Source organism: Shewanella sp. 492 (assembly GCF_059338445.1).
Genome location: NZ_CM181702.1, coordinates 1 through 230,686, shown reverse-complemented (window position 1 = coordinate 230,686; position 230,686 = coordinate 1). Strand labels below are relative to the sequence as shown.

Sequence of the window (230,686 nt, the reverse complement as noted above, 5' to 3'; positions counted from 1 at the left end):
GGTGGCGGCGTTGTTCATAAAATCTGACAGACTCATGGTCACCACAAGGATCAACCCCAAGGCGACGATGGGATTTCCCTGCGCCACGTTATCGAGCAACGCCTTAGCCAGCAGATCGGCCGCACCTGTCGAGGCGGTAATGCTGGCAACAGGGATCAGCGCCCCAAGCAAGACAATAACCGACCAATCGACAGCATCATAGGCACTTTGCAGTGGCACTATGCTTAGTGCCATATACGCAAGCATCCCCATGGCAAATGAGATCGCAGTAGGGACAAGCCCGGTTGCGGCGCCAGTGACAGCCAACCCCATGATGATCAACGCCAGCATCACCCGCTTGGTTACTGGGATCCCAATCTCTCGCTGTGCTAAGGGCATACAGCCTAAGTTGGCGGCAAAATCACTTATGGCCTCGAGATCGCCCTGCATCAGCAACACGTCTCCCGCTTCGATGCGCGTTAAGCGTAACCGTTTAATCGAACGCCGCCCCCGCCGCGAGATAGCCAATAAATTCACGCCATATCGCCCCCTGATCTGTAGTCCCTTTGCGGTGCGACCATTGATGGCAGAACGCGGCATCACGACCAACTCCTGCAACACAATATCATCAGATTCAGATTCTTTTTTTTTCTCACTTGGCGCGTCGTCATTGCTGTCAACATCGGCCGGATCAGACTGCTGCTCCTTATCGACCTTAGCTGGTATGCGATCTTCGACTAATTTAAATTCAAACTTAGACAACACCTGTGATAGTGACTCGGGCTCAGCCTCGATAATAAGAATATCGCCAGCACGTAAGATTCTCGACTGGCTCGGGGCCGAGACCCTAAACGCGTTGCGAACTAAGCCCACCACCTGCGCATCGGTCTCATCCATCTCTTGATCAATTTGACGTAAAGACTTGCCCAGTGACCGACTGCCCTCATCGACCCGCACCTCGACCAGATACGTCCCGGTATCGAAACTGCTGCCGGCCGCCTGTTTGCGTGATGGCACTAAACGCCAACCGAGCAGTGCCACAAACACTACCCCCACCAAAGCCACAGTCAAGCCGACTGGCGTAAAGTCAAACATGGCAAAACCTTGGGATCCCGTTTCGGCGCGAAACCCAGACACTATGATGTTAGGTGGCGTACCGACAAGGGTCGTCATTCCCCCCAAAATGGTGCCAAATGCCAGCGGCATTAACACCCGTCCCGGTGGTAGCGATAACTTATTTGCCACCTGTATGGCCACCGGCATCAGTAGCGCCATGGCGCCGACATTATTCATAAAGGCACTGAATAACCCCCCGATACTCATTAATACGGTGATCATCACAGTGGGGCTGTCGCTGGAGGGCAACATTTTTTGCATCATGGCATCCACCGCACCAGAAAGTTGCAGCCCTTTACTTAATACCAGCACACAAGCCACAGTGATCACCGCCGGATGACCAAAACCTAAAAATGCCTCGTCGGCCGGGAGCAACCCCAGTAAAACAGATCCGAGTAATGCCGCCATCGCCACCAGATCATGCCGCCAACGCCCCCAAATAAATAGGGTCACTGTGGCGGCAAGCACAATAAAAATCAGCATCTGAGCCTGGGTCATATACAGGGCCTGGATAATTCTTGAGGTAGCTCAATAACAGTTGATAATCCAGCTTTTAGCAAGATTTTTAATCGCTTAATCCACGCTTAACTGTGTGAACTCAGCATCCCCCCCCTTTGGATATCGGTTAGCCTACGCATTTTTGGGTACCATGGCTCACACCCACTTCCTACTCGCCGGGTCGGCCAGCCAGATGATGTTCTACACATGAAAATCAACTCAATCTTTACTGGCAAGTGTTAAGAAAACCTTAAGATTTGCACACTAGATTGATAAGCATCACCTCATCTGGAATCGACTTTATGAAGCAATTGCTGCTACTGCTTAGCTTGGCCTGTTCAAGTTTATTCTCGCTGCCAACCTATGCTGCGCCTTCGTTGTCGCACCCGGTATTAACCTCACAAGGCGAGCAAACCACACTTAACCAATTTAAAGGCCAAGTCGTTTATGTCGACTTTTGGGCTTCTTGGTGCGGTCCGTGCCGCAAATCTTTTCCTTGGATGAACGCCATGCAAGCTAAATATCAGCAACAAGGACTCGCCATCGTCGCCATTAATTTGGATACCGAAAAAGCGTTAGCGGATAAATTTCTCAGTAAGTTACCGGCGCAATTTCATGTGCGTTTCGACCCCGAAGGCACCACAGCGCAAGCATTTAATCTTCAAGGTATGCCAAGCAGCTTTATCTTTAACAAACAAGGCGAGCTCGTTCAGAGCCACATGGGCTTTTTCGAAGAATATGCATCGCAGTATGAGCAAGAGCTCGTGACGCTATTAAAGGAGTAAGCAATGAAAAAAACAATTCTGACCTTAACCATTATCACCAGTCTATCGGCCTGTTCGAACCTAGGTGTAGAGCCGTGGGAAAAAGATCAACTGGCCCGCGCCGACATGGCGTTAGATGCTGAAAAGCTCGATTATGCCCTTGATGATCATATCTATTTCAGTAAAGAAGGTACCAGTGGTGGCCGCGCATTTGCGGGTGGAGGTTGCGGATGCAATTAACTAAACATCGCAATATTGCCAGTGCACTGGCGATGGCGAGCTGCTCCTTAGTTGGCCAGCAAGCGCAAGCAACTGAAACGAGCCTTGATGATTGGAAGGTCGATGCCGCCGTAATGTATTACGGCGAACAAGACAGAGTGCAAGCGGTCGAGGCGATAGGTAACGTACAAAAAGCCTTTGGCGACACCTCGCTACTCGACATGAAATTAGTCGTCGACAGCCTAACTGGCGCATCGGCCTCGGGGGCAGTGGCGCAAGACACCAGCCAAACATTCACTCGCCCCTCGGGCAATGGTGAATATGTGGTTGCCCCTGGCGAAACGCCCCTTGATGACACCTTTCATGACACTCGCGTACAGGCTAGCGTCAACTGGAGTGAAACCTTAACCCCCCAATGGAAGGTTAACGGCGGTATTTATGGCTCCAAAGAGTTCGATTATATGTCGATGGGTCTCAATGGCGGCGTAGAGCGCAGCTTCAATAAAGATAACACTACCTTAGCGTTATCTGGCTCCTATACCTATGATGTTATCGATCCCGTTGGCGGCAAACCGGTGGCATTTTCGGCAATGGTGCATCGTGGCGACTTTCAAAATGAAGATGATTATCGCGCGGCGTTCAATCGCACCCGTATCGAGGGCACCGAAGACAAGAGTACCGCCGATGTATTGCTAGGGGTGACTCAAGTGCTTAACCGTCGCTGGTTGCTCCAAGCCAACTACGGCTTATCAAGCGTCTCTGGCTACATGAATGATCCGTACAAAATATTAAGCCAAGTCGATAGCACAGGTACCACCCAAGACTACCTGTATGAAAACAGACCCGATTCACGCCTAAAGCATAGCTTTTACATGATGACGAAAGGCGCACTGGACTCAGGCGTGGTGGATTTCTCTTATCGTTACAGCACTGACGATTGGGACATTCAATCACACACCTTAGAAACCCACTATCGCTACTATTTCAGTGGTAATTTCTATGGTCAAATTCATTTGCGCTACTATCAACAACAGGCGGCTAACTTTTATCAACCGTTTCTGCTCACCTCAGACCCACTGCCTGAATATGCCAGCGCCGATTACCGTATTGGTGACATGACGGCTTATACCGTTGGCATTAAATTTGGTCAACGCTTAGCGGGCGGCCATGAAATAAGCTATCGATTGGAGTATTATCAACAAAACCCTGAAAATAATGGCACCGAGTTGATAGGCCAATTGAAAAACTATGATCAATTCCCTCAGGTAAAGGCGATCATGGCGCAATTTAGCTACTCATTTTAGCCAATCTCGTGCCCGCAGATGCGGGCCTTTAAGGACAGCTATGGCGCTCAGTAACTCACATGCCCCAATGACGCACACCGAAATGACGCTGCCCCCTTTAGCCCAAGGTGCAGAGCTGCATCCCCGCCCGTGGGGATTTTTGGGACAATTTCGCGCCATGGCCAGTCCTTGCGAATTACTTATCGCCACGTCAGATGTGACCACGGCCAGCCACATCCTTAACCTCGCTGCCCATGAAGCTAAGCGAATAGAAACCAAATACAGCCGATTTATCAGCCATAATCCTCTTTGGCAGCTTAATCATGGCGATGGCAACCCCATGCCCATCGACGCTGAAACCCATCGTTTGCTCAGCTTTGCGCAGCAGTGCTATAGCCTCAGTGATGGCCGTTTCGACATCAGCGCGGGCCCATTAATGCAGCTATGGCGCTTTGAAGACCTCCAACATGGGCGCATCCCCTCAGCCCAAGAGATCAACCACGCTAAATCCTTGGTCGACTTTTCGGCGCTGCACATCACCCCGACCAGCCTACAGATGCCCAAGGCCATGAGTTTAGATTTTGGCGGCATCGCCAAAGAGTATGCGGTCGATAATACCGCCAGGTTAATAGCCGAGCGCTGGCCAGCGCTTTCGGTACTGGTGAACTTTGGCGGTGATATCGCCTGCCCTGTGGCACGCACATCCCCCGAAAGTGCTTGGCAAGTGGGCATCGAAAACCCCAATGCGTTAGATAGCGCGAGCGCGTTATTACAGATCCGCCAAGGCGCTCTCGCCACCAGCGGCACAACAAGGCGTTACCTTGAAAAGGACCATAAGCGTTACGGCCACATTGTCGACCCGAGTAGTGGTTTTCCCGTAGAAAACGCACCGCTATCGGTCACCGTATTAGCACAAAATTGTGTGATGGCTGGCATGCTGTCGACCATGGCCATGTTAGAAGGCGCTAACGCCGAGGCCTTTTTGACGGCGCAAGGCGTCTATTTTCAAGTATATCGATAATTGACCCACAACTTGATATAAATAAACCGACCGCATCCATGTTGGGTCATCGCAATAGGATCAATATGCGTATACTGCTTGTGGAAGATAATGAGTTACTCGCCCAAGGGATCTGCCTTAGCCTCGGCAAAGTTGGCATGCAGATCGATCACCTTAGTAGCTATCAACAGGCGCTCAACTCGGTACACAACGAGACCTTCAGCGCCATAGTGCTCGACCTTGGCTTGCCCGATGGCAGCGGCAAAGACCTATTAAAACATTGGCGTAAGCAAGGGTTGTCCACCCCCACCATAGTGCTAACCGCCAATACCGATTTCGACACCAAATTGGCCTGTTTAGACATGGGCGCCGACGATTACCTTAGCAAACCCTTCGATGTGCGCGAGCTCGCCGCGCGGATCCGCGCCATTGTACGCCGTCATCATGGGCAAAATAACAACAGCTTAAGCGTTGGCGCCTTGCACATGAACTTAGATACCCGCGAGGTGCAGTTTCGTGAGCGCTTAATCTCACTCTCTCGGCGCGAGTACCAGCTGTTACATGAGTTGGCGCAATCGGCTGGCAGAGTGCTAACTCGCCACCAGCTTGAGCAGCTCACCTATGGCTGGGATGAGGTCGGTAGTAACTCTATCGAAGTGCACATTCATCACTTACGCAAAAAAACCACCAATGAATTGATCAAAACCGTACGCGGCATAGGCTATACCTTGGTTGAGACCGAATAATGTATTCACTACGTTTGATGCTAACCACGCTGATGCTGACAGGCATCGCCCTGTCGGTTGGCTTATCGAGCTGGATGAGCACCCGTGATGCTTCAGAGCAGATTGAAGAACTTTTCGATGCGCAAATGATGCAAACGGCTAAAATGTTGGAGCTGTTTTATCAACATGGCATCACAGCAAGTGATGCCCAAGCACTAACCGAGCAGGCGCAGCTATTTCACATTGAAAATAGTGATGTAGATACTTTTGCTGAACAGGCTGACGCCCTACAACTCTCCTATGAACACAAATTAGCGTTTCAAATATGGTCAGATAACGGTGAGCCATTAATTCTGTCTGACAACATTACCGCCCAGCCGATAACTGAGTTTGTCGCCGGTTATCATCAAAAAATCTTAACCGATGAACTGTGGCATGTGTTTAGCTATTATTCAAAAGATAACCACATCTGGATTGTCACCGCCCAGCAAGATGACGTGCGCCAAGAGCTGGTATCACAAATTATGCATAATGCCGTCAGCGCCCCCTTAATGATCGCACCCATTGTGCTGCTGGCTATGTTACTGCTCTCTTATTGGCTATTTAAACCGCTCAAGGCGTTCGAGCAACGGCTCAACCAACGTAGCCCTCATGATGTCACGCCTATCTCTATGCACCTGCCGAGCGAACTTCTTCCGGTGCAGAAAGCGCTCAACTTATACATCAACCGCTTTGCCAACGCCTTAGCGCGAGAACGACGCTTCAGCGCTGATGCGGCGCATGAATTAAAAACGCCACTGTCGGTCATTAAGCTGCATCAAGATGGACTAGCAGAGCTTATCCCCCCGTCACAACAAGCTAAATTACATTTAGCCGCCATTAACAGCGGCGTCACCCGTCTCAGTCATACTGTAGAACAACTGTTATTACTCGCACGGGTCGATTCGATAGAGGAACTAACGTTAGGCCCTAGCCATGTACAAACTATGGTGGAGGAGGCATTAAATCAGCTTATGCCAGGGATCACCGATTTCGAATGGGAGATGGCGATCCCCAGTGATCTGTATGTGGCCGCCGACCATTTTTATATCGAATTAGTGCTTAAAAACCTACTAGAAAACGCCTGTAAATACAGCCCAAAAGAATCACTTATCCGCATTAGCGCGACAAGAAACGCCAACTACATCGATATTGATATTACAGATAACGGCCAAGGGATGACGCCAGAGCAAATTGCTAATGCCGTAGAGCGCTTCTATCGAGTCAATGAAAATGAAGGTACAGGGGCGGGCTTAGGATTATCGATTTGTCAGCATATTGTTGAACTGCATCGCGGTAAACTTACCCTAACATCGCGACCCCAAGCGGGGCTCACGGTTACCGTCAGCTTACCTATCGCCTAGCGACTAAGGTTTAAGTTACAGGGTAAGGTTAAAGATTCAGGGTTGTACCCCATGATCACGCGCCACCGCTGACGACTACGAAGGTAATGTCGCGAACGCGTAATTATTTTTACCTTGCCTTTTAACCTGATACATCGCCTGATCGGCCATTTTCACCAAGGCCTCAGCAGTATCGTTATGTTGAGGATACAAGGCGATGCCTATGCTGGCCGTGATCTTGACCTCGACATCATCGTAAGTAAAGGGCTGAGCTAACACATTGACAATCCGCTCGGCGACCAACTTGACCAAAGCCTGACTCTCAACTTCTGTACATAAAATCAAAAACTCATCGCCGCCAATACGCGCAACGGTATCGATATCGCGAACGCTGCAACTAAGGCGCTGAGTCGCTTCAATTAACAACTGATCACCCGCATCATGGCCAAGCGAATCATTGATCGTCTTAAACCCATCTAAATCAACAAAGAGCAATGCGCCGTTTTTACTGTGCGCCGTCACCAAAGCATCATTCAGGCTCTGCATAAAAAACGCTCTGGTGGGCAAGCCAGTTAAGGCATCATGATTGGCTAAGTGGTGGATACGTTTTTTAGCCTCTTTTAAATCGGTGATATCTTCCTTAACCGCGACAAAATGACTAATGTTACCGTTACGCTGCTTCACTGGCGCGATAGACGCTATCTCCCAAAAAAGCTCACCGTTTTTCTTACGGTTATGAAATTCGCCACGCCACGTATGCCCAGAAGAGATCGCCTGCCACAAGGTTGAGTATTCATTAGGGTTCATTTCACCCGATTGCAACACTCGCGGATTTTGGCCCATCAGTTCATCTGAGCAGTAACCGGTTTTTTCAATAAAGGCCGGATTAACATAGTTAATCGCCCCTACATTATCTGTGATAACAATCGATGATGCCGACTGCTCAACCGCCAAGGATAAAATGCGTAATTTCGACTCTAATACCGCGTAACTCAGTAAAACCAATGAAATAGCAATGCCGCCAATAATAAAAACGCCACTCAATAACACCAGCGTTGACGTCATACTCGGATCTAAAAAATCCCTATATGAGGCAGAAAAGACCGCAATGACACCGCGAATAGCATGGGATAAACCAAATAAGCCAAACATAAATGCAACCGCATAACCCGCAGTACGCCACGGCGCCGCCTTCTCGGCCAATAACGTTTTTATTATCATGGCGCATATCATAAAAAAGGCCGCGCTAAGCACTGCGATTCTCATATTGAGATTGTTATCGATATAGTAGAAGTAACAAAACAGCAGCAATGTCAGCAGTGGAAAACCAACATCCAATAACTCTATGGAAGCACGACCCGTAAAAATACGCACGCCGCGATAAATAAGCAGAAAACCAATCACATAAAAAGTGTTAGCGATAACGATGGAGAGAAAATCTGGCAGGTTACCCCGCCCAAAAAGCAGGACGCTCGCCAAAGCAATACAAGACATACCCGATGCCCAAAAGCCTGAGCCATTACGCAGATTTTGTGCTCGCCACAACGACATTAACGCCACCGCAGAGCCAAATGAAATAAGTGCGGTGACAACGAGTAAAGTACGATTATCTAATATTTGCATATAAACCGCGTAAGACCATTTGCATTGGTGAATTTCATTTCAACCCTTTTAGGCTTTGCATTAATGGCAAAATGAGCGGTGACCTTATTTGTATTTTTACAATGTTTATATTTAGTAATGTTTAGCGGTGAGATGTTAACATAAAAAAGATCATTTGAACGTGATTATGAAGCATATACGACTTTATTCTGCTGTATTAAAATGATGCAGTATTCATCGCCGCCTATGGATGAGAAAAACTCGCTTCGGATGGTTAGACTTGAATAAGGGAGAGATGAGATAATCGTCGGTGAAAAACAATGTGTACCGATGCTTTATCCTACCGAGATTGGCATAAGCAGAAACACAAAAGGCCTCACATTGCTGCGAGGCCTTTTGTTTAAAGAGGTTGAGTTGGCCGATAAGCCGGGTCCTGTCGTGGACAGTTATTCATCTAGGCCTGCAATCGCTCACAGGCTCAAGCGACCTACCCGGTTCCAACGCGAGCCACGCCATACGGAACCCTATTTGGTCTTGCTTCGGGTAGAGTTTACCTTGCTACGGACTATTGCTAGCCGCACGGTGCGCTCTTACCGCACCCTTTCACCCTTACCAACTTGATAAATCAAGCTGGCGGTCTCCTCTCTGCTGCACTTGTCGTCGGTTCACACCGCCCAGGCGTTACCTGGTACCCTGCTCTTTGAAGCCCGGACTTTCCTCCCCGTTCTTGCGAACGCAGCAACTGTCTGGCCAACTCGGCGCGGATTATAGCTTAATGACACTTGGCATTCCACCTAATCTTCGTCACAGACAAGCTACACTGGATAATCGATTACAATCCGATCTCTAAGCCATATTTATATAGGGCATTTTTCTTCAATCCGTGGATCTGTGCAGCGATGGCAGCAGCCTTTTTTAACGGTAACTCTTCAATTAACAGTTTAAGCGTGTTGATAGCCACCGTTGGGATGCCTTCATCATCATTAATTCGATGACCATGGCACATCAGCACAATTTCACCTTTTTGCTGATTAGGATCTTGCTTTACCGTCTGCAAGATTTCAGCGGCCGAGCCTGAGAGGAAGGTTTCGAAGGTCTTAGTCACTTCTCGCGCCATCACCACATGGCGATCTTCGCCTAGCGCGGCCACGATAGATTCGAGACTGTGGACGATGCGGTGAGGCGATTCATAAAAAATCAGCGTACGTGGATCTTCAGCCAGTTCGGTTAACTTATCGAGGCGGCCCTTCTCTTTGGCCGGCAAGAAGCCTTCAAAAGAAAAGCGATCCGATGGTAACCCTGACGCACTCAGTGCGGTAATGGCAGCACAAGGCCCAGGTAGCGGAATAACGTTGTAACCTGCCTCTCGCACCTGAGAAACCAAGTGATATCCGGGGTCTGAAATCAAAGGCGTGCCCGCATCAGAGATTAACGCGACCGCTTCGCCATTGGACAGTTTTTGAATGATCCACTGGGCACGATCCCTTTCATTATGATCATGTAGCGCCGTTTTACGGGTTTCGATACCAAAATGGCTAAGTAATTTACCACTGTGACGCGTGTCTTCGCAGGCGATAAGTGACACCTGATTCAGCACCTCGATTGCACGAGTACTGATGTCTCCAAGGTTGCCTATGGGGGTTGGAACTATGTAAAGCGCGACCGACAGGTCCATATCTACCTCTGTAATGATTGTCACAAGACTTTCGTCAAGCTGAAGAGCAGGTTAAACTACAGCCAGCATCTTACCAGAGTGAAGTCCTGTGTTAAAAAGACTGAATACAACTAAATTTATCTTTATCGCGGTTTTATCAACGGTGTTATTTGGTTGTGCCACTTCGACACCGCCAGTTAAGGAGACCCAAAGCCAGGTCTCTTTGAGCAGCGCGCCACTCAATGCCTCACAGTATTTAGCCGATGCTGCAAAGGCATCATCTGCAGAGCAACGCGATAGACTCATGTTGCAAGCGGCCCACGCCTTTATTAATCAGGGCGATACCACTAATGCGGCGCAAACATTGGCGTCAATCAAAGCTAACTTAGTGCAAAAGCCAGAACTGTTAGCGCAACATAAATATTTAACCGCACGCGTGCTAGAGCTTACCTCGACTTATGATGATGCACTCGCCCAGCTCAATTATCCAAGTCAGTGGCGCTTAGCCGAATGGCAAATGGCTAACTATTACCAGCTTAAGGCGCGCCTCTACCAATTGATTAAACAGCCTATCGAACAAGCAAGACAATTGAGCCTGCTGAGCCTTTATCTTCCTAAGCCAGACTCATATCGGGTTAATGACGAGATTTGGCGGATTTTACAGCCGCTGCATGAACAAACCTTGTTGTCATTTAGCCAAGATACCAGCACCCCGGTTTTTACCGGTTGGTTACAGCTGGCGTATATTGCTAAGCATTATGCCATAGATCCGCAAGTGCTCGTGCAGCAATTATCGGCTTGGCAACATGATAATCCGCGCCACCCAGCAGCCATGAAGCTGCCAACGGATCTTGAGCGTGCGGTTAACGCTAAGCCATACAGACCCAAAAATATCGCGGTGTTATTACCGCTTAGCGGCTCAAGAGCCGCTATCGCTAACCCAATTAAGCAAGGTATTGTCTCGAGTTATCTGGCAAATCCTGACGATTCGGTTTCGGTGAACTTTTTCGACTCAGCTCAGGGGGCCGATATCGCCTACCAGCAGGCGGTGAATGCTGGCGCCGAATTTATTATAGGCCCACTACTACAATCGGAAGTTGCCACCATTCTTGAGGCGCAAAATGCGGCGCCACAGAACACACCATTGCCGCAACTGTTTCTGAATAAAGCCGACAACATAACCCCTAATGCCGATCAGTTTTTCTTCGCCTTGTCGCCAACCGACGAGGCTATCGATGCCGCGCAAAAGCTGTTTAAAGACGGGGTTGAAAGGCCGCTCCTATTAGCCAGCAATGATAATATCGGCCGCCGCATGGCCGATGCCTTTAACGAAAAGTGGCAAGCCCTGACTGAGGAAACTGCTGAGGTACACTTTTATAATAGTGGCGATGAAATGAAGGTGACAGTGCAAAAGTCACTGGGCGTGATTGACAGTAAAGAGCGCATTGCGCGCATTAAAGCCTTACTGGGTAATCAAATTGAGGCAGACTTTCGCTCTCGTCGCGATATTGATGCTATTTACATGATCTCCAGCAGCCAAGACCTGCCCTTACTTAAACCCTTTATCGACGTTAATTTCAGTGTGTTTGCTCAGCCAGTACCACTTTACAGCACTAGTCGAAGCCGCATCGAAGGAAACTCTCGTAGCGTCGCACAGGAGCTCAATAACCTCACCATTAGTGATATCCCTTGGCTATTAAAAGCCAATGCCGAAACGGCAGAGGTGGCTAAGCTGTGGCCCAACTGGAGCAACAGTCAAAAACGCCTCTATATTATGGGTTATGATGCGCTGCAATTGGTGAGTAAATTAGCCCAGATGCGAGCCTTACCGGGTTATCAATATTCTGGTGGCAGTGGACTGCTTTCGGCCGCGCCGGATGGTACTATTAACCGCCAGCTAAGCTGGGGACGTTATCAACGCGGAAATCTGCGACCACTATGACGCTGCCAGCCCATTTAAGCCGAGGCCGCTCAGCAGAAGATGCGGCGTTAGCTTATTTGCAGGCTCAAGGGCTGACATTCGTCGAACGCAATGTGCGCTACCCGTTTGGTGAAATTGACCTCATCATGAATGAGGGCCAAAAATGGATTTTTATTGAGGTAAAATACCGCCAATCTAAACAGTTTGGTGGTGCAATACACGCGATTAGCCGAGGCCAAATCGAGCGACTACGTCGAGCAGCAAATCATTATATGCAGCGCAATCATATTGATGCACAATGCCGCTTTGATGTCGTCGCCATAGATGCCAATGATATAAATTGGATCACCAATGCATTTTAGTGATCACTAAGCCTCATGCACACAAGTAAAGGCTTGTTGACAGAGTTATTGTTTTTTAAGGACCTACCCATGTTAGAACGTATTAAAGATAGTTTTACTCACTCAATCCAAACCAAAATCGATGCTGCTGAAGCATTGCCTGAGTCGATTGAGAAAGCAGCTGAAATGATGGTGCAATGCCTATTAGGTGGCAACAAAATTCTAGCTTGTGGTAATGGTGGTAGCGCTGGTGATGCACAGCATTTCTCGGCCGAGCTGCTTAACCGTTATGAGATTGAGCGTCCACCGTTACCGGCTATCGCGTTAACCACTGACACCTCAACCATTACGGCTATCGGTAACGATTACAGCTATGACGAGATCTTTTCTAAGCAAATCTTAGCCCTAGGTCAACCTGGCGATATTCTACTGGCGATTTCAACCAGTGGTAATTCGGGTAACGTCATCAAGGCGATGGAAGCGGCGCTGAGCCGTGATATGACTATCGTGGCCCTAACAGGTAAAGATGGCGGCGCGATGGCAGGCCTGATGGGCACTAACGATGTTGAAGTACGTGTGCCCTCGAATGTGACCGCGCGTATCCAAGAGGTGCATTTATTGGTGATCCATTGCCTCTGCGACAATATCGATCGCACGCTATTCCCGCAGGACGAGCAAGCATGAGAGCTTGGCTCCCATTAATTGCTATTGCTTTACTGCTTCAAGGCTGCGCCGGTGCTGTAATGGTCGGTGCGGTTGGTGGTGCCATGATGGTCAACGATGAGCGGAGTTTTTCGACGCAAATCGATGACACCAATGCGGACTTCCAAATATCGAGCGCCCTAGGCGCCCACGATGATATTAAAAACCAAACTAATATTACCGGTATCGCCATGAATGGTAATGTGCTGGTTATCGGCCAAGCACCTAACTCTATGTTGCGTGACAAGGCGATTAATATCATCCAAGGGCTCAACCTAGGGGGTAAGATCCATAATCAGATTCGCATAGGTAACCCCACCTCTTTTACCACGCGCAGTAATGACACTTGGATCACCACCAAAGTCAAAACGCGTATGCTCAATGACAACGCACTCGATATTACCCGTATTAAGGTGATCACCGAAAACGGCGAGGTGTTTTTGCTTGGCGTCGTCAGTCGCGAGCAAGCCGATCTCGCGGTAGACATAGCCCGCAATACTGCTGGCGTGCGTAAAGTGATCAAAGTGCTCGAGACGCCTAGTACCTAATTGGCGCCAGGCATAATGGCTACAGTGAAGACAACGCCAGCTTTCGCTTAGCCAGTGCCAACTTAATTTGTGGAAAAATCAGCGATGGCAATACAATTAATGCCGCGCCAAACCAGCTGAGCCCATCGAGCCATTCATCAAACCACAGCCAGCCAAAAAAGATAGCAAATAACAAGCCACTGTATTCGGCCACCGCAATATCGCCCGCCTGTGCTCGGCGATACGCCAATACACAAAACAGCTGATACGCCAGCAAAAAGCCGTTACTTAATATTGCCACCCCTAACATTTGCCAGCTAAAACCAATAAACCCTGTTAACGCGGCAATTAAGGCCACCAGCGGTAGGCTGAGTAAGTTATATAGCATCACGGTAAGGCTTGCCGCTTCGGTGCTAGGCAGTTTACGCAGCGCTAATTGATTACCTGCAAACATCATGGCAGAAAACAGCACAGCTAATCCTGCCATGTTGAGCTCACTCGGACGTAATATGATCACTATGCCAATAAAGCCCAGCACAGCCACCATCACTTGCGTGCGCGTTAATTGCTCATTAAGAAACAGCATCCCCATGACAATGATCATTAACGGCGCCGAGTAAAACAGCGAGCCTACTGTGGCCAATGGCAACGCTAATAACCCTGCTATCAAGCATAACGCCCCAATAGCACCACTATTAGCTCGCAGCGCATGTAACTTCATAAACTGCGATCGCGGTCGGCCGGCATAGCACCATAACGGCAGCATCATCACGATGGCCGTCATTTGTCGCAGCAGCAAAAACATTGCCGCGTTACTCTCTTGTGGCAACCACTTAATCGAGACATCGTATAGCGCACTAAATACATTGCCCAGAATCAGTAGCCCCAGCCCAATCACAATATTTCGCGGCATTGGCGGTATCTCAACTATCTCCCATAATGGCTGCATCATAAGCAGCAAAAAACTAAAGCAGAAGTGATGATTTCTTTTAATAGATGAATTAAATTCATACCTCAACCAAATGAGATCGCAAGAGGCACTTCAATGAGAAAAATTCCGCCACTAAGGGCATTGCAGGTTTTTGAAGCCGCCGCGCGTCAGCAACACTTCTCCCGTGCGGCCGATGAGCTGTGCATTACCCAAAGCGCGGTGTCGCATCAAATTCGGCTGCTTGAAGAGCATTTTGCGCAACCCTTGTTTAAGCGTGAAGGACGCGTATTAAAACTCACCGCTAAAGGACAACTGCTCTACCAAGAAGCGGCACGAATTTTTAATGAATTGAGCGTGCTCAATCAACAGATGATTGGTGAGCAGCAACAAGCATTACGCTTAGCGGTATACAGCTCATTTGCAGTGAAATGGTTGATCCCACGCCTAAGTGAATTTAGGCGGCATCAACCCGAAATTCAGATCCGCCTCGACATGGTCACCGACGATCCTGTGCTGTCCCATAGTGAAGCCGATATGTTTATTACCGGGCAAAAACAACAAAAAGGCTATTGGCAACAACTGCTTCATCGAGAACGCCTTATCCCGGTTTGCAGTCCCGACTTTGTCAATCAAGGGCAGACGCTGGATCTACCTTGGTTGATAAAGCAACCTTTACTGACCGTCGATGAGGGGCCGCTGGGGCTCGATTGGCAGCGTTGGTTAGCCCATCATCAGCTTGCCGTGACTCGCCATACTAAGCAGCACCTTTTTAGCCATGTGTTACTCGCCATTGAAGCGGCGATTGCAGGCCAAGGCGTGGCCTTAGCATCGGATTTTATGGTGGCCGACGATATTGCTCGCCACCGTCTCATCGCGCTGCCCTTTCCCAGCATAGATACTGGATTTGAGTTCAACTTTTTATGCAAACAACGCCGCGTCAAAGAACCTGCCATCGCCAGTTTTATTAATTGGCTCCTGCTGCAGCAATAGAACGTTTTCATTGGTGGCAATGCAAAAAGCCAGCTTAGCTGGCTTTTTAACACAAAATATTGGCTATCGATTAGACGATAAGGCCAATCTTTTCGTATACCTGCTTCAGCGTAACCTCGGCACGCGCTCGTGCTTTTTCAGCCCCTTCTTGCATCACTTGATTAAGGAAGGTTTGATCGGCTCTAAATTCGTGAAAACGCGCTTGTAGTGGCTCCAACATATTCACTACAGCTTCACCTGTGGCCACTTTTAAATGACCATACATCTTACCTTCAAACTCGGCTTCCAGACTGGCAATCGACTGGCCAGTACAGCCCGACATTAAACTCAGCAAGTTAGACACGCCTGGCTTAGCATCGACATCAAAACGCACCACTGGTGGCTCTTCACTATCGGTCATCGCTTTTTTGACTTTCTTCATGATCGCTTTAGGATCTTCAAGTAAGCCGATAACATTATTACGATTATCGTCAGACTTAGACATCTTCTTCAACGGATCTTGCAGCGACATCACCTTAGCCCCCGTTGCCGGAATAAAGGGCTCTGGTACCACAAAAGTATCGCCATAGGCATTATTAAAGCGAGTCGCAATATCACGCGTTAACTCTAAGTGCTGTTTCTGATCTTGGCCAACAGGCACTTCGTTGGCTTGATACAGCAAAATGTCGGCCGCCATCAATACGGGATAATCGAACAAACCTACGTTGATATTATTGGCATGTTTTTGTGACTTATCTTTGAACTGGGTCATTCGATTTAGCTCACCCATTTGGGTGTAGCAGTTTAACGCCCAGCTTAATTGCGTATGCTGAGGAACCTGAGACTGTAAAAAGACGGTGCTCTTTTTAGGATCGATACCGCAGGCCAAATAGATGGCTAGCGTGTCTAGACAGGCTTCACGTAATTTAATCGGATCTTGTCTAACGGTGATCGCATGGAGATCGACAACGCAATAAATACAGTCATGACTGTCTTGCATACCCACCCACTGACGCAGAGCACCCATGTAGTTACCAATACTCAGCTCACCAGATGGTTGAGCACCACTAAACACGATAGGTTTTGCAGTCATTCGTTTATTGCTCCGTTGATTCAGCAGTTAAGTTAATTAATGCTGTTATTTCACTAAATTGTTCACATACGGCGCTTGGACCGCTGAGCCCGATATCTTCACCGTAGTTATACCCATAGGTCAAGCCGATTGAGGCAATACCCGCCGCTTTGGCCGCTAAAATGTCGTTTTTAGAATCGCCCACCATTAAAAGCTGCTCTGGTGTTAACTGCCACTGGGTTAATAGGTGAGTTAACGGCATAGGATCGGGTTTCATTTTGGCTAACGAGTCACCGCCCAGCACTAGGCTAAAGAACTCGGCAATGTCGAAGGCCTCGAGTAAGGGCATGGTAAAACGATAAGGCTTATTCGTGACCACAGCCAAGCGATATCCGGCGGCATGCAGCTGCTGTAATACCGGCTTAACACCGTCATACAATTTACTGTGTTGCTGTAAATTGGCTTGATAATGGCGCATAAACAGCGGCATAGCATCGGCTAATTCGGCCGCATCTATCACCCTATCATGGGCAAAGCTGAGTGCTCGCTCGGCTAACTTTTCGGCACCATTGCCCACCCACGAACGTACCTGTGGCTCACTACAGCTAGGCAGATTTAGCTCTGCCAGCATGGCATTGGTGGCGGCTGCAAGATCAGGCACACTGTCGATGAGCGTACCGTCTAGATCAAAGGCTATTGCCTTAATTTGCTTTGCATGGATCATGACTTAACCTCTGTTTTCGCCAGTTCTACGCGCATCTCATCAATGACCGCTTTATAATCTGGTTGGCTAAAAATCGCCGAGCCCGCCACAAACATATCGGCGCCAGCGGCAGCAATTTCGGCAATGTTGTCGACCTTAACGCCGCCATCGACTTCGAGACGAATATCAAAGCCACTGGCGTCGATGCGCTGACGCACTTGACGTAATTTGTCCAGTGTTGATGGAATAAACGACTGACCGCCAAATCCAGGGTTAACTGACATCAATAAAATCACATCCAGCTTATCCATCACATGATCAAGATAATGCAGTGGCGTACCAGGATTAAACACCAGCCCAGCCTTACAGCCCGCCTCTTTAATTAACTGTAAGCTTCTATCGATATGCTCTGAGGCTTCTGGGTGAAAGGTGATGATCGACGCACCAGCGTCAGCAAAGTCCGGAATAATACGATCCACAGGCTTAACCATTAGGTGCACATCTATATCGGCCGTGACACCATAGTCACGCAGCGCCTTACACACCATAGGACCTATGGTTAGGTTAGGTACGTAATGATTGTCCATCACATCAAAGTGAACGACATCGGCACCCGCACTGAGCACGGCATCAACATCTTCCCCAAGGCGGGCAAAATCGGCAGAAAGAATCGAGGGAGCAATTAAAAATGGACGCATGGTTAACTCACTAGTGTGGATAATAAATACGCTATTCTACCTCAATGCCTTACTGCCTCTCTAGGGCTTTAGTGGCATTAAATGTGCTCAAACTCAGAAATGAGTGCTTTTATTCAGGCCGCTTGAACGCCTGTGGAAATAGATGTTCAAAATATAAACGGCTTTGCTATAATGTTGCCAATTGTTATATTTACGTGCGATACAGGATGTAGACATGAATAATAAGCTAAAACTGTCGGGCAACCTTAAGTCAGCAGGACTGCTGGCGTTTACAGCATTTGCTGTCGGGGTTGTAACCGTAAACGTTAAGGGGAATATCCAGAGCACTAACTCATCGACCTGTGAACATGATAGCAATACCGCTTATAACTCGGCATTACCTGCAAGTCACCCGGCTAATCGCTGTCCGCAACCATCGGATAATGTTAGCTGGATAAATTGGTTAACAGGTAACAGCCGCTCGAGTCAGTTCCATTTTGTCGACCTACTAGAATTACTCCATGGCCATAAAAGCAGCCCGATGGATGACATTAATCCCACGAGCCCAAAAAATCGCTACTAAAAGGCGCTCCCTCATCCAACTACTATTTAGCACTTTAGCTGCTTTTTTTGGCGTGCAAACCGAGCATAACCGCCAGCGAGACTTTCAATCTCACTCTGCTATCCCCTATCTTATCATGGGGATAATTTTAGCCATTGGCTTGGTGATAGGCTTAATCGTTATTGTTAATCTGGTACTGACTTAATCGTTTTCGCTATGATATCTATCATCATATAGCGCCATCAACTCATCCACTTTTTTACGCCCACTGCCATTTTGGCTAATGTTACGTTGCACCTGAATGGTATCGAAACGGGCACCGTGATAGAGCTCGCGGGTTAATGGAATGTCATGATTACTAATTAACACGGGAATACCACGATCAATCGCGGTGTGCCGCGCCTTTCGGGCCAGTAATGCCTGATCATCTAAGCTAAAACCTGAGCCCACATAGGTGGTAAAACTGGCTGTCGTCGATAATGGCGCATACGGCGGATCGCAATAAACAACGTCACCACTTTGGGTAAAGCTGAACGCCTCTTCGTATCCGATACAGCGAAACTCCGCCTGCTGAGCTTTTTCGGCAAACGCCATGATCTCATCGTGAGGGAAGTAGGGTCTTTTATATGAGCCAAAAGGCACATTAAAGCCGCCTTTCTTATTGTAGCGGCACAAACCATTAAAGCCGTGACGATTCATATAGAGAAAATAGACCGAACGTAAAAATGGATCGCTTACCTGATTAAATTCGCTGCGAACTTGGTAATAGACTTGTTTGTCATTCTTAGCATCGACAAACATTGCCTTAGCCGCCCGAATGTACTTTTCAGGGGTGGCTTGCACGATTTTGTACAGGTTAATCAAGTCATGATTAATATCGCATAGCAGGTACTGCTGGTAATCAGTATTGAGAAATACTGAACCAGCACCGACAAAAGGTTCGACTAATCGGTCGCCTTGGGGAAGGTGTTGCGTGAGAGCATCAACCAGCTTAAATTTTCCACCAGCCCACTTAAGAAAGGCCCTTTGCTTTTTAATCATCTAAATCGATTGAATGCGCCATGAAAACAAGGTGCCGATTGTACTCTGTTTATTATTGAATTTCACGAGTCGGGAGCCGTTGTTGTAACTCATATTGAGATAAATCACTCCACACTCGCAACCAAGGTGGTGCAACTCCTAATTCATTTTGTAAACGCAGGGCTGCTGCCATTGCCTGTTCACGAGAGTTATAACGCCCGTATAGCACGACCCAGCGCTGCTTATAGCGTGCTACTTTGATATTATCTGAGCCATCAAGCTGTGCAATCACTTCATTGAGTGACTTGAGCTTTTTAACACTGGCTAGTTGTAATGTGTAGCCCACCTGTGGCATTTGGTTGTTTAATGCACCGCTATTATTCTGGCTCGACTCAACCTCTGGCTGTGGCTGTAGCGCTGGTGTTGCCACTGCAGCAGCATCATTTTTGACAGCAAAAACCTCCACCTTATCATTATGCAGCTGCATCTCCGCCCTATCGCTACTGATGGTTTCAAACTGCCCCACTTCACTATATTCGGCCTCTACGACATCACTTAACGGATTTTCCACGCTCTGCTCAGCAGCTATCACGGCATCATGCCGCAAGGGCACGACCACTATCGACCCTTCAACAATCACCTCAGCATGAGGCACTTGCGAGCCTGAAAAATAGCGGGCTAACAACGCCTCACCATAAGCGATATTAGCGCTTCTTGCACGAACGGAGGCGACAGTATCTTGTTGAGGTAAGACTGGTGGCTCAACATCCGGTAGCATGTAAACATACCCAGCAACGACAATGATACCAGCCAACAGTATCAGTAGCGCCGGCTTAAGCCAGCCTCTTTTAACTTGGGGGTCAGGCTCGCCATCAAGCGCAAGTGACAGTAACGTCACCACCTCACTCGGTAAACCTCGCTGCTGTTGCAGTTGGTCTTTAACAATATCTCTGGGGGTAAACGTGGTTTGCTCACTGCGCTGCAACAAGGTGTAATAGAGTGCCTCGCGCTCGGCATAGGTTAACGGCTCGATCACCATGGGAAGTAACAGTTGATGTTGACTCTCTGGCAGTTGTGCTAATAATTGGCCTAAAAATACATTGGGGGCGGTAAGTGTTACCGAAAGGCTTTTACCCACCAACTGCATTTGGCTTAACACTATGCATTCGGCCCAAATATCCAGCGGGAGATGGTGAGCATCATCGAGCACTATATGGCTCTGAGTCGGTAAAGCTTGTGCTAAATCTAGCAGGGTTTCTGGCAGTGGCAACTCATCATCGAAAACAGGTTCTGACAATAACTGCACCAAGATTTTACGACGAATTTCAGCGCAATCGGCGTGCTGCGGGCACGTAACCAAGGCGGAACTAACCCCATCGAGTGCATCGACAAGCGCTGTGACTATGGTGGTTTTACCTGCACCATCATCACCTGTTAATACGGTCAACTGCTGACCATATAAGATCACGTGCTGCAAACGATGCAGCAAGGATTCTTGGCTAGGTAATAATATCGAAGCTTGAAATGTCACAAGATCACCACACAAGTTAAGCGCGGCAAAGGATCTCTTCTAACAGAGGCTCAGGAACGTTAGCATAAATCCCCGCTTGGCCTAGGCCTTCGGGTAACACTAACCTAAGCTTGCCTTGAAGCACTTTTTTATCACGACGCATATGCTTAATAAACTGTTCAAAACCCATGCAATTAGGCGCCTGAGTCGGTAGATCGAAAGCAGTAAAGAGTGTTGTAATTCTCTCAACAACACTTTGTTCGATCAGATCCATTTTACAAGCCGTTTGAGCAGCAAGCACAGTACCGGCAGCAACCGCTTCACCATGCAGCCAAACACCGTAACCCATTTCAGCCTCAATGGCATGGCCGAAGGTGTGGCCGAGATTGAGCAAGGCTCGCACCCCTTGTTCGGTTTCATCTTGTGCGACAACATCTGCTTTTATCTGGCAGCAACGGGCAATCGCATATTGTAAGGCCGATTCATCTAACCGCTGCAGCGCCGCGACATTATCTTCAAGCCAACAGAAAAAAGCCTGATCCCAAATGATACCGTACTTAATCACCTCCGCCATACCTGCAGCAAATTCTCTCGCCGGTAGCGTGTGTAAACATTGTGTATCTATGACCACTAATTGCGGTTGATAAAACGCGCCAATCATATTTTTCCCTAAGGGATGATTAACTGCCGTTTTGCCGCCAACAGAAGAGTCAACTTGAGATAATAATGTCGTCGGTATTTGAATGAAGTCGACTCCGCGTTGATAACAAGCCGCTGCAAAACCGGTCATATCACCGATAACGCCGCCACCCAGCGCGATAAGCACAGTATCTCGCCCCATGTTCTGCGACAGCAGTGAGGTCAAGATATCATCCATTCTTGTTAATGTTTTGTACTGTTCACCGTCAGGTAAGATGACCGGCGTAGCACATTGAAAAGGAGTCAATAGCGCCTGTACCCTTTCAAGGTACAGGGGCGCTACTGTATCATTGCTGACGATAAGCACTTTTTTGTTCTGGAGGTGCGGCTCAAATAATTCGAGCTTCTCCAGCAGATTCGGGCCAATATAAATCGGGTAACTACGTACACCAAGTTCAACCTGAATCCGTTCCATGCTACCGCCTAATGATTAAAAACCTAACTGTTCAATAATTTGATTGGCAACCACTTTTGCACTTTGTTCATCGGTTTTGACGATGATATCAGCAATCTCTTCGTAAAGAGGGTTGCGCGTTTCAGCAAGTTTTTCTAACACTTCACGAGGGTCATCTACTTGTAGTAACGGACGACGCTTATCTCGTTGTGTACGCGCAACTTGCTTGTCGATAGTGGTCTCTAAATAGACCACTATGCCACGAGCAGAAAGATTGTTGCGAATATCTTTACTCTCGATTGATCCGCCGCCAGTTGCTAAAACAATACCTTGTTTTTCAGTTAAGTCAGCGACAACTTGTGTTTCGCGACGACGAAAACCCTCTTCGCCCTCAACGTCAAATACCCACGCAATATCCGCACCAGTGCGGTTTTCAATTTCTTGATCTGAATCGTGGAATTCTAAATGGAGCATCTGCGCCAGATGACGACCTATAGTGCTTTTACCAGCCCCCATAGGACCTACTAGGAAAATATTACGTTTTTCAGCCATTGCTTTACGTCTGAATCTTATATGAAGTTTGCCTACGCCAACCAGAAAATCAGGTCGACCTTAAATGTTACCTTGCTCTAATGAGACTTGACCATGGATTATCTCAGTTATCCCACCTCAAAGGCAAGTGATGCGAGTAAATTCTATGAAATTATACCCACCTATAAAAAAACCAGCGTCTACACGCTGGCTTTTTTGCCATAAGCATCAAAGCTTAAAGTTCTTCTGAAATGATTTTTGGCGTTACGAAAATGAGCAACTCTTGACGTTCATTTTTATCAGAAGTATTCCTAAACAGATAGCCCACGAAAGGAATATCACCCAATACTGGTACCTTACTGACGCGATTGATCAGTTGTTGCTGGTAAATGCCGCCGAGCACAATCGTCTCGCCATGATCCACTAGCACTTGAGTACCAATACGTTGAGTATCAATAGAAACAGCCTGCCCAAGCGGAGTATCCACCACTTTACCCTGTGAATCCTGTGTAATTTCAAGATCCAAAATAACTCGGTTGTCCGGGGTAATTTGCGGTGTTACTCGTAGCGATAACACTGCCTTCTTAAACTGCACCGTTGCTGCACCGCTAGAAGCCGACTCCACATAAGGGATCTCAACACCTTGCTCAATATAAGCCGCCTTTTGATTAGAGGTCATAATGCGCGGACTGGCGATGATCTCACCTTTGCTTTCCTGCTCAAGTGCGCTTAACTCCAGATCCAGTAAGGTTCCATCGGCTAACTTAGCCACATGAAATGCAATACTAGCGGGGTTGGATGCGGCAGCAGGTAGGTTAACATTAAGACGATCACCAATATCAGGCACAATACCGTTAGCGATATCATTGGCGCCACCTAAACTACCTGAAGTGCCTTTGCTGCCCTGTTGATCGGTAATACCCCAACGAATTCCTAAGTCTTCCGATACATCATCTTTCACCGTAACCATACGCGATTCAATCAAAACCTGACGAATGGGAATGTCTAATACCTCAATTAAACGGTGAATATTTTCTAAACTTTCTTCGGTGTCTTTAACCAATAAGGTATTGGTTCGTTCATCGACTGCAACCGTACCGCGTGCAGACAATAAGCTCGACGTTTCTCCTTTCAACAAGGCGGCAATGTCGAGCGCTTTAGCATAATTAACCTGTAAATATTCAGAGTAAAGCGGAGCAAGCTCCTTCACTTCCTGCATATTCTTAAGCTCTTGGCTTTCGCGTATTGCCATCTCCTCGGCTGGTGCAACCATCAAAATATTGCCTTCGATGCGCTTATCTAGCCCTTTAGTTTGTAGAATTAAATCTAAAGCTTGGTCCCATGGCACATCATCGAGTCTAAGGGTAATGTCCCCCTCAACGGTATCGCTAGTGACTAGGTTAAAGTTGTTATAGTCGGCAATGATTTGCAGCACGGTACGTACCGAAATACTCTGAAAGTTAAGTGACAGCGAGCGTCCCTCATACTTCTTTTCTTCTTTTACGACATTCGCCCTTACTGCCTTATTTACACTTAAGCGAAATAGCTCGCCCTCCTGCTTATAATCAAAATCATATTGACCTTCAATATTGATGAGTAAGCGGGTGGTAAGTTCTTCTTTAAAAGTTTCAAAACTTCTAACTGGAGTGGCAAAGTCTTGTACATCCATGACATATAACAGGTCTGAGCCAATATCCGTGTTATATAATTTGAGTTCTAATTTGGCTCCAATCTGTTCAACATTGGCGGCAACTGAGGCGTTATTCAGTTTGATCAATAACTCGCCACCGCCTTCAGTCGTGCGACGAAAATCAATGTTTTTTACACCATTAACAAATGGATTAACCGAGCTTTCACTGCGATCGACAACTTCATCATTAATCGTTAATCTATAGATATTGCCAAGCACTTTACCTTGGTACGCCTTTACCTTAGTTAAGTCCACCAGCACATTCAGCCTGTCGCTATTTTGAGATGTTGACACTGCTTTGACGCCGACATTATCGACGGGTAATCGCGATTTTTCTAAACCAGATAAACTGTCATCAAATCCCAAAATAATTTGGGCGGGTGACGCATTGAGATTAATCTCTGGCTCTGCGACATTCTCTTCAAATATCAACTGTAGCTCTAGCTGGTGATCAACGACCGAGTGGTATTTAACATCCACTAAGCGGTTTGCAGCTGAAGAATACGGTGCCACACCTAATATTAACGCTAGCCCTAAGGCCGCCTTAATTAAAGGTGACATTGTTAGTAATGCATGTTTCGCGGCAGAAGACTCCATCATTCCCCTCATCCTTCGCTTGTTATTCACCAGTCAGCTCCATGTTGCTTAATCTTTCAGCCCAGCAACCTGAACCATCTGGAATTAGTTCTATTATTTCGACTGTTTGCGGTGTTACTTTAGCAATTCGTCCGTGATACAACCCTAAATACTCACCGAGACCTAATCGATAAACACTACCATCGTTTGTTTCTATTAATGCCCAAATCGTTTCCTTTTCACTTAACGTACCACGCATTTTTAAATTATCTAACGCATAAGTTTCTAATCGCCCTTTACGACGCTTTAAATCGGGTTGAAGGCAATCTTTTGTCGTATCGATCACCTCTTCAGTTAATTCACGTGATGGTGGCACAAAAGGACTGCGCATCAAATGAGCTTGATATACGAAATGTTCAAATGTCGGCGGTTGTTTTAATGGTGGAACATAAGCAACATGCTGCGCCTTAGTGGTAGTAACAAACTCCTCTAAATCGCTGCGATCTCCCATACAACCTGTTAAAGCAATAATTAATACTAACCAGGGTAGCAGTTTCATTACTTAGCCCCCTTGGCATTTTTATCTTTGGGTAACTGAGCGCCTTCTTTAAAGCGATAGGTCTTGGCTAATATCTCCATAGCTAGCAGACCCTGATCACTCCGCTTAATCACAAAGTCATGCAAGCTCACGATGCGAGGTAGTTTGGCGACATCACTCACTAGCTGTCCCATCTCATGATAATCACCAGTGACCGACATGCTGATAGGAAATTCAATATAGAAATCACGCTGGATCTCTTCTTGCCATTCGAGGCTTTCTATCCCCAGACCTGAATCGGTAGCAACAAACGTCAGATCGTCTAACAGTCCTGGCATTTCATTTTGCGAGGGTAACATTTTAAGTAATTCTGCAAACTGAATTTCCATTTCGGTAAGTTGATCACGATATAACTTGAGGTTAGCCGCTAGTTGATATTTCGCTTTGAAATCATCACGCAGTGTGATCTCTTTATCTTGTTCCCGGTTTAACGTATCAATGGCATCTGAAATAAATAAGAAGTAACTGGCAATAAAAATCAGAATCGCCAATAACGTTGCAAAAACCACCTTAACCTGAGTTGGCCAACCCCCAATATTTTCAAAGTCGAGATCGTTAAATTCACTCAGATCGAGTTTCATTTGCTGGCTCCTTGGGCAGTACTATTTTCTGCACTCTCGTCACTAATAGAAACACGTAAACTGAATCGTTGTAACTGACGCATCGCTTCATTTTGAGCAACAATAGACTGCATATTGGGATCATGTAGCCACAGTGATGTTTTAACTTTACGCATCATATTAGCCACATTGTTATTAGATTCACTCCGCCCCTCTATCCATAGCAAGCTGCCTTTCTTTTCGATACTTGATAGGTATATTCCGGGGGGAACAATGCGCACGAGTTCATCTAACACGTGAGTGGGTAGATTTCGAGCCTGTTGCAAATTAAGAATAATCTCGGTGCGACGTTCGATATCTTTTTTGCGCTCGCGAATTTTCTTGATTTCAGCAATCTGCTTTTCTAATAACTGAATTTCAGATTGCAAATAGGCATTCCTGCCACGCTGCTCTTCGGTCATCATATCCACGACCATTAATGCGGCATAAACCAATAGCGAGGCTGCAATAAACACCGCTACTAATATGCCCAAATAATCACGCTTTTGTTTTTCTCGCGCTTCTTCTCGCCATGGAAGTAAGTTTATGTTCGCCATTCAGAATAACTCCTAAGCGCTAAACCACACGCAACCATATATTTATTAATTGTTGGCTGCAGGCGAGCTTTTATTTCTTCATCGGCATGTAAACATCCAGAAAAGGGATCGGCAATAATGCTTTGCACACCCAATTCATTGGTCAGCAAGCTTGCCATTCCTTCAAGTTTCGAAGTGCCACCACATAAAACAATATAATCGACTTTATCTTTACCACTGGAGGTACAATATATTTGCAGCGTACGTTTAATCTGTTGCAGCAACTGGTTCTGAAAGGGCGATAACACTTCAAACATATAATTGCGCGGCAGGGAACCAGCTACTTTCGCGGTTTCAGCCTGCTCATGAGACATGCCATAAAAAGATAGAATCGATTGGGTAAAGTGCTCGCCACCAAATGCTTGTTCGCGAATAAAGGTAGTTTCTCCACCTTCAACCACTGAAAAAGTCGTCATGTTGGCACCAATATCGACGAGTGCAACGACTTTATCTTTACCACCGTCAGGAAGTTGTGCCGCAACTAATTCAAAAGCGCGCCCCAATGCATAACCTTCAATATCGACGACTTTAGCTTCGAGATTAATGTCATCCAAACTATCGACTCTAGCATCAATATTTTCAGTGCGACATGCGCTGAGTAGCACATCGACTTTTGAAGGATCGGTGCTATTCACATTGAGTGTTTCAAAATCGATGCTGACCTCATCGAGTGAATAAGGAATTAAGTTATCGGCTTCAATTTCAATTTGAGTTTCCATCTCCTCTTCGCTCAGCGAAGCGTCCATGTAAATAACTTTGGTCATAACAGCCGAACCCGACACGGCAACTGCCGCATATTTAACCGATTTAGGCAATGCGCGCTTGATTAATTTAAGCGACTCTAAAACGGCGTCGGTATCACGTACTTCATGATCGGTTACCGCTCCCTTTTTGACAGGTACCGCCACATGACTCAAAATTTTATAACCATCAGCAGTCTTACTCAGCAGGATTGCTTTTATTTCGTGAGAACCAATATCGATACCCACCATCTGCGGAGCCTGACGCTTCCATAAATTTGAAAGCATATCCATCATCACTTTTTTGTTATAATTTCAGCAATTAGATTAGCACAAAATCAACTCGTTATAGCTATTTGTACAAAATGTTTGTCACTTTTACAATTGCCATTTTTTTGACAACCATTTTTGCTTCACCAATAGCCGCTCGCCTTATATACTGTTGTGCCTGCTCTATTTATTGGAATAATCTGGTGAAGTGGTTTAAACGAATTATTATCGCGCTATTTAGCCTCACTCTTTTAGGAGTAGGTGCTATTGCCGCCGCCTACTTTTATGTACTTCCCGATCTTCCCGATGTCACCACCCTTAAGACGGTAAAATTACAAACTCCGCTGCGCATTTACAGTGCCGATGGCAAGCTAATTTCACAGTTCGGTGAAAAGCGCCGCATTCCGGTGGAATACTCACAGGTCCCCCAGCAACTGATCAACGCGGTGCTCGATACCGAAGATGCTCGTTTCTTTGAACACAAAGGGATCGATCCTATCGGTATCATTCGCGCTGCCTTTATTTTGGCCACTACTGGTAAAAAGAGTCAAGGGGCAAGTACTATTACTCAGCAGGTTGCCCGGGGGTTTTTCTTATCCAGAGAAAAAACCTATATTCGTAAAATTAAAGAGATTTTTTTAGCCCTTAAAATTGAGAAAGCACTCAACAAAGAAGAGATCCTCACCCTCTATCTGAATCGCTCATTTTTAGGTAATCGCGCCTATGGCGTAGGTGCAGCGGCTCAAGTCTATTACGGCAAAGATCTCACGCAACTCACCTTACCAGAAATGGCCATGATTGCAGGTCTGCCACAGGCGCCATCCGCAGCTAACCCCATTCGCAATCCCGTTCGCGCCATCAATCGTCGTAACTGGGTACTTAGCCGTATGCTCGAAAAAAATAATATTACCGAACAGGAATACTTAGCGGCGATAGCGGCTCCTATTACTGCTGAATATCACGGCGCAGAAGTTGAGTTATACGCACCCTATATTTCTGAAATGGCACGCGATTATCTAGCTGATAAATATGGTGAAGAAGAAGCATATACTGGTGGCTATAACGTTTACACCACGATCGACTCAAGGCTACAACAGCTGGCGCAGCAAGCCTTAAGAAATAATGTTTACGCCTACGATGAACGCCACGGTTACCGCGGTGCGACCAAGGTACTGTGGCAGCCGAGCGCTGCTACACCAGCAAACGAAAGCATTATCGAGCAGCTCAAACAGACACAGGGCTTCCAAGGATTAGAACCCGCTGCCGTGCTCGAAGTGGCCGAACAACATGCCCAAGTACTTACCGCAGAGGGACAGACTATCACCCTCGAGTGGCAGGGATTAAAATGGGCGCGTAAGTTCATTAGCAACACTCGTCAAAGTCGCGCTCCTAAAGTGGCCAGCGAGATATTAAATGTCGGTGAGCAAATTTGGATCCGCCATGCCGATATCTGGCAGTTGTCTCAAATCCCCGAGGTGGCAAGCGCCATTGTCTCTCTTGATCCCCATAATGGTGCCATCAAAACATTAGTCGGTGGCTACAGTTTCCACACCAGCCAATACAATCGCGTGACCCAAGCTAAACGTCAACTGGGGTCTAACATTAAGCCGTTTATTTATACTGCCGCGCTAGAAAAAGGCTATACCCTCGCAACTTTGATTAATAACGCGCCCATTAATAACGCCGACATCCGTCAAGGCACCGCATGGCGACCTAAGAATTCCCCCGACAGATACACAGGCCCAACCCGTTTACGGGTAGGTCTAGCGCAATCCATTAACGTCATGTCTGTCAGAGCCATGCGTTATGCCGGCTTAGAGGAGACTATTGATACCTTAGTCCGTTTTGGTTTCGATAGAGAAGATATGCCCAAAAATGAATCGTTAGCATTGGGCTCGCCCTCGGTAACGCCATTGCAGGTGGTCACCGCATTTTCGGCCTTCGCTAATGGGGGGTATCGCGTCGAGCCCTATTATATCGACCATATTGATAACGCGTACGAACAAACTATTGAGCAGTCGAATCCGACTCTTGCCTGTACTCCCGAAATTGAGGAGGCGCCTAATGAAACGCAGCCAGCATTGATCACAGGTATAGATCTGGCCACCAATGCAGAGACGGCTAATGAATTATCACAAGCGGTAAGCGTAAATGGTTGCCCTATTGAAGCGCGTCATGCCGAGCGCATTATTTCAGAGCAAACCGCTTTCTTAATTACCGATGCACTCAAAAGTGTTATTTGGGGTGGGGGCGATTGGAGCAAAGGCACGGGTTGGAACGGCACCGCCTGGCGCGCCGCTCGCGTGGTTAATCGACGTGATATTGCCGGTAAAACTGGTACCACCAACGAATCTCGCGACACCTGGTTTAGTGGATTTAATCCAAAACTTGTCACCACGGTGTGGGTTGGTTTCGATGACCACAGCAAAGAACTGGGGCGCACCGCTTGGAATGCTAATGGCGCGAAAGATCAGATATCGGGCGCCGAAGCCGGCGCAAAAACCGCAGGGCCGGCCTGGAACGAGTTTATGAAAAATGCCCTCGCCAATACCCCAGAAGAGCCATCGCAACCACCCAAGGGGATTGTTTCGGCGCGCATTGATTTAGCCACAGGTAAACTCAGCCGTAAAACTGACTATACCAGTGCATTTGAATACTTTATCAGCGGCACCGAGCCGACTGAAACGGCCACAGAGCCCCAGCAGCAAGATGACATCTTTATCGATGATGCCGTAGAAGAACTGTTCCAATAAGCGACATGAGTGAGCGACTACACCTCATTGAAGTCAGAATATTGACCATAAAAAAACCTGCCGCGGCAGGTTTTTTTTCACATAAATGTGATAACGATAACACTTATGCCTGCTTGGCACTCAGCGCCGCTTTGACTTGCGGTAATGCAGTGCCCCCTAAGGCTTCACGCTTAGCCAAGCATGAATCGATAGTCAGGCATTGATAAACATCTTGCTCTATCACGCTGGCAAAGGTCTGTAAGCTAGATAATGCAAAATCTTCAATCGGTTTTTGCTCAGCAATAGCGGCCACAACCACTTCACCGACGACATGGTGCGCCTCTCTAAAAGGCATCCCTTTAGCAACAAGATAATCCGCCAGTTCAGTCGAGTTCGCATACCCTTGCTGCGCTGCTCTTAGGGTATTTTCACGATTCACCTTTAAACCAGACAACACCAACGCCGCCATCTCCAGACAAATAGACCAGCTATCCATCACATCAAATAGCCCTTCTTTGTCCTCTTGCATATCTTTATTGTAAGCCAGAGGAAGAGCCTTCATGGTGGTTAGAATCCCCATTAAGCTACCGTAAACTCGGCCAGTTTTGCCCCGTATTAACTCTAACGCGTCGGGGTTTTTCTTTTGCGGCATTAATGATGAGCCAGAAGTGACTTGATCATCTAACTCGATAAAACCCGCTTCTCCGCTATTGAAGAAGATTAAGTCTTCGGCCATACGGCTTAAGTGCATCATGCTGATCGACGCATCGCTACATAATTCAATTACATGGTCTCTATCAGAGACGGTGTCTAAACTGTTCAGGGTCGGTGATGCGAACCCTAATGATTTCGCCAGCGCGTAACGATCCATAGGATAAGCCGTACCCGCAAGTGCACCAGTGCCCAGTGGGCAAGTATCGGCGCGTGTTAACGCATCCTCTAAGCGGCTAATATCACGCTCGAACATCTCAACATAGGCTAAACACCAATGACCAAATGCCACGGGCTGAGCACGTTGAAGATGGGTGTAGCCCGGCATAACAGCATCGAGCTCACGTTCGGCTAAATCCAGTAAGGCGCTTCTAAGTTTACCCAGCAAAACTAATAGGCTTTGCCCCTCTTTTTTACACCATAACTTAAGATCGGTGGCCACCTGATCATTCCGAGAACGACCCGTATGCAATTTTTTACCTAAGTCGCCGACCTTGGCAATCAGTGATTGCTCGACGAAACTGTGAATATCTTCCGCTCCTGAGGCCAAAATTAATTCAGGCTTGTCGCTAACTTCATCGAGAAGCTGATTAAGCGCACTTTTTAGTTCAATACATTCAACATCAGTTAGAATACCAACCGAGGCGATAGCATCGGCCCATGCTATTGAGCCAACAATGTCTTCTTCGATCAAGCGATAGTCAACGGGCAACGAATCGTTAAAAAGTTTAAACAGTGCACTGCTCTCTTGGCTAAATCTTCCACCCCATAACGCCATCTCGATATCCTCTTAATACGGTAAAAATACAGGGGCGATAACTCGCCCCTTGCAAGCGGTAAACTCATTAAATTACTTAGCGTTTAATGCTCTAATGCGGCTAGCTAATGAATATAAACGAATGAAACCTTCAGCATCTTTCTGGTTATAAACGTCATCTTCACCAAAGGTGGCAAAGGCTTCTGAATATAGGCTATTGGGAGAACGCTTCTTCACTGCCTGTGCTTGCCCTTTATAGAGCTTAATCACCACTTCACCGTTAACCAGATTTGCCAGCGGCTGCGATGCCCCCAGCAGTGATTCACACAGCGGCGTAAACCAACGACCGTCATAAACCAAATGAGCCATTTGCGCGCCCACTTGCTCACGCCATTCACGGCTACTCTTATCTAGCACTAACTCTTCAATCGCCCGCAGCGCGGCAAACATCACAGTGCCACCAGGAGTTTCATAACAACCACGTGACTTCATTCCTACCAAACGGTTTTCGGTAATATCGATACGGCCTACACCGTGTGCCGCGGCAATGGTGTTAAGTGTCATGAGCGCCGCATACGGTGATAATGCTTCACCGTTAACCTTGGTGACTCGGCCAGCTTCCACTTCAATTGACACATATTCGGCTTCATTTGGGGCATCTTCTGGCGCCACTGTCATGGTCCAAACACCTTTACTTGGCTCGTTCCATGGGTCCTCTAGTTCACCACCTTCGTGAGAAATATGCCAAGCATTAGCGTCGCGGCTATAAATCTTAGTCGCCGACGCTGTGGTTTTAATATTTCGCTCGGCAAGGTAGTCGAGCAGATCTTCCCGGCTCACCATCTCCCACTCACGCCATGGTGCAATCACTTTCAGATCGGGAGCCAGTGCCGCGAAACAGCCTTCGAAACGCACTTGATCATTGCCCTTGCCCGTACAGCCATGGCATAAAGCATCGGCGCCAACTTTACGTGCCACTTCCACTTGAGCCTTGGCAATAATCGGTCTAGCCATAGAAGTACCCAGTAGATACGTCCCTTCATAAATGGCACCCGTGGCGATAGTAGGATAGATATAATCGGCCACCAGCTCTTCTTTTAAATCGACAATATGGCACTCTGATGCACCCGAAGCGATAGCCTTCTCATGCAATCCCTCAAGTTCTGCTTCACCCTGGCCGACATCGGCACAGAAAGCGATGATTTCGCAGTTATCGTAGGTCTCTTTTAACCAAGGGATAATTGCCGAGGTATCCAGGCCACCTGAGTAGGCCAATACCACTTTTTTTACTGCTGTTGTTTCGTTACTCATGACTCTTTCCTAATGATGTATTCATGAACGCTAAGGCATTCAACGGTGTTGTAGGGGAAATTAATTAACTTAATAGTGTCACTAATACGGCATTTTGTGCATGCATACGATTTTCGGCCTGCTGTAAAATCAATGATCCTTCGCCATCGACCACATCGGCAGTTACCTCTACGCCGCGGTAAGCTGGCAGGCAATGCATAAAATATTTTGCTCCTGCCTTTTGCATCATGGTGCTATTAACCTGATAAGGGCCAAATTTATCGTTAATGTCATCGAGGCTGGTGTTGTCGCCCATGGAGATCCAAGTATCGGTATAAATCGCATCGTGACCGGCAATCTTGTCAACATCGGTGGTTAACATTAACTCACCACCGTGAGCGGCTGCAATTTTTTGCGCTTCGAGTACAACCTTACCATCGGGAAAATGTCCCTGAGGACAGATAACCGTCATGGTGGCACCCAATAATGCCGCGCCGTACATCAAGGAGTGAGTCACATTGTTACCATCGCCAACATAAGCCAATTTAAGCTGACTCAAATCGTCAAATTGTTCTGCCAAGGTGAGGAAATCGGCTAAGCCCTGACAAGGGTGATACATATCCGATAAGGCATTAATTACAGGTACTGTACCGTGCTCGGCAAGCGCCTCAACGGTTGAATGTAAAAAGGTTCTCGCAACAATCGCATCGGCCCAGCAAGAGATGTTAGCGGCAAAATCTGACACGGGTTCGCGCTGGCCTAAGGCACCATTTTGTTGATCTAAGTAGACACTATGACCACCGAGTTTATTGATACCGATATCGAAGCTAACACGAGTGCGTAGTGAAGGCTTTTCAAATAACATCACCACACTCTTACCGTCTAATGCGGTGCGGTAGTCACCAGGATTCGCTTTGATCGTTTTAGCCAATGACAGTAATTCCACCAACTCTTGTTGGCTCAGCTCTTTAATCGATAATAGGTGGTTCATAACTCTACTCCTGAAAATAAAAATCCTTGGCGAATATTCAATTAAGGTTATTGCGGCAGTACTTGAGTACCGATGGCTTCACCTTGCACCAATGCCGCTAACTGAGCACTATCGCGCCATGAAGCAACCTGCACGGGTTGCCCCAACCACTGCGCCACTTCTAAAGCCGCTTCCACTTTAACTTTCATGCCTTTGTCGATAACACCTTGACGAGTCAACTCAGCAGCTTCGGCCTTATTCAAAGAGGTAATAAGCTGCCCTTTACCATCAAGTACGCCGCTCACATCAGACAGTAAAACTAATTTGCCATTAACCAATTTAGCTAAGACAGTTGCTGCCTGATCGGCATTGACATTTAATAGCTGACCTAAGTCATCCACAGCGATGGAGCTGACGATGGGCATCCAGCCTTGTGCCAAAATAAAATTCAGATAGGTCGCATCTTTTGGGCTAACTTCGCCGACAAATCCCAGCTGCTCATCCTTTATCTGCGCCGAGACAATACCGCCATCGGCTAGGCTCATGCCTACGCAGGTCACACCGGCTTTAACTGCCGCCGCCTGTAATATCTTGTTAGATGTCCCTGCTAACGCCCCCACGACTATCGGTACCTGCTCAGCTGGCGTAACCCGTAAACCGTCAAGCTTAACGGTTTGCATGCCATTGGCGGCCAATTGCTCATCCACCAAACAACCACCACCGTGCACCATAATGACAGCTTGTCCTGTCTTGATAATATTGGCTGCTGTGGTCATTAAGCGAGCCATTCCCATTTCGCACTGTAATAGCGCGCCACCGACTTTAAGTACTAAAGGTTGCTGTGAAGATATCATGGCTATTCTCTCGTGAATTTGATTATGAATAATTAAAGTGAATCTTTATGCATTGATGAGCTTGGCTAGCTGCCCCTTTCATCAAATTATCGATTGCACTCGCCACTACGAGGTACCCCGTTTGGGCATCGAATTTCCAGCCTAATAAACAGTTGGGCGTCAGCACGACATCATCGACCTTAGGAAATTGATGTTGATATACATGAACCAGTGGGCATTCATTGTAGACGCTATACGCGTTAGCTATATCGGCTTCAGTCACCCCGGCTTTAAGCTGCACAGTAATCGTGGCTAAAATCCCACGCTTAAAGTTACCAAGATGCGGCGTGAAGATAACCTCTTTGCCTAACTGAATGGCAATTTCTGGTTGATGTCTATGCCCTAACACACCATAAGGGGTGAGGCTTACTTCGCAAAAGCTGGTGTGCAGCTGCGCCTTTCTCCCGGCGCCGGTTACTCCGCTAACCGCATTGATCACCGGCAGGCTTTCACCTAGTAATGAGGCTAATGGCTTTAGGGCTGTCAACGATGCGGTAGGGTAACAGCCTGGTACAGCAATCATTTTACTGTTTGCAATTGCTGCATGATTCCATTCAGCCAACCCATAAACCGCGTTAGCAAGCACCTCTGGATATTCATGTTCAAAGCCATACCATTTAGGGTATTGCTGCATATCGGCAAACCGATAAGCACCACTTAAGTCAAACACCGTTAATCCTTGAGCATAAAAGTAAGCAGCAAGATGCAAACTGACACCATGATCAGTCGCCAACACAACGGCATCGGCCTCAGTAATTATTGTCTGCTTAGCAGCTTCAGAAAGCGGCAATAGCGGTAAGGTGATATGGCAATATACAGGATACAAATCGGCCAGGGCTTTGCCCTTATCGAGACTGTTTTCAGACACATACAGACCTTGTATCTGTAACTCTTTATCGGCCTGAATTAATGCAGTTATTTGTGCACCTGTGTATCCACTGGCGCCAATTATAGCGATGTTTTTCATACTTATAGACTTCTTATTAATTAACCATAAAGGAAAAAGAGGGGCACAACTTAAGCCCTGGTAGAGATACCAACATGACAAGTTTATCGTCGCAGGAAGTTTGTGTAGCTAACCTTATAATCTGTTTTTAAGTATGAAATCTTCATTTATCGTCTCAATAATACGCTGTAAATAAAGGCTCTTGCCTTAGCTGTTGGATAGATTATCACGAGAAATTATTTATGCAATACTTGTGAATATATATTTGTGATGGTTTTTGCGAAAAAACGTCATAACTGATGCTTTTTTGGCTACTTGATACTCAGCCCAGCCCTAGGATAGTAGCCGATAACTAGGCTGCCGCCATAAAGCCCGCAGCAATCCCAAAACAGAAGTGATAATGCAATAACAATGCAATTTAAGAGTCGTTAAGCAGTGATGTGCAGCACATAAGTTTGTAATATCCAGATGTGCTATCTTGACCGCAGCCTAATTGGCTGGGTATTGTGAATGATTAACTTAGAGGTATGGAGCATTTATGGCTGATATGTACGCATCATTACGATCCAATGTAGGGACTTTAGGTCAGATCTTAGGCGATACCATTCGCACCCACTTGGATGAGCCATTTTTAGATAAAATTGAACAGATTAGGCACTTGGCTAAAAGTTCACGCCAAGGAGATGATGCGGCAAGAGAGCAGATGCTGACGCTATTAGCCGCCCTTCCCGATGATGAGTTAGTGCCATTTGCCAAAGCCTTTAATCAATTTTTAAACCTTGCCAATATTGCCGAGCAGTTTCACACCATCAGTAGAAATTGCGACGAATTAGTCTGCGTGCCCGATCCTGTAGAGCAGTTGCTGGGGCGGATGCTTAATGGACGAGTTGATCAAGACAAAATGCTCGAGTGCTTACAAACACTCGATATCGATTTGGTACTGACAGCCCATCCAACTGAAATTTCTCGACGCACGCTGATCCAAAAATACTCGGCAGTCGTCGATATTCTCGCAGCCTTAGAAAACCCACAGCTCACCGACCGCGAAAAAAAGCAGAACCACCTTAGATTACGCCAACTGATCGCGCAAATCTGGCATACCAATGAGATCCGCCATGAACGCCCAACACCCGTCGATGAGGCGCGCTGGGGATTGAGCACTATTGAAGCGTCATTGTGGCAGGCCATTCCAGACTTTTTACGTCAACTCAATGAACAAGTTGAAGAGCGCACCGGCAAACAGCTGCCCACCAATATCGCCCCAGTGCGCTTCTCTAGTTGGATGGGAGGTGACCGTGATGGCAACCCCTTTGTTACCGCCAAAATTACCCAAGAAGTCTTAGATCGTAACCGTCATACGGCGGCAAGACTCTACCTTAAAGATGTGGTGCTTCTGGTCAATGAACTGTCAATGGAAGAGGCGAACGCAGAGCTGTCAGCACTCACTAACCATAGTCATGAGCCTTACCGTGATGTGCTGCGAGACTTAAGACAAAAATTACGCGATACCATAGATTACCTAAACTTGCGACTCGAGGGTCACTCTCCCGAAGTGGACTTAAGCACCCTCATTTGGCATGAAGATGATCTAAAGCAGCCGCTTACTTTGCTGTACAACAGCCTCACAGAGTCAGGCATGAGCCTGATTGCTAACGGCTTATTGCTCGACATGCTGCGCCGTATCGCTTGTTTTGGCATCCACATGCTAAGACTCGATATTCGCCAAGATGCCCAGCGCCATAGCGATGCCATTGCCGAACTTACCCGCTACTTAGGCTTAGGGGATTACCACCACTGGGATGAACACGAAAAACAAGCCTTCTTGCTTAGAGAACTTACGGGTAAGCGCCCACTCATCCCGCATAATTGGCAACCCAGTGATGATGTGGCAGAGGTCTTAAGCACCGTTAGATTGGTCGCCAATCAGTCAGCTAAAGCGCTTGGTTCCTATGTGATCTCCATGGCCAGTCAACCCTCGGACGTGCTAGCCGTACTGTTATTGCTAAAAGAAGCCGGCTGTCCGCATCCCATGCGTGTGGTGCCATTGTTTGAAACCTTAGATGATCTCAACAATGCCTCAAGCTGCATGTCAGCGCTATTTAATATCGACTGGTATCGTGGCTACTGTAAAGGTAGCCAAGAGGTGATGATAGGTTACTCAGATTCAGCCAAAGATGCCGGGGTTATGGCAGCAGCTTGGGCACAATACCGCGCTCAAGAGCAGCTAGTACAAATATGTAAACGAGCCGATATTAAACTCACTTTGTTCCATGGTCGTGGCGGCACCATTGGCCGTGGGGGCGGACCGGCACACAAAGCGATCTTATCCCAACCGCCTGGCTCAGTAGATGGACGCATCCGCGTAACAGAACAAGGTGAGATGATCCGCTTTAAATTTGGCCTCCCAAAATTAGCGGTACAAAGCTTGGCACTCTACACCTCGGCCGTTATGGAAGCGACGCTCTTACCACCGCCAGAGCCTAAGCCTGAGTGGCGTGATGCTATGGAGCGGCTAGCAGCCGATTCGGTTAAAGCCTATCGTAGGATAGTCAGAGACGAACCTGACTTTGTCGCCTACTTCCGTGCAGCAACCCCCGAGGTAGAACTGGGTAAGCTACCCTTAGGAAGTCGTCCGGCCAAACGCCGGGTCGATGGTGGAATTGAGAGCCTTAGGGCGATCCCATGGATCTTTGCTTGGTCACAGAACCGCCTTATGCTGCCAGCGTGGTTAGGCGCAGGTGAAGCCTTACAAGCGGCAGCCGATCGCGGCGAGCTAGCACTACTGCAAGAGATGGAGCAGCAATGGCCATTTTTTGAAACTCGTATTTCTATGTTAGAGATGGTGTATGCCAAGGCCGAACCTAATCTAGCTAAATATTACGAAACCTGCTTAGTACCCAAAGAGTTGCACCATCTTGGTGAGGAGTTACGCAGCAGAATGGCCACGGGTATAAAGGCGGTGTTAGCGCTGACTCAAGCAGAAACCTTGATGTCACATACCCCATGGAATCGAGAATCGGTTGAGCTTCGTAACCCTTATATCGATCCCCTAAACTTTTTACAGGCAGAGCTACTGGCCCGAACTCGCAAAGATGAGGCCGCATCAAGCAATGTCGAATTAGCCCTAATGCTCACCATTGCAGGCGTTGCAGCAGGCATGAGAAATACCGGTTGATGAACCTTTTACGCATAGCGATGCTGAGTATTTTGCTGCTATTGACTGGGTGCGCCAGTCAATACAGCATCAGCGAAAAACAACTCAGCAACTATCTTAATGATGCTATACATTTCGACACCAAGCAGGGTAATACCCTGTTTGGCATTGAAATGCGCGTTAATGATGTGGCTGTGAAGTTAGGGCATAAACCTGACATCATGGCCATTACTGCCAGTAGTACAGTTAAGGTACGTAACCCCTTGATGCCACTCATGGCAAAGTTAACTACACAATTTGAAGCCAAGCCTTGGTATGACGCCAACACCCACAGTGTGTATCTACGCCAACTGCGTTTGGTTGAAGTCGCCTCAACGCCTAAAGATATCGAAACAGCTATCGCACCAATAGCGCCGCAACTGATGGGGTTTTTAACCCACTTTCTTGAGACTCAACCCGTTTATGTACTCGATACCCAACAAAGCAATCAGGCATTAATTGCCGAAATGACCAAACGAATTGAGGTCACTCCGGGTAAATTAAAACTGATTTTTAAAGATTAAAAATATACCTTAATCACTATTCGACTCTGTGGTAATAACCATAATCCACGATCACCGCTTGCTGTAACAGTGCGCGTCGTAACATATCGAAAGCTACCGCAGTACTTAGGGCGCGTACTAGCTCCCTAGATCGTCCCGGAAACTTGAGCATTTGACTATAGGTGCCACTTTCCGTGGCCAGTGCGATAGCGACAGTACCAACTGGCTTTTGCTCTGTCCCCCCATCAGGGCCAGCAATGCCGCTAGTTGCCAAAGCATAATCACTGTTTAAAAGACCTCGCACACCTTGCGCCATCTCAGTGACTGTTGCGATTGAGACGGCCCCATGCTCATCGAGTGTGGTCGATTTGACCCCGAGCACCTTTATCTTAGACTCGTTACTGTAAGTGACTAATCCTTGATGTAAATAACCAGAACTCCCAGCAAAAGCCACAAGATTACTGGCCATCATGCCCCCAGTACAAGACTCAGCTACGCTCAAACTGCTTGCTTGCTCAAGGAGCAACTGATGCACGACCTTAGCTAATGAATCACTATTATCCGCCACCACACACTCACCGAGTTGCTGCTTTATAACAGCAACCACCTCAGGTAATTGTGCAATCGCCTCGGCCCCACGAGCAAATAATTTAATTTCGATATACGGCATAAACGAGCGATAACCTAAAGTCAGCCCTTCAGGTAAGCTTAACTCCTCAAGCTGATTGGCCAACACGGATTCACCACTACCAATAGTTAATAATTTATAAACTTCAACTTCGGCATGGACGTCGCTCTGTTGCTTAACAAATGGAATAAATTGCTCTTCAACCATACGTTTAAATTCAAATGGCACGCCCGGAGTAAAGAATAACCAAGCTCGATTGAGCTTTACCCTAAAACCACAAGCCGTGCCCACTGGGTTATCAACCATGATTGCCGACTCAGGTAGCAGCGCCTGCTTAAGGTTACTTGGCGGCATTTGACGACCATTTCGAGTGAACCACTCTTCAAGGCGAGCACGCCACTCTGCACACTCAACCAATGGTTCACCTTTAGCATTGGCCATCGCTAACGAAGATAGATCGTCACTGGTCGGCCCTAAGCCACCATTAACCAAAATAATATCAGCGTGTTGGCTTCTTTCTTGAAAGACCTGTACCAAATCATCCAATCTATCGCCAACGGTGACACGTTGTTGCATCTCTATGCCGTGATCCATCAATGCATTGGCTGCCCACGCGGCATTGGTATCTACAATCTGTCCTGAAAGCACCTCTTCACCAGTGCAAATCATCTCTATTTTCATATCTATCCCTTGAGACCACGTACTTATCTTGCCATAAGGTAGGCAACACAAGATTCAATAGCAATAGTATTTTCGACCAATAGACAGTTCCTCTAGGTAGTATCGACATTAATGCGTTGACTCTTCGGCGTCAAAAATCCCAGGGCGCAGTTATACCACTTCACACACGGTGTTGGCAGCCTTGGGCTGTATTGTGCTTTTCACGCTTCTATATGAATATAACAAGCAACATAGTTACTAGAAACAGACAAGGTAAGCCCAAATACAAAAAAGCCCGCTGCGTTAGCAACGGGCTTTATAGACTATCTTTCCTTTCGAGCTTTCGAGAACTCTTTTTTGTCTTCACTTTTTTTAAAGTGGAATCAAAAATGGGTCTGTGATGCTCTACTTCGAGCTTGCCCACACAATACCATTGGCGCAGACCTATATAGATGTAGGAAATAGCAGGAATAATTGACTACCAAGCCAGTATCAAGTTTTGTTTGATAACTGCAGATGTCTCACTATCCTCCATGTTCGAGTAATAATTTCAACAGCGATTAAACGAAAAATCCCCCACACAGAGTGCTGAGGAGTCCGCTCAGCGGCGGTCGATCGCCAAGGATGGTGGAAGTGTCGATATGGTATAGGGCATTTATCAACCGACATCGGAGTGATTCTTTTTGCTTTATTAGGCGTCTGTCATGGTCAGCTACGCTAAAGCTTCGCGCTCATATACACATCGCTTACGCGATATTCGCCCTACTATCACATGGTGGGTTTGAGCCTCACTACGTTCGGACTATTTATTTCCCCATGTTCGAGTGGTTAGCTCCAGGCTAAAACGAAAAAAGCCCGTTGCATTAGCAACGGGCTTTATCGTATTAGGCGCCTGGAAATGACCTACTCTCACATGGGGAGACCCCACACTACCATCGGCGCGATTGCGTTTCACTTCTGAGTTCGGGATGGGATCAGGTGGTACCACAATGCTATGGTTTCCAGACAAATTTGGAAATTTAGAAAGCTGTTTTAAATTTGAGTACACTAAATCAAGTGTCGGTATTCTTTCGCTAAGTATTCACTTAGTTAGAAACCCTTTTGGGTTGTATGGTTAAGCCTCACGGGTCATTAGTACAAGTTAGCTCAACGCCTCACAACGCTTACACACCTTGCCTATCAACGTAGTAGTCTCCTACGGCCCTTTAGAGGACTTAAAGTCCTAGGGATGACTCATCTTAGGGCTCGCTTCCCGCTTAGATGCTTTCAGCGGTTATCGATTCCGAACGTAGCTACCGGGCAATGCCATTGGCATGACAACCCGAACACCAGCGGTTCGTCCACTCCGGTCCTCTCGTACTAGGAGCAGCTCCCTTCAATCATCCAACGCCCACGGCAGATAGGGACCGAACTGTCTCACGACGTTCTGAACCCAGCTCGCGTACCACTTTAAATGGCGAACAGCCATACCCTTGGGACCGACTTCAGCCCCAGGATGTGATGAGCCGACATCGAGGTGCCAAACACCGCCGTCGATATGAACTCTTGGGCGGTATCAGCCTGTTATCCCCGGAGTACCTTTTATCCGTTGAGCGATGGCCCTTCCATTCAGAACCACCGGATCACTATGACCTGCTTTCGCACCTGCTCGACGTGTATGTCTCGCAGTTAAGCTGGCTTATGCCATTGCACTAACCGTACGATGTCCGACCGTACTTAGCCAACCTTCGTGCTCCTCCGTTACTCTTTGGGAGGAGACCGCCCCAGTCAAACTACCCACCAGGCACTGTCCTCAACCCCGATTCAGGGGCCAGAGTTAGAACATCAACACTACAAGGGTGGTATTTCAAGGTTGACTCCACAAGAACTGGCGTTCCTGCTTCAAAGTCTCCCACCTATCCTACACATGTAGGGTCAATGTTCAGTGCCAAGCTATAGTAAAGGTTCACGGGGTCTTTCCGTCTAGCCGCGGGTATACGGCATCTTCACCGCAATTTCAACTTCACTGAGTCTCGGCTGGAGACAGCGTGGCCATCATTACGCCATTCGTGCAGGTCGGAACTTACCCGACAAGGAATTTCGCTACCTTAGGACCGTTATAGTTACGGCCGCCGTTTACCGGGGCTTCGATCATGAGCTTCTCCGAAGATAACCCAATCAATTAACCTTCCGGCACCGGGCAGGCGTCACACCGTATACTTCCTCTTGCGAGTTTGCACAGTGCTGTGTTTTTGATAAACAGTTGCAGCCACCTGGTATCTGCGACTCCCGTCAGCTTAGAGAGCAAGTCTCATCACCAACAGGAGCGTACCTTCTCCCGAAGTTACGGTACCATTTTGCCTAGTTCCTTCAGCCGAGTTCTCTCAAGCGCCTTGGTATTCTCTACCCAACCACCTGTGTCGGTTTGGGGTACGATTCCTGCTAACCTGAAGCTTAGAAGATTTTCCTGGAAGCATGGCATCAACTACTTCAGTTCCGTAGAACCTCGTCGTCAACTCTCAGTGTATGTGCACCCGGATTTGCCTAAGTGCACCACCTACAGCCTTAAACGCGGACAACCAACGCCGCGCTAGCCTAGCCTTCTCCGTCTCTCCATCGCAGTTAGCAGAAGTACAGGAATATTAACCTGTTTCCCATCGACTACGCCTTTCGGCCTCGCCTTAGGGGTCGACTCACCCTGCCCTGATTAACATTGGACAGGAACCCTTGGTCTTTCGGCGAGGGGGTTTTTCACCCCCTTTATCGTTACTCATGTCAGCATTCGCACTTCTGATACCTCCAGCGTGGGTTACCCCTTCACCTTCAACGGCTTACAGAACGCTCCTCTACCGCACTAGCGCAAGCGCTAGTACCCATAGCTTCGGTGTATTGCTTAGCCCCGTTAAATCTTCCGCGCAGGCCGACTCGACTAGTGAGCTATTACGCTTTCTTTAAATGATGGCTGCTTCTAAGCCAACATCCTAGCTGTCTAAGCCTTCCCACATCGTTTCCCACTTAGCAATAACTTTGGGACCTTAGCTGATGGTCTGGGTTGTTTCCCTTTTCACGACGGACGTTAGCACCCGCCGTGTGTCTCCCGAGTAGTACTCATTGGTATTCGGAGTTTGCAAAGGGTTGGTAAGTCGGGATGACCCCCTAGCCTTAACAGTGCTCTACCCCCAATGGTATTCGCTCGAGGCGCTACCTAAATAGCTTTCGAGGAGAACCAGATATCTCCCGGTTTGATTGGCCTTTCACCCCCAGCCACAAGTCATCACCGCATTTTTCAACATACGTGTGTTCGGTCCTCCAGTTGATGTTACTCAACCTTCAACCTGCCCATGGCTAGATCACCGGGTTTCGGGTCTACACCTTGCAACTAAACGCGCAGTTAACACTCGGTTTCCCTACGGCTCCGCTATTCGCTTAACCTCGCTACAAAATGTAAGTCGCTGACCCATTATACAAAAGGTACGCAGTCACGGTCTCAAGAACCGCTCCCACTGCTTGTACGTATACGGTTTCAGGTTCTATTTCACTCCCCTCACAGGGGTTCTTTTCGCCTTTCCCTCACGGTACTGGTTCACTATCGGTCAGTCAGGAGTATTTAGCCTTGGAGGATGGTCCCCCCATGTTCAGACAAGATGTCACGTGTCCCGTCCTACTCGTTTTCACGTAAAGTTAGTTTTCATGTACGGGGCTATCACCCTGTGCCGCTGTGCTTTCCAACACATTCCACTAACACCCTCTACGCTTAAGGGCTAATCCCCGTTCGCTCGCCGCTACTAGGGGAATCTCGGTTGATTTCTTTTCCTCCGGGTACTTAGATGTTTCAGTTCCCCGGGTTCGCCTCACAACACTATGTATTCATGTTGTGATACATGCTTATGCATGTGGGTTTCCCCATTCGGACATCGTTAGCTCAAATGCTTGTTACTAGCTCGCCAACGCTTTTCGCAAGTTACTACGTCCTTCATCGCCTCTGACTGCCAAGGCATCCACCGTATACGCTTAGTCACTTAACCATACAACCCAAATGAGTTTCACAAACTAATGTTTACAAAACACATCCTATCAAGCGGGTAAGCTTGATGGCTGTATCGCAACTAATGGTGTTTACTTTCGCCAAAAGAATACTCATGAATCATCATCCTAACTAAAGGTAATGATTCGGCACTTGATTTAAGTGTTTGAGAACTCAATTTTAATTTTCGCGTCAATGCTACAAACAATCACGTACAAGTACGTCACTATCCCTTTCACATTAACACTATCAGCTTTCCAAATTTTTAAAGAACAAGCATCGCCGTTAAGACGTGCCACCTGCTCTAACAAGAACAAGTTATCTGTGTGAACACTCAACAAACATTAAGTTAGTCGTATAGGTAAGGAGGTGATCCAGCCCCAGGTTCCCCTAGGGCTACCTTGTTACGACTTCACCCCAGTCATGAACCACACCGTGGTAAACGCCCTCCCCGAAAGGTTAAGCTATCTACTTCTGGTGCAGCCCACTCCCATGGTGTGACGGGCGGTGTGTACAAGGCCCGGGAACGTATTCACCGTGGCATTCTGATCCACGATTACTAGCGATTCCGACTTCATGGAGTCGAGTTGCAGACTCCAATCCGGACTACGACAAGCTTTGTGAGATTAGCTCCACCTCGCGGCTTTGCAACCCTCTGTACTTGCCATTGTAGCACGTGTGTAGCCCTACTCGTAAGGGCCATGATGACTTGACGTCGTCCCCACCTTCCTCCGGTTTATCACCGGCAGTCTCCCTAAAGTTCCCACCATTACGTGCTGGCAAATAAGGATAAGGGTTGCGCTCGTTGCGGGACTTAACCCAACATTTCACAACACGAGCTGACGACAGCCATGCAGCACCTGTCTCAGAGTTCCCGAAGGCACTAAGCTATCTCTAGCGAATTCTCTGGATGTCAAGAGTAGGTAAGGTTCTTCGCGTTGCATCGAATTAAACCACATGCTCCACCGCTTGTGCGGGCCCCCGTCAATTCATTTGAGTTTTAACCTTGCGGCCGTACTCCCCAGGCGGTCTACTTAATGCGTTAGCTTGGGAACCCAGTGTTCAAGACACCAAATTCCGAGTAGACATCGTTTACGGCGTGGACTACCAGGGTATCTAATCCTGTTTGCTCCCCACGCTTTCGTACCTGAGCGTCAGTCTTTGTCCAGGGGGCCGCCTTCGCCACCGGTATTCCTTCAGATCTCTACGCATTTCACCGCTACACCTGAAATTCTACCCCCCTCTACAAGACTCTAGTCTGCCAGTTCGAAATGCAATTCCCAGGTTGAGCCCGGGGCTTTCACATCTCGCTTAACAAACCGCCTGCGTACGCTTTACGCCCAGTAATTCCGATTAACGCTTGGACCCCTCGTATTACCGCGGCTGCTGGCACGAAGTTAGCCGGTCCTTCTTCTGCGAGTAACGTCACACCTAAACGCTATTAACGTTTAAGCTTTCCTCCTCGCTGAAAGTGCTTTACAACCCGAAGGCCTTCTTCACACACGCGGCATGGCTGCATCAGGCTTGCGCCCATTGTGCAATATTCCCCACTGCTGCCTCCCGTAGGAGTCTGGGCCGTGTCTCAGTCCCAGTGTGGCTGATCATCCTCTCAGAACAGCTAGGGATCGTCGCCTTGGTGAGCCATTACCTCACCAACTAGCTAATCCCACCTAGGTACATCCAATCGCAGAAGGCCCGAAGGTCCCCTCTTTTCCCCCGTAGGGCGTATGCGGTATTAGCAGTCGTTTCCAACTGTTATCCCCCTCGACTGGGCAGTTCCCTAGGCATTACTCACCCGTCCGCCGCTCGTCAGCAAAGAAAGCAAGCTTTCTTCCTGTTACCGCTCGACTTGCATGTGTTAGGCCTGCCGCCAGCGTTCAATCTGAGCCATGATCAAACTCTTCAATTAAAGTTTTGTTGAATCTTGCGATTCGGCTCAATGAATTCTGATTCCGTTTAAAAGACTCGGAAGAATCTTAAAAACGTTTGTACATATTGCTATGAACACTCATCGTTACATTGATTTAATTCTTTGATTGCCAACCCGAAGGTTAGGCAATTTCGATTAACTCAACACCTGTGAGTGTCCACACAGATTTCTTGTTTCATCTTGTTAAAGAGCGTTGCTAGCATGAGAGAATCAATCTTTCATTTAGCCGCCGTTGACGCTAGGTCGTTGGCTTAGGGATGCGTATTTTACACGTCCCGTTGTTGGCGTCAAGTGCTTATTTTAAGAAGCTTTCCAAGCGATGATTTCTTAAACAGAAGTCATCAATCGAAGCCCTTAAAAGCGCTTATCACCTGAGTTAATCTCCGAAGAGTTCAACTCGCCTCTCTTTGTTAAAAGAGAGGCTGACTTAGCTGCAAGTCCCGTACTACCTAAGCTTTCGATTCGGGAAGTGGCCTGCTGTGCCGTGTCAGTGGATGCGCATTATAGGCAGTTCTCGGATGGGCGCAAGGGCTTTTTTCACTAAAAAAGCAATTAGTTTTTATACCTCACTTAAGCACATAGACCACACTGGTTATGCACAGACTTACCCACAAAACAACAACCTAACGCATAAACCAATCAAACTTATCACTGCTTCACGAGGTAACAAAGTGCTAGTAGGATAGCCATAGCCTGACAACATCCTCCTACATCATTGCATATTGTATCTGGCAATAATTTAGCTTCATTAAAATACTTACGCTCATACTCTAACGATGATAGCCAATTACTAGATAGATAGTATCCTTTGGAGTTATAAAACATCTTAATATAATTAAAAACATTCATCTTCGCGGCTTCTCTTGTCGCATAGAGTTTCCGCTTGATCCGATCTTGTTTTAGCAATTGAAGGAAACTCTCCACCACCGCGTTATCATGGCAATTTGCCTCGACGGCTCATGCTTCCTTGCAAACCATGAGCACTCAAAAACGCGTTCCAAGCATGGCAGGTGTAATGACTTCCTTGATCTGAGTGCACTAACACTTTACCTTCAGATTTACATCGCCACACGCCATTAATAGCGCATCTAATGCAAGCTCTTTAGTTATTCGGCTGCCCATTGGCCAACCAATAATGCGGCGAGAAAACAAATCCATCACCGCTCCAAGATAGAGCCAAGCTTCATTTGTTTTGATATAGGTGATATCCGTTACCCAAGCTTTGTTGGGTAACGGATTAAATCGCAGCTCTAAACGATTTGGTATCACCACGTGTTTCTCACCACCACGAACTCTAGACTTACGATATCCAACTGTACTCGCAGTTATGCTCGCTGCATCACGTTGTCGCTTCACTTTAGCCTGACTTAGGTCAACGCAATACCCGCCAGAATAATGAAGCTCAAACAACTGACACCGTTGCCGTAGAGAGTGGTAGTGGTGACGCTCTTGAATAAAGGCGTACCTTACTCTGGGTGACTTGCAAAGTACGCCGCTGTAGATTCAACCTGTCAATGCAACACTCTTTTCAATTATCTGTAGTAGGGTTTTAAAGTTTAATATTTTTCTAGGACGGCTATTTAGTTGTTCTGCTACCTCATCGTATCGGTTCTGAGAATATTGAGCTAAATATGTCTTTTTAGCGAAGTATTATCGGATTAAAGTTCACTACCTTGCCATCAGCCATTTTCTCGAAAACAAATCCAGAGCAGGGATCGTAAGGTACCTCAGGGTAGCTAGGGGAAGTGTTAATAAGTAGGTCAGCCTCTACTTGAAGAACGGAATTGATAGTTTAAACGATAAGCCTAATCCTGTTCGGCCATCTAGATTAACGCCACAACAACTAGAAATGGTCGCTGGTCTTGTAAAGGGAATAAGTGCTTCTACTTCCCCAGAACTTAATCTTGTCGAGCAAGTATGGCAATGGATGAGACAAAATGAGCTAGCCAACCGTTGTTTGATGAATAGGACGATATAGTGAATCAATGTACTAACGCATGGAATCGTTTTAGGAGCGAGAGAAGCCGCACAAAAGAATATGTGATAGAGATTGGATTAATCTGGTCAGTCCAAGCTTAGGTGAAATTTGTCCATAAGACCCGGGGCAGTCCAAGTATAACTAAAAGCTGTATAGGAAATCAGTGGCGATTCACATATCAGAAGCCGTGATGCAGAAACGAAAAAAGCCTCAGCATTTCTGCTGAGGCTTTCGTCTTAAGTTGGCGGAGCGGACGGGACTCGAACCCGCGACCCCCGGCGTGACAGGCCGGTATTCTAACCAACTGAACTACCGCTCCTTTAGACCGAAGTCTAAATTCTTTTATCGTCGCTAACGTGTCATGGCTAGGAGACGTGCTCTATTGAGCTTATTAGGCGCCTGGAAATGACCTACTCTCACATGGGGAGACCCCACACTACCATCGGCGCGATTGCGTTTCACTTCTGAGTTCGGGATGGGATCAGGTGGTACCACAATGCTATGGTTTCCAGACAAATTTGGAAATTTAGAAAGCTGTTTTAAATTTGAGTACACTAAATCAAGTGTCGGTATTCTTTCGCTAAGTATTCACTTAGTTAGAAACCCTTTTGGGTTGTATGGTTAAGCCTCACGGGTCATTAGTACAAGTTAGCTCAACGCCTCACAACGCTTACACACCTTGCCTATCAACGTAGTAGTCTCCTACGGCCCTTTAGAGGACTTAAAGTCCTAGGGATGACTCATCTTAGGGCTCGCTTCCCGCTTAGATGCTTTCAGCGGTTATCGATTCCGAACGTAGCTACCGGGCAATGCCATTGGCATGACAACCCGAACACCAGCGGTTCGTCCACTCCGGTCCTCTCGTACTAGGAGCAGCTCCCTTCAATCATCCAACGCCCACGGCAGATAGGGACCGAACTGTCTCACGACGTTCTGAACCCAGCTCGCGTACCACTTTAAATGGCGAACAGCCATACCCTTGGGACCGACTTCAGCCCCAGGATGTGATGAGCCGACATCGAGGTGCCAAACACCGCCGTCGATATGAACTCTTGGGCGGTATCAGCCTGTTATCCCCGGAGTACCTTTTATCCGTTGAGCGATGGCCCTTCCATTCAGAACCACCGGATCACTATGACCTGCTTTCGCACCTGCTCGACGTGTATGTCTCGCAGTTAAGCTGGCTTATGCCATTGCACTAACCGTACGATGTCCGACCGTACTTAGCCAACCTTCGTGCTCCTCCGTTACTCTTTGGGAGGAGACCGCCCCAGTCAAACTACCCACCAGGCACTGTCCTCAACCCCGATTCAGGGGCCAGAGTTAGAACATCAACACTACAAGGGTGGTATTTCAAGGTTGACTCCACAAGAACTGGCGTTCCTGCTTCAAAGTCTCCCACCTATCCTACACATGTAGGGTCAATGTTCAGTGCCAAGCTATAGTAAAGGTTCACGGGGTCTTTCCGTCTAGCCGCGGGTATACGGCATCTTCACCGCAATTTCAACTTCACTGAGTCTCGGCTGGAGACAGCGTGGCCATCATTACGCCATTCGTGCAGGTCGGAACTTACCCGACAAGGAATTTCGCTACCTTAGGACCGTTATAGTTACGGCCGCCGTTTACCGGGGCTTCGATCATGAGCTTCTCCGAAGATAACCCAATCAATTAACCTTCCGGCACCGGGCAGGCGTCACACCGTATACTTCCTCTTGCGAGTTTGCACAGTGCTGTGTTTTTGATAAACAGTTGCAGCCACCTGGTATCTGCGACTCCCGTCAGCTTAGAGAGCAAGTCTCATCACCAACAGGAGCGTACCTTCTCCCGAAGTTACGGTACCATTTTGCCTAGTTCCTTCAGCCGAGTTCTCTCAAGCGCCTTGGTATTCTCTACCCAACCACCTGTGTCGGTTTGGGGTACGATTCCTGCTAACCTGAAGCTTAGAAGATTTTCCTGGAAGCATGGCATCAACTACTTCAGTTCCGTAGAACCTCGTCGTCAACTCTCAGTGTATGTGCACCCGGATTTGCCTAAGTGCACCACCTACAGCCTTAAACGCGGACAACCAACGCCGCGCTAGCCTAGCCTTCTCCGTCTCTCCATCGCAGTTAGCAGAAGTACAGGAATATTAACCTGTTTCCCATCGACTACGCCTTTCGGCCTCGCCTTAGGGGTCGACTCACCCTGCCCTGATTAACATTGGACAGGAACCCTTGGTCTTTCGGCGAGGGGGTTTTTCACCCCCTTTATCGTTACTCATGTCAGCATTCGCACTTCTGATACCTCCAGCGTGGGTTACCCCTTCACCTTCAACGGCTTACAGAACGCTCCTCTACCGCACTAGCGCAAGCGCTAGTACCCATAGCTTCGGTGTATTGCTTAGCCCCGTTAAATCTTCCGCGCAGGCCGACTCGACTAGTGAGCTATTACGCTTTCTTTAAATGATGGCTGCTTCTAAGCCAACATCCTAGCTGTCTAAGCCTTCCCACATCGTTTCCCACTTAGCAATAACTTTGGGACCTTAGCTGATGGTCTGGGTTGTTTCCCTTTTCACGACGGACGTTAGCACCCGCCGTGTGTCTCCCGAGTAGTACTCATTGGTATTCGGAGTTTGCAAAGGGTTGGTAAGTCGGGATGACCCCCTAGCCTTAACAGTGCTCTACCCCCAATGGTATTCGCTCGAGGCGCTACCTAAATAGCTTTCGAGGAGAACCAGATATCTCCCGGTTTGATTGGCCTTTCACCCCCAGCCACAAGTCATCACCGCATTTTTCAACATACGTGTGTTCGGTCCTCCAGTTGATGTTACTCAACCTTCAACCTGCCCATGGCTAGATCACCGGGTTTCGGGTCTACACCTTGCAACTAAACGCGCAGTTAACACTCGGTTTCCCTACGGCTCCGCTATTCGCTTAACCTCGCTACAAAATGTAAGTCGCTGACCCATTATACAAAAGGTACGCAGTCACGGTCTCAAGAACCGCTCCCACTGCTTGTACGTATACGGTTTCAGGTTCTATTTCACTCCCCTCACAGGGGTTCTTTTCGCCTTTCCCTCACGGTACTGGTTCACTATCGGTCAGTCAGGAGTATTTAGCCTTGGAGGATGGTCCCCCCATGTTCAGACAAGATGTCACGTGTCCCGTCCTACTCGTTTTCACGTAAAGTTAGTTTTCATGTACGGGGCTATCACCCTGTGCCGCTGTGCTTTCCAACACATTCCACTAACACCCTCTACGCTTAAGGGCTAATCCCCGTTCGCTCGCCGCTACTAGGGGAATCTCGGTTGATTTCTTTTCCTCCGGGTACTTAGATGTTTCAGTTCCCCGGGTTCGCCTCACAACACTATGTATTCATGTTGTGATACATGCTTATGCATGTGGGTTTCCCCATTCGGACATCGTTAGCTCAAATGCTTGTTACTAGCTCGCCAACGCTTTTCGCAAGTTACTACGTCCTTCATCGCCTCTGACTGCCAAGGCATCCACCGTATACGCTTAGTCACTTAACCATACAACCCAAATGAGTTTCACAAACTAATGTTTACAAAACACATCCTATCAAGCGGGTAAGCTTGATGGCTGTATCGCAACTAATGGTGTTTACTTTCGCCAAAAGAATACTCATGAATCATCATCCTAACTAAAGGTAATGATTCGGCACTTGATTTAAGTGTTTGAGAACTCAATTTTAATTTTCGCGTCAATGCTACAAACAATCACGTACAAGTACGTTACTATCCCTTTCACATTAACACTATCAGCTTTCCAAATTTTTAAAGAACAAGCATCGCCGTTAAGACGTGCCACCTGCTCTAACAAGAACAAGTTATCTGTGTGAACACTCAACAAACATTAAGTTAGTCGTATAGGTAAGGAGGTGATCCAGCCCCAGGTTCCCCTAGGGCTACCTTGTTACGACTTCACCCCAGTCATGAACCACACCGTGGTAAACGCCCTCCCCGAAAGGTTAAGCTATCTACTTCTGGTGCAGCCCACTCCCATGGTGTGACGGGCGGTGTGTACAAGGCCCGGGAACGTATTCACCGTGGCATTCTGATCCACGATTACTAGCGATTCCGACTTCATGGAGTCGAGTTGCAGACTCCAATCCGGACTACGACAAGCTTTGTGAGATTAGCTCCACCTCGCGGCTTTGCAACCCTCTGTACTTGCCATTGTAGCACGTGTGTAGCCCTACTCGTAAGGGCCATGATGACTTGACGTCGTCCCCACCTTCCTCCGGTTTATCACCGGCAGTCTCCCTAAAGTTCCCACCATTACGTGCTGGCAAATAAGGATAAGGGTTGCGCTCGTTGCGGGACTTAACCCAACATTTCACAACACGAGCTGACGACAGCCATGCAGCACCTGTCTCAGAGTTCCCGAAGGCACTAAGCTATCTCTAGCGAATTCTCTGGATGTCAAGAGTAGGTAAGGTTCTTCGCGTTGCATCGAATTAAACCACATGCTCCACCGCTTGTGCGGGCCCCCGTCAATTCATTTGAGTTTTAACCTTGCGGCCGTACTCCCCAGGCGGTCTACTTAATGCGTTAGCTTGGGAACCCAGTGTTCAAGACACCAAATTCCGAGTAGACATCGTTTACGGCGTGGACTACCAGGGTATCTAATCCTGTTTGCTCCCCACGCTTTCGTACCTGAGCGTCAGTCTTTGTCCAGGGGGCCGCCTTCGCCACCGGTATTCCTTCAGATCTCTACGCATTTCACCGCTACACCTGAAATTCTACCCCCCTCTACAAGACTCTAGTCTGCCAGTTCGAAATGCAATTCCCAGGTTGAGCCCGGGGCTTTCACATCTCGCTTAACAAACCGCCTGCGTACGCTTTACGCCCAGTAATTCCGATTAACGCTTGGACCCCTCGTATTACCGCGGCTGCTGGCACGAAGTTAGCCGGTCCTTCTTCTGCGAGTAACGTCACACCTAAACGCTATTAACGCTTAAGCTTTCCTCCTCGCTGAAAGTGCTTTACAACCCGAAGGCCTTCTTCACACACGCGGCATGGCTGCATCAGGCTTGCGCCCATTGTGCAATATTCCCCACTGCTGCCTCCCGTAGGAGTCTGGGCCGTGTCTCAGTCCCAGTGTGGCTGATCATCCTCTCAGAACAGCTAGGGATCGTCGCCTTGGTGAGCCATTACCTCACCAACTAGCTAATCCCACCTAGGTACATCCAATCGCAGAAGGCCCGAAGGTCCCCTCTTTTCCCCCGTAGGGCGTATGCGGTATTAGCAGTCGTTTCCAACTGTTATCCCCCTCGACTGGGCAGTTCCCTAGGCATTACTCACCCGTCCGCCGCTCGTCAGCAAAGAAAGCAAGCTTTCTTCCTGTTACCGCTCGACTTGCATGTGTTAGGCCTGCCGCCAGCGTTCAATCTGAGCCATGATCAAACTCTTCAATTAAAGTTTTGTTGAATCTTGCGATTCGGCTCAATGAATTCTGATTCCGTTTAAAAGACTCGGAAGAATCTTAAAAACGTTTGTACATATTGCTATGAACACTCATCGTTACATTGATTTAATTCTTTGATTGCCAACCCGAAGGTTAGGCAATTTCGATTAACTCAACACCTGTGAGTGTCCACACAGATTTCTTGTTTCATCTTGTTAAAGAGCGTTGGTATCAATCTCTCAGATACCGCCGTTAGACGCTAGGTCGCTGGCTTAGGGATGCGTATTCTACACGTCCCGTTGTTGGCGTCAAGTGCTTATTTTAAGAAGCTTTCCAAGCGATGATTTCTTAAACAGAAGCCATCAGTCGAAGCCCTTAAAAGTGCTTATCACCTGAGTTAATCTCCGAAGAGTTCAACTCGCTAACACCGCTGCAAGTCCCGTACTACCTAGGTAGTTGGCCTGCTGTGCCGTGTCAGTGGATGCGCATTATAGGCAGTTCTCGGATGGGCGCAAGGGATTTTTATAATAAAAAAGATCGCTTGCCGATCTTTTCGACAAATGCGATCTTCCCTGTTTAGATTTGCATCAAATTAGCTGTTTTAAGACTATTTAATGCTCTCTTGTTCGATAAAGCCATTAATCAATTCAACCGCTTTAGCATCATCCCAGTCGACAAAGGTTCTGACAAACGCAATCAGCTCACCTTCACCATTGAGTATAAAGGTGGCGGGTATTGTATCTAAGGGGAACACTTCACTTAATGCCTGCTGAGGATCATAGTAGGTTTTGAATCCTTCCATATCCAGTGACTTTAAAAAAGGCTCAACCTTAGCCGTACCATCTATATCGATAGAGATCGGCAGTACCTTAAATTTACTTTGATCGAACTTAGCCTTAAAACGATCGAGTGCTGGTAGCTCACGTACACATGGCGGGCACCATGTTGCCCACATGTTTACCATGATCACTTGCCCACGATATTGGCTAAAATCGATAGCCTTACCATTTCGATCTGAAAAAGCGACCACATCGATAGGGTAGGACTTAGGCAACACGTTGATACGATCGACACTCGATTCGATTTGTCCTTGTGTTTGTTGCTGCATCCCTGGGTAAGCTTGTACATTTGCGGTAAACAATGATGCCATTGATAACAAGGCTACAAGCACAGCAGCAAAGGACTTAGTCATTTTGATGCTCGCTTAAGTAGTTTATCTAATTCCGCTTGCTCTTCGGCACTGATCTCTTGCTCTACAGCTCCTGAAATACGTTGTTTACGAACAAAGATAAAACCAATTAACAAACCAATCAGTAATAAGCCTATAGGGCCAAGCCATAAAACATAGGTCTTGGCCTCCATTTTGGGCTTATATAACACAAACTCACCGTAGCGACTGGTCATGAAGTTAATGATCTCTTCATCTGCCTTACCGGCATCGACCATTTGATACACTTCTAGGCGTAAGTCTTGTGCAACTGGCGAATTAGAGTCAATTAGGTTTTGGTTTTGACACTGTGGGCAGCGCAGTGAATGCGCCAACTCAAGTGCACGCTTTTGATTATCAACCGATTTAAACTCATAGGTGTCGACTGGTGTCGCCAGCGCAGAGCTTAATACACTTATTGATAGCAATAACGCAGTAATTAAAGCGATAAAGGTTTTCATTAAGAAGCCCCCTCTGCTCTAGCTTGAGCTTGTAGCTCTTGGATCATTGGATACAATGTTTCATTCCACACTCGCATGTCGATCGGGCCGGCATAGCGGTAGCGAATGATACCGTTGTGATCGACTAGATAACTTTCTGGCGCACCGTAGACCCCCAGATCTAAACCTAAACGACCATCATGGTCGAAAATGTTCTTGGTGTAGGGGTCTCCTTCACGGCTAAGTTCGCGGATCGCTAAAGGGCGTTCATCACGATAGTTAATACCATAGATAGGCAAGATGTTTTGTCTTGCTAACCGCATTAGATGCGGATGCTCATACTTACAAGATGGGCACCATGTTGCCCACACATTGAGTAATGACACCTGACCTTTTAAGCTCTCATTGGTAATTATTTCGTTCGCATTCTCTAGACGTTCTAGTTGGAAAGCCGGAATTGGCTTTCCTTCAAGAGCGGAATCGAGCTGCTGGGGATTAAGGAATAGCCCTTTGTAAAGAAATACCCCCATCACCAAAAATAATACCAACGGAATAAATAGTACTAACCTGTTTTTCATACTTGCCCCAATTCAAGTTATGCCGTTGCTAAATCTTCTTTAGCTTTTTCTTTGGTTGTTTCGCTTACTTTGACTTTACGATAACGCTTATCTGAAGCCGCAAAGACACCACCCACCATCATGAAAATACTACCAAACCATAACCAACGTACAAATGGCTTATAGTTCAGACGTACTGCAAATTCAGTACGGCTAATTGGATCTCCCATAGTGATATATAAATCACGGAACAGCCCCCAATCAATACCCGCCTCAGTCATATCCATAGTACGGACATTATATTGGCGACGATCAGGCTTAAGCAGGGTGATAAACTCGCCATCCTTACTCACCTCAACCTGGCCCTGCTGTGCGGTATAGTTAGGCCCCACGACATTTTTGGTTTCAATATAGTGGAAACTGTAACCAGCCAACTCTTGGGTGATGCCAGGTCCCATACGCACGCTCTTTTCAATAGAGTAGTTCGAGACCATAGTCGCGCCGATAACAGAAACGGCAATACCTAGGTGAGCAATCACCATACCTAGCTGGCTGCGTCCCATACGCGCAAGGCTAACGCCATCTTTACCATTAACAATGTCGTAGGCAGCTCGTAGTGTTGCCAGTACCACCCAAGTCGCAATACCTATACCTAGAGTGACCCAGATATTAAATTTACCATCGACTAAGAAAGGCGCCGCAATACCAACAATGGCCGCAACGATTGCCGGTACAACTAATTTACGTCTAAGCTCGCCGGCTTTAGCGCGTTTCCAACGAATACTGGGACCAATCCCCATAAACACAAACAGCACAAGTACTATGGGTACAAACACCGCGTTGAAATATGGTGGGCCTACAGAGATCTTACCCATGTTTAGTGCATCAATAAGCAGCGGGTATAAGGTACCAAGCAATACAGTACCACAAGCCACTGTTAGCAGAATATTACACACCAGTAGCATGGTTTCTTTTGACATTAACTCAAAACGTGCAGGGCTCTTCATATCGCTAGCACGGAAAGCGAATAGGGTTAACGAACCACCGATAGCTAAACCAAGTAGCAGCAGAATAAACATACCGCGACCAGGATCGGCTGCAAATGAGTGAACGGATGTCAATACACCTGAACGTACAATAAAGGTACCTAACAGGCTTAATGAAAATGCGAAGATTGAAAGCAATACAGTCCAGTTACGGAATGTGGCACGCTTCTCGGTCACAATAACCGAATGCAACAATGCAGTACCAATCAACCAAGGCATGAATGAGGCGTTCTCGACCGGGTCCCAGAACCACCAACCGCCCCAGCCAAGTTCATAATATGCCCACCATGAACCTAATGAGATGCCGCCGGTAAGAAAAATCCATGCGGCCAATGTCCAAGGACGACTCCAGCGTGCCCATGCCGAATCAAGGCGTCCACCCATTAATGCCGCAATCGCAAATGCAAAGCTTACAGAAAAACCGACATAACCGAGATACAGCATAGGTGGATGGAAGATTAATCCAACATCTTGCAACATAGGGTTAAGGTCGCGTCCTTCCATTGGGATAGGAAACAAACGCTCAAAAGGACTCGATGTCAATAACATGAACAAACTAAAGCCAATCACGATCATAGCTAAGATCGCTAACACTCTAGCAGTGAACACCTCTTCTAGCCCTTTACTGAAAAGCGCTACCGCGGCGGTCCATACGGATAAAGCAAATACCCAGAACAGCAACGAGCCTTCATGTCCGCCCCATACGGCGGCAATTTTGAAGAAAATCGGTAATTGAGAATTGGAGTGATGCGCTACATAAGCAACTGAGAAGTCATCGACGGCAAAACTATAGCCCAACACGATAACAGAGAGAAAAATAAAGAAGAACATGCCATAGCTTAATGGCCAAGCATATCGTACAAGGTATTGATCTTTACGGGCAACACCGATTAAAGGCACGCTGGCTAATAGAAAGGCAAAAGCCAAACCTATTATCAACGAAAAGTGTCCTAATTCAGGGATCATGGGGTTTCCTCAGTCCTATATAGTCATCAGTTAAGCCAGCGCTTTACTGATTCACGAGAGTTTGCGATTCACACTACTCAAGGTACAAATTTTGAGTCATTTTAGTATTTGCTATTGTATCTGTCTGCTTCTTTCGGCCAATAATGGGTGACCTGTCTCATTCTTACTCTATCAATAGTCACAGCTAACTATGTTAAAAACTGACAGATTTTAATCTCTGACCCTTGTTTGAAACTTAAGTTTCAAACAATTTTTTAAAATAGAATCGAACTGTGAACCAGTGCAAAAGTATCGCTTTTTAAAGTCATTTAATGGCTTATATTACTGTTCAATGAATAATCTTTCCGTATAATCTGACCCTTAATCCTGCGGTGTACCCGCTCTCCTGCAACTAATGTGAAAATGAAATAATGACCACTCTCTGGATTTTTATTGCGCTTTTTGTATTAGTCAGCCTCGCGCTGATTTGGTTTCCTCACTTCCGTCAGCGAAAAATGCTGCAGGCGGCAGAGACTGGCGTTCGTAACGAAACGAACCTCGATCTCTTTAATAATCGACTCGCTACTCTAGAAAAAGAACTCCAAGATGAGCTACTCGATCAAGATGAATTTAATGCCCTGAAGAAAGAACTTGAAATCAGCTTGCTGCAAGATATGAAGCAAGGTGAAGATGAATCTTTAGTCAATCAAGCCAAACCTAAAGGTCTATTATGGCCAGTCCTGATGTCGGTCGCAGTATTAGGCATCTCTGGTTATATGTATAGCAACTTAGGGGCATACGCTAATCTAGATCGCGCCGAACCTGCAAACCCTCATGCAGGAATGGATGCAAGCCAAATTATGGCTCAACGTATCAACATGATGGAAGCCCAATTAAAAGCAGAGCCAGACAATAGCCAGTTACTCTTTAGTTTAGGGCATACTTATATTAGTGCCAACCGTTATAATGATGCTGTTAAGGCATTTGATAAGGCAATGGAGCTTGTCGGTACCCACGCTGAATTGCTGGGGCCAAAAGCAACCGCCATGTACTATCAGGCTGATCAACGCATGACACCGGAAGTTCAAGTACTTATCGATCAAGCATTAACATTAGATCCTCAAGATCCTTCCACCCTATTACTCGTGGCAATGGATGCCTTCTTTAGTGCTAATTACAATAAGTCGATTGAAGCATGGCAAACCATTCTCGACAGTGATCGCAGTGATGTTGACCGCGGTGCCATTATTAACGCCATCGAAAGCGCCAAGATGAGAATGCAAGCTGAGACAGGCGAAATGCCAAACGATGCAACGCATCAGCAGGCAGGCATTGGCAAAACCATTAACGTCAATGTATCAATTTCTCCAGAGCTTCAAGCACAAGTCGGCAGTAGCGATATGTTGTTCATCTTCGCTCGTAATATTGAAGGCCCTAAAGTTCCGCTAGCGGCAACAAAAATATCAGCAAAGTCATTACCGATGACAATCACCTTAGATGACAGTACTGGTATGGGCGGAGACTTAAAGTTAAGTGACGTGAGCAATGTTGAAATCATTGCAGTACTGTCAAAACATGGTTCGGTTAAAGCGCAACCAGGTGATATACAAGGCCACTTACAAACCGTTGCCGTGGGATCGACAGCGACTCTGGTCCTGGATACTCAGGTGCAATAACCCTGCAAAGATACTGACCACAGTTAACACATAGAAAGCCGACCCCATTAGGTCGGCTTTTTTGTGACTAAAACTCATCAAACTTAGACAGATGATTAATTTTTGGCACAAAAAAACCGGCTCTGCGCCGGTTTTTTCATTAACGAACAAATTACTTAGACATGAACTCAATAGCGTTCTTGTAATCTTCGTCAGTACAATCTGTACACATACCACCTGGTGGCATTGCGTTTAGACCGGTTTTCACGCTACCCACTAAGGCGTCAATACCTTTAGCTAAGCGAGGTTCCCATGCAGCTGCATCGTGAGCTTTTGGTGCTCCAGCTACACCCATGCTGTGGCATACTTGGCATGCCTTGTTATAAATAGCTTCACCTTCTTGTGCAAATACGTTTGCTGACAAGGTCAATGCAGCCACTGCTGACAATGCTAACAGTTTTTTCATGTTCAGTGTTCCTAATGCAAATATTAACAAAGCTCAATGCCACCCTGACAGTACGTTGGGTAGACTTAATTTTTAGCGCCTCTAGGATACATCAAACTTCAATAAATCTCATCTTTTTGTGACTAACGTCAGAAATTCAAGTGTCACCCCACCCTATTAAGCAAACATAACTGCTACATTAGAAAAAGTTGAAAAAGTTCAATGCTAGGTGTTAAAAGGTTTCACTTTTTGGAAGCATATCAAATTGCTGACACTAAAAAGTAACCATTACTAAACCCTATTAGGGGAGTATGTTAATATCGCTTTAGATGACATATGGCTTGAGATAGAGGGTTCAGTGGTAAAAGAAAAAATAGCAACAACACTGGTATCAGCCGATAACTTAACGTGCATTAGAGAAGAGCGGATCTTATTTGATGAACTAAGTTTTCACATCCAAGCTGGCGAAATAGTTCAGATTGAAGGGCCTAATGGTGCCGGCAAAACGAGCCTATTACGAATACTCGCTGGCTTGTCCCGCCCCTACGCCGGAGAAACCCGTTATAAAGGCGAAGACATTAACCGCTGTCGTGACGAATACAATGATGACCTATTATACCTTGGTCATTTAGCAGGCGTAAAAAGTGAATTAACCGCAGAAGAAAACCTTAACTTTAATTTAAGAATCAGTGGGTATGATGATTTCAGTACCAATGACATCTTAGCTCAAGTCAATTTGTCTGGGTTTGAAGAAGCACTGGCTGGACATCTTTCAGCTGGGCAACATAGAAGAACAGCATTAGCCAGACTGTGGCATACCAATTGTAAGGTATGGCTGCTTGATGAACCATTTACTGCCATTGATAAGAAAGGCGTTGAAGAGTTGGAACACCTATTTTTACGTCATGCCCAAAACGGGGGGTGCGTCATTATGACGACCCATCAAGATATGAGTATTATAGGTGATGATATTCTGCGAAAAATTCGCCTCGATTATCGCTTTGTATAAGGTCCAGTAAATGAACAAAGGCATTAGTTTTACTCAAGCATTTTATACCCTGCTTAAGCGTGATCTGCAGATAGCCATCAGACACAAGGGAGATATTTTTAATCCACTGTTATTTTTTATCCTAGTGGTAACGCTATTTCCTCTCGGCATAGGGCCTGAACCACAAGTATTGTCGCGTGTAGCACCTGGTATCATCTGGGTTGCAGCATTGCTCGCATCAATGCTGTCGTTGGAGCGCCTTTTTAAAGCTGACTTTGTCGACGGTAGTCTTGAGCAGATGTTATTAAGTCCACAGCCACTGTCACTAATGGTATTAGCCAAAGTATTAGCCCATTGGATATTAACCGGCGTCCCCTTAATTTTAGTTGCGCCATTACTAGCCGTGTTATTACATCTTGAAGAGAATAGCTATGGCGCCCTGATGGCAACCCTAGCTCTCGGCACCCCCGTACTGAGCTTACTGGGCGCTATCGGGGTAGCATTAACTGTAGGATTACGTAAAGGCGGTGTATTACTCAGCTTATTGATTCTACCGTTATACATTCCGGTATTGATTTTCGCGACCAGCGCTATCGATGCCGCAGGATTAAACCTACCCTATAGTGGCCATCTCGCGATTATCGGCGCGATGTTGGTCGGTTCGTTAATTTTAGCACCTTTTGCAATAGGCGCTTCACTAAGAGTGAGTACTAACTAATATGTGGAAATGGCTACATTCATACGCAGATCCTCAACGTGCATATAATCTCTCGGGTACACTGCTGCCTTGGTTTGCCACGTTGGCAATAGCCTTTATTGGTGTAGGTTCGATTTGGGGACTTCTTTTTGCACCAGTTGATTACCAGCAAGGTGACAGTTATCGCATTATCTTTATCCATGTACCTGCAGCATCGATGTCGATGTCTGCCTATATGGCCATGGCAACATCAGCCTTTATCGGTTTGGTATGGCAAATCAAATCAGCTGATTGGGCCGCCGCGGCCATTGCTCCTATTGGTGCCGTCGTTACCTTTATCGCATTGATCACGGGAGCAGCTTGGGGCAAGCCTATGTGGGGAACGTGGTGGGTATGGGATGCAAGATTGACATCAGAGCTAGTGCTTCTGTTCCTCTATTTAGGTGTGATCTCTTTATATGCCTCTTTCGAAGATAAAGTACTTGCAGCAAGGGCTGCGGGTATCTTAGCAATCGTTGGCGTGATTAATATCCCAATCATCAAGTACTCGGTTGAATGGTGGAACTCACTACATCAACCAGCAACAATTAAGATTACCGAGAAGTCTTCAATGGCGCCTGAGATGCTTTATCCATTACTGATAAATATCTTAGGATTTGGTTTAATGATTGGTGCAATCACTTTAGTTCGTTTTAGGGCTGAAATCTTAGCCAGAAATGGGATGCGTCCATGGGTACGGGAACTCGCTAAGGCTGAAGGAGTCAAATAATGCAATTCGATTCATTAACAGATTTTTTTAATATGGGTGGCTATGCTTTTTATGTGTGGCTATCTTATGGAATAACGGTCTTCTCGTTAGCAACCTTGATTTTTTTCAGTGTACGTCAAAAACGTAAGATCCTCATTGAAATATCAAAGAAGATGCAGCGTGAGGAACGCCTCAAAGCAAACCGGAGTACTCAATAGTGAACGCCAGACGTAAGAAGAGACTTGCACTTGCAACTGCTTTAATCGGTGGAGTTGCCGCCATAGCATCGCTGTTACTATATGCGTTGAATTCGAACCTAAACCTATTTTATACCCCTACTGAAATTGTACAGGGTAAAAAAGATACCGGAGTGAAACCAGAAGTAGGTCAACGTATTCGCGTTGGTGGCATGGTTACCGTCGGCTCGATGATACGTGATCCTGATAGCCTACACGTAGAATTTGCAGTACATGATTCGCTCGGTGGTGAGGTTATCGTAACCTACGACGATCTTCTACCCGATCTGTTTCGTGAAGGCCAAGGTATCGTTGCTCAAGGTGTATTAGTTGACAGCGGTAAACTCGAAGCAACCGAAGTGTTAGCTAAGCATGATGAGAACTACATGCCGCCCGAAGTCGCCGAAGCAATGGGGCAGACACACGAAAAACTTGAATATGGTAGCGAGCAAAAATCCAGTTACTAATTAATGATATTTAAAGGCCTCATTTGAGGCCTTTTTTATTGCCTATTTTTTAACATCAAAGCAGTAACTATAAAGGCTATTTCCATAAGGATATAATACATGCGTATGGTGTTGGCTCTACTACTCATAGTAAGCCGGCCACTCAACGCTGCTAACATCATGCTCATCCACCGTTATCATAGGAGTAACCTTTGGACAAGCAATTACAGCATGGGTATTAAGAGCGACTAAACAAAAATGACCATATAACTGACTTCTATCTAGATGCTAAACGTACTCCCCCCGCAACCTATTCAGCACAATCAGACAAAGCCTGGAAGCTCTATCTATCGACCAAGCCTGACTTGGTAGTGCTTGCCGACGATATTGCAATTTCATTGCTTAGCAAGCGACTGAGTGAAACCAGAACACCTTTGGTATTTCTTGGGTTAAATGCTAACCCAAGAGAATACCAACTCCACGGTTATAAAAACTTTACTGGAGTATTAGAGCATCCATTATTCAAGCGTTCCTTATTGTTTGTTGATTTGCTACTCCCCGATAAAAAAGAGAAAAAATTACTCATCTTATCGGATACCAGCCCAACCTCAATAGCAGCCTTGGATCCCATCAACCACAATAAACAAACGATTATGATTGGCAATATTCAGTTAGATTCAGCCTTCGTTACCAACGAGATTCATTGAAAACAGACTGTCAGTAACGCCAAGAATGATGGCTATGATGCACTGTTCATCGCCCTCTATCACACCTTGACCAATAATTTGGCCAAAATAGCAACGCAGACAAAATACTAGCTTGGACAGCTGCTCATTCGCCTATTCCACATTTTGGGTTTTGGGAATTTAGTGTCAATAAATATGCCAATATCGGTGGTTACATACTTAATGGAAATGAACATGAAAAACTTGCAAGGAGACTCATTACACAAATACTCTTAGGAACCAGCCCAAGTGATCTTCCTTATGTCAGCGATCGCCAAGGTCAATTTATATTTAGTCGTTCGGGAATGAAGAAATGGCATTTATCTTTGCCAGAAAACCTTAAAAAGGAAGCTCGCTGGGTTGATTAACCGGCTAATACGGATATAGCTTGAATTCATACCGATACTGCCACGCATGAATATCGACTTGAAGCTTGCACCACTTAACTCTTATTTATCTGGCATTAGTATTACTGCAACCAAGTCATCACAGTCCCCCCTCCCTAGCCTAATAGTTATTCAACACTATCTTCAGGTTGGTATTATCACGGGATTGAAATCATATAACTGTGAAGTCATTGACTAGTAAAAATAAAACCAATATTGATAAATAACAAGGCTAACCCGCCTAATGACTGGAAAACGAAAGCGGATATCTAGGATCGTATAAATTTTTGACATAAAAAAGCCGGGCATTAGCCCGGCTTTTTAACAATTAATCCAAGTGTTACTCAGCAGCGTCTTCAACAGCTTCAGCAGCTTCTGGACGACCTACTAGTTCAATATACGCCATAGGCGCTTTATCACCAGTACGTAGACCGCACTTTAGGATACGGGTATATCCACCAGGACGTTCCTGGTAGCGTGGACCCAACTCATTGAATAACTTACCAACGACTTCAGCGTCGCGAGTACGAGCAAACGCCAAACGACGATTTGCAACGCTATCACTCTTAGCAAGTGTTATTAGAGGTTCAACTACGCGACGCAGTTCTTTCGCTTTAGCTACAGTAGTCTTAATCACTTCGTGACGGACTAATGAGCTTGCCATGTTGCGAAACATAGCTTGGCGATGACTGCTGTTACGGTTTAGTTGACGACCACTCTTACGATGGCGCATGACCTAATCCTTATTACCTAAATCTGTACAAACGTAGACTTATAGGTCGTCTGCTAAACTAGCTGGAGGCCAGTTTTCTAGACGCATACCTAATGATAGTCCGCGAGAAGCCAACACATCCTTAATTTCAGTAAGAGATTTCTTACCCAAGTTAGGAGTTTTAAGTAGCTCAACCTCAGTACGCTGTACCAGATCTCCGATGTAATGAATCGCTTCGGCTTTCAAACAGTTAGCCGAACGTACAGTTAGCTCTAGATCGTCGACAGGACGCAACAGAATTGGGTCGAACTCTGGTTTCTCTTCTTTCTGCTCTGGCTCAGTGACATCACGTAGTTCAACAAACGCATCTAGCTGTTCGGCTAAGATGGTCGCAGAACGACGAATTGCTTCCTCAGGATCGATAGTACCATTAGTGGTCATATCAATAACGAGTTTGTCTAAGTCAGTACGCTGTTCAACACGTGCTGCTTCAACATTGTAAGCAATACGCGCGACAGGTGAGAAAGATGAATCCACTAACAAGCGACCGATTGGGCGATCGTCGTCTTCGGTTTGTGCTCTAGCCGAAGCTGGAACATAACCGCGACCACGCTCAACACGGATACGCATGCTGATATCGTTGTTACCAGTCAAATGACAGATAACATGATCAGGATTCATAATAGTAACATCACCATCGTGCGTGATATCTGCTGCGGTAACAGGGCCTGCGCCTGACTTGCTTAAAGTAAGCATAGCCTCGTCTTTACCCTCGATAACCACTGCTAAACCTTTAAGGTTTAATAGGATCTCTAGGATATCCTCTTGTACGCCTTCCTTGCTGCTGTATTCGTGCAGTACACCATCAATCTCGACTTCGGTAACCGCGCAGCCGGGCATAGACGACAATAGGATACGACGCAACGCGTTACCTAAAGTATGACCAAAACCACGCTCAAGCGGTTCGAGTGTAACCTTGGCACGTGTTGGGTTAACCTGCTCGATATCAACGAGACGCGGTTTAAGAAATTCTGTAACAGAACCCTGCATTGTGTCCTCTCTTGTTTATTAGCTTTACTTAGAGTAAAGCTCGACGATCAGCTGTTCGTTAATTTCAGCAGATAAATCGCTACGCTCCGGTAGACGCTTAAAAGCACCTTCCATCTTAGTAGTATCTACTTCAACCCATGTTGGCTTTTCGCGCTGAGCAGCAACTTCTAAAGCAGCTTTAATACGAGCTTGCTTCTGAGACTTCTCACGAACGCTAATTACATCATTCGCAGACACTTTAAATGATGGAATGTTAACAACGCGGCCGTTGACCATAATTGACTTATGGCTAACTAGCTGACGTGATTCAGCACGTGTAGCACCGAAACCCATACGATAAACAACGTTATCTAAACGAGTTTCCAAAAGGGTCAGTAGGTTTTCACCTGTGTTGCCTTTTATACGTGCAGCATCTTTGTAGTAGTTACGGAATTGCTTTTCAAGCACACCATAAGTACGACGAACTTTTTGTTTTTCGCGTAACTGAACGCCATACTCAGACAAACGAGCCTTACGAGCGCCGTGTTGTCCAGGTGCAGCTTCAAGCTTACACTTCGAATCAATTGCTCTCACACCGCTTTTTAAGAAAAGGTCTGTACCTTCTCGGCGGCTGAGCTTGAGCTTTGGACCCAAGTATCTTGCCATGTTCTTTCTCCAACTATCCTATTAAAAACGGGCGATTAAACGCGACGCTTCTTAGGAGGACGACAACCATTATGAGGGATCGGCGTCACATCGGTAATGTTGGTTATTTTATAACCAACCGCGTTCAGCGCTCGAATAGCTGATTCACGACCTGGACCTGGACCCTTCACAAAAACTTCAAGGTTTTTAACACCGTAGTCCTGAGCAGCGACACCTGCACGCTCAGCAGCAACCTGTGCAGCAAACGGGGTAGATTTACGTGAACCACGGAAACCTGAACCACCAGATGTTGCCCAAGATAGTGCATTACCTTGACGATCTGTAATGGTAATAATTGTGTTGTTGAAAGATGCATGGATATGAGCCATGCCATCAGCAACCTGTTTACGTACGCGCTTGCGCGTTGAACGTGACGGAACTTTAGCCATATTGGTTTACCTTCCCGTTACTTTCTAATTGGCTTACGTGGACCCTTACGCGTACGCGCATTGGTCTTAGTACGTTGCCCACGAAGGGGCAGGCTACGACGGTGGCGAAGACCACGATAACAACCAAGGTCCATTAGACGCTTGATGTTCATGGATACTTCACGACGTAAGTCACCTTCTACAATGTATTTAGCAACTTCTTCGCGTAGTGTGTCTATTTGAGCTTCGCTCAATTCCTTGATCTTAGCATCTTCAGCAATTGAAGTCGCCGCGCAGATTTGTTGTGCGCGAGTAAGTCCAATACCATAGATAGCAGTCAATGCAATGACTGTATGCTTTTGATCAGGAATGTTAATGCCAGCGATACGGGCCACTATGCACTCCTCATAAGTTAAAGGCCATCTGTGAAAAGCCCGGTAGGATACTCGACAGATGACGATTTTGCAAATAATATTTTGACCAGCTCAATATTTGAGCTGGTCAAAAGTTTTTAGCCTTGACGCTGTTTGTGTTTTGGTTCAACACAGATAACGCGTACAACGCCGCTACGCTTGACGATCTTGCAGTTACGGCAGATCTTCTTCACGGAAGCTCGAACTTTCATTTCATCACTCCGTAAAGCTACTTAGCGTCCAAAGCGATCTAAGTTCGCTTTGTTAACTAGGTTAGCTTTCTTCATCACAGACTCATACTGATGAGACATCATATGGGTCTGAACCTGAGCCATGAAGTCCATGATCACGACTACCATAATTAGTAGTGAGGTACCGCCAAAATAGAACTGTACCTTCCACGCAATTAACATGAACTCCGGAATTAAACAGATAAAGGTAATATATAATGCGCCAGCTAATGTTAGGCGAGTCATTACTTTATCTATATAACGCGAAGTCTGTTCTCCAGGACGGATCCCGGGAATAAACGCACCACTCTTCTTCAAGTTATCCGCAGTTTCTCGTGGGTTAAACACCAACGCAGTATAGAAGAAACAGAAGAAGATAATTGCTGTTGCGTATAATAATGAGTAAAGCGGCTGACCTGGTGATACAGCAAGTGAAAAATCACTTAACCAAGACAAACCTTCATTTTGTCCAAACCACTGAGCCAGTGTGCCTGGGAACAATATGATGCTTGACGCAAAAATTGGTGGAATCACACCCGCCATATTAACCTTAAGCGGTAAGTGAGTACTCTGCGCGGCAAACACCTTACGGCCCTGCTGACGCTTAGCATAGTTAACAACGATACGACGTTGTCCACGCTCAACAAACACAACAAAATAGGTTACAGCAAATACAATTACCGCAATCAACAATAATACTAGTACGTTCAAGTCGCCTTGACGCGCCTGCTCAGCCGTTTGGCCGATAGCAGATGGTAGACCAGCAACAATACCTGCGAAAATAAGAATCGAGATACCGTTACCTATGCCTCTTTCAGTAATTTGTTCACCTAGCCACATTAGGAACATTGTTCCTGTCACTAAGCTTACAACTGCAACAAAGTAGAAACCAAAGCCAAGATTTACAACTAAACCTGGGACTAAGTTTGGTAACCCTGTTGCGATACCGATTGCTTGGAATGTACCCAAGACCAAGGTGCCATATCGTGTATATTGACTGATCTTTTTACGCCCAGATTCGCCTTCCTTTTTGAGTTCGGCAAGTGCTGGATGTACAACAGTCAATAGTTGCATGATAATCGATGCCGAAATGTACGGCATGATACCTAATGCAAAGATAGAAGCACGTTCAAGGGCACCACCAGAGAACATGTTAAACATGCCTAGGATGGTCCCCTTCTGCTGATTAAACAGCTCTGCTAATACAGCTGCGTCAATACCAGGAATTGGTACGAACGAACCGGCTCTAAAGACGATAATCGCACCAATCACGAACAGGAGGCGAGTCTTCAATTCAGAAAATCCACCTTTCGCGCTTTTTAAATCAAGTCCTGGTTTTGCCATCGACGTATTATTCCTCGATCTTTCCGCCGGCAGCTTCAATAGCTGCACGAGCACCTTTAGTTACCTTAAGACCTTTAACGGTCACAGGGCGTTCAATGGTACCTGAAAGAACGACTTTAGCAAACTGTATGTTGCGAGTAACGAGATTCGCATCTTTCAGTGCATTCAAGTCGACAACATCACCGTTAACTTTAGCTAGTTCGCTGATACGAATTTCGGCAGAAACCAACGCTTTACGCGAGGTGAAACCAAACTTCGGCAAACGAATCTTAAGTGGCATTTGACCACCTTCGAAACCGACGCGAACGCCGCCGCCTGAACGAGACTTCTGACCTTTGTGACCGCGACCAGCAGTCTTACCTAAGCCAGAACCGATACCGCGACCTACACGCTTAGCTGCTGATTTAGCACCTGCAGCAGGTGATAGAGTATTTAGACGCATCTTATACTTCCTCCACCGAAACCATGTAGTAAACCTTGTTAATCATACCGCGAATTGAAGGAGTATCTTCAACTTCAACAGTGTGATTAATACGGCGTAGACCTAGACCAGTCAAAGTGGCACGATGCTTTGGCAAACGTCCAATTGAACTTTTAGTCTGAGTCACTTTTAAAGTTTTAGTAGCCATGGTGCTTAACCTCGAATTTCATCAACATTCAGGCCACGCTTGGCTGCGATTTGAGCTGGTGACTTCATGTGCACCAACGCATCTACAGTTGCGCGAACGATGTTGATCGGGTTAGTAGAACCGTATGCTTTTGACAGAACGTTATGAACGCCTGCTACTTCCAATACGGCGCGCATAGCACCACCGGCAATAATACCAGTACCTTCAGAAGCTGGTTGCATGTAAACACGCGAACCAGTGTGACGGCCCTTAACAGGGTGGTGCAAAGTACCATTTACAAGTTCAACAGAAACAATGTTACGGCGAGCCTTTTCCATTGCTTTCTGAATTGCTGCAGGTACTTCACGCGCTTTACCATAGCCATAGCCGACTTTACCGTTACCATCACCCACTACAGTTAGTGCAGTGAAGCTAAAGATACGTCCGCCTTTAACTACTTTAGAAACACGATTTACTGCAACCAATTTCTCTTGCAGATCATCTTTTTGTTGTTGAGCTTCAAATTTAGCCATTTTTAATCATTCCTTAGAACTGTAGGCCAGCTTCACGAGCTGCGTCTGCTAATGCAGCAACGCGTCCGTGATACTTAAAGCCGGAACGATCGAATGCAACTACAGTTACGCCTTTTTCGATAGCACGCTCTGCAACGGTTTTACCCACTACTTTTGCTGCATCAACGTTACCTGTGTATTTAAGCTGCTCTGATACCGCTTTCTCAGCAGTAGAAGCTGCCGCCACAACTTGCGCGTTGGCATCAATAACCTGTGCGTACGTGTGACGTGGTGTACGATGTACAACCAGACGGTTAACGCCCAGCTCTTGGATCTTCTTACGGGCGCGAGTAGCGCGGCGTAAGCGAGATGTTTTCTTATCCATATCGCGTTACCTACTTCTTCTTAGCCTCTTTACGGCGTACTTGTTCATCAGCATAACGAACACCTTTACCTTTATAAGGTTCTGGTGGACGGTAGCCACGAATCTCTGCAGCAACTTGGCCAATCAACTGCTTATCAGTACCTTTCAGTACGATTTCAGTTTGACTTGGGCACTCTGCAGTTACGCCGTCAGGAAGCTGGTGTACTAGAGGGTGAGAGAAACCTAGAGTCAAGTCGATACCGTTACCAGCAATTTTTGCACGGTAACCAACACCTACTAGAGTCAGTTTTCTTTCGAATCCTTCGTGAACACCAACAACCATGTTGTTGATTAGAGCTCGAGCAGTACCAGCTTGTGCAGCGGTTTTAGCGCCTTCAACTGGTGAACACTTAACTTCATTGTTTTCTACAACAACAGAAACATCAGCGTTAATTACTCGAGTCAAACTACCTTTAGAACCTTTTACGGTGATAGTTTGTTCGTTTAAAGTCACTTCTACGCCTGCAGGAATAGCGACTGGTGCTTTTGCGACACGAGACATTGCTAGCTCCTTATGCTACGTAGCAGATAACTTCCCCACCCATGCCATTTTGGCGGGCAGTACGATCAGTCATCAAACCTTTAGAAGTGGACACGATTGCGACACCCAGTCCGCCCATCACCTTTGGAAGTTCGTTTTTACCTTTGTAAATACGAAGACCAGGACGACTTACGCGCTGGATAGTCTCAACGACTGGTTGGCCTTGGAAATACTTTAAAGTGATTTCTAAAACCGGCTTAGCTTCGCCTGCTACGGCGTAGTCAGCAATATAACCTTCTTCTTTAAGCGTCTGTGCAATAGCAACTTTTAGCTTATTAGAAGGCATAGATACTGATACTTTGTTAGCAGCTTGGCCGTTACGAATGCGAGTTAACATATCCGCAATTGGATCTTGCATGCTCATATTAGCTTACTCCGTGACAAGTATTACCAGCTGGCCTTACGCAGGCCAGGAACTTCACCACGCATGGTAGCTTCACGCAATTTAATACGGCTTAAGCCGAACTTGCGTAGGAAACCATGTGGGCGACCAGTTTGACTACAACGATTGCGCTGACGCGCAGAACTTGAGTCACGTGGTAGGCCTTGCAGCTTAAGAACTGCATCCCAACGATCTTCATCAGAAGTAGTTGGACTGCTAATGATAGCCTTAAGAGCTAGACGCTGTTCAGCATACTTAGCCACGAGCTTGGCACGTTTTGCTTCACGTGCTTTCATTGAACTTTTTGCCATTTCGCTACCCTTATTTCTTGAATGGGAAGTTAAAGGCGTCTAGTAAAGCACGGCCTTCTTCGTCATTCTTCGCAGTAGTAGTGATAACAATATCCATACCACGGATTTTATCGATTTTATCGTACTCGATTTCCGGGAAGATAATTTGCTCACGTACACCCATTGCGTAGTTACCGCGTCCGTCGAACGACTTAGCGCTCAAACCACGGAAGTCACGGATACGCGGGATTGCGATATCAACTAAACGCTCAAGGAACTCCCACATGCGTTCGCCACGCAGAGTTACCTTACAGCCGATCGGGTAGCCATCACGGATTTTAAAACCAGCAACTGATTTACGAGCAACAGTTACTACTGGCTTTTGACCAGCAATAGCAGTCATGTCACGAAGCGCATGCTCCATAACTTTCTTATCTGCTACAGCTTCGCCAACACCCATATTAAGGGTGATTTTCTCAATCCGAGGGACTTGCATGACACTGGTATAACCGAACTTCTTTGCAAGTTCAGCGACAACAGTCTCTTTATATTTATCATGCAGTTTCGCCATCGTTTACTCCAATTACTTAACGAGTTCACTGTTCGACTTAAAGAAACGGACTTTTTGACCGTCTTCAAATCGGAAACCAACGCGATCAGCTTTGCCAGTGGCAGAGTTGAAAATCGCTACATTTGATGCTTGTATTGGTGCTTCTTTCTCAACAATACCACCAGTCACACCCATTTGTGGGTTAGGCTTCTGGTGCTTCTTGACAAGATTGATGCCTTCTACAATTAATTTACCAGTTGGCAAAACTCGAGAAACCTTACCGCGTTTACCCTTGTCTTTACCTGCTAGTACAATTACTTCGTCTTCACGACGGATTTTAGCTGCCATTTTGAAGCTCCTTACAGTACTTCTGGTGCCAGAGAAACAATTTTCATAAATTGTTCGGTACGCAATTCACGCGTCACTGGTCCAAAGATACGAGTACCAATCGGTGCTAGGTTTGCGTTAAGCAATACCGCTGCATTCCGATCGAAGCGAATGACAGAACCATCTGGACGACGAACGCCTTTCTTAGTACGGACTACCACCGCGTTATACACATCACCTTTCTTCGCTTTACCGCGAGGAATTGCTTCTTTTACAGAAACCTTGATGACGTCGCCGATACCGGCATAACGACGATGAGAGCCACCCAAGACCTTAATACACTGAACTCTACGAGCGCCGCTATTACAGGCGACTTCTAGAGTCGATTGCATTTGGATCATTTTAAGTGCTCCGCTATCGTTACTTCACAAATCCCACATTTGGGGCATATTTTAACCAATTTAGACGACATTATTGTCTAAAAAGGCGCGCAAGTATAACACCCAAAAATAGGAATAGATAGTACTAAAAATAAAAACGGCCCCAGTTGAAGGAGCCGTTTCACTAATACCTAAATAAATTAGGCTTTCGTTACTACTTCAACCAGAGTCCAAGACTTAGTCTTAGACAGCGGACGGCATTCGCGAATAGTCACGATATCGCCAGCATTACACTGATTTGTTTCGTCATGTGCATGAATCTTAGTAGTACGCTTGATAAACTTCCCATATAAAGGATGTTTAACCATACGCTCAATAGCGACAGTGATAGACTTGTCCATCTTGTTGCTAATTACTCGACCCTGCATAGTACGGATTTTATCAGTCATTATGCACCCGCCTTAGAAGTAATAATGGTCTTAACGCGCGCAATGTTACGACGCACGATTTTAAGCTGATGAGTTTGAGTCAACTGACCAGTGGCGTGTTGCATACGCAGATTAAACTGCTCACGCAGCAGACCAAGCAGTTCAGCGTTCAATTCTTCAACGCTCTTCTGTGTTAGTTCGCTCGCTTTCATTACATCACCGTCTTAGTTACGAAGGTAGTCTTAATCGGAAGCTTGGCCGCAGCTAAAGCAAACGCTTCACGCGCTAGAACTTCAGATACACCATTCATCTCGTAAAGAACCTTACCAGGTTGAATCTGGCAAACCCAGTATTCAACGTTACCCTTACCTTTACCCATACGCACTTCAAGAGGCTTAGAGGTAATTGGCTTGTCAGGGAAAACGCGAATCCAAATTTGACCTTGACGTTTAATGTGACGTGTCATCGCACGACGCGCAGATTCGATTTGACGAGCAGTAAGACGACCACGTCCAACAGCTTTCAGACCGAATTCACCGAAGCTAACTTCAGTGCCGTTCGCTAGACCGCGGTTACGGCCTTTGAACATTTTACGAAACTTCATTCGTTTTGGTTGCAGCATTGCCAGCTCTCCTATTTACCGCGAGGCTTACGCTTCGGCTGCTGTTTCGGCTCTTCATGCGCAGGAACAACGCCATCTAGGACTTCACCTTTGAAGACCCAAACTTTAACGCCGATCACACCGTATTGAGTGTGACTTTCTGCAGTAGAGTAGTCGATATCAGCACGCAGTGTATGTAGAGGCACACGACCTTCACGATACCACTCCGAACGCGCAATCTCAGCACCGCCTAGACGGCCGCTCACTTCAACTTTGATACCTTTGGCACCAAGACGCATTGCATTTTGTACTGCGCGCTTCATCGCACGACGGAACATAACACGACGCTCTAGCTGTGAAGCGATGCCTTCGGCAACAAGCTTCGCATCTAGCTCAGGCTTACGGATCTCAGCGATGTTGATTTGAGCTGGAATACCAGTCAACTTGGCAACTTCGTTGCGTAGTTTTTCAACGTCTTCGCCTTTCTTACCAATCACAACACCTGGACGGGCAGTGTGAATAGTAACACGAACACTCTTAGCTGGACGCTCGATAACAATCTTAGAAACTGAGGCTTGCTTAAGTTTCTTTTCTAGAAACTTACGCACTTCCCAGTCGCTGCTCAAGTTATTGGCATAATCTGATTTATCAGCGTACCAAGTCGAGATCCAAGGCTTAGTGATACCCAGACGGATACCATTAGGATGTACTTTCTGTCCCATTGCTAACTCCTAGCGATCTGATACAACCACAGTGATGTGGCTGGTACGCTTGATTATACGATCAGCACGGCCTTTAGCACGTGGCATGATACGCTTCATTGTTGGACCTTCGTCTACAAAGACTTTTCCAACTTTCAGCTCGTCAATGTCAGCACCTTCATTGTGCTCAGCATTAGCGATAGCAGAATCAAGTACTTTTTTGACAAGTACAGCTGCTTTCTTAGGGCTGAAAGTTAAAATTTCGAGAGCCTTAGCAACAGGCAGTCCACGGATTTGATCTGCAACCAAACGACACTTTTGAGGCGACGTACGGGCAAAACGATGTTTAGCTAAAACTTCCATCTTGAGTCTCCCGTATTAACGCTTCTTCGCTTTCTTATCAGCAGCATGGCCGCGATAAGTGCGAGTTGGTGAAAATTCACCAAGCTTGTGGCCGATCATTTCGTCAGTTACGAACACAGGTACGTGCTGACGACCATTATGGACAGCGATGGTCAACCCAATCATGTTAGGGATGATCATAGAGCGGCGAGACCAAGTCTTAATAGGCTTTTTGTCACCCGCTTCCATCGCTTTCTCTACCTTCTTCAGCAAGTGTAGGTCAATGAATGGACCTTTCTTGAGAGAACGTGGCATGGCGAATCCTCTTACTTTTTGTTACGACGACGTACAATGTACTTGTCGGTGCGTTTATTACTACGGGTCTTATAACCCTTAGTTGGGACACCCCATGGAGAAACCGGATGACGGCCACCAGAAGTACGGCCTTCACCACCACCATGTGGATGGTCTACAGGGTTCATTGCAACACCACGCACTGTTGGGCGTACGCCTCTCCAGCGCTTAGCACCTGCTTTACCTAACTGGCGTAGCATGTGTTCGGCATTACCAACTTCACCTAATGTCGCGCGGCAATCTACAGGTACTTTACGCATTTCGCCAGAGCGAAGACGTAGAGTAGCGTAAGCGCCATCACGAGCAACAACTTGCACATAAGTACCTGCTGAACGAGCGATTTGAGCACCTTTACCAGGCTTCATTTCGACTGCGTGAACAACACTACCTACTGGGATGTTGCGTAATGGCAAAGCGTTACCCGCTTTGATTTCTGCATCGATACCTGACTGGATCTTATCTCCAGCTTGCATGCCTTTAGCAGCAAGGATATAACGACGCTCACCATCAGCATACAAAACAAGTGCGATGTTAGCTGTACGGTTTGGATCATATTCCAAACGTTCAACTTTTGCAGGGATACCGTCTTTGTTGCGCTTGAAGTCAACAATACGGTAATGCTGCTTATGTCCACCACCTACGTGACGAACAGTGATGCGACCAGTATTGTTACGGCCACCACTTTTAGACTTTTTCGCCAACAAGCCAGCAAAAGGTTTACCCTTGTGCAGATCGCTGTTTACCACTTTAACTACGTGGCGACGACCAGCAGAGGTTGGCTTACACTTAATAACTGCCATGATAATTCTCCTTTGCTTACTCAGCGCCGACGAAATCGATATCAGCACCAGCAGCTAAAGTCACATAGGCTTTTTTCCAATCGCTACGACGGCCAGTACGGGCACCGTGACGCTTAGTTTTACCTTTGTTAACCAAAGTGCGAACTGAATCTACTTCAACTTCGAACAACTTAGCTACTGCAGCTTTAACTTCAGCTTTAGTCGCATCGATAGCCACACGGAAAACAACCGTGTTGTTATTTTCAGCGCATACAGTACTCTTTTCAGAGATGTGTGGCGCTAGAATAACTTTTAGCAAACGTTCTTCGCTTATCATCCCAGCATCTCCTCGATTTGCTTAATAGCATCGGCAGTAACTAGTACTTTGTTGAACGCGATTAGGCTAACTGGGTCGATACCAGCAACGTCACGAACGTCAACTTTGTATAGGTTGCGTGCAGCTAAGAACAAGTTCTCGTCAATTTCTGGAGTAACAATTAAAACGTCTTCCAGGTTCATTTCTGCCAATTTAGCTTTCAGCTCTTTAGTTTTAGGAGCTTCAACACCAAATGACTCAACGACAACAAGGCGATCTTGACGTACTAATTCAGACAGAATGCTCTTAAGCGCTCCGCGGTACATCTTCTTGTTAACTTTTTGGCTGTGATCTTGTGCTTTAGCAGCGAATGTTACGCCACCGCCACGCCAGATTGGACCTTTAACGGTACCGGCACGTGCACGGCCTGTACCTTTTTGGCGCCATGGCTTTTTGCCAGAGCCAGTTACTTCTGCGCGAGTCTTTTGAGCACGAGTGCCCTGACGCGCGTTTGCAGCGTATGCTACAACTACCTGATGAACCAGTGCTTCATTAAAGTCACGGCCGAAGGTAGTTTCGGAAACTTCAAGAGCACTCTGTGCGTCTTTCAATACCAATTCCATTACTATCTCCTCAGACCTAAGCTTTAACGGCAGGCTTGATGATCAGGTCGCCATTAGTAGCGCCTGGAACTGCACCCTTAACCAATAGCAAGTTACGTTCAACATCTACACGTACAACGTCTAGATTTTGAGTAGTAACACGCTCGGCACCCATGTGGCCTGACATTTTCTTACCTTTGAAAACGCGACCAGGTGTTTGGTTTTGACCGATAGAACCGTTAGCTCTATGTGCCAATGAGTTACCATGTGTTGCATCTTGGGTACGGAAATTCCAACGCTTAATACCGCCTTGGAAACCTTTACCTTTTGATTGACCAGTAACATCAACTTTCGCTACGTCAGCGAAGATATCAACATTAAGCTCGGCACCAACTTCAATGCCTTCGCCTTCACCATCTGCCAAACGCACTTCCCACAAACCACGACCGGCTTCAACGCCTGCCTTAGCAAAGTGACCTGCTTCTGGTTTAGTGATGCGATTAGCTTTTTTGGTACCAGTAGTAACTTGAAGTGCACGGTAGCCGTCTGTTTCTAAAGTTTTCACTTGAGCAACGCGGTTAGCTGCAATTTCAATTACTGTTACAGGTATTGACGCACCATCTTCAGTGAAGATGCGAGTCATACCTACTTTACGACCGATAAGACCGATAGCCATCTCTCAAACCTCTTCTAAGGATCTCAATTAACCTAAGCTAATTTGAACGTCAACACCTGCCGCAAGATCTAGACGCATCAATGCATCTACAGTCTTCTCAGTCGGCTCTACGATGTCAACAAGACGCTTATGAGTACGAAGTTCGTACTGATCACGCGCATCTTTATTAACGTGTGGAGAGATCAAAACGGTATAACGCTCTTTGCGCGTTGGTAGTGGAATTGGACCACGTACCTGGGCGCCTGTGCGCTTAGCAGTTTCAACGATTTCCGCAGTAGACTGATCGATCAGACGATGATCAAATCCTTTTAAGCGGATACGGATTCTTTGGTTCTGCATTGACCAGAGCTCCTAAAATGGACACATAAAAAATCACCCTCTAGCTTCTTCCTTACTGGAAAAGCAGAGCGAGATGATTTAACCGTTCGACTCCAAATCGGAGTCGCTGTATTATTTTACGTCGGCTTCTAGAACCGACAATTTACCCGCCTAATGGTTAAGGCGAGAGGGGGTATTATACTGATCTGCACATAGAGATCAACCCCGTTGAATGAATTAACACCACATTGGCAGTAACTCTCAAACGTGGCCGTTATTATACCCATCCACATCCAGAAAGCTAGTCTTTGTATCTATACAAAATTACCAATAAAAAAGGCAGCCTAAGCTGCCTTTTTCAGTATTGTGTTAAGACACTTTGCGATTAAGCAATGATCTTAGCTACAACACCAGCACCAACTGTACGGCCACCTTCACGGATTGCGAAGCGTAAACCTTCGTCCATCGCGATTGGGCAGATTAGTGTTACTGTCATCTGTACGTTATCACCAGGCATTACCATCTCTACGCCTTCTGGCAACTCGATAGTACCGGTTACGTCTGTTGTACGGAAGTAGAACTGTGGACGGTAACCTTTGAAGAATGGAGTGTGACGTCCGCCTTCTTCTTTTGACAGAACATAGATTTCTGACTGGAATGTTGTGTGTGGAGTGATTGAACCAGGCTTAGCCAATACTTGACCACGCTCAACTTCGTCACGCTTAGTACCACGTAGTAGTACACCACAGTTCTCGCCTGCACGACCTTCGTCAAGCAGTTTACGGAACATTTCAACACCAGTACAAGTGGTCTTAGTAGTATCGCGAATACCAACGATTTCTACTTCTTCACCTACTTTGATGACACCGCGCTCTACACGACCAGTTACAACAGTACCACGGCCAGCAATTGAGAATACGTCTTCGATTGGAAGAATGAATGCACCGTCAATTGCACGCTCTGGCTCTGGAATATAAGTATCTAGTGCTTCTGCAAGCTCAATGATCTTAGCTTCCCACTCTGGCTCGCCTTCTAGGGCTTTAAGCGCAGAACCTTGGATAACTGGTAGGTCATCACCTGGGAAGTCATATTCAGATAGAAGTTCACGAACTTCCATTTCTACTAGCTCTAGAAGCTCTTCGTCATCAACCATGTCACACTTGTTCATGAATACGATGATGAAAGGTACGCCAACCTGACGTGAAAGCAGGATGTGCTCACGAGTCTGTGGCATTGGACCATCTGTAGAAGCTACTACTAGGATCGCGCCGTCCATTTGGGCAGCACCAGTGATCATGTTTTTAACATAATCCGCGTGACCTGGGCAGTCTACGTGTGCGTAGTGACGTGATGGAGTGTCATATTCGATGTGAGAAGTATTAATTGTAATACCGCGCTCACGCTCTTCTGGAGCGTTATCGATTTGTGCGAAGTTACGAGCTTCACCGCCGTATGTCTTAGTTAATACAGCAGAGATTGCTGCAGTAAGAGTAGTTTTACCATGGTCAACGTGACCGATGGTGCCAACGTTAACATGGGGTTTACTACGTTCAAATTTTTCTTTAGCCACGATATATTCCTTTCTTTTCAGAAAATGCCCAGCGTTGCTGAGCAATAGCATTCAATATGAGTTATAGACTAGTTTGCGGTTATCCGCGCGAGTCTACAACAGATTTTGCGACATTTTGCGGTGCATCAGAGTACTTCAAAAACTCCATAGAGTATGAAGCGCGCCCCTGGGTTGCACTACGCAAATCTGTTGCGTAACCAAACATTTCAGATAGAGGTACTACAGCATGAATAAGTTTAACGCCGCCAATGCCGTCGTCCATTCCTTCAATCATGCCACGTCGTCTATTCAAGTCACCTACTACATCGCCCATATAGTCTTCAGGAGTGGTTACTTCGACCTTCATACAAGGTTCGAGTAACACTGGGTCAGCTTCTAGAGCGCCCTTCTTGAAAGCCATTGAACCAGCGACTTTGAACGCCATCTCGTTTGAATCGACATCATGGTATGAGCCGTCAAACAAAGTGACTTTGACATCCAACACAGGGAAGCCAGCGACAACGCCGTTCTTCATCTGCTCTTGGATACCTTTATCTACTGCAGGGATGTATTCTTTTGGAATAACACCACCAACAATCTCGTTGACAAATTCATAGCCAAAACCTTCTTCTTGCGGTTCTAACTTTAACCAAACGTGACCAAATTGTCCTCGACCACCTGATTGGCGCACGAACTTGCCTTCAACTTCTACACTCGAGCGAATAGTTTCACGATACGCTACTTGTGGTTTACCCACATTGCATTGAACATTAAATTCGCGACGCATACGGTCAACAATAATGTCCAAGTGTAACTCACCCATACCGGAGATCAGTATTTGACCAGACTCTTCGTTAGTCTCAACGCGAAATGATGGGTCTTCTGCAGCAAGTTTTTGCAATGCAATAGCCATCTTTTCTTGGTCGGCTTGGGATCTTGGCTCCACAGCAATCGTGATTACGGGCTCAGGAAACTCCATACGTTCGAGTATAACTTTATGGTCAGCATCACAGAGCGTGTCACCAGTGGTGACATCTTTAAGACCTATAGCTGCGGCGATGTCACCAGCGCGCACTTCTTTGATCTCGTTACGATCGTTTGCATGCATCTGCACCATACGACCGATACGCTCACGTTTTTGCTTAACCGAGTTATACACACCAGAACCGGTTTCCAATACACCAGAATAAACACGTATAAAGGTTAAGGTTCCGACGAATGGGTCTGTTGCAATTTTAAATGCTAGCGCAGAGAAAGGCGCATTGTCGTCCGCAGGACGCTCAACCTCTTGCTCTTTGTCGTCAATTCCCTTAATAGGCGGAACTTCGACAGGCGACGGTAAATAATCCACAACAGCATCGAGTACCGCTTGCACACCTTTGTTCTTAAATGCAGAACCACAAGTAGCAAGTACGATCTCATTAGCGAGAGTTCGTTTACGTAATGCGGCTTTAATCTCTGCTTCTGATAACTCACCACCTTCTAGGTACTTGTCCATCAGTTCGTCAGAGGCCTCAGCAGCACTCTCAACGAGATATTCACGCATTTCAGCCGCTTTATCAGCGAGCTCTGCAGGAATATCTTCATAAGTGAAGGTCATACCTTGATCAGCTTCATTCCAGTTAATGGCTTTCATCTTGATCAGGTCGACGACCCCTTTAAACTCTTCTTCTGCACCAATACTCATTTGGATTGGTACACAAGTCGCTCCCAGACGGGTACGTATCTGTTTAACTACACGTTCAAAATCCGCACCAGAGCGATCCATCTTATTGACGAATACAATTCTAGGAACGTGATACTTGTCCGCTTGGCGCCAAACAGTTTCTGACTGAGGTTCAACACCCGATGCGCCACAGAATACGACAACAGCGCCATCTAGAACACGCAGCGAGCGCTCAACTTCAATAGTGAAGTCAACGTGGCCAGGAGTGTCAATAATGTTGATACGGTGCTCAGCGAACTGTGCTTCCATACCGCGCCAGAACGTCGTAGTTGCAGCTGAGGTGATAGTGATACCACGCTCTTGCTCCTGTTCCATCCAGTCCATAGTGGCTGCGCCATCATGGACTTCACCGAGTTTATGAGACATACCAGTGAAGAACAGTACTCGTTCTGTAGTTGTGGTCTTTCCTGCGTCAACGTGAGCACAAATACCAATATTACGGTAGCGCTCAATAGGAGTTGTACGAGCCACGATTAAACCCTCTTTACCCAGGCAAATACCTGGGTCATGTAAAACGTGGTGCAGACAATAGCCTGCACCAAAAGATTACCAGCGGTAATGAGCAAACGCTTTGTTCGCTTCTGCCATACGATGCACGTCTTCGCGCTTCTTAACAGCAGTTCCTTTATTTTCAGAAGCATCTAGCATTTCACCAGCTAGACGTAGAGCCATAGATTTTTCACCACGCTTACGTGCAGCTTCAACCAACCAGCGCATCGCTAGTGCGTTACGACGCACTGGACGAACTTCACATGGTACCTGGTAAGTAGAACCACCAACGCGACGAGATTTAACCTCGACTGTTGGACGGACGTTATCCAGGGCTGCTTCAAGGATAGTTAGATGCTCTTCGCCTTTCTTTTCAGCAACAACATCTAATGCCTTGTAAATAATTTTTTCTGCAGTCGACTTTTTGCCGTCCTGCATAATGACGTTGATGAACTTAGCCAACAACTCACTATGAAATTTTGGATCTGGTAGGATTTTACGTTGTCCTACAACGCGACGTCTTGGCATAACAATTTCTCCGTATGCTTCAGGGACCCCAAAACTGGAATCTCAATATGTCTCTAGCTTGGCCTTACTTAACGGAAAACGTTAAGACTTAGGACGCTTAGCTCCGTACTTAGAACGTCCTTGACGACGCTCACTAACACCAGCACAGTCTAATGCGCCACGTACAGTGTGATAACGAACACCTGGTAAGTCTTTTACACGACCGCCACGGATCAGAATCACGCTGTGTTCCTGCAGGTTGTGGCCTTCACCGCCGATGTACGAAGTGACTTCGAACCCGTTAGTTAGACGCACACGAGCTACTTTACGTAGTGCAGAGTTAGGTTTTTTTGGTGTGGTTGTGTATACGCGAGTACAAACACCACGTTTTTGTGGACACGCATTCAACGCTGGCACAGCAGTCTTGATGACTTTTGGCGAGCGAGGCTTACGTACCAACTGGTTTACAGTTGCCATGTATAGCTCCGAATCAGTTGATAAACTCAACAGTAAGGTGTGAAAAATCTATATCCCACAGGTGTGGGACGCGAAATTTTAGAAAGGTAATCAGTTCCTGTCAAGAAATAGCCAACTTTTTACCCAATTTAAGTAAAAAAAAGGCACCCTAGGTGCCTTTTTTACAACCTGTTTACGTTTAAGCGCTAATTACTCAGCACTACCTGCTAGATTAAGCAGATCTGCCAAGTTTTGCTCAGCTTCGCTTGCACTAATAACGGGAGCTTCTTCAGCTTGACCTTTATTAGCACTCACTTGGTTGCGTTTCTGATGATACGCATAACCCGTACCGGCAGGAATCAAGCGACCAACAATCACGTTCTCTTTCAGGCCACGTAGCTTATCGCTCTTACCGCCAACGGCAGCTTCAGTCAATACGCGTGTCGTTTCCTGGAACGATGCAGCCGAGATAAACGACTCAGTCGCCAGAGAAGCCTTAGTGATACCTAGTAGTTCACGTTCGAACTTAGCTGGTGCCTTACCTTGCGCTTCAAGTTCGCGGTTAGCGATCTTAACGCGCGAGACTTCAACTTGCTCACCAGGTAGGAAATCACTATCACCCGCTTCGGTGATTTCGCACTTACGAAGCATCTGACGGATAATCACTTCAATGTGCTTATCGTTAATTTTTACGCCCTGTAGACGGTATACGTCTTGGACTTCATTAACGATATAGTTAGCCACTTTGTGAATACCACGCAGACGCAAGATATCGTGCGCCGCTTCTGGACCGTCAGCAATAACCTCACCACGTTCGACTTTTTCACCTTCGAACACGTTTAGGTTACGCCACTTAGGAATCATCTCTTCATATGGCTTACCACCATCTGCAGGAGTGATCACTAGACGACGCTTGCCTTTGGTCTCTTTACCAAACGAGATAGTACCTGAGTACTCAGCAAGAATTGCAGGCTCTTTTGGTTTACGCGCTTCAAACAAGTCGGCAACGCGTGGTAGACCACCGGTAATATCGCGCGTCTTAGACGATTCTTGTGGAATACGTGCCAACGCATCACCAACGTTAATTGGTGCATTATCGTCTTGGTTTACAATCGCCTTACCTGGTAAGAAGTATTGCGCTGGTACTTCAGTACCTGGGATCATCAAGTCGTTGCCATCGGCACCCACTAGACGGATCGCAGGGCGCATCTCTTTACCGGCTGCAGGACGTTGACCAACGTCTAACACAACAATCGAAGACAGACCCGTTAGCTCATCGGTTTGACGTGTCATAGTGACACCGTCAATCATATCAACGAACTTGATACTACCCGCCACTTCAGAGATGATTGGGTGAGTATGCGGATCCCAGTTAGCGATGATTTCACCAGGATTAACTGATGCATCTTCTAACTTTTCTAAGATGGTACCGTAAGGGACTTTGTAACGCTCTTTCTCACGACCTAGCTCATCAATGATAGCCAGTTCTGATGAACGCGATACGATAACCAGCTTGCCTACACTGTTCTTAACGTGCTTAGCGTTATGCAGTTTTAGCGAACCAGCATTCTTAACTTGGACGTTGTTTTCTGCAGACGCTCGAGATGCCGCACCACCAATGTGGAAGGTACGCATCGTCAGCTGTGTACCTGGCTCACCAATTGACTGAGCAGCAACAACACCGATAGCTTCACCTTGGTTAATGATATGGCCACGAGCCAAATCACGACCATAACAAGCAGCACAAACACCGAAGTCAGTATCACAGCTAATAACAGAACGAACGATCATCTCATCGATTGAATGCTCTTCTAACGTGTCACACCATGCTTCATCAAGCAGGGTGTTACGAGGTACAAGTACATTCTCTGTACCTGGGTAGTAAACATCTTCTGCTACTACGCGACCAAGCACACGTTCACGTAACGGCTCAACAACATCACCACCTTCAATCAGCGGCTTCATTGTTAGACCTTCGTGGGTACCACAATCGTCTTCGATAACAACTAAGTCTTGCGCAACGTCAACTAGACGGCGAGTCAGGTAACCCGAGTTCGCTGTCTTAAGTGCCGTATCCGCTAGACCCTTACGTGCACCGTGAGTAGAGATAAAGTACTGGAGTACGTTTAGACCTTCACGGAAGTTAGCCGTAATTGGGGTTTCGATGATTGAGCCATCTGGCTTAGCCATCAGACCACGCATACCCGCTAGCTGACGAATCTGTGCAGCACTACCACGAGCGCCTGAGTCGGCCATCATGTAGATGCTGTTGAACGATGCTTGAGTCTCTTCTTCACCATCACGGTTAATCACTGTCTCAGTAGACAGGTTATCCATCATCGCTTTAGAAACTTTTTCGTTCGCACTTGCCCAGATATCGATGACTTTGTTATAACGCTCACCTGCGGTAACCAGACCCGACTGGAACTGTTCTTGAATCTCAAGTACTTCAGCTTCAGCATCTGCTACAAGCGTGTACTTCTCATCAGGAATAACCATATCGTTAATACCAACAGAGGCACCCGATACTGTCGCAAAGTGGAAACCGGTATACATCAATTGGTCAGCAAAGATAACGGTATCTTTAAGACCTAGTTGACGGTAACAAGTGTTCAATAGCTTAGAGATCTGCTTCTTACCCATGTTTTGGTTAACCAAATCATACGATAAGCCTTTTGGCAGAATCTGAGATAACAGTGCACGACCCACAGTAGTATCTACGATACGACGTGCTTCTGTACGCTCACCATTGTCAGCAATCGTTGTCTCTGTGATACGTACTTTAACGCGCGCATGTAGCTCAGCCACACCTGTACGGTAAGCTTTTTCTACTTCATCAACAGATTCAAACGCCATGCCTTCACCTAAACCATTCACGCGCTCGCGACTGGTGTAGTAAAGACCCAATACAACGTCCTGTGACGGTGTGATCACTGGCTCACCGTTTGCAGGTGAAAGGATGTTGTTGGTCGACATCATTAGTGAACGTGCTTCTAGCTGCGCTTCGAGCGTTAGCGGCACGTGAACAGCCATTTGGTCACCATCGAAGTCGGCGTTGTATGCCGCACAAACGAGTGGGTGTAGCTGAATCGCTTTACCTTCAATAAGGACAGGCTCGAACGCCTGGATACCCAATCTGTGCAGTGTTGGTGCACGGTTAAGCATCACTGGATGTTCGCGGATCACGTCATCTAGCACGTCCCATACTTCAGGTACTTCACGTTCAACCATCTTCTTAGCAGCTTTGATGGTAGTAGCTAGGCCACGACCTTCTAACTTGCCATAGATGAATGGCTTAAATAGCTCAAGTGCCATCTTCTTAGGAAGACCACACTGGTGTAGACGTAAAGTAGGACCTACGGTAATTACCGAACGACCAGAATAGTCAACACGTTTACCTAGCAAGTTCTGACGGAAACGACCTTGCTTACCTTTGATCATATCGGCCAAAGATTTAAGCGGACGCTTGTTAGAACCAGTAATAGCACGACCACGACGACCATTATCTAGTAGCGCATCAACAGACTCTTGCAACATACGCTTTTCGTTGCGCACGATGATGTCTGGAGCAGCTAGGTCTAATAGACGCTTTAGACGGTTGTTACGGTTGATCACACGACGGTAAAGGTCGTTCAAATCAGACGTAGCAAAACGACCGCCATCTAGTGGAACTAGAGGACGCAAGTCAGGTGGCAGAACCGGTAGCACTTTGAGGATCATCCACTCAGGCTTGTTGCCTGAAGTGAAGAACGCTTCAATGAGCTTAAGACGCTTAGTGATCTTCTTACGACGAGTCTCAGAGTTGATTGATGGCAACTCTTCGCGCATCATCTCAATCTCTTTTTCAAGATCGATAGCACGTAGCAATTCAAGAACTGCTTCTGCACCCATCTTAGCTTCGAACTCATCACCGTACTCTTCGAGTGCGTCAAGGTAATTTTCTTCAGTCAGCATTTGGCCGCGTTCAAGGCTGGTCATGCCAGGCTCGATCACAACAAATGATTCGAAGTAAAGTACACGTTCGATATCACGCAGTGTCATATCTAGCATCAAACCGATACGGGACGGCAGTGATTTCAAGAACCAAATGTGTGCCACTGGGCTTGCTAGATCAATGTGACCCATACGCTCACGACGTACTTTAGTCTGGGTAACTTCTACGCCACACTTTTCACAGATCACACCACGGTGCTTAAGACGCTTATACTTACCGCATAAACATTCATAATCTTTTACTGGACCAAAAATACGCGCACAGAACAAACCTTCACGCTCAGGCTTGAAAGTACGGTAGTTGATGGTTTCTGGCTTCTTAACTTCACCAAATGACCAAGAGCGGATGAGATCTGGCGACGCTAGGCCAATCTTGATCCCTTCAAATTCTTCAGTCTTGCTTTGCTGTTTCAGAAACTTTAATAAGTCTTTCACGTTTCTCTCCTGAAGGAGTTAAACCGGGTGCTCCGCTTGCGCGGAGCACCGTTTATTGCCAAACTTCGGCGATGGCCAAGTCTTACTTTTGATCCAACTCGATATTAATACCGAGTGAACGGATCTCCTTCAGCAATACGTTGAAGGACTCAGGCATACCTGGTTGCATCTGGTGGTTACCGTCGACGATGTTCTTATACATCTGAGTACGACCGTTAACATCATCAGACTTAACAGTAAGCATCTCTTGTAGAGTGTAAGCGGCACCGTATGCTTCAAGTGCCCATACTTCCATCTCACCGAAACGCTGACCACCAAACTGAGCTTTACCGCCCAGTGGTTGCTGAGTAACAAGACTGTAAGAACCAGTTGAACGCGCGTGCATCTTATCGTCAACCAAGTGGTTAAGTTTAAGCATGTACATGTAACCTACGGTTACTGGACGTTCAAATTGGTTACCGGTACGACCATCAAACAAGGTGCGCTGTCCAGAAGTAGGAAGACCAGCTAATTCAAGCATCTCCTTAATTTCTTTCTCTTTTGCACCATCGAATGCTGGCGTCGCAGTCGGAACACCGCCTCTTAGGTTCTTAGCAAGACGAATAACTTCTTCATCAGTAAATGAATCGATATCAACGCGCTGTTGCACGTCTTCACCAAGTTCATAAACTTGCTTGATGTAGTTACGAAGCTCTGCAAGCTCGCGCTGCTCTTCTAGCATAGCAGTGATCTTGTCACCGATACCTTTCGCCGCTGCGCCTAAATGCACTTCAAGAACCTGACCGATGTTCATACGCGATGGTACACCTAGTGGGTTCAATACGATGTCCACTGGGTTACCATTTTCGTCGTACGGCATATCTTCTACAGGGTTAATCTTAGAGATAACACCCTTGTTACCGTGACGACCCGCCATTTTATCACCAGGCTGAATAGTACGTTTAACTGCTAGGTAAACCTTAACAATCTTAAGTACGCCAGGCGCTAAGTCATCACCTTGAGTGATCTTACGACGCTTAACTTCGAACTTCTTATCGAAGTCAGCTTTTAGCTCTTCCGCTTGCTCAGCTAACTGTTCTAGTTCAGTTTGCTTAGTTTCATCGTCGATAGTTTGCACTAACAACTGTGAACGAGGAATGGCATCAAGCTGGGCTTCAGTGTAGCCAGCACCTATTAATAGGTTGCGAGCACGGCCAATCACACCATCTTCAAGAATCTTAAATTCTTCAGTGAGGTCTTTCTTAGCCTGGGCGATATGCATCTCTTCGATTTCTACCGCACGCTTATCTTTCTCAACGCCGTCACGGGTAAATACCTGAACGTCGATGATGGTACCTTTAACTGAGTTAGGTACACGTAGTGAGCTATCTTTAACATCAGATGCTTTTTCACCGAAGATCGCACGCAATAGCTTCTCTTCTGGCGTTAGCTGAGTTTCACCTTTAGGTGTCACTTTGCCCACTAGGATGTCGCCACCCTTAACTTCAGCACCAATGTAAACGATACCTGATTCATCTAGCTTAGAAAGCGCAGACTCACCTACGTTTGGAATATCAGCAGTGATCTCTTCGCTACCCAACTTAGTATCACGAGCGATACATGAAAGCTCTTGAATGTGGATAGTGGTGAAACGATCCTCTTGCGCAACGCGCTCAGAGATTAAGATCGAATCCTCGAAGTTGTAACCATTCCAGGGCATGAACGCGATACGCATGTTCTGACCAAGTGCCAAATCACCTAAATCGGTAGATGGGCCATCGGCAAGTACGTCACCACGAACAACTGGGTCACCAACGCTGCAACATGGACGCTGATTAATACAGGTGTTCTGGTTAGAACGAGTGTATTTGGTCAAGTTGTAGATATCGATACCAGCTTCACCTGGAGTCAATTCTGCTTCGTTTACCTTAACTACGATACGGCTAGCGTCAACGTAATCAACATAACCACCACGCTTAGCTGCAACAACAACACCTGAGTCAACCGCTAGCGTACGTTCGATACCCGTACCAACCAGCGGCTTATCGGCGCGCAATGTTGGAACCGCTTGACGTTGCATGTTCGCACCCATCAATGCACGGTTAGCATCATCGTGTTCTAGGAACGGGATCAGTGACGCAGCAACTGAGATGATCTGTTGTGGCGATACGTCCATATATTGAACGTCGGCAGCGCGCATAAAGGTAGATTCACCCTTATGACGACAAGCAATTTGCTCTTCAACCATACGGCCATCGGCATCAAGCTCAATGTTAGCCTGTGCAATAACGTAACGGCCCTCTTCGATTGCTGACAAGTAATCAACTTGATCAGTGATCACACCATCAATTACCTTGCGGTAAGGTGTTTCAAGGAAACCATAAGAGTTAGTGCGTGCAAAGCTTGCTAACGAGTTGATTAGACCAATGTTTGGACCTTCAGGGGTCTCAATTGGACATAGACGTCCATAGTGAGTTGGGTGAACGTCTCGAACTTCGAAACCTGCACGCTCACGTGTCAAACCACCAGGACCAAGAGCCGAAATACGGCGCTTGTGAGTCACTTCTGATAGTGGGTTGTTTTGGTCCATGAACTGAGACAGCTGAGAAGAACCGAAGAACTCTTTCACTGCAGCAGAAATAGGCTTAGCGTTGATCAGATCTTGAGGCATTAGCTCATTCAGATCGCCAAGGCTTAAACGCTCACGTACGGCACGCTCTACACGAACGAGACCTACACGGAACTGGTTTTCAGCCATTTCGCCAACACTACGGATACGACGGTTGCCCAAGTGATCGATATCATCGACTTCATCATTACCGTTACGGATCTTGATGATGTTTTGCATTACTGCAACGATATCTTCTTTGGTCAGAATGCCAGTACCTTCGTCATCGTCGATACCGAGACGACGGTTGAACTTCATACGACCTACTTTAGATAGATCATAGCGCTCTTCGCTAAAGAACAAGTTCTGGAATAGGGCTTCTGCAGCATCTTTGGTTGGTGGCTCGCCAGGACGCATCATACGGTAGATCTCAACTAACGCTTCTAAGCGGTTAGTTGTAGAATCGATACGCAACGTGTCAGAGATATATGCACCGTGATCAAGCTCGTTGATGAACAGTGTATCGATCTCTTTGATACCAGCCATTGAAAGCTTAGCAAGATCTTCTAGGCTGATCTCTGCGTTTGCAGACACCAACACTTCGCCCGTATCTGGGTCGATATAATCTTGTGCAGAAATCTTGCCTGAGATGTATTCAACTGGTACTTCAAGCTCAGTCGTGTTGGTTTTCTCTAGTTGCTTAATATGGCGCGCAGTAATACGACGTCCTTTCTCAACTAAGATAGTACCTTCAGCATCTTTAATGTCGTAGCTTGCTGTTTCACCGCGAAGACGGTCAGCGACTAGCTCCATTACCAAGGTATCTTTCTTAATCTTGTATTGAACGCGTTCAAAGAACAGATCAAGGATATCTTGAGTAGAGTAGTCTAGTGCACGCAGAATGATTGAAGCCGCAAGTTTACGACGACGGTCAATACGAACAAATAGCGCATCTTTTGGATCGAACTCAAAATCCAACCATGAACCACGGTAAGGAATAATACGTGCGTTATACAGCACCTTACCAGAAGAGTGGGTCTTACCACGGTCGTGATCGAAGAATACACCGGGACTACGGTGTAACTGAGATACGATAACACGCTCAGTACCATTGATAACAAAAGTACCGTTATCAGTCATCAGAGGGATATCCCCCATATAGACTTCTTGTTCTTTAATATCTTTTACTGTGCCAGGTGCCGCTTCACGGTCATACAGTACCATACGTAACTTAACACGTAGTGGTGCTGAGTATGTAACACCGCGAATTTGACACTCTTTCACATCAAAAACAGGCTCACCTAGTTTATAGCTGACATATTGCAGCTCAGAATTACCAGAAAAGCTCTTGATGGGAAAAACGCTACGGAAAGCGGCTTCTAAACCACGCTCGCCTGTAGGATCTTGATCGGTGAACTTCTTAAAGGAGTCCAACTGGATTGACAATAGGTAAGGGATATCCAAAACTTGTGGACGCTTACCAAAGTCTTTGCGAATACGCTTCTTTTCAGAATAGGAGTAAACCATGGGTTTCCTCTGATTGCGAGATGTGACCAAGACTGAATCAACGCTAAGGGGTTGAATCAGCACGTTTGCCCATCACCGTTGAAAGCAAGAACCTAACCAGTAATCTCTGCTAGGGACTGCAAAATCTGGCGACAAACGGTGAAAAAAAAATCGCCAACGCTTACAGCGCAAAAAAGGCCGACGGTTAAAAAACCGCCAGCCTCCGCCCGATGACTCGGGTGGGATGTAAGTTATATTATAACTTACTTGATCTCTACTGCAGCACCAGCTGCTTCAAGTTCAGTTTTAAGAGCTTCAGCTTCTTCTTTAGAGATAGCTTCTTTAACTGCTACTGGAGCAGATTCAGCCATACCTTTAGCTTCTTTCAGGCCTAGACCTGTAGCGCCACGAAGTGCTTTAATAACAGCAACTTTGTTGTCACCGTGAGAAGTAAGAATTACGTCGAATTCTGTTTTCTCTTCAGCAGCAGCAGCTTCGCCACCACCAGAAACAACAGCAGCAGCGGCAGAAACGCCGAACTTCTCTTCCATTGCTTCGATTAGTTCAACAACTTCCATTACAGACATTGCTGCAAGGGCTTCTAAGATTTGGTCTTTAGTGATAGACATAACAAAAAATTCCTAATTGTACTGAATTCAATTTAATTAAGCGGCTTGTAAAATTAAGCAGCTTCTTTCTGATCGCGTAGAGCGGCCAATGTACGAACGAACTTGCCTGCAGATGCTTCTTTTAGAGTCATCATGAACTGAGCTAGTGCTTCTTCGTATGTTGGTAGTTTTGCTAAACGATCAATGTTATCTGCAGGGATTAGTTCCCCTTCAAAGGCTGCTGCTTTGATCTCAAAGTTACCTTGTACTTTAGCGAAGTCTTTAAGAAGACGCGCTGCTGCACCTGGATGCTCATTAGAGAATGCGATCAAAGTAGGACCTGTAAACGTATCGCTAAGGCACTCAAAAGCAGTACCTTCAACAGCGCGTTTAACTAGAGTGTTACGTACAACTTTAACGTACACACCAGCTTCACGAGCGGCTTTACGAAGACCGGTCATATCACCTACAGTTACACCGCGTGAATCGGCAACAACTGCAGATAAAGCACCTTTGGCAGCTTCGTTGACTTCAGCAACAATCGCTTTTTTGTCTTCGAGTCTTAATGCCATTGGCTTTACTCCTGGATTCTATCTAGGGAATTCCCTAGCAATTACCAAACTAAGTCAATTAACTTAGTTACTTACGGCGCGAATATCCAGGCAGAATAAAATCTAACTGGGGTCCGACACCGTCTACGTAGGAAATTAAGTTAGCGCACTGCGTTAACACCTACGGTCTTGGACGAGGGTCTATTCTGTAATACTAAAAGTAGTACGAAAATAGACCTCAACCCACAAAGTGCGCGCATTATATGCTAACTTGCCCACTTTGTAAAATCATGCCAAGAAATTAAGCTGCTGGAGTCAGAGTGCTCTGATCAACTGCCACACCTGCACCCATAGTGGTAGAGATGCTTACTTTCTTAACGAAAACGCCTTTAGCAGCAGCTGGCTTAGCTTTGATAAGCGCGCCAAGTAGAGCTTCTAGGTTTTCTTTTAGTTGAACAGTATCGAAATCCACTTTACCGATAGTAGTGTGGATAATACCGTTCTTGTCATTGCGATAACGCACTTGACCTGCTTTAGCGTTCTTAACTGCTTCTGCAACGTTTGGAGTCACAGTACCAGTTTTAGGGTTAGGCATTAGACCACGTGGGCCTAAGATTTGACCTAACTGACCAACAACGCGCATTGCATCTGGAGATGCGATAACTACGTCGAAGTTCATTTCGCCAGCTTTAACTTGTGCAGCAAGGTCATCCATACCAACAAGTTCAGCACCGGCTTCTTTAGCAGCGTCAGCGTTAGCGCCTTGAGTGAACACAGCAACACGTACATCACGACCAGTACCGTGTGGAAGTACAGTTGCACCACGCACGTTTTGGTCAGATTTACGTGGGTCAACACCTAGGTTAACCGCTACGTCTACACTCTCAACGAACTTAGCAGTTGCTAGTTCTTTAAGAAGTGCAACAGCTTCGTTGATGTCGTAGCTCTTAGTTACTTCTACTTTTTCGCGGATCAAACGCGCGCGTTTAGTTAGCTTTGCCATGATATTAATCCTCTACTACCAAACCCATTGAACGCGCAGTACCTTCAATTGAGCGAATCATCGCTTCAATATCAGCACCAGTCATATCAGCGGCTTTAGTCTCAGCGATTTCCTGGACAGCGCTACGCTTGATAGTTCCCACTTTTTCAGTGTTAGGACGGCCTGAACCAGACTTAAGACCCGCTGCTTTAAGCAGTAGGAACGAAGCTGGAGGAGTCTTAGTTTCAAAAGTGAAAGAGCGATCAGTGTAAACAGTGATAACAACAGGAATTGGCATACCTTTCTCGAACTTCTCAGTACGAGCGTTGAATGCTTTACAGAATTCCATGATGTTAACACCTTTCTGACCCAATGCAGGGCCAACTGGTGGCGACGGGTTTGCAGCACCGGCTGCTACTTGTAGTTTGATGTAACCATCAACTTTCTTTGCCATGAGACATTTTCCTCAAGTATGGGTACAAACGCTAAAGGCGACATGCCTATTAGCTCCCCGAAAATAATGGCTGCGGATTATACAAAAATCCGCAGCCATTTCCAATACGTTTTGCGCTTTATTTAATCAGCTCTTTTCGATCTGGCTAAAATCAAGCTCTACTGGCGTTGAACGACCAAAGATCATTACCGATACTTTGACGCGGTTCTTCTCGTAATCGACTTCTTCTACCGTGCCGTTAAAGTCAGCGAATGGACCGTCGGTCACGCGCACGACTTCACCAGGTTCAAACATCACGCGATGCGTTGGCGACTCAGTAGTTTCTTGTAGACGCTGTAAAATCGCATCGGCTTCTTTATCTGAAATCGGCGCTGGACGATCTGACGTACCACCAATGAAGCCCATTACACGAGGGATGCTTTTCACCAAGTGCCAGCTTTCGTCATTCATTTCCATCTGGACTAATACATAGCCAGGAAAAAATTTACGCTCACTCTTACGACGCTGGCCTGCACGCATTTCAACCACTTCTTCAGTCGGTACTAAGACCTCACCGAAATAGTGCTCCATTTCATGCATTTTGATGTGTTCAAGCAATGATTTACATACGCGACCTTCATAACCCGAAAAGGCCTGAACCACATACCATCTTTTTTTAGCTTCAGTCATACGAAATGCCTATACGCCTGTAATAAAATTAACAATTCTCAGCAATACGGCATCCATACCCCAAAGGATAAGTGCCAGAATACCGGTTGCCGCTAAAACGATAAAAGTCGTATTTAGCGCTTCTTGACGCGTAGGCCAAACCACTTTACGAACTTCAATGTGCGACTCACGAGCAAAGGTCAACGCTTGCTTGCCTTTCTCGGTTTGAAGAGCGATAAAGCCGGCTATTGCGAATGTCACTACGACACCGATAGCACGGACTAATACGCTTGCTTCGCTATACATTTGATTAGCAATAATGGCAGCGGCCAGCAGAATAACTACTACGCCCCATTTAACGATATCAAGAGAGTTACCCTGATTTTCAGTATTTGTTGTCATCGGTTACTTCCGTTACTCACTACGACCTGAGCTTAAGTTTGGTCAGTCGCAAAATTCTTTATCAAGTAAGATTTTGTTGACCATACCACTGTATGCCCGAGCTTACCCACTACTAGAGCAAAAAGTAAGCCCTGAGGGTCAAAAATCGGCCATAGATTGTATTCTTATTCACTACAATTGGCAAGGCGACTCAGGACTTGTTACCAACAAATATTAGTGACTAAAAATGAAAAAGGCAGCCTAAGCTGCCTTTTTCAGTATTGTGTTAAGACACTTTGCGATTAAGCAATGATCTTAGCTACAACACCAGCACCAACTGTGCGGCCACCTTCACGGATTGCGAAGCGTAAACCTTCGTCCATCGCGATTGGGCAGATTAGTGTTACTGTCATCTGTACGTTATCACCAGGCATTACCATCTCTACGCCTTCTGGCAACTCGATAGTACCGGTTACGTCTGTTGTACGGAAGTAGAACTGTGGACGGTAACCTTTGAAGAATGGAGTGTGACGTCCGCCTTCTTCTTTTGACAGAACATAGATTTCTGACTGGAATGTTGTGTGTGGAGTGATTGAACCAGGCTTAGCCAATACTTGACCACGCTCAACTTCATCACGCTTAGTACCACGTAGTAGTACACCACAGTTCTCGCCTGCACGACCTTCGTCAAGCAGTTTACGGAACATTTCAACACCAGTACAAGTGGTCTTAGTAGTATCGCGAATACCAACGATTTCTACTTCTTCACCTACTTTGATGACACCGCGCTCTACACGACCAGTTACAACAGTACCACGGCCAGCGATTGAGAATACGTCTTCGATTGGAAGAATGAATGCACCGTCAATTGCACGCTCTGGCTCTGGAATATAAGTATCTAGTGCTTCTGCAAGCTCAATGATCTTAGCTTCCCACTCTGGCTCGCCTTCTAGGGCTTTAAGCGCAGAACCTTGGATAACTGGTAGGTCATCACCTGGGAAGTCATATTCAGATAGAAGTTCACGAACTTCCATTTCTACTAGCTCTAGAAGCTCTTCGTCATCAACCATGTCACACTTGTTCATGAATACGATGATGAAAGGTACGCCAACCTGACGTGAAAGCAGGATGTGCTCACGAGTCTGTGGCATTGGACCATCTGTAGAAGCTACTACTAGGATCGCGCCGTCCATTTGGGCAGCACCAGTGATCATGTTTTTAACATAATCCGCGTGACCTGGGCAGTCTACGTGTGCGTAGTGACGTGATGGAGTGTCATATTCGATGTGAGAAGTATTAATTGTAATACCGCGCTCACGCTCTTCTGGAGCGTTATCGATTTGTGCGAAGTTACGAGCTTCACCGCCGTATGTCTTAGTTAATACAGCAGAGATTGCTGCAGTAAGAGTGGTTTTACCATGGTCAACGTGACCGATGGTGCCCACGTTTACGTGAGGTTTGCTACGTTCAAATTTTTCTTTAGCCATGGTATTGCCCCAATTAGAGATACTTGGTGATGAAATCTACATACAACAAAAAATCCGATGCATTTATGACATCGAATCGATTCATTAAGATAATTAGGGGACTTTAGTAGGAGCTGAAGGCAGTTATCGAGAACTGACCCTTTATAGATGGGATTGCTCTTAGATATGGGCACAATCAGCGAAAATTGGAGCGGATGGCGGGAATCGAACCCGCGTTATCAGCTTGGAAGGCTGGAGTAATACCATTATACGACATCCGCGCAACCTAACTAAGGTTACCTAACTACCTAAAAAAATGGTGGAGGGAGAAGGATTCGAACCTTCGAAGGCTGAGCCGTCAGATTTACAGTCTGATCCCTTTGGCCACTCGGGAACCCCTCCAGAGAAATGGTGCCGGCACCAAGAGTCGAACTCGGGACCTACTGATTACAAGTCAGTTGCTCTACCAACTGAGCTATGCCGGCGTGTCATTTCGGTAGCGGATATTAGGGAATCATGAGCACAAGTGCAATAGCTAATTTCAAAAATATGTAAAAAAACCATTCGAACGGCGCTTTTTCAACCAAAAACACTACTCACTGTGCACGATTCAATCAGAATTGAGCAATTACTTATTTCCTACTATAGGAATAGCATTTTTGCAGTTGTTCACATAAACACGATGGTGTACTGTGCGTTGCCTAAGGGGAGATTTATCCATGTTAGCCACTAATCAAATTCACAATGCGCTTTATCTTGCTTTCGAGCGCCAACAATGGGCTGAACTACGAAAATCGGTACCACTTACCCTCAGTGAAACAGATCTCGAAGACTTACGCGGTATCAATGAATCTATCTCACTCGATGAAGTCACCGATATTTACTTACCCCTTAGTCGACTATTAAACCTTATCATCGGTGCCAAACAACAACGCGGCCTAGTATTAAGCCAATTTATAGGCCGAGAACCGCCAAAGCGCCCTTACATTATTAGTATCGCAGGCAGTGTTGCTGTGGGTAAAAGCACCACAGCGCGTATCATGCAAGCCTTATTAAGACAGTGGCCAGAACATCCAAAGGTTGATCTGGTCACCACTGATGGCTTTTTGTACCCACTGGCAGAATTGAAGCGTCGTGGTTTATTGCAGCGTAAGGGCTTTCCCGAAAGCTATGATATGAAGATGTTGGTCGAATTTATATCGAAGATAAAAGCCGGCGAAAGTACAGTCCATGCCCCCATCTATTCTCACATAACCTATGACAGAGTCGCTGATACTCAGCAGGTTATTGAACAACCCGATATTCTGATTATCGAAGGGTTAAATGTATTACAAACCAGCCAAGACAGTCATGTAGCAATCTCACAACCATTTGTATCTGACTTTGTAGATTTTTCTATCTATGTAGATGCAGACGAATCACTACTAAAGCATTGGTATATATCGCGTTTCTTAAAATTTAGACAAGGAGCATTTAGTGATGTGAACTCTTATTTTCATCACTATTCGGATCTCAACGACACTGAAGCGACTCGTATTGCGGCCAACATCTGGGACAGTATCAATGGCCCCAATCTTAATTTAAATATCTTACCGACCCGCGATCGAGCGCATCTGATTTTAAGTAAAGGCACCGACCATATGATGAATCAGGTGCTGTTACGTAAATAGGCAGTAAACTAGCGTGCGTTTATCATGTACGCTAGTTTAGCGCCTCATACTGGCCGCATCGATATTTCACCGCCGACATACGCCTTTATACCATCGCCGTTATCAAGTAAAATGGCTCCCTGCTCATCTATGCCACAACAAATACCTTCAACACTATTGTCGCCCATCAGCAATTTAACGACTTTACCGTCAAACAAATCGGCTTCTCGCCAACGTTGCTTGAACGCCTTCAGTCCTTGCGATTCAAACAAACTAAGATCACTCACCAGTTGCTGCTGCAGCGCTATCATTAGCTCAGTCTTATCAGGTTGTTGACTTAACTCAGACAGATCACTCCAAGGCTGATCAATCTTATCCGCCTGCTCTGCCGACATCGAAAGGTTAATCCCTATTCCAATAACCAAATTGCATTCGTAGTCAGCCTGACCACTCATCTCAATAAGAATACCGGCTAATTTTTTATGATTAAGATAGATATCATTTGGCCACTTAACCCCTATTCCATCGACGCCTAACACACGCAATACTGTGGCTAATGAACACGCAACCACAAGGCTCAACCCCATAGCTTGCGACATACCTTGTGAGAACTGCCAAAAAAAGGAAGTATATAGGTGGCAACCATAGGGCGAAACCCAAGTGCGCCCTCTTCGGCCTCGCCCAGCCGATTGATGCTCGGCAACACAAATATCACCACTGCTGAGTTCATTGACATGATTTAATAAAAACGCATTAGTGCTATTGATATCATTAAAGTAAAAACAACGACCTTTAATTTGTGCCTTCAAACGTTGCTCATCGATAAGAGACAATGGAGTCGATAATTTATAGCCTTTACCTTTAACACTATAAATATTAACCCCAAACTCCTCTAGACTTGCCACATGCTTACTGATGGCAGCCCTTGAGATCCCAAGCTCATGAGCTAGCGCTTCTCCCGAAACAAACTCTCCACCTGCGAGTGATTTAATAATTGCGCGTTTACGCAGCCATTGTTCATGCATGATTTAATTCCCTTTCTCCTACTGCACCGATGATACGTGGCTCAACCTCTAAACAGACCGAATATATTTGGTTAACCCGCTGTATCACCTCACGCGCTAATGTACAGACATCAGCCCCTGTGGCTTTGCCGACATTTACGATAACCAAGGCTTGTTTTAAATGTATGGCCGCACCACCAATAGCATGGCCTTTTAATCCCGCATTTTCGATAAGCCAACCCGCTGCTAACTTTACGCTATCAACGTTCACCGGGTAGCCAACAATAGCTGGGTACTCTTGTTGTAGTTGAGTAAAGTGTTCACTAGAAACGATAGGGTTTTTAAAAAAGCTACCCACATTACCTAATACTGCGGGATCAGGCAATTTACTGCTACGCGTCTCGCAGATACAATCAAAAATCATTGTTGGTGTTAACCTATCTGATATTAATTGCTGCAATGGGCCATAACTTAAATTTGGGCGCCACTGTTTTTCTAACCGAAGGCCCACATTCAAAATCACTGCTTTATCTTTTAATGTCGATTTAAAAATCGAATCCCGATAACCAAATAAACATTGCTCCGAACTAAGCCTTACACGCTCTCCAGTGGTAAGATCTAGATATTCTACCCATTCACAAAACTGCGAAAAATCAGCGCCATATGCACCTATATTTTGGATAGGTGCAGCGCCTACAGAACCTGGGATTAACGCTAAATTCTCAAGACCTGGCATATTATGCGTTAAACAAAATTGTACTAACTCGTGCCAATTCTCACCTGCAGCCACCGATAAATAAAAACGGTCTTCATCTTCAACGACATTAATCCCCTTAGTTGCAATAAGCACCACGGTACCCATGAAACTATCCGTTAACACGATATTGCTACCGCCACCAATGGCCAATAACGGCCTGTTAGTATTTGCCGTCTCAAGACAGGTATCGATGAGTTGTTGCTCATCAGTCGCTTTTATTAAGCGTTCACAACTGACATCTATACCTAAGGTATTATGCGTGACTAATGAATGAGTAATAATGGAGTCCATAATTCTAAGTAGCATGAAAAAAAGCTATTGTAACCGTTAGTCTCACTTTTATCGATCAGATCTCAAGAGAGGTTATCCTTGCAATGATCCAATAAGACTGTCGGTTCTCAATTTAGCTAATATAGAGAGCTATCTAGATCTATTTTATGAAAACAATAACGAAAAAAGCCCGTTGCATTAGCAACGGGCTTTATCGTATTAGGCGTCTGGAAATGACCTACTCTCACATGGGGAGACCCCACACTACCATCGGCGCGATTGCGTTTCACTTCTGAGTTCGGGATGGGATCAGGTGGTACCACAATGCTATGGTTTCCAGACAAATTTGGAAATTTAGAAAGCTGCTCTCAATTCTGTATTTCAAGAAGCAAGAGAGATTAAAATTGGTCACACTAAATCAAGTGTCGGTATTCTTTCGCTAAGTATTCACTTAGTTAGAAACCCTTTTGGGTTGTATGGTTAAGCCTCACGGGTCATTAGTACAAGTTAGCTCAACGCCTCACAACGCTTACACACCTTGCCTATCAACGTAGTAGTCTCCTACGGCCCTTTAGAGGACTTAAAGTCCTAGGGATGACTCATCTTAGGGCTCGCTTCCCGCTTAGATGCTTTCAGCGGTTATCGATTCCGAACGTAGCTACCGGGCAATGCCATTGGCATGACAACCCGAACACCAGCGGTTCGTCCACTCCGGTCCTCTCGTACTAGGAGCAGCTCCCTTCAATCATCCAACGCCCACGGCAGATAGGGACCGAACTGTCTCACGACGTTCTGAACCCAGCTCGCGTACCACTTTAAATGGCGAACAGCCATACCCTTGGGACCGACTTCAGCCCCAGGATGTGATGAGCCGACATCGAGGTGCCAAACACCGCCGTCGATATGAACTCTTGGGCGGTATCAGCCTGTTATCCCCGGAGTACCTTTTATCCGTTGAGCGATGGCCCTTCCATTCAGAACCACCGGATCACTATGACCTGCTTTCGCACCTGCTCGACGTGTATGTCTCGCAGTTAAGCTGGCTTATGCCATTGCACTAACCGTACGATGTCCGACCGTACTTAGCCAACCTTCGTGCTCCTCCGTTACTCTTTGGGAGGAGACCGCCCCAGTCAAACTACCCACCAGGCACTGTCCTCAACCCCGATTCAGGGGCCAGAGTTAGAACATCAACACTACAAGGGTGGTATTTCAAGGTTGACTCCACAAGAACTGGCGTTCCTGCTTCAAAGTCTCCCACCTATCCTACACATGTAGGGTCAATGTTCAGTGCCAAGCTATAGTAAAGGTTCACGGGGTCTTTCCGTCTAGCCGCGGGTATACGGCATCTTCACCGCAATTTCAACTTCACTGAGTCTCGGCTGGAGACAGCGTGGCCATCATTACGCCATTCGTGCAGGTCGGAACTTACCCGACAAGGAATTTCGCTACCTTAGGACCGTTATAGTTACGGCCGCCGTTTACCGGGGCTTCGATCATGAGCTTCTCCGAAGATAACCCAATCAATTAACCTTCCGGCACCGGGCAGGCGTCACACCGTATACTTCCTCTTGCGAGTTTGCACAGTGCTGTGTTTTTGATAAACAGTTGCAGCCACCTGGTATCTGCGACTCCCGTCAGCTTAGAGAGCAAGTCTCATCACCAACAGGAGCGTACCTTCTCCCGAAGTTACGGTACCATTTTGCCTAGTTCCTTCAGCCGAGTTCTCTCAAGCGCCTTGGTATTCTCTACCCAACCACCTGTGTCGGTTTGGGGTACGATTCCTGCTAACCTGAAGCTTAGAAGATTTTCCTGGAAGCATGGCATCAACTACTTCAGTTCCGTAGAACCTCGTCGTCAACTCTCAGTGTATGTGCACCCGGATTTGCCTAAGTGCACCACCTACAGCCTTAAACGCGGACAACCAACGCCGCGCTAGCCTAGCCTTCTCCGTCTCTCCATCGCAGTTAGCAGAAGTACAGGAATATTAACCTGTTTCCCATCGACTACGCCTTTCGGCCTCGCCTTAGGGGTCGACTCACCCTGCCCTGATTAACATTGGACAGGAACCCTTGGTCTTTCGGCGAGGGGGTTTTTCACCCCCTTTATCGTTACTCATGTCAGCATTCGCACTTCTGATACCTCCAGCGTGGGTTACCCCTTCACCTTCAACGGCTTACAGAACGCTCCTCTACCGCACTAGCGCAAGCGCTAGTACCCATAGCTTCGGTGTATTGCTTAGCCCCGTTAAATCTTCCGCGCAGGCCGACTCGACTAGTGAGCTATTACGCTTTCTTTAAATGATGGCTGCTTCTAAGCCAACATCCTAGCTGTCTAAGCCTTCCCACATCGTTTCCCACTTAGCAATAACTTTGGGACCTTAGCTGATGGTCTGGGTTGTTTCCCTTTTCACGACGGACGTTAGCACCCGCCGTGTGTCTCCCGAGTAGTACTCATTGGTATTCGGAGTTTGCAAAGGGTTGGTAAGTCGGGATGACCCCCTAGCCTTAACAGTGCTCTACCCCCAATGGTATTCGCTCGAGGCGCTACCTAAATAGCTTTCGAGGAGAACCAGATATCTCCCGGTTTGATTGGCCTTTCACCCCCAGCCACAAGTCATCACCGCATTTTTCAACATACGTGTGTTCGGTCCTCCAGTTGATGTTACTCAACCTTCAACCTGCCCATGGCTAGATCACCGGGTTTCGGGTCTACACCTTGCAACTAAACGCGCAGTTAACACTCGGTTTCCCTACGGCTCCGCTATTCGCTTAACCTCGCTACAAAATGTAAGTCGCTGACCCATTATACAAAAGGTACGCAGTCACGGTCTCAAGAACCGCTCCCACTGCTTGTACGTATACGGTTTCAGGTTCTATTTCACTCCCCTCACAGGGGTTCTTTTCGCCTTTCCCTCACGGTACTGGTTCACTATCGGTCAGTCAGGAGTATTTAGCCTTGGAGGATGGTCCCCCCATGTTCAGACAAGATGTCACGTGTCCCGTCCTACTCGTTTTCACGTAAAGTTAGTTTTCATGTACGGGGCTATCACCCTGTGCCGCTGTGCTTTCCAACACATTCCACTAACACCCTCTACGCTTAAGGGCTAATCCCCGTTCGCTCGCCGCTACTAGGGGAATCTCGGTTGATTTCTTTTCCTCCGGGTACTTAGATGTTTCAGTTCCCCGGGTTCGCCTCACAACACTATGTATTCATGTTGTGATACATGCTTATGCATGTGGGTTTCCCCATTCGGACATCGTTAGCTCAAATGCTTGTTACTAGCTCGCCAACGCTTTTCGCAAGTTACTACGTCCTTCATCGCCTCTGACTGCCAAGGCATCCACCGTATACGCTTAGTCACTTAACCATACAACCCAAATGAGTTTCACAAGGAAACAAACTCTATCAAGCGGGTAAGCTTGATGTTGTATCGCAACTAATGGTGTTTACTTTCGCCAAAAGAATACTCATGAATCATCATTACAATGACTCGGCACTTGATTTAAGTGTTTGAGAACTCAATTTTAATTTTCGCGTCAATGCTACAAATAATCACGTACAAGTACGTCACTATCCCTTTCACATTAACACTATCAGCTTTCCAAATTTTTAAAGAGCGGGCTTAAAAAAGCCAAAGATAAATTTTGCATTTATCTTTGGCATCTCTATCCATGTGCAAGTAAATGGTGGAGCTATGCGGGATCGAACCGCAGACCTCCTGCGTGCAAGGCAGGCGCTCTCCCAGCTGAGCTATAGCCCCATTTACATGCAGTCAAACAAATATATCGAATGCCAAATAATTTTGGCGAAGCCAAATCGAGTTTAGTCAAGGCAACTTGTTGCGACGTTTAGTTCACTAAACGAGTAACAAGTTAACGTAGAATAAACGAAGATTTGGTGGGTCAGAGTGGACTTGAACCACCGACCTCACCCTTATCAGGGGTGCGCTCTAACCAGCTGAGCTACAGACCCATTCTTTTTGGTTATTTAATTCTAACTGAATCAAATCCCTCAAAAATTATCTTTCGATATTTTGCTCTTTCTTTCTATCAAGTAATCTGTGTGAACACTCAACAAACATTAAGTTAGTCGTATAGGTAAGGAGGTGATCCAGCCCCAGGTTCCCCTAGGGCTACCTTGTTACGACTTCACCCCAGTCATGAACCACACCGTGGTAAACGCCCTCCCCGAAAGGTTAAGCTATCTACTTCTGGTGCAGCCCACTCCCATGGTGTGACGGGCGGTGTGTACAAGGCCCGGGAACGTATTCACCGTGGCATTCTGATCCACGATTACTAGCGATTCCGACTTCATGGAGTCGAGTTGCAGACTCCAATCCGGACTACGACAAGCTTTGTGAGATTAGCTCCACCTCGCGGCTTTGCAACCCTCTGTACTTGCCATTGTAGCACGTGTGTAGCCCTACTCGTAAGGGCCATGATGACTTGACGTCGTCCCCACCTTCCTCCGGTTTATCACCGGCAGTCTCCCTAAAGTTCCCACCATTACGTGCTGGCAAATAAGGATAAGGGTTGCGCTCGTTGCGGGACTTAACCCAACATTTCACAACACGAGCTGACGACAGCCATGCAGCACCTGTCTCAGAGTTCCCGAAGGCACTAAGCTATCTCTAGCGAATTCTCTGGATGTCAAGAGTAGGTAAGGTTCTTCGCGTTGCATCGAATTAAACCACATGCTCCACCGCTTGTGCGGGCCCCCGTCAATTCATTTGAGTTTTAACCTTGCGGCCGTACTCCCCAGGCGGTCTACTTAATGCGTTAGCTTGGGAGCCCAGTGCTCAAGGCACCAAACTCCGAGTAGACATCGTTTACGGCGTGGACTACCAGGGTATCTAATCCTGTTTGCTCCCCACGCTTTCGTACCTGAGCGTCAGTCTTTGTCCAGGGGGCCGCCTTCGCCACCGGTATTCCTTCAGATCTCTACGCATTTCACCGCTACACCTGAAATTCTACCCCCCTCTACAAGACTCTAGTCTGCCAGTTCGAAATGCAATTCCCAGGTTGAGCCCGGGGCTTTCACATCTCGCTTAACAAACCGCCTGCGTACGCTTTACGCCCAGTAATTCCGATTAACGCTTGGACCCCTCGTATTACCGCGGCTGCTGGCACGAAGTTAGCCGGTCCTTCTTCTGCGAGTAACGTCACACCTAAACGCTATTAACGCTTAAGCTTTCCTCCTCGCTGAAAGTGCTTTACAACCCGAAGGCCTTCTTCACACACGCGGCATGGCTGCATCAGGCTTGCGCCCATTGTGCAATATTCCCCACTGCTGCCTCCCGTAGGAGTCTGGGCCGTGTCTCAGTCCCAGTGTGGCTGATCATCCTCTCAGAACAGCTAGGGATCGTCGCCTTGGTGAGCCATTACCTCACCAACTAGCTAATCCCACCTAGGTACATCCAATCGCAGAAGGCCCGAAGGTCCCCTCTTTTCCCCCGTAGGGCGTATGCGGTATTAGCAGTCGTTTCCAACTGTTATCCCCCTCGACTGGGCAGTTCCCTAGGCATTACTCACCCGTCCGCCGCTCGTCAGCAAAGAAAGCAAGCTTTCTTCCTGTTACCGCTCGACTTGCATGTGTTAGGCCTGCCGCCAGCGTTCAATCTGAGCCATGATCAAACTCTTCAATTAAAGTTTTGTTGAATCTTGCGATTCGGCTCAATGAATTCTGATTCCGTTTAAAAGACTCGGAAGAATCTTAAAAACGTTTGTACATATTGCTATGAACACTCATCGTTACATTGATTTAATTCTTTGATTGCCAACCCGAAGGTTAGGCAATTTCGATTAACTCAACACCTGTGAGTGTCCACACAGATTACTTGATAAATTGTTAAAGAGCGTTAGCACATCTCGGTAGTTCCAAGTGGCTAGGGCTGCGTATTCTACGCAATCCGTGGTTCGCGTCAAGCAGTTTTTGAAAACTTTTTGATGCGGCACTTTTCAGTGCCTGACCACGCTGTAAGCTAGGTGTTTAACCAAGTTACTTAGTGCTTTACGACTTATCTCTGCGAGCTTCGCCGTGTCAGTGGTTGCGCATTATAGGGAGATATCTGGGGGGCGCAAGGGCTTTTTAAACGTTCGGCGATCGCTCGATGATCTTTTCGCCGTTATGGCGCTTTTTATATCACTTTGTGTGGTTTTACACCGATGGGGCTAACGACTCAGTTATATTAATCGTTAATTAAGTTCGTTTTTTCGTCAATATACTAGTGTAATTGCCAATAATTCATTACCATATACGAGCTGTTAACAGTTAATTATCAATTCTTCAGAGAACAAATATATGCAAAAGCCATTTCTTATTGTTTTGATCGTCGCCCTTGTTGGCGCATTGGCAATATCTCAGTTCGCGCCAGACTTCTATTCTGCAATCGCGTTTTTCACTGGTGCTATTATCGCAAGCGTTATTTTTACCCTTCAATCACCTAAGTCAGATACCGATACTGATGAACAGTATAAAGGCCCTACGATGACACTGTATGTTGGCAACTTGCCATATCGTGTCCATGAAGGCGAAGTAAAGGTGTTATTTGGTAAGTACGGCCCAGTAAACTCAGTACGTTTAGTTCGCGATCGTAAAACGGGACGCCGTAAAGGTTTCGGATTTATCGAGATGTCAGAAGCGGGTGCTAAGAAAGCCATGGTTAAGTTAAACGAGTTTGATTTTCAGGAGCGTACACTTAAAGTGCGTGAAGCAAAGTCACAAGATGCTGACAAGCCAGAATCTACTCAGGAAGCTAACTAGTTAGCGATCCTCTTTTACCTTTAGCAGTAAAAGCATACTTATATAGTATGAGCAAATAACATTAGTGGTCTTATGTCAGACTCTATGGCCTTAACTGACCAATAGATGAGAAGCCATATTCCACTAGTGTTGTTTTTAATCCTTTAGATATCTCTTGTGTCGTAAAGAAAGCATGGCTTGCTCCCCTACCTCCTTCTGCAATATCACTATTGAGCAAGGTTTTAACTCTGGCAGCTATCGCTTTTGCAGAGTCTAATAACCTGACCCCTTCACCAAGATAATCTTGTAACTCCACTTTTAAAATAGGAAAGTGCGTGCAGCCTAAGACTAATGTATCTATGCCTGATTGTTTTATGGGTAACAAGATTTGGGCAAGTAACTCATAATCAATGCGTTCTTGCGCCATTTTAGCTTCAGCCAACAGCACCAACTCTGATGACCCAAAACATGTCACTTCGCAATCAGCGGCAAACTTTTGGATTAGCGTATGTGTATAGCTGCGGTTAACGGTTCCTGGAGTGGCGAGTAATCCGATACGTTTATTCATACTCATGGCGGCCGCGGGTTTAATCGCAGGTACCACCCCAACTACCGGAATAACCAGTTGAGCACGCAGTGCTGGTAATACCAGGGTACTGGCAGTGTTACAAGCCACGACAACAATATCGGCGGCAACTTTATCTACCGTTTGAGTAATTAGCTGCACGGCGCCACTAATCAATACTTGTTCTTCAAGCTCACCATAAGGCAATCTGGCGTTATCAAATAAATAATAATAGTTTTCATTGGGCAGTGTTTGTTTAATTTCAGAGAGTATGGAAAGCCCACCCACACCTGAATCGAATACTAAAATATTTGCCGACAAACTCAATTCCCCGTGGGTAAACTCAAAATAAGATAAACATGATATTTTCCCATAGCGAGGGATAAATCAAAAGCCAGATATTGGACATCAAGGCAGGGTAGTATACTATTTGCGCCCCAATGATAGTAACGGTGTTTAAAAATGAATTTAGAAGCAATGGATCCTAACCAATACGATAAGCAACTCGATGCTAAACGTGAACAATTAGCGCAACTTTTTGCTGACTTTGACACCCCATCATTGCAAGTATTCGCGTCGACACCCGAACACTATCGTATGCGCGCCGAATTTCGCGTATGGCATGAGGGCGAAGATCTTTATTACTATATGTTCGACAAGGCGCTCAATCAAAAAGTGCGCTGTGAGCAGTTCTTACCTGCCAGTGCGCTAATCAATCAAATGATGCCAGCGTTAATGGCCGAGCTTCGTCCTAACACTGTATTACGCCATAAGCTATTTCAGGTCGACTTTTTGTCTACCCTAAGCGGTGAGATCTTAGTCTCATTGCTGTACCACAAACAGCTTGACCAACAATGGCAAGATGAAGCACAAGCCCTCAAGCAACGTCTGGGTACACAATTTAACGTCAATATAATTGGCCGTGCGCGCAAACAAAAGCTGACGCTAGATCGCGATTATGTGATTGAGTCATTGCCCGTTAATGGGCAGACTTTGATTTATAAACAGGTAGAAAATAGCTTTACTCAACCTAACGGACAAGTGTCTATCAAGATGCTAGAGTGGGCGATCGATAGCACCAAAGAGAGCAGTGGCGATCTGTTAGAGCTCTATTGTGGTAATGGCAACTTCTCTATTGCCTTGGCACAAAACTTCAACCGCGTGCTCGCCACTGAATTAGCTAAACCTTCGGTCGACTCTGCGCAATATAATATTGAAGCCAATAATATAGAGAATGTGCAGATCATTCGTATGTCGGCCGAAGACTTCACCGACGCCTTAGCCAAGAAACGCAGCTATAGACGTCTCGAAGGGATAGATTTAGACAGCTATAACTGCAACACCATATTTGTTGACCCGCCACGGGCCGGTCTTGATGACAATACTTTAGCCATGGTGCAAGGTTATCAGCGGATCATCTATATTTCATGTAACCCAAATACGCTAATAGATAACCTCAAAGTGTTGGATAAGACCCACAAAATCACCCGCTTTGCGCTATTTGATCAGTTCCCATATACCGATCACATGGAGTCTGGTGTGTTATTAGAAAAACGCTAAACACCAAATTGTTCAGCTCACACTAAAACCTTAAGATCTAAGTATTAAGATCCAAAAAGGGCCATTAGGCCCTTTTGCGTATCGAGTCTCGCTAAAACCTCATACTGGCTCAGCGGTTTTCCATTTTTTGTTGTAACGACTCAGCCCCTTTCGCCACCATACGCAACTGGATAACCAACCTGTCGGCTAATATCTTACGATCCACTCGTTTCATATCTAACGCTGCAGCTCCTGCGTTAAACACCAATGTGACCAATGCCTCAGCTTGGGCACGGGCTAATTCTGGTGAGCGCCTCGCCGTGGCTTCGGTGTAATGCGCTAACTCTGATATAAAGTGCTCAATCTCACGCGCGACCGCAGCACGAAACGGCGCCGATGTGCCCGAACGTTCATGTAACAGAATACGGAATACGTTAGGGTTAGATTCAAGCACCTCCATAAAGGTCTCGACCGAGATACGGATCACGCTACCACCCGCCTCGGCGCGTTGACGTCCCTTACGCATCATCTGGCGTAATGTTAAACCGCCCTCATCGACCATGGTCAAACCCAGTTCATTCATATCTTTAAAGTGACGATAAAATGAAGTTGGCGCGATATTGGCTTCACGAGCCACTTCTCGCAAGCTTAGGCTAGAAAAACTGCGCTCTGCGCTTAACTGATTAAATGCAGCATCAACTAACGCGCGACGCGTTTTTTCTTTCTGCTGTGCCCTGACGCCCATCATGATGAATCCACTAGATAAAGAGAATCTAGCAATAATACATTCTTTAACATAAAAACGCAGCCTATCTTGACCTAGCCTATTAAGCACGTTAAATTGGCTTACAGATGTACGCTCAATTTGGCTGTTGGATATTATAATGAAAAAACCTCCCCTCATATGGACTAATATACTGCTGTTTGCCATCACCTTTTTAGGTGCTGTCATACTCGTACCTTGGTACGGCATCACCTACGGTTATGGTATTGCCGAATGGGTGGCCTTTATCGGCTTGGCCTTTGCGAGCGGATTATCAATTACCGCTGGGTATCATAGACTTTGGTCTCATCGCACCTATAAATCACATTGGTCAATGCGTCTATTATTTGCATTAGGTGGCGCGCTGGCTTTACAAAATAGTGCCTTACACTGGTCATCAGATCATCGCATTCACCATAAGCATGTTGATGACAACGATAAAGACCCTTATTCGGCGAACATGGGTTTCTGGTATAGCCATATAGGGTGGATGTTGCGAGAATATCAAGCCCAGCGTTACCACGATTATAAAAACGTACGTGACCTGCAAAATGATAAAATTGTGATGTGGCAGCACAAACATTATCTATCACTCATGCTGATCATGAACATTGGCTTACCTGCGTTACTGGGTTGGCTCAATGGCGATATATGGGCCATGTTACTCATGGCAGGCCTACTTCGATTAGTCGTCGTTCATCACTGCACCTTCTTCATTAACTCGCTAGCACATATCTGGGGTAAACAGCCATACACAGATAAAAACACCGCACGAGATAATGGTATCTTAGCGGTCTTTACCTACGGTGAGGGATACCATAACTTCCACCATATTTTTGAAAACGACTATCGCAATGGCATCCATTGGTGGCAATACGACCCCACCAAGTGGCTTATCAATATGATGGCATGGACAGGATTGGCCACCCAGTTGCGCGTCACGCCACAGGAACGAATCGAGAGCGCTAAATTACAGATGCAGCTAAAACGCACTCGCAACAAAGTCGAACAGTTAGCCAATGGTGAAGAGATACTCGAGAAACTGCATGACGAATATGAGTTACTCAAAACCCACATTAGCGAATATTACCAAGCGCACAAAGAGTTATTAGACGCCAAGCGGCAAAAACTGACCCACAAACAGTTAATGCTCAGGGTCGAAGAACTCAAACAAGATCTACTCATGCGTAAGCGCAACTGGAAATTACTCACCGCCAATTATATCTAAGTTAGGGTTTTATCACACCGGGCCACTTATCAGTGACCCGGTTTTTCCTCCCCCCACATAAATTTAACCGCCCCTTTGACGTGCGTAACGCACATCTGCCTTACCACAGATTGAAGTGCTAAATAGATGGGTCTATCATGGGCGGCTAACCCGTTCATTTAGAGATAGTTCGAGCTCATGTCAGATACCAAGATCAAACTTACCGAATACAGTCATGGCGCAGGTTGTGGCTGCAAAATTTCTCCCAAAGTATTGGGAACGATTCTGGCATCACAACTACCTCACTTCGACGACCCGAATATTCTCGTTGGCAACAGTACCCGCGATGATGCTGCCGTCTATAAGCTTAATGATGACACGGGCATTATCAGCACCACTGACTTTTTTATGCCGATAGTGGATGATCCTTTTACCTTCGGCCGCATTGCCGCCACCAACGCGATTAGCGATATTTATGCCATGGGCGGGACACCAATGATGGCTATCGCCATATTGGGCTGGCCAGTGAATACGTTACCAGCAGAGATCGCTCAGCAAGTTGTCGATGGCGGTCGCCAAGCGTGCGCCGATGCTGGCATCATGCTGGCGGGTGGCCACAGTATCGATGCACCTGAACCCATTTTTGGGCTGGCCGTTACAGGGCAAATTCCGTTAACCGAGCTCAAACAAAACAATACCGCTAAAGTCGGCGATAAACTGTATCTCACTAAACCACTGGGGATCGGTATTTTGACCACGGCTCAGAAGCAAAAAAAGCTAGCCGATGAAGATAGTAATATCGCTCCAGAGGCCATGTGCCAGCTCAATAAAATCGGCCCAGCTATCGCAAAAATTGCCGGCGTCAGTGCCATGACAGATGTGACAGGTTTCGGCTTAGCGGGCCATCTCATTGAGATGTGCTTAGGTGCTGATGTAGCAGCTAAGATTGATATCGACGCCCTGCCCTTGTTACCCAAAGCGAAAGACTACCTGCAGATGGGCTGCATTCCCGGTGGTACCCATAGAAACTACGACAGCTATGGCGAACATTTACCCCTGGTCAATGAGGAACAAAAAGCACTATTGTGCGATCCACAAACAAGTGGCGGATTATTGATTGCCGTTTCAGCAAGCCATGAAGCGGCTTTAATTAGCCTGCTCGAGGCTAATGATATTGCCCCAATCAGTATTGGTCATTTGGTCACCAAACCCGCAACGAAGCAACTCGTGGAACTGCGCTAATGTCACCACTTATGGTTTCTAAAAACCAATACACCCAGCTGTTCATCAACGACCACCCCATAATGGATGTGCGCGCGCCCATCGAGTTCGATAAAGGGGCGTTTCCGGCCAGTACTAACTTACCCTTAATGCAAGATGATGAGCGCGAACAGGTGGGCACATGTTATAAGCAACGCGGCCAAGCCGCCGCGATTGCCTTAGGTCATACGCTCGTTCATGGTGATATCAAACAACAAAGGGTCGATGCATGGCGCGAGTATTTTGCTCGTCACCCTAATGCTTACCTATATTGTTTCCGCGGTGGACTGCGTTCACAACTGACACAGCAATGGCTTAAGGAGGCTGGGCTATCCGTCCCCTATATCGAAGGCGGATATAAGGCGATGCGTCAGTTTTTGATAGACACCATAGATCAAGCCCCTAGGGTAAAACCCATGTTGATCCTCAGCGGCATCACCGGCAGTGGTAAAACGGACTTTTTATTACAGCGCCCAGAAGGCGTGGATTTAGAAGGCCTTGCCCATCATCGCGGCTCAAGCTTTGGCCGCTACCACGAGCCGCAACCTTCGCAGATCAACTTCGAAAATAGCCTCGCTGTGGCACTGCTAAAACACCAAGCTAGCGCAGCCAAATCGTTACTGCTCGAAGATGAGAGCTACCTCATTGGTCGCTCGGCGCTACCACAAGCCTTTTATAAAGGCATGCAAGTGGCAAAAGTGGTGGTATTAGATGAGAGCCAAACAGCCAGATTAAACCGATTGCTCGACGAATATGTCCATAAGATGCATCAAGGTTATCTTGATCGCCTCGGCGAAGAGGCCGGCTTTATCGCTTTTGCCGATTATTTGTCGCAAAGCATCAGCGGCATAAAAAAACGCCTTGGCGGCAAACAACATGATGAACTGCAGGCGATGGTGAATCATGCCTTACATGCACAACAAAGCCAGGGCACGACAGCTGCTCATCTCGAGTGGATAAACGTGCTGCTGAGTAAATACTACGATCCTATGTACCAATATCAGATTGATAAAAAAGCCGATCGGATTATTTTTAAAGGTGATCATCAAGCTGTGCATCAGTGGCTCGATCAATACACGCCCCAATAACATCACTTAATGACATGATCGCCATTAAACGTGACTGAATCACTCACCTGAATTCGAGTAAAACGATGGAATAATCCGAGATAGCTTAGCTATTTAGGATTATTTCACCCCCAAAGCTAAGCTCCAAAATGTAGATAATGAGTTTTCGGTTTTAAGCCGGGGTCTTGATTTTATGATGCGGCAGTCATCAAGCGGGTGATTTGCTGTTGCAGTGACGCGGCGCTCACCTGAGATACCGCCATGGCATCACCGACAATCAGCGACACCTTTGGCCAAACCCGCCGCGGTTGAAGTGTGTTTGCTTGACTCTCACTCGGATCTGCTAATCCTCTCATTGCAAGCGGTATCACCTTTACGGGATGGTGCACTGCGAAACTTGCCATCAAGGCGTTAAATTGAGCCTGATAACTCGCCGTCATGGCATCACTCGCGGTTAAATTATCGCTTAACAGGCACAGTAACTCGCCATTGGCTAACGCCTGCTCAATCATGGTTAATGCTTCATTATTGCTTGCGCCGCTTATCTCACCCATAGCCACAGGGATCGCTCCAGTCGGCTTAACAGAGCTCGCTATGATAGAGGATGGCATAACAAAGCGCACCGGACGACTCGATACGCCCATCACGCACAAAGCATCGAACTGGTTGATATGAGGACATACCAGCAGCACTGCCCCCTGTTTGGGCAGTTTTTCACGCCCTTCAACACAGAAGCGGTAACGCACATGACGAAAGAGATAACTGATAAAGCGCCAGCGAAACTCTGGCGCTTGTCCATAAACATAGGCAGCGACCACCAGATTAAGAACCGCCAGTAAGGTAAATAACTCAGGGATACTCCACCCAAATCCCGCCAGCAGTAACATGGCCAATAACGCCGAGCACACCATAAATAGCGCATTAACAATATTATTAGCAGCAATCGCCTGTGCGCATTCCCCCGGCGCAGCACGCGACTGGATAAAAGCGTACAACGGGACGATAAACAAGCCCCCACTGACCCCCACCATCAACAAGTCAAACATCAGTCGATAATGCGCTGTTGTGGCGATAAAGTCTCCCACACTATAAACCCACGAGGGATCTAACGGCGCTGGTGGAATAGCCCAGACTAAATCGAGGCCAAACAGGGTCAACCCCGCCATGCCTAAAGCCACGACACCTAACTCAACATGACCATAAGATAAGCGTTCACACAAAAAGGAGCCCACCGCGATACCCACCGAAAATAGCGCTAATAATAGCGACACTACGCTAGCATCAGACGACAGATGTAACTTAGCAAAATAAGCAAATTGCGTTAGGTAAGTGGCACCGAGAAACCAAAACCAGCTAATGGCGATGATCGCCACCCAGATGCTTGACGTCTTTCTCACCTTGGTAATGGCGTGCCACGTGCCAGATAAAGGAGCAAAACGAATTGGGGTTGCGTCATGCTGTAAAGGCAAAGCCGGAATGGCACGACTGGCCAAATAACCACACAGGGAAAGTACAAAGACAATCAAGGCACTGGCGACAATCCCATGCGCACTCGTCATCAACAGCCCGGCGCTCAATGTGCCACTTAAAATAGCTAAAAATGTGCCCATTTCGACCCAAGCATTCCCCGTAACTAACTCTTCTTCGGCCAATACTTGCGGTAAGAGTGAATATTTTACCGGCCCGAAATAGGCCGACTGACAGCCGGTTAAAAATAACAGCAGTAACATCACCATGTAGCTTTGAGACAACATCGCCATCGCAGCGCACGACATGATAACCACTTCGAGTTGTTTGAGTCTGCGGATAAGCTTCGCCTTGTCCATATTGTCAGCGAGCATCCCGGCATGAGCGGAAAAAAGAAAGAAGGGTAAAATAAACAGGCCCGCGGCCAAATTAACAAATAAATTAATACTGATTGGCAACTCATTGATCTGGCTATAAGCCACCATCAAGAGTAAAACATTTTTATAAATATTATCGTTTAATGCGCCTAAACATTGGGTGACAAAATAGGGCAAAAATCGTTTTGTTAACAGCATATTTGCTCCAGCTTGCCGCGACCTTAGGTTAGCCTAACCATTTAGACGGCAGTAGAGGGTTATATAAGCCATTGCCAAGCTGTGGCCGTGCACAATAGACAAGGCTTAGCGCATCAGACACATCACCACCCGTGATGCATCTGGGCCAAAATAGTCAGCTTCTGTTTGCAACTCGACAAACCCCAATGCTAGGTATAAATGACGCGCTGGATTAGCTGGGTCCACAGTGAGCATTACCTGAGTGACCGACGGCGCCAAGTGATTAAGTGCATCGATTATAAAACGTTTGCCGATACCTCGGCCTTGGGCGAGTGTCTCCACGGCGACAGATAATATCCAACCTATATGCCGCAGCTCACTTGGCACCATTAGGATATAGCCAAGAAGACGATTATTGTGATCTATTGCAACACGCAAACCACTTGGCCAACAATCGAAACTCTGACGAAAAAAGAAATCCGGATAACAATGTTCGCCAAACACACGCTGTTCAAGCCGATAAACGCCGGCCAGTTCGCCCTTTTGCGCCGCACGCAGGGTAATATCAACGGGCTTATTCACTGACTAACAACTCATCCCAAGGTAAATGGGTCGAACCGACCACGATAAAATTAGGGTTTTCGAGCGATTCACGTTCGTTATAACTGAGCGGCTGCAGTTCAAGATCCATGATCTGCCCGCCCGCCTCTTCGACAATAATTTGTGCCGCGCCGGTATCCCACTCGCCAGTAGGGCCAATGCGTACATAACAATCGGCGCGCCCTTCGGCGACCAAGCAACTTTTAAGCGCTGCCCCGCCGAGCACCACGAGCTCACAATGTTTAGGCTGGTTCAGTAGCTTTAATACCGACTGCGGATCTTGGCGACGACTGACCGCCAAGCGCAATGAGCGCGAATCATCGAGTGTCAATTGACGACTGGCAATACGCTGCTCGCCTTTACTTGAGCGCTTATAAGCCCCCAGTCCCGCGATGGCATAATAAATCACCTCGGTCATGGGCACATAAACAATCCCCATAATGGGGCGATTATGCTCAACTAACGCGATGATCACCGAAAAGTCGCCGCTGCCAGCAATAAACTCTCCGGTGCCATCTAACGGATCGACCAGCCAATACCTGGGCCAATCGACGCGATCGGATAACGGGATGTCGGCATCTTCTTCAGATAACACAGGAATATCAGGAGTCAGCTGAGTCAGCGCAGCGGTGATAATTTGGTGCGCAGCGAGATCGGCAGACGTCACAGGGGTATTATCCGCCTTAATTTCTTTATCAAAGCTACCTTCAAGGTAAATATCTTTGATGGCCATTCCCGCTTCAACGGCGATGGCGATCACCTGTTCCACACACTCTTCTGGCTTCATCACAACTCCAACAACCTAGACAGGTAATGCATATATCCGAATTGAAATAACTATTTTAGTTTTAAATGCTTCTGGGCTAAAAACAAGGCACTCACACTTCTAGACTCTGAGAAGTCTTCCAATGCCAATAGCCCTGACCACTGTGCAAGCGGCCAAGAAACAACCTCTATTGGCTCGGGCTCATCGCCTTCAAGGCGACTCTCATACAGATCTTCTGCAATATAGATCTGCATCTTGCTGACAAAATAGCTGGGCGCCAGACTTAACTCCATCAAATGGGTTAATTTTTTAGCCCCAAAGCCTATCTCCTCCTGCAGCTCCCGATTAGCGGCTTGCTCAGGCGTCTCTCCCGGATCAACCAGCCCTTTGGGAAAGCCCAGTTCATAGCTGTGGGTTCCTGCGGCGTACTCTCTGCCCAGCAGCAGTTGCTCACCCAACACAGGGACCACCATTACGGCACCACGATTATTACCTTTCATACGTTCATACTGGCGCTCGACCTGATTAGAAAATTTCAGGTGCACTTGTTCAATTTGAAATAACCGACTCTGGGCAACAACTTGTGTATGTAATATCTGTGGCTTTTGGTCCGACATGAATGTCCCTGATAAAATGACGTTTGCATCACAGTTCAATCTTACTATGATGGGCCTAATCCACAACTCTCACGATAGAATTTTTTTACTGACCTTATGTTTCCTTGGGATAAAATCGATACTGTACTGCTTGATATGGATGGCACACTGCTAGATTTACACTTTGATAGCCATTTTTGGCTCAAGCTAGTGCCGCAAACCTTAAGTCACAGCAGAAACATCTCTCTAAATGAAGCTAATGTCTTGGTAGAACAAGCCTACGACCAAGTGGTTGGCACCTTGGATTGGTATTGCCTCGACTACTGGCAGCAACAACTGCAACTGGATATTGTGCAGCTGCAACGCACATTGGCCGACAGGATACAGTTACGCCAAGACAGCATGCCATTTCTACGCGCATTGACTCAAAAGCATAAAACCAGAATATTAGTGACCAATGCCCATCCTCAAAGCCTAGCTCTCAAACTAGAACACACAGAGCTCGCGCAAGGGTTAGACCATATGATCTCCAGCCATGAAACAGGTTTTGCTAAAGAGCACCCTCAATTTTGGTCTAGCTTATTTAACCAATATCAATTGCAACCCAGTCGGTGTTTATTTATCGATGACAGCGAAGCTATCTTACATGCCGCCAAACAAGCTGGAGTTGGGTATTTGCTTGGCATAAGCAATCCTGATAGTAAAAAGCCCCATAAAATATTTACCGACTTTCCCGCAATCCATGATTACCACCACCTGTTAGATGATCTTATCGCCAGTAAGCCATAATAGCTCCTCGCTCAATGACATAAGATAAGGATAAATGCAGGTGCATGGTGCAACCAAACCCTATAGCCTGCTTATTTGTTTCACCGCCCGAACTTGGCACTGAAATCGTCTCAACAGATAAGAGAGCAATCGCGCCACTCAGCGACACTCAATGAATCCTTTCCGTAAAATTAAATTCATAACATTGATTTAAATTAAAAAAGTCAGATTGCAATAAAAATAAATCTGCGACCTTATTTTCAGTTTTAAGCAAATCCCACCACATTGCCGACAAAAATATGCTTAATCCTTGCGCTACTTTAAATACTGTATACACTAACAGTTACTGTATGAAAAGACAGGATCTGTAATGAGACCATTAACCCCTAGACAAGCTGAAATATTAGAATTAATTAAACGCAATATTGCCGATACAGGCATGCCGCCTACCCGAGCTGAAATTGCTCGTCGCCTAGGCTTTAAAAGCGCCAATGCGGCCGAAGAGCACTTAAAAGCCTTAGCCAAAAAAGGCTGCATCGAAATAATGCCTGGGACCTCGCGAGGTATTAAGCTAACTCAAGAAGATGATAGCGAAGATCTTGGTTTACCACTGATTGGACAAGTCGCTGCCGGTGAACCCATTTTGGCCCAAGAACATGTTGAGCAACACTACAAAGTTGACCCAGCGATGTTTCGCCCAAGCGCTGATTTTCTCTTAAGAGTCCGCGGCGATAGCATGAAAAATATTGGTATTCTCGAAGGCGATCTACTTGCGGTGCATAAGGTGGAGCAAGCCAGTAATGGGCAGGTTGTCGTAGCTCGCGTCGAAGATGATGTCACAGTAAAGCGCTTTGAAAAGAAAGGTAATACTGTATATCTTCACGCCGAAAATGAAGAATATTCACCGATAGTCGTCGACCTATCTACCCAAAGCCTTAGCATCGAAGGGCTGGCCGTAGGTGTTATCCGCAACGGAGATTGGCAATGAATAATCTAATGGGTAATGCCCCGCGACATCCCGGCCTTTGGGTCGATATGAATAAGCAACACAAACCAACTCAGCACAGTACCATTGCGACATTATCGAGTCGTACCCAAGGTAAGCATGAGTTGCAAGCGCTAACACCGCAATTAGCAAGATTAAGCCAACAAGGCCAGTGGGTCGTACTGATTAGCCCACCGAATATTGGCTATAAGCAGATGCTCGCCGATGCGGGGGTACGCATGGATAGAATCTTATTAGTGCACACCAAAGATGAAGTTGAAGCACTGTGGGCGATGGAAAAAGCGCTTACTAGTGGTACATCCAGTGCGGTGATCAGTTGGACCCAAGCACTCGATGCTCGCGATTGCCGCCGCTTACAATTGGTCGCCAAAAGTACCCAGGCTCTAGGTGTTGTGATTGAAGATGATAATAGTCACTTACCTGTAACAGCCCTGACAGAGCAAGATCTGGGCTATCAACAAGCATCATTATTTAGTTCACTGCACTAGCATTACAGTTCAAACTTTCCATACTTAAGCCCCGCGAGGGGCTTTTTTGTTGCTGTTTTAAAAAAATTAAAAAAAAGTGATCTTGATCAATATTTAAACAGCGATTAAGTTAGTAATAGATATCAACGATTATTTGTTATATCCGAACAATTTAGTGGTCTGTTTCATTGGCCAACGAGTGTAGATCTCTCACTGCGTCCAATAAAGCGGAAATTAGCCTGATATAGTCAGCCGTAAGTGCAAGCGTGGTAACCACCAGCAATAACAACAGCAATACCACCAGCGCACTGTGAAGTCATCGTTGCTTTTTTGGGAACTGAAAAGTTTGCATAGAGCCGAGACATACTGTGTAACTTTTCTTTGTAGTTGCCTTCGCAATTGACAGAGGAGAAGTCTAGTGAAGCATCTGTGGTATAGCTTGCTCGGGTTATTACTAGCCCCACCCATATTCGCAGCCGATATGCCCCTTAATATGACACCAGGGGTAACTGAGATCAGTGGCAAGGTTTTTAGCCTTCACATGACCATTCTTTATATCTGTTGCGCTATCGGCATCATAGTGTTTGGGGTGATGATCTATTCCATCATTAACCATCGTCGCTCCAAAGGTGCGGTGGCTGCCAATTTTCATGAAAGCACTAAAGTCGAAATCGCTTGGACTATCGTCCCTTTTGTCATCTTGATCCTGATGGCGATCCCTGCCACTAAAACTCTTATCGCCATGGAAGACCCTAGCGATGCGGATATCACCATCAAGGTTACAGGTTCTCAGTGGAAATGGCATTACAGTTATTTTGATCACGATATCGAATACTACAGTTTACTCGCTACCCCAAGAGCACAAATTGAAGGCAGTGAAACGAAGGGCGAAAACTATCTATTAGAAGTCGACAAACCTCTAGTGCTTCCCGTTAATAAAAAAGTGCGTTTCTTGATGACGTCAGATGATGTGATCCATTCTTGGTGGGTGCCAGCCTTTGCGGTAAAAAAAGATGCTAACCCCGGTTTCATCAATGAAGCTTGGACCCGCGTGGATAAACCCGGCACGTACCGCGGCCAATGTGCTGAACTATGCGGTAAGGACCATGGCTTTATGCCCATAGTGGTTGAAGTGTTGTCTGAGGCCGATTTTGCTCTCTGGATCGATGAGCAAAAAAACCAAGCCACAATCGCCGCCGCCGCAACCGAAGCCTCGTTATCGCAAACCTTATCTATGGATGAACTGATGACCCAAGGTGAGCAGATATACATGGCACGCTGCGCCGCCTGCCACCAGCCAAATGGCATGGGACTTCCAGGAGTGTTCCCCGGATTAAAAGCCAGCGCCATTGCCACCGGCCCAGTCACAGCACATATCGATATTGTGGTTAATGGTAAGGCGGGCACCGCAATGCAAGCCTTCGCTGGACAGCTAACACCACAGGAGATAGCGGCTGTGGTGACATATGAGCGTAACGCTTGGGGCAATGATGTCGGTGATATCGTCCAAGCCGCTGACGTTAGTCAACATGGTCAATAGGGAGGCATGATGAATACAACAACGCGCGAAGCCAATATGGATGCCGCTCATATTGAAGAGTCTAACGAACACCACGAAGCTCACCCAACCGGCATAAAACGTTGGCTATTTACCACTAATCATAAAGATATCGGCACCTTATACCTATGGTTCAGCTTTATTATGTTTCTTACTGGCGGTGCCATGGCCATGGTGATCCGAGCCGAACTGTTTCAGCCTGGATTACAATTAGTCGAGCCCAACTTTTTTAATCAAATGACCACAGTGCACGGCTTGATCATGGTGTTTGGTGCCGTCATGCCCGCCTTTACAGGGCTTGCAAACTGGCTAATACCCATGATGATTGGCGCGCCCGATATGGCGCTACCACGGATGAATAACTGGAGCTTTTGGATTTTACCCTTCGCCTTTACCATATTATTAAGCTCACTCTTTATGGAAGGTGGTGGGCCCAACTTTGGTTGGACATTCTATGCTCCGCTATCCACCACTTATAGCCCCGATAGCACGGCACTGTTTGTATTTTCGATCCATATTATGGGGATCAGCTCCATCATGGGAGCCATCAACGTGGTGGTGACGATTGTGAATATGCGCGCCCCCGGCATGAGCTGGATGAAATTACCGCTATTTGTGTGGACCTGGTTAATCACCGCTTTCTTGTTGATCGCCGTCATGCCTGTGCTTGCTGGGGTGGTCACTATGGTACTGACGGATAAATATTTTGGCACCAGCTTCTTTGATGCAGCAGGTGGCGGCGATCCTGTGATGTTCCAACATATTTTCTGGTTCTTCGGCCACCCTGAAGTCTACATTATGATCTTACCTTCATTTGGTATCATATCGGCTATTGTGCCCGCCTTTAGTCGCAAACGTCTCTTTGGTTACTCCTCTATGGTTTATGCCACTGCCAGTATTGCGATTTTATCCTTCTTGGTTTGGGCACACCATATGTTTACCACCGGCATGCCAGTATTTGCTGAGCTGTTTTTTATGTATTGTACTATGCTCATCGCGGTGCCAACTGGGGTTAAGGTCTTTAATTGGGTCGCCACCATGTGGCGCGGATCACTCAGTTTTGAAACACCTATGTTGTTTGCCATCGCCTTTATCATACTGTTCACCATAGGCGGATTTTCGGGGTTGATGCTAGCCATTACTCCGGTGGATTTCCAGTATCACGATACCTATTTCGTGGTGGCTCACTTCCATTATGTATTGGTCACAGGGGCCATCTTCTCCATTATGGCCGCCGCCTATTATTGGCTACCTAAATGGACTGGACATATGTATGACGAGAAGCTGGGTAAACTGCATTTTTGGTGTTCGGTTATCTCAGTTAACGTGTTGTTTTTCCCTATGCACTTTTTAGGACTCGCGGGAATGCCGCGTCGAATTCCTGATTATGCAATTCAATTTGCTGATGTTAACCAAATTGTCTCTATTGGCGGCTTCGCTTTCGGGCTATCGCAGTTTATCTTTCTCGCCTTAGTGATTAAGTGCATCAAGGGCGGTGAAAAAGCACCAGCTAAACCTTGGGATGGTGCTGAGGGGTTAGAGTGGACGCTGCCAAGCCCGGCTCCTTATCACTCATTCTCGACTCCTCCCGAGGTGAAATAAGATGTCTCAGCCCCCGGCAACATCAAATCGTAAGCTGATCATCTGGCTAATGACTGGTGCCATAGGCATGTTTGGCTTTGGATTTGCCTTGGTGCCGTTATACGACGTGCTGTGTGAACAATTGGGGATTAACGGTAAAACACAATCGACAGCGTCGACTTACAAGCCAATGACCATAGATACGTCGCGAGTGATAACCGTCGAATTTATGGCTAACATACAACAGGATATGCCATGGGAATTTACGCCCGAAGTCAAACGTATGCAGGTTCACCCTGGTGAGCTTGTACGCACCAACTTTAACGCTAAGAGCCTAGCGCTCGCGACCACCGTAGGCCAAGCCATTCCCTCGGTTTCACCTGGGCAGGGGGCAGCCTACTTTAATAAAACCGAGTGTTTCTGCTTTAATCAGCAGCTGTTAGCGGCGCAAGGTAGTGCTGCATTACCGCTAATTTTCTATGTCGATCCCGATCTACCAGACACGATATCGACGCTGACACTTTCCTATACTCTCTACAACATTACCGACAAGGGTTATGTCGGCGCTGTTGAGCAAGGAGCGGCAAAATGACCACTAAACACGAACACTATTATGTGCCAGCGCAAAGTGCCTGGCCCATAATAGGCGCCATCGGGCTATTTTTAATCGCCTTTGGGGCAGGCACTTATATACAGCAGCTCAATAGCGAGCAATCGAGCGGCGGTTATATTCTGACTGCCGGAATTGCAGTGATTGTGTATATGATTTTTGGCTGGTTCAGAACCGTGATTGACGAATCGATGGCGGGACTCTATTCGAAACAGATGGACAGATCGTTTCGCCAAGGGATGAGCTGGTTTATTTTTTCGGAGGTGATGTTTTTTGCCGCTTTTTTTGGCGCGTTACTCTATGCCCGTATGATAGCCGTGCCATGGCTAGGCGGAGCCTCCAATAACGCCATGACACACGAAGTGTTGTGGCCTACCTTTGAAGCGATGTGGCCCTTGGTCACCACGCCAGATGGCACCAAAACCCAAGCAATGGGGTGGACGGGCTTACCACTGTACAACACCATCATATTACTCACATCATCGGTCACCTTACACTTTGCCCATGTTAGTCTTGAAAAGGGGAAACGCACCGCCCTCACCCTGTGGTTGGGGCTGACCATCTTACTCGGGTTGGCCTTCTTACTGTTACAGGTTGAAGAATATGCTCATGCTTATCAGGAGATGGGGCTGACCCTCTCCTCTGGCGTTTATGGCAACACCTTTTTCTTGCTCACCGGTTTCCACGGCATGCACGTGACCTTAGGCACCATCTTCTTATTGGTGTTGTTTTTTAGAGTGTTAAAAGGTCACTTCACCCCAGATAAGCACTTTGCTTTTCAGGCGGGCAGTTGGTATTGGCATTTTGTCGATGTGGTCTGGCTATGCTTATTTATTTTTGTGTATGTGCTGTAGCTAATAAGGCCTAGGGTTGGGAGCAATTAGCCCCAAGCCTAGTGCCAGTAACAGCAGTAGGATCACCAATAGCGAAAACAATACCCGGCGGCCTAAATATTGGCTCATGGGTACCTTACTATCCCCTTTCACTAAGATAAACAACGCACGCCCAAGATTAAAAATGATGAAAAAAAGCAGTAACACTAGCACGACTTTAAATAGCAATATTGCACTCATGCAGGCTCCTAAACGTGGGTTGTCATGGACAACCGCCTTGGTTGTTTGTGTTACTGTGCTGGTGTTTAGCATCTTGGTCAAGCTCGGGTTTTGGCAGCTCAGTCGTGCCGATGAAAAAGTCGCATGGCAGCAGCAATTAACCGCTCGCCAAGCCTCTGCGCCACTGTCATATGCCCAACTGCTGGCTATGGCACCAGATACGACCCTAACGGGTTACCGTTTAAAGGTCGACGTCAACCCAACCGATACCCCCATTATTCTGCTCGACAACCAAGTCTATAACGGCAAAGTCGGTTATTTGGTGCTGCAAGTGATGCAGGTTGCCTCGTATCAAACGGCATTACTGGTTGAATTAGGCTTTGTTCCTGGTGGAGTCGATCGGCGCATCTTACCTCAAGTGCAGCCAATAACGAGCTCACTCTCCTTAAGTGGCAGGCTATATCAAAAATCTCTCAACCCACTGAGCGAGCAGCTATTTGCTGAGCCCGGTGATCCTATGCGTATTCAAAACCTCTATATTACGGCACTGCAACAGCAGTTACAGCATCACTTGGCCCCAGCGGTCTTGCAACCCACCTCTAGGCTACCGATAGAGTTAGCACACCCTTGGCAGCCCACCCCCTTGAGTGCTCACAAGCATCACGGCTATGCATTACAGTGGTTTGCAATGGCGGCCGCCTTCGCCTTACTCATGGGATACGTATGGAGAATGAATTTAAAAAACAGTAGTTTAGCGTCAAAATAAATAACGAAACAAGGCAATATTCAGCAGTTGCTTAACATCACAAGACCTTGTAGGTTAGAACATAAATACAGCGATTATCGATACCGCACCCTGTAATCACTTCCTAGCCGTCTCGGGAAGTTGGCCTTTTTCTGCGCTGAGTCCATGTCAGCCACAAAGTGATCAACAAGAGGAGCTAAGATGAACTCCCCCAAGCATAAAAGCACTAAACCATTATTGATACTGCTACTGGTATTTGTGCTACCTGTGGTGGCGGCTAAGTTGGTGCTCAGCATGAACCTGTATCACGGTGGAGCGACCAACAAGGGCGAACTGCTGATGCCTGATACCACATATAGCCAGCTCGACATGAGTAACCCTCATCCCAAATCATGGCAGATGATCTACTTGTTACCCGCACACTGTGATAGCCCTTGCCTCAACCGCCTGTATATTTTACACCAAAGTCATATTGCCCTAGGACGTGACCAATTAAGAGTCACCCCCATTATTTTGCTGCAAGAAAATAGCGATCGCCCCGCTCTTGAGGGGTTTGACTTTGCTACCGCCAAGGCCAGTCATGACGTTAGCGCACTACTGGCGCAGCAACAGCTGATCATTGTCGACCCCCTTGGGGCTATGGTGATGCGTTATCAGCAGGTGGACACTAAAGATCAGCAAGTATTACTGGGTAAGGCCATGGTGGCAGATTTACGCAAGATGCTTAAATTATCGAGGATAGGCTAATGCAGATGACGCCACTGCTAAAACTCACATTAGTATTTACCTTATGTGTCATCTTAATGGGCGCCTATACCCGCTTGTCTGATGCTGGGCTTGGTTGCCCAGACTGGCCCGGCTGCTACGGCATGCTAAAAGTGCCTACACAAAGCCATGAATTAAGCCAAGTGCAGCAAGCCTTCCCCGAGCATACAGTCGATACCCAAAAAGCCTGGCTAGAGATGATACACCGCTATATTGCCGGTACCCTTGGGCTACTGGTACTGTATATTTTATATATCAGTTTTAAAATTCAAGATGCCCCTAAAAAACTGCCTAGCGTTATCGCACTCCTACTCCTATTTCAGGCGGCACTGGGCATGTGGACGGTCACCATGCAGCTGATGCCTATAGTGGTGATGTCACACCTCATTGGCGGCTTTAGCTTACTGTCGCTGTTATGGCTCTTGTATTTACGCACCACACCGTTGCGCATTGTAGGGGGAGATCCTCAAGTGAGAAAACTCGCGCCCTTCGCACTACTCTGCCTTGTCGTGTTAGTGCTGCAAATTATGCTTGGCGGCTGGACCTCATCTAATTACGCCGCCCTCGCCTGTACTGCGTTACCCATCTGCGAGGGCGACTGGCTCAATAATCTGCAACCCCTGCAAGCGTTCAACTTGTTCTACCAAACAGAAGGCAGCTACGAATTTGGGGTGCTCGATTACGCATCACGCATGACCATACATGTCACGCACCGGATGGGCGCGATTATCACCGCCACACTGCTTCTCTGGCTCGCCTATCGGCTATTGATACAGGCAAGATCGGCCATGATTAAGCGCAGCGCTTGGGTGCTTACCACCTTACTAGTAATACAAGTGGGGCTGGGGATCGCCAATGTCGTGCTGCATCTGCCGCTTGGCATTGCCGTGGCTCATAACGCGGGGGCAGCTTTATTGCTGCTGACCATGATCTTTATTAATTACACCCTGTGGCGTAAAGCATAAGCGAGGCAGCGATGACAAAACCGATAACGCTCAGCAATCCAGCAGCCAGCCATATTCAATGGCGCGCCTATTTAGAGATGACCAAGCCTAAAGTGGTGGCGTTAATGTTACTTACGGTATTGGTGGGTATGTGCTTAGCCGTGCCAGGGGCTGTCCCTCTGCAACCTTTGGTTGCTGGCCTTGTGGGTATCGGCATGATGGCTGGGGCGGCTGCGGCCTATAATCATCTTATTGATCGCCGTATAGATGGTCTCATGGCGCGCACCTACAATCGCCCACTGCCTAAAGGCCGTATCTCCATCGTTAAAGCGATGATATTTGCTACCACTATGGCATTGCTGGGCTTTATCCTTTTGTATGCCTTAGTCAATCCACTCACCGCTTGGTTAACATTTGCCAGTCTCGTTGGCTATGCGGTGATCTACACCGCCTACCTAAAGCGCGCGACACCACAAAATATTGTCGTAGGCGGACTCGCAGGAGCCATGCCGCCACTATTAGGTTGGACCGCCATCACTGGCGAGTTTCATGCTAATGCCCTGTTATTGGTGATCATCATTTTTGCCTGGACCCCGCCCCACTTTTGGGCATTAGCGATTCACCGTAAAACCGAATATGCCAAGGTGGATGTGCCTATGCTGCCGGTGACTCACGGCGTTGAGTTTACTAAAACCTGCATCTTGCTCTATACCATATTATTGGCTCTTGCCTGCCTTTATCCTGTGCTGGTTGGTATGTGCGGCCCGCTCTACTTAATCGGTTCGACACTGCTTAGCTGTGGCTTTATCTACAAGGCGTGGCAGCTCAAATATCGCGATAAGCCGGAATTAGCAATGCAAGTGTTTCGATTTTCCATTTACCATCTTATGGCCTTATTTTTAATTTTGTTAGTCGACCACTATTTATGGAGTTAACGCCTGTGAAAAAAATTGTGCTGCTGGGCATACTACTGGTGTGTGCAACATTGGGGGCGATAACCGCTTATACACTTAACCAAACAGCGACGCCGCCATTAAGCTTAACCACCAGCTATTTATATCCCACTAAACGGCCTTTATCACAGTTCAACTTAGTTGACCAACATGGGCAAGCATTTACCAACCAACAATTATTACATAAATGGAGTCTGGTGTTTGTCGGCTATACCTCATGCCCCGATGTGTGCCCTACTACGATGGCAAAACTGGCCGCCGCAGTGCAGAGCTTACCGCCGGAGCTGGATTTACAAGTGATCTTTTTATCTGTAGATCCGAGCCGTGATACGCCAGATAAGTTATTAGATTATGTGAATTTTTTTAATTCTGACTTTATAGCGGTCACCGCGCCACACGCGCAGCTACTGCCGCTGACCCGCGAGCTTGGATTTGTTTATGCCATGGTTGGCGAGGGGGAGAATTATCAGGTAGATCATAGCGCCTCGATGACACTCATCTCACCGCAAGGTGAACGCTACGCGACGGTTAAACCTAAGCTGACACAACTCAGCAGCCTGCCGCAGATCTCAACCCAAAACTTGGTCGCCGACCTGCAGCAACTCACCGCCAATGACGCGCTGTAAACAGCAAGCTGCATCGCCCGCATGGATAACGCCGTATCATTGGCTTTAAGCTAACGCCTGCTACTCTTTAACCCAAGTACCGTCGTTTTTAGGTCGCACCCAAGCTTGGGAGAACCAATAGTAACGCCCACTTTGCTTACTGGGCGCAGTACAGTTGTAGCGTGACCGACCTGGTGGCAGGTCGAGTCCTGCGCGCACAACAAACTCATCTTCACTTACCCACAGTGGCTTAGCGGCTCCCTGTCCTTGTATAAAGCACATCAACTGGTGAGGGTAGATATCACTCATGTCTAGCTTAACCTTCATCTCTGGACGCCAATCACCTAGCGCTAGCTCGGTATTCGACGGAGACAATGCCAATACCGGCATGTTTAAACTGTACAACTTCACTTTTAAGCTAGACAGATCCGCATAGGTGCCCGCCACCGGGAAGCGAGGTAACGCCGTTAAGCTAGAATAATGGCCTGCGGCCCCCGACTGTTGCCCAAACCCGACAAAGCCTAGCTTGCTCAGCAATGCTTCTATCGCCGCGTTATATTCGCCATAAGGGTAAGCCAACATCTTCAAACTCTGACCCGTTTTCGCCACTATTTGCGCTTCGGTTGCCAACAGATTAGTTTCAATACGCGTCAACCAATCGGATTCGGTTTCACCGTCGAGACGACGGATCAAATGCTCATGCCCCCAACTGTGGTTCGCCAACTCGACGCCATCAGCGGCTAACAGCTTCAAGGTCGTCCAATTCATCACATCACGATATTGCTGCTCTATTGGCTCGACAGCGATAAAGATGGTGTAAGGAAAACCATATTCTTTTAAAATTGGATGGGCATTATCGGCAATGTTTTGATAGCCATCATCGAAAGTGATCGCCACCGTTTTATCGGCAAAGGCTTTATCGGCTTTGAGTCCATCGACCACCTCTGACAGAGGGATAACGGTAAAGCCATTATCACTCAGGTAGGCCATCTGTTGACGAAACTCTAATGGCGTCACACTGGTGACCCTAGGTGTATCTTCTGACACATGATGATACTGTAAAATCACCACCGCCTGAGCCGAAAAGCTCAAGCAGCATATCAGCGTAACTAAAACGCGTTTTAACATATTAAGTAACCTCTGAGAATCTATGTCCCTAGTTAATTTACTGTTAGATAAACAGAAAAACAGGCATTTGCTTGCACTTGCTTTGCCCATGATTCTGTCAAACATTACCGTGCCCTTATTAGGCTTAGTCGATACGGCCGTGGTGGGACATCTGAGTAACGCTTATTATTTAGGGGGTGTTGCTGTCGGCTCAACCCTTATTACTTTGCTCTTATGGGTACTGGGGTTTCTGCGCATGTCTACCACAGGTTTGGTGGCACAGGCCTTTGGGGCTGGCGACACGCAAGCGCAATATCGACTGTTGTTGCAATCGGCCAGTTTAGCCCTGTTACTGGGAACTGCAGCTATCTTATTTCAGTCGCCTATTATGACCTTGGCACTATCACTATCTGATGCGAGCGCCGAGGTACTCTATTACAGCCAGGCTTACTTTCATATACGGATCTGGTCGACTCCCTTTGCGCTGATGAACTTAGCCATGCTGGGGTGGCTCCTCGGAAGGCAACAACCCAAAGCCGCCATGTGGCAACTGATCGCGGCCAATTGTACCAATATTTTATTGGATCTGTTATTTGTTATCGCATTCGATTGGGGCGTACAGGGTGCGGCATGGGCATCGGTATTTGCCGATATCACGGGCTTTGCGGTAGCGGCGACCATGGTGTCCCGAGTGATTGCCAAACAGGGTGGCTTTCACCTACTCACTTTATGTCGCCAATTATCACTTCGCAGCTACCACAAACTCTTGGGACTCAATCGCGATATCTTTATTCGTAGCCTCTGCTTACAACTCACATTTGCCTTTATGACCTTCGAAGGCGCCAGCTTAGGCGACAATACCGTCGCGGCCAATGCGGTATTACTCAACCTATTATTGTTAATTTCCTATGCCTTAGATGGTATCGCCTACTACGCCGAGGCTGAAGTGGGGCGGGCCTTTGGCGAACACAATCCACAGCGAATGTCAGGGGCGGTGACATTAGCCACCCTATGGTCAGCCATCGCTGCCCTGCTATTTGTATTATGCTTTGCCACACTAGGCGGAGAATTCATTACCCTCCTCACCAGTATTGATGCGGTGCAGCAAGTGGCACAAGAGTACCTGATTTGGGTGATATTTATGCCGTTTTTGGCGTTTGGCTCTTACCTGTTTGATGGTGTTTATATTGGCGCAGCCGAAGGTGCCACCATGCGTAATAGCATGATATTGTCGACCTTTGGCGTGTTTTTTCCCACATGGTGGCTACTGCAAGACAGTGGTAATCATGCCTTATGGGCCGCGATGAGTGTGTTTATGCTTGCCAGAAGTGTCACCCTTGCATGGCATTATCACTATCGTTTAAAAACCAGATTAATGCAGGCCTAGCGCCCCCATAGGATGGTGATGCACCATTGGCGACAAAATAAAACGGGATGACCTAAGTCATCCCGTAATAAACGTCATCCTGCAACAAGCAGAATTCATCCAATAAGATTACTGGTATGAATGGTCGCCATGCTGATGTTCTGTCACATCACGTACGCCAGTCAATTCGCCTGGGAACATATCAAGTAGTTGCTTCTCGATACCATCCTTCAGAGTCACATCAACCATAGAACAACCGTTACATCCACCACCAAATTGGAGTACAGCAACGCCTGCGGCATCGATTTCAACCAGCATGATGTTACCACCATGGCTAGCCAGCTGTGGATTGATTTCAGATTGAATCACGTACTCGATACGCTCTTTCAATGGCGCATCATTATCGACTTTACGCATCTTGGCATTAGGCGCTTTGAGCGTCAGTTGCGAACCGAGTTGATCGGTGACGAAATCAATTGAGGCATCTTCCAGAAAAGGAGCGCTCTTTTCATCAACCATGGCATGAAAACCATTAAACTCTAGCTCGATATCATCGGCTTCAACGGCATCGGGTGGGCAATAAGACACGCCGCACTCTGCCGATGGAGTACCAGGGCTGATAACAAATACGCGAATATGAGTTCCTTCAGGCTGATCAGCGAGTAGCTTTACAAAATGTGCCTGAGCTGCATCGGAAATGGTGATCATTAAGACATGCTCCGTCAGGTTAAACCCGAGTGTTTTAGTAAGAATTACCGCTATGATACTCCGACTCCTATCAGCTTTGTAGCCCCTATGGCGATTAGTCAGTAATTTTTTGTCTAAAAAGTGTCGTATAAAGTGACTACTGGCTATAGTAACGACTTGACCGAGCTGTTAATTTAACCTTTATATACAATAATAAAGACTCTAATGATGCTGCGACTCTGCCTACTGCTGCTGTTTTTTACGCCACTTATTGCTCAAGCAGCATCGATTAATCAAAATGTGACTATCGCCACATCTGCTTTAGAAACAACCTCGGCCATCGAATCACCGAGCCAGTTTTTAGGTTATCCACTAGGCAGCTGGCATCTACGGCACGACCAAATAAACTTCTATCTCAAGCAGTTAGCACGCCAAAGCCCTCGGGTTAGCCTCGAGTCGACTGGCAACAGCCATGAAGCCCGCTCACAACTCACGGCGGTGATCACCTCGGCAGTAAACCAAGCCAATCTTAAACAGATCATGGCTCAGCGCGCACAAGTTAAAAGCGGCCAGCCACAAACGGGGCCCTTGATCATCTGGTTGGCCTATAGCATTCATGGTGACGAAGCCAGTGGTGCGCATGCCGCATTAACTGTGAGCCATCAGCTCAGTAGTAGCCAAGAGCCTTGGGTTATCGACTTGCTCGATAACGCTGTGGTACTCATTACCCCAACCCAAAACCCTGATGGTTTAGACCGCTTTTCTACTTGGGCCAATAACTACACTGGCAAAGTAAAAAACAGTGATGGCAACCATAATGAACATCAACAAAATTGGCCCGCTGGGCGTTCAAATCATTATTTTGCCGACCTTAATCGTGACTGGCTGTTCTTGCGCCATCCGGAGACGCGCGCACGCATCGCCCTGTTTCATCGCTGGCAACCCCACTATGTTGGCGACTTTCATGAAATGGGCCACAACCAAAGTTACTTCTTTCAACCTGGAGTGCCTAAACGCACTCATCCGCTGACCCCAGAAGAAAATCAACAACTGACCCTTAAACTAGCCGCTTACCATGCCAAGGCGCTCGATACACGGCAGCAACCCTATTTTAGCCAACAAATGTTTGATGACTTTTACTATGGTAAAGGCTCAACCTACCCTGATATCAACGGCTCTGTCGGGATGCTGTTTGAGCAGGCCAGTGTACGTGGACAGCAACAGGAATCTGACAATGGCATGCTGGTTTTTGAACAGGCGATTGCAAACCAAGTGGCGACGTCGTTTTCCAGCCTTAAAGGCGCGTTAGCGCTTAAACAAGAGTTACAACAGTTTCAAACACGCTTTTATCAACGTAAGGATAAGCATCAGCCTTCGGGGCGCGAAAGCGGCTTATTGATCAGCACGAGTCACGATCCGGGCCGGCGCGATGACTTAGCCCAGGTGTTACAGCAGCATCAGATCCTATTTTTTTACCTGCGAGAAGGTCTGCGCCAAGGACGCCATGATTACGCGCCGCGCGATAGCCTATTTATCCCGATTAATCAGCCGCAAAAAAGTCTACTACTGGCACTATTTGATCAACGCACCGAATTCGACGATGCCACCTTTTATGATGTCTCCAGTTGGAACTTCACCTACGCCTATCATTTACAACTGGCCCGCGATGTCAGCCTAGATGTGGATACACTCAGCAGCCAGCGCCCGCTTGACGCGCCACTAAGCATTGCTGCTGACAGCGTAGCCGTGCTCATTGATTGGCGACAACATCATGCGGCGACCGTACTACAGCAGCTCCTTAGTCATGGGGTTAAAGTAAAATTTGCCGCCAAACCATTCAGTATCATGACCGCAACTGGTGAGAGCGATTTTACCGCCGGCACATTGCAAATCGCCCTAGGTCGTCAAACCATGGCGAGCGCACCATTAAAAGAACTGCTTATTTCGCTCGCCACTCACCATCGGCTCACCATGGCCACGGTTACCAGTAGCCGCGCGTTATCAGGTATCGATTTAGGCAGTCCTGATTTTCACCCTATTGCGCCAATCAAAGCTGTGGTGATCACAGGTTATGGTACCTCGGCGTCAGAAGTGGGTGAGCTAGGGTATTTTATGGATCAACATTTGGCGGCGCCGCTCACTCAAGTGGATGTGTCTCGCTTGCCGAGTCTGCCCCTTAACCGATACACCCATCTGTTTCTTGCCGATGGCAGCTATCAAAATGTCGATGAAAAGCTCGCCCGTAAACTGGGGCAGTTTGTTAATAATGGCGGGGTGATCGTGGCGCAAAAGGGGGCCTTAAGCTGGCTAAGCAAAGGCAACTTATTAAAGAGTGATGTGAGAAATCCACGCGCATTTGAACAGCTATTTGCCACTGATGGCATGCGCTTTGAAGAGCAAGCGACACTACAGGCACGCCAAGCGATTGGCGGAGCCATACTGGCACTGGCTCTTGATACCTCTCACCCGATTAATTTCGGCCTACAAGGCAGCACTCTGCCGATACTCAAGAATAAGCCACTGGGATTACTCGCCGGTTCAAGCGCCTTTACCACCGCCGCGAATTACGCTGATGAACCGCTACTGGATGGCTATCTGGCAAAGGAATATCAACGCAGCTTGAGCCAAACACCAGCCATTCGAGTTGAACGCCATGGTCAGGGAGCGATAGTGGCGCTAACCGATAACCTACTGTTTAGAAATAGCTGGCTCGACGCGCAAAAGGTCTACAGTAACAGCCTCTATTTCATTCCGGCGCTGCACTGAAGCCACCCACTTACTGCTTAACGACACACGGCACTTACTTAAGTAAGTGCCGTGTGTCGTTAGGTCGTTTAAGCAAAGCGAGCAACATGGCGCGCCATGCTAATGCTTACACCACTAAGTGCTTACATGATAAAGCTCAAGTAGCCTTTTAAAATAACCACATTGACGATATCGATAAAGAAAGCACCCACAATGGGCACCACCATAAAGGCTTGTGGCGAAGGCCCGGTTCTCGAGACTAATGCCCCCATATTCATCACTGCGGTTGGCGTCGCCCCCATACCAAAACCACAGTGGCCACCTGCCATCACTGCGGCATCATAATTACTGCCCATCAGTTTAAAGGTAACAAAGTAGGCAAATAGCGCCAACACTACCGTTTGAATGAGTAAAATAATCAATAGCGGCACCGCGAGGTCAAAAATTTCCCACAGCTTTAAGTTCATCAATGCCATAGACAAAAACAGCGATAAAGACACGGTACCAATTACATCCACGCTTTCGCTATTAATTTTATAGCCACGCGATAGCTCGGTGATATTGGTGATCATCACGCCAAAAAACAGCGCATAAACAAAGTCTGGCATCCGTAACCAGCTGAGTTCGAACATACTCACCAACGAGCTAAACCACTTAGCACCGCCCACACAGAGCAGCAAAATAAACAACACCTCAAGAATGCTCTTAGCGGTAACTCGGTCTTCTTCTAATTGATCATAAGTCACCAAATCTGGGTGATCTTTATGATGGTTGCCCCCCACGCCATAAGAGGAAACTAGGCCATGTTTATTGATGAGTCGCTGCGCAACGGGGCCACCAATAATACCGCCCATCACGAGCCCAAACGTGGCTGCAGCCATCGCAAACTCAAGGGTATTGATACCATAATTGTTAGAGAAGGTTTGCGCCCAAGCGGCGCCTGTACCATGGCCCCCCGACAGGGTAATTGACCCTGCAATTAAGCCCATTAGAGGTTCTAGCCCTAATGCGGAAGCCATGCCAACTCCCACCGCATTTTGAATCACAATATAAAGAGAGGCGATACCTAAAAAGAGAAAGACCTTAGTACCGCCTTTCATCAATAATTTGTAACTTGCCGCTAAACCCACTGTGGCAAAAAACATCATCATCAAGGTGTTTTGCATCGACAGCGTAAACTCTAACGAGATCTGATTAAAATGCAGTATGGCGATAATCGCAGCGATAATTAAACCGCCAACTATGGGCTCTGGGATATTATATTTTTTAAATACAGGCACATGACGATTGACCGAGTGACCGATAAACAGCACTAAAATGGCCACCAGAAACGACTCTAACTCTCCAACAGAATAAACAGTATTCATAACACTCCTATTTCGGCAAAACCGTCCGCAACGACCGATACTACAGCGTCTATCGCGGCCTCACCCTATGCGCCGGGCTCATAACAAAATGAGTCTGGCGGTTAAAACAATCCCATTTAGTGCGGTAACGATTGATTAAGCATAATCGTTTAAACGCCACGCGCTATCCAGAGACGCCAACAGAGTCATTCTGCAACGCATCCGAACAAGTTAACAATGGGTAATTATCTCAGTGACTGGAAAATGAAATTGGGTAAATTTATGCGCTTAGTGCTAAGACGCATTTTCGGATGAATGTTCAATCTCAACCGCTAAACGCTCACGTTCAGCCTTCGAAATATATTTAGGCTTACCTGTGTGATGAAGCTTAGCGTTCGCTTTCTTCGCCTTAGCTTTTAGGGTTTGATTGATTTTTTTCTTTCTATTCATGGCGGCGAGTATACCCCAAAAATGGCTATTTGTGAGCCTGCAGCGCCACGTCAGTACATTTTTAAAGCAAGCATCTACTAGCGTAGTTGTGTGATATATCTCAAACTATTAAGTAAACTCAAATATTAAATCATTTTAAATCATACAGTAAAGAAAAAGGCATTACTAAAATTCGCCCACAAAAAAGCACAGCCTTAACTATGCTTTTGTTTTAATCATCTGCTTATCATTTAGTCACAACCCAGAGTGCATGCAGCAATCCGGGGACAAAAAACAGCAAACATAAAATGATATTGATCAGCAGATCTTTACCGACACCGCTTTTTAAAAATACCGCAACCGGGGGCAATAAGATGGCAATAATCACCAGTAATAATTTATTTGTATCCATTTTAGCCGCTTCCTTATGTCATCACTTTTGCTTTGGCCAAGCCAACAACTCAGGCTCAGCCCATGTGTGTAATTGACGCTCAATGGCCTCATGACCAAACCACTCACCCGATGTCGGCGTCACTAAGTAAGAGTACATTTGTCCTGACCACTCGAAATGTAATCCATAGGCGTGTAAATACCCCCTATCCGCGGGCGCACCACCATAAAGTTCGTCCCCTAAAATAGGCACACCGAGACTGGCTAACGCCACGCGTAATTGGTGGGTCTTACCACTTAAAGGCTTAAGCAAATAGAGCCGCAGCCCTTCGGCAACTGACTGCGAAAAAAACTGCGTCACCGCTGGATTTTCAATGCTACGTAGTAATTTATACATGCTACGGCGCGACTTTGCCATATCACCTATGATGCTGCCCTGCTTCTTCTTGGGTTTTCCCTTCGCCAGCGCGAGGTAATATTTCTGAACTTGGTGCGTGGTAAACATCGCCGTAAAACGGGCCGCGGCTTGGCTGCTTTTAGCAAACAACAATAGCCCAGAGGTCATGGTATCGAGCCGATGTACAGAGTAGAGCTTAATTGCTAAATCTTGCTCAATCTGCGCCATCACGCCCGCGCTACCATCTTGGCTGTGAAAATGCACCTTGGGTGACTTATCGATCACTAAAAAATCGGCTTCATCGGCGATGATCTGATACATGTGGACCTATGTAGGTTAGGAAAATTCAATGGTGACAATCAACCCAGGTTGATTGTCACTGAGAGTAATGCGCGCATTATGACGCTGTAAAATGGCTTTCACTAGCGATAATCCTAACCCGGTGCCTTTATGGTGACGGCTGGGATCGAGCCGTACTAAGCGATCAAACACCTTTTCGGTCGCCTCAGGCGGAATACCCGGGCCATTATCGATAATTTGTACTTGGTTTCCACGCTGCACTATCTGCACACTGGCGCCTTGGCCTGCATACTTAATCGCGTTATCGACCAGATTAAATAAAGCTTGGAACAACAAGTATTTATCGCCCATCACCGTATAATCGTCAGCGGTTTGCAGCGACAATGTTTGCTCGTTAAGCTCCGCCATTGCATCTGCCATCTCATACAAGTCGCCACACAGGGCTTGTAGGCTTAGGGGCTGCAGTTCGAGAATTTGTTGCCCCTCTTCGATACGGGTTAATGACAACATGGCATCGAAGGTGGCTAAACAATCGTCGAGTTCCTCGGTTAAGATTGCGCAGGCTTCACCGAGTTCATCTACCGACTTATTGGGCAGCTGTTCTATCCCCATGCGCAGATGTGACAGCGGAGTGCGCAAATCGTGAGCGATATTGTCGGTAGCCCCTCGCACCGCGTTAAGGTTGTTCTCTAGAGTATCTAATACGCCATTAAATTTTACCGCCAGCATGTCGAATTCATCTTGACGCCAACTCACGGGTAACCGTGTCGAGTATTCCCCTTTTTCGATACGGCGGCTTAAACGATTGTACTGCACTAAGCGGCGTAGGATCGCCTTAGAAAACAGGTAACCTAAGGCTAAAGTTAATACAATGGTCAACATCAGAGCGGTGATCGCCGCGTTCACAAATCGCTCGATTAAGGTCGCTAACTGGTCGGTTCGCGTGGCAATTAACACAGGGCCATAACGGGTGATAACTAAGCCACCCGTTAGAATATGCAGCTTGTCTGCCCCTCCCGCCAAAATAGGAAACTCTCGGGTTTCAGGCAAGATAGGCATGTCATCGGGCATGAGGCTCAAGGCCCCGACTAGATCGAGCGAGCTGCGCCACACCACTAGGGCAGTTTTGGGGTCGGCGGTACGAATTTGAGTCGCAAAACTGCGTCTATCGAGCGTCAGCGCCATCTGTTGATAGCGCTGTTTTTCTGCCGCTAAATGTTGATTGGTTTGCAGCTCTTGCTCGTTAATCAGCTGGCGATACATACCAAATAGCAAGGTGCCAATGATCAGGGTCACTAAGCCCGAAAAGATGATAGTGATCCGCCAGGCACTACTCTGGTAGGGCTTAATGCCCTTGACGTAGGCGATAACCAGCCCCTCGAACGGTTTCGATTAGTTCACCAAAGCCAAGCTCTTCAAACTTGCGACGCAGCTTAGCTATATGCACATCAATCACATTAGTGCGCGGATCAAAGTGATAGTCCCATACCGCTTCAAACAGCAAGGTACGACTGATCACCTGATTAGGATGTTCCATCAAGTACTTAAGCAATTGAAACTCTTTGGGTTGCAGCGGGATCTCATGGCCTGCCAAGGTCACTTTACGCGTTAGCAGCTCCATCACCAAATTGCCGACGGCTAATTCGGTGTGCGCAGGCGCCGAGTTGCCTCGTTGCATCAGTTTTTCTGCACGCACTAATAGCTCCGAAAAAGCAAACGGCTTGGTCATGTAATCGTCGCCACCAGCTCTAAGGCCCTTAACTCGCTCATCCACGTGGCTAAGGGCCGATAAGATCAGCACAGGGGTTTGATTACCCGTTGCTCGTAGCGCGGCTAATACCTTGAGTCCGTCAAGCTGGGGTAGCATGCGGTCTAAAATAATCAGATCGTATTGCATACTCGTCGCAAGCAGCAGACCTTGATGGCCATCGCTTGCGGTTTCAATATTGTGCCCTTGTTCGGTAAAGCCTTTCACCACATAATCGATGGTGGTAGCGTCATCTTCTACGAGCAATATTTTCATTAAGTTAATCCCACTTAAGTAGGGGCAAAGGCCGCTGATTTTCAATATCAAACGCCAAGCGACGTTTGCCATATTGATCAATTAATTTAAGCTCTAAGTAACTGATCCCTAAGTCATGATCGAGTTGTGCTTCGACAATATGTGCCGTGCTATCGCCCATGGCTGTTTTAAGCAACTGTGAAAACTCCAGATCCATATCCTGCATCAGGCGCACAGCTTTCAGTTCGTCACGATCGTCGGCCTCTAAGGTTGCCACTTTCTGCCTAATAAGCTTGCCATCTTTAGCCCAAAATTCAAATTCTGTCACGGTATCGGCTTGGGTGTTGATCATACTCACTTCATAGATCAGCTCACCATTAACCACATCGATATCAAATTCTGAGATAATCCCACGGTAGCTTTTCTCCGCTTGCGCAATGATCTGCTGCGGGGTCAGACTCTGGCTATCTGATAGTAACTCCAGAACTGTCGAGTTCGCGCTGGCAAACCCAGCAACACTGACACTAGATAACAGCACTAAGCTGATTAACCAACGAGCCATAACTCCTCCATAAAATGTTTAATATCGGTATCTTAACCCCAGCAACAAGCTGCGGGCTAGCGTTAATCTGCTAGGAGATCGATTTCATCAATTGCAATCTCAACCCCTTGCCATTCATCATCCACCTCACCTTTTAGGGTAACAGTGGTGTTGGTTAACACCTCAATATCACGCCATAAGGCATTGTCGATTTCGACTTCTACCTCACCACTCTGGTCTTTAAACAGGTATTTTCCTCCCCTAGGCTCTTTATCAGGTGTCCTGTGAGCGCAACGGGAGTATCAGGTCTAGCCTTAGCCGCTTCTGCTGCCGTCTGCACCGCAGATGGGCTGGCATAGCTATAGGCCACCACGCTAGGCAAGGTCAATACACAAGCTAATATTAATGAACCCGTTAATTTTCTAGTCATATTTGCTCCTATACCGCACTTATCTCAATAAGCGAATTGTAGAGCCCCTATGATGGAAAAGAGATGGAACAAAGATTAATGATTGATCATACAATCGACTAGGGCGAGTTAGCCTGCAGCACAGATTTCTAGGATATGGATAAGCTCTGATTTCAGTGCCACCTCAGTCTCAACCCCAGGGGCTAGGGCAAGCTTTTGCGCCAAATGTAACGGCACCTCTGCGTTAAGGCTATGCTTTACGCCCTTGATACTGGCAACAATGCGCATGGTTTCGCCCATCGCCAAGGTCGACTCCACAGTGATAATCAACTTATTAAAGCTGCGACACAGGCGTCCTTTGGTGATGGAGTTAAACCGAATACCTTGATTGGGGATCACCCAACGCACCGTGGAGCCAATATCTAGGCTGTCAAAATAACTGCTGGCGATGAGGTGATCACCAAACTTCAACCAAGTGATCTGCCGCGCTTCTTCTTGCGCCACCACCTCGGCATCAAACACATTGCGCAGTCCCATCTGCTTTGCCACCGCTTCATTACGTGGCCGGGTGAGTACGTCTCTGGGAGCGCCTTGTTGTAACAACACGCCTTGGCTGATTAAAATCATGCTATCGGCGAGCAACAGGGCTTCATTGAGATCATGAGTGACCATAATCACCGGAATCGCTAACTGCTCTTTAAGCCTCGCTAACTCAAGATACAGGCGCTCGCGGGTTTCGCGATCGACCGCAGAAAAAGGCTCATCAAGCAGCAATACCGAAGGCTGACGCGCTAAGGCGCGTGCTAAAGCGACCCGTTGACGCTGGCCACCCGACAAATTAGCGGGGAGTCGGTCAGGCAGGCCATGTAAATTGACTCGCTCTAACCAATCTTTGGCTCGAGTAACGCGCTCGTCCTTGGGGATATGATCGAGCGCCGCCACCACATTTTCGAGCGCCGTCATATTGGGAAACAAACCAAAGTGTTGCGGCACATAGCCTAAATGACGCTGCTGCGGAGTAAGGTAATCGCCCTGCTGGCTATTAAACCACTGACGCTCACCGTAGCGGATCTCACCCGCTTGAGGCTTGGCTAATCCGGCGATCATCCGCAGTAGCGTCGACTTACCGCCTCCCGATGGCCCCACTACCGCCAACACTTCTCCAGCACGGCAGGTAAACTCGGCATCGAGCACTATCTCTTGGGTTTGATTAACCCTGCAATACAGATCAGCGACGTCTTGAGACACTTAAGCCTCCTAAGCGGCGTGACAGACTGGTGGTCAGCGCTAGTGCCGTAACCGCAAACAGCAGTAATACCAACGACATCTGCCCTGCACTGGCAAAATCGAAGGCTTGTACGCTGTCATAAATAGAGATGGCGATGGTCTTAGTTTCACCGGCAATGTTGCCGCCCATCATCAATACCACCCCAAATTCACCCAATACATGCGAAAAACAGAGTACTAAGGCGGTCAGCACACCAGGCCATACGAGGGGCAGCTCAATTTTGGTTAACGCTTTAAACGGACTCATACCACAACACGCTGCAGCGTCACGCACCTCTTCGGGTACTGCCTCAAAGGCACGTTGAATGGGCTGAATAGCAAACGGAATATTGACTAACACCGAGGCGACCACCAACCCAGAAAAGTGGAATACTAACTGCTGGCCAAGCACATTTTGTAGCAACTGGCCTAACCAAGACTGACTGCCAAGTCCCACCAGCAAGTAATAGCCGATAACGGTAGGCGGTAACACCAAAGGCACCATGATCAAGGCTTCGACCCAAGATTTGCCGCGAAATTGATGATAGGCCAACAAGCGCCCTACCCAGATAGCGAAAGGGATCAGTATGAGCACGGTTACAGTGCTCAATTTGATCGATAAGCCTAACGCCTGCCAATCCATCTGTTACTCTCCCGGTGCTGTGAGTTCAGGCAAACTAAAACCAAAGTCGGTAAACACCGAGCGCGACCTTGCCTGCTGCAAGTAACCATAAAAGAGTTTGGCGGTATCGCCCGCTTTCTCGGTCAATACCATGCGTTGATTGAGCGGCGTATGCCATTCACTGGGCAACGCCACATAGTGGCCAACGGCTTGAAATTGGGGTGCCATCGCCAAAGATAACGCCACAATGCCGCCATCGGTGGAGCCACTCAAGGCAAATTGGGCGGCTTGGGAGACATTTTCGCCAAATATAAGGTGGGATTGTACTTGCTGCCACATACCAAGATGCTCAAAGTATTCGCGAGCTCGCTCACCATAGGGCGCATGATCGGGATTGGCGATGGCAAACCGTTGTAGCAGGCCTTGTTGCAGCATGCTTTTTAACCCCTCTAGCTGGGGATCTAACGCTAATGCAGAGGTTTTTGGAGCCGCTAAGGCTAGACGCCCAATGGCATACAACACGCCATCGCTAGTGGTGACACCAAGCTTATGCAACTGATAAATATATTTATCATCGGCTGATAAAAACAGTTCAAACGGCGCGCCATGGCGGATCTGCGCCACTAAATTACCCGAAGAGCCATAGGAGATACGCACTCGCTGTCCCGTATCTTGGGTAAAATTAGCGGCAATTTTATCGAGCGCAAACTTAATGTTGGCCGCCGCAGCGATGGCGGGGACGTCACTTGCCCAGCTTGGCGATGCGCCGACACACATAATGAATATCGCCACAGCGCGAATAAAGCTCTTCACACTACTCTCCCCAATGCTAGCAAAACGCCATCTTAGAATACGCCTAAATCGCGGCTATTTTTGTTGCCACATCTGCGCCGCTTGTTCATCGGCATCTTTGGCTTCGACCCAATTTTTACCCTGATCGCCCGCCTCTAGCTTCCAAAATGGCGCCTTAGTTTTAAGGAAATCAATTAAAAACTCACAGGCGGCGAACGCGGCCTTACGGTGCGCACTGGTGACACCAATAAACACTATCTGCTCGCCAAGCGCCATGGTCCCCACGCGGTGAATGATGGTCACCTTGTTGAGCGGCCAGCGCTCACGCGCCTGTGCAGTGATTTGTTGCAGCACGGCCTCTGTCATACCGGGGTAATGCTCTAAGGTGAGATCGGTAACAGCACTGCCATCATTAAAATCACGCACTTTACCCACAAACGTCACCACAGCGCCGTCGCTATTATCATCGGCAATACGGGCATACTCTTGTGGCACGCTAAAATCGTCAGTCTGCACCAATACCCGATCGAACATCGCTGTCATATTAGCCTCCCGTCACTGGAGGAAAGAAGGCCACTTCATCGCCATCTTCCACTGGGGAATCCCAGCTGCTAATGGTTTGATTAACGGCTACCAGCAACTTATCTGAGGCCAGCACTTTAGCCCACTTGTCATCTTTGGCCGCCAGCTGCGCCCGCAATCCTTCAGCGGTACGCGTCACATCGGATGCCTCTACCTTTATCGAACCTTCACCCAATAGCTCACGAACTTGAGCAAAAAAAAGTACATTTATCATTTATCGACACCTTAAACGCTTGTAGCCGTTATACCTTGAAGTGACCCGATTTGCCGCCACGCTTCTCTAGGAGACGTGTCTGCGAAATCAGCATATCTTTTTGCACCGCTTTACACATATCGTAAATCGTCAACGCCGCCACGGAGGCCGCAGTAAGGGCTTCCATCTCAACCCCTGTCTTACCCGATAACTTACATAAGCTGGTAATACGCACTCGATTAAACTCGGGCTGCGCCTCAAGCTCAACCTCAACCTTAGTCAGCATCAATGGGTGGCACAGTGGAATTAAATCGGAGGTTTTCTTCGCCGCTTGAATACCGGCAATACGCGCCGTAGCAAATACGTCACCTTTATGGTGGCTGCCGCTCATGATCATCTCAAGGGTCGCAGGCGCCATTTCGATAAAGGCTTCGGCGCGAGCTTCGCGCTCGGTAACCGCTTTTTCGGTCACATCGACCATATGGGCATTACCGTCGGCATTAATATGGGTGAATTGGTTACTCATCTGTCGCTACCTTTTTGAGATGCATTACAAAGTTACAAGGCCTATGTGTGGCGTCAAGTTGTTGTTTAATAATCTGGTTCCAGCCAGTACGGCAGGCTCCAGTTGAGCCTGGCAAACAAAAAATCGCCGTCTTATTGGCAAAACCGCCTAATGCACGAGATTGCACCGTCGAGGTGCCAAGCTCGTTATAAGTGATGTGGCGAAATAACTCACCAAAGCCATCAATATCACGGTCAAACAGTGGGCGCACGGCTTCAGGAGTATTGTCACGTTCGGTAAAGCCTGTCCCACCTGTGGTGATGATAACTTGTATGTCACCGGCCGCGATCCATTGTGACAGCTGCGCGCGGATCTGGTATTTATCGTCTTTACACAACTGACGATCCAACAAGCGATGACCAGCATCGACAACCGCATCGGCTAAAAACTGGCCCGATGTATCGCGGCTCAGATCGCGAGTATCTGATAGGGTTAAGATCGCAATATTTAATGGTATAAATTTCGAAGTAGTACAATGACCCATAACGCCTCTTCACTCAATAATGGATTCGATAACCAGCCATAGCATCTGGCTGGCAGCCGAGTATACCTATGCACTAACGCCGTGGTATTGCGTTAGGTCATAGAAGCCGATTAACCGCCAATAGATGCTAAATGCTGGGTAACGCCAGTGATGCCGTCATGAAGAAAATGGGTTTGCTTTTTGGTCTGCAGTTGACCATGCAACCGCTCGATAAGCTCGCTGCGCTGCTCACGTTGCTGTAGCAAGTCTCGAAGATCGACGCCGTGTTCGGTAAAGAGACATAAGTGCAATTTACCTTTAGCCGATACCCGCAGACGATTACAGTTAGCACAGAAGTTTTTCTCATAAGGCATGATCAAACCAATACGGCCTTTAAAGTCGTTATGGCTGAAGTTTTGCGCTGGCCCATCATCAATTGCCGAACGGTCTAAATGCCAGCCGTCTTGTATTAGCTGAGCTTTAATGTCCGCACCAGCAAGGTGATGCGCCTGAAAATAGTCACGCCCTAAGCCAGTTTCCATCAATTCGATAAAACGCAGATCGATAGGCGTATTTTTAATCCAGTGCAAAAAGCGCGGTAAGTCTTTGTCGTTCAGGCCTTTCAGCAGCACAGCATTAATTTTCACCCGCTCGAAGCCGGCCGATAATGCCGCATCGACGCCACGCATCACCTCATCGAACTTGTTTTCGCCGGTGATCTGATAAAACATGCGCGGATCTAAGCTATCAACAGAGACATTGATGCGTCTTAAGCCCGCATCAAACCATTCCTTTGCGTGCTTTTCTAAGCGGTAACCGTTGGTGGTCGTGGCAATAGTGGAGATATTGTCGTTATCGGCCACAATACGAATAATGTCGCTAAAGTCTTTACGCAGGCTGGGCTCGCCACCCGTAATACGAATTTTTTGTGTACCCACTTCGCCAAAGGCGCCGACTAGATTTTCAATCTCATTAAGATCTAAAAACTTAGGCTTACCATCGGGACGGTAGCCATCGGGGAGGCAGTAAGTGCATTTGAAATTACAAACATCAGTGACTGACATCCGTAAATAGTGAAATCTTCGACCGAAATTGTCTTGTAGTTGAGACATGATCACCTTTCCAAGTAAGGGGAGGTGAGTCAATTTCTCTTCTCACCCCGGTGGCACTATTGCCACGGCTTACTGTCCATATCATAGACGTAGGACAGAAAGCTCGGAGAACCGTCGTTTGCTAATTATAGGCCGATTTGCTGCCTAGTTAACACCTTTCACGCCACATTTTTACTCCGCCCCCCTGTCACCGTTAACATTCTGTGACAGCGCTCACGCAGATAATTGCTATCAATTAGTCTATCTTGACTGCTTAAACTCTGTGCCATCTAGCAAATTTAAGGTAAGGTGTTGGCAAAGAATAAAACACCCGTTTCAATCGGGGGATAAGTAATAAAAGAGGTGAAGTGATGGAACGCGAATCGATGGAGTTTGACGTTGTTATCGTTGGGGCTGGGCCTGCAGGCCTAGCCACAGCGTGTCGACTAATGCAGATATCCCAAGACAGTGGCCAAGAGTTATCTGTCTGCGTGGTAGAAAAAGGCTCTGAAGTCGGTGCCCATATTTTATCTGGCGCCGTGTTTGAACCTAAGGTACTGGGTGAGCTCTTTAGTGATTGGAAAACTACAGGTGCGCCTCTTCATACTGCAGTCACTCACGATGAACTCTTTATGTTGGGATCTGAGTCCGCTTCGCGTGCCATGCCTAATGCCTTAATCCCCAAGACAATGCACAATGAGGGGAACTACATCATCAGCGTCGGCAACCTTGCCCGGTGGTTGGCTGAGCGCGCCGAAGCACTTGGCGTTGAGATTTTTCCCGGCTTCCCCGCCAGCGAACTGCTGTTTAATGACGACAACAGCGTCAAAGGCATCATCATTGGCGACATGGGCATTGGCGCTGATGGCCAACCTAAAGACAGCTATGAACCGGGTATGGAACTGCATGCCAAATACACCGTCTTTAGTGAAGGTTGCCGTGGCCATTTAGGTAAACAACTGATCGAAAAATACCACCTAGACAATGGCAAGACGCCACAGCACTATGGCCTAGGGTTTAAAGAGATCTGGAAAGTCCCTGCCGAGCAGCACCAGCAAGGTAAAGTGGTCCATACTGGCGGTTGGCCGCTCAATGATGGTGCATCGGGTGGCGGTTTCCTATACCACTTAGAAGATAATCAAGTGGCGGTGGGGTTAATTATCGACCTTAACTATCAAAATCCGCATCTCAGTCCTTTTGATGAGTTCCAGCGTTATAAGACCCATCCAGTGATCAGTCAATATTTGCAAAATGGTGAACGTATCAGCTATGGCGCACGCGCCATTACCAAGGGCGGACTAAATTCACTGCCCAAAATGAGCTTTCCTGGCGGACTGATCATCGGCTGTGATGCCGGCACCCTTAACTTTGCCAAGATCAAAGGCACCCACACTGCCATGAAGAGTGGCATGATTGCTGCTGAGACCATCTGTCATGCATTACATGCCGGGGTAGACGGTGGCAAAGATCTCGACTGTTACCAAGAAAAATTTGAACAAAGCTGGCTGCAAGAGGAGCTCTATACCTCACGTAACTTTGGCCCTGCAATGCACAAATTTGGCGCTTACCTTGGTGGCGCATTTAACTATATTGACCAAAACTGGTTTGGCGGCAAGTTCCCTATCACGCTGCGCGACGAGCATCCTGATCACGCTCAAATGGCCGAAGTGGGTGCCTACAATAAAATTGATTACCCTAAGCCTGACGGTAAGCTCAGCTTCGACAAGCTCTCTTCGGTGTACTTGTCAAACACCTATCATGAAGAAGATCAACGCTGTCACCTGCGTTTAACAGACGAGAGTATTCCACTGCAGGTTAACCTAGTAAAATTTGATGAACCCGCCCAGCGTTACTGCCCCGCCGGGGTATATGAAATCGTTGAAGAAGCGGGCGAAAAGAAATTTATGATCAATGCTCAAAACTGCATCCATTGTAAAACCTGCGACATTAAAGACCCCAGCCAAAACATCACCTGGGTAACGCCAGAAGGCGGCGGAGGCCCCAATTACCCTAATATGTAACCAACTTAGTTGTAAATAAAAACACGCTCACATGAGCGTGTTTTTGCTTGCGCTTGTGATAATAAGTAACCATAATCGCTCACCATACCTACAAGCGTTACCTAAAGCGCACATTTAACATCATCCTACCAATACACTATCGAATGTTTGAGCATGTTTGATCATTCTTGCTCGGCCTTAGATTGACTCATCAAATTAGCTACCGCTATTTAACAATTGTAGATGTGAGTGACCGCTATGACGCTTAATATGCTAACCATTAAACAAAAAATCTTACTCACCGTCGCCTTGGCCGTGTTGTTATCAACCGCCCTCGTCGGTGTGCTCAGTCAACGCAGTGCCAAAGATGTGGTCGAGCAACGCATGCTGACCTCTGAACTGCCCAACACCCTGTTTGCGATCCGCAATAAAATTGAAATGGATATCGCTATTCTGCTGGAGGCCGCCGAGCAACTCGCCAGTAGCAAAATGTTGAAACAGTGGCTGGTCGCCGGACGTCCTGCTGAAAGCGAAGCGATTGTCATCGAGCAGCTCAAGAGTATGCAGCAGCAATATCAGCTAGCTCAAACCTCTTATGCTGACCGCGAAACCGGCGCCTATTATACCCAAGACGGTTTTTTACGCGTCCTAAGCCCAGAGCAAGATGGCTGGTTCTTCGACTATAGAGACAGTCGTCAAGAGCGCATGCTCAACGTATTTACCGAGGCCAATGGCGAGGTCAAACTGTTTATCAACTACCAGCAACCCAATGACAGAGGTTTAGTGGGGCTGGGGAAATCCCTAGACGATATGGTGCGCCTACTCGGCTCATTCACCATAGAACAGAGCGGATTTGTCTACCTTGTTGACGCTAAAGGTCAGGTACAGCTGCACCAAGATACCAGCCAAATTGGCAAGGCCAATGTCGCCTCTCTCTATCCGCAAAGTGATACTCAATCTCTATTATCTAAAAGCGAATTTAAGCTGATCAGAACCGAAATAGACGGCGAGTCAGTATTAGTTGCCAGCAGTTATTTAACCTCGATGGATTGGTATGTAATCGCTCAAGTGCCCGAAAGTGAAGTGTTTGCCTTATTAGAAGAGTCCGCCTACCAAATTTTAATGTGGACCGTACTGATCGCCGCCGCCTTTATTGGTTTGGCCGTGATCGTCGCAAGCTCTGTCAGCCAACCTATCGCCAAAGTCGCTAACATGCTCCAAGATATTGGCCAAGGCGAAGGCGATTTACGCCAACGTCTGCCCGTTGATGGCAATGATGAACTGGCCCAACTGGCGCAAGGGTTTAATAGTTTTATCGAAAAAATTCAACGATCTATTATCGAAGTTACCGACACCAGTGTACAGTTAAGCCACGCGGCTAAAGAGGTGGCCGAACAAGCCCAGCAAACTTTAGATGACAGCCTGCTACAGAAAGATCAAACCATGATGGTGGTGACCGCGATTAATCAAATGGGCGCTACGGTTCACGAAATTGCTGGCAACGCAGCGCAAGCAGCCGACAGTGCAAAAGAGGCCGATCGAGAGTCTAAATCGGGCCAAGATGTTGCAGGTGATGCACGCGATACCATCAACGCCCTGTCGCAGGATGTTGAACAAGTGGGCAATGTTATTGAATCTCTCGCCAACCACACCACTTCTATCGGCAGTATTTTAGATGTGATCCGCGCCGTGTCTGACCAAACCAATTTACTGGCATTAAACGCTGCTATCGAAGCGGCGCGTGCCGGTGAAGCTGGCCGAGGCTTTGCCGTGGTCGCCGAAGAGGTACGTAATCTCGCCTCTCGCACCGCGGTATCAACCGATGAAGTACAAAAAATGATTGATAACTTGCAAGCCGAAGCAGCCCGAGCTGTCGCTGCGATGCAGCAAAGCAAAAGTCGCAGCGAACAAGGGGTGCAGGCCGTTGATAAGGCGCGCCATTCATTAGTCGAGATAAGCCAACAGATTGGTGCCATCAGCGACATGAATATCCAAGTGGCTGCTGCAACTGAAGAGCAATCGACCGTGGTGGAAGACATTAATCGCAATGTCACCGAGATCAGTGAGATCACCCAGCGCACGACGGAAACGTCCAATGCCGTCGCGCAAGCCAGCCAATCGCTTAATCAACTGGCCTTACGCTTAGACACTTTAGTCGCGGGCTTTAAAGTGTAAAACCCTGAGTAAAAAAATAACAAGCCCGCATTCGCGGGCTTTTTATTGCAACTTATATTTAGAGGTCTACAAGGGCTTAACCGCTAACAAGGCGCCTATGGCTTAAAAAAAGGGATCGCTAAGGGATAACGATAACAGATCCCCTCACTGGCCTTCATCGCCGCAATAATGGTGACCACAATATCGAAAATCGCCAGTACGCCAAACAAAATAAAACCAATGCCGATAAACATCAGAATAAAGCAGATCACCGCATAGATAATCATACTGATCTTAAAATTTAAACAGTTACGGCCACAGTGGTCGACAAACGCAATCTCGTCGCGCTTCATCAGCCATACAATCAAGGGGCCTAATATCGACCCCAGCGGGATGAGATAACCGGAGAAGCTGGCAAGATGTACTGCTACCGCCATATTTTTATCATCTCTGGACAATGCCTCGTATTCAGTCACGACTCTCTCCTTGGTAATACATCATTTATTATGGGTATTCATCTTATTTATATTCAGCACGTAAACCAGAATGTATCGCCTCTGGACCGAGCAGACGCATCTGCCAAGGCTCAATCTTTTGGCTGGCTAAACGGTGTTGCAAACTGACCACCCATGCCAGTGCTAAGCCGGTGCAATGGGCAAGACGTTCGTAAGCTGCGGCATCAAATTGATTCGCAAAATAGATCGCCATAGACTCGCGTACACTGATATCGCTGCAACGTTCAATCAAGCGGATCCCATCACTTAAATACAAAGTTCCTGGGGTTAAAATGCGATAAAACCAACCGCACAAACCGCTGGTTTGCATCGCTAAGGCAAATTCAGGATGACCAAATTGATGATTAAGTTTAAAACAAGGTGAACGTCCCTGCGTCACCTGCACTCGTATCTCACCAATAGCAAAAATATCACCAATATTGACCTGAGTTTCATCGAGACCGACCGTACTGATATTTTCGCCCATCGCCGGCGCATCTTTAAAACCAGTCATCATATCCCAGCGCCGGTATTGGCCATAATGTTCGCGCGGAAAATGATGTAGCACGCGATCTAAACCGCCATGATGCTTAGGGTCAGCCTGGCTATCACCCTCGACTCCCAAGGTGCCCACAACCAACTGCTGGCAAGGCTGCTTTGCATCGATCATGCTATTAACCGCTGCGACTAGGCACACCTGATCGCCAGCATATAAGCCAGATATTTTTTCAATCATCAGTTACCACCACAAGAAGTGAATCACCCAGCTCTGCAATCATAGTACGATTCATATATGGGTTTTATGTTATCAATATCCCCCTAAACTCAAGATAAGTTAACACAAAATGGCTTGATTGCTAGCAGCGACCACAGAGATTTTTTGCGTCACAAACTGATTAACATCGTAATAAGATCAAAATGTTACAACTTTTAAATCATGCTATTGCCACAAAAAAGTTCGTCAATAGGGATAAATAACAGGCAAAAAAAATGCCCCAGGATAAGGGCAAGAGAACAGAAACACGCTACTCAATAGAAGTCAGACTTTTGGTCAGCGCTACGCTGTGACCATGAAGCCACTATAAGCGGCAATGATGACACTAAGATGACAGTGTTAAATAAATATCGGCGGATTGATTCAAAGTCAAAAGGGACGGCCTACAAGCTAACACCGTGTGCCAACCTCAAAGCTTATCACCCATCGATGCCTCTAAGTAGTGCTGTAGCTGCGGCCCCGGAATAGAGCTGTGAGTCGACACCGCAAATGCCGCCCAGCGCGCGGCTTCCTCCATAGCCACCACAACAGGATCCCCCTGCACTAAGCCATGGATTAATCCAGCAGCATAAGCATCGCCCGCCCCTGTCGTATCCACCACCTCGGCAGGCTGCGCCGCCACGTGCTGCTCACCATCGGCTTGGTATACCATTGCCCCCGACTCACCATCGGTCACCACAAAGGCTTGTAAGCTGGCACCTGCTATGGTTAAACCGTATTGCCAAGGCGATAACTCACTTCGTCCTTGCATGTCGGCCTTAGAGGCAATTAACACATGACAAGGCCGAGGACGATTATCCTTAGCCAGTTGCGCTATCACCCAGCAATGATTTAATGCGGTCTTAGCCCAACTCACCGCACCTTCGGCCGACGAATTAATATAAAGCGCATCCCAGTTAGACCACTTAGGTGGAGCGGCTAACTCGAACAACGGCCGCTGCGGGCGAATAATGGTGCGCTCACCATCGGGTGTCATCACTAGGAGCATTTCAGGGGTATTACCGTCATGACGCTGCATCAAACGGCAGTCGATCCCTAAGGTACTTACCTGCGCTAATAGCCAATCGCCCACTTTATCGCGGCCCACTTGACTCACCAGCGCCACATTATGACCCGCCCAGACGAGGCCAATACCTGTGTTGGCTCCGCCACCGCCGAGGCGCTCACCACCATCTTGATAGTGGAATCGTCCCCCCATTTTAAGTGGCTTATTGAGCTTTAAGATACGGTCACAATTTAAGTTGGCAACCAGCAAGATATTAGCCATGGGGACTCCGGCATAATGGGCAATTGAGCTGATAATGTGGTTATTATTAGCCATAAAATGAGTGTCAGGTGACGCACTAAACTCAATCAATCAGCCATGCGCCGTGTGGCAACCTCTCTTTATACCAAGCCGGCTATAATAGCTCAACTTTTCATAGTCTGGCTTGGTAATAGATAGCGTGTGACGATGAAAAAGTGCTACAACTGCGGTTATATTTCGCTGGCAAGCTGCTGTAAAAAAGCCCGCATGAACTCACTACGTTTTAGCGCTTCAATACGACCCGCAGTGGTGCACATGGTGTCGCTTAAGTCCAGTAGCTTTTGATAGAAATGATCTAGGGTAAATTGCGTATCATCAGGGAGACGCTGCTGACAAAATGGATCGTCAAGGCTGTATAAGCTGCGTTGCAAACTGCTGCCAACCTGAATACATCGCGTAATACCTATCGCACCTAGTGCATCTAGCCTGTCGGCATCTTGTACGATTTGTGCCTCTCGGGTTTGTGGCGTCACTTTGGCACTAAAACTGTGGGCGACAATGGCATGGTGGATCGCACTAAAATGCCTTGAGGGATAGCTTATCTGGCCTAAAAACTCGATAGCTTGGTCGGCTGCCAAACGTGAGGATTGGGCGCGCAGAGGATCATCTTTCGCCAGCGATACGCAATCATGTAACCAAGCTGCCGGCACCACCACATCGGCGCAAGCGGCTTCTTCACGGCACAGTTGCTTAGCCGATTTAACTACCCGCAACACATGTTGCAAGTCGTGCGCCGCATCACTGGGGCGCTGTAATTGCATAAACTGTGAAAATTGCTGTTCAAACTCGCGCAACGCTGGCTCCTCAATACAAAAAAGGTTGAACCTAGTTCAACCTTTTTTAGTTATCATTTCAAGAGGGTTAACCCATTACATGTCGCAGGCCTTAAGCGGCTTACGCAGCTGAGCACGGACGTTATCCATGCCAGAATAGAACTCTTTCATCATTAACAAGCCCATCATCTTGCCATTATCGGTGACGATCAAGTTGTCAGGATCGGTCGGATCATCCTTAATGGCACCAATGGCCTTCATTGAGGTCATCTCTTTAAACAGCGCCCAATCCAAATTGACCCCAAATGTCTCGCGGAAATACTTACGCGATAACCGACCGGAGAACATGCCCAGCAAGAAGCGATACTGCATCACATCTTTTTTACTGTAGTTCTTCTGCTGCTCGACACCCATACGGCCTGCGGCGATATTTTCTTGATACTTACGCAAAGAGAAATTGTTCACATATAAGGTGTCATTGAGAAAGCTAAATGATCCTGAGCCAACTCCTAAATACTCATCATAATCGATGACATACTCATCAAACCCTTCATTATTGGCCTTACCAAATGCCCATGCCGATAGCTGATTGTATTGACCATTGAGACTATTGAGAATTTGACGATATTGACGAGCCATATCGCCATGCGGCGCCGCCAGCTTGCCCTTAACACTCTTACGCGTTTGATGGGTGATCATCAAAGGATACGTGGTAATTTGGCGTGGATCGAGACGCGCGGCCATATCTAAATCATGCTGGATCACTTCATCGGTTTGACCACGAAAACCAAAGATTAAATCGACGTTGATAATAGGGAAGAGTTCTTTGGCCGCCATGATCTTGTCAAAGGTTTCTTGGCCCGAACCGAACTTTTCTAAGCGATCTGTCATCGCCAAAATATCATCATTAAAGCTTTGCACCCCAATCGACATGCGGTCGACTAGGCCTTTTAACTGTTTAAAGCCGGGGCTGTCTAAATGCTGTGGATCAGACTCACACGACACCTCTTTAATGCTAGGAAATAGCGTCTTAGCATGTTCAATGGTGCGCGCGAGCTCATCTTCTAATACCGTGGTAGTGCCCCCCCCGATATACATAGATTCAAAGTCATAACCAAGCGACTTCACCATATCCATCTCTTTACGCAGCGAAATAAAATAGGCGCGCGCCTTATCCTCTTTAAATATAAATCGGTGGAAGGTGCAGAAAGAGCACAAGGTATGGCAAAAAGGAATGTGGGCATACAGCATGTATTTTTTGCCTTCGACGGGCGCAGGCATCATAGACGCTGATTGGGTATCGAGTCGCAAATTTTTATCAACATAATACTGCATCACTCGTTCCATTGAGCTGAGCATCCAGTTGGGCACAGTAATATTCGCTTGATACGGCTGAATCATATCACCAGACACCGCTTGAACAATTGAAGACATAAACATTCCTAACTGAAACAGACCTTGAATAGCAAAGCCGTTGAATAAATAATGACTTAAAAAAGATACCTAACCTTTTGTGGACCATAAAAGTATCAGCTTCGCTGTATATAAAACGTGAACTCGCCGCCAGTTACAACACCTAGCACGAGATAAACTGCATAATTGTTAAGCATGTCATACTTTAGCAACAAATGATTTATTAGGTGGCTGACCATCAGTAATCCAACACGCTCCACAATCCGTAACCGCTACTCACCCCGCACGTCTATAATGCCGCCTTAGCACTCTCACCTGGGCTTTGATTGAAATAACGCTTAAATTCACGGCTAAATTGCGCCGGACTTTCATACCCGACGGCCAGTGCGACCTCTTTCACCTTGAGTTGACGCAGTTGCAATAACTCACGGGCTTTGTTGAGGCGGATTTTTTTTAAATACTGGATAGGTGATGAAGCCGTAACCTCCTTAAAGCAGCGGTGAAACGCCGAAGGGCTCATATTCACTAAATTGGCTAATTGTTCCACCTCGACGCTATCACCGTAATGACGATGTAAAAAAGTGAGCGCCTTATCGATACGCGACAAACGAGTGTGGCTCAGCGCCAAGGCATACAGAGGCGCCGCATTGTCGAGCGCCAGTAGCCGATAAAGCAGCTCTTGCACCATAGGTCGCCCTAATACTTGCGCCTCTAAGGGTGACTGCAACACCTGTAATAGTCGCTCGATACAACAGGCCATATCGTCGCTATTCGCGGCAACAAAGTAACCGGGTTGGCGCGTCTCATTGAGATCGCTAGGCACCTGATTATGCTCGTCCATCAAGCGAACTAACTGGGTCAATAAAGGCAAGTCGATATCGACAATTAACACCAATACCGGCTCAGCAACCGATGCAAAGGTTTCACACTCTAACGGCACTGGCACCGTCATCACCAAGGAGTTTTGTGGATCATAGTCGAAGACCTGATTGTCCAAATACACCCGCTTCTTACCTTGGCCTACAATTAAGATGCCCTGGGAATAACACATGGGGCCACGCGAGCCATAAGCGGAGCTGCGAAATACCTTAACCCCCGCAATGGCGGTGTCGTTAAAACCCTCCTGCGGCGCTAACGCCAGCATCAAACTTGCAATATTTGTCATCATTAGTCTCTATCATCATTTTACAGCGACTTTATCACCAAGACAGGAAAAAGCATCAAATTGTGCCAATTAAGATCAATATCCACCAGATGTGATAGGAATAGGCACAAATTGACCAGCAATGGGTATTTATGTTTACGCCAATAAGCCTAACATTAACGCTATCATTTCAGCTCGACTACAAGGTACTTAACATGCTCAATTTTGATTATCGCAACCCAACCCACATTGTGTTTGGTAAAGATAGAATCGCCGAACTGGATAAATTGATCCCAGCCGATGCCCGTGTATTAGTCACTTACGGTGGTGGCAGCGTGAAACGTTTCGGCACCTTAGACAAGGTCATCGCCGCTCTAGGGTCGCGCACCGTGTTTGAATTTGGCGGTATTGAAGCCAATCCAAAATATGAAACCTTGGCTAAAGCCGCTGAGCTGGCGCGTAAAGAATCTATCGATTTTCTGCTCGCTGTCGGTGGCGGCTCGGTAATGGATGGCACTAAGTTTATCGCTCTCGCGACCAAGTTTGAAGGTGACAGCAGCAGCTTGCTATTCCACGGCTTTAGCCCTGTTCCTGTCGATGCTAAAGATGTATTGCCACTGGCAACCATCGCTACCTTGCCAGCAACAGGCTCAGAGATGAATGCTTTTGGCGTGATAAGCTATCAAGGTGGTAAGTTTCCGGTTAACCACCCGAGCATCTACCCAACTTTCTCTATGCTGGACCCAACACTGACCTTTAGCCTACCAAAAATTCAAGTGGCTAATGGTGTGGTTGATGCCTTTGTGCACGTAATTGAGCAATATGCAACCTACCCAGTAGATGCCCGCGTGCAAGATCGCATGGCCGAAGGCATTATGCGTACCCTAATTGAAATTGGCCCAATCACAGTTGCTGAGCCAGAAAACTATCAGGCACGCGCCAACCTGATGTGGAGCGCCACCTCAGCCCTTAATGGCATGATAGGGGTCGGTGTGCCGTTTGACTGGACCACACACATGATTGGCCATGAATTAACGGCGCTGTTTAATATCGATCATGCGCAAACACTGGCCGCGGTATTGCCATCAGTGTGGCGCGTGCGTAAAACCCAAAAGCACGCCAAGTTACTGCAATACGCAGAGCGCGTATGGGACATCACCGAAGGTGATGAAGATAGCCGTATCGAGCAGGCTATCGCTAAGACAGAAGCCTTCTTCCAACAGGTCGGCCTGAAAACGCGCTTACGCGATCATGATATTAGCCAAGATCAAATTGAGTTAGTCATTGATGCTCTCAAGGCACATGGTATGACGGCGCTATCAGAATCTGGCGATCTTGATTTAGATATCAGCCGTGAAATTTTACAGATGGCTTGGTAATCTTTCTGCCAACGCGTGAGATAATAAAAAACCGCCTTGAAAGGCGGTTTTTTTTACTTATCCATTAGCCTAAAGGACCTCGGCTAGCAGTTACAACTTAAAATTGGCCACGACACCACTTAACTGCTCTCTCGTCGCTGCCAGCGATGTGGCACTAGACAGAGTGGCACTGGCGCTCAAATTAAGCTCATCGACCATTTCACGAATGGTGGTTAAGTTACGGTTAATCTCTTCCGATACCGCACTTTGCTCCTCAGCGGCTGTGGCAATCTGATTGCTAAGGCCATTAATATCAAATACATGAGCCACCAGCCCATCAAGATTATCGGTTACTAGCCCTGTGTTATCGGCGGCATCTTGGCAGCTACGTTTAGTTTGATCCATCGCCGCCACCGCCTGCTCTGCCCCACTGCGCAAACGATCTAACATGGTATTGATCTCAGAGGTGCTGGCCTGAGTGCGCGCCGCGAGTGCCCGCACTTCATCAGCCACCACAGCAAAACCGCGCCCCTGCTCACCAGCGCGCGCCGCCTCGATGGCAGCATTCAATGCCAACAAGTTTGTCTGCTCGGCAATTTCTCCAATCACATTGAGCACAGTGGCGATTTGACGGGTATTTTCATGCATTTCGCCAATGGTCGTCGCGGCTTTATCTACCTCACCGACCAAGGCAATCACTCTACCTGTGGCCTCCTCGACAGCCTGTTTCGATTTATCGGCTTGGGCATTGGCTTGCTGAGTAAATTGCGCCGCCGAGGCGGCATCACCTGCCACATTTTGTGCGGTGGCGCTCATCTCTGTCATCGCCGTCACGACCTGATCGGTTTCAATCGTGTGAGTCTGCAGCGCTTGGCTATTGCTGGTCGATTGCTCATTGAGTTGCCCAATTTGCTGCGACATATGATCTGATGCTTGAGAGATATCGGCGAGCATTAGGCGCAGGTTATCAATCACACTGTCGAGATCCCCAGCCAGAGAGCACAGCTCATTATTACCATTGATATTGGTTTTATGGGTTAAGTCACCTTGGGCTAGTCGCTCAACCACAGATTTAATTTGATTGATAATGGCAACCAATTTATGACTCATCACCAAGGCCAAGATTAACGCTATGGCAATGGTCAATATAATGAGGCTAATAATGGTGATTTCTGCCTGCCTAATGTCATCAGCCGCCACCCCAGCCAAATCATGATTACGCGCGGTAATAGCCGATACCAAACTGCGAATAATATCACTGATCTCAGGACCTAATGCGCTGCGCTCACTGGTAAAAACCGGCTCAGAACCTGTGCGCTCCGCCAGCGCGAGCTCTTCATTATATAAGCGTACATACCGCTCGACCGCAGGCTGGAGCCTTTCAATCTTGCTGCTGGCTTGGTCTAAAAAGGTCACATCGTAATTCTTCAACTTAGCAATTAACTGGCGTGCGCTGTTTTGGCTGTTAACGACCTCGCTGGCATTATGCGTAGCAGTGGCGATACGTAATAGAAAAAAGGCTTCACGCACATCAGTAACGCCCTCTGCGAGTTGAGTATTATGCACTAAACGCTGATTAGCCTCTTCCAGTCCAACGAAAGTGCTATAAGAAAGAAAGCCGATAACAACAAGCAGAATACTTGTGAGTACAGTTGGTAACGCAGTCAGAATACTGGTTTTGGTGTGCTGGATCATAATAAACCTCTAACGTGATAGGTGAGCAGTGAAGGCGATAACCAATAAGAAAACCGTCGCTTAGTAGACTCTGTCTGTGAGCGACATTCTCTCATTACTGCCTCATTCACTACCCAAGAAGTAAGTATAGGAGCTGTTTTTACTGTCGATGACAGACTCTTAATCCATTAGATTTAGTTATTACACAGCATGACCATCCGTACTAGGCTTACACCATTAGATATCGACAACATGTCAGCAAACATAAGGGCTACAGACATCTGACCAGAAAGCCTCATCGTATAAACGCTTAAAAAATAAGATGTAAAGATTAAAAAAGACCTAATTTTATTTACCCAATCCGCCATAGGTTAACCGTTTGGGGTCGAGTAAGCGCCGCAGCTCTTCACGGCTTAAGTCGGTCTGCTCGGCAGCCACCTCGACGATTTCACGTTGCTGCTCGTAAGCTTGTTTCGCAATCTCAGCCGCTTTAAGGTAACCAACCACAGGTGTTAACGCTGTCACCAGAATGGGGTTACGCCGAAGCGGCTCCTCTATATTGGCCTGATTCACGCTAAAACTGATAATTGCCTTATCGGCCAGCAAACGGCTCGTGCTGCTGAGTAATTCGATGCTATGCAACAGGTTAACCGCTATTAGCGGTTGCATCACATTGAGTTCAAAGTTACCCGACTGGCCACCAAGGGTGATGGCCGCATCATTACCTATCACCTGTGCAGCCACCATACAGGCCGCTTCGGGGATCACCGGATTGACTTTACCCGGCATAATGGATGAGCCGGGCTGCAAGGGCTGTAACGCTATTTCGCCGAGTCCGGCCAGTGGCCCCGAGTTCATCCAGCGCAAATCGTTAGCTATCTTCATCATCGCCACCGCGCAGGTCTTCAGTTGCCCCGATAGCGCCACTGCAGTGTCATGGCTGCCCATACGGCTAAACAGATTATCGGCTGGACGAAATCTAACTCCAGTGATACTACTGAGCTTATCGCAAAAACAACTTGCAAAGTCGGGGTGGGTATTGACCCCAGTGCCGACTGCCGTACCGCCTTGGGCAAGCGCCGACAATGACGGCTGCAGCGCGATGAGCATCAGCTGGCATTGCTCAATTTGACTGGCCCAGCCATCAAGCTCTTGGCTAAAGCGCACTGGCATAGCGTCCATCAAATGGGTACGGCCAGTTTTAACCCGCTCGGTTAAGGTCAGAGCTTTTTGACTGATAATCTGTTGCAGATGGCTTAGTGCGGGCAATAATTGCTGCTCAAGCGCCAACATGGCACTGATATGAATACTGCTAGGAATAATATCGTTACTGCTTTGGCCTAAATTGATCTCATCGTTGGCACTCACCTCACGGCCTAGGCGCTGGCTGGCCAAGCAGGCGATAACCTCGTTAGCGTTCATATTGCTGCTGGTTCCCGACCCGGTTTGAAACCTATCGATAGGGAAATGTTGCATCAGCAGTGGATCGTTCTGCAGTTGTTGCACCGCATTGACAATGGCATTGACCGTCACGCTATCAAGTAATGCGAGCTGGCCATTGGCCTCTGCTGCCGCGCGCTTGGCCAGTAATAAGGCGCGTATAAAGGCCTCAGGCATGGGGTCGCCACTAATAGGGAAGTTATCCAAGGCGCGCGCCGTTTGCGCGCCGTACAAGGCATCAAATGGCACTTTAATCTCCCCCATACTGTCTCGCACCGTTTTGTATTTCATCGCCACCCCCTTCTCAATCCACCTCTGTTGAGCTTAGATCAAAACCGACGACTTCACTGCCCACTAGCCAATCAATTCATTGAGAATATTGATTATTTAACAATATCTGCGGTATCCAGTTATATTCAAGCTCAGTCTTGGTTGGCGCAGAGCGTTGAGCACATTTATCGCCATCACACCATGTATGATAAGCCCCCTTAACTCAGGCATAAAAAAACACCTCACTGGTTACCCAACGAGGTGTTTATCAAAGCGGTTGTAGTGGCTAGCGCCTAAGCACTATCACCTAAGACTACAGCCTATTTTTTATACTTAAGCGTACCGTCGGCTTTGATCTCATCGAACCACAAGTTGTGGTGCTGAGTCGCCCAGTTTTCATCACAGTAACCCGACACCATACACTCCATGCCACCTTCAGACATCACGGTTGCCATGAAGATATGCACGATTGAGAACGCGGTGATGATGATGGCGCTAACTGAGTGCAATACCAAAGCAATTAAGCTCAGGGTACGGCTAGGCTCGAACAAGTTCGGGAACAGCAACAACATGCCAGACGCTGAGATGATTAGGCCAAATAGCGCGAACGCCCAGAACCACATCTTCTCACCGGCGTTAGCAAAGCCCGCATCAGGGTGTTTGCCTTTGAATGGACCGAAGTTGATGTAACCACCCACCACCATGAACCATTTAACGTCATACATCTTAGGTAGCTGGTTTTTAGCCCATAAGCTGACCATGAGCGCCCAGCCCAACATAAAGGGGATGGCCATCACGTCGTGCACTTGCTTTGCACCATACACCAGTGCCGCCCAGAAGCCTTCACCCAAATAAGGTTGGAAGAAGAAACGTCCGGCCAACAGGGTTAATCCGGTGAGGATCAACAGTAAGCAAGGAATGGCGCCAAGCCAGTGGATCGATACATCAAACTTCGACCAGCGATACACCATTTTACCCGAGAAGCCATGATGCAACTTAGAGATACCATTCACTTTAATAAACAGTATAAAGATGACAATCATGCCAAACAGCGCAGCCATTAGCGCTGGTGCTAGCCAGTCACTGCGTAGCTCGAGTACGCGTAAATCATAGGTGTTAATGGGTTGATTATGGAATTGACCATCTGAAGTGGTTTCACCGGTGACGCCTGCTTGTAGCTGCGACCAGATCTGCCCTTCTGTTGCCTGAGCGTGCGCCGCGGCATCATCATGGGCAAACGACAATGCACTAAACATTGTCCCCACAACAAGGGCTAACACTAGGCTAATTTGTTTGAACCAATTGTTCATATTACATCCTTATCGTCCACACCGGCCCTAGGGCACGGTGTGGATTATAGTGGCGTTATGCAAGCTGAGGATTAACCCCAAATTGCATTTTTTGAACCACGGTATGCAACACGCTCGCGGAAGATGTTTGAGATAACCTCAGCATCACCTGCCAGTAGCGACTTAGTCGCACACAGTTCAGCACACATAGGCAGCTTGCCTTCTGCAATACGGTTTGCACCGTACTTCTGACGTTCTGCATCTGAATGATTCTCTTCAGGACCACCGGCACAGAAAGTACATTTGTCCATTTTACCGCGGCTACCAAATGCCCCCTGTTTAGGGAACTGAGGCGCGCCAAATGGGCAAGCAAATAGGCAATAGCCACAACCGATACAGGTATCTTTGTTGTGTAGCGTTAGGCCATCTTCTGTCTTGTAGAAACAGTTTGCAGGGCAAACCGCTTGGCAAGGTGCATCTGTACAATGCATACACGCCACAGAGATAGACGCTTCGCCTCGAACACCGTCATTGATGGTGACAACGCGACGACGCTGAATACCCCACTCTAGAGCAGAGTCGTTTTCGTTTTTACATGCAGTGACACAGCCGTTACATTCGATGCAGCGCTTGGTATCACATAAAAATTTCATTGTAGCCATATTGGCAATTCTCCCGGTACTTAGGCTTTAGTGATCTGACAAAGCGAAGCTTTAGTCTCTTGCATCTGCGTCACAGGGTCATAACCGTAAGTTAATGCCGTGTTCGCTGACTCACCAATCACATAAGGCACTGTACCTTCTGGATAGTTGTTCTCGAGGCTTTCGCCATGCATCACACCCGCAAAGTGGTAAGGCATCCAAGTCACACCAGGTTTAACCCGTGGGGTTACCATCGCCTGAATCTTAATGCGGCCACCTTCAGCACCCTCTAGCCATACAGTGTCACCGTTACGGATACCACGGTCAGCGGCATCGGCAGGGTTAATTTCAACAAACATCTCTTGTTGAAGCTCTGCTAGCCATGGGTTAGAGCGTGACTCTTCACCACCACCTTCGTACTCAACCAGACGACCTGAGGTCAATCCTAATGGGTACTTGACTGAACTGTCTTTCTCTTGGATTGACTTGTACAGCGTAGGTAGACGATGCACTTGCATATCGTCATAAGTTGGGTACTTAGACACAAGATCACGACGTGGCGTGTACAGAGGCTCACGGTGCACAGGTACTTGATCAGGGAAGGTCCATACGATACAACGCGCTTTAGCGTTACCAAATGGAATACAACCATGCTTCATAGCCACGCGCTGGATACCACCTGAAAGGTCAGTCTTCCAGTTTTTACCTTCGGCAGAGACTTTCTCTTCTGCTGTAAGGTCGTCCCACCAGCCAAGTTGCTTGAGCATATCTGCGCTGAACTCTGGATAACCGTCTTGGATCTCAGCACCCTTAGAGAAGCTGCCTTCGGCCAATAGGTTCTTACCTTTGTATTCAACACCGTAGCGCGCACGGAAGTTACCGCCGCCCTCAAGCACATGTTTGTGTGTGTTGTATAGGATTTGCGTACCTGGGTGTTTCTGCTCTGGCGTACCCCAACATGGCCAAGGTAGACCGTAAGTTTCGCCTTTTGCTGGGCCACCTACCGCTTCAAGAGTTTTATTGCTAAACGTACCCCAGTTTTGGGTGTGTAGCTTCAAACGCTCAGGGCTTTGACCAGACATACCGATAGTCCACATACCGCGGTTAATTTCGCGAGTAACATCTTCAATCACCAGTACGTCATTAGCATCTTTGGCGATGCGCTTAGTGTACTCATCTGCGAAACCAAGCTTTTGTGATAGACGATACATGATCTCAAGGTCAGTCTTAGACTCGAATAACGGCTCGATGACCTTTTCGCGCCACTGCTGGCTACGACCGGAGTTAGACACTGAACCTTCAGTTTCAAACTGAGTCGCTGCTGGTAATAGATAAACACCATTCTTACGACGGTGCATCACACCCGCCATAGTTGGGAATGGGTCGACTACTACTACAGTGTCCATCTTATCTAGGGCGTCACGCACTTCGCTTTGACGAGTTTCGGTGTTAACCGATTGACCCCAGAAGAACGCCATACGCACACGATCTTTCTGTGCTAGCTTCTCAGGCGTTTCTAATACACCATCGTGCCAACGAGAACATGGAATACCAGGCGTATTCATTGGGATACGACCAAGGTATTCATTTTGGTCGAAACGACCTTTAACCCACTCGTAATCCAGTTCCCATACATTTGACCAATGCTTCCAAGAACCAGTCTTAAGACCGTAGTAACCAGGTAGCGTATCGAACAGTAGACCTAAGTCAGTCGCACCCTGTACGTTATCGTGGCCACGGAAAATGTTAGTCCCACCACCAGACACGCCCATGTTGCCTAAGGCGAGCTGCAAGATACAGTAAGCACGCGTGTTCGCGTTACCCACGTGATGCTGAGTACCACCCATACACCAAACTACGGTACCAGGACGGTTATCGGCCATTAATTTAGCCGCTTGGTATACATCTTCTTCACTCACACCCGTGATATTAGTCACTTCTTTAGGTGGGAATTTCTTCACCTCTTCACGGATAGTCTCCATTTCGAACACACGCTGCTCGATAAAGGTTTTATCTTCCCAACCGTTTTCGAAGATATGCCAAAGCATACCGTAGATGAATGGAATATCGGTACCTGGTCGCAGTGCACAATGCAGATCTGAATGCGCTGCAGTGCGAGAGAAACGTGGATCGACAACAATCACTTTCGCGTTATTCTTCTCTTTAGCGATAAGGATATGCTGCATCGCGACCGGATGTGCTTCAGCTGGGTTAGACCCAATAAAGAAGATCGCATTGGCGTTCTGGATATCGTTGAACGAGTTAGTTTGCGCACCATAGCCCCAAGTGTTTGCAACACCGGCTACCGTGGTAGAGTGACAAATACGCGCCGAGTGGTCGACGTTGTTGGTGCCCCACATTGCCGCGAATTTACGGTACATGTAGCAGCCTTCGTTAGAAAACTTAGCGCTACCCATAAAGTAAAGTGAATCTGGACCCGACTCTTTGCGGATGTCCAGCATCTTGTCGCCCACTTCGTTAAAAGCCTGCTCCCACGACAATTTTTTCCACTTACCATCAACCAATTTCATTGGGTACTTAAGACGCTTCTCACCGTGACCATGTTCACGCAGTGCAGCACCTTTAGCACAATGGCCGCCAGAGTTAAATGGATGGTCGAATGCAGGCTCTTGTCCTGTCCAAACGCCATTTTGTACTTCAGCATAAAGACCACAACCAACCGCACAGGCACTACATACGGTGCGTTTGATTTCGATAGGTGCATCATGAGGAATATCTTTGGCTTCGGCGCGACGCATCATGCCAGTACCAAGAAGAGATGCTGCTGCGATACCACCGGTGGTGATACCTGCGTGCTTCATAAATTGACGACGACTGATCCCTAGTGTTGACTTAGCAACGGTAGGCGCCTCATTTGATTTGCGAGTTAACTTCATCGCTTTTGTTCTCCTAATTAGCTACGCAAGCTGTTGTAGTAGCTGCGGATATGCGCAGTTTCATGGTAGCTGTCGGTGTGTTTTACACTTGGCTTAGTTTCCGCTGCATGGGCAACACTGACACCACTTGCGGCAATGGCCACACCGGCCGTACCACCAATGGAGAGTGCTTTCAGCAATGATCTACGATTGAGATCGGGCTGTTGCTTTTTCATTTTTGCTCCTAGTATTAGGACGATTCAAATAGTTGGGATGCTTCATTCAAATCAAGCGATAAAACACACGTTAAACAAATGTTGCGCCTAGGTGCTGATTTGGTAAATTTTATATATTTATTAAAAACATCCGATTAATTGCCCCTGCAATATAGGTGGATTTGATGCATAAAATATTGATCTAAACGGGGTAAGAACTACGCAAAAATAGAGTAAATAGCCAAAGTGTTAAGCCAATCATGTATATTCAAATATCCAGAGCAGCGGTTCGTCATAAAGGCGTGATACACCCAAACACAGATGTAAATTAAATGTTGCATGCTGAATTGAGCGTAATAGATATTGGTATACGCCATCAACGCCACACTTGACCGTTAACCGATAAATGGCTGGTCTTTTAGAAAATGGGGGCCGACATGGTTGCCACGTTTTGATAGCACTAACGAACTCATCCGCAGACAATATTCGGCAACACCTTTGGCCAATTTGACTTGAAAGCGAGCCAAAAAAAAGCACCTCATTGGATTACCAACGAGGTGCTTTTTATAAGTGAAGTTTAGGTAATAAACTTACTTTTTATACTGCAAGGTACCGTTTTCTTTGATCTCATCGAACCAAAGATTATGGTGTTGAATCGCCCAGTTTTCATCACAGTAACCCGACTTCATCGATTCCATACCGCCCTCACTCAATACCGTCGCCATCCATATATGTACTATGGTAAAGGCAATCAAGATAATAGCGCTGATACCGTGAATAAGTAGGGCTGCCATTGACGCTTCACGTGGCAGATCTAAGCCAGGTAGAACCAACATGATACCGGACACACTGATAAATAGACCAAAGAAGGCCAGTGTCCAGAACCACATTTTTTCACCCGCGTTAGCAAAACCACTGTCAGGGTGCTTACCTTTAAATGGACCGAAGTTGATGTAACCACCCACCACGAGGAACCATTTAAGGTCATACATCTTAAATGTCTGCATTGGCATCCATTTAATGACACATAACGCCCAAGCGATAATGAACAAAGGACCGGCATAATCATGGATAGTCTTACTACCATAGATTAATGCAGCCCAAATATCGGCTCCGACATAAGGTTGCAAGGCATACTTACCTAGCATGATATTTAAACCAGTAAAGATCAGTGCTAAGCAAGGTATCGCCATCGCCCAGTGCAGCCACAAGTCGGCTTTTGTCCAGCGCAATAGCATTTTGCCGGAAAAACCATGGCTTAATTTAGATGCACCATTTACCAAGTAAAACAGTAAAAATGCACCAAAAACACCGACGACCGCTATGGCCATAACTGGCGTGAGGTATTTATTTCGGACCTCTTTACCTTCATTACCGGCAACGTTAATCAGCACCCCAGTTTCAACACCTTTAGCTGTGGTATAACCCGAATCACCGGCTTTTACCGCTCGCCATAGGTCAGCATCACTGGTCTTTGCGTTAGCCTGTTGCTGGCTCGATTGCTGATCACTCGCGTGAGCAGGCATAGAGAGCATCGTCGCCCCCATACCCAATCCCGTGATGAGCACTAACAGAGCAAACAGACTACGCAGTGATTTGTTTAACAGTTTGTTTAACATTGTCACTCCTTTACTTAAGGGTTAGTACTGACGCACTAACCCTTGCTCTGCTTAGTTGAACTCAGCCGTTTGAGGGTTGTAACCCCAAATCACATTAGGATTACCTCGCGCAGCCATGCGCTCGCGGTAAATGTTCGATACCACTTCAGCATCACCAGCGAGCAGTGCTTTAGTTGAACAAAGCTCTGCACACATCGGCAACTTACCTTCAGCGATACGGTTAGCACCGTACTTCTGACGCTCGGCTTCAGAGAAGGTCTCTTCTGGGCCACCGGCACAGAAAGTACACTTATCCATTTTACCGCGGCTACCAAAAGCCCCCTTCTTAGGGAACTGTGGCGCGCCGAAAGGACAGGCATAGAAACAGTAACCACAACCAATACAGGTATCTTTGTTATGCAATACAATGCCGTCTTCGGTACGATAGAAACAATCAGCTGGGCAAACTGCCATACAAGGGGCGTCGGTACAGTGCATACATGCCACTGAGATCGATGCTTCGCCTGGCTGACCATCGTTAATCGTCACGACGCGGCGACGTTGAATTCCCCACTCGAGTGCGGAATCGTTTTCGTTCTTACATGCTGTGACGCAACCGTTACACTCGATGCAGCGTTTGGTGTCACATAAAAATTTCATGACTGCCATAATGGCTATCTCCTCATCAAGTTCAGTTAGGCTTTAGTGATCTGACACAAGCTAGACTTAGTCTCTTGCATCTGGGTCACAACGTCATAGCCGTAGGTCAATACCGTATTGGCTGATTCGCCAATAATGTAAGGGATTGTGCCCTCTGGGTAATTCTTCTCTAGGCTTTCACCTTCGAAGATACCTGCGAAGTGATATGGCATGAAACATTCACCATTAATCACCCGAGGTGTCACCATTGCCTGAACTTTAATTTTGGCGCCTTCTGGACTGTGAACCCATACTTCGTCACCATCACGAAGGCCGCGATCCGCCGCATCACCCGGGCTGATTTCGATGAACATCTCTTGTTGCAGTTCAGCTAGCCATGGATTTGAACGGGTCTCTTCACCACCACCTTCATACTCAACCAAGCGGCCCGAGGTTAATGCCAGTGGGAAATCTTTGGCAAAATCTTGATCCTGAATAGTTTTATATAGAGTAGGTAGTCGCGCAACCATACGGTCATCATAAGTAGGATACTTAGCAACCAAGTCACGACGAGGAGTGTAAAGCGGCTCACGATGTACTGGGATATCATCAGGGAAGTTCCACACGATACAACGCGCTTTAGCGTTACCGTAAGGGATACAGCCATGCTTAATCGCCACACGCTGAATACCACCAGAAATATCAGTCTTCCAGTTTTTACCTTCAGCAGCGGCTTTCTCTTCAGCGGTGAGATCATCCCACCAGCCAAGTTGCTTAAGCATCTTGTCGGTAAATTCAGGGTAACCATCTTTGATTTCAGAGCCTTTAGAGAAAGAGCCTTCAGCCAAGATATTGTTACCTTCGTGCTCAACCCCGTAACGGGCACGGAAGTTACCGCCACCGTCTTTTACTTCACGGCCGGTACGATACAGAATTTGCGTACCAGGGTGTTTCATCTCTGGCGTCCCCCAACATGGCCAAGGTAGACCATAGGTTTCACCCTTAGCAGGGCCACCTGGCGCTTCAAGCGATTTAATATCGAAGGTGCCCCAGTTTTCTTGGTGCATCTTCAAACGCTCAGGGCTTTGACCTGTGTAACCGATGGTCCACATACCTTTGTTATATTCACGGACGATATCTTCGATCAGCGGCTCATCGCCATTGACTTGGATATGCTTACACAACTCTTGCTCTATGCCCCACTTCTTCGCCAGCTTGTACATGATCACATGATCAGGCTTAGACTCAAATAGTGGTTCAATGACCTGAGTACGCCACTGGAGTGAACGGTTAGATGCTGATACAGAGCCGTAGGTTTCAAACTGAGTCGATGCAGGCAGCAGATACACACCATCTTTACGCGTGTGCATAACACCAGCCATGGTTGGGAATGGATCCACAACAACCACGGTATCCATCTTGTTCAATGCTTCACGCACTTCACGACCACGGGTTTCGGTGTTAACAGACTGACCCCAGAAGAATGACATACGAATGTTATCTTTCTGCGCAATCTTAGATTTATCTTCAAGTACACCATCATGCCAACGCGAACATGGGATACCCGTTGATGTCATTGGGTCTTGACCCAAGTACTGGTTTTGGTCGAAGCGAGCTTTCACCCATTCATAATCCAAATCCCATACGTTACACCAGTGTTTCCATGACCCAGTCTTCAAGCCGTAGTAGCCTGGCAAGGTATCAAACAGTAGACCAAAGTCCGTTGCACCCTGTACGTTATCGTGACCACGGAAGATGTTAGTACCACCACCAGACACACCCATGTTACCTAGGGCTAGCTGCAGGATACAGTAGGCACGGGTATTGGCATTACCGATATGGTGCTGAGTACCACCCATACACCAAACGATAGTGCCAGGCTTAGTGGTTGCCAACAACTTAGCAACGCGATACATCTGTGCTTCGGGTACGCCGACAACGTTTTCCACTTCTGCAGGGGTCCACTTAGCGGCCGCTTCGCGAATACGCTCCATACCGTAAACGCGCTGGTCGATAAAGGTTTGATCTTCCCACTTGTTTTCAAAAATATGCCACAACAGACCATAGATATAGGGAATATCGGTACCAGGGCGGATATGCACGAACTCGTCAGCTTTTGCTGCCGTTCGGGTGAAACGTGGGTCGACAACGATAATTTTCGCGCCGCGCTCTTTACCTTCCAGGATATGCTGCATTGAAACAGGATGTGCTTCTGATGGGTTAGACCCGATGAACATCATCGCTTTTGCATTACGAATATCGTTGAAAGAGTTGGTTTGCGCACCATAGCCCCAAGTGTTAGCAACACCGGCTACAGTGGTAGAGTGACAAATACGTGCTGAATGGTCGACGTTGTTAGTGCCCCACATCGCGGCGAATTTACGGTATAAATACGCTTGCTCGTTAGAGAACTTAGCACTACCCATGAAGAATACTGAATCTGGACCCGATTCTTTACGGATATCCAGCGCCTTTTGGCCGACTTCTTCAATGGCTTGATCCCATGAGATACGCTTCCACTTACCGCCTTCAAGCTTCATTGGGTACTTAAGACGCTTCTCTCCGTGACCATGTTCACGCAGCGCAGCCCCTTTAGCACAATGGCCACCAGCGTTAAATGGATGGTCGAATGCAGGCTCTTGCCCTGTCCACACCCCGTTTTGCACTTCAGCGTAAATACCACAACCCACTGAACAGTGAGAACAGATGGTACGTTTTACTTCTGTAGGTGCATCATGAGGCACTTCTTTTGCTTCGGCTTTGCGCATCATACCTGCGCCAAGCATTGAAGCCGCAGCAATACCACCAGTAGCAAGACCTGCTGTCTGGAGGAATTGGCGACGATTTAGACCTAGGGCTGGCTTTTTAGTAGCGTCAGCTTGGTCTGTTTTGCGTGTTAATCGCATCACACACTCTCCTAATGTTATTGAATTACTGCGTAATTACGCTTTGATTCACTACCTAAGTAGTGATTTACTTCGTACGTAACGACGCGTAATAACTACGAATATGATCCGTCTCCTGATAGCCATCACCACGAGCAGACTCTTTAGCCTGTGCTGGTGTAGCTGCCGCAGCCTGACCACTGACGGTAGCAACAGCACCGGCAGCACTCCCTATGGCTAAGGCTTTTAACAGTTGACGACGACCCATATCGGAAGCTTGCTTCTTCATAGTGTCTCCTTTATTAACTCAAAGTGAGTCGCGTTGCCGATATGTGAAACTCACTGGCGCAGCGACCCGATGGTAATTGAGGGCGAGCCCTCAGATTTCACTATGCCTGCAGCAGATGACACAGGCATAACAAGTTGCCACCCTATGAAACGAGTTCATTGCTGGTGGGTTGGATCTTTTCCGCTTCGCTGCCAGGGCAGTTCACCGGAATGTTTAAACTCAATTGTTCAAATTCATTGGCTTCAATAGCAAAGAAAGATTTAGCCAACTGAGCCACTGTGGCATAAAACGCCGCACTAGGGGTGCGAGCCAAGTGATCACAGAAGCGGTCGATCCAGCTACCGATATGACGTTGGTAAAACGCTAATTGACGATAGCTTGGTGCCTCTAAAATTAGGGTACCCATCACTTCACACAGAGCAGCCACATGATCTTCAGGCTCTTTCACCTCATCGGTACGCTCAAACCCGAGTTGAGCCAAGTCTTGACGCAGCAAGGCCAACGGCTTATCCATCAAAGAGCCGGTCATAAACCAACTGCCATAAGGCAAGATTTCACCACTGCCTACACCCAAGAAGATATTAAAATACTCCTCTTCAAGTTGGTCGGTAGTAAACTGACCTGCGGCAAGTTTTAATGCCAACCAGGCCTTAGTCATGTCGCTATCATCTTCGTTGGCATCTATCTCAAGGCTGGCAAGAAACTGCAGCAATTCAGCGCTTGGCTGACAACGTAATAGTGCGGCTAACAGCTGATAGATATCGGCTCTTAATTGATCGTTTTCTGATACTTCTCTTACTAATTCGGTCATAGCTACACTCTTATCGCAGTTGCTTTTCAGGATCTTGAAGAATATCTTCAAACATATCTTTTACCCGGCAGTCGCTACACATCTTCAAGCGTTCTGTGTTGGCACTGAAGGCGCTATGGCCTCCGACTACATCCATCATCCGTTGCACCATGGATTGGGTCGCGAAAGGGGTGCCGCAACGAATGCAATCAAACGGGGCTTCCTCTTTCAAGGTTTGGCGCTGCTGACGTGCAGCCGCATCAAAATTCATCTGTGCTGTCAGGCTAATCGCATTCTCAGGACAGGCCGACTCACATAAACCACACTGCACACAGTCTTGCTCAACAAAATGCAATGCTGGCATATCGCCACCATCGGTTAACGCTTGGGTCGGACAGGTCGACACGCACGATAGACACAAGGTGCAGCTGTCGGTGTTAACACTGACTTTGCCGAACGGGATATTGCCCTTACTCAAGGTGCTTTCGATTGAGGCCGCTTGGCTATTGAGATGATCGATTGCCGCATACAGGGTGGCGCGCTTAGTGGTTGGACTAAATTCACCAGGCACAATCACAGGCCAACTTGCACTCACTTCAATTAATGCGGCGAGCTCATCAAGTTGATTTTGGTTGATAACGCTAACGCGTTGCGGTTGTCCCATCTCATCGAATATGTCATTGGCCAACTGTTGTTCGCCATTTAGCATCTGTGTTAGGGTCGGCGCCGTAGCGTCGGTATTCAGCACTATGATTTGACGTGCGCCCCAAGCCAGCGAGGACATCCAGTGATCCATGCTGGCAACGGTGATCTCTTCTAGCTCAACAGGAATCACTGCCCCCGGCAGTTCCTCGTTAATTAAGCTGGCACCATTAGCCGCGTCATGAAACAAAATGACCGGGGCTGTTTGCGCCTGCGCACGAAAACGACTCACAAGCTTATGTAGATATGAATGCAGTGCTTGTGGCGTAGGTAAATCGTAACTGATTGCACCTGTTGGACAGGCATTGGTGCAACTGCCGGCGCCATGACAAAGATAAGGATCGATCTCAATCTTCTTGTTCACACTAGCAATAGCATCGGCAGGACAGAAATTAAGGCAGCGATTACAGCCATCGATACCATTACGGTTATGGGCACAGATCTCGCTGTTGACTTTGACATACCGCGGCTTATCAAACTCACCAATTAAGTCGGGTAACTGGGCGATGGCATCGGCCAATTTGGCTTCATCTTGGCCTACATAGAAATAGCCTGGTGGCAGCATCTCTAGACTAATGCATGGCGAGTGACTGAGGTCGAGGATAAGGTCGAAATGAGCTTTACGAATAGCGACTAAACTGAGCTCGGCAGCACCGTTTTCATGTTCAACTTTAACCTGAAACTGCCCCAAAAACCCTTTAATTTCAATTAACTTATTGTAGTAACTTTCAACGCCTTCCGCCGCGGCCATCACCTTTTCAAGGTGGTCTTCATCTTGGCTGGTAACGGACTCGTTAGCGAGAATGGCCCGCTGGCCCATGTTTGACAATTTGTCTGCCGCGAGGCGCGCTAAATCCTCTGGGCCAATGATAAGTACATTGCCCTCGGTGGTGTAGCTTACTGTGGGTGGGATCAGATTTTGAAGAATTTGCGTCTGTCCCAACACTTGCTGACGAACCTGTTTGAGGTCGGTCAGATTTTCGTTACCGTTTAAATGCATACTCACATTGCGTTCCTGAACAGTTTTGGCTGCTGCCGTCAGCGAGGTGGCTGTCTACTCTATTGGCATGCGCTTTACTTGCGCCAGCTTCACCTCAATATCAACAAGAAACTAACTCGTTGTAAATGTGCCTTATTGCAGCAATTCACGTACCAAAATTATGGATTTAAAAGCACTCTAAACTGACCTCAAGCAACGGGCGGTTTAGGTGCAGCTAGTGATTCTGGTTCATTTTGGGACAAATCAGCTGATTCATCGTCCAAAATGTCCGCTGGGCCTGTGCCGGATAAATTAACCTCCTGCTCGGCGGTAGAAGCTGTCATCTCCTCAGCTTCACTTAACTCGTTAGGCACCTCTTGCTCCTCATCTTTGTTGAGGTGGCGGAAAACTTTCTTGGCGAGCTCCGCCGAGACCTCGGCTGAAAGCTTAGGTTGATTGGTATAATCGAGCGCGTATTCGAGCAAACCATCTATCTCACTGTAGTGTGGTTGCTTCCACAAGGCACGTAACGCGGCAGCCTTGGCATTAGGATCGACGTTATCGGCCATAAAACTGGCAAAGCTCCCCCCTACCTCAATAGACTCAGGATCAGGAAGATCTTCAGCCATCAAGGTTTTATTAGCCTCGCTTGGTTCTGCATTGACTGCATCGGCATGTTCGGTCGGCTGTGTGGTTGGCTCAGGAGCTTGCTGGGCAAGTTGCTCGGCTTCCTCTTCTTGCTGCACCTGCTGACGACGAAGGTTCCATCGTGCTAACAATCCACTCGGTTTTTCACTCATTAGGAAACCTGCCCTCGGTTGTGGTTAGTACTTGGCCCTTCATTTTTACGACGATTAACGTGCTTGCGTCGATGGGCACAAATTTCTACCTCTCCATGGCGGGTAATGAACGCTTCAATCCAGCATGCTACGGCATTGGGCATTAGCATGTTCAATACGGGGGTGTCGCCCTCAAGGCAACCTGCTGCGACATTTTGATCGGCTGAGATATAGGTCGGAATCCAAGTGCCATCTTCAAGTTCATCACAGACGATATACAACATGGCGTTATCCATATCCAAATTGATACGGTAGCTGCCACGCTCATCCTTGTGCAGCTCTAAAGCCACCAATCGAGCGCCCTCTGGTGCAGGTTGCGTGGCTGGAACAACTTGATCTAATTCCCAAGATTCGGCGGTCCAGCGCCCCATTTGTTTTTCCACCTTTTTCAGCGAAACATACATGGGCCATTGACTTTCGGTACGTTGCATTCCAACTCCGTTGATTAGAGGGCTTGGCCATTGTTTGTAAAGCGATTACAAAGCCAAGCCATGGGTTGCGATATACTTACGAATGAAGCAATAAGTGTGCCAGTGCAATTAGCAAATAAGTTTGAGCTAGATCATCAATTCCATGCCCAGGGTAGGACAATTTGTCCTAACTGACATTTTAGACGGGACATAAAAGGGCGTTTTAAGTCTGAGTATTTAACTCGATCACGCATTGCAACATAAAATCATAGTCTCGGAATGATTATTGCTATGCTGCAGGCAGCCAATTGCGAATAGATGATCTTTATGACTAAGAGTAAACAACTCACTTTTTTAAAAACCCAAGCCGATGTGCCGTTGACCATTGCAGTAAAGGCAACCAACGAGCAAGGTGAAATCGTCGATAAATTTATTGCCTGTGAACGTCCCCTCACGGTTTACCTGAATTGGCGTCCAATTGTGACGCTAATGACACTTGGAGCCCGACCGGAGGCTTTAGCACTGGGGTATCTTAAAAACCAAGGCTTTATTTCTGATGTAAAACAACTCGAGTCAGTCATCGTCGATTGGGATGTTAATTCTGCCGCCGTACTCACCCAAGAGACGACCGAGCATCTTGATGAAAAGCTGGCAGAAAAGACCGTCACCACGGGCTGTGGTCAAGGTACAGTGTATGGCGGTTTTATGGATGGGCTAGACGATATAAAACTGCCCACTCCCCAGCTTAAACAAAGCATGCTTTATAGCTTGTTAAACAATATTAGTGCCTACAATGAAACCTACAAAAATGCGGGTGCCGTACATGGTTGTGGCCTTTGTCAGGGCGACCAAATAACCGGTTTTATCGAAGATGTGGGCCGCCATAATGCAGTCGACACTTTAGCCGGTGAAATGTGGCTCAAGCAAGAGTTAGGCGGCGATAAACTGTTTTATACCACTGGGCGACTCACCTCTGAAATGGTGATAAAAGTCGCTAAGATGGGCATACCGGTACTGCTGTCCCGCAGTGGCGCAACCCAGATGGGGCTTGAACTAGCACAAAAGTTAGGCATCACTATGATTGCCCGTGCCAAGGGACGCCATTTTCTGGTTTACAATGGCGCCGAGAACATTGAATTTGATGCCACACCACCTAAACGCAACATCAACTAACCAATAGAGATTTAAAGGAATATTGATGACCGAGCCAAGTGAACTCATCTACATGAGTGCAAAACAGGTGGCTGAATACTTAGACCTTAATGAAAAAAAGGTCTATGCAATGGCAAACGATAGAATATTACCTGCGACTAAAGTCACTGGGAAGTGGCTATTCCCCAAAATACTCATCGACCGCTGGGTTATGGACTCGTGCCACAGCGGTATGCTGTCCGATAGAATGCACATCACCGGCAGTGACGATCCGCTGCTATCCATGTTGGTGGCTCGCCTAATGTCGCGTATCGGTAAGAGTGATTTAGTCAGTTACAGTGCCACAGGCTCACGCATGGGGCTGGATCTGCTGTCGCGCGGCTATGCCGATGTATGCACCCTACACTGGGGCAATATCGAAGAGCGTAATATTCGCCACCCCGCCCTGCTCAAGGGCTACCCTAACCACCAGCAATGGGTCATGGTTCACGGTTATACCCGCCAGCAAGGCTTAATGATGCGCGCCGAAATGCACCATAGATGCCAAGAAGAGGACAGGCTAGTTAGCTTGCCTTGGCGCTGGGTGGGCCGCCAATCGGGGGCCGGTAGCCAACAGCATTTAGAGCACTGGCTGATGAAACAAGGGGCGAGTATCGAACAGCTAAATACTGCCGTGACCGCCTATAGTGAACGGGAGTTGGCAGGATTTATTGCCCGTAACGAGGCCGACATCGGCTTTGGCTGCCAATCGGTCGCAATGGAAAGCGGCTTAAGCTTTGTGCCGCTAATCACTGAGTCATTCGACTTTGTTATGCCGCAAGGCATCTACTTTCGCCGCCAGCTACAAGCGTTATTCGATATGCTCAGCAGTACCCAGACCCGACAACTGGCTACACAATTAGGCGGATATGACCTGAGCCAGTGCGGACAAATGCTCTGGACCGCGTCATAATTAAGCCACATCATGTTTTATATTCTTTAACGAAATTTAGATGTGATAGGGTACACGCCGCATAACCCATGCACGAGACCAAAGGAGATATCGTGGAAGCTGAGTTAAACGAGATCCAAAACTTCTTAGTAAAATATCCGCCTTTTGACTTGTTACCTGAAGAAGTTATCGAACGCATTAGCCGGCATGTAGAGATATCTTATTATCGTAAAGATACGCCTATCATTCATCTTGGTGATCATATCAATGATCTTTACATAATTCGTAGCGGCGAGGTCGAAGTATACCGCAGAAAAGGAGAGCTCTATAACAGGCTCGATACTGGTGATCTTTTTGGCCAAATGGGATTACTTACCAACAATAAAATTCGCTTTCCGGTTAAAGCTATTGAAGACACATTGGTCTACTGTCTTCCTGAAAACATTTTTCAAGAACTTTACGAGCAATATGATGTCTTTGCCGATTTTGTCGAAGTTGAAGATAACGCACGTTTACGTCAGGCGGTATCAAATTCTACTAATCAAAATGATCTCACCTCACCTAAAGTACGGACCTTATTAACTCGCGAGCCCCCCTATATAAACAAGACAGAAAGTATACAAAATGCAGCTATATTGATGGCTAAAGACAATGTTTCCTCTCTGTTAGTAATAGATCCTGATGTACTAGAAAATGATGAAGATGATACATCACCATTAATGGGCATCATCACAGATAGAGACCTATGTACCCGTGTATTAGCCGAAGGCATAAATCCAAGCCATGAAGTCGGTTCTGTTGTAAGCACAGATGTCATCAGTCTAGATCACAACGCCTATGTCCACGAAGTGATGCTAACTATGCTTCGTTACAACGTTCACCATCTACCTATTTTGAAGGGGCGCCAACCTATAGGCATCATTGAAGCCACTGATATCGTGCGCTACGAATCACAAAACTCACTACTGCTAGTAAGTAGTATCTTTCAGCAACTATCGGTTGACGAGCTAGTGATGCTATCAAAGCAAGTTAAAGACAGCTTCGAGCGTATGGTTAATGAAGACGCTAATTCTCATATGATTGGTAGCGCTATGTCAGTGATAGGGCGTAGCTTCAAACAACGCATACTGGAACTCGCCGAGGAAAAATTTGGCCCACCACCTATCCCTTATTGTTTTCTAGCATTGGGCTCAATGGGGAGAGATGAGCAACTTATCGTTACAGATCAAGATAACGCTATTATCTTGGATGAGAGTTATGATAAGGAAAAACACAATGATTACTTTGCAAACTTGGCTAAATTTGTCTGTGATGGACTCGATAAATGTGGTTACAGTTATTGCACGGGTGACATTATGGCAACCAATCCCACATGGCGTATGACACGCAAGGAATGGGAAGAGTGCTTTGCTGATTGGATAGATAACCCCAACCCCAAAGCTTTACTTAACGCCTCTATTTTCTTTGATCTTGATGGTGTATATGGCAGGCTTAAATGGGCTGAACAGCTCAATGGTTTTATCGTCCGCCGAGCTAGAAAAAACAATCGCTTCTTAGCGTGTTTAGCAAGGAATGCTCTCAATCGTAAACCTCCATTGGGATTCTTCAAAGACTTTGTCATGGAAAAAGATGGTCGTCATAATAATTCCATTAACCTCAAGCGTCGTGGCACTGCACCTCTTGTAGATCTCATTCGTGTACATGCGCTATCTGTAGGTTCTAGGGCACGAAACTCGTTCGAACGACTCGATGATATTATTGACGCCGCTATACTTCCAAAAGGGCGCGGTCAAGACCTACGCGATGCCATGGAGTTTATATCCATGGTGCGTATCCGTCACCAAGCCTTTGATGTAAAACTTGGAATAGATCCTGATAACAACATAGAGCCCGAAAACTTATCTGACTTTGAACGACGGAACCTCAAAGATGCATTTCAAATCTTAAGTAACGGACAGAATTTTCTCAAGTTCCGCTATCAAGCCAATAATCAATTCAAGTGAGTGCACTATGCTAAAAAAATGGCTTTCGCATCCAACTATCGACTGGCCGGGAAAATTCAAGCAAAAACTAAAAACGCTAAAAGAGGGTAGCTTACGCGATTATTATGCCACATCGCTTCCCGATGGAAATAACCCCATCGGCAAAATAGAGTTCCTCTCCATGGACTTTGAAACAACAGGTCTAAATGCAGATAAAGACGACATCATCAGCATAGGAACAGTGCCTTTTAACTTAGATCGTATCTTGCTCAATCGCGCAAAATCTTGGACGGTGAGGCCAAGAGAAAAGTTAGCCGAAGATTCTGTCATCATCCACGGTATTACCCATACCGACATCTTAGATGCACCGGACCTATCGGTTATATTCGAGCAGGTATTAAATGAGATGGCAGGTAAAATAATAGTGGTTCATTGCCAACAAATAGAACGACTATTTTTGGAGCGGGCCTTAATGACCCGAATCAACAATGGCATCGAATTTCCCGTGGTGGACACCATGGAACTGGAATCGAGAATCCAACATAAACTTCGCGCTAGAATATGGAACAGGCTCAAAGGCGGCAAATCTCTTTCAAGAAGGCTTGGATCCTGTCGGCAACGGTATGGATTACCTCCTTACTCGCCTCACCATGCCTTAACCGATGCGATTGCTACGGCTGAGCTTCTTCAAGCACAAATTGCACATCACTATGATCCACAATCACCTATCAAAGAATTCTGGCAATAGAGTCCACAAGAGATTAAGGCCTCCCTATAAAAAAGGAGGCCAGTAACCTAGCCTCACTATAATCTCATCAACTAAAAGCGTTCAGTACGCATCCCTTTAATCAGGCTGACACACATCAACAGCAATATAAATGTGAATGGCAAGGCAGTAGAGATCGCTGCGGCCTGTAAAGCCTCAATCGCTTGAGCTCCACCAATCCACAATAATGCAATCGCTATAGCGCCCTCTAATAGTGCCCAAAATATGCGTTGAGGTACCGGTGCATCCATCTTACCTCCGGCTGTAATACTATCGATCACTAATGACCCTGAGTCTGAAGAAGTAATAAAGAAGACCAAGACTAAGAGAACAGCAATAGCTGATAATAATGTACCAAACGGCAAAACATCAAACATCTGGAACATTGCTAAAGGCACTTCGGTAAGCCCCTGCGTACCAAGTTCACCTACTTTATTGACCACTTGATCGATTGCCATCCCGCCAAATACCGACATCCAGAGAAGCGTTACAAAGGTTGGAACCAACAATACTGCGGTGATAAATTCACGCACGGTGCGTCCTCTAGACACTCGCGCAATAAACATACCTACAAATGGTGACCAAGATATCCACCAAGCCCAGTAAAATACAGTCCAACCTTGGAACCAGGCTTCATCGGTACGGCCATGAGGGTTACTTAAAGGGATAATGTTCTCAACATAGGACATCAGCGTAGTATATACCGATCCAAAGCTAACGTAATAACCTATCACCGCAACAAAAATAAGTAGTATAAGAGCCACTATCATATTGATATTACTGATAACCTTTACACCACCATCGATGCCTCGCATAACAGAAACGACCGCCAGTAAAGTTACGCCAATAATCACCCCAATCTGCAGACCTAACCCAGCCTCTATGCCAAATACATGATGAATACCACTCGCTGCCTGCTGCGCCCCTAACCCCAGAGAAGTTGCCAGACCAAATAAGGTTGCCAACACTGCCAATATGTCGACAATATGCCCCGCCCATCCCCAGGCTCGGTCACCTAAAATTGGGTAAAAAATAGAACGAATTGATAAAGGAAGTCCTTTATTGTAGGCGAAGAAAGCTAAAGATAAGGCCACAACGCCATAAATAGCCCAAGGATGCAACCCCCAATGGAACATAGTCGCACCTAGCGCGATTTTGGCAGCTTCAGGCGAATAAGCCTCTACACCTAAGGGAGTTTCATACCAACCAGTAAAATAAGCAACAGGCTCAGCAACACTCCAAAACATTAATCCTATTCCCATACCCGCAGCAAACAACATAGATAGCCAAGAGAAGAAAGAATAATCAGCTGTCGCCTCACGCCCACCTAACCGTATTTTGCCATAGGGTGAAGCAATTAATCCCAAGCAAAACAAGACGAAAACATTGCCTGACCAAATAAATAACCAATCAAATAAACCAATAATTTTCCATTTGATACCATCCAATGCCGCCTTCGATGTTTCGGCATCTGTGACTAAGGTTGCGATTAGAAATGCAACAATAAGCCCCGCGCTAATACCAAATACAGGGTTATGTACATCAAACCCCCACTTCTGCACATTATCCTGACCAACCGTATAGTCGGTACTATCGATACTGTACTTATCAATACCTTTTGTCATCGATTATCCCCACTAAAAAAACCTAAAGAATAACTATTGAAAAATCATTCCAGATTGCCAAAAATGATTTCAACTCATAGTAATATAGTAAATATTATTTTCTCCTATTGTATTCTTCTATATGGCCACGTCCAATAAAATGCCAATTTTTACTAACTTTAACGACCTTTAGGCGGTTAAATAGGCTTTATCCCAAGAATAAACAGTTATTGAAACCCACCACCATGATTAGAGCACTAACTAAAAAGTTGCTATTCATCTGTATCTGAACTCAATAATCGGTACCCATCAAATATGGTTTATTCACATTGAGTATTCGATATGGACGGGCAACAGGATAAACGAATCACTCCCTATGATGATCAATCAACTGAATGCTGATGATGCTTAAAAATGAAAGAGTACCTAGTAAAAAGTTAACAAGAAGCTCAATTAAACGACGAAAAATAGCTCTCATTAAAATAGGGAAAGTAAGAAACACAAGATTTATTAAGCAAAGCTTGATAAAAAAATGACTTCACACCAACATCTATATTCCTATCTGTTTTACTTTAACAACTGATCTAACGATTCACGACCAACGTACTGCCTGCAAATGATGAGGAAATGTCATGACCATTACCAACGCCAAAATTAGCCATGCCAAAATCAAGATCACCAATTTGAGGTTACGCACCTTTATCGGTTTTAATCCCGATGAACGTGAGAAACAGCAAGATGTGGTGATCAATATTGAGATCCACTACCCAGCCGCACTTTCGGCCCAGACAGATGATGTCAGTGACGCACTCAACTATAAAGTGATCACCAAAAAAGTGATCCAGCACGTTGAGGAAGGTCGCTTTTTATTACTGGAAAAATTAGTGTCCGACATACTCACCATTAGCTGTGAGCATCCATGGGTGCGTTACTGCCAAGTGACAGTAGACAAACCCCACGCCCTGCGATTTGCCGACTCAGTCTCATTATCGCTAGAAAGCCACTTAGATGACAGATAGTCATCATTAACCGTTTTATCGCGGAGTATTTGTTATGAATCCAGCTGCACAGCAAGTGAGACAAGCGTTAATCGCCCAAGGTTTAGAAACCCCATTGCGTGATAATCCCCTGTCTTCGCAACAGAAGTATGAGCGGATAAAAGGATTAATGACCGAAGTGGTCGACACTTTAGGGCTAGACCTCAATGATGACAGCCTGTGTGAAACCCCACATCGTATTGCCAAAATGTACGTCAATGAGATCTTTGCCGGTATCGATTACGACAACTTCCCCGCGATTGCTCAAATTGACAATAAAATGGGTGTTGACGAGATGGTCAAAGTCAGTGACATCAGCCTGACCAGCACCTGTGAACATCACTTTATTACCATAGATGGCACGGCAAAAGTGGCCTACATCCCTAAGTCATCGATCATAGGTTTGTCGAAAATCAATCGTATCGTACGCTTTTTTGCTCAACGGCCTCAGGTGCAAGAGCGGCTGACCCAACAAATATTGGTGGCACTGCAAACCTTACTCAATACCGATGATGTGGCGGTATCGATTTCAGCGACCCATTATTGCGTCAAATCACGCGGCATTATGGACAGTCAATCATCGACGCAAACCACCGCATTAGGTGGCTGCTTTAAGTCGAATCACCATACTAGAGCCGAATTTCTTGGCTAACTTACCTACAGGGATCTTATGCAACCCACCATTTTAATCACAGGCGTAGGCAAGCGCATTGGTTTGTACTTAGCACAGGCCTTCATCGACAAAGGCTATCAGGTTATCGGGACTTTTCGGCGCCACTACCCCAGCATCGACGCTTTAAGCGAGGCGGGTGCTGATCTGTATTGCTGTGACTTTACCCAAGCTGAAGAGGTGCAAACCTTCATTGATGCCATCATGGCTAAGTATCCACAACTTGATGCCATTGTTCACAACGCCTCTCTGTGGTTACCCGATGACAGCCCGCTGGCGCCAGAGCAAATAATGGCCACCATGATGCAGGTACATGTGACGGCACCGTATCAGATCAATCTAGGGTTAGCCCCGCTGCTGATCCAGGGTGACCGCCTAAGCGACATCATTCACCTCACCGATTATGTCGCCCAAAAAGGCAGCAAAAAACATATAGCCTATGCGGCCAGTAAGGCAGCTTTAGAAAATATGACGCTATCGTTTGCGACTAAGTTAGCTCCGCACGTTAAGGTCAATAGTATTGCGCCTGCGCTGATCTGTTTTAATGAACATGATGACGAGCAATATAAACAGCAAGCATTAGCTAAATCGCTACTGCAACGTGAAGCCGGTGAAGTTGAGGTGCTTAAGGCGATTGAATATCTTATGGCAAGCCACTACATTACCGGACGCTCATTGGCGCTCGATGGTGGCAGGCATTTAAAGTAATTAGCCATAAAAATCATTGGTATTTTAAGTGCTTGTGATTTGAAGTAATAGTAATTTGAAATAATGGAGAGTTAAAAGAATAGGCGCCGAAAAAACCTAATATTGCAACGCAAAACAGCTAGCCCACCATCTGGGCTAGCGTATCAGCTAACAGCGCTTATGCACCGCAGGTACTGCAGTTTTGCTGCTTGGTCAGTTTCATCTCGCGAAACTCCATCGTCATCGCATCTATCATCAAAATGCGGCCCACTAAAGGTTTGCCCATGTGAGCAATCACCTTAATGGCCTCTACCGCTTGCAGGCAACCAATCATGCCCACAACTGGAGCCAAGATGCCTGACTCGACGCAAGTCAGTTGCTGGTCGCCAAACAGCTGGCTAAAGCAATGATAACAAGGTGTATCCCCCTGATAGTCAAACACAGTGACAGTGCCTTCCATACGGATCGCGGCGGCCGAAACCAGTGGTACCTTATGGGTAAAGCAACTGCTATTTAACTGCTCACGCACCGTCATATTGTCAGTGCAGTCCATCACGATATCGTGCTGCATGACTAAGGCATCAAGCTCTGAGTCATCTAGCACGGCATTGATAGTGGTAATCGCCACATGAGGATTAAGCTGACTCAAGGTTTCTTGCGCCGAGGCCACCTTAGGTTGGCCGATATTATCCGCTTGATGCAGCACTTGGCGCTGCAGATTAGACAACTCAACAGTGTCAAAGTCTACTAAGGTCAATTGCCCTACACCCGCCACGGTAAGATATTGGCTTGCGGCGCAACCTAAGCCGCCAACCCCTATCACTAAGACCTTGGCTTGTTTCAGCTTCTCTTGCCCCTCAAAGTCCATCGCCTTAATGGAGATTTGGCGACTGTAACGTAAGATCTCTCTGTCCGACAGAATGTCGTCATTATCGAGTGTCGATGTCATCTCAGCTTACCTACTTAACAGAGCACAGAATTAAAGGGTTCAACCGTCACTAAGCTACCCGCAGGCGTGTCACCCTGCTCTCGCGCTAAAATAACAAAGCAGTTAGCCAAGCTCATCGAGGTCAACATACCCGAACCTTGCCCACCGGTAATGCTCACCTCAGCTTGGCCTTGTTCGTTGTGGCTCAAAATACCGCGTTGATATTCAACCCGACCAGCAAACTTACGCAGATCGCTGCTCAGTTTCGCCTGCAGTAATAACGGCTTAGCGCGTGGCAAGCCTTGCATCTTATTGATAAGCGGCCATACCAATTTATAGTAGGTCACCATAGATGACACCGGATTGCCTGGTAGACCACAAAATATCGCCTTACCCAGTCGCCCAAAAGCAAATGGCTTACCCGGTTTCATGGCTAGCTTCCAGAAGGTAATTTCACCCTCTTCTTCTAAAATTTGTTTGGTGTAATCGGCGTCGCCTACAGAGACACCACCCGAGGTGAGTAGCATATCCGCTTGGGCAGCTCCGGTACGAAATGCCTCACGAATCGCCTCAGGATCATCTGCAATCACCCCCAGATCGACCCACTCAACATTGGATCGAGTCAATAAACCTTGAATGCTGTAACGGTTAGAATCATAAATCTGCCCCGGCGCTAACTCGCTGCCAACCGGACGCAGTTCGTCACCCGTTGAGAAAAAGGCCACTTTGACACGACGCACAACGCGTACTTGGCTCGCTCCTATGGTGGCGAGCACGCCCATTTCGGCGGCGCCAATCTGGGTGCCAGCCCGTAAGACTTTATCGCCAGTGTTAAGCTCTTCGCCGCGATAACGCACATTGGCACCAACCGCATCAGGCGCTTCAATGGTAATGCTATCGCCGTTGGCACGGGCTTTTTCTTGCATCTGCACGGTATCGTAACCGGCTGGCAATGGTGCGCCAGTCATAATGCGCACGCAGGTATTGGGTTTGGCCTCGCCGTCAAACGGATGTCCTGCAAAAGAGTGACCGATCAGCGTCAGGGTGTCGTTGTTGCTTAAATCTTGCAATCGAAAAGCATAGCCATCCATTGCCGAGTTATTAAAGGGAGGCAAATCAATACTCGATGCCAGATCTTCAGCTAATACTCGGCCTAAGGCATGGGGAAGCTGCACCATTTCAGAGTCACTAAGAGGCATGACTTGATCGAGCAGTTTAACAATCGCTTCGTCTGGGTGCATAAGGCTAGGCTGAGAACATGGATCAAATTTCATGGGCATCGGTTACCTTAAAGATAAGTGTTTAAGCAAAGATTGATGCTCATTATGCCACGCTGATGAGAGAAGGCCATGATCTCCATGGCAGTTTTTGCCATAGTGCGAACAAATCAATCCTCAGCAAGCTAACTGAGCAGCTTGCGCAATTAACGACTTAATATAGCGCGAAACAAGACTGTCACCTACCGCCAATCGCAAGGCTTATGCCTACAATGCACCGCTTGTTAATGACTTAATCAAGGGGCCGTTAATCCGACAAATATTTGATAGGCTCAACACTGACGCAATGATAAATATTTGTATTTGAAACATTAAGTTAAGTAAATTTAGTTGCATTTAACCGCCTGCTTTTACACAATAGTCCAGCTTAATACAATGAACATAACAAGGATCTACTATGCTGGCACAAACGATGATTGATCAGTTGAACGCACAAATTAATGTGGAGTTCTTCTCCTCAAACCTCTACCTGCAAATGAGCGCTTGGTGCGAAGACAAGGGCTTTGAGGGTGCCGCTAAATTTATGCGTGCCCATGCTGACGAAGAGATGCAGCACATGCACCGCCTATTTACCTACGTTAGCGAAACGGGCGGCATGCCACTGATTGGCGCCATTGAAGCACCGCAAGCTGAGTTTGATTCATTACTGGCCCTATTTGAACACACCTACGCCCATGAGCAGATGATAACCAGTAAAATCAATGCACTTGCTCATGCTGCATTCACTAATCAAGACTATTCTACTTTTAACTTCCTGCAGTGGTATGTCTCTGAGCAACATGAAGAAGAGAAGTTGTTTAAATCGATCGTCGATAAGATTCGCCTGATTGGCGAAGATGGTAAGGCGTTATTTTTTGTCGATAAGGATTTGGCGCAAATGGCCATTGAAGAGTCGGCGAGCGTGATGACCTCGGGTCAATAAACCGCTAACAGATCGCTAGTGTCTATTTGAAATAGACCTTATGAGTGGTCGATATTGGTGGTAAATGATAAACAAAGAGCCATATATTGGCTCTTTGTTTATTTATTAAGCCTATTAACTCGCTTGAGCCAGTAACGACTTACGGTAAATCACGATATCTTCTATGGTCAATACTGGCATTTGATGCTGCTCGCCAAACGCGATGATCTCAGGCAATCTCGCCATGGTGCCGTCAGGATTGGTCACCTCACATAATACGCCCGCAGGTTTCAGCCCTGCCAGCAGCATCAGATCTATGGTGCCTTCGGTATGGCCTCTGCGAGTCAATACGCCACCGGGCTGAGCACGTAGCGGGTACACATGACCAGGACGAGCCAGATCACAGGCACTAGCCCCATCGGCGATCGCCGCTTTAATAGTGGTAACCCGATCGGCAGCCGAAACGCCGGTTGTCACCCCAACTTTGGCTTCGATGCTCACGGTAAACGCGGTGCCATACTGGCTTGAGTTATCAGCCACCATGGGCGGTAACTGCAATTGTTTAACCCGCTCATCAGGCAGGCATAAACAGACTATGCCACTGCATTCCCGAATAAGCAGCGCCATCTGTTGATTGGTTAAGTGCTCGGCTGAATAAATAAGATCACCTTCATTTTCGCGATCTTCATCGTCGACCACCAACACGCCTTGGCCAGCGCGTAAGGCTGTCAACGCGGCTTCAACACGGGTATTGGCATCGCCAAAGGCTGAGAGTAAAGACTGATTCATGGTTAAATCCTTAGTAATACTAATAAAATGGTTTTGTGCCAGAATCAGGGCATATAGAAAATAACACCGATAAGCCTGCGCTTATGGTGGTGTTGAATAAGAGCCAGGGTCACGTTAGCGAACTAAGCCCAAGCTTAGAGCGCAGCATACGCTGTTTGTGGTTCTTATATTCTCTTTCATCCGGACTCAGTGCGCTTACGCGCTCATTACCGTCGGCTCTGGAATACTTTTAACATGCTATCTCTACACGCAACAAGGGCACCAGATCTGCTGACCCTAACCTTGGAAAAGATTAGGCGCTCGCGGGCTTAAGTTGCATCTACAACTATCACCGCCGGTGGGGAGTTACACCCCGCCCTGAGAATTATTAATGTCACCTACTCACTGAATATCGGCTCAACTGCCTATTTTTAAGCGGCGCAGCGTCACTGTTAAACGGACTCGCTAACGGGCTCACACTGGGTCTGCGTAACAGCAGTAAAACCGTAAATATTGCTGGAGGGGCTAATCTTAATTACTTAGGATCAGCACATTAGGCGCAAATAGGGTGCGCCAATTTGAAACAAATAACAAGCTAGCAGGTGACAAGCCTAAACTAAATCACCTAAGCTCAAGCTTTACAGGCAAACTCGCACTGGTTTACCACGCTATCGATAATAAAGGTCGTCTTTAATGCATTCAATTTCTCCACCGATCGCCGCCAAAAAGCCACACTCATTGATACATCATGGTGTAGAGAGGATAGATAACTATTATTGGTTAAGAGACGATACGCGTCAGTCACCCGAGGTGATAGCGCATCTCAATGCCGAAAACAGCTACCATCAACAATGCTTTAAGCCCTTCGCGCCTTTACAGGCACGTTTATTCGATGAGTTGGTCGGCAGGCTAGATAAAGATGAGTCGAGTGTTCCTTACTACTGGCACTCCCATTGGTATTGGAGTCGTTACCATAGAGAGGGGGAATACCCTATCTTACTGCGTAAACCACAGCTTAATAGCGATGCCGAAGAGGTGCTGTTAGATGTTAACCAACGCGCCCACGGCCATGAGTTTTATGGTCTGGGCAGCTTCGCTATTAGCCCTGACGAACAGTTATTGGCCTTCAGTGAAGATAAACTGAGCCGGCGCATTTACACCATACACATTAAGCGCCTCGAACAAGGCGAACTGCTGGAAGATACACTCGAAGGCACTGACGGTAGCATAGTGTGGGCTAACGATAACCTGCACCTGTTTTACATCGCTAAAGATCCACAAACCCTGCTGGGCTACCAAGTGTTCCGTCATCGTTTAGGACAACCACAATCGGCCGATACACTCGTGTATGAAGAGCAAGATGACAGCTTCTATCTCAGCTTAGGTAAAAGTTTAGATGAAACTCGTATCGAACTATACCATGAAAGCACGATCACCAGTGAGGTCTCGGTGCTCAATGCCGATCAAGCTCTTGACCACTTCACTGCACTACTGCCCAGAGAAACAGGCCATGAGTATTCGGTGGCTAAACGGGGTGACAACTATTTTATTCTTACCAACTGGCAGGCGGTTAACTTTCGCCTGATGCAAGTGGCCGAAGCGGATTTTGCCAATAAGCATGTTTGGCAGGAGGTGATTGCTGCCGATGACCAATGCCGCATAGAGGAGTTCTTGGTACTGCAAGATTACCTTATTGTGCAGCAGCGCCGTCAGGGACTCAGCCAGATCACCGTCTATCCGGATCAGCTACCTAGCTATCAAATCGACTTCGATGATCCCGCTTATGTGGTGGGTTTTGATGTTAATCCTCGCCAAGATAGCCACCAGCTTAGGCTCTATTATGCTAGCCCCACCACCCCAGAATCGATTTACCAATACGATTTGACCCAAGCCTCACCCAAGCAGTTACTCAAAAGGGAAAACGTATTAGGCGGCTTTAATAGCGAGCACTATCAGGCTGAACGCCTCTTTATCGATGCCAGAGATGGCGCGAGCATTCCCGTTACCTTGGTGTACAACAAAAGCCTATTTAAACGAGATGGCAGCAACCCACTGTACCAATATGGTTATGGCGCATACGGTTACACCATAGATGCGGATTTCGACAGCGCCATATTAAGCCTACTCGACCGAGGCGTGGTTTATGCCATTGCCCATGTGCGCGGTGGCGAAATGCTCGGCAGACCTTGGTATGACGCAGGCAGGCTGTTTAACAAGCAAAATAGCTTTAACGATTTTATCGATGTCACCCAAGCATTGATCCAGCAACAATATGCCGATCCTCATAAAGTAGTTGCGACGGGAGGCAGCGCAGGTGGCCTGTTGATGGGCGCCGTGATTAACCAAGCACCCGAACTCTACTTGGCCGTGGCCGCCCATGTGCCGTTTGTCGATATAGTAACGACCATGCTGGACGAGTCGATCCCACTCACCACCAATGAGTATGACGAATGGGGCAACCCTAACGACAAAGATGCCTTCGACTATATGTTAAGTTATTCGCCCTATGACCAAATTACGCGTCAAGCTTATCCTCACCTTTTGGTCACCACTGGCCTGCATGACTCTCAGGTGCAATATTTTGAACCCGCTAAATGGGTGGCGAAATTAAGAGAATATAAGACCGACGACAACTTATTACTGTTCCATATCGATATGGAGGCTGGGCACGGTGGCAAAAGCGGTCGCTATCGCCGCTATCAAGACACGGCTGAAGAGTATGCTTTTTTATTAGGGCTGTTAGGCGCAGAGCCAATATTAACCAACAGCAAAAACTGTCGTTAACCTCGCCGAGCAACACAAGAGCTATCGATGACGACAGGCAAACCTTGGTTTTTATATATCGTTGAGTGCCATAAAGGCCAGCTCTATACCGGCGTGACAACCGACATAGCACGCCGCTTTAAAGAACACCAAAGCGGCGGCCCTAAAGCCGCTAAATTTCTGCGCGGTAAGGGGCCGCTGCAATTGGTTTATCATGAGCAGTTAAGTTGTCACTCTACGGCACTGAAGCGCGAAATAGCGGTTAAGAAGCTCACCAAAAAACAAAAGCTGACATTAATACAAAATGAGGCCAATATTCATATCGTTAGCTAATTTCAGCTTTATATTGATGATGTTTAGTGATTATCCCCATAGAAATATCCATCGACAATCAATCTAAATACCTGCCGCGGCTTGATCATAAGCACGCGGCTTTACTTAGTCATAGCAAAGCTCTATTGTAGGCAAAAATTGCTTATTTGAGACGATTATGGGCACCACCACACACGAAAAGGCTGATGGATTGCCTAAACAATATAAGCAGCATCAACGCAGCTTTTTCGGCTTAATGTTAGTGTTAAGCTCTATTTTTTTAATCACGCTGCTTCCCGATGTAAACCTTACTCTGTTTAGACTACTCAATGGAATTGCGGCAGTGTTACCCGATTGGCCCATATTGCTACTTACAGATTTAGGCAATGGCGTCACTCTTGGGGTGATCACCTTATGCTTCTTGATTAAACGCCCCGAGTTAATATTACGGGTGATCATTGCCAGCGTGTTGTCATTACTGTTAGTACCACTCTTAAAACAATATTTTGATGCACCGCGCCCCGCCGCGGTGTTAGACGTACTTAATATTATTGGCGACACCCGGTTAAGCCATAGTTTCCCCTCGGGCCATACTGCCAGTGCTTTCCTGTTTGCAGGTACCCTATGGTTTGCTTACCAAAGCCGCACCATTAAAACATTAGCCATCGCGCTTGGTGCTATCGTTGGCATATCGAGGATCATTGTTGGCGCTCACTGGCCACAAGATATTATGCTGGGTGCGATCGTCGGATTACTCTGCGCTTATGCTGCTGCGTATTGTCCACCAACTCAGTTACAGCGGGTCAATAACGCATTAATGCTGATGTTTTTATGGTTAGTGTTGATGATCTGCGAGCTGGAAAAAAGCTTTGATAAGGACATTATTTGGCAAGTGTTACTACTAAGATGGGGACTGCTGTTTACCGCCGCGGCTCTGTTCTTACGCCAATACAATATTAAACAGCTGTTGATACAACGCTTTGGTTCAAAAGTGTAATAGACATGCGTAAACGGTCTTGACGCTAAGTGGGCGATGACCACCGCTATCATCAATTCACAACTACGCTTATGGACTCCCCCTAATCTGCTCTAGGCAATCAGGGGGAAAGCCATTAATCCATGGTGACGGGCCCTTGAATATTGTCAAAATTCAGATCGCCCGAACCAGACTCGATAATGTGTAATCCTTTGCTGTTATCGACACTAATACTTCCAGAACCATCATCGATGGTGACTAAGCCTGCCACATGATTAATGACTATCGAGCCAGAACTATCAAGCACTGACACATCGCCATTCACCTGCTGGCTCTCGATACTGCCTGAGCCATCCGTTAAGCTGATATTCCCTTCAATATTTTGCAATGCAATACCGCCTGAGCCGTCATCGATAGTTAATCCCTTAGCGCCATCGATAGTGATGCTGCCAGAGCCATCGGTAATAATCATTTCGGCGTTCACGCCACGAATCTCAATACTACCTGAGCCATCATCCAGCGTTAGTTTCATATTGGCAGGCACTTTAACCACCAGCTCCATATAGGGAGAGTTACCACTCGTCAACGAGACCCGACTGAAGGAGTCAAAATTGGCGATCAGTTTGGCATGTTGACCTTCCTGTACTAAGCTAAGCTCTGGCTCGGCGCCATCATACCCATAAATACCCGCCTCGATATGCACCTTACTGAGGCCATCAACCCCTTTAATAGTCAGCGAACCCGCCCCAGTTTCGGCTACGAGGTGTTGTAACTGTGTAGCATCAAGTGTTAACTGTTGCCTGACGGTGATAATCAAACGAGGTCCCCCCGAACCTTTTGAGGAACATTTACCCATCCCCCCCCCTTAAACCATGCGCAATAAAAAACGCAGCCTAAGCTGCGTTAATACTGATGATGCCGCAGGCCATTACTCGTCTCGCCAAACCGGATAGACCTGGTATTGCGCATCATAATAAGGGCTTCGAACATAAAACCAGCGTAATCTTGCCTGGGCATCAGCGGCAAAGGCAGGGTCTTGCAACGCTTGGGTAAATTCGGCCTGCAAGCTGGGGTCGGCCTCAAGCATTTGCGCCGCCAGCGGCTCTACCGCGTAATGCTCGATATATTCGGTGCGGGTAAATATGGGATTGAAAAAGCCCCATTGTAATAAGGAATCAGGCGACTGAGGCTCTAACAGCAATATCGCCAGATCCCCTAAAGGCTGCCGGGTATCAATCTTGACCGTGCCTGCCGGCAGTGTGGTCTGTAGCCCATGTGCGCTCAATTGCGCGCTCACTCGCTGGCGACCTTCATAATCTTGACTGCCAAACTGCGGCGCAGTTAATTGATATTGGGTCAACTTAAGCACCTTGGGTTCGGTTAGCGTTGTCATACGGATCCCATGAATTGCGAGGCGCTCAATCACATCAAGCCATTGAGGCGCAATATAATAGGCCGAGGGACGGTTGACCTTTATTTCAGCCAGAGTATTACCTATCACGGGTAAATTTTTATAGAGCTTAGGCTGGCCACTCCAACGCACCACCGGCTGACCACTGATGGGGCTGATTTCGGTGTGGTAATCAATCCCTTTGAAGTCCCACCCTTGCTGCTGTTGCTGGTCGCCCCACGTTAGGGTAATGCGATCGCTATAGCGATACCTGTCTTGCTTAATCGCCGAGCGCAGTGAAGTGGCTTGGTTGCCCACCAATTCAAGGGTGGCCGCTAACATGACATAGGTACCGAGCACTCGTTGCTTAAACGGCTTTAAACTATGATTTTCAATTAAAATCGTCGGCAGATGCCGAGCATCACCATAACCATTAGAGTAACGTGGACTGGCATTCCATAATGACATTCCCTTGCTCAAATCATTATTGTCGATAGCAAACACCAAGGGGCCCGCAATATGCCCTTGCCGCGTTAATGCCTGCTCCACATAAGGTCGGTATTGGGTCTCTAACCAACGAAAACTCGACGGGCTCAGCCCTTGAGCTAAGTTATAGCCAAAGGTGACATCATATTGATAATCGATGCCATCGGTAGCGTGTACATCGATATACAGATCGGGCTGCCATCGATTTATCGCACCCAACATATGCTGCATCTCTACTGTATCGGCCTTGGCATAATCACGATTCAAATTAAGATTGTTGGCGGTCGTGCGCCAACCCATCTCTATCGGGCCGCGCTGATTAACGCGATTATATTGACCACTGCGCTCATGGGCATCGACACTAAAAATCGGCACAAATAGCAAATTAGCCCCATCGAGCAGCGCCGCTTTATCACCCAATACCATGTCTCGCAGTAACATCATTCCGGCATCTTTACCGTCAATTTCTCCGGCGTGGATCCCAGCTTGCACTAACACTGTGGGTTTACCCGTCGCAGCCAAGGCCTCAGGGGTACCTGCCCCCTCATTCGAGGCTATCACCATCCAAATATCACGCCCCTGAGGACTCTTACCCAGCGACACCTTGTGTAACATGTCGCTACTGGCCACCAACTTATCTAACCAAACAAACGTCTCATCGTAACTTGGGCTGACCTTAAAACCGCCCTGTTCAAACGGAGTCGCCCATGGCGCGTCGCCATCGAGTAATAACGATTCACTTGCCCCATGCCACACCAAGCTAGGCGGTAGGATGGCATCGTTAACATAGGTTGTGGCAACCTGTGGGGTTGCAGTGGGTTGCTCTGCCCATACAGGCAAGCCAAACGTAAAAGGGAGTAACAGGAAAAGTGTCGATAACTGAGGGCGCATAGATGTTGACCTTACGGCTTATTTTTAGACAAACATATTTAACGAAATATCCTTTAAATGCAATACTCTAGCGCCAATAAAAAGCCCAGCAAGTGCTGGGCTTTTTGGTACGATAGAGTCAATTATGATTCTTTGTCAGCCGCCTTGGCGATAGCGGCATCACTGCCACCATTGCGCTCACGCTTACTGAAGATCCGTTCAACTATCACGAAGAAGATCGGAATAAAGAAGATCCCCAAGAAGGTTGAACTCATCATACCGCCGAGTACGCCGGTACCGATGGCGTTCTGACTACCAGAACCAACACCAGTGCTTATCGCTAACGGCACAACCCCTAGACCAAACGCCAGAGAGGTCATTAGGATAGGACGTAAACGTACCCGCACCGCGTGTAAGGTCGCTTCGACTAGGCCTGCACCTTTCTCATAGAACTCTTTAGCAAACTCGACAATCAAAATTGCGTTCTTCGTCGCTAGACCCACTGTGGTTAACAGACCTACTTGGAAGAATACGTCGTTGGGCAGGCCCCGACCATTCATCGCCAGTAGCGCACCAATGATCCCAAGCGGAACCACTAAGATAACCGCAAACGGCACAGACCAACTCTCGTACAGCGCAGCCAATACTAAGAACACGACTATGATAGAGAGTGCGTACAATGCCGGCGCCTGATTACCCGATAGGCGCTCTTCATAAGACAGGCCATTCCATTCAACACCAAATCCTGGTGGTAATTTGGCAACCATGGCTTCGATATCATCCATCGCCGCACCAGTACTATAACCCGGCGCAGTGCCCCCTTGAATGTTCATTGACGGCAAGCCGTTAAAACGCTCTAGACGCGGTGATCCATATTCCCATGAACCGGTAGCAAAGGCCGAGAAAGGCACCATTTCACCTTCGGCATTACGTACATACCAAGTATCAAGATCTTCCGGTTGCATACGGTACTGAGCATCGCCCTGTACGTACACTTTCTTCACACGACCGCGGTCGATAAAGTCATTAACGTAACTGCCGCCCCAGGCCGTGCCTAGCACACTGTTTACCGCATCGATGTCGACACTCAAGGCACGAAGCTTGGCGTGATCCACATGGATTTGATACATAGGCGCATCTTCCTGACCATTAGGACGTACACCGACCAAGTTGGGGTTTTGCGCGGCTAGCCCAAGTAACATATTACGGGCTTCAACCAACTTATCGTGGCCTTGACCATTTCTGTCTTGGAGATAGAAATCGAAACCGTTAGCGGTACCCAGTTCAATCACCGCTGGCGGCACAAAGGCAAACACAAAGGCTTCTTTCAGTTGCGAGAACATCGCCATAGAACGCCCAGCAATTGACTGAACATCTTGACCGGGTTCACCACGAACTGACCAATCTTTTAAACCGACAAACGCCAGACCCATGTTTTGACCACTACCGGCAAAACTAAAACCAGAGACACTAAACACTGAGTTAACACTGTCGCCCTCTTGGTTAAGGTAAAAGTCGGTGATTTTTTCCATCACCTTCTTGGTGCTTTCTTGAGTCGAGTTTACTGGCAAAATAGCTTGCGTGAACAAGATACCTTGGTCTTCATCCGGTAAGAAAGCGGTAGGCATGCGCATGAAAATCCAGCCTACGGCCACGGTCAATGCCAAGTAGACCAGCATGACACGTCCGGTACGCTTAATCATAGAAGCCACACTGGCCTCATAGCGCGATGTCATAGCATCGAACTTACGGTTAAACCAACCGAAGAAACCGGTTTTGACGTGCCCTTCGCCTTTCGCGATAGGCTTTAACATGGTCGCACACAGTGCCGGCGTCAGGATAATCGCCACCATCACAGACAAGGCCATGGCAGAGACAATCGTGACCGAGAACTGACGATAGATAACCCCTGTCGAGCCCGACATAAAGGCCATGGGTACGAATACCGCCGACAAGGTAAGACCGATACCCACTAGAGCGCCGGTTATCTGATCCATCGACTTACGCGTCGCTTCGAGCGGGCTCAGGCCCTCCTCTTGCATCACACGCTCAACGTTCTCCACCACCACAATCGCATCGTCCACCAGCAAACCGATGGCCAACACCATGGCGAACATGGTGAGAGTGTTAATCGAAAAGCCGGTCGCCGACAAAATGGCAAACGTACCTAACAAGACAACGGGAACCGCAATAGTTGGGATTAACGTCGCGCGGAAGTTTTGCAAGAACAGGTACATGATCACGAAGACCAAGACGACGGCTTCTAGCAAGGTGTGCACCACGCCCTCAATCGATTTTTCAACAAAAGGCGTTGTATCATAAGGATAAACAACCTCTAACCCTTGCGGGAAGAACACCTTTAATTCATCAATTTTTGCACGCACACGCTCGGCTGTCGCCAACGCATTAGCACCAGTGGCGAGCTTAATCGCTAGACCCGACGCAGGCTTACCGTTATAAAACGATTCAACCGCATAGCTTTCTGCGCCAAGCTCAACACGTGCCACATCTTCTAAGAAGACCTTAGCACCAGAGCTGTCTGCCTTGATGATGATTTTCTTAAACTCATCGGCAGTTTGTAAACGACTCTGAGCCGAAACGGTGGCGTTTAACTCTTGACCTGCAATCGCAGGCGCCCCACCTAATTGACCGGCCGACACTTGCGCATTTTGCTCACGGATCGACGCCATAATATCTTGGCTGGTCAGGTTGTATTGGGTCAGTTTTAACGGATCGAGCCAAATACGCATCGCATATTGGGCACCGAACAACTGAATCTCACCCACACCCGCTACACGGCTAATAGGGTCTTGGATATTTGAGCCAACATAGTCGGCAATATCGGTTTTACCCAATGAACCATCAGATGAAACGAAACCCAATACCATTAAAAAGCCCGAGCTCGACTTGTTAACTTTAACTCCTTGCGCCTGCACCTCTTGTGGTAACAATGGCATGGCAAGCTGCAGTTTATTTTGCACCTGCACCTGAGCAATATCAGGATCGGCCTCGGCGTTAAAGGTTAAGGTAATTTGCGCGTTACCAAAGCTGTCACTGGTTGAGGCGATATAACGTAGATTATCAATCCCCGTCATTCGCTGCTCAATCACCTGAGTAACGGTATCTTCCATGGTCTTTGCCGAAGCACCTGGATAAACAGCACTAATCACGACGGTTGGTGGCGCAATACTGGGATATTGTGACACAGGGAGCTTCATAATAGAGAGCACCCCGGCCATCATAACGATAATGGCGATCACCCAAGCAAAGATAGGGCGATCGATAAAGAAACGAGCCATAACTTTACCCTACTTTTGTGATTGCTTATCTGATTGCGCTGCGTCAATCGGTTTTCCGGTCACTGGCGCACCGGGACGAATTTTCTGTAAGCCTTCAACAATCAATTGGTCGCCAACTGTAAGACCATCGATGATACGCCATTGATGGTTGATAACTTCTGCCGTAGTCACTACGCGCGCTTCCACTTTACTTTCAGCACCTATCACCATTGCAATGGCTTGGCCTTTGGGATTGCGCGTAATCGCTTTTTGCGGAACTAAAATCGCATGCGGATCTGTGCCCGTATTTAACATGGCGCGCACATACATACCTGGCAGTAGCACCCCATCTGGATTTGGGAACTCGGCGCGTAATGTTACTGAGCCGGTATTCTCATCAACACTGACTTCTGAAAACTGCAACGTGCCCGTATATGAATATGGCGTGCCATCTTCCAGCACTAAGGTGACATCGGCGTTATCGACAGCCTGTAATGAGCCTTGCTTCAATTTAGCTTTAAGACGCAATAATTGCGCACTCGATTGAGCAATATCCACATTGATAGGATCAAGTTGCTGAATGGTCGCCAATGTTTGGCTTTGATTCGCCGTCACTAACGCCCCCGCAGTCACATTCGACTTACCAATACGACCCGAGATAGGGGCTTGAACTTGAGTGTATTCAAGGTTGATTTTTGCGGTATTAATCGCCGCTTTCGCGACGGTAACGTTAGCTAAAGCTTCTTTGTATGCCGCCTCTGCTTCATCAAATTCTTGCTGGCTAATCGCATTGGTTTTAACTAACTCTTGATAACGAGCCGCTTTAGCTTTCGCCGAGGCTAAACCTGCATTTGCACGCGCCAAATCAGCTTCAGCACTCACTAATGCTGCTTTGTAAGTAGCAGAGTCTATTTGATAAAGTGACTGTCCTTTGACAACATCAGCCCCTTCGATAAAGCTACGCTCGGTAATAATACCGGAAACTTGCGGACGGACTTCAGCTTCAAGAAACGCTTTGCTACGACCAGGCAGTTCAACCTGAATCGCTTGAGGTTGTGCCACAACCTGCATCACGCCAACTTCAAGACTTCGTGGCGCAGCTGCTGATTGACTCGGTGCCTCTTGCTTTCCACAACCCGTTATCCATAACGCCACACTTAAAACAGAGGCAATTTTCACTATTTGCCGCATGATAACTCCTAATCAAGGCCACAACAAAAAATGCCCTTTGGCAGCACAACATGCTACAGGGCAATCTTTTGGAAGCATTATTTATATTGAGACCATTTATCTCACACCTAGCGTATGTCAACAAGAACAATAACCTGCTCATTTTGTAAGTTAATGCAAATTTTTATAGGCAAGCATCGAGTGTTGTTAACAACTGGTTAAAAAAGGACGTTTACCCCCAGAAAAACACAATCTATGTAGTGAGAATGTGACACAACTCAGTATCAACCACGCTAACAACAGTAAATTTAGCATTAAGCGAACACAACCGTTCACAATTGTTCATATTTTTTGGTCGTTAGTTCATTCTCAGCATAATAGTCATTCATAAGTTCACTTTATAGTCATCACAACAAAACTTACCGTTAGCGAGATGATGATCATGAATACCGTTACAAAGCTAAAATACTCAGCCCTCATTGGCAGCTTACTACTATCAGCAGTATCCGTTGCACAAGCACAAGAAGATAATGAATTATTTGGTGGCAAACTCACGACTAAGCTTACTTTCGCATCTGACTATGTATTTCGTGGTGAATCCGAAACCATGGACGGTGATGTACCTGTGGTACAAGGTACATTAGGCTGGGGTAACGATGGCGGCTGGTATGCCGGAGTCTTCGCTTCCAATATCAAATTTGCCGATCCTAATTTAGAAATTGTCACCGCCCCCTATCTGGGTAAATTTGGCGAATTTGGCGATAGCGGTATCACCTATGATGTCATGCTATTTTCCTACCTCTATCCAGGCGCATCATACTCGAACTACACCGAGTTATGGTTGAAAGTGGGTAAACAGTTCGGCCGCACCAATGTGCAACTCGAAGTCACTCCTACGGTAGATGATTGGTTCGGTGTAGATGGCTGGCAAGGCGTCAACTACGCACTTCACCCTAGCTATACATTCGATAATGGCCTTAAGGTTTCTGGCAGTCTCGGCTATCAAGATCTTGATGGCGAAGGAGCTGAAGGTTGGAGTCACTGGAACCTTGGTGTCACTAAGGCCTTTGCCGGCTTAGACTTCGATTTGCGTTATCACGGCAGCACAGTAGATGAAGACCATAAAGTCTATGGCACACAAACAGAAATATTTGATGACCGGGTTGTTGTCGGGATCAGTAAGCACTTTTAACCGTCATTAAATTAGCGCCATAGTTTATCTCTAATAGTTTTATCTCTGCACTTTTTGCCAGCCAAAAATAGGCTGGCTTTTTTTGCATTGAAGCTAGCGATTCACTTGCCACCCTTTTTGTCATCAGATTCGGTTATCACCCACACTACAAGCCACAATGCGACTAATTTCAGCCAGCGGCAAACCGGACTCTTGCTGCCAAGTGTTAAATACCCTCTGCACCTGCGCTAAGCCACTCTTGGTGCTAAACCCGAAGTCGATTAACTTGTGCGCCTGAAAATAACCTTTAATATCATCAGATAATAGCAAGGTATCTTTGCCTATCGCGCGTAAAAAGTAGGCTCCGGTATTGCCGCCAAGACGATTACCGCGACGCTTGAGTTCGCTCCATAGACCTGTAATATCATCACTTGGCCAGTCGGCGATAAACTGGGCAAAACTGCCATACTCGAGTTTAATCTCGTGCACCATTAATGCGTTGTCATAAATGGCCATGGTTTTCTTTAGGTGCCTGATAAGGTTCTCATCACTGGCTCTTTGCTGCAGCTGCTCAGGTGAAAGCATTAATACCTTATGCGGCTCAAAATCAAAAAATGCCTGCTCGTAAGCTGGCCATTTATTATCGACAATGCGCCACACAAAACCACACTGGAACACCTTTTTACAGAGTTCAGACAGTAGCTGGCCGTCGCTGTAACGCTTAATTGAATCGTCAGACTCCACCACAGGCATCAAGCGTTTTAATGCAGCCTTCCCCCCTTTACGTTGGCAGGCCCGCTCGTAAATTTTCTCAAAAGATTCCAAAATAACGTCTCTCTAATCTTGGTCGTTTTACCAATAGGACAACTAATAGCCATTGCCCGTCGATTAACCACTCAATACCCCTCAGAAGCACAAAGCGATCATTTACAATGACAATCCCCCCTTGTTATCGGGTTAGCACCCTGACTAATTAGGCTATCTAAGTAACCAATAAATATTTTATAGGCTAATTTTATTATTAAGATTAAACAATAAATGGAAATTAGACTGTATGGATGCCTCACAACTCTATCGCATGTTGGTATTTGCCAATGTCGTTGAGCAGGGTTCGCTCACAGCGGCGGCAACACAACTTGGGATCAGCCGCTCTATGGTGAGCCAACACCTTAAACGGCTTGAGAGCCGTTGCCAGCAGACACTGCTAAAGCGCACCACTCGCACGCAATTGCTCACTCAGGCAGGACAGCAGTTTTATTCCTACTGTGCCGAAGTACTGTTACTGGCAAAACAAGCTGATGCGTTACTACTCCCAGAAGATAAACAACTGCAAGGTAAGCTTACTATTGCAGCACCAGTTGCCTTAGGTGAGCACTTATTGGCGCCGATACTGGCAGACTTCCATCAGCATTACCCTTTGCTCAACCTGTCACTGCTATTTACAGATAACAGCCGCGACTGGCCAGAACAGCATATTGATGTCGCGATTCAAGTTGGCCAGCCAGACAAGCGCCTCTGGATGACAGTCGAGCTGGCTAAAGAACAGTATTCATTAGTGGCCAGCCCCAGCTATATCAGTCGTTATGGCAAGCCATTACATCCCGACAGTTTACCCCACCATCAGTGGTTAATGCAGGGGACGCATAGCCGGCCTCGTAGCTATCAGTTTCATCACCGCGATGGCTGCGTATTTTTATTGCAGCTGAGCCCTACCATAAGCTGTAATACCTTGCAGGCAACATTAACACTCGCTAAAGCGGGGTTGGGACTGGCTGTCCTTCCCGATTATTTGCTCAATAGCACAACACATCAGGGGGCATTAATACCGCTGCTGCCCGACTATCAGCTACAGCACAATACCATTTACGCCGTGCATGGCTATCACCGTACTCTGCCGCCAAGAGTAAGGTTAATACTAACGTTTTTACAGCGCAGGTTTAATGTGAAAAACTCGACCGTAAAGCAAAAAGCAGACTAAAGTTAGGGTATCAATTGGCGGCGCATGGCAATAAGTTAAGATGGAACTGTTTTATCATCCACTTTCAAGGTACTCACAAAAAGTACTGGTGGCGTTTTATGAAAAACAGGCCAACTTCTATCCTAGAGTTATCGACGTCAAGGATCCTTACTCACGTAATGCTTTTAAACAACAATACCCTTTAGGTAAGTTACCCCTACTCAAAACACCTTCGGGCAAATTACTGCCCGAATCCAGCATTATTATCGAGTATATTGATCATCAATTCGCCACAGGTACCCAGCTTATTCCTGCAGACTTTGAACATGCATTACAGGTCAGGCTGTGCGATCGTATTATTGATAACGATATAAGCAACAAGCTATATATGATTGAAAAAATGCAAATGCGCGCCGAACAAACCCCATTGAAAATCAAACAACTTGAAAATGACATTGTGGCCAGCCTGAGTAGCTTAAATGAACAATTGGGTCATTATCACTGGTTATGTGGTGATGCGTTTACCATGGCAGATTGTGCGCTAATCCCATCCATCATCGACGTCAGAAAGCGCTTTAAGCTGTACCAATTTGATCAACTTAATCGCTATCTGCACCAAGCTGAAAATCGCGGCTCATGGATGCAGGTTCAACAAGAGATTGAGCTGGCGAAGACAAGTGCGCAGGGAGGCTTTCGCCCTATTCCCTAATGCTACCAGCTCATCGATTTGAGATACGTTATAGATTACGTTCTTTTTTCAGCTGCAAGAATGCTTTCCACTTTACCACCTCAGGAGGCAGCTCTGGCGCGGGGCCTTCAAAACCCGCTTCTTTTACCATAGTAGCAATGGGTATCTGCTTGCGATCGCACACAAAGACGCCGCGCACATGGACGATACAACGCAGGATATTTTCGCTCACAAATCGCTGCTCAATATAAAAGTATTTGTCATCCCAGCCGACCACCTTACTTTGCACTTCAAATTTTCTCAGCGGCTTAATATCGCGAATATAAGTAAATTCCGCCGCATTGACGATGGGCATCCATTTGAGCTTAAGAAAGCGTTTCAACAACCCCATTTCTGCCAACATGTAGGTTCTGGCCAGATCCATAAAGGCGGGGTAACGTGAATTGGTAAGATGAAAGTTGATATCACAATCCAAAGGTAACGCACGATAATCAATCGTACTGGTACCGAGAAAATCAATACTACGACAATGGCGAACACGCCATAACATCAACCAAATCAAGCGAAAATACAGATTCATTACATTAGCGTCCTTTAAAATGAAGCCGAAAGGCTAGCAGAGGTCATACCTGATAACAAGCAAGATATCGGCCTGCACTTCAGTCGTAATGACACGGGCAAGTACAGTGTTTCTTAGTCTAATAAGCACAAAAAAAGAGCCATGATGGCTCTTTTAAACTCACGGTAATCTAACGCTATCTGGTAAGGTTAATAAGGTGCTCACCATATACTTTCACATCGTCCCAATCCGTGTAATCGATAACGGCTTTAGGGTCGGTTGGCCCATGAGTGATCTTCATGATCAGTTGGATCATCAATCTGTCATACCAACGCCAAGAGGGGTAATCAACCTTGCCTGCAATCACTTTGACATCTTTAGGTTTCCAAGGTGACAACTCAATGAATTTTTGCAGGTATTTATTGTTTTCAGGCACACGTTTCTCGGGATTACGCGCGACAACGTTAACACTAAAAAAGCTATTGGGTCTTGAGGCTAGCTGCTGCTGATATTGAGTCGCAAAGGCAAATACCGATTTATCATAACTGCCGTAAAGCACGCAGGCGCCTAAAGCAACGCAATCATACTTATCCCAGTCAATCGTCTCGACATGGCCTATCTGCACCACATCGCATTGATGCCCTTGCTGGCGAATATGTGTTGCTATTGCTTGGGTAATTTTGGCTGTATGCCCGCCACGAGAATAGTAAATAAGTAACACTGAAGCCATATCGCACCCATAATCAAAACCAGTTAAATTACATTGTTACAGCTTAATGCTTTGAAAACATATCAATGGATCACAAATTAGTTAAGGGTTTTGTGAAATATGCCACCTAATCATTAAAAAAATCGCGGTACAATATCTCAATTAAAATACTGATTAAGCTTGTAGACTCACAAATTGAGTTCGAGCTATAGACTAAGTATCATTGCCTTAAGCTGGCCGTTCAATTAGAGTCACCTAATCAAGTAGAGTGTAAGAGACTAACCTATGCAAAAAGATATCGATGTAGATACCATGGTCACCAATGCTCAAAGTGCTGCCAAGTGGCTCAAGGCGATTGCCAATCCCTACCGCCTGATGATCTTATGTCAGTTACTTGATAATGAACTCAGCGTCACTCAGCTTAATGAAACTGTGCCACTGAGTCAGTCGGCGTTATCTCAGCATCTGGCCGTGCTGCGCGCCGAAGATCTGGTCGCGACGCGCAAGAGTTCACAGATTGTCTATTACACCCTGAAAAACGAGCAGGTTACCGAGGTTATTTCGATTCTTTATAAACGCTACTGTGCCTAAGGCTGAGTAGCGCTACTCGCTGCGTTATCGCTCACTAAAAGCTTTACCAAAGGCTTTTACCTTGTCCCAATTAGTAAATTCGAAGGTGCCAGTCGTATCAGTTGGTCCTTTGGTGATCCACATGATGAATCGAATCATAAACTTGTCAAAAAAACGATATTTAGGGTAGTCAATCTTACCGGCAAAAACACCTAGTTGCTGCGGCTGCCATAACGACAGCTGTAAAAACTTTTTCATATAAGGGTTAGTTTCTGGGGTGTTTTTTTCCGGTTTTCTGGCCACCACATTAACGGTGAAAAAAGCGTTTTTCTTGCTATTTAACACGGCGCGATGACGGTTAACATATTGCAGCAGTTCGGGTCTATGCTTGCCATAACGAATGCTGGCACCAATCAGCACCTTATCAAAATAAGACAGATTAACTGCCTGCGCTTCTTCCAATGAAACCACGGTTACCATTTGCGTTTCAGCCTGACAGATCTCTTGGATTTGGTCACAAATCGCCTTGGTTTGCCCATCCACTGTCGAATAAATAATTAATGTACGGCTCATCAATTCTTCCAAAAAGTAGGTGTAAATAACACCAATAAAGTAAACACTTCTAAACGACCAAATAGCATCGCGACCACGAGCACCCACTTGGCACCATCGCCGATACTGGCATAATTACTCGCCACCTCACCTAGTCCTGGACCTAAGTTATTTAAGCAAGCCGCGGTAGCACTAAAGGCGGTAATATTATCCAGCCCCAACGCCATCAGTATCAACATACAAACGACAAAAACCAGCGCATAGGCAGAAAAGAACCCCCATACCGCATCGATCACCCGATCAGGTAACGCCTTGCCATTAATTCGAATCGAGAACATGCCACGAGGGTGCACCAAACGCTTAAGTTCGCGCGATCCTTGCAGCAAGAGTAAGATGACTCGCATCACTTTGATACCGCCGGCGGTAGAGCCCCCACAGCCTCCGATAAAGCTAGAAAAAATCAGTAGCATTGGCAAAAATAGCGGCCACATGTGAAAGCTTTCGGTGCCAAAACCTGCAGTGGTGGAAATGGATACCGCTTGAAACAGGGCAAAATCGAAGGTTTCTTCGGGACTATCATAGATCCCTGAATGATAGAGAGTCGCAAAACAGATCAGGGTGAGGGTGAGCTGAACAACCAATAAAGCTTTAAATTCGGCGTCGCGAAAATAGACTTTTAGATTAATGCCACGACGGGTAAATGCCGCAAAATGCAGACTAAAATTTAGTGCAGCAATCAATAAAAACACCACACACACCATGTTAATTGCCGTACTATCGAAGTAGCCCATACTGGCATCATGGGTAGAAAAACCGCCAATCGCAATGGTCGAGAATGAATGACATATCGCATCAAATAGATCCATGCCGGCAAGCCAATAAGCAAATGCACACGCAATGGTCAATGCTAGGTAGATATACCACAATGCTTTTGCCGATTCGGCGATTCTTGGGGTCATCTTACTGTCTTTAACGGGGCCAGGAATTTCAGCGCGATAGAGCTGCATCCCCCCAACACCCAGTACGGGTAAGATGGCAACCGCTAGCACAATGATCCCCATGCCGCCCAACCATTGCAATAGATGGCGGTAAAACAAGATCGCCTTGGGCAGATCATCTAACCCCACCAAAACTGTAGCCCCAGTGGTGGTTAAACCTGAAAAAGACTCAAAGAAGCTGTCTGCAAGAGATAAGTCTGGTTGACTAGAGAAAATAAAGGGCACTGCACCAATCGATCCCAGCACGCCCCAAAATAACACGACCAACAAAAAACCTTCGCGGGTTCGCAGGTCTTTCTTGTGGTGACGATTGGGGTACCAAAGCACGAAGCCGAGCAATAAACTCAGAAAAAAAGCCTGAATAAACGCCGCGCCGCCACCATCCTTGTAGATCACGGCGACGAGCGCTGGGGGAAGTAGCGATAAAGAAAACAGGCCCATCAACAGCCCGGTAATTCTTATGATTGTTCTATATTGCATCTGGGCTTTCTATTAGTCCTTTAGCGGCATCATGCACAATCGGCCATTTTCGCACATATTTAACATGCTGTTGTATAAAATTTATAACCCTAATACGTAACCCAACCAAGGCAATGATCAAAAACCAAGCGCTTTTATCTTTAAAGCTTTAGCGCAGAGCTAATTTGACCATATTTATATTACCCAGAATAATGACAGTTACTCGGTAAACTGCACTTTCAATTGGCCTTGACTGATGGTGGCTAACTCTTGCGCAAATATTTGCTGACGCCCTTTGGGTATCTCAAAATGTAGCTGTACCTTATCTGAAAATATTTTGTCGGTGATCAGCCCTTCACCACGCTCTAAAAAGTGCTCCACATCCTTAAGCTGATGATACTCACACACTAACTGACCGGGATAACGGATTAATTTAAGTTCGGTCTCCAGCTGCGTGAGCCCTTGCTTAATGCCCGCACTATAGGCTCTCACCAATCCACCGACGCCGAGCTTAGTACCACCAAAGTAGCGCACCACTATGGCACCAATCTCACCAACATTGGCCCCTTGTAACGTGGCTAACATCGGCCGTCCAGCACTCCCTGCAGGCTCACCATCATCACTTGAGCCCATCGTTACTGTATTACTGGGGTCAGCGGCGATAAAAGCATAACAATAATGATTAGCTCCAGGATACTCAGCCTTGACGTTAGTAAGCACACACTTCAGAGTTTGTTCAGATGAGCAATGAAACAGTACGGAGATAAAACGACTGTGTTTTATCTCCTGTTCTATCACTAGGCGCTGAGCCGGAATAAGATAACTTTCACTCAACTATTATTAACCCTTAACCGTGAAGACCTAAATTACGGGTCATATTTTCAGTATGATCATGGTGAACAATCACATTATCTTCAATACGGATGCCACCAAATGGACGTAACATAGCCACCTTATCCCAATTAATCTGTTGCTGACGAGTATCCTGCTTTAAGGTGTCGAGTAAGGTATCAATGATGTACAACCCAGGCTCAATGGTTAGCACTTGATTGGCTGCTAATGTGCGCGTGCAGCGTAAAAATGGGTGTGCCTCTGGCGCAGGAATATGAGTACCACGCTCATCATGCAAGAAGCCTCCCATATCATGTACCTGCAATCCAAGCATGTGGCCTAAGCCGTGAGGGAAAAACACACTGGTGATCCCCTGCTCTACCAAGCCCTGCTTATCACCAGTAGCTAAATTGAAATCCAGTAGAATTTGCGCCAATTTATGGTGAGTTTCTATGTGTAGATCAACATATTTTACCCCGGGTCGCATCATGTCGATAATCGCTAGCTGCAGTTGTTCCATCGCCACGATCAGCTCGCCAAAGCGATTTTTTTCAAAGGCGTAGGTGCGAGTAATGTCGGCGGCATAACCATGAAAGTTAGCACCGGCATCAATCAAAAAAGATAAACGCTGAGCAGGCACCTGATGCTCTAGTGCGGTGTAATGTAATATCGCAGCATTTTGGTTAAGTGCCACAATATTGCCATAGGGCATCTCATTTTCACTCTGATCAACCGCATTGAGGTAAGCTTGTTGGATTTGAAACTCGCTGCCGCCACCGTAAAACGCACTCTTAGCAGCCTCATGCCCTTTCACTGCAATTTCATTGGCTTTGCGCATGCAGGCTAGTTCATATTGTGTTTTCGTTGCACGATGATAGTGCAAATAACTCATTACGGCATCGGGATTACGCGATGTAAACCCTAATACTTCGGCAACCTCCAAATGTTCGCCAATATAGGCCCAGTTACCAATATCATTAGGCAAAAAATCGGCTATTTTGTCGGCTTTGGTGAGTAGCTTAACTTCAATTTCACTGGTCCAAAATGCATCAGGAAGGTCAGCCACTTTATGCCAAAAATCCACTGGACGATAAAAAATCAGCTGTGGTTTATCCTTACCATTAACCAATAACCAGCAATGGGGATTATCGATAACGGGTAACCACGCCTTAAAATGTGGATTAACCTTAAACGGGTAATCCATATCGTCTAAAAACTGACGATGAGGCTGACCTGAATGGATCACCAATCCAGACAGTTTTTCCCTCTCTATAATCTCAGCAACGCGATGATTTAACTCAAGGATATGGTCAGGGTAAAGGGTAGCTAAATTTTCCATGTCTATGTTCCTATTATTATTTTATGGCACACGTCTAGATGCTTAACACCTAGGCGTCAGTGGCGGCGACAATATTGACGTCAGTCTAACATAAAGCACAAAATTCAGCCTAACCGAAGAAAATTAAACAACCGTTTAAATTGGGTGTTGAAATTTTCTCGATTTAGACGCACACTGAGCAGCAACTGGTCAAATGATGGCCTGCTGTAAGATAGAGATTTTACCTACGTCATACAAAATCAATAGTAGGTAGTGCTCTTTAAAGCAATAAGGAAGCAAGCAATGATCTACCAAAGTCCTACGATTCAGGTTGAACAACTTGAAGACAATATCGCTCGGCTCTGTTTTAACGCCGCAGGCTCAGTGAACAAATTTGACAGAGAAACCTTAACGTCTCTCGATGCCGCATTAGATGCCATTAAGCAACAGCCAAACCTTAAAGGCTTAATGCTGGCGTCTGGAAAGGATGCATTTATTGTCGGCGCAGATATCACCGAATTTTTAGGTCTGTTCGCACAAGATGATGCCGTACTGCTCAATTGGTTAGAAGAAGCTAACAAGATCTTTAATAAGCTTGAAGATTTGCCCTTCCCAACCATCTCAGCAATCAAAGGCTTTGCATTAGGCGGTGGCTGTGAAACCATTTTAGCAACCGATATGCGCGTGGCTGATACCACGGCTCGCATTGGTCTGCCCGAAACTAAACTGGGTATTATTCCTGGTTTTGGCGGCACGGTACGTCTACCTCGCGTCATTGGCGCAGACAACGCGCTTGAGTGGATCACCACAGGTAAAGATCAACGCCCAGAAGCGGCATTAAAAGTCGGCGCTATCGATGCTGTTGTTGCACCAGAAGCGCTAGAAACCGCAGCGATTCAAATGCTTAACCATGCCATTGCCGAGAAGATTGATTGGCAATCACGTCGTAACCGTAAATTATCTCCACTCACGCTACCTAAGCTTGAAGCAATGATGTCATTTGCCACAGCTAAAGGCATGGTCTTTCAGGTTGCAGGCAAACATTACCCAGCCCCAATGACTGCGGTTGATATAATAGAGCAAGCCGCAGGCGCTAAGCGAGCTGAAGCGCTACAAATCGAACATCAGGCATTTCTTAAACTGGCTAAAACCGAAGTTGCTCAAGCACTTATCGGTATATTCCTTAATGATCAACTCGTTAAAGGAAAGGCAAAGAAAGCTTCTAAGCAAGCTAAACCCGTAAACAGTGCCGCAGTGTTGGGCGCAGGCATCATGGGCGGTGGTATTGCCTATCAAAGTGCCAGCAAAGGCACGCCAATCGTCATGAAAGATATCGCTCAGCCAGCACTTGAACTTGGTTTAGGCGAAGCATCTAAACTACTGACAGCGCAAATCAAACGTGGACGCTCGACTCCAGAGAAGATGGCTGCAGTACTGAATAACATCACTGCCACACTCGATTACAGTGCGGTAAAACAAGCCGATGTTGTTGTTGAAGCCGTTGTTGAGCATCCAAAAGTGAAAGCCACGGTATTGGCTGAAGTCGAAGAGCATGTCAGTGAAGATGCTATTATCGCCTCCAACACATCAACCATCTCAATCAATCTATTGGCTAAGAGCCTTAAGAAACCTGAGCGTTTCTGCGGTATGCATTTCTTTAACCCAGTACACAAGATGCCTTTGGTTGAAGTTATCCGTGGTGAAAATAGTTCAGAAGAGACGATTGCATCCGTTGTGGCTTATGCTGCCAAAATGGGGAAAACCCCTATTGTTGTTAACGACTGCCCAGGCTTCTTCGTGAACCGCGTGCTATTTCCTTATTTTGCCGGCTTTAGTGGCCTACTTGCCGATGGCGCCGATTTTGCGGCTATCGACAAGGTAATGGAAAAGCAGTTTGGTTGGCCAATGGGCCCTGCTTATCTGCTCGACGTAGTAGGTCTAGATACCGGCCACCACGCACAAGCAGTGATGGCTGAAGGTTTCCCCGACAGAATGGGCAAAACCGGTAAAGATGCGATTGATGTAATGTTTGAAGCGCAGCGTTTTGGACAAAAAAATGCCAAAGGTTTCTATCAGTACTCTGTCGATCGCCGTGGTAAGCCAAAGAAAGATATCGATCCTGTAAGTTATGAACTCCTAGGTAATACCTTTGGTGAACTCAAAGAGTTCACCAAAGAGGAAATCATTGCTCGCACTATGATCCCAATGATTATCGAAACAGTACGCTGCCTCGAAGAAGGCATCATTGCCACCCCAGCTGAAGCTGATATGGGGCTGGTTTACGGTCTTGGTTTCCCTCCATTTAGAGGGGGTGTGTTCCGTTACATCGACACCATGAGCGTAGCTAATTTTGTTGCATTAGCCGACAAATATGCTCACCTAGGCGGTCTGTACCAAGTAACAGACAAGATGCGTGAACTTGCTGCCAACAACGGTAGCTACTACCAAGCCTAATCAGCCGGAAGGAATAGAATAATGAAACAAGCAGTTATTGTAGATTGCATCCGTACTCCTATGGGCCGCTCTAAAGCTGGAGTATTTAGAAACGTTCGTGCAGAGACCTTGTCGGCCGAACTAATGAAAGCGTTACTGGTTCGTAACCCACAACTTGACCCTAATACCATTGAAGATGTGATTTGGGGCTGTGTACAGCAAACCTTAGAGCAAGGCTTCAACATCGCGCGTAATGCCGCCCTACTGGCTGGTATTCCTAAGCAAGCGGGCGCTGTCACCATCAACCGTCTTTGTGGTTCATCAATGGAAGCCATGCATCAAGCTGCTCGCGCCATCATGACGGGCATGGGTGATACCTTTATTGTCGGTGGCGTTGAACACATGGGTCACGTGCCGATGAATCACGGTGTCGATTTCCACCCAGGCCTTGCCAACAACGTGGCTAAAGCCTCGGGCATGATGGGGCTAACCGCCGAGATGCTAGGTAAGATGCACGGCATCACCCGCCAGCAGCAAGATGAGTTTGCCGTACGCTCTCATCAACGCGCCTATGCGGCCACCGTTGAAGGACGCTTTGCTAACGAAATCCATGCAATTGAGGGTCACGATGCCAGCGGTGCTCTTGTAAAGGTATACCACGATGAAGTCATTCGTCCTGAAACCACACTAGAATCACTTGCAGGTCTTCGCCCTGTATTTGACCCAGCTAACGGCACAGTAACGGCAGGGACTTCTTCGGCATTGTCTGACGGTGCCTCGGCTATGCTGGTGATGGAAGAAGAGAAAGCGAAAGCGCTTGGTCTACCAATCCGCGCCCGCATTCGCTCTATGGCTGTTGCCGGCTGTGATGCAGCAATCATGGGTTACGGCCCCGTTCCTGCCACACAAAAAGCACTTGCCCGTGCAGGTCTCACCATTAATGACCTTGATGTGATTGAGCTTAACGAAGCCTTCGCAGCACAATCACTACCTTGTGTTAAAGATCTTGGATTGATGGATGTGGTCGACGAAAAGATTAACCTTAACGGTGGTGCGATTGCACTGGGTCACCCATTAGGCTGTTCAGGTACACGTATCTCTACCACCTTAATCAATCTCATGGAAAGTAAGGATGCTAACTTAGGCTTAGCCACAATGTGTATTGGTTTGGGTCAAGGTATCGCAACGGTATTTGAACGCGTTTAACGCCAACTACCCATCACCGTTATAAAAAATCGAGTAGCTAATAGCTTACTCGATTTTTTTTGGCTGTTTCACGTGAAACAGGCTTGAGAAAAGTTCACCGTGATGAGAACAATAGCTGATGAACATTATCGATATTCAACCATTGGTTAGGGTATTTTTGTCGATACTGCATATCGAAAACAAAGACGAGTAACCCAAGGTTCTCAATGCATTGTCGGACAGGCTAAACAACTCAATATTAATCATCTATACCTACAGATAGAAAGTAAAAATGTCGGCCTTTATCACAGTCAAGGTTGGCAAACGATAGCTAAAATTCCTTATCATGCGTTGACACTTTCGGTCATGCACCGACGCCTATAAAGAAAGAGCAATGACACCAGCAACCAAAGCCTTAGATAAAGCCAACATCAGCTACAGCCTTCACGAATATCAACATGAGAGCAACGCCAAAGCGTTTGGTTTAGAGGCTGCAGAAAAACTTAACCTTCCGGTGGAACAGGTCTTTAAAACCTTAGTCGCCCAACTGGACTCAGGTCAATTGGTGGTCGCCATCATCCCTGTCAATGAAAAGCTCAATATGAAGCGTTTGGCTAAAGCCTCTGCAGCCAAAAAAGCAGCCATGGCGCCTGCCGATGTAGTGCAGCGAGCCACAGGATATATATTGGGAGGGGTCAGCCCTATCGGTCAAAAAAAACGTCTCGTCACTTTTATTCATCAAAGTGCAGAAAAACTCGAACGCTGTTATGTCAGTGGTGGGCGTCGCGGCTTAGATATTGGCATCACACCACAAGATCTTATTCGCGCGACGAACGGTAAATATGCTTGGTTAACCGATAGTGACCCACTCGAGTAAACCATATAAACAAGTTGTTTCACGTGAAACAACCCCTCTTGAGTTCACAAAACCGTGCCCACATCTTGGCTTAGTCATGCCGCTAGCGTAATATTAGCTGCTTCTGTTTAAAGTGATTTTTTTCATCTTCTAAGGTTGAATATATGAGTAATCCATTTTCAGACGCCCAACACCAACTCGATGCCATGGGACTTCGCTGCCCAGAACCAGTCATGATGGTTAGAAAGTCAGTCCGAAATATGAATGATGGCGAGACCTTATTGGTCATTGCAGATGATCCGGCAACCACCCGGGATATCCCCAGCTTTTGTGAATTTATGGACCATACCTTAATAGCCAGTAACACCGAAGCCGTACCATACCAATATCTGATAAAAAAAGGCTTATAGCCCATAAGAGTTTGCCCTTTAGTAACACTTGCCAGCTGAGTCGAGCACAGTTTACACTGAGTGATAGTCATCAAAAGGACGGATAAATGGCAATTTTACAAGGCATTAGCTATAAAGTGGTCAAGCGCGGCCCAATGTTAGAAACCTCAACCGCATTGGTCACTACGAGCAGCGGCGTTGCCCAAGATATTTTTGGTAAACCAGGCAACAGACAAGTCACAGTGCTCTCATTCGAACAATGGGAGCAGGCCTGCAAATCACTTAACGCTCAACTACCATGGACAACCCGCAGAACCAATTTACTGGTCGAAGGTGTCAGCTTTGGGCCGCAAGATGTCGGTAAAATTATGCATGTTGGAGATCTACAGCTTCTCGTTACAGGTGAAACCGATCCCTGCAGAAAGATGCAAGCAGCCTTCCCAGGCTTAGAGAAAGCATTAACTCCAGATTGGCGTGGTGGCGTCACCTGCAAAGTGCTCAATGACGCTACCATAGATATTGGTAATAAAGTGCATTTTAGTGAACAGCTGCAATTACTTTAATCGACGCCACACCTTTATTACCTCAGAACTAGCCACTGACGCAAGTGGCTTACATTCACTCTAGACTCTATTTCGCCATCTCAAATACCATTCATTTTCTGTCACATAAATTGGGTGTTACTGTTAACCAATTTATGCGATAACTATTATTTATAAGACTGTATTTAATATAACTGCATCGATAAAACTGACAGTACAGTGATATAAAATGTCGCCAGCACATAATTTTGCAGCTATACACATTTCACCATCAATAAGTAAAAACTAGCGATACTCGGCACAACGCATGCCTATGGAAACAATAACAACTAGACGGATATAATAATGCTAACACAACAAATTAAGCCCTTATGTGCAGTAATAGCACTCACACTAAGCCCCCAGATAATTGCACAAGAAACCACTCAAGATACCACCACTTGGCAAGTTAATGCTCCTGCAAACGCTCCCCTTCAACAAGTCAAAATCGACGTGTCTGAGGGCTCCTGGATGAACGTCAGTGTCAGCCCTGATGGCAAAACCATAGTGTTTGATCTATTGGGCGATATCTACCAAATACCAATCGAAGGTGGCGAAGCAAAAGCTCTCGCTAAAGGCATCGCCTGGCAGATGCAGCCCGTTTATAGCCCTGATGGTAAATCCATTGCATTTACCTCAGATGAAGATGGTGGCGACAATATATGGATTATGGATGCCGATGGCAGCAACCCTCGCCCCGTGACAAAAGAGACATTCCGCTTACTCAACAGCCCAGCTTGGAGCCCAGATTCACAGTACCTTATCGCGCGTAAGCATTTCACCGGCAGCCGTAGCTTAGGTGCTGGCGAAGTGTGGCTTTATCATGTTGCCGGTGGCGATGGTGTAAAACTCACAGAGCGCCCTAACGAACAAAAAGATCTGGGCGAACCCGCTTATTCGCCGGATGGCCGTTACGCTTACTTTAGCCAAGATGCGACACCAGGAAAAACCTTCCACTACTCAAAAGACTCAGTCAAGGGTATCTATAAGATTAAGCGCTACGACACTCAAACGGGTGACATTGAGGTGCTCATCGAAGGCACTGGTGGTGCGATACGTCCAACCCCAAGCCCGGATGGAAGCAAGCTCGCCTTCATTAAACGTGATGGATTTCAGTCATCGCTTTATCTGCTCGATTTGAAGTCTGGTAAAAAAACCAAACTATACGACAAACTCGACCGCGACATGCAGGAGACCTGGGCTATTCACGGCGTATATCCAACAATGAGCTGGACCGCCGATAATGAAGAACTTGTGTTCTGGGCCGGTGGCAAAATTAACCGCCTAAAGGTAGCAGATAAGCAAGTTAAGCAGATCCCCTTCTCGGTTAAAACAGAACTTGCGATACAACCCTCGGTACGCTTTAAGCAGAACATCGACAAGGATATCTTCGATGTCAAAATGCTGCGCATGGCACAGGTATCTCCCGATGGAAAGAAAGTGGTCTATGAAGCCCTAGGTAAGTTATGGGTTAAAACTTTACCTGATGGCAAGGTCACTCGACTCACTAAGCTTGATGCAGACCTGCGAGAGCTATTCCCGCAATGGTCTCGCGACGGCCAGCTGATAGTCTTCACCACTTGGGATGATGACAAGCAAGGCAGTGTCCGCGTTATCAGTGCTCGTGGCGGCAAAGCCAAAATACTCACCCAGGAACCGGGCAAATATGTTGAGCCCACCTTTTCGCCAGATGGCGAGTTAGTGGTTTACCGTAAAGCCAAAGGTGGCAATATCACGCCAAGGACTTGGTCTCAGGAACCCGGCCTATACGTAGTCGACATCAAAGGTAAAGCCAACAGCAAAATAACCCCAGATGGCTATCAGCCTCAGTTTGGCGCAGAGTCAGACCGAGTCTTCTTTTTAGACCACGGCGAGACGCCACAGCTGTCTTCAATTAATCTGCATGGATTCCAAAAGCGGGTGCATTACACTAGTAAGCACGCTACAGAATTTAGGGTCTCACCGGACGGCAAACAACTCGCGTTTGCTGAGCGCTTTAAAGTCTGGGTCACCCCATTCGCTAAACATGGCGAAACCATAGATATCGGCCCGAAAGCCAGCAACCTGCCCGTTACCCAATTAAGCGTGCGTGCAGGTGAGAGCATCAGCTGGAACAGCAACAGCGATCAGCTTTACTGGACTCTGGGCCCAGAACTGTATCAAGTTAACGTCGATAGCAGCTACACCGCAGCAGAGAAAAGCGCCAAATCAGAGAGCAGCGAACCTAAGATCACAGATATCGGCTTTAGCAAGAAAGCGGATGTTCCACGTGGAACTATCGCCTTTATTGGTGGCCAAGTGATCACCATGGAAGATGATAAGGTTATCGATAACGGCATAGTGATAATCAAAGACAACAAGATTGTCGCTGTAGGTGATGCAACAACCCAGATCCCTGCTGGTGCAGAGGTTATCGACATCAAAGGCAAAACATTGATGCCAGGTCTATTTGATGCACACGCTCACGGATCACAAGGTGAAAGTGAAATTATCCCGCAGCAAAACTGGGAGCTTTATGCCAACTTGTCGCTCGGTGTCACTGCCATCCATGATCCCTCTAACGACACTACCGAGATCTTTGCCGCTTCAGAGCAACAGAAGGCAGGCAATATCGCCGGACCACGTATCTTCTCTACGGGCACTATCCTGTATGGAGCCAATGCTCCGGGATATACCTCGCATATCGATTCACTCGACGATGCCAAGTTTCACTTAGAACGGCTCAAAAAAGTGGGGGCATTTAGCGTCAAGAGCTATAACCAACCGCGTCGTAACCAGCGTCAACAAGTGATTGCCGCAGCGCGAGAATTGGAAATGATGGTGGTTCCAGAAGGTGGCAGCTTACTACAGCATAATCTCACCATGATCGCCGATGGCCACTCAACCGTTGAGCACTCGCTACCAGCTGGGGCCATTTACAACGATATCAAACAATTCTGGAGCCAAACCGACGTTCATTACACCCCGACTCTAGTGGTTGCCTATGGCGGTATCTCAGGCGAAAACTATTGGTATGATAAGACAGATGTGTGGTCTCACCCTCGCCTCTCTAAATATGTACCTAGTGATCTTTTACAGGCCCGTTCAATGCGCAGACCTACCGCACCCGATGCACACTATAACCATTTCAATGTTGCACGCGTTGCCAATGAGCTAAATGAACTCGGTGTAAAGCCTAATATTGGTGCCCACGGACAACGAGAAGGGTTGGCCGCGCATTGGGAGATGTGGATGTTCGCCCAAGGTGGCATGAGCAATATGGAAGTGTTAAAAACGGCAACTATTAATCCTGCCACCACCTTTGGCATGGAGCAGCAATTGGGTTCCATCAAAGCGGGTAAGCTTGCTGACTTGATCATCATCGATGGCAATCCGCTCGATGACATCCGGGTCACCGACCGAGTAACTTATACTATGGTCAACGGCAAACTTTACAACGCTGAAACCATGGACCAGCTCAATGGTGATAAAACCAAACGCAAACCATTTTTCTTCGAACTTTAATCAATTTTCAATTTTAAAATCTGCCGGAGTTTAGCCGCAAATTTTAATTTCATGAAAATTTCAAAATGAAGTAAAAATCCCATTCAGGCGTTTAAAAAGGGTGTTCCACGTGGAACACCCTTTTTAATACCATATTAAAATGCAATCAATATTCGATTTACATAACTTTAGCGATAACAAATATAACAATGGAATCATCCACCCCACTCTTCTCGAAATCATTTATCTGGCTGTTGATAACAACAGCAATCGACTAGATGATCATTTACCATGCCTACCGCTTGCATAAAGGCGTAGCAAATTGTCGGCCCGACAAAGTTGAAACCGAGCTTTTTAAGCGCCTTTGACATAGCTTCAGACTCAGGCGTTTGTGCAGGTACTTGCGCTAAAGAAGTGAAATGATTAACCCTAGGTTTTCCATCGACAAAACTCCATAAAAATGTCGAAAAATCATTACCCTGCTCTACATATGCCAAATAGCCTTTAGCATTTTTTATAATCGAATTCACCTTTAAACGATTACGCACAATACCGGGGTTTTGCAACAAGACCTCCACTTTTTGCTCATCAAAGGTGGCAATGATTTTAGGATCGAAATTAGCAAAGGCCGCCTCATAATTTTGCTGTTTCTTCAAAATGGTGAGCCAAGACAAGCCCGCTTGTTGGCCATCTAAGCAGAGCTTAGCAAACAGTTCTTGGCTATCGTAAACAGGCTTTCCCCATACATCATCATGATAAGCCTGATATAAAGGGTCATCACTCACCCAGCCACAACGCGTTATAGGCATGACATTTTTCTCAATTTTCCCAAGTTAAGATAAAAAATAACCTACATAAGCCGTTTTCAACAAGGTATAATCGAAACCATTTTCTATCACCAGCTGACAGTAGTAGACATGACGACGAAACACGACGTAAAAACATTCCAGGGATTTATCTTAACCCTGCAAGAATACTGGGCGCAGCAAGGTTGCGCTATCGTTCAACCGCTGGACATGGAAGTAGGTGCGGGTACATTCCACCCTATGACTTTCTTGCGTTCATTAGGCCCAGAACCAATGAGCAGCGCCTATGTCCAGCCATGTCGCCGTCCAACCGATGGCCGTTATGGTGAAAACCCTAACCGCCTGCAACACTACTACCAATTTCAAGTAGTCTTAAAACCTTCACCAAGCAATATTCAAGAGCTTTATTTGGGGTCACTTGAAGCGTTAGGTGTCGATATGGGTATCCACGATGTGCGCTTCGTTGAAGACAACTGGGAATCACCCACGCTCGGTGCTTGGGGACTGGGTTGGGAAGTCTGGCTAAATGGTATGGAAGTGTCTCAGTTCACTTACTTCCAACAAGTAGGCGGCCTAGAGTGTAGCCCTGTAACTGGCGAGATCACCTATGGTTTAGAACGTCTAGCCATGTACATTCAAGAGGTTGATAGCGTTTATGATCTTGTTTGGACTGATGGCCCAATGGGCAAGATTATGTATGGTGATGTTTTCCACCAAAATGAAGTTGAACAGTCTACCTACAACTTTGAACACGCCAACGTAGAAGTGCTTTTCAAGCAGTTCGATGACTGCGAAAAAGCCTGTAACCATTTGCTATCACTTGAAACACCGCTGCCACTACCCGCTTATGAGCAAGTAATGAAAGCCTCGCACGCTTTTAACTTACTCGATGCTCGCCATGCTATTTCGGTTACCGAACGTCAGCGTTATATTTTACGCGTTCGTACTATGGCAAAAGCGGTTGCAGAATCCTATTACCAAGCCCGTGAAGCGCTTGGTTTCCCAATGTGTAAGTAGAGGGTTATAAAGATGAAATTTGAAAACTTACTCATTGAAGTAGGCACCGAAGAGTTACCACCAAAAGCACTACGTAACTTAGCAGAATCATTTTTAGCTAACTTCACCGAAGAGCTAAATAAAGCAGAGCTGGGCTTTGAATCAGCAACTTGGTATGCAGCTCCTCGTCGTTTAGCCATCAATGTTAAGCAACTGGTATTGGCGCAAGCCGATAAAGTGGTAGAAAAACGTGGTCCTGCAATTGCGCAAGCATTCGATGCCGATGGCAACCCAACTAAAGCCGCAATGGGCTGGGCTCGTGGTAACGGCATTACCGTTGAACAAGCCGAACGTCTTAAAACGGATAAAGGCGAGTGGTTATTGCATCAAGCTAAAGTAGTTGGTGTAGAAACAAAGTCACTTATCTCAGATATGGCCCAGCGCGCACTAGACAAGCTACCTATCCCTAAACCTATGCGTTGGGGCAGCAACAAGACACAATTTATCCGCCCAGTGCACACAGTGACTATGCTAATGGGTAGCGAGCTAATTGAAGGCGAATTACTGGGCATAAAATCTGCTCGCACCATACGCGGTCATCGTTTTATGGGTGTAGACACCTTAGAGCTAGACCATGCAGACAACTACCTCAGCGCGCTTAAAGAGCAAGGTAAGGTGTTAGCCGATTACGCTGAGCGTAAAGCGATCATTAAAGCGGGCGCCGAAGCTGCTGCCGCTAAAATCGGTGGCGTGGCCGATCTTGAAGATGACCTACTCGAAGAAGTGACTTCACTGGTTGAATGGCCAGTTGTATTGACCGCCAACTTCGAAGAGAAATTCCTCGACGTACCAGCCGAAGCCTTGGTTTACACCATGAAAGGCGACCAAAAATACTTCCCAGTATTTGATAAATCTGGCGCACTACTACCCAACTTTATTTTCGTCACTAACATCGAATCTAAAGATCCGGCGCAGATTATCTCAGGTAACGAAAAAGTGGTTCGTCCGCGTCTTGCCGACGCAGAGTTCTTCTTCGAAACCGACAAAAAACAGTCGCTCGAGTCTCGTCTTGCTAGCCTTGAAACCGTGGTATTCCAAAAGCAGTTGGGTACCATTAAGCAACGCGTTGAGCGCATTTCAGCGTTAGCTGGCTTCATTGCCAGCAGCATTGGTGCAAACCAAGAAGAAGCCGCTCGTGCAGGTCTTCTATCTAAATCAGACTTGATGACCAACATGGTGATGGAGTTCACCGATCTACAAGGCACCATGGGCATGCACTATGCACGTCTAGATGGTGAAACCGATGCGGTAGCAGTCGCACTTGCGGAGCAATACAAGCCTAAGTTTTCTGGCGATACCGTGCCAACCGCACCTATCTCTATCTGCGTAGCATTAGCAGAGAAGCTAGATACCTTAGTGGGTATCTTTGGTATTGGCCAAGCACCAAAAGGCGCAGCCGATCCATTCGCCCTTCGCCGCGCCGCCATTGGTGTGCTGCGTATCTGTTTAGAGAACAACTTACCGCTTGATTTGGTTGATCTGATTGCAAAAGCACAAGAGCTTCATGGTGAAAACCTCAGCAATGACAAAGTCGCCGAACAGGTACTTGAGTTCTTTATGGGCCGCTTCCGCGCTTGGTATCAAGATCAAGGTGTGAGTGTCGATGTGATCTTGGCCGTGCTTGCACGTCGCCCTACTTCACCAGCCGATTTTGAAAGCCGCATTAAAGCGGTTGCTCACTTTAGAACCCTTGAGCAAGCGCAAGCACTCGCTGCAGCCAATAAGCGTGTATCTAACATCCTAGCGAAAGTTGAAGGTGAGCTTCCAGCCACTATCGACGCTAACTTGTTAGTTGAAGGCGCCGAAAAAGCTCTAGCCGCTAAGCTTAATGAACTTCAACCTCAGCTAGCGCCGCTGTTTGCTGCAGCTAACTATCAAGAAGCCCTTTCACTGCTCGCAAACCTACGTGAAAGCGTAGATACCTTCTTTGAAGATGTGATGGTGATGGCCGATGATGAAGCGCTGAAGAACAACCGCCTAGCCTTGCTATCGAGCCTACGCGAGCAGTTCTTACACGCAGCTGACATTTCGTTACTGCAGTAAGCATTAATTTTGCTAATAAAAACGCACCCTTAGTGGTGCGTTTTTTTATGACCGAGGATAATAATCCCACTCATTTTAGTGCAATGCTTGAGCGACGATACAAAGCCAAGTTAGACTTAACCCTATCGTTCCCACAACTAGGTCTAAAGCGCCATGGTATCTGAAAGTATCATCTATCCTCTAGGTGAAAACGCCTTGGTGTTAGACCCTGCGCCGCGAGCTACAATCGATTTTGCCCTGCAAAACAAACTTTGCTGGATAGCAGATAGCTGCCGAAATATCACCGGTGTGCTCAATGCCGTCCCAGGAATGAATAACCTCACCCTCTATTTTGATAACGCCGAACGGCTTAAATCTGGCGAAGCGATACTACAACAACTATGGGATGAGGCGGCGCAGCATTCATTGGCGCAACGACATATCGAAATTCCCGTGGTATACGGTGGTGAATATGGCCCCGATATCAACAATGTCGCCAATGCCCACCAGCTGAGTGTCGAAGAGGTCATTCGCCAACACAGTAGCGCCAAATACCAAGTGTTTTTCATTGGGTTTCAACCCGGTTTTGCCTACCTCGATGGCTTGCCAGCCTCATTACATACCCCAAGATTATCAACGCCTCGGCTGCAAGTACCCGCAGGTTCAGTCGGCATAGGTGGAGAACAAACGGGGATCTATCCAAGTCAAAGCCCTGGAGGCTGGCAACTTATCGGTCAAACCCACCTTAAGTTGTTTAATCCTCATCACTCCTCACCTAGCCTATTACAACCTGGTGATATCGTTACTTTCGTTGCCACTCGGTCATTTACATCATGATCCATATTGAGCAAGCAAACAGCCATATTACGATCCAAGATCTAGGCCGCGCTGGAGTCGCCCATTTAGGCATTCCTATTGGCGGCGCAATAGATAAACAAGCATTACTCCTCGCGAATCGTTTAGTGGCAAACCCCGACAACTGTGCAGCATTAGAATTTAGCGCGGGTGAATTTACGCTCCGCTTTGAAACTGACACTTGGGTCGCCCTATGTGGCGGGTACTTCGATGCCAGCATCAATAATAGACCCCTATGGAATGGCTGGCGTGGCAAGGTAAATAAAGGTGAGTCACTGCATGTTCGCGGCCCGAAACAAGGGATGTACGGCTACCTTGCCATCATGGGAGGTATAGATTGTGAGACGGTTTTAAAGGGTAAAGGCACCGACATCACCAACCAGTTTGGCGGACATCAAGGGCGCTACCTTGAAGCGGGGGATCGCTTGAACATCGGCGTGACAGCCTTCGGTAACTTCAGTCGTCCAATTGGCGCGGTACAACGGGCCAACGACGGTATCCTAAGAGCCCTTCCCGGCCCCGAATTACTGCTATTTAGTCCATCCAGTAAAAAAGCCTTTTGGCATACGTCTTGGAAAGTCTCCAATCAAAGCAACCGCATGGGGACTCGGCTGAATGGTCAACCCCTTACAACCGAAACCGACATGAGCTTACGCTCACACGGCGTAATGCCAGGGGTGGTACAAGTTCCACCGAATGGCCAACCTATTGTATTGATGGCAGATGCGCAAACCACTGGCGGATATCCTAGAATTGCCTGCGTGATAGCAGCCGATTTATGGAAAGTAGCGCAAATGAGGCCGGGACTTGGGTTGATATTCCAACATATCAGCCCAAGTCAGGCACAAAGTGCCAACTATGAATGGCAGCAGTATCATTATCGTTTAGCAAAGGCAATGGATGGCAGTTAACACAAAGCAAGCTGAGCGGCGTTATCCAATCGATCTCAACGCCGATTTGGGTGAGGGAGGCGCACACGATGCAGCGTTATTGCACATCATCACCAGCGCAAACATCGCCTGTGGAGGCCACGCAGGCGATCAAGCCTCCATGCGCCAAACGGTAACACTGGCTAAGCAATGTAATGTGCTAATTGGCGCCCATCCGAGTTATCCAGACAGAGTAAACTTTGGCCGTCAAACCATGGAGCTAAGCGAGAATGAGCTGTTGGACTCGCTATATAATCAAATCATCACTTTAAAGCAAATTTGCGACGCCTTAGCGGTAAAACTACATCATGTTAAGCCTCATGGCGCGCTATACAATCAAGCGGCTGAAAACAGCGGTTTGGGGCAAATCATTATCGATGCGATAAAGCGCGTCGATCCAAACTTAAAACTGATGATGCTAGCGGGTAGCTCACTAGTCCAGCAAGCGTGTGAGCAAGGTATCGACGTTATTGAAGAAGCCTTTGCCGACAGGGCTTATTTAGCCAGCGGCGCTTTGGCATCACGCAGCCTTGCCGGCGCCGTCATCGAAGACGCGCAAACGGCGATGAAACAAGTTGAGCATATTATCAATGATCAGCCTATTACCACGTTAGATGCTAAATCGGTCATCATAAAGGCGAGTAGTATTTGTCTACATGGCGACAATGACCATGCACTCGCTTTCGCTAAGCTTATTAGTCAACACCTATCCCAATCAACATAAGCTGCGAGCTTTATTTCACTCGCGCTCTGGTGAGTCATAGGGCATGGATGAGAGCCAACGTGTCCCACTTCCAACTCATTCTTTATCACCATCATCAGTCAAAAATGAGCAACAAAAAAGCCCCAGATCTCTCTGAGGCTTTTGCCAGAACTTAATGGTCAATAAGACTTACACGTCTAAGTTAGCCACATTAAGTGCGTTGGACTCGATAAATTCGCGACGCGGCTCAACCTGATCACCCATCAAACAGGTAAATAGCTGATCGGCGCCAATGGCATCTTCGATAGTCACTCGAAGCATACGACGCGACTCAGGATCCATTGTGGTTTCCCACAGCTGCTCAGGGTTCATCTCACCCAAACCTTTATAGCGTTGGATATAGAGACCACGCTTTGAATCGCCCATCAACCAATCTAAGGCTTCAACGAAAGAGCTGATCTCTTTAGTACGCTCACCGCGTTTAACGTAGCCACCCTCTTCAATCAAACCGTCAAGAGCATCGGCCAGTTTCGCCATACGCAGATAATCGCTTGAATGCAGGAAGTCATACGAGAACAGGTAATGGGCGTCGATACCATGCTTACGAATAGTGATCTGCGGCAGATACACTTTACGCTCAGGATCAAACACAGCTTCGCCGCTAAAGATAAACCCACCAGACTCGGCTTCTTTTAGCGCAGCCACATAAGTGTCGCACCATTGCTTAACTTTGGCTTCATCGGCTAACAGTTCGTCAGTTAACGGAGCTTGATACAGCATGCGCTCGGTCAGCATCAATGGAAAACGCTTTTCAAGACGATCGAAAATTTGCTCAACTTCGCGATATTGATAAACCAGCTTCTCTAATGGCGCACCCAACATTGCCGGCGCATCTTTCGATGGGTGAATTTCCCCCCCATCCAAAGCTAGGTTAGTCAGGTATTCGGTTAACGCCGGATCGTCTTTTAGGTACTGCTCTTGCTTACCTTTTTTCACTTTGTACAGTGGTGGCTGGGCAATATACACATAACCACGCTCGATAAGCTCAGGCATTTGACGGAAGAAGAAGGTCAACAGCAAGGTACGAATGTGCGAGCCGTCGACGTCAGCATCGGTCATGATAACGATGTTGTGATAACGGGTCTTATCTGGATCGTATTCATCACGGCCAATACCACAACCTAATGCAGTGATCAGCGTGGCCACTTCTTGTGACGACAACATCTTGTCGAAACGCGCCTTCTCTACGTTAAGGATTTTACCCTTTAGTGGCAGAATCGCTTGGTTCTTACGGTTACGCCCCTGCTTGGCGCTACCGCCAGCAGAGTCCCCTTCCACTATGTATATTTCAGAAAGCGCAGGGTCTTTCTCTTGGCAGTCAGCCAGTTTACCTGGCAAACCACCTAAATCTAATGCACCTTTACGACGAGTCATTTCACGGGCTTTACGCGCCGCTTCACGAGCACGAGCGGCATCGATAATCTTACCAACAATCAGCTTAGCTTCGTTTGGATGCTCCATTAAGTAATCACTTAACTGCTCACCCATGGTTTGCTCTACCGCAGTTTTCACTTCACTTGAAACCAATTTATCTTTAGTTTGTGAGCTAAACTTAGGATCAGGCACTTTAACCGAAATCACTGCCGTCAAACCTTCACGAGCATCGTCACCGGTGGCGCTGGTTTTACCCTTTTTATTGAATCCTTCACGATCCATATACGCATTCAGGTTACGGGTCAATGCACTACGGAAACCCGCTAAGTGAGTACCACCATCGCGCTGAGGAATGTTGTTGGTAAAACAGAAGATGTTTTCTTGGAAGCCATCGTTCCACTGCATCGCCACTTCAACGGTAATACCATCCTCGCGCTCTTGGATAAAGTGAAATACTTCTTTGTTTACTGGCGTCTTATTAACGTTTAAGTAGTCAACAAAGGCACTAATACCGCCTTCATACTTGAAGAACTCATCACGGTTATCACGCTCATCAACAAGGTGAATACCGACACCAGAGTTAAGGAATGACAACTCACGTACACGCTTAGCCAGAATATCAAAATGGAATTCAACGTCGGTGAAGGTTTCTTTACTTGGCCAAAAACGGATTTCGGTACCCGTTGTGGTGGCTTCTCCCACTTCAGCTATCGGTGCGTCAGGTACACCATGGGTATAGAACTGTTCATATACTTTACCGTCACGACGAATGGTCATTTGCAGCTTTTCAGACAGCGCGTTAACCACTGAAACACCTACACCGTGGAGACCACCAGACACTTTGTAAGAGTTATCATCAAACTTACCACCGGCGTGCAAAACCGTCATAATTACTTCGGCAGCAGATACCCCCTCTTCCTCATGGATAGAGACAGGAATACCGCGGCCATCATCTTTAACCGATACCGAGCCATCAGAATGGATTTTGATGGTGACATCACTACAATAGCCAGCAAGTGCTTCATCGATAGAGTTATCGACCACTTCGAATACCATGTGATGTAGACCTGTGCCATCATCGGTATCACCAATGTACATTCCCGGTCTCTTACGTACCGCATCAAGGCCTTTTAAAACCTTAATACTCGAAGAATCATAACTATTCTCTGACATATTATTCTCTCGTCGGTTATTCAATTACCGTTACACACCCTTGTTCCACATGGAACACCTTTACCGGCGGTGTGTTTAACGAATCCACTATTGCCGCAGGCTCGATTGCCGTCACAAACACTTGTGCCCCGGTATCGCATAGCTGCTGCAACAACAGTTGCCTGTGTCTTGCATCCAGTTCCGATGGAAGATCATCCACCAGATAAATACTGTTTTTATCGATTTGTTGTTTTAGCAGCTTGCCCTGTGCAATGCGCAGCGCACACACTAACAATTTCAGTTGACCTCTAGATAATGCATCCTGCACCGGCAAAGTGCCCACACGCAGTCTTAAGTCCGCTTTATGGGGCCCACTCGCAGTGTGTCCCGCCGCTAAATCTCTGGGATATTGTGCCTGCAATAGCGCCTGATAATCGGTTTTGCTATCCCAACCTCGAGTAAAGGAAACTTTAACATCTATCTGAGGTAAAAACTCTTCGATTATACCCTTAAGTCGTTCATTTAACGAGCCTACATATTGCTTTCGTATCTCGGTGACGATTTCGGCATAACGCACCAGTTCTTTGTCCCAAAACTGGATTTGCCGATAGTCAATTTGGTTTTTAAGTAACTGATTTCTATGCTTTAAAATACGTCTGACATTCGCCCATGCACTGTGGAAGTTTTTGTCGGTATGAAAGGCTCCCCAGTCGATAAACTGTCGCCGCGCTTTGGGGCCTTCAAAAAGCAGTGAAAAACTCTCAGGAGTGATCACCTGAATAGGTAAAGTTTCGGCCAAGGTCGATAATCTTTTGACCTTATCGCCATTAATTTTAACCTCGGTATCACCGGAGCGAAAACGGCGTAAGCCAATTTTGTGTTGTTGATCGCCGAGGCTTAGATTAGCAAACAGCGTGAGCTTATCTTCGCTGTTTTGAATGACACGCTGCGACAGATGACTGCGGAACGAACGCCCCATCCCCAGAAAGTAAATCGCTTCTAAGATGCTGGTCTTGCCGCTACCGTTTTGACCATAGATAAGATTTAAGCCATCGCCTAACTGCAACTGCGCGCTAGTGATGTTACGGAAAGCGTCGATATGAAGCCGAGTTAAACTCATTAAATACTCAATTGATCAACCAGACGGGTAAAACAAACGCCACCCAAAAGTGGCGTTACCTGTTGCGTTACAGACGCATTGGCATCACAACATACATAGAATCTTCTTCAATATGGTTTTCAATCAAGGCGCTGGAGTTGCCATCGATTAGGGTGATACGCACATCATCGGAAGGTAGGTTGTTTAAAACATCCAATAAATAACTGACGTTAAAGCCAATTTCTAGCGGAGTATTGTCATATTCGATATCTAAGATCTCTTCCGCTTCTTCCTGCTCGGGATTATTAGCGGTGATCTTAATTAAATTTTGTTCTAGCTGAACCCGCACCCCGCGAAACTTCTCATTCGACAAAATAGAGGCGCGTAGCAAGGCTTGCTTTAATTGATGACGACTGGCAATCACTACCTTATCACCGCCTTTAGGCAGTACTCGGCGGTAATCAGGAAAACGCCCATCGACAAGTTTACTGGTAAATACCGCGCTTTGAGTGATAGCACGGATGGCATTGTCACCAATGGCGATGGTGACATCGAGATCTTCACCTTCAAATAAACGTTGCAGCTCTAACACACCTTTACGCGGCACAATGACCTGCTTTTCAGGTAATGAATCGGCTAAGGTGCGATGACTCAACGCCAGACGATGCCCATCGGTTGCAACGGCTCTGAGCACATTGCCTTCGGTTTCTAACAACAAACCATTAAGGTAATAACGCACATCTTGGTTAGCCATCGAAAACTGGGTTGCATCGATGAGCGACTTTAAGGTGCCTTGCTTGAGGGTAAACTCGATATCCGCCTGAAAGGCGTCAACATTGGGATATTCTTCAGCAGGCAGAGTCGCTAAAGTAAAACGACTGCGGCCAGAGCGAAGCAACAGGCGGTTTTCCTGTTGCTCTATTTTAAGTTCGACTTGATCAGGAAGTGATTTAACAATATCGAGAAATTTCTTAGCCGGGACGGTCGTCCGCCCCTCAATGACCTCACCCTCAAGCTGTGCTTGGCCAACCAACTCTACCTCTAAATCGGTGCCGGTCAGCTTAAGTGAGTGACCACTTACTTCAACTAAAAGGTTTGCCAGAATAGGCAAGTTATGTCGTCTCTCCACCGCTCCACTAACCAGTTGAAGTGGCTTTAATAGGGCATCCCTATCAATTGAAAATTTCATGTGTTTCAATTTCCCTGATTTTATGAAGATAACGTACGGATCAAGTTAGCATAATCTTCTTTAATGTCATGACTTTCTTCACGTAGCTGTGCGATTTTGCGACACGCATGCAATACGGTAGTGTGGTCACGACCACCAAACGCATCACCAATCTCAGGTAAGCTTTGGTTAGTTAACTCTTTCGACAGTGCCATTGCCATCTGTCGTGGGCGTGCCACGCTACGTGAACGACGCTTAGACAGCATATCGGCCATCTTGATCTTGTAATATTCAGCAACGGTTTTCTGAATATTGTCTATAGTGACCAATTTTTCTTGCAGAGCCAAGAGATCTCTTAACGCTTCACGCACAAAATCGATGGTGATCGGCCGACCGGTAAAGTTTGCGTTAGCGATAACACGGTTCAATGCGCCTTCAAGTTCACGTACGTTGGAGCGTAAGCGTTTAGCAATAAAGAATGCCACTTCATCAGGAAGGTTAATCCCGCTTTCTTGTGCCTTACGCATCAAAATTGCAACACGAGTTTCTAACTCTGGTGGTTCAATCGCCACGGTTAAGCCCCAGCCAAAGCGCGACTTAAGACGATCCTCAACGCCGTCTATCTCTTTAGGATAACGATCAGAGGTCAAAATGATCTGATGATTTCCCTCAAGCAAGGCATTAAAGGTATGGAAAAACTCTTCTTGTGATCTGTCTTTATTAGCAAAAAACTGAATATCATCGATAAACAGCGCATCCACACTGCGGTAGTAGCGCTTAAACTCTTCAATCGCATTATTTTGTAACGCTTTAACCATATCCTGAACAAAGCGCTCAGAATGCATGTAAACCACTTTGGCGTTGGGATTATTCTTGATAATGCCATTACCCACAGCATGCAGTAAATGCGTCTTACCTAAACCGGTACCACCGTATAAAAACAGTGGGTTATAGGCGCCACCTGGGTTTTCAGACACCTGCAATGCAGCCGCTTTACCCAGTTGGTTCGACTTACCTTCAACGAAGTTTTCGAACTGATAGGTTGGATTGATGTTGCTACGATGATTGGTCATCGTTGACGGTTCATTGGTGTTGAACGACGGCTTACCAGGGGACTTATTGGCCGACGGTATCGTGGCACTCTTTACTGAAGCGGTCGGTCGAACCGGCTGGCTCGCTGGACGGCTACCAATATCGAAACGCAACTTAGGCGCATTACTGCCCATTTGCTCAGTAAAGAATTGATTAATGGTATTAAGGTACTTGTCTCTTACCCAATCGAGAACAAACCGATTCGGTGCGTACAGCACTAGAGTATCCCCGTCCATTTCGGCTTGTAACGGTCTGATCCACATACTGAATTGCTGAGCCGAAAGCTCGTCTTGTAGTCGTCCGATACATTGCTGCCAAAGTGAAACCGCCAC

General features: G+C 46.9%; 207 protein-coding genes, 6 tRNA genes, 9 rRNA genes, 1 other RNA gene, 4 pseudogenes and 2 riboswitches (1 of these 229 cut by a window edge). Of the genes and pseudogenes, 73 read left to right on the top strand and 154 right to left on the bottom strand.

Features of this window, described 5'->3' with window-relative positions; genetic code table 11:
* On the bottom strand, nucleotides 1-1,593 hold the 5' portion of the coding sequence (locus tag AC5YBX_RS01135) for an SLC13 family permease (RefSeq protein ID WP_494520321.1). The gene continues 249 nt to the left of window position 1, outside the view; 1,593 of the gene's 1,842 nt are visible here — the first part of the coding sequence; its start codon is at nucleotides 1,591-1,593; the stop codon falls past the left edge of the window.
* 302 nt (nucleotides 1,594-1,895) lie between these two features.
* Here AC5YBX_RS01135 and AC5YBX_RS01130 point away from each other — a divergent pair, with 302 nt between their 5' ends.
* The 6 genes from AC5YBX_RS01130 (at nucleotide 1,896) to AC5YBX_RS01105 (ending at nucleotide 6,987) form a co-directional block, all read left to right on the top strand.
* Nucleotides 1,896-2,378: a TlpA family protein disulfide reductase gene (locus AC5YBX_RS01130; protein ID WP_475515549.1), complete on the top strand. Its 483-nt coding sequence runs from the start codon at nucleotides 1,896-1,898 to the stop codon at nucleotides 2,376-2,378.
* A 3-nt stretch (nucleotides 2,379-2,381) separates the two neighbouring features.
* Nucleotides 2,382-2,597 carry a DUF4266 domain-containing protein gene (locus AC5YBX_RS01125; protein WP_494520322.1) on the top strand — a complete coding sequence of 72 codons (216 nt, stop codon included), beginning with the start codon at nucleotides 2,382-2,384 and terminating at the stop codon, nucleotides 2,595-2,597.
* Complete coding sequence (locus tag AC5YBX_RS01120; RefSeq protein WP_494520323.1) at nucleotides 2,588-3,880, top strand: DUF3570 domain-containing protein; 1,293 nt, start codon at nucleotides 2,588-2,590, stop codon at nucleotides 3,878-3,880. The genes AC5YBX_RS01125 and AC5YBX_RS01120 overlap by 10 nt, the downstream gene beginning before the upstream one ends.
* An 82-nt stretch (nucleotides 3,881-3,962) precedes the next feature.
* Nucleotides 3,963-4,880, top strand: coding sequence for an FAD:protein FMN transferase (locus AC5YBX_RS01115; protein WP_494521677.1), 918 nt, complete (start codon nucleotides 3,963-3,965; stop codon nucleotides 4,878-4,880).
* 65 nt (nucleotides 4,881-4,945) lie between these two features.
* The gene (locus tag AC5YBX_RS01110) at nucleotides 4,946-5,605 is read left to right on the top strand and encodes a response regulator (protein ID WP_494520324.1); all 660 of its coding nucleotides are present in this window, start codon (nucleotides 4,946-4,948) and stop codon (nucleotides 5,603-5,605) included.
* Nucleotides 5,605-6,987, top strand: a complete 1,383-nt coding sequence (locus tag AC5YBX_RS01105) for an ATP-binding protein (RefSeq protein ID WP_494524227.1) — start codon at nucleotides 5,605-5,607, stop codon at nucleotides 6,985-6,987. Before AC5YBX_RS01110 ends, AC5YBX_RS01105 begins: the two co-directional genes overlap by 1 nt.
* Nucleotides 6,988-7,062: 75 nt before the next feature.
* Here the strand turns inward: AC5YBX_RS01105 and AC5YBX_RS01100 are convergent, their stop codons facing one another.
* The 3 genes from AC5YBX_RS01100 to rsmI all read right to left on the bottom strand — a co-directional run bounded on the left by AC5YBX_RS01100 (nucleotide 7,063) and on the right by rsmI (nucleotide 10,243).
* Nucleotides 7,063-8,589, bottom strand: a complete 1,527-nt coding sequence (locus AC5YBX_RS01100; RefSeq protein WP_494524226.1) for a diguanylate cyclase domain-containing protein — start codon at nucleotides 8,587-8,589, stop codon at nucleotides 7,063-7,065.
* 385 nt (nucleotides 8,590-8,974) lie between these two features.
* An RNA gene (rnpB, locus tag AC5YBX_RS01095) (RNase P RNA component class A) lies at nucleotides 8,975-9,326 on the bottom strand.
* A 74-nt stretch (nucleotides 9,327-9,400) separates the two neighbouring features.
* A complete protein-coding gene (gene rsmI, locus AC5YBX_RS01090) occupies nucleotides 9,401-10,243 on the bottom strand; it encodes a 16S rRNA (cytidine(1402)-2'-O)-methyltransferase (RefSeq protein WP_110459018.1) in 843 nt (280 codons plus the stop codon).
* 88 nt (nucleotides 10,244-10,331) lie between these two features.
* On the opposite strand from rsmI, the gene AC5YBX_RS01085 reads away from it, so the two are divergent.
* From AC5YBX_RS01085 to dolP, 4 genes are all read left to right on the top strand, one after another.
* On the top strand, nucleotides 10,332-12,164 hold the full coding sequence (locus AC5YBX_RS01085) for a penicillin-binding protein activator (RefSeq protein ID WP_494524225.1): 1,833 nt from the start codon (nucleotides 10,332-10,334) through the stop codon (nucleotides 12,162-12,164).
* Nucleotides 12,161-12,505 carry a YraN family protein gene (locus AC5YBX_RS01080; protein ID WP_475515542.1) on the top strand — a complete coding sequence of 115 codons (345 nt, stop codon included), beginning with the start codon at nucleotides 12,161-12,163 and terminating at the stop codon, nucleotides 12,503-12,505. Before AC5YBX_RS01085 ends, AC5YBX_RS01080 begins: the two co-directional genes overlap by 4 nt.
* A gap of 69 nt (nucleotides 12,506-12,574) precedes the next feature.
* The gene (locus tag AC5YBX_RS01075) at nucleotides 12,575-13,168 is read left to right on the top strand and encodes a phosphoheptose isomerase (RefSeq protein WP_110459085.1); all 594 of its coding nucleotides are present in this window, start codon (nucleotides 12,575-12,577) and stop codon (nucleotides 13,166-13,168) included.
* Nucleotides 13,165-13,734 carry a division/outer membrane stress-associated lipid-binding lipoprotein gene (gene dolP, locus AC5YBX_RS01070; RefSeq protein ID WP_475515541.1) on the top strand — a complete coding sequence of 190 codons (570 nt, stop codon included), beginning with the start codon at nucleotides 13,165-13,167 and terminating at the stop codon, nucleotides 13,732-13,734. Before AC5YBX_RS01075 ends, dolP begins: the two co-directional genes overlap by 4 nt.
* A 19-nt stretch (nucleotides 13,735-13,753) precedes the next feature.
* On the opposite strand, the gene AC5YBX_RS01065 is transcribed toward dolP, so the two are convergent.
* Nucleotides 13,754-14,626: a DMT family transporter gene (locus AC5YBX_RS01065; RefSeq protein WP_494524224.1), complete on the bottom strand. Its 873-nt coding sequence runs from the start codon at nucleotides 14,624-14,626 to the stop codon at nucleotides 13,754-13,756.
* 132 nt (nucleotides 14,627-14,758) lie between these two features.
* On the opposite strand from AC5YBX_RS01065, the gene AC5YBX_RS01060 reads away from it, so the two are divergent.
* Nucleotides 14,759-15,634 carry a LysR substrate-binding domain-containing protein gene (locus AC5YBX_RS01060; protein ID WP_494524223.1) on the top strand — a complete coding sequence of 292 codons (876 nt, stop codon included), beginning with the start codon at nucleotides 14,759-14,761 and terminating at the stop codon, nucleotides 15,632-15,634.
* Nucleotides 15,635-15,704: 70 nt separating this feature from the next.
* On the opposite strand, the gene trpS is transcribed toward AC5YBX_RS01060, so the two are convergent.
* The 3 genes from trpS to rpe are packed head-to-tail and all read right to left on the bottom strand — an operon-like array spanning nucleotide 15,705 to nucleotide 18,086.
* Nucleotides 15,705-16,706, bottom strand: coding sequence for a tryptophan--tRNA ligase (gene trpS, locus AC5YBX_RS01055; protein WP_475515539.1), 1,002 nt, complete (start codon nucleotides 16,704-16,706; stop codon nucleotides 15,705-15,707).
* Between the two features lie 4 nt (nucleotides 16,707-16,710).
* Nucleotides 16,711-17,409, bottom strand: coding sequence for a phosphoglycolate phosphatase (locus tag AC5YBX_RS01050; RefSeq protein WP_475515538.1), 699 nt, complete (start codon nucleotides 17,407-17,409; stop codon nucleotides 16,711-16,713).
* Nucleotides 17,406-18,086 carry a ribulose-phosphate 3-epimerase gene (gene rpe, locus AC5YBX_RS01045; RefSeq protein WP_475515537.1) on the bottom strand — a complete coding sequence of 227 codons (681 nt, stop codon included), beginning with the start codon at nucleotides 18,084-18,086 and terminating at the stop codon, nucleotides 17,406-17,408. The genes AC5YBX_RS01050 and rpe overlap by 4 nt, the downstream gene beginning before the upstream one ends.
* A gap of 214 nt (nucleotides 18,087-18,300) precedes the next feature.
* Between rpe and AC5YBX_RS01040 the strand changes: the two genes are divergently transcribed.
* Together AC5YBX_RS01040 and AC5YBX_RS01035 are read left to right on the top strand one after the other, a co-directional pair.
* Nucleotides 18,301-18,648 carry a hypothetical protein gene (locus AC5YBX_RS01040; RefSeq protein WP_475515536.1) on the top strand — a complete coding sequence of 116 codons (348 nt, stop codon included), beginning with the start codon at nucleotides 18,301-18,303 and terminating at the stop codon, nucleotides 18,646-18,648.
* Entirely contained in the window at nucleotides 18,611-18,832 is a 222-nt protein-coding gene (locus AC5YBX_RS01035) for a DUF2970 domain-containing protein (RefSeq protein ID WP_475515535.1), read from the top strand. The genes AC5YBX_RS01040 and AC5YBX_RS01035 overlap by 38 nt, the downstream gene beginning before the upstream one ends.
* Here AC5YBX_RS01035 and AC5YBX_RS01030 read toward each other — a convergent pair.
* From AC5YBX_RS01030 to AC5YBX_RS00990, 9 genes are all read right to left on the bottom strand, one after another.
* On the bottom strand, nucleotides 18,829-19,668 hold the full coding sequence (locus AC5YBX_RS01030; protein WP_475515534.1) for a Dam family site-specific DNA-(adenine-N6)-methyltransferase: 840 nt from the start codon (nucleotides 19,666-19,668) through the stop codon (nucleotides 18,829-18,831). The two genes, AC5YBX_RS01035 and AC5YBX_RS01030, sit on opposite strands and share 4 nt — an antisense overlap.
* A gap of 52 nt (nucleotides 19,669-19,720) precedes the next feature.
* A complete protein-coding gene (locus AC5YBX_RS01025) occupies nucleotides 19,721-21,178 on the bottom strand; it encodes an AAA family ATPase (protein WP_494520329.1) in 1,458 nt (485 codons plus the stop codon).
* 16 nt (nucleotides 21,179-21,194) lie between these two features.
* The gene (gene aroB / locus AC5YBX_RS01020; protein WP_475515532.1) at nucleotides 21,195-22,271 is read right to left on the bottom strand and encodes a 3-dehydroquinate synthase; all 1,077 of its coding nucleotides are present in this window, start codon (nucleotides 22,269-22,271) and stop codon (nucleotides 21,195-21,197) included.
* 15 nt (nucleotides 22,272-22,286) lie between these two features.
* Entirely contained in the window at nucleotides 22,287-22,802 is a 516-nt protein-coding gene (aroK, locus tag AC5YBX_RS01015) for a shikimate kinase AroK (protein WP_475515531.1), read from the bottom strand.
* Nucleotides 22,803-23,016: 214 nt separating this feature from the next.
* On the bottom strand, nucleotides 23,017-25,068 hold the full coding sequence (locus AC5YBX_RS01010) for a type IV pilus secretin PilQ (RefSeq protein WP_494521553.1): 2,052 nt from the start codon (nucleotides 25,066-25,068) through the stop codon (nucleotides 23,017-23,019).
* 22 nt (nucleotides 25,069-25,090) lie between these two features.
* Nucleotides 25,091-25,606 carry a pilus assembly protein PilP gene (locus tag AC5YBX_RS01005; RefSeq protein WP_494520330.1) on the bottom strand — a complete coding sequence of 172 codons (516 nt, stop codon included), beginning with the start codon at nucleotides 25,604-25,606 and terminating at the stop codon, nucleotides 25,091-25,093.
* Entirely contained in the window at nucleotides 25,606-26,226 is a 621-nt protein-coding gene (locus AC5YBX_RS01000; protein WP_494520331.1) for a type IV pilus inner membrane component PilO, read from the bottom strand. Before AC5YBX_RS01000 ends, AC5YBX_RS01005 begins: the two co-directional genes overlap by 1 nt.
* A complete protein-coding gene (locus AC5YBX_RS00995) occupies nucleotides 26,223-26,801 on the bottom strand; it encodes a PilN domain-containing protein (RefSeq protein WP_494520332.1) in 579 nt (192 codons plus the stop codon). The genes AC5YBX_RS01000 and AC5YBX_RS00995 overlap by 4 nt, the downstream gene beginning before the upstream one ends.
* Complete coding sequence (locus AC5YBX_RS00990; RefSeq protein WP_494520333.1) at nucleotides 26,789-27,868, bottom strand: pilus assembly protein PilM; 1,080 nt, start codon at nucleotides 27,866-27,868, stop codon at nucleotides 26,789-26,791. The genes AC5YBX_RS00995 and AC5YBX_RS00990 overlap by 13 nt, the downstream gene beginning before the upstream one ends.
* 185 nt (nucleotides 27,869-28,053) lie before the next feature.
* On the opposite strand from AC5YBX_RS00990, the gene AC5YBX_RS00985 reads away from it, so the two are divergent.
* A complete protein-coding gene (locus AC5YBX_RS00985; RefSeq protein WP_494524222.1) occupies nucleotides 28,054-30,603 on the top strand; it encodes a penicillin-binding protein 1A in 2,550 nt (849 codons plus the stop codon).
* A 103-nt stretch (nucleotides 30,604-30,706) separates the two neighbouring features.
* On the opposite strand, the gene argH is transcribed toward AC5YBX_RS00985, so the two are convergent.
* The 5 genes from argH to argC form a co-directional block, all read right to left on the bottom strand.
* Complete coding sequence (argH, locus tag AC5YBX_RS00980) at nucleotides 30,707-32,071, bottom strand: argininosuccinate lyase (protein ID WP_494520335.1); 1,365 nt, start codon at nucleotides 32,069-32,071, stop codon at nucleotides 30,707-30,709.
* A gap of 72 nt (nucleotides 32,072-32,143) precedes the next feature.
* Nucleotides 32,144-33,361, bottom strand: coding sequence for an argininosuccinate synthase (locus tag AC5YBX_RS00975; protein WP_494524221.1), 1,218 nt, complete (start codon nucleotides 33,359-33,361; stop codon nucleotides 32,144-32,146).
* A gap of 64 nt (nucleotides 33,362-33,425) precedes the next feature.
* The gene (locus tag AC5YBX_RS00970; protein ID WP_494520337.1) at nucleotides 33,426-34,331 is read right to left on the bottom strand and encodes an ornithine carbamoyltransferase; all 906 of its coding nucleotides are present in this window, start codon (nucleotides 34,329-34,331) and stop codon (nucleotides 33,426-33,428) included.
* A gap of 47 nt (nucleotides 34,332-34,378) precedes the next feature.
* Nucleotides 34,379-35,164 carry an acetylglutamate kinase gene (gene argB / locus AC5YBX_RS00965; protein ID WP_110458996.1) on the bottom strand — a complete coding sequence of 262 codons (786 nt, stop codon included), beginning with the start codon at nucleotides 35,162-35,164 and terminating at the stop codon, nucleotides 34,379-34,381.
* Between the two features lie 22 nt (nucleotides 35,165-35,186).
* Entirely contained in the window at nucleotides 35,187-36,170 is a 984-nt protein-coding gene (gene argC / locus AC5YBX_RS00960) for an N-acetyl-gamma-glutamyl-phosphate reductase (RefSeq protein ID WP_494520338.1), read from the bottom strand.
* Nucleotides 36,171-36,687: 517 nt separating this feature from the next.
* On the opposite strand from argC, the gene ppc reads away from it, so the two are divergent.
* Nucleotides 36,688-39,324 (top strand): phosphoenolpyruvate carboxylase, encoded by a 2,637-nt coding sequence (ppc, locus tag AC5YBX_RS00955; protein ID WP_494520339.1) that lies wholly within the window; start codon nucleotides 36,688-36,690, stop codon nucleotides 39,322-39,324.
* The gene (locus AC5YBX_RS00950) at nucleotides 39,324-39,866 is read left to right on the top strand and encodes a YceB family lipoprotein (RefSeq protein ID WP_494520340.1); all 543 of its coding nucleotides are present in this window, start codon (nucleotides 39,324-39,326) and stop codon (nucleotides 39,864-39,866) included. Before ppc ends, AC5YBX_RS00950 begins: the two co-directional genes overlap by 1 nt.
* A 16-nt stretch (nucleotides 39,867-39,882) precedes the next feature.
* Here the strand turns inward: AC5YBX_RS00950 and AC5YBX_RS00945 are convergent, their stop codons facing one another.
* The 6 genes and pseudogenes from AC5YBX_RS00945 to AC5YBX_RS00920 form a co-directional block, all read right to left on the bottom strand.
* The gene (locus AC5YBX_RS00945; RefSeq protein WP_494520341.1) at nucleotides 39,883-41,154 is read right to left on the bottom strand and encodes a CinA family nicotinamide mononucleotide deamidase-related protein; all 1,272 of its coding nucleotides are present in this window, start codon (nucleotides 41,152-41,154) and stop codon (nucleotides 39,883-39,885) included.
* Nucleotides 41,155-42,023: 869 nt separating this feature from the next.
* Nucleotides 42,024-42,139, bottom strand: a 5S ribosomal RNA gene (rrf, locus tag AC5YBX_RS00940).
* Nucleotides 42,140-42,243: 104 nt separating this feature from the next.
* Nucleotides 42,244-45,137 (bottom strand): 23S ribosomal RNA (locus AC5YBX_RS00935).
* 361 nt (nucleotides 45,138-45,498) lie between these two features.
* A 16S ribosomal RNA gene (locus AC5YBX_RS00930) occupies nucleotides 45,499-47,045 on the bottom strand.
* The 16S, 23S and 5S rRNA genes sit together here, the layout of an rRNA operon.
* Before the next feature lie 759 nt (nucleotides 47,046-47,804).
* Nucleotides 47,805-48,560, bottom strand: a pseudogene (locus AC5YBX_RS00925) (IS3 family transposase); the annotation flags it as partial.
* A gap of 9 nt (nucleotides 48,561-48,569) precedes the next feature.
* Nucleotides 48,570-48,716, bottom strand: a pseudogene (locus AC5YBX_RS00920) (IS30 family transposase); the annotation flags it as partial.
* Nucleotides 48,717-48,954: 238 nt separating this feature from the next.
* On the opposite strand from AC5YBX_RS00920, the pseudogene AC5YBX_RS00915 reads away from it, so the two are divergent.
* A pseudogene (locus tag AC5YBX_RS00915) lies at nucleotides 48,955-49,162 on the top strand (hypothetical protein); the annotation flags it as partial.
* Nucleotides 49,163-49,286: 124 nt separating this feature from the next.
* Here the strand turns inward: AC5YBX_RS00915 and AC5YBX_RS00910 are convergent.
* The 8 genes from AC5YBX_RS00910 to AC5YBX_RS00875 all read right to left on the bottom strand — a co-directional run bounded on the left by AC5YBX_RS00910 (nucleotide 49,287) and on the right by AC5YBX_RS00875 (nucleotide 58,668).
* Nucleotides 49,287-49,363: transfer RNA gene (locus tag AC5YBX_RS00910), tRNA-Asp, on the bottom strand.
* 78 nt (nucleotides 49,364-49,441) lie between these two features.
* A 5S ribosomal RNA gene (gene rrf / locus AC5YBX_RS00905) occupies nucleotides 49,442-49,557 on the bottom strand.
* Nucleotides 49,558-49,661: 104 nt separating this feature from the next.
* Nucleotides 49,662-52,555: ribosomal RNA gene (locus AC5YBX_RS00900) — 23S ribosomal RNA — on the bottom strand.
* A gap of 361 nt (nucleotides 52,556-52,916) precedes the next feature.
* Nucleotides 52,917-54,463 (bottom strand): 16S ribosomal RNA (locus AC5YBX_RS00895).
* Between the two features lie 596 nt (nucleotides 54,464-55,059).
* Nucleotides 55,060-55,644, bottom strand: coding sequence for a TlpA disulfide reductase family protein (locus AC5YBX_RS00890; RefSeq protein ID WP_494520342.1), 585 nt, complete (start codon nucleotides 55,642-55,644; stop codon nucleotides 55,060-55,062).
* Nucleotides 55,641-56,120 (bottom strand): heme lyase NrfEFG subunit NrfF, encoded by a 480-nt coding sequence (gene nrfF, locus AC5YBX_RS00885; protein ID WP_494520343.1) that lies wholly within the window; start codon nucleotides 56,118-56,120, stop codon nucleotides 55,641-55,643. The genes AC5YBX_RS00890 and nrfF overlap by 4 nt, the downstream gene beginning before the upstream one ends.
* A complete protein-coding gene (locus tag AC5YBX_RS00880; protein ID WP_475515518.1) occupies nucleotides 56,120-56,677 on the bottom strand; it encodes a DsbE family thiol:disulfide interchange protein in 558 nt (185 codons plus the stop codon). The genes nrfF and AC5YBX_RS00880 overlap by 1 nt, the downstream gene beginning before the upstream one ends.
* Before the next feature lie 17 nt (nucleotides 56,678-56,694).
* Entirely contained in the window at nucleotides 56,695-58,668 is a 1,974-nt protein-coding gene (locus AC5YBX_RS00875) for a heme lyase CcmF/NrfE family subunit (protein ID WP_475515517.1), read from the bottom strand.
* A gap of 410 nt (nucleotides 58,669-59,078) precedes the next feature.
* On the opposite strand from AC5YBX_RS00875, the gene ccmI reads away from it, so the two are divergent.
* Nucleotides 59,079-60,323 carry a c-type cytochrome biogenesis protein CcmI gene (gene ccmI / locus AC5YBX_RS00870; protein WP_475515516.1) on the top strand — a complete coding sequence of 415 codons (1,245 nt, stop codon included), beginning with the start codon at nucleotides 59,079-59,081 and terminating at the stop codon, nucleotides 60,321-60,323.
* Nucleotides 60,324-60,474: 151 nt separating this feature from the next.
* On the opposite strand, the gene AC5YBX_RS00865 is transcribed toward ccmI, so the two are convergent.
* Nucleotides 60,475-60,768 (bottom strand): c-type cytochrome, encoded by a 294-nt coding sequence (locus tag AC5YBX_RS00865; RefSeq protein WP_475515515.1) that lies wholly within the window; start codon nucleotides 60,766-60,768, stop codon nucleotides 60,475-60,477.
* A 337-nt stretch (nucleotides 60,769-61,105) separates the two neighbouring features.
* On the opposite strand from AC5YBX_RS00865, the gene ccmA reads away from it, so the two are divergent.
* The 6 genes from ccmA to AC5YBX_RS00835 all read left to right on the top strand — a co-directional run bounded on the left by ccmA (nucleotide 61,106) and on the right by AC5YBX_RS00835 (nucleotide 64,569).
* Nucleotides 61,106-61,756, top strand: coding sequence for a cytochrome c biogenesis heme-transporting ATPase CcmA (gene ccmA / locus AC5YBX_RS00860; RefSeq protein ID WP_494520344.1), 651 nt, complete (start codon nucleotides 61,106-61,108; stop codon nucleotides 61,754-61,756).
* A 10-nt stretch (nucleotides 61,757-61,766) separates the two neighbouring features.
* Complete coding sequence (ccmB, locus tag AC5YBX_RS00855) at nucleotides 61,767-62,453, top strand: heme exporter protein CcmB (protein ID WP_494520345.1); 687 nt, start codon at nucleotides 61,767-61,769, stop codon at nucleotides 62,451-62,453.
* Between the two features lies 1 nt (nucleotide 62,454).
* Nucleotides 62,455-63,201 (top strand): heme ABC transporter permease, encoded by a 747-nt coding sequence (locus AC5YBX_RS00850; protein ID WP_475515513.1) that lies wholly within the window; start codon nucleotides 62,455-62,457, stop codon nucleotides 63,199-63,201.
* A complete protein-coding gene (gene ccmD / locus AC5YBX_RS00845; RefSeq protein ID WP_494520346.1) occupies nucleotides 63,201-63,398 on the top strand; it encodes a heme exporter protein CcmD in 198 nt (65 codons plus the stop codon). Before AC5YBX_RS00850 ends, ccmD begins: the two co-directional genes overlap by 1 nt.
* A complete protein-coding gene (ccmE, locus tag AC5YBX_RS00840; protein WP_494520347.1) occupies nucleotides 63,398-63,883 on the top strand; it encodes a cytochrome c maturation protein CcmE in 486 nt (161 codons plus the stop codon). Before ccmD ends, ccmE begins: the two co-directional genes overlap by 1 nt.
* Nucleotides 63,884-64,233: 350 nt before the next feature.
* Nucleotides 64,234-64,569, top strand: coding sequence for a hypothetical protein (locus AC5YBX_RS00835; protein ID WP_494520348.1), 336 nt, complete (start codon nucleotides 64,234-64,236; stop codon nucleotides 64,567-64,569).
* A gap of 744 nt (nucleotides 64,570-65,313) precedes the next feature.
* Here AC5YBX_RS00835 and rplQ read toward each other — a convergent pair.
* The 44 genes from rplQ to AC5YBX_RS00615 all read right to left on the bottom strand — a co-directional run bounded on the left by rplQ (nucleotide 65,314) and on the right by AC5YBX_RS00615 (nucleotide 97,728).
* Nucleotides 65,314-65,706, bottom strand: a complete 393-nt coding sequence (gene rplQ / locus AC5YBX_RS00830) for a 50S ribosomal protein L17 (protein ID WP_220062695.1) — start codon at nucleotides 65,704-65,706, stop codon at nucleotides 65,314-65,316.
* A 39-nt stretch (nucleotides 65,707-65,745) separates the two neighbouring features.
* Nucleotides 65,746-66,735 carry a DNA-directed RNA polymerase subunit alpha gene (locus AC5YBX_RS00825; RefSeq protein ID WP_011863990.1) on the bottom strand — a complete coding sequence of 330 codons (990 nt, stop codon included), beginning with the start codon at nucleotides 66,733-66,735 and terminating at the stop codon, nucleotides 65,746-65,748.
* Nucleotides 66,736-66,759: 24 nt separating this feature from the next.
* A complete protein-coding gene (gene rpsD, locus AC5YBX_RS00820; RefSeq protein WP_110456970.1) occupies nucleotides 66,760-67,380 on the bottom strand; it encodes a 30S ribosomal protein S4 in 621 nt (206 codons plus the stop codon).
* Between the two features lie 35 nt (nucleotides 67,381-67,415).
* Nucleotides 67,416-67,808 (bottom strand): 30S ribosomal protein S11, encoded by a 393-nt coding sequence (gene rpsK / locus AC5YBX_RS00815; RefSeq protein ID WP_011863988.1) that lies wholly within the window; start codon nucleotides 67,806-67,808, stop codon nucleotides 67,416-67,418.
* A gap of 17 nt (nucleotides 67,809-67,825) precedes the next feature.
* On the bottom strand, nucleotides 67,826-68,182 hold the full coding sequence (rpsM, locus tag AC5YBX_RS00810) for a 30S ribosomal protein S13 (RefSeq protein WP_494520349.1): 357 nt from the start codon (nucleotides 68,180-68,182) through the stop codon (nucleotides 67,826-67,828).
* 116 nt (nucleotides 68,183-68,298) lie between these two features.
* Nucleotides 68,299-68,412 carry a 50S ribosomal protein L36 gene (rpmJ, locus tag AC5YBX_RS00805; RefSeq protein ID WP_006083579.1) on the bottom strand — a complete coding sequence of 38 codons (114 nt, stop codon included), beginning with the start codon at nucleotides 68,410-68,412 and terminating at the stop codon, nucleotides 68,299-68,301.
* A gap of 21 nt (nucleotides 68,413-68,433) precedes the next feature.
* The gene (secY, locus tag AC5YBX_RS00800) at nucleotides 68,434-69,774 is read right to left on the bottom strand and encodes a preprotein translocase subunit SecY (protein WP_028764666.1); all 1,341 of its coding nucleotides are present in this window, start codon (nucleotides 69,772-69,774) and stop codon (nucleotides 68,434-68,436) included.
* A gap of 7 nt (nucleotides 69,775-69,781) precedes the next feature.
* Nucleotides 69,782-70,216 (bottom strand): 50S ribosomal protein L15, encoded by a 435-nt coding sequence (rplO, locus tag AC5YBX_RS00795; RefSeq protein ID WP_110456973.1) that lies wholly within the window; start codon nucleotides 70,214-70,216, stop codon nucleotides 69,782-69,784.
* Nucleotide 70,217: 1 nt separating this feature from the next.
* Nucleotides 70,218-70,403 (bottom strand): 50S ribosomal protein L30, encoded by a 186-nt coding sequence (gene rpmD / locus AC5YBX_RS00790; protein ID WP_028764668.1) that lies wholly within the window; start codon nucleotides 70,401-70,403, stop codon nucleotides 70,218-70,220.
* Nucleotides 70,404-70,408: 5 nt separating this feature from the next.
* A complete protein-coding gene (gene rpsE / locus AC5YBX_RS00785) occupies nucleotides 70,409-70,915 on the bottom strand; it encodes a 30S ribosomal protein S5 (protein ID WP_028764669.1) in 507 nt (168 codons plus the stop codon).
* A 13-nt stretch (nucleotides 70,916-70,928) separates the two neighbouring features.
* Complete coding sequence (rplR, locus tag AC5YBX_RS00780) at nucleotides 70,929-71,279, bottom strand: 50S ribosomal protein L18 (protein WP_028764670.1); 351 nt, start codon at nucleotides 71,277-71,279, stop codon at nucleotides 70,929-70,931.
* Between the two features lie 10 nt (nucleotides 71,280-71,289).
* Nucleotides 71,290-71,820, bottom strand: a complete 531-nt coding sequence (rplF, locus tag AC5YBX_RS00775) for a 50S ribosomal protein L6 (protein ID WP_494520350.1) — start codon at nucleotides 71,818-71,820, stop codon at nucleotides 71,290-71,292.
* Nucleotides 71,821-71,830: 10 nt separating this feature from the next.
* On the bottom strand, nucleotides 71,831-72,223 hold the full coding sequence (rpsH, locus tag AC5YBX_RS00770) for a 30S ribosomal protein S8 (RefSeq protein ID WP_110456976.1): 393 nt from the start codon (nucleotides 72,221-72,223) through the stop codon (nucleotides 71,831-71,833).
* Nucleotides 72,224-72,246: 23 nt separating this feature from the next.
* A complete protein-coding gene (gene rpsN, locus AC5YBX_RS00765; RefSeq protein WP_110456977.1) occupies nucleotides 72,247-72,552 on the bottom strand; it encodes a 30S ribosomal protein S14 in 306 nt (101 codons plus the stop codon).
* Between the two features lie 10 nt (nucleotides 72,553-72,562).
* A complete protein-coding gene (rplE, locus tag AC5YBX_RS00760; RefSeq protein ID WP_110456978.1) occupies nucleotides 72,563-73,102 on the bottom strand; it encodes a 50S ribosomal protein L5 in 540 nt (179 codons plus the stop codon).
* Nucleotides 73,103-73,114: 12 nt separating this feature from the next.
* Nucleotides 73,115-73,429, bottom strand: coding sequence for a 50S ribosomal protein L24 (rplX, locus tag AC5YBX_RS00755; protein WP_475515507.1), 315 nt, complete (start codon nucleotides 73,427-73,429; stop codon nucleotides 73,115-73,117).
* A gap of 11 nt (nucleotides 73,430-73,440) precedes the next feature.
* Nucleotides 73,441-73,809: a 50S ribosomal protein L14 gene (rplN, locus tag AC5YBX_RS00750; RefSeq protein WP_011863976.1), complete on the bottom strand. Its 369-nt coding sequence runs from the start codon at nucleotides 73,807-73,809 to the stop codon at nucleotides 73,441-73,443.
* 179 nt (nucleotides 73,810-73,988) lie between these two features.
* Nucleotides 73,989-74,237, bottom strand: coding sequence for a 30S ribosomal protein S17 (gene rpsQ, locus AC5YBX_RS00745; RefSeq protein WP_110456980.1), 249 nt, complete (start codon nucleotides 74,235-74,237; stop codon nucleotides 73,989-73,991).
* The gene (gene rpmC / locus AC5YBX_RS00740; protein ID WP_011863974.1) at nucleotides 74,237-74,428 is read right to left on the bottom strand and encodes a 50S ribosomal protein L29; all 192 of its coding nucleotides are present in this window, start codon (nucleotides 74,426-74,428) and stop codon (nucleotides 74,237-74,239) included. The genes rpsQ and rpmC overlap by 1 nt, the downstream gene beginning before the upstream one ends.
* On the bottom strand, nucleotides 74,428-74,838 hold the full coding sequence (gene rplP / locus AC5YBX_RS00735; RefSeq protein ID WP_494520351.1) for a 50S ribosomal protein L16: 411 nt from the start codon (nucleotides 74,836-74,838) through the stop codon (nucleotides 74,428-74,430). Before rplP ends, rpmC begins: the two co-directional genes overlap by 1 nt.
* 11 nt (nucleotides 74,839-74,849) lie before the next feature.
* The gene (gene rpsC, locus AC5YBX_RS00730; RefSeq protein ID WP_110456982.1) at nucleotides 74,850-75,539 is read right to left on the bottom strand and encodes a 30S ribosomal protein S3; all 690 of its coding nucleotides are present in this window, start codon (nucleotides 75,537-75,539) and stop codon (nucleotides 74,850-74,852) included.
* A 9-nt stretch (nucleotides 75,540-75,548) separates the two neighbouring features.
* Complete coding sequence (rplV, locus tag AC5YBX_RS00725; RefSeq protein WP_011863971.1) at nucleotides 75,549-75,881, bottom strand: 50S ribosomal protein L22; 333 nt, start codon at nucleotides 75,879-75,881, stop codon at nucleotides 75,549-75,551.
* Between the two features lie 15 nt (nucleotides 75,882-75,896).
* Nucleotides 75,897-76,175 (bottom strand): 30S ribosomal protein S19, encoded by a 279-nt coding sequence (gene rpsS / locus AC5YBX_RS00720; RefSeq protein WP_006083596.1) that lies wholly within the window; start codon nucleotides 76,173-76,175, stop codon nucleotides 75,897-75,899.
* An 11-nt stretch (nucleotides 76,176-76,186) separates the two neighbouring features.
* A complete protein-coding gene (rplB, locus tag AC5YBX_RS00715) occupies nucleotides 76,187-77,014 on the bottom strand; it encodes a 50S ribosomal protein L2 (protein WP_028764679.1) in 828 nt (275 codons plus the stop codon).
* 16 nt (nucleotides 77,015-77,030) lie between these two features.
* On the bottom strand, nucleotides 77,031-77,330 hold the full coding sequence (gene rplW, locus AC5YBX_RS00710) for a 50S ribosomal protein L23 (protein ID WP_011863968.1): 300 nt from the start codon (nucleotides 77,328-77,330) through the stop codon (nucleotides 77,031-77,033).
* On the bottom strand, nucleotides 77,327-77,932 hold the full coding sequence (rplD, locus tag AC5YBX_RS00705) for a 50S ribosomal protein L4 (RefSeq protein WP_110456983.1): 606 nt from the start codon (nucleotides 77,930-77,932) through the stop codon (nucleotides 77,327-77,329). Before rplD ends, rplW begins: the two co-directional genes overlap by 4 nt.
* A 16-nt stretch (nucleotides 77,933-77,948) precedes the next feature.
* Nucleotides 77,949-78,587, bottom strand: a complete 639-nt coding sequence (rplC, locus tag AC5YBX_RS00700; RefSeq protein ID WP_110456984.1) for a 50S ribosomal protein L3 — start codon at nucleotides 78,585-78,587, stop codon at nucleotides 77,949-77,951.
* A 27-nt stretch (nucleotides 78,588-78,614) separates the two neighbouring features.
* Nucleotides 78,615-78,926 carry a 30S ribosomal protein S10 gene (gene rpsJ / locus AC5YBX_RS00695; protein WP_011070616.1) on the bottom strand — a complete coding sequence of 104 codons (312 nt, stop codon included), beginning with the start codon at nucleotides 78,924-78,926 and terminating at the stop codon, nucleotides 78,615-78,617.
* A gap of 364 nt (nucleotides 78,927-79,290) precedes the next feature.
* Complete coding sequence (gene tuf, locus AC5YBX_RS00690; protein ID WP_494520352.1) at nucleotides 79,291-80,475, bottom strand: elongation factor Tu; 1,185 nt, start codon at nucleotides 80,473-80,475, stop codon at nucleotides 79,291-79,293.
* Nucleotides 80,476-80,554: 79 nt separating this feature from the next.
* Entirely contained in the window at nucleotides 80,555-82,651 is a 2,097-nt protein-coding gene (gene fusA, locus AC5YBX_RS00685; RefSeq protein WP_494520353.1) for an elongation factor G, read from the bottom strand.
* A gap of 75 nt (nucleotides 82,652-82,726) precedes the next feature.
* The gene (rpsG, locus tag AC5YBX_RS00680; protein ID WP_110456990.1) at nucleotides 82,727-83,197 is read right to left on the bottom strand and encodes a 30S ribosomal protein S7; all 471 of its coding nucleotides are present in this window, start codon (nucleotides 83,195-83,197) and stop codon (nucleotides 82,727-82,729) included.
* Nucleotides 83,198-83,278: 81 nt separating this feature from the next.
* Complete coding sequence (gene rpsL / locus AC5YBX_RS00675; RefSeq protein ID WP_069670836.1) at nucleotides 83,279-83,653, bottom strand: 30S ribosomal protein S12; 375 nt, start codon at nucleotides 83,651-83,653, stop codon at nucleotides 83,279-83,281.
* A gap of 189 nt (nucleotides 83,654-83,842) precedes the next feature.
* Nucleotides 83,843-88,060: a DNA-directed RNA polymerase subunit beta' gene (rpoC, locus tag AC5YBX_RS00670; RefSeq protein ID WP_494520354.1), complete on the bottom strand. Its 4,218-nt coding sequence runs from the start codon at nucleotides 88,058-88,060 to the stop codon at nucleotides 83,843-83,845.
* Between the two features lie 82 nt (nucleotides 88,061-88,142).
* The gene (gene rpoB / locus AC5YBX_RS00665; RefSeq protein WP_494524220.1) at nucleotides 88,143-92,174 is read right to left on the bottom strand and encodes a DNA-directed RNA polymerase subunit beta; all 4,032 of its coding nucleotides are present in this window, start codon (nucleotides 92,172-92,174) and stop codon (nucleotides 88,143-88,145) included.
* 242 nt (nucleotides 92,175-92,416) lie between these two features.
* Nucleotides 92,417-92,782 carry a 50S ribosomal protein L7/L12 gene (gene rplL, locus AC5YBX_RS00660; protein ID WP_028767981.1) on the bottom strand — a complete coding sequence of 122 codons (366 nt, stop codon included), beginning with the start codon at nucleotides 92,780-92,782 and terminating at the stop codon, nucleotides 92,417-92,419.
* Nucleotides 92,783-92,835: 53 nt separating this feature from the next.
* Nucleotides 92,836-93,333, bottom strand: a complete 498-nt coding sequence (gene rplJ, locus AC5YBX_RS00655) for a 50S ribosomal protein L10 (protein WP_110456993.1) — start codon at nucleotides 93,331-93,333, stop codon at nucleotides 92,836-92,838.
* 280 nt (nucleotides 93,334-93,613) lie between these two features.
* The gene (gene rplA / locus AC5YBX_RS00650) at nucleotides 93,614-94,315 is read right to left on the bottom strand and encodes a 50S ribosomal protein L1 (protein WP_494520356.1); all 702 of its coding nucleotides are present in this window, start codon (nucleotides 94,313-94,315) and stop codon (nucleotides 93,614-93,616) included.
* A gap of 4 nt (nucleotides 94,316-94,319) precedes the next feature.
* On the bottom strand, nucleotides 94,320-94,748 hold the full coding sequence (gene rplK / locus AC5YBX_RS00645; protein WP_110456995.1) for a 50S ribosomal protein L11: 429 nt from the start codon (nucleotides 94,746-94,748) through the stop codon (nucleotides 94,320-94,322).
* Between the two features lie 126 nt (nucleotides 94,749-94,874).
* Nucleotides 94,875-95,417 (bottom strand): transcription termination/antitermination protein NusG, encoded by a 543-nt coding sequence (gene nusG, locus AC5YBX_RS00640; protein ID WP_110456996.1) that lies wholly within the window; start codon nucleotides 95,415-95,417, stop codon nucleotides 94,875-94,877.
* Nucleotides 95,418-95,426: 9 nt separating this feature from the next.
* Complete coding sequence (secE, locus tag AC5YBX_RS00635; protein WP_494524219.1) at nucleotides 95,427-95,798, bottom strand: preprotein translocase subunit SecE; 372 nt, start codon at nucleotides 95,796-95,798, stop codon at nucleotides 95,427-95,429.
* Between the two features lie 281 nt (nucleotides 95,799-96,079).
* The gene (gene tuf / locus AC5YBX_RS00630) at nucleotides 96,080-97,264 is read right to left on the bottom strand and encodes an elongation factor Tu (protein ID WP_494520352.1); all 1,185 of its coding nucleotides are present in this window, start codon (nucleotides 97,262-97,264) and stop codon (nucleotides 96,080-96,082) included.
* Between the two features lie 186 nt (nucleotides 97,265-97,450).
* Nucleotides 97,451-97,524, bottom strand: a tRNA-Gly gene (locus AC5YBX_RS00625).
* A gap of 36 nt (nucleotides 97,525-97,560) precedes the next feature.
* Nucleotides 97,561-97,645: transfer RNA gene (locus AC5YBX_RS00620), tRNA-Tyr, on the bottom strand.
* 7 nt (nucleotides 97,646-97,652) lie between these two features.
* Nucleotides 97,653-97,728, bottom strand: a tRNA-Thr gene (locus tag AC5YBX_RS00615).
* Nucleotides 97,729-97,962: 234 nt separating this feature from the next.
* Between AC5YBX_RS00615 and coaA the strand changes: the two genes are divergently transcribed.
* Entirely contained in the window at nucleotides 97,963-98,913 is a 951-nt protein-coding gene (gene coaA, locus AC5YBX_RS00610; protein ID WP_494520358.1) for a type I pantothenate kinase, read from the top strand.
* A gap of 44 nt (nucleotides 98,914-98,957) precedes the next feature.
* Here coaA and birA read toward each other — a convergent pair whose 3' ends face one another.
* The 7 genes from birA to AC5YBX_RS00575 all read right to left on the bottom strand — a co-directional run bounded on the left by birA (nucleotide 98,958) and on the right by AC5YBX_RS00575 (nucleotide 106,571).
* Nucleotides 98,958-99,917 (bottom strand): bifunctional biotin--[acetyl-CoA-carboxylase] ligase/biotin operon repressor BirA, encoded by a 960-nt coding sequence (gene birA / locus AC5YBX_RS00605; protein ID WP_494520359.1) that lies wholly within the window; start codon nucleotides 99,915-99,917, stop codon nucleotides 98,958-98,960.
* A complete protein-coding gene (gene murB, locus AC5YBX_RS00600; protein WP_494520360.1) occupies nucleotides 99,910-100,959 on the bottom strand; it encodes a UDP-N-acetylmuramate dehydrogenase in 1,050 nt (349 codons plus the stop codon). The genes birA and murB overlap by 8 nt, the downstream gene beginning before the upstream one ends.
* A gap of 189 nt (nucleotides 100,960-101,148) precedes the next feature.
* Nucleotides 101,149-101,264: ribosomal RNA gene (gene rrf, locus AC5YBX_RS00595) — 5S ribosomal RNA — on the bottom strand.
* Between the two features lie 135 nt (nucleotides 101,265-101,399).
* Nucleotides 101,400-104,293 (bottom strand): 23S ribosomal RNA (locus AC5YBX_RS00590).
* A gap of 317 nt (nucleotides 104,294-104,610) precedes the next feature.
* Nucleotides 104,611-104,686, bottom strand: a tRNA-Ala gene (locus tag AC5YBX_RS00585).
* A gap of 135 nt (nucleotides 104,687-104,821) precedes the next feature.
* Nucleotides 104,822-104,898: transfer RNA gene (locus AC5YBX_RS00580), tRNA-Ile, on the bottom strand.
* Between the two features lie 126 nt (nucleotides 104,899-105,024).
* A 16S ribosomal RNA gene (locus AC5YBX_RS00575) occupies nucleotides 105,025-106,571 on the bottom strand.
* Nucleotides 106,572-107,226: 655 nt separating this feature from the next.
* Between AC5YBX_RS00575 and AC5YBX_RS00570 the strand changes: the two genes are divergently transcribed.
* The gene (locus AC5YBX_RS00570) at nucleotides 107,227-107,688 is read left to right on the top strand and encodes an RNA recognition motif domain-containing protein (protein ID WP_110458690.1); all 462 of its coding nucleotides are present in this window, start codon (nucleotides 107,227-107,229) and stop codon (nucleotides 107,686-107,688) included.
* 82 nt (nucleotides 107,689-107,770) lie between these two features.
* On the opposite strand, the gene murI is transcribed toward AC5YBX_RS00570, so the two are convergent.
* Nucleotides 107,771-108,553 (bottom strand): glutamate racemase, encoded by a 783-nt coding sequence (murI, locus tag AC5YBX_RS00565; RefSeq protein WP_494520361.1) that lies wholly within the window; start codon nucleotides 108,551-108,553, stop codon nucleotides 107,771-107,773.
* 141 nt (nucleotides 108,554-108,694) lie between these two features.
* Between murI and trmA the strand changes: the two genes are divergently transcribed.
* Nucleotides 108,695-109,792: a tRNA (uridine(54)-C5)-methyltransferase TrmA gene (trmA, locus tag AC5YBX_RS00560; RefSeq protein WP_494520362.1), complete on the top strand. Its 1,098-nt coding sequence runs from the start codon at nucleotides 108,695-108,697 to the stop codon at nucleotides 109,790-109,792.
* 109 nt (nucleotides 109,793-109,901) lie between these two features.
* On the opposite strand, the gene fabR is transcribed toward trmA, so the two are convergent.
* The gene (gene fabR / locus AC5YBX_RS00555) at nucleotides 109,902-110,516 is read right to left on the bottom strand and encodes an HTH-type transcriptional repressor FabR (protein ID WP_475516895.1); all 615 of its coding nucleotides are present in this window, start codon (nucleotides 110,514-110,516) and stop codon (nucleotides 109,902-109,904) included.
* Between the two features lie 139 nt (nucleotides 110,517-110,655).
* On the opposite strand from fabR, the gene AC5YBX_RS00550 reads away from it, so the two are divergent.
* The 3 genes from AC5YBX_RS00550 (at nucleotide 110,656) to mnmH (ending at nucleotide 114,089) form a co-directional block, all read left to right on the top strand.
* On the top strand, nucleotides 110,656-111,762 hold the full coding sequence (locus tag AC5YBX_RS00550; RefSeq protein ID WP_494520363.1) for a fatty acid desaturase: 1,107 nt from the start codon (nucleotides 110,656-110,658) through the stop codon (nucleotides 111,760-111,762).
* Between the two features lie 177 nt (nucleotides 111,763-111,939).
* Nucleotides 111,940-112,983 (top strand): selenide, water dikinase SelD, encoded by a 1,044-nt coding sequence (gene selD, locus AC5YBX_RS00545; protein WP_494520364.1) that lies wholly within the window; start codon nucleotides 111,940-111,942, stop codon nucleotides 112,981-112,983.
* Nucleotides 112,983-114,089 (top strand): tRNA 2-selenouridine(34) synthase MnmH, encoded by a 1,107-nt coding sequence (mnmH, locus tag AC5YBX_RS00540; RefSeq protein ID WP_494524218.1) that lies wholly within the window; start codon nucleotides 112,983-112,985, stop codon nucleotides 114,087-114,089. The genes selD and mnmH overlap by 1 nt, the downstream gene beginning before the upstream one ends.
* 170 nt (nucleotides 114,090-114,259) lie before the next feature.
* On the opposite strand, the gene AC5YBX_RS00535 is transcribed toward mnmH, so the two are convergent.
* The 4 genes from AC5YBX_RS00535 to nudE all read right to left on the bottom strand — a co-directional run bounded on the left by AC5YBX_RS00535 (nucleotide 114,260) and on the right by nudE (nucleotide 118,072).
* Nucleotides 114,260-116,110 carry an MFS transporter gene (locus AC5YBX_RS00535; RefSeq protein WP_494524217.1) on the bottom strand — a complete coding sequence of 617 codons (1,851 nt, stop codon included), beginning with the start codon at nucleotides 116,108-116,110 and terminating at the stop codon, nucleotides 114,260-114,262.
* Between the two features lie 105 nt (nucleotides 116,111-116,215).
* A complete protein-coding gene (locus AC5YBX_RS00530; protein WP_494524216.1) occupies nucleotides 116,216-116,671 on the bottom strand; it encodes a GNAT family N-acetyltransferase in 456 nt (151 codons plus the stop codon).
* Nucleotides 116,664-117,476: a 3'(2'),5'-bisphosphate nucleotidase CysQ gene (gene cysQ / locus AC5YBX_RS00525; protein WP_475515487.1), complete on the bottom strand. Its 813-nt coding sequence runs from the start codon at nucleotides 117,474-117,476 to the stop codon at nucleotides 116,664-116,666. The genes AC5YBX_RS00530 and cysQ overlap by 8 nt, the downstream gene beginning before the upstream one ends.
* Before the next feature lie 50 nt (nucleotides 117,477-117,526).
* Nucleotides 117,527-118,072, bottom strand: a complete 546-nt coding sequence (gene nudE / locus AC5YBX_RS00520) for an ADP compounds hydrolase NudE (protein WP_494520368.1) — start codon at nucleotides 118,070-118,072, stop codon at nucleotides 117,527-117,529.
* A gap of 96 nt (nucleotides 118,073-118,168) precedes the next feature.
* On the opposite strand from nudE, the gene yrfG reads away from it, so the two are divergent.
* The 7 genes and pseudogenes from yrfG (at nucleotide 118,169) to AC5YBX_RS00485 (ending at nucleotide 124,895) form a co-directional block, all read left to right on the top strand.
* Nucleotides 118,169-118,840: a GMP/IMP nucleotidase gene (yrfG, locus tag AC5YBX_RS00515; RefSeq protein ID WP_494524215.1), complete on the top strand. Its 672-nt coding sequence runs from the start codon at nucleotides 118,169-118,171 to the stop codon at nucleotides 118,838-118,840.
* Between the two features lie 349 nt (nucleotides 118,841-119,189).
* Nucleotides 119,190-119,807, top strand: coding sequence for a transcriptional repressor LexA (gene lexA, locus AC5YBX_RS00510; RefSeq protein WP_475515484.1), 618 nt, complete (start codon nucleotides 119,190-119,192; stop codon nucleotides 119,805-119,807).
* Complete coding sequence (locus AC5YBX_RS00505; RefSeq protein WP_494520370.1) at nucleotides 119,804-120,313, top strand: cell division inhibitor SulA; 510 nt, start codon at nucleotides 119,804-119,806, stop codon at nucleotides 120,311-120,313. Before lexA ends, AC5YBX_RS00505 begins: the two co-directional genes overlap by 4 nt.
* Nucleotides 120,314-120,710: 397 nt before the next feature.
* Nucleotides 120,711-121,823, top strand: a pseudogene (gene coxB / locus AC5YBX_RS00500) (cytochrome c oxidase subunit II); the annotation flags it as partial.
* A gap of 18 nt (nucleotides 121,824-121,841) precedes the next feature.
* Nucleotides 121,842-123,452 (top strand): cytochrome c oxidase subunit I, encoded by a 1,611-nt coding sequence (gene ctaD, locus AC5YBX_RS00495; protein ID WP_119978694.1) that lies wholly within the window; start codon nucleotides 121,842-121,844, stop codon nucleotides 123,450-123,452.
* A gap of 1 nt (nucleotide 123,453) precedes the next feature.
* Nucleotides 123,454-124,023 (top strand): cytochrome c oxidase assembly protein, encoded by a 570-nt coding sequence (locus tag AC5YBX_RS00490; protein WP_494524214.1) that lies wholly within the window; start codon nucleotides 123,454-123,456, stop codon nucleotides 124,021-124,023.
* A complete protein-coding gene (locus tag AC5YBX_RS00485) occupies nucleotides 124,020-124,895 on the top strand; it encodes a cytochrome c oxidase subunit 3 (RefSeq protein ID WP_494524213.1) in 876 nt (291 codons plus the stop codon). Before AC5YBX_RS00490 ends, AC5YBX_RS00485 begins: the two co-directional genes overlap by 4 nt.
* Here AC5YBX_RS00485 and AC5YBX_RS00480 read toward each other — a convergent pair whose 3' ends face one another.
* The gene (locus AC5YBX_RS00480; protein WP_494520371.1) at nucleotides 124,896-125,114 is read right to left on the bottom strand and encodes a DUF2909 family protein; all 219 of its coding nucleotides are present in this window, start codon (nucleotides 125,112-125,114) and stop codon (nucleotides 124,896-124,898) included.
* Between AC5YBX_RS00480 and AC5YBX_RS00475 the strand changes: the two genes are divergently transcribed.
* The 5 genes from AC5YBX_RS00475 to AC5YBX_RS00455 all read left to right on the top strand — a co-directional run bounded on the left by AC5YBX_RS00475 (nucleotide 125,113) and on the right by AC5YBX_RS00455 (nucleotide 129,126).
* Complete coding sequence (locus tag AC5YBX_RS00475) at nucleotides 125,113-125,859, top strand: SURF1 family protein (protein ID WP_494524212.1); 747 nt, start codon at nucleotides 125,113-125,115, stop codon at nucleotides 125,857-125,859. The genes AC5YBX_RS00480 and AC5YBX_RS00475 overlap by 2 nt on opposite strands.
* A 180-nt stretch (nucleotides 125,860-126,039) precedes the next feature.
* Nucleotides 126,040-126,585, top strand: coding sequence for a redox-active disulfide-containing membrane protein (locus tag AC5YBX_RS00470; protein ID WP_494520373.1), 546 nt, complete (start codon nucleotides 126,040-126,042; stop codon nucleotides 126,583-126,585).
* Complete coding sequence (locus AC5YBX_RS00465; protein ID WP_494520374.1) at nucleotides 126,585-127,568, top strand: COX15/CtaA family protein; 984 nt, start codon at nucleotides 126,585-126,587, stop codon at nucleotides 127,566-127,568. Before AC5YBX_RS00470 ends, AC5YBX_RS00465 begins: the two co-directional genes overlap by 1 nt.
* An 11-nt stretch (nucleotides 127,569-127,579) precedes the next feature.
* Nucleotides 127,580-128,482, top strand: coding sequence for a heme o synthase (gene cyoE / locus AC5YBX_RS00460; protein ID WP_110458711.1), 903 nt, complete (start codon nucleotides 127,580-127,582; stop codon nucleotides 128,480-128,482).
* Nucleotides 128,473-129,126 (top strand): SCO family protein, encoded by a 654-nt coding sequence (locus tag AC5YBX_RS00455; RefSeq protein ID WP_494524211.1) that lies wholly within the window; start codon nucleotides 128,473-128,475, stop codon nucleotides 129,124-129,126. The genes cyoE and AC5YBX_RS00455 overlap by 10 nt, the downstream gene beginning before the upstream one ends.
* A gap of 60 nt (nucleotides 129,127-129,186) precedes the next feature.
* Here AC5YBX_RS00455 and AC5YBX_RS00450 read toward each other — a convergent pair whose 3' ends face one another.
* Nucleotides 129,187-130,233, bottom strand: coding sequence for a polysaccharide deacetylase family protein (locus AC5YBX_RS00450; RefSeq protein ID WP_494524210.1), 1,047 nt, complete (start codon nucleotides 130,231-130,233; stop codon nucleotides 129,187-129,189).
* Nucleotides 130,234-130,255: 22 nt separating this feature from the next.
* Here AC5YBX_RS00450 and AC5YBX_RS00445 point away from each other — a divergent pair, with 22 nt between their 5' ends.
* Nucleotides 130,256-131,599, top strand: coding sequence for an MATE family efflux transporter (locus AC5YBX_RS00445; RefSeq protein WP_475515474.1), 1,344 nt, complete (start codon nucleotides 130,256-130,258; stop codon nucleotides 131,597-131,599).
* A 108-nt stretch (nucleotides 131,600-131,707) separates the two neighbouring features.
* On the opposite strand, the gene nfuA is transcribed toward AC5YBX_RS00445, so the two are convergent.
* On the bottom strand, nucleotides 131,708-132,286 hold the full coding sequence (gene nfuA, locus AC5YBX_RS00440; protein ID WP_110458715.1) for a Fe-S biogenesis protein NfuA: 579 nt from the start codon (nucleotides 132,284-132,286) through the stop codon (nucleotides 131,708-131,710).
* Nucleotides 132,287-132,490: 204 nt separating this feature from the next.
* Between nfuA and AC5YBX_RS00435 the strand changes: the two genes are divergently transcribed.
* Nucleotides 132,491-135,031: a M14 family zinc carboxypeptidase gene (locus AC5YBX_RS00435; RefSeq protein WP_494524209.1), complete on the top strand. Its 2,541-nt coding sequence runs from the start codon at nucleotides 132,491-132,493 to the stop codon at nucleotides 135,029-135,031.
* Nucleotides 135,032-135,153: 122 nt separating this feature from the next.
* Here the strand turns inward: AC5YBX_RS00435 and gltS are convergent, their stop codons facing one another.
* The 17 genes from gltS to moaA all read right to left on the bottom strand — a co-directional run bounded on the left by gltS (nucleotide 135,154) and on the right by moaA (nucleotide 146,419).
* A complete protein-coding gene (gene gltS / locus AC5YBX_RS00430) occupies nucleotides 135,154-136,377 on the bottom strand; it encodes a sodium/glutamate symporter (protein ID WP_494520380.1) in 1,224 nt (407 codons plus the stop codon).
* A gap of 273 nt (nucleotides 136,378-136,650) precedes the next feature.
* Nucleotides 136,651-136,806, bottom strand: a complete 156-nt coding sequence (locus AC5YBX_RS00425; protein ID WP_110458832.1) for a DUF2986 domain-containing protein — start codon at nucleotides 136,804-136,806, stop codon at nucleotides 136,651-136,653.
* A 226-nt stretch (nucleotides 136,807-137,032) separates the two neighbouring features.
* Nucleotides 137,033-137,197, bottom strand: coding sequence for a YqaE/Pmp3 family membrane protein (locus tag AC5YBX_RS00420; protein ID WP_494520381.1), 165 nt, complete (start codon nucleotides 137,195-137,197; stop codon nucleotides 137,033-137,035).
* Nucleotides 137,198-137,218: 21 nt separating this feature from the next.
* Nucleotides 137,219-137,893 (bottom strand): TIGR01621 family pseudouridine synthase, encoded by a 675-nt coding sequence (locus AC5YBX_RS00415; protein WP_494520382.1) that lies wholly within the window; start codon nucleotides 137,891-137,893, stop codon nucleotides 137,219-137,221.
* 15 nt (nucleotides 137,894-137,908) lie between these two features.
* Entirely contained in the window at nucleotides 137,909-139,168 is a 1,260-nt protein-coding gene (locus AC5YBX_RS00410) for a sensor histidine kinase (protein ID WP_494520383.1), read from the bottom strand.
* Nucleotides 139,169-139,217: 49 nt separating this feature from the next.
* On the bottom strand, nucleotides 139,218-139,895 hold the full coding sequence (locus AC5YBX_RS00405; RefSeq protein WP_475515467.1) for a response regulator transcription factor: 678 nt from the start codon (nucleotides 139,893-139,895) through the stop codon (nucleotides 139,218-139,220).
* A gap of 4 nt (nucleotides 139,896-139,899) precedes the next feature.
* The gene (locus tag AC5YBX_RS00400) at nucleotides 139,900-140,436 is read right to left on the bottom strand and encodes a PepSY domain-containing protein (protein ID WP_494520384.1); all 537 of its coding nucleotides are present in this window, start codon (nucleotides 140,434-140,436) and stop codon (nucleotides 139,900-139,902) included.
* A 62-nt stretch (nucleotides 140,437-140,498) separates the two neighbouring features.
* On the bottom strand, nucleotides 140,499-140,627 hold the full coding sequence (locus AC5YBX_RS00395) for a hypothetical protein (protein ID WP_494524781.1): 129 nt from the start codon (nucleotides 140,625-140,627) through the stop codon (nucleotides 140,499-140,501).
* Between the two features lie 8 nt (nucleotides 140,628-140,635).
* Nucleotides 140,636-140,845 (bottom strand): hypothetical protein, encoded by a 210-nt coding sequence (locus tag AC5YBX_RS00390; RefSeq protein ID WP_494520385.1) that lies wholly within the window; start codon nucleotides 140,843-140,845, stop codon nucleotides 140,636-140,638.
* A gap of 108 nt (nucleotides 140,846-140,953) precedes the next feature.
* Entirely contained in the window at nucleotides 140,954-142,072 is a 1,119-nt protein-coding gene (locus AC5YBX_RS00385) for an ABC transporter ATP-binding protein (protein WP_494520386.1), read from the bottom strand.
* The gene (gene modB / locus AC5YBX_RS00380) at nucleotides 142,053-142,733 is read right to left on the bottom strand and encodes a molybdate ABC transporter permease subunit (protein WP_475515463.1); all 681 of its coding nucleotides are present in this window, start codon (nucleotides 142,731-142,733) and stop codon (nucleotides 142,053-142,055) included. Before modB ends, AC5YBX_RS00385 begins: the two co-directional genes overlap by 20 nt.
* 3 nt (nucleotides 142,734-142,736) lie before the next feature.
* Nucleotides 142,737-143,489 (bottom strand): molybdate ABC transporter substrate-binding protein, encoded by a 753-nt coding sequence (modA, locus tag AC5YBX_RS00375; RefSeq protein ID WP_494521555.1) that lies wholly within the window; start codon nucleotides 143,487-143,489, stop codon nucleotides 142,737-142,739.
* Nucleotides 143,490-143,579: 90 nt separating this feature from the next.
* Complete coding sequence (moaE, locus tag AC5YBX_RS00370) at nucleotides 143,580-144,047, bottom strand: molybdopterin synthase catalytic subunit MoaE (RefSeq protein WP_162599231.1); 468 nt, start codon at nucleotides 144,045-144,047, stop codon at nucleotides 143,580-143,582.
* A gap of 1 nt (nucleotide 144,048) precedes the next feature.
* Entirely contained in the window at nucleotides 144,049-144,300 is a 252-nt protein-coding gene (gene moaD / locus AC5YBX_RS00365) for a molybdopterin synthase sulfur carrier subunit (protein ID WP_494520387.1), read from the bottom strand.
* 28 nt (nucleotides 144,301-144,328) lie between these two features.
* Nucleotides 144,329-144,805, bottom strand: coding sequence for a cyclic pyranopterin monophosphate synthase MoaC (gene moaC, locus AC5YBX_RS00360; protein ID WP_110458727.1), 477 nt, complete (start codon nucleotides 144,803-144,805; stop codon nucleotides 144,329-144,331).
* Nucleotides 144,798-145,328, bottom strand: a complete 531-nt coding sequence (gene moaB, locus AC5YBX_RS00355) for a molybdenum cofactor biosynthesis protein B (RefSeq protein ID WP_494520388.1) — start codon at nucleotides 145,326-145,328, stop codon at nucleotides 144,798-144,800. Before moaB ends, moaC begins: the two co-directional genes overlap by 8 nt.
* A 110-nt stretch (nucleotides 145,329-145,438) precedes the next feature.
* The gene (moaA, locus tag AC5YBX_RS00350) at nucleotides 145,439-146,419 is read right to left on the bottom strand and encodes a GTP 3',8-cyclase MoaA (RefSeq protein ID WP_494520389.1); all 981 of its coding nucleotides are present in this window, start codon (nucleotides 146,417-146,419) and stop codon (nucleotides 145,439-145,441) included.
* Nucleotides 146,407-146,540, bottom strand: a riboswitch (molybdenum cofactor riboswitch). (Overlaps the previous gene by 13 nt.)
* Nucleotides 146,541-146,769: 229 nt before the next feature.
* Between moaA and AC5YBX_RS00345 the strand changes: the two genes are divergently transcribed.
* Together AC5YBX_RS00345 and AC5YBX_RS00340 are read left to right on the top strand one after the other, a co-directional pair.
* A complete protein-coding gene (locus AC5YBX_RS00345; RefSeq protein WP_494520390.1) occupies nucleotides 146,770-148,419 on the top strand; it encodes an electron transfer flavoprotein-ubiquinone oxidoreductase in 1,650 nt (549 codons plus the stop codon).
* A gap of 237 nt (nucleotides 148,420-148,656) precedes the next feature.
* The gene (locus AC5YBX_RS00340) at nucleotides 148,657-150,573 is read left to right on the top strand and encodes a methyl-accepting chemotaxis protein (RefSeq protein WP_494524208.1); all 1,917 of its coding nucleotides are present in this window, start codon (nucleotides 148,657-148,659) and stop codon (nucleotides 150,571-150,573) included.
* 95 nt (nucleotides 150,574-150,668) lie between these two features.
* Here the strand turns inward: AC5YBX_RS00340 and AC5YBX_RS00335 are convergent, their stop codons facing one another.
* The 6 genes from AC5YBX_RS00335 to AC5YBX_RS00310 form a co-directional block, all read right to left on the bottom strand.
* Nucleotides 150,669-150,989, bottom strand: a complete 321-nt coding sequence (locus AC5YBX_RS00335; RefSeq protein WP_475516893.1) for a DUF4870 domain-containing protein — start codon at nucleotides 150,987-150,989, stop codon at nucleotides 150,669-150,671.
* A gap of 82 nt (nucleotides 150,990-151,071) precedes the next feature.
* Nucleotides 151,072-151,782 (bottom strand): MOSC domain-containing protein, encoded by a 711-nt coding sequence (locus AC5YBX_RS00330; protein WP_475515457.1) that lies wholly within the window; start codon nucleotides 151,780-151,782, stop codon nucleotides 151,072-151,074.
* 448 nt (nucleotides 151,783-152,230) lie between these two features.
* Nucleotides 152,231-153,088, bottom strand: coding sequence for a PfkB family carbohydrate kinase (locus AC5YBX_RS00325; protein ID WP_475516892.1), 858 nt, complete (start codon nucleotides 153,086-153,088; stop codon nucleotides 152,231-152,233).
* A 209-nt stretch (nucleotides 153,089-153,297) separates the two neighbouring features.
* Nucleotides 153,298-153,888 (bottom strand): HD domain-containing protein, encoded by a 591-nt coding sequence (locus AC5YBX_RS00320; RefSeq protein ID WP_475516891.1) that lies wholly within the window; start codon nucleotides 153,886-153,888, stop codon nucleotides 153,298-153,300.
* A gap of 108 nt (nucleotides 153,889-153,996) precedes the next feature.
* A complete protein-coding gene (locus AC5YBX_RS00315) occupies nucleotides 153,997-155,334 on the bottom strand; it encodes a coproporphyrinogen III oxidase family protein (protein WP_494520392.1) in 1,338 nt (445 codons plus the stop codon).
* Nucleotides 155,335-155,602: 268 nt separating this feature from the next.
* On the bottom strand, nucleotides 155,603-156,481 hold the full coding sequence (locus AC5YBX_RS00310; RefSeq protein ID WP_475515455.1) for an AraC family transcriptional regulator: 879 nt from the start codon (nucleotides 156,479-156,481) through the stop codon (nucleotides 155,603-155,605).
* Nucleotides 156,482-156,672: 191 nt separating this feature from the next.
* Between AC5YBX_RS00310 and AC5YBX_RS00305 the strand changes: the two genes are divergently transcribed.
* Entirely contained in the window at nucleotides 156,673-157,836 is a 1,164-nt protein-coding gene (locus AC5YBX_RS00305; RefSeq protein ID WP_475515454.1) for an iron-containing alcohol dehydrogenase, read from the top strand.
* A gap of 90 nt (nucleotides 157,837-157,926) precedes the next feature.
* Here the strand turns inward: AC5YBX_RS00305 and AC5YBX_RS00300 are convergent, their stop codons facing one another.
* The 14 genes from AC5YBX_RS00300 to AC5YBX_RS00235 all read right to left on the bottom strand — a co-directional run bounded on the left by AC5YBX_RS00300 (nucleotide 157,927) and on the right by AC5YBX_RS00235 (nucleotide 175,372).
* Entirely contained in the window at nucleotides 157,927-159,510 is a 1,584-nt protein-coding gene (locus tag AC5YBX_RS00300) for a methyl-accepting chemotaxis protein (protein ID WP_475515453.1), read from the bottom strand.
* A gap of 327 nt (nucleotides 159,511-159,837) precedes the next feature.
* A complete protein-coding gene (locus AC5YBX_RS00295; RefSeq protein WP_494524207.1) occupies nucleotides 159,838-161,220 on the bottom strand; it encodes a class II fumarate hydratase in 1,383 nt (460 codons plus the stop codon).
* Nucleotides 161,221-161,519: 299 nt separating this feature from the next.
* Nucleotides 161,520-162,509, bottom strand: coding sequence for a formate dehydrogenase subunit gamma (locus AC5YBX_RS00290; protein ID WP_475515451.1), 990 nt, complete (start codon nucleotides 162,507-162,509; stop codon nucleotides 161,520-161,522).
* A 71-nt stretch (nucleotides 162,510-162,580) separates the two neighbouring features.
* Nucleotides 162,581-163,150, bottom strand: a complete 570-nt coding sequence (fdh3B, locus tag AC5YBX_RS00285) for a formate dehydrogenase FDH3 subunit beta (protein WP_475515450.1) — start codon at nucleotides 163,148-163,150, stop codon at nucleotides 162,581-162,583.
* A 20-nt stretch (nucleotides 163,151-163,170) separates the two neighbouring features.
* Nucleotides 163,171-166,026 (bottom strand): molybdopterin-dependent oxidoreductase, encoded by a 2,856-nt coding sequence (locus AC5YBX_RS00280; protein ID WP_494520395.1) that lies wholly within the window; start codon nucleotides 166,024-166,026, stop codon nucleotides 163,171-163,173.
* A gap of 17 nt (nucleotides 166,027-166,043) precedes the next feature.
* The gene (locus AC5YBX_RS00275) at nucleotides 166,044-166,241 is read right to left on the bottom strand and encodes a twin-arginine translocation signal domain-containing protein (RefSeq protein ID WP_110458741.1); all 198 of its coding nucleotides are present in this window, start codon (nucleotides 166,239-166,241) and stop codon (nucleotides 166,044-166,046) included.
* A gap of 569 nt (nucleotides 166,242-166,810) precedes the next feature.
* Entirely contained in the window at nucleotides 166,811-167,839 is a 1,029-nt protein-coding gene (locus AC5YBX_RS00270; RefSeq protein ID WP_475515448.1) for a formate dehydrogenase subunit gamma, read from the bottom strand.
* 51 nt (nucleotides 167,840-167,890) lie between these two features.
* Nucleotides 167,891-168,487 carry a formate dehydrogenase FDH3 subunit beta gene (gene fdh3B / locus AC5YBX_RS00265; protein WP_475515447.1) on the bottom strand — a complete coding sequence of 199 codons (597 nt, stop codon included), beginning with the start codon at nucleotides 168,485-168,487 and terminating at the stop codon, nucleotides 167,891-167,893.
* 26 nt (nucleotides 168,488-168,513) lie between these two features.
* A complete protein-coding gene (locus tag AC5YBX_RS00260; protein ID WP_475516890.1) occupies nucleotides 168,514-171,363 on the bottom strand; it encodes a formate dehydrogenase subunit alpha in 2,850 nt (949 codons plus the stop codon).
* Between the two features lie 67 nt (nucleotides 171,364-171,430).
* Nucleotides 171,431-171,631 carry a twin-arginine translocation signal domain-containing protein gene (locus AC5YBX_RS00255; RefSeq protein WP_475515446.1) on the bottom strand — a complete coding sequence of 67 codons (201 nt, stop codon included), beginning with the start codon at nucleotides 171,629-171,631 and terminating at the stop codon, nucleotides 171,431-171,433.
* A gap of 142 nt (nucleotides 171,632-171,773) precedes the next feature.
* On the bottom strand, nucleotides 171,774-172,442 hold the full coding sequence (locus AC5YBX_RS00250) for a TorD/DmsD family molecular chaperone (RefSeq protein ID WP_494524206.1): 669 nt from the start codon (nucleotides 172,440-172,442) through the stop codon (nucleotides 171,774-171,776).
* Nucleotides 172,443-172,452: 10 nt separating this feature from the next.
* Complete coding sequence (locus AC5YBX_RS00245; RefSeq protein ID WP_494524780.1) at nucleotides 172,453-174,123, bottom strand: 4Fe-4S binding protein; 1,671 nt, start codon at nucleotides 174,121-174,123, stop codon at nucleotides 172,453-172,455.
* A 188-nt stretch (nucleotides 174,124-174,311) separates the two neighbouring features.
* On the bottom strand, nucleotides 174,312-174,902 hold the full coding sequence (locus AC5YBX_RS00240) for a DUF3306 domain-containing protein (RefSeq protein WP_475515444.1): 591 nt from the start codon (nucleotides 174,900-174,902) through the stop codon (nucleotides 174,312-174,314).
* Nucleotides 174,902-175,372 (bottom strand): DUF3305 domain-containing protein, encoded by a 471-nt coding sequence (locus AC5YBX_RS00235; protein WP_475515443.1) that lies wholly within the window; start codon nucleotides 175,370-175,372, stop codon nucleotides 174,902-174,904. Before AC5YBX_RS00235 ends, AC5YBX_RS00240 begins: the two co-directional genes overlap by 1 nt.
* Before the next feature lie 306 nt (nucleotides 175,373-175,678).
* Here AC5YBX_RS00235 and AC5YBX_RS00230 point away from each other — a divergent pair, with 306 nt between their 5' ends.
* The 4 genes from AC5YBX_RS00230 to AC5YBX_RS00215 all read left to right on the top strand — a co-directional run bounded on the left by AC5YBX_RS00230 (nucleotide 175,679) and on the right by AC5YBX_RS00215 (nucleotide 180,164).
* Nucleotides 175,679-176,524: a formate dehydrogenase accessory sulfurtransferase FdhD gene (locus AC5YBX_RS00230; RefSeq protein ID WP_475515442.1), complete on the top strand. Its 846-nt coding sequence runs from the start codon at nucleotides 175,679-175,681 to the stop codon at nucleotides 176,522-176,524.
* A 25-nt stretch (nucleotides 176,525-176,549) separates the two neighbouring features.
* The gene (locus tag AC5YBX_RS00225; protein ID WP_475515441.1) at nucleotides 176,550-177,455 is read left to right on the top strand and encodes a substrate-binding domain-containing protein; all 906 of its coding nucleotides are present in this window, start codon (nucleotides 176,550-176,552) and stop codon (nucleotides 177,453-177,455) included.
* A gap of 92 nt (nucleotides 177,456-177,547) precedes the next feature.
* Nucleotides 177,548-179,437, top strand: coding sequence for a DUF294 nucleotidyltransferase-like domain-containing protein (locus AC5YBX_RS00220; RefSeq protein ID WP_494524205.1), 1,890 nt, complete (start codon nucleotides 177,548-177,550; stop codon nucleotides 179,435-179,437).
* 7 nt (nucleotides 179,438-179,444) lie between these two features.
* Nucleotides 179,445-180,164 carry a 3'-5' exonuclease gene (locus AC5YBX_RS00215; protein ID WP_494520397.1) on the top strand — a complete coding sequence of 240 codons (720 nt, stop codon included), beginning with the start codon at nucleotides 179,445-179,447 and terminating at the stop codon, nucleotides 180,162-180,164.
* Between the two features lie 71 nt (nucleotides 180,165-180,235).
* Here AC5YBX_RS00215 and AC5YBX_RS00210 read toward each other — a convergent pair whose 3' ends face one another.
* Nucleotides 180,236-181,807, bottom strand: coding sequence for a BCCT family transporter (locus AC5YBX_RS00210; protein WP_494520398.1), 1,572 nt, complete (start codon nucleotides 181,805-181,807; stop codon nucleotides 180,236-180,238).
* Nucleotides 181,808-182,439: 632 nt separating this feature from the next.
* Between AC5YBX_RS00210 and folX the strand changes: the two genes are divergently transcribed.
* From folX to folM, 3 genes are read left to right on the top strand one after another with little or no spacing between them, the layout of a single operon-like run.
* On the top strand, nucleotides 182,440-182,805 hold the full coding sequence (gene folX, locus AC5YBX_RS00205) for a dihydroneopterin triphosphate 2'-epimerase (RefSeq protein ID WP_110458839.1): 366 nt from the start codon (nucleotides 182,440-182,442) through the stop codon (nucleotides 182,803-182,805).
* 34 nt (nucleotides 182,806-182,839) lie between these two features.
* Nucleotides 182,840-183,475: a GTP cyclohydrolase I FolE gene (folE, locus tag AC5YBX_RS00200; RefSeq protein WP_494520399.1), complete on the top strand. Its 636-nt coding sequence runs from the start codon at nucleotides 182,840-182,842 to the stop codon at nucleotides 183,473-183,475.
* An 18-nt stretch (nucleotides 183,476-183,493) separates the two neighbouring features.
* Nucleotides 183,494-184,201, top strand: coding sequence for a dihydromonapterin reductase (gene folM, locus AC5YBX_RS00195; protein WP_494520400.1), 708 nt, complete (start codon nucleotides 183,494-183,496; stop codon nucleotides 184,199-184,201).
* A 157-nt stretch (nucleotides 184,202-184,358) separates the two neighbouring features.
* Here the strand turns inward: folM and moeB are convergent, their stop codons facing one another.
* Nucleotides 184,359-185,129 (bottom strand): molybdopterin-synthase adenylyltransferase MoeB, encoded by a 771-nt coding sequence (gene moeB, locus AC5YBX_RS00190; protein ID WP_494520401.1) that lies wholly within the window; start codon nucleotides 185,127-185,129, stop codon nucleotides 184,359-184,361.
* A gap of 14 nt (nucleotides 185,130-185,143) precedes the next feature.
* A complete protein-coding gene (moeA, locus tag AC5YBX_RS00185) occupies nucleotides 185,144-186,388 on the bottom strand; it encodes a molybdopterin molybdotransferase MoeA (protein ID WP_494520402.1) in 1,245 nt (414 codons plus the stop codon).
* Between the two features lie 394 nt (nucleotides 186,389-186,782).
* Between moeA and ftnA the strand changes: the two genes are divergently transcribed.
* Complete coding sequence (gene ftnA / locus AC5YBX_RS00180) at nucleotides 186,783-187,307, top strand: non-heme ferritin (RefSeq protein ID WP_494520403.1); 525 nt, start codon at nucleotides 186,783-186,785, stop codon at nucleotides 187,305-187,307.
* A gap of 114 nt (nucleotides 187,308-187,421) precedes the next feature.
* On the opposite strand, the gene ribB is transcribed toward ftnA, so the two are convergent.
* Nucleotides 187,422-188,075 (bottom strand): 3,4-dihydroxy-2-butanone-4-phosphate synthase, encoded by a 654-nt coding sequence (gene ribB / locus AC5YBX_RS00175; protein WP_494520404.1) that lies wholly within the window; start codon nucleotides 188,073-188,075, stop codon nucleotides 187,422-187,424.
* Nucleotides 188,076-188,239: 164 nt separating this feature from the next.
* Nucleotides 188,240-188,444: riboswitch (FMN riboswitch) on the bottom strand.
* Between the two features lie 303 nt (nucleotides 188,445-188,747).
* On the opposite strand from ribB, the gene AC5YBX_RS00170 reads away from it, so the two are divergent.
* The 3 genes from AC5YBX_RS00170 to AC5YBX_RS00160 all read left to right on the top strand — a co-directional run bounded on the left by AC5YBX_RS00170 (nucleotide 188,748) and on the right by AC5YBX_RS00160 (nucleotide 192,126).
* Nucleotides 188,748-190,838 (top strand): S9 family peptidase, encoded by a 2,091-nt coding sequence (locus AC5YBX_RS00170; protein WP_494520405.1) that lies wholly within the window; start codon nucleotides 188,748-188,750, stop codon nucleotides 190,836-190,838.
* Nucleotides 190,839-190,865: 27 nt separating this feature from the next.
* Complete coding sequence (locus AC5YBX_RS00165) at nucleotides 190,866-191,150, top strand: GIY-YIG nuclease family protein (RefSeq protein WP_475515433.1); 285 nt, start codon at nucleotides 190,866-190,868, stop codon at nucleotides 191,148-191,150.
* A gap of 157 nt (nucleotides 191,151-191,307) precedes the next feature.
* Nucleotides 191,308-192,126: a phosphatase PAP2 family protein gene (locus AC5YBX_RS00160; protein ID WP_494520406.1), complete on the top strand. Its 819-nt coding sequence runs from the start codon at nucleotides 191,308-191,310 to the stop codon at nucleotides 192,124-192,126.
* Nucleotides 192,127-192,241: 115 nt separating this feature from the next.
* On the opposite strand, the gene AC5YBX_RS00155 is transcribed toward AC5YBX_RS00160, so the two are convergent.
* The 4 genes from AC5YBX_RS00155 to AC5YBX_RS00140 form a co-directional block, all read right to left on the bottom strand.
* Nucleotides 192,242-192,961 (bottom strand): DUF4097 family beta strand repeat-containing protein, encoded by a 720-nt coding sequence (locus tag AC5YBX_RS00155; protein WP_494524204.1) that lies wholly within the window; start codon nucleotides 192,959-192,961, stop codon nucleotides 192,242-192,244.
* A 72-nt stretch (nucleotides 192,962-193,033) separates the two neighbouring features.
* Nucleotides 193,034-194,872 carry a M14 family metallopeptidase gene (locus AC5YBX_RS00150; protein ID WP_494524203.1) on the bottom strand — a complete coding sequence of 613 codons (1,839 nt, stop codon included), beginning with the start codon at nucleotides 194,870-194,872 and terminating at the stop codon, nucleotides 193,034-193,036.
* A 122-nt stretch (nucleotides 194,873-194,994) separates the two neighbouring features.
* Nucleotides 194,995-198,150, bottom strand: a complete 3,156-nt coding sequence (locus AC5YBX_RS00145; RefSeq protein ID WP_494524202.1) for an efflux RND transporter permease subunit — start codon at nucleotides 198,148-198,150, stop codon at nucleotides 194,995-194,997.
* Nucleotides 198,151-198,159: 9 nt separating this feature from the next.
* Nucleotides 198,160-199,320, bottom strand: coding sequence for an efflux RND transporter periplasmic adaptor subunit (locus tag AC5YBX_RS00140; RefSeq protein ID WP_494520410.1), 1,161 nt, complete (start codon nucleotides 199,318-199,320; stop codon nucleotides 198,160-198,162).
* A 412-nt stretch (nucleotides 199,321-199,732) separates the two neighbouring features.
* Here AC5YBX_RS00140 and AC5YBX_RS00135 point away from each other — a divergent pair, with 412 nt between their 5' ends.
* Nucleotides 199,733-200,491 (top strand): TorF family putative porin, encoded by a 759-nt coding sequence (locus tag AC5YBX_RS00135; RefSeq protein WP_494520411.1) that lies wholly within the window; start codon nucleotides 199,733-199,735, stop codon nucleotides 200,489-200,491.
* A gap of 123 nt (nucleotides 200,492-200,614) precedes the next feature.
* On the opposite strand, the gene AC5YBX_RS00130 is transcribed toward AC5YBX_RS00135, so the two are convergent.
* The gene (locus AC5YBX_RS00130; protein WP_494520412.1) at nucleotides 200,615-201,295 is read right to left on the bottom strand and encodes a DNA-3-methyladenine glycosylase I; all 681 of its coding nucleotides are present in this window, start codon (nucleotides 201,293-201,295) and stop codon (nucleotides 200,615-200,617) included.
* A gap of 229 nt (nucleotides 201,296-201,524) precedes the next feature.
* On the opposite strand from AC5YBX_RS00130, the gene AC5YBX_RS00125 reads away from it, so the two are divergent.
* Nucleotides 201,525-202,448 (top strand): LysR family transcriptional regulator, encoded by a 924-nt coding sequence (locus AC5YBX_RS00125; RefSeq protein ID WP_494520413.1) that lies wholly within the window; start codon nucleotides 201,525-201,527, stop codon nucleotides 202,446-202,448.
* Between the two features lie 40 nt (nucleotides 202,449-202,488).
* A complete protein-coding gene (locus tag AC5YBX_RS00120) occupies nucleotides 202,489-203,136 on the top strand; it encodes a glutathione S-transferase family protein (protein ID WP_494520414.1) in 648 nt (215 codons plus the stop codon).
* A gap of 28 nt (nucleotides 203,137-203,164) precedes the next feature.
* On the opposite strand, the gene AC5YBX_RS00115 is transcribed toward AC5YBX_RS00120, so the two are convergent.
* Together AC5YBX_RS00115 and hemG (AC5YBX_RS00110) are read right to left on the bottom strand one after the other, a co-directional pair.
* The gene (locus AC5YBX_RS00115) at nucleotides 203,165-203,695 is read right to left on the bottom strand and encodes a thioesterase family protein (RefSeq protein WP_494520415.1); all 531 of its coding nucleotides are present in this window, start codon (nucleotides 203,693-203,695) and stop codon (nucleotides 203,165-203,167) included.
* Between the two features lie 175 nt (nucleotides 203,696-203,870).
* The gene (gene hemG, locus AC5YBX_RS00110) at nucleotides 203,871-204,404 is read right to left on the bottom strand and encodes a menaquinone-dependent protoporphyrinogen IX dehydrogenase (protein ID WP_494520416.1); all 534 of its coding nucleotides are present in this window, start codon (nucleotides 204,402-204,404) and stop codon (nucleotides 203,871-203,873) included.
* A gap of 264 nt (nucleotides 204,405-204,668) precedes the next feature.
* On the opposite strand from hemG (AC5YBX_RS00110), the gene AC5YBX_RS00105 reads away from it, so the two are divergent.
* Nucleotides 204,669-204,974: an ArsR/SmtB family transcription factor gene (locus AC5YBX_RS00105; RefSeq protein ID WP_028763438.1), complete on the top strand. Its 306-nt coding sequence runs from the start codon at nucleotides 204,669-204,671 to the stop codon at nucleotides 204,972-204,974.
* Between the two features lie 24 nt (nucleotides 204,975-204,998).
* On the opposite strand, the gene hemG (AC5YBX_RS00100) is transcribed toward AC5YBX_RS00105, so the two are convergent.
* From hemG (AC5YBX_RS00100) to pepQ, 4 genes are all read right to left on the bottom strand, one after another.
* Nucleotides 204,999-205,526, bottom strand: a complete 528-nt coding sequence (gene hemG, locus AC5YBX_RS00100; RefSeq protein ID WP_494520417.1) for a menaquinone-dependent protoporphyrinogen IX dehydrogenase — start codon at nucleotides 205,524-205,526, stop codon at nucleotides 204,999-205,001.
* Nucleotides 205,526-206,983 carry a TrkH family potassium uptake protein gene (locus AC5YBX_RS00095; protein WP_494520418.1) on the bottom strand — a complete coding sequence of 486 codons (1,458 nt, stop codon included), beginning with the start codon at nucleotides 206,981-206,983 and terminating at the stop codon, nucleotides 205,526-205,528. Before AC5YBX_RS00095 ends, hemG (AC5YBX_RS00100) begins: the two co-directional genes overlap by 1 nt.
* 198 nt (nucleotides 206,984-207,181) lie before the next feature.
* Nucleotides 207,182-207,796 (bottom strand): YigZ family protein, encoded by a 615-nt coding sequence (locus AC5YBX_RS00090; protein ID WP_494520419.1) that lies wholly within the window; start codon nucleotides 207,794-207,796, stop codon nucleotides 207,182-207,184.
* 13 nt (nucleotides 207,797-207,809) lie between these two features.
* Nucleotides 207,810-209,132 (bottom strand): Xaa-Pro dipeptidase, encoded by a 1,323-nt coding sequence (pepQ, locus tag AC5YBX_RS00085; protein WP_494524201.1) that lies wholly within the window; start codon nucleotides 209,130-209,132, stop codon nucleotides 207,810-207,812.
* 282 nt (nucleotides 209,133-209,414) lie between these two features.
* Between pepQ and fadB the strand changes: the two genes are divergently transcribed.
* The 6 genes from fadB (at nucleotide 209,415) to AC5YBX_RS00055 (ending at nucleotide 218,059) form a co-directional block, all read left to right on the top strand.
* Nucleotides 209,415-211,565: a fatty acid oxidation complex subunit alpha FadB gene (fadB, locus tag AC5YBX_RS00080; protein WP_494520420.1), complete on the top strand. Its 2,151-nt coding sequence runs from the start codon at nucleotides 209,415-209,417 to the stop codon at nucleotides 211,563-211,565.
* Between the two features lie 21 nt (nucleotides 211,566-211,586).
* Complete coding sequence (fadA, locus tag AC5YBX_RS00075) at nucleotides 211,587-212,750, top strand: acetyl-CoA C-acyltransferase FadA (RefSeq protein WP_494520421.1); 1,164 nt, start codon at nucleotides 211,587-211,589, stop codon at nucleotides 212,748-212,750.
* A gap of 373 nt (nucleotides 212,751-213,123) precedes the next feature.
* Nucleotides 213,124-213,606: a Cys-tRNA(Pro) deacylase gene (ybaK, locus tag AC5YBX_RS00070; protein WP_494520422.1), complete on the top strand. Its 483-nt coding sequence runs from the start codon at nucleotides 213,124-213,126 to the stop codon at nucleotides 213,604-213,606.
* Between the two features lie 143 nt (nucleotides 213,607-213,749).
* Nucleotides 213,750-213,995 (top strand): sulfurtransferase TusA, encoded by a 246-nt coding sequence (gene tusA, locus AC5YBX_RS00065; RefSeq protein ID WP_110458777.1) that lies wholly within the window; start codon nucleotides 213,750-213,752, stop codon nucleotides 213,993-213,995.
* 86 nt (nucleotides 213,996-214,081) lie between these two features.
* Nucleotides 214,082-214,537, top strand: a complete 456-nt coding sequence (locus AC5YBX_RS00060) for an MOSC domain-containing protein (RefSeq protein WP_494520423.1) — start codon at nucleotides 214,082-214,084, stop codon at nucleotides 214,535-214,537.
* Between the two features lie 324 nt (nucleotides 214,538-214,861).
* Entirely contained in the window at nucleotides 214,862-218,059 is a 3,198-nt protein-coding gene (locus tag AC5YBX_RS00055; protein ID WP_494524200.1) for an amidohydrolase family protein, read from the top strand.
* 218 nt (nucleotides 218,060-218,277) lie between these two features.
* On the opposite strand, the gene AC5YBX_RS00050 is transcribed toward AC5YBX_RS00055, so the two are convergent.
* Nucleotides 218,278-218,847: a DNA-3-methyladenine glycosylase I gene (locus AC5YBX_RS00050; protein WP_494520425.1), complete on the bottom strand. Its 570-nt coding sequence runs from the start codon at nucleotides 218,845-218,847 to the stop codon at nucleotides 218,278-218,280.
* Nucleotides 218,848-218,955: 108 nt separating this feature from the next.
* Between AC5YBX_RS00050 and glyQ the strand changes: the two genes are divergently transcribed.
* The 5 genes from glyQ (at nucleotide 218,956) to pxpA (ending at nucleotide 224,430) form a co-directional block, all read left to right on the top strand.
* Nucleotides 218,956-219,861 (top strand): glycine--tRNA ligase subunit alpha, encoded by a 906-nt coding sequence (gene glyQ, locus AC5YBX_RS00045; protein WP_494524199.1) that lies wholly within the window; start codon nucleotides 218,956-218,958, stop codon nucleotides 219,859-219,861.
* A 12-nt stretch (nucleotides 219,862-219,873) separates the two neighbouring features.
* A complete protein-coding gene (gene glyS / locus AC5YBX_RS00040) occupies nucleotides 219,874-221,943 on the top strand; it encodes a glycine--tRNA ligase subunit beta (protein WP_494524198.1) in 2,070 nt (689 codons plus the stop codon).
* Between the two features lie 153 nt (nucleotides 221,944-222,096).
* Complete coding sequence (gene pxpB, locus AC5YBX_RS00035) at nucleotides 222,097-222,759, top strand: 5-oxoprolinase subunit PxpB (protein ID WP_494520428.1); 663 nt, start codon at nucleotides 222,097-222,099, stop codon at nucleotides 222,757-222,759.
* Nucleotides 222,756-223,688, top strand: a complete 933-nt coding sequence (locus tag AC5YBX_RS00030; protein ID WP_494524197.1) for a 5-oxoprolinase subunit C family protein — start codon at nucleotides 222,756-222,758, stop codon at nucleotides 223,686-223,688. The genes pxpB and AC5YBX_RS00030 overlap by 4 nt, the downstream gene beginning before the upstream one ends.
* Nucleotides 223,678-224,430 carry a 5-oxoprolinase subunit PxpA gene (gene pxpA / locus AC5YBX_RS00025; protein ID WP_494520430.1) on the top strand — a complete coding sequence of 251 codons (753 nt, stop codon included), beginning with the start codon at nucleotides 223,678-223,680 and terminating at the stop codon, nucleotides 224,428-224,430. The genes AC5YBX_RS00030 and pxpA overlap by 11 nt, the downstream gene beginning before the upstream one ends.
* A 168-nt stretch (nucleotides 224,431-224,598) precedes the next feature.
* On the opposite strand, the gene gyrB is transcribed toward pxpA, so the two are convergent.
* The 4 genes from gyrB to dnaA form a co-directional block, all read right to left on the bottom strand.
* On the bottom strand, nucleotides 224,599-227,016 hold the full coding sequence (gene gyrB, locus AC5YBX_RS00020; protein ID WP_494520431.1) for a DNA topoisomerase (ATP-hydrolyzing) subunit B: 2,418 nt from the start codon (nucleotides 227,014-227,016) through the stop codon (nucleotides 224,599-224,601).
* A 16-nt stretch (nucleotides 227,017-227,032) separates the two neighbouring features.
* On the bottom strand, nucleotides 227,033-228,115 hold the full coding sequence (gene recF / locus AC5YBX_RS00015; RefSeq protein ID WP_494520432.1) for a DNA replication/repair protein RecF: 1,083 nt from the start codon (nucleotides 228,113-228,115) through the stop codon (nucleotides 227,033-227,035).
* Nucleotides 228,116-228,182: 67 nt separating this feature from the next.
* Nucleotides 228,183-229,283, bottom strand: a complete 1,101-nt coding sequence (gene dnaN, locus AC5YBX_RS00010) for a DNA polymerase III subunit beta (protein WP_475515404.1) — start codon at nucleotides 229,281-229,283, stop codon at nucleotides 228,183-228,185.
* A 20-nt stretch (nucleotides 229,284-229,303) separates the two neighbouring features.
* Nucleotides 229,304-230,686, bottom strand: coding sequence for a chromosomal replication initiator protein DnaA (gene dnaA / locus AC5YBX_RS00005; protein WP_475515403.1), 1,383 nt, complete (start codon nucleotides 230,684-230,686; stop codon nucleotides 229,304-229,306).

Bases quoted from the DNA above. Each gene is read 5' to 3' on its own strand.
- AC5YBX_RS01130 (WP_475515549.1), top strand. From the start codon at position 1,896: ATGAAGCAATTGCTGCTACTGCTTAGCTTGGCCTGTTCAAGTTTATTC.
- AC5YBX_RS01125 (WP_494520322.1), top strand. From the start codon at position 2,382: ATGAAAAAAACAATTCTGACCTTAACCATTATCACCAGTCTATCGGCC.
- AC5YBX_RS01120 (WP_494520323.1), top strand. From the start codon at position 2,588: ATGCAATTAACTAAACATCGCAATATTGCCAGTGCACTGGCGATGGCG.
- AC5YBX_RS01115 (WP_494521677.1), top strand. From the start codon at position 3,963: ATGACGCTGCCCCCTTTAGCCCAAGGTGCAGAGCTGCATCCCCGCCCG.
- AC5YBX_RS01110 (WP_494520324.1), top strand. From the start codon at position 4,946: ATGCGTATACTGCTTGTGGAAGATAATGAGTTACTCGCCCAAGGGATC.
- AC5YBX_RS01105 (WP_494524227.1), top strand. From the start codon at position 5,605: ATGTATTCACTACGTTTGATGCTAACCACGCTGATGCTGACAGGCATC.
- AC5YBX_RS01100 (WP_494524226.1), bottom strand. From the start codon at position 8,589: ATGCAAATATTAGATAATCGTACTTTACTCGTTGTCACCGCACTTATT.
- rsmI (WP_110459018.1), bottom strand. From the start codon at position 10,243: ATGGACCTGTCGGTCGCGCTTTACATAGTTCCAACCCCCATAGGCAAC.
- AC5YBX_RS01080 (WP_475515542.1), top strand. From the start codon at position 12,161: ATGACGCTGCCAGCCCATTTAAGCCGAGGCCGCTCAGCAGAAGATGCG.
- AC5YBX_RS01075 (WP_110459085.1), top strand. From the start codon at position 12,575: ATGTTAGAACGTATTAAAGATAGTTTTACTCACTCAATCCAAACCAAA.
- dolP (WP_475515541.1), top strand. From the start codon at position 13,165: ATGAGAGCTTGGCTCCCATTAATTGCTATTGCTTTACTGCTTCAAGGC.
- AC5YBX_RS01065 (WP_494524224.1), bottom strand. From the start codon at position 14,626: ATGCCGCGAAATATTGTGATTGGGCTGGGGCTACTGATTCTGGGCAAT.
- AC5YBX_RS01060 (WP_494524223.1), top strand. From the start codon at position 14,759: ATGAGAAAAATTCCGCCACTAAGGGCATTGCAGGTTTTTGAAGCCGCC.
- trpS (WP_475515539.1), bottom strand. From the start codon at position 16,706: ATGACTGCAAAACCTATCGTGTTTAGTGGTGCTCAACCATCTGGTGAG.
- AC5YBX_RS01050 (WP_475515538.1), bottom strand. From the start codon at position 17,409: ATGATCCATGCAAAGCAAATTAAGGCAATAGCCTTTGATCTAGACGGT.
- rpe (WP_475515537.1), bottom strand. From the start codon at position 18,086: ATGCGTCCATTTTTAATTGCTCCCTCGATTCTTTCTGCCGATTTTGCC.
- AC5YBX_RS01040 (WP_475515536.1), top strand. From the start codon at position 18,301: ATGAATAATAAGCTAAAACTGTCGGGCAACCTTAAGTCAGCAGGACTG.
- AC5YBX_RS01035 (WP_475515535.1), top strand. From the start codon at position 18,611: ATGACATTAATCCCACGAGCCCAAAAAATCGCTACTAAAAGGCGCTCC.
- AC5YBX_RS01030 (WP_475515534.1), bottom strand. From the start codon at position 19,668: ATGATTAAAAAGCAAAGGGCCTTTCTTAAGTGGGCTGGTGGAAAATTT.
- aroB (WP_475515532.1), bottom strand. From the start codon at position 22,271: ATGGAACGGATTCAGGTTGAACTTGGTGTACGTAGTTACCCGATTTAT.
- aroK (WP_475515531.1), bottom strand. From the start codon at position 22,802: ATGGCTGAAAAACGTAATATTTTCCTAGTAGGTCCTATGGGGGCTGGT.
- AC5YBX_RS01010 (WP_494521553.1), bottom strand. From the start codon at position 25,068: ATGGAGTCTTCTGCCGCGAAACATGCATTACTAACAATGTCACCTTTA.
- AC5YBX_RS01005 (WP_494520330.1), bottom strand. From the start codon at position 25,606: ATGAAACTGCTACCCTGGTTAGTATTAATTATTGCTTTAACAGGTTGT.
- AC5YBX_RS01000 (WP_494520331.1), bottom strand. From the start codon at position 26,226: ATGAAACTCGATCTGAGTGAATTTAACGATCTCGACTTTGAAAATATT.
- AC5YBX_RS00995 (WP_494520332.1), bottom strand. From the start codon at position 26,801: ATGGCGAACATAAACTTACTTCCATGGCGAGAAGAAGCGCGAGAAAAA.
- AC5YBX_RS00990 (WP_494520333.1), bottom strand. From the start codon at position 27,868: ATGCTTTCAAATTTATGGAAGCGTCAGGCTCCGCAGATGGTGGGTATC.
- argH (WP_494520335.1), bottom strand. From the start codon at position 32,071: ATGGCGTTATGGGGTGGAAGATTTAGCCAAGAGAGCAGTGCACTGTTT.
- AC5YBX_RS00975 (WP_494524221.1), bottom strand. From the start codon at position 33,361: ATGAGTAACGAAACAACAGCAGTAAAAAAAGTGGTATTGGCCTACTCA.
- AC5YBX_RS00970 (WP_494520337.1), bottom strand. From the start codon at position 34,331: ATGAACCACCTATTATCGATTAAAGAGCTGAGCCAACAAGAGTTGGTG.
- argB (WP_110458996.1), bottom strand. From the start codon at position 35,164: ATGATATCTTCACAGCAACCTTTAGTACTTAAAGTCGGTGGCGCGCTA.
- argC (WP_494520338.1), bottom strand. From the start codon at position 36,170: ATGAAAAACATCGCTATAATTGGCGCCAGTGGATACACAGGTGCACAA.
- ppc (WP_494520339.1), top strand. From the start codon at position 36,688: ATGGCTGATATGTACGCATCATTACGATCCAATGTAGGGACTTTAGGT.
- AC5YBX_RS00950 (WP_494520340.1), top strand. From the start codon at position 39,324: ATGAACCTTTTACGCATAGCGATGCTGAGTATTTTGCTGCTATTGACT.
- AC5YBX_RS00945 (WP_494520341.1), bottom strand. From the start codon at position 41,154: ATGAAAATAGAGATGATTTGCACTGGTGAAGAGGTGCTTTCAGGACAG.
- AC5YBX_RS00890 (WP_494520342.1), bottom strand. From the start codon at position 55,644: ATGACTAAGTCCTTTGCTGCTGTGCTTGTAGCCTTGTTATCAATGGCA.
- nrfF (WP_494520343.1), bottom strand. From the start codon at position 56,120: ATGAAAACCTTTATCGCTTTAATTACTGCGTTATTGCTATCAATAAGT.
- AC5YBX_RS00880 (WP_475515518.1), bottom strand. From the start codon at position 56,677: ATGAAAAACAGGTTAGTACTATTTATTCCGTTGGTATTATTTTTGGTG.
- AC5YBX_RS00875 (WP_475515517.1), bottom strand. From the start codon at position 58,668: ATGATCCCTGAATTAGGACACTTTTCGTTGATAATAGGTTTGGCTTTT.
- ccmI (WP_475515516.1), top strand. From the start codon at position 59,079: ATGACCACTCTCTGGATTTTTATTGCGCTTTTTGTATTAGTCAGCCTC.
- AC5YBX_RS00865 (WP_475515515.1), bottom strand. From the start codon at position 60,768: ATGAAAAAACTGTTAGCATTGTCAGCAGTGGCTGCATTGACCTTGTCA.
- ccmB (WP_494520345.1), top strand. From the start codon at position 61,767: ATGAACAAAGGCATTAGTTTTACTCAAGCATTTTATACCCTGCTTAAG.
- AC5YBX_RS00850 (WP_475515513.1), top strand. From the start codon at position 62,455: ATGTGGAAATGGCTACATTCATACGCAGATCCTCAACGTGCATATAAT.
- ccmD (WP_494520346.1), top strand. From the start codon at position 63,201: ATGCAATTCGATTCATTAACAGATTTTTTTAATATGGGTGGCTATGCT.
- rplQ (WP_220062695.1), bottom strand. From the start codon at position 65,706: ATGCGCCATCGTAAGAGTGGTCGTCAACTAAACCGTAACAGCAGTCAT.
- AC5YBX_RS00825 (WP_011863990.1), bottom strand. From the start codon at position 66,735: ATGCAGGGTTCTGTTACAGAATTTCTTAAACCGCGTCTCGTTGATATC.
- rpsD (WP_110456970.1), bottom strand. From the start codon at position 67,380: ATGGCAAGATACTTGGGTCCAAAGCTCAAGCTCAGCCGCCGAGAAGGT.
- rpsK (WP_011863988.1), bottom strand. From the start codon at position 67,808: ATGGCTAAAGTTCCGTCACGTTCAACGCGCAAGCGCGTACGTAAACAG.
- rpmJ (WP_006083579.1), bottom strand. From the start codon at position 68,412: ATGAAAGTTCGAGCTTCCGTGAAGAAGATCTGCCGTAACTGCAAGATC.
- secY (WP_028764666.1), bottom strand. From the start codon at position 69,774: ATGGCAAAACCAGGACTTGATTTAAAAAGCGCGAAAGGTGGATTTTCT.
- rplO (WP_110456973.1), bottom strand. From the start codon at position 70,216: ATGCGTCTAAATACTCTATCACCTGCTGCAGGTGCTAAATCAGCAGCT.
- rpmD (WP_028764668.1), bottom strand. From the start codon at position 70,403: ATGGCTACTAAAACTTTAAAAGTGACTCAGACTAAAAGTTCAATTGGA.
- rpsE (WP_028764669.1), bottom strand. From the start codon at position 70,915: ATGGCTAAATTTGAAGCTCAACAACAAAAAGATGATCTGCAAGAGAAA.
- rplR (WP_028764670.1), bottom strand. From the start codon at position 71,279: ATGGATAAGAAAACATCTCGCTTACGCCGCGCTACTCGCGCCCGTAAG.
- rplF (WP_494520350.1), bottom strand. From the start codon at position 71,820: ATGTCTCGTGTCGCAAAAGCACCAGTCGCTATTCCTGCAGGCGTAGAA.
- rpsH (WP_110456976.1), bottom strand. From the start codon at position 72,223: ATGAGCATGCAAGATCCAATTGCGGATATGTTAACTCGCATTCGTAAC.
- rpsN (WP_110456977.1), bottom strand. From the start codon at position 72,552: ATGGCAAAAAGTTCAATGAAAGCACGTGAAGCAAAACGTGCCAAGCTC.
- rplE (WP_110456978.1), bottom strand. From the start codon at position 73,102: ATGGCGAAACTGCATGATAAATATAAAGAGACTGTTGTCGCTGAACTT.
- rplX (WP_475515507.1), bottom strand. From the start codon at position 73,429: ATGGCAGCTAAAATCCGTCGTGAAGACGAAGTAATTGTACTAGCAGGT.
- rplN (WP_011863976.1), bottom strand. From the start codon at position 73,809: ATGATCCAAATGCAATCGACTCTAGAAGTCGCCTGTAATAGCGGCGCT.
- rpsQ (WP_110456980.1), bottom strand. From the start codon at position 74,237: ATGACTGATAAAATCCGTACTATGCAGGGTCGAGTAATTAGCAACAAG.
- rpmC (WP_011863974.1), bottom strand. From the start codon at position 74,428: ATGAAAGCGAGCGAACTAACACAGAAGAGCGTTGAAGAATTGAACGCT.
- rplP (WP_494520351.1), bottom strand. From the start codon at position 74,838: ATGCTGCAACCAAAACGAATGAAGTTTCGTAAAATGTTCAAAGGCCGT.
- rpsC (WP_110456982.1), bottom strand. From the start codon at position 75,539: ATGGGACAGAAAGTACATCCTAATGGTATCCGTCTGGGTATCACTAAG.
- rplV (WP_011863971.1), bottom strand. From the start codon at position 75,881: ATGGAAGTTTTAGCTAAACATCGTTTTGCCCGTACGTCGCCTCAAAAG.
- rpsS (WP_006083596.1), bottom strand. From the start codon at position 76,175: ATGCCACGTTCTCTCAAGAAAGGTCCATTCATTGACCTACACTTGCTG.
- rplB (WP_028764679.1), bottom strand. From the start codon at position 77,014: ATGGCAGTTATTAAGTGTAAGCCAACCTCTGCTGGTCGTCGCCACGTA.
- rplW (WP_011863968.1), bottom strand. From the start codon at position 77,330: ATGATAAGCGAAGAACGTTTGCTAAAAGTTATTCTAGCGCCACACATC.
- rplD (WP_110456983.1), bottom strand. From the start codon at position 77,932: ATGGAATTGGTATTGAAAGACGCACAGAGTGCTCTTGAAGTTTCCGAA.
- rplC (WP_110456984.1), bottom strand. From the start codon at position 78,587: ATGGCTATCGGTCTTATCGGTCGTAAAGTAGGTATGACTCGCATCTTC.
- rpsJ (WP_011070616.1), bottom strand. From the start codon at position 78,926: ATGCAGAACCAAAGAATCCGTATCCGCTTAAAAGGATTTGATCATCGT.
- rpsG (WP_110456990.1), bottom strand. From the start codon at position 83,197: ATGCCAAGACGTCGCGTTGTAGGACAACGTAAAATCCTACCAGATCCA.
- rpsL (WP_069670836.1), bottom strand. From the start codon at position 83,653: ATGGCAACTGTAAACCAGTTGGTACGTAAGCCTCGCTCGCCAAAAGTC.
- rpoB (WP_494524220.1), bottom strand. From the start codon at position 92,174: ATGGTTTACTCCTATTCTGAAAAGAAGCGTATTCGCAAAGACTTTGGT.
- rplL (WP_028767981.1), bottom strand. From the start codon at position 92,782: ATGTCTATCACTAAAGACCAAATCTTAGAAGCCCTTGCAGCAATGTCT.
- rplJ (WP_110456993.1), bottom strand. From the start codon at position 93,333: ATGGCATTAAGACTCGAAGACAAAAAAGCGATTGTTGCTGAAGTCAAC.
- rplA (WP_494520356.1), bottom strand. From the start codon at position 94,315: ATGGCAAAGCTAACTAAACGCGCGCGTTTGATCCGCGAAAAAGTAGAA.
- rplK (WP_110456995.1), bottom strand. From the start codon at position 94,748: ATGGCAAAGAAAGTTGATGGTTACATCAAACTACAAGTAGCAGCCGGT.
- nusG (WP_110456996.1), bottom strand. From the start codon at position 95,417: ATGACTGAAGCTAAAAAAAGATGGTATGTGGTTCAGGCCTTTTCGGGT.
- secE (WP_494524219.1), bottom strand. From the start codon at position 95,798: ATGACAACAAATACTGAAAATCAGGGTAACTCTCTTGATATCGTTAAA.
- tuf (WP_494520352.1), bottom strand. From the start codon at position 97,264: ATGGCTAAAGAAAAATTTGAACGTAGCAAACCTCACGTAAACGTGGGC.
- coaA (WP_494520358.1), top strand. From the start codon at position 97,963: ATGTTAGCCACTAATCAAATTCACAATGCGCTTTATCTTGCTTTCGAG.
- birA (WP_494520359.1), bottom strand. From the start codon at position 99,917: ATGCATGAACAATGGCTGCGTAAACGCGCAATTATTAAATCACTCGCA.
- murB (WP_494520360.1), bottom strand. From the start codon at position 100,959: ATGCTACTTAGAATTATGGACTCCATTATTACTCATTCATTAGTCACG.
- AC5YBX_RS00570 (WP_110458690.1), top strand. From the start codon at position 107,227: ATGCAAAAGCCATTTCTTATTGTTTTGATCGTCGCCCTTGTTGGCGCA.
- trmA (WP_494520362.1), top strand. From the start codon at position 108,695: ATGAATTTAGAAGCAATGGATCCTAACCAATACGATAAGCAACTCGAT.
- fabR (WP_475516895.1), bottom strand. From the start codon at position 110,516: ATGGGCGTCAGGGCACAGCAGAAAGAAAAAACGCGTCGCGCGTTAGTT.
- AC5YBX_RS00550 (WP_494520363.1), top strand. From the start codon at position 110,656: ATGAAAAAACCTCCCCTCATATGGACTAATATACTGCTGTTTGCCATC.
- selD (WP_494520364.1), top strand. From the start codon at position 111,940: ATGTCAGATACCAAGATCAAACTTACCGAATACAGTCATGGCGCAGGT.
- mnmH (WP_494524218.1), top strand. From the start codon at position 112,983: ATGTCACCACTTATGGTTTCTAAAAACCAATACACCCAGCTGTTCATC.
- AC5YBX_RS00535 (WP_494524217.1), bottom strand. From the start codon at position 116,110: ATGCTGTTAACAAAACGATTTTTGCCCTATTTTGTCACCCAATGTTTA.
- cysQ (WP_475515487.1), bottom strand. From the start codon at position 117,476: ATGAAGCCAGAAGAGTGTGTGGAACAGGTGATCGCCATCGCCGTTGAA.
- nudE (WP_494520368.1), bottom strand. From the start codon at position 118,072: ATGTCGGACCAAAAGCCACAGATATTACATACACAAGTTGTTGCCCAG.
- yrfG (WP_494524215.1), top strand. From the start codon at position 118,169: ATGTTTCCTTGGGATAAAATCGATACTGTACTGCTTGATATGGATGGC.
- lexA (WP_475515484.1), top strand. From the start codon at position 119,190: ATGAGACCATTAACCCCTAGACAAGCTGAAATATTAGAATTAATTAAA.
- AC5YBX_RS00505 (WP_494520370.1), top strand. From the start codon at position 119,804: ATGAATAATCTAATGGGTAATGCCCCGCGACATCCCGGCCTTTGGGTC.
- ctaD (WP_119978694.1), top strand. From the start codon at position 121,842: ATGAATACAACAACGCGCGAAGCCAATATGGATGCCGCTCATATTGAA.
- AC5YBX_RS00490 (WP_494524214.1), top strand. From the start codon at position 123,454: ATGTCTCAGCCCCCGGCAACATCAAATCGTAAGCTGATCATCTGGCTA.
- AC5YBX_RS00485 (WP_494524213.1), top strand. From the start codon at position 124,020: ATGACCACTAAACACGAACACTATTATGTGCCAGCGCAAAGTGCCTGG.
- AC5YBX_RS00475 (WP_494524212.1), top strand. From the start codon at position 125,113: ATGCAGGCTCCTAAACGTGGGTTGTCATGGACAACCGCCTTGGTTGTT.
- AC5YBX_RS00480 (WP_494520371.1), bottom strand. From the start codon at position 125,114: ATGAGTGCAATATTGCTATTTAAAGTCGTGCTAGTGTTACTGCTTTTT.
- AC5YBX_RS00470 (WP_494520373.1), top strand. From the start codon at position 126,040: ATGAACTCCCCCAAGCATAAAAGCACTAAACCATTATTGATACTGCTA.
- AC5YBX_RS00465 (WP_494520374.1), top strand. From the start codon at position 126,585: ATGCAGATGACGCCACTGCTAAAACTCACATTAGTATTTACCTTATGT.
- cyoE (WP_110458711.1), top strand. From the start codon at position 127,580: ATGACAAAACCGATAACGCTCAGCAATCCAGCAGCCAGCCATATTCAA.
- AC5YBX_RS00455 (WP_494524211.1), top strand. From the start codon at position 128,473: ATGGAGTTAACGCCTGTGAAAAAAATTGTGCTGCTGGGCATACTACTG.
- AC5YBX_RS00450 (WP_494524210.1), bottom strand. From the start codon at position 130,233: ATGTTAAAACGCGTTTTAGTTACGCTGATATGCTGCTTGAGCTTTTCG.
- AC5YBX_RS00445 (WP_475515474.1), top strand. From the start codon at position 130,256: ATGTCCCTAGTTAATTTACTGTTAGATAAACAGAAAAACAGGCATTTG.
- nfuA (WP_110458715.1), bottom strand. From the start codon at position 132,286: ATGATCACCATTTCCGATGCAGCTCAGGCACATTTTGTAAAGCTACTC.
- AC5YBX_RS00435 (WP_494524209.1), top strand. From the start codon at position 132,491: ATGATGCTGCGACTCTGCCTACTGCTGCTGTTTTTTACGCCACTTATT.
- gltS (WP_494520380.1), bottom strand. From the start codon at position 136,377: ATGAATACTGTTTATTCTGTTGGAGAGTTAGAGTCGTTTCTGGTGGCC.
- AC5YBX_RS00425 (WP_110458832.1), bottom strand. From the start codon at position 136,806: ATGAATAGAAAGAAAAAAATCAATCAAACCCTAAAAGCTAAGGCGAAG.
- AC5YBX_RS00420 (WP_494520381.1), bottom strand. From the start codon at position 137,197: ATGGATACAAATAAATTATTACTGGTGATTATTGCCATCTTATTGCCC.
- AC5YBX_RS00415 (WP_494520382.1), bottom strand. From the start codon at position 137,893: ATGTATCAGATCATCGCCGATGAAGCCGATTTTTTAGTGATCGATAAG.
- AC5YBX_RS00405 (WP_475515467.1), bottom strand. From the start codon at position 139,895: ATGAAAATATTGCTCGTAGAAGATGACGCTACCACCATCGATTATGTG.
- AC5YBX_RS00400 (WP_494520384.1), bottom strand. From the start codon at position 140,436: ATGGCTCGTTGGTTAATCAGCTTAGTGCTGTTATCTAGTGTCAGTGTT.
- AC5YBX_RS00390 (WP_494520385.1), bottom strand. From the start codon at position 140,845: ATGACTAGAAAATTAACGGGTTCATTAATATTAGCTTGTGTATTGACC.
- modB (WP_475515463.1), bottom strand. From the start codon at position 142,733: ATGGATTGGCAGGCGTTAGGCTTATCGATCAAATTGAGCACTGTAACC.
- modA (WP_494521555.1), bottom strand. From the start codon at position 143,489: ATGTGTGTCGGCGCATCGCCAAGCTGGGCAAGTGACGTCCCCGCCATC.
- moaE (WP_162599231.1), bottom strand. From the start codon at position 144,047: ATGACAGCGATGTTCGATCGGGTATTGGTGCAGACTGACGATTTTAGC.
- moaD (WP_494520387.1), bottom strand. From the start codon at position 144,300: ATGATAAATGTACTTTTTTTTGCTCAAGTTCGTGAGCTATTGGGTGAA.
- moaC (WP_110458727.1), bottom strand. From the start codon at position 144,805: ATGAGTAACCAATTCACCCATATTAATGCCGACGGTAATGCCCATATG.
- moaB (WP_494520388.1), bottom strand. From the start codon at position 145,328: ATGGGTCATTGTACTACTTCGAAATTTATACCATTAAATATTGCGATC.
- moaA (WP_494520389.1), bottom strand. From the start codon at position 146,419: ATGTCTCAACTACAAGACAATTTCGGTCGAAGATTTCACTATTTACGG.
- AC5YBX_RS00345 (WP_494520390.1), top strand. From the start codon at position 146,770: ATGGAACGCGAATCGATGGAGTTTGACGTTGTTATCGTTGGGGCTGGG.
- AC5YBX_RS00340 (WP_494524208.1), top strand. From the start codon at position 148,657: ATGACGCTTAATATGCTAACCATTAAACAAAAAATCTTACTCACCGTC.
- AC5YBX_RS00335 (WP_475516893.1), bottom strand. From the start codon at position 150,989: ATGGCGGTAGCAGTACATCTTGCCAGCTTCTCCGGTTATCTCATCCCG.
- AC5YBX_RS00330 (WP_475515457.1), bottom strand. From the start codon at position 151,782: ATGATTGAAAAAATATCTGGCTTATATGCTGGCGATCAGGTGTGCCTA.
- AC5YBX_RS00325 (WP_475516892.1), bottom strand. From the start codon at position 153,088: ATGGCTAATATCTTGCTGGTTGCCAACTTAAATTGTGACCGTATCTTA.
- AC5YBX_RS00320 (WP_475516891.1), bottom strand. From the start codon at position 153,888: ATGCAATTACAGCGCCCCAGTGATGCGGCGCACGACTTGCAACATGTG.
- AC5YBX_RS00315 (WP_494520392.1), bottom strand. From the start codon at position 155,334: ATGTCTTCAATTGTTCAAGCGGTGTCTGGTGATATGATTCAGCCGTAT.
- AC5YBX_RS00310 (WP_475515455.1), bottom strand. From the start codon at position 156,481: ATGATGACAAATATTGCAAGTTTGATGCTGGCGTTAGCGCCGCAGGAG.
- AC5YBX_RS00305 (WP_475515454.1), top strand. From the start codon at position 156,673: ATGCTCAATTTTGATTATCGCAACCCAACCCACATTGTGTTTGGTAAA.
- AC5YBX_RS00300 (WP_475515453.1), bottom strand. From the start codon at position 159,510: ATGATCCAGCACACCAAAACCAGTATTCTGACTGCGTTACCAACTGTA.
- AC5YBX_RS00295 (WP_494524207.1), bottom strand. From the start codon at position 161,220: ATGAAATACAAAACGGTGCGAGACAGTATGGGGGAGATTAAAGTGCCA.
- AC5YBX_RS00290 (WP_475515451.1), bottom strand. From the start codon at position 162,509: ATGAACAATTGGTTCAAACAAATTAGCCTAGTGTTAGCCCTTGTTGTG.
- fdh3B (WP_475515450.1), bottom strand. From the start codon at position 163,150: ATGGCTACAATGAAATTTTTATGTGATACCAAGCGCTGCATCGAATGT.
- AC5YBX_RS00280 (WP_494520395.1), bottom strand. From the start codon at position 166,026: ATGAAGTTAACTCGCAAATCAAATGAGGCGCCTACCGTTGCTAAGTCA.
- AC5YBX_RS00275 (WP_110458741.1), bottom strand. From the start codon at position 166,241: ATGAAAAAGCAACAGCCCGATCTCAATCGTAGATCATTGCTGAAAGCA.
- AC5YBX_RS00270 (WP_475515448.1), bottom strand. From the start codon at position 167,839: ATGTTAAACAAACTGTTAAACAAATCACTGCGTAGTCTGTTTGCTCTG.
- fdh3B (WP_475515447.1), bottom strand. From the start codon at position 168,487: ATGGCAGTCATGAAATTTTTATGTGACACCAAACGCTGCATCGAGTGT.
- AC5YBX_RS00260 (WP_475516890.1), bottom strand. From the start codon at position 171,363: ATGCGATTAACACGCAAAACAGACCAAGCTGACGCTACTAAAAAGCCA.
- AC5YBX_RS00255 (WP_475515446.1), bottom strand. From the start codon at position 171,631: ATGAAGAAGCAAGCTTCCGATATGGGTCGTCGTCAACTGTTAAAAGCC.
- AC5YBX_RS00250 (WP_494524206.1), bottom strand. From the start codon at position 172,442: ATGACCGAATTAGTAAGAGAAGTATCAGAAAACGATCAATTAAGAGCC.
- AC5YBX_RS00245 (WP_494524780.1), bottom strand. From the start codon at position 174,123: ATGCATTTAAACGGTAACGAAAATCTGACCGACCTCAAACAGGTTCGT.
- AC5YBX_RS00240 (WP_475515444.1), bottom strand. From the start codon at position 174,902: ATGAGTGAAAAACCGAGTGGATTGTTAGCACGATGGAACCTTCGTCGT.
- AC5YBX_RS00235 (WP_475515443.1), bottom strand. From the start codon at position 175,372: ATGCAACGTACCGAAAGTCAATGGCCCATGTATGTTTCGCTGAAAAAG.
- AC5YBX_RS00230 (WP_475515442.1), top strand. From the start codon at position 175,679: ATGACTAAGAGTAAACAACTCACTTTTTTAAAAACCCAAGCCGATGTG.
- AC5YBX_RS00225 (WP_475515441.1), top strand. From the start codon at position 176,550: ATGACCGAGCCAAGTGAACTCATCTACATGAGTGCAAAACAGGTGGCT.
- AC5YBX_RS00215 (WP_494520397.1), top strand. From the start codon at position 179,445: ATGCTAAAAAAATGGCTTTCGCATCCAACTATCGACTGGCCGGGAAAA.
- AC5YBX_RS00210 (WP_494520398.1), bottom strand. From the start codon at position 181,807: ATGACAAAAGGTATTGATAAGTACAGTATCGATAGTACCGACTATACG.
- folE (WP_494520399.1), top strand. From the start codon at position 182,840: ATGAATCCAGCTGCACAGCAAGTGAGACAAGCGTTAATCGCCCAAGGT.
- folM (WP_494520400.1), top strand. From the start codon at position 183,494: ATGCAACCCACCATTTTAATCACAGGCGTAGGCAAGCGCATTGGTTTG.
- moeB (WP_494520401.1), bottom strand. From the start codon at position 185,129: ATGACATCGACACTCGATAATGACGACATTCTGTCGGACAGAGAGATC.
- moeA (WP_494520402.1), bottom strand. From the start codon at position 186,388: ATGCCCATGAAATTTGATCCATGTTCTCAGCCTAGCCTTATGCACCCA.
- ftnA (WP_494520403.1), top strand. From the start codon at position 186,783: ATGCTGGCACAAACGATGATTGATCAGTTGAACGCACAAATTAATGTG.
- ribB (WP_494520404.1), bottom strand. From the start codon at position 188,075: ATGAATCAGTCTTTACTCTCAGCCTTTGGCGATGCCAATACCCGTGTT.
- AC5YBX_RS00170 (WP_494520405.1), top strand. From the start codon at position 188,748: ATGCATTCAATTTCTCCACCGATCGCCGCCAAAAAGCCACACTCATTG.
- AC5YBX_RS00165 (WP_475515433.1), top strand. From the start codon at position 190,866: ATGACGACAGGCAAACCTTGGTTTTTATATATCGTTGAGTGCCATAAA.
- AC5YBX_RS00160 (WP_494520406.1), top strand. From the start codon at position 191,308: ATGGGCACCACCACACACGAAAAGGCTGATGGATTGCCTAAACAATAT.
- AC5YBX_RS00155 (WP_494524204.1), bottom strand. From the start codon at position 192,961: ATGGGTAAATGTTCCTCAAAAGGTTCGGGGGGACCTCGTTTGATTATC.
- AC5YBX_RS00150 (WP_494524203.1), bottom strand. From the start codon at position 194,872: ATGCGCCCTCAGTTATCGACACTTTTCCTGTTACTCCCTTTTACGTTT.
- AC5YBX_RS00145 (WP_494524202.1), bottom strand. From the start codon at position 198,150: ATGGCTCGTTTCTTTATCGATCGCCCTATCTTTGCTTGGGTGATCGCC.
- AC5YBX_RS00140 (WP_494520410.1), bottom strand. From the start codon at position 199,320: ATGCGGCAAATAGTGAAAATTGCCTCTGTTTTAAGTGTGGCGTTATGG.
- AC5YBX_RS00135 (WP_494520411.1), top strand. From the start codon at position 199,733: ATGATGATCATGAATACCGTTACAAAGCTAAAATACTCAGCCCTCATT.
- AC5YBX_RS00125 (WP_494520413.1), top strand. From the start codon at position 201,525: ATGGATGCCTCACAACTCTATCGCATGTTGGTATTTGCCAATGTCGTT.
- AC5YBX_RS00120 (WP_494520414.1), top strand. From the start codon at position 202,489: ATGGAACTGTTTTATCATCCACTTTCAAGGTACTCACAAAAAGTACTG.
- AC5YBX_RS00115 (WP_494520415.1), bottom strand. From the start codon at position 203,695: ATGAATCTGTATTTTCGCTTGATTTGGTTGATGTTATGGCGTGTTCGC.
- hemG (WP_494520416.1), bottom strand. From the start codon at position 204,404: ATGGCTTCAGTGTTACTTATTTACTATTCTCGTGGCGGGCATACAGCC.
- AC5YBX_RS00105 (WP_028763438.1), top strand. From the start codon at position 204,669: ATGCAAAAAGATATCGATGTAGATACCATGGTCACCAATGCTCAAAGT.
- hemG (WP_494520417.1), bottom strand. From the start codon at position 205,526: ATGAGCCGTACATTAATTATTTATTCGACAGTGGATGGGCAAACCAAG.
- AC5YBX_RS00095 (WP_494520418.1), bottom strand. From the start codon at position 206,983: ATGCAATATAGAACAATCATAAGAATTACCGGGCTGTTGATGGGCCTG.
- pepQ (WP_494524201.1), bottom strand. From the start codon at position 209,132: ATGGAAAATTTAGCTACCCTTTACCCTGACCATATCCTTGAGTTAAAT.
- fadB (WP_494520420.1), top strand. From the start codon at position 209,415: ATGATCTACCAAAGTCCTACGATTCAGGTTGAACAACTTGAAGACAAT.
- fadA (WP_494520421.1), top strand. From the start codon at position 211,587: ATGAAACAAGCAGTTATTGTAGATTGCATCCGTACTCCTATGGGCCGC.
- ybaK (WP_494520422.1), top strand. From the start codon at position 213,124: ATGACACCAGCAACCAAAGCCTTAGATAAAGCCAACATCAGCTACAGC.
- tusA (WP_110458777.1), top strand. From the start codon at position 213,750: ATGAGTAATCCATTTTCAGACGCCCAACACCAACTCGATGCCATGGGA.
- AC5YBX_RS00060 (WP_494520423.1), top strand. From the start codon at position 214,082: ATGGCAATTTTACAAGGCATTAGCTATAAAGTGGTCAAGCGCGGCCCA.
- AC5YBX_RS00055 (WP_494524200.1), top strand. From the start codon at position 214,862: ATGCTAACACAACAAATTAAGCCCTTATGTGCAGTAATAGCACTCACA.
- AC5YBX_RS00050 (WP_494520425.1), bottom strand. From the start codon at position 218,847: ATGCCTATAACGCGTTGTGGCTGGGTGAGTGATGACCCTTTATATCAG.
- glyQ (WP_494524199.1), top strand. From the start codon at position 218,956: ATGACGACGAAACACGACGTAAAAACATTCCAGGGATTTATCTTAACC.
- glyS (WP_494524198.1), top strand. From the start codon at position 219,874: ATGAAATTTGAAAACTTACTCATTGAAGTAGGCACCGAAGAGTTACCA.
- pxpB (WP_494520428.1), top strand. From the start codon at position 222,097: ATGGTATCTGAAAGTATCATCTATCCTCTAGGTGAAAACGCCTTGGTG.
- AC5YBX_RS00030 (WP_494524197.1), top strand. From the start codon at position 222,756: ATGATCCATATTGAGCAAGCAAACAGCCATATTACGATCCAAGATCTA.
- pxpA (WP_494520430.1), top strand. From the start codon at position 223,678: ATGGCAGTTAACACAAAGCAAGCTGAGCGGCGTTATCCAATCGATCTC.
- gyrB (WP_494520431.1), bottom strand. From the start codon at position 227,016: ATGTCAGAGAATAGTTATGATTCTTCGAGTATTAAGGTTTTAAAAGGC.
- recF (WP_494520432.1), bottom strand. From the start codon at position 228,115: ATGAGTTTAACTCGGCTTCATATCGACGCTTTCCGTAACATCACTAGC.
- dnaN (WP_475515404.1), bottom strand. From the start codon at position 229,283: ATGAAATTTTCAATTGATAGGGATGCCCTATTAAAGCCACTTCAACTG.